This window comes from Rhodococcus sp. OAS809 (genome assembly GCF_040546695.1).
Lineage (GTDB): Bacteria > Actinomycetota > Actinomycetes > Mycobacteriales > Mycobacteriaceae > Rhodococcus_F > Rhodococcus_F qingshengii.
Map to the genome: position 1 here is coordinate 2983611 of NZ_JBEPOI010000002.1, position 230686 is coordinate 3214296.

Annotated in this window: 215 protein-coding genes and 3 pseudogenes (1 of these 218 running past the window's edge); 110 read left to right on the forward strand and 108 right to left on the reverse strand. The window is 62.2% G+C overall.

The window, feature by feature from the left end; translation table 11 throughout:
• Together ABIE52_RS16910 and ABIE52_RS16915 are read right to left on the reverse strand one after the other, a co-directional pair.
• Positions 1-3821, reverse strand: the start of a protein-coding gene (locus ABIE52_RS16910) for a non-ribosomal peptide synthetase (RefSeq protein WP_192711960.1). 12889 nt of this gene lie to the left of the window's left edge; only the first 3821 of its 16710 coding nucleotides appear in the window; the start codon lies at positions 3819-3821; its stop codon lies beyond the left edge, outside the window.
• Positions 3822-3906: 85 nt separating this feature from the next.
• Positions 3907-4491 (reverse strand): class I SAM-dependent methyltransferase, encoded by a 585-nt coding sequence (locus ABIE52_RS16915; protein ID WP_003945672.1) that lies wholly within the window; start codon positions 4489-4491, stop codon positions 3907-3909.
• 143 nt (positions 4492-4634) lie between these two features.
• Here ABIE52_RS16915 and ABIE52_RS16920 point away from each other — a divergent pair, with 143 nt between their 5' ends.
• The 3 genes from ABIE52_RS16920 to ABIE52_RS16930 all read left to right on the forward strand — a co-directional run bounded on the left by ABIE52_RS16920 (position 4635) and on the right by ABIE52_RS16930 (position 7656).
• Positions 4635-6782: an MMPL family transporter gene (locus tag ABIE52_RS16920; RefSeq protein WP_192711959.1), complete on the forward strand. Its 2148-nt coding sequence runs from the start codon at positions 4635-4637 to the stop codon at positions 6780-6782.
• Positions 6783-6885: 103 nt separating this feature from the next.
• Entirely contained in the window at positions 6886-7296 is a 411-nt protein-coding gene (locus ABIE52_RS16925) for a DUF302 domain-containing protein (protein WP_192711958.1), read from the forward strand.
• A 90-nt stretch (positions 7297-7386) separates the two neighbouring features.
• Positions 7387-7656, forward strand: coding sequence for a metal-sensitive transcriptional regulator (locus ABIE52_RS16930; RefSeq protein WP_007734349.1), 270 nt, complete (start codon positions 7387-7389; stop codon positions 7654-7656).
• Between the two features lie 59 nt (positions 7657-7715).
• On the opposite strand, the gene ABIE52_RS16935 is transcribed toward ABIE52_RS16930, so the two are convergent.
• Entirely contained in the window at positions 7716-8519 is an 804-nt protein-coding gene (locus ABIE52_RS16935; protein WP_003945829.1) for an alpha/beta fold hydrolase, read from the reverse strand.
• 110 nt (positions 8520-8629) lie between these two features.
• Here ABIE52_RS16935 and ABIE52_RS16940 point away from each other — a divergent pair, with 110 nt between their 5' ends.
• A complete protein-coding gene (locus tag ABIE52_RS16940; RefSeq protein WP_007734348.1) occupies positions 8630-9565 on the forward strand; it encodes a methionyl-tRNA formyltransferase in 936 nt (311 codons plus the stop codon).
• 44 nt (positions 9566-9609) lie between these two features.
• Here ABIE52_RS16940 and ABIE52_RS16945 read toward each other — a convergent pair whose 3' ends face one another.
• A complete protein-coding gene (locus ABIE52_RS16945; RefSeq protein WP_387481020.1) occupies positions 9610-11397 on the reverse strand; it encodes an ABC transporter ATP-binding protein in 1788 nt (595 codons plus the stop codon).
• A gap of 11 nt (positions 11398-11408) precedes the next feature.
• Positions 11409-13163: an ABC transporter ATP-binding protein gene (locus tag ABIE52_RS16950; protein ID WP_081557388.1), complete on the reverse strand. Its 1755-nt coding sequence runs from the start codon at positions 13161-13163 to the stop codon at positions 11409-11411.
• 434 nt (positions 13164-13597) lie between these two features.
• Between ABIE52_RS16950 and ABIE52_RS16955 the strand changes: the two genes are divergently transcribed.
• Positions 13598-15061: an alpha,alpha-trehalose-phosphate synthase (UDP-forming) gene (locus tag ABIE52_RS16955; RefSeq protein WP_085989962.1), complete on the forward strand. Its 1464-nt coding sequence runs from the start codon at positions 13598-13600 to the stop codon at positions 15059-15061.
• An 88-nt stretch (positions 15062-15149) separates the two neighbouring features.
• Here the strand turns inward: ABIE52_RS16955 and ABIE52_RS16960 are convergent, their stop codons facing one another.
• The 12 genes and pseudogenes from ABIE52_RS16960 to ABIE52_RS17015 form a co-directional block, all read right to left on the reverse strand.
• Complete coding sequence (locus ABIE52_RS16960) at positions 15150-15698, reverse strand: hypothetical protein (protein WP_007734345.1); 549 nt, start codon at positions 15696-15698, stop codon at positions 15150-15152.
• Positions 15695-16513, reverse strand: coding sequence for an Rv1363c family protein (locus ABIE52_RS16965; protein WP_192711957.1), 819 nt, complete (start codon positions 16511-16513; stop codon positions 15695-15697). The genes ABIE52_RS16960 and ABIE52_RS16965 overlap by 4 nt, the downstream gene beginning before the upstream one ends.
• Positions 16513-17907, reverse strand: a complete 1395-nt coding sequence (locus ABIE52_RS16970; protein ID WP_065351964.1) for an MCE family protein — start codon at positions 17905-17907, stop codon at positions 16513-16515. The genes ABIE52_RS16965 and ABIE52_RS16970 overlap by 1 nt, the downstream gene beginning before the upstream one ends.
• Entirely contained in the window at positions 17904-19151 is a 1248-nt protein-coding gene (locus ABIE52_RS16975; protein ID WP_007734342.1) for an MCE family protein, read from the reverse strand. Before ABIE52_RS16975 ends, ABIE52_RS16970 begins: the two co-directional genes overlap by 4 nt.
• Positions 19151-20456, reverse strand: a pseudogene (locus tag ABIE52_RS16980) (MCE family protein). The gene ABIE52_RS16975 and the pseudogene ABIE52_RS16980 overlap by 1 nt, the downstream one beginning before the upstream one ends.
• Complete coding sequence (locus ABIE52_RS16985; RefSeq protein WP_003945728.1) at positions 20453-21511, reverse strand: MCE family protein; 1059 nt, start codon at positions 21509-21511, stop codon at positions 20453-20455. The pseudogene ABIE52_RS16980 and the gene ABIE52_RS16985 overlap by 4 nt, the downstream one beginning before the upstream one ends.
• Positions 21508-22527, reverse strand: a complete 1020-nt coding sequence (locus tag ABIE52_RS16990; RefSeq protein ID WP_192712139.1) for an MCE family protein — start codon at positions 22525-22527, stop codon at positions 21508-21510. The genes ABIE52_RS16985 and ABIE52_RS16990 overlap by 4 nt, the downstream gene beginning before the upstream one ends.
• The gene (locus ABIE52_RS16995; RefSeq protein WP_003945815.1) at positions 22527-23711 is read right to left on the reverse strand and encodes an MCE family protein; all 1185 of its coding nucleotides are present in this window, start codon (positions 23709-23711) and stop codon (positions 22527-22529) included. The genes ABIE52_RS16990 and ABIE52_RS16995 overlap by 1 nt, the downstream gene beginning before the upstream one ends.
• A gap of 11 nt (positions 23712-23722) precedes the next feature.
• Positions 23723-24574, reverse strand: coding sequence for an MlaE family ABC transporter permease (locus tag ABIE52_RS17000; protein WP_042920421.1), 852 nt, complete (start codon positions 24572-24574; stop codon positions 23723-23725).
• 64 nt (positions 24575-24638) lie between these two features.
• Entirely contained in the window at positions 24639-25403 is a 765-nt protein-coding gene (locus tag ABIE52_RS17005; RefSeq protein WP_003945687.1) for an MlaE family ABC transporter permease, read from the reverse strand.
• A 502-nt stretch (positions 25404-25905) separates the two neighbouring features.
• Positions 25906-26823 (reverse strand): 3-oxoacyl-ACP reductase, encoded by a 918-nt coding sequence (locus ABIE52_RS17010; RefSeq protein WP_047269585.1) that lies wholly within the window; start codon positions 26821-26823, stop codon positions 25906-25908.
• A 109-nt stretch (positions 26824-26932) separates the two neighbouring features.
• Positions 26933-27124: a ferredoxin gene (locus tag ABIE52_RS17015; RefSeq protein ID WP_007734330.1), complete on the reverse strand. Its 192-nt coding sequence runs from the start codon at positions 27122-27124 to the stop codon at positions 26933-26935.
• A gap of 265 nt (positions 27125-27389) precedes the next feature.
• On the opposite strand from ABIE52_RS17015, the gene ABIE52_RS17020 reads away from it, so the two are divergent.
• The 3 genes from ABIE52_RS17020 (at position 27390) to ABIE52_RS17030 (ending at position 31398) form a co-directional block, all read left to right on the forward strand.
• Entirely contained in the window at positions 27390-28571 is a 1182-nt protein-coding gene (locus ABIE52_RS17020) for an acyl-CoA dehydrogenase family protein (RefSeq protein WP_003945878.1), read from the forward strand.
• A gap of 12 nt (positions 28572-28583) precedes the next feature.
• Complete coding sequence (locus ABIE52_RS17025) at positions 28584-29705, forward strand: acyl-CoA dehydrogenase family protein (protein ID WP_192711956.1); 1122 nt, start codon at positions 28584-28586, stop codon at positions 29703-29705.
• 61 nt (positions 29706-29766) lie between these two features.
• Positions 29767-31398: a long-chain-fatty-acid--CoA ligase gene (locus ABIE52_RS17030; protein WP_192711955.1), complete on the forward strand. Its 1632-nt coding sequence runs from the start codon at positions 29767-29769 to the stop codon at positions 31396-31398.
• A 9-nt stretch (positions 31399-31407) separates the two neighbouring features.
• On the opposite strand, the gene nagB is transcribed toward ABIE52_RS17030, so the two are convergent.
• Genes nagB through ABIE52_RS17075 form a run of 9 tightly spaced genes read right to left on the reverse strand, consistent with a single transcriptional unit; the run spans position 31408 to position 39785 of the window.
• On the reverse strand, positions 31408-32187 hold the full coding sequence (gene nagB / locus ABIE52_RS17035; protein ID WP_054188081.1) for a glucosamine-6-phosphate deaminase: 780 nt from the start codon (positions 32185-32187) through the stop codon (positions 31408-31410).
• Positions 32188-32198: 11 nt separating this feature from the next.
• Positions 32199-33380, reverse strand: a complete 1182-nt coding sequence (locus tag ABIE52_RS17040; protein ID WP_073512001.1) for an N-acetylglucosamine-6-phosphate deacetylase — start codon at positions 33378-33380, stop codon at positions 32199-32201.
• Positions 33380-34012: an SGNH/GDSL hydrolase family protein gene (locus tag ABIE52_RS17045; RefSeq protein WP_245219755.1), complete on the reverse strand. Its 633-nt coding sequence runs from the start codon at positions 34010-34012 to the stop codon at positions 33380-33382. Before ABIE52_RS17045 ends, ABIE52_RS17040 begins: the two co-directional genes overlap by 1 nt.
• A 56-nt stretch (positions 34013-34068) precedes the next feature.
• A complete protein-coding gene (locus ABIE52_RS17050) occupies positions 34069-34776 on the reverse strand; it encodes an N-acetylmannosamine-6-phosphate 2-epimerase (protein ID WP_192711953.1) in 708 nt (235 codons plus the stop codon).
• Positions 34773-35702 (reverse strand): ROK family protein, encoded by a 930-nt coding sequence (locus tag ABIE52_RS17055; protein ID WP_058039191.1) that lies wholly within the window; start codon positions 35700-35702, stop codon positions 34773-34775. The genes ABIE52_RS17050 and ABIE52_RS17055 overlap by 4 nt, the downstream gene beginning before the upstream one ends.
• A gap of 1 nt (position 35703) precedes the next feature.
• Positions 35704-36633 (reverse strand): dihydrodipicolinate synthase family protein, encoded by a 930-nt coding sequence (locus tag ABIE52_RS17060; protein WP_007734313.1) that lies wholly within the window; start codon positions 36631-36633, stop codon positions 35704-35706.
• A gap of 46 nt (positions 36634-36679) precedes the next feature.
• Positions 36680-37738 (reverse strand): Gfo/Idh/MocA family protein, encoded by a 1059-nt coding sequence (locus ABIE52_RS17065; RefSeq protein WP_192711952.1) that lies wholly within the window; start codon positions 37736-37738, stop codon positions 36680-36682.
• On the reverse strand, positions 37735-38730 hold the full coding sequence (locus ABIE52_RS17070) for a Gfo/Idh/MocA family protein (RefSeq protein ID WP_007734295.1): 996 nt from the start codon (positions 38728-38730) through the stop codon (positions 37735-37737). Before ABIE52_RS17070 ends, ABIE52_RS17065 begins: the two co-directional genes overlap by 4 nt.
• Positions 38727-39785 (reverse strand): Gfo/Idh/MocA family protein, encoded by a 1059-nt coding sequence (locus ABIE52_RS17075; protein WP_065456125.1) that lies wholly within the window; start codon positions 39783-39785, stop codon positions 38727-38729. The genes ABIE52_RS17070 and ABIE52_RS17075 overlap by 4 nt, the downstream gene beginning before the upstream one ends.
• 274 nt (positions 39786-40059) lie before the next feature.
• Between ABIE52_RS17075 and ABIE52_RS17080 the strand changes: the two genes are divergently transcribed.
• The 6 genes from ABIE52_RS17080 (at position 40060) to ABIE52_RS17105 (ending at position 46602) form a co-directional block, all read left to right on the forward strand.
• Entirely contained in the window at positions 40060-41685 is a 1626-nt protein-coding gene (locus tag ABIE52_RS17080; protein WP_192711951.1) for an ABC transporter substrate-binding protein, read from the forward strand.
• A 43-nt stretch (positions 41686-41728) separates the two neighbouring features.
• Positions 41729-42688, forward strand: coding sequence for an ABC transporter permease (locus ABIE52_RS17085; protein WP_158170168.1), 960 nt, complete (start codon positions 41729-41731; stop codon positions 42686-42688).
• Entirely contained in the window at positions 42688-44766 is a 2079-nt protein-coding gene (locus ABIE52_RS17090; protein ID WP_219466672.1) for a dipeptide/oligopeptide/nickel ABC transporter permease/ATP-binding protein, read from the forward strand. Before ABIE52_RS17085 ends, ABIE52_RS17090 begins: the two co-directional genes overlap by 1 nt.
• Positions 44763-45581 carry an ABC transporter ATP-binding protein gene (locus ABIE52_RS17095; protein ID WP_042449495.1) on the forward strand — a complete coding sequence of 273 codons (819 nt, stop codon included), beginning with the start codon at positions 44763-44765 and terminating at the stop codon, positions 45579-45581. Before ABIE52_RS17090 ends, ABIE52_RS17095 begins: the two co-directional genes overlap by 4 nt.
• 60 nt (positions 45582-45641) lie before the next feature.
• Complete coding sequence (locus ABIE52_RS17100) at positions 45642-46379, forward strand: FadR/GntR family transcriptional regulator (RefSeq protein WP_050655749.1); 738 nt, start codon at positions 45642-45644, stop codon at positions 46377-46379.
• A 67-nt stretch (positions 46380-46446) separates the two neighbouring features.
• The gene (locus ABIE52_RS17105) at positions 46447-46602 is read left to right on the forward strand and encodes a hypothetical protein (protein WP_003945810.1); all 156 of its coding nucleotides are present in this window, start codon (positions 46447-46449) and stop codon (positions 46600-46602) included.
• A 55-nt stretch (positions 46603-46657) separates the two neighbouring features.
• Here the strand turns inward: ABIE52_RS17105 and ABIE52_RS17110 are convergent, their stop codons facing one another.
• Together ABIE52_RS17110 and ABIE52_RS17115 are read right to left on the reverse strand one after the other, a co-directional pair.
• Positions 46658-47773, reverse strand: coding sequence for an NAD(P)H-dependent flavin oxidoreductase (locus tag ABIE52_RS17110; protein WP_192711949.1), 1116 nt, complete (start codon positions 47771-47773; stop codon positions 46658-46660).
• Positions 47773-49446, reverse strand: coding sequence for an acyl-CoA synthetase (locus ABIE52_RS17115; RefSeq protein ID WP_192711948.1), 1674 nt, complete (start codon positions 49444-49446; stop codon positions 47773-47775). Before ABIE52_RS17115 ends, ABIE52_RS17110 begins: the two co-directional genes overlap by 1 nt.
• Positions 49447-49525: 79 nt before the next feature.
• Between ABIE52_RS17115 and ABIE52_RS17120 the strand changes: the two genes are divergently transcribed.
• Complete coding sequence (locus ABIE52_RS17120) at positions 49526-50350, forward strand: crotonase/enoyl-CoA hydratase family protein (RefSeq protein ID WP_192711947.1); 825 nt, start codon at positions 49526-49528, stop codon at positions 50348-50350.
• Between the two features lie 137 nt (positions 50351-50487).
• Here ABIE52_RS17120 and ABIE52_RS17125 read toward each other — a convergent pair whose 3' ends face one another.
• Both ABIE52_RS17125 and ABIE52_RS17130 read right to left on the reverse strand, forming a co-directional pair.
• On the reverse strand, positions 50488-51462 hold the full coding sequence (locus ABIE52_RS17125; protein WP_042920440.1) for a hypothetical protein: 975 nt from the start codon (positions 51460-51462) through the stop codon (positions 50488-50490).
• A gap of 171 nt (positions 51463-51633) precedes the next feature.
• Positions 51634-52671: an LLM class F420-dependent oxidoreductase gene (locus ABIE52_RS17130; RefSeq protein WP_192711946.1), complete on the reverse strand. Its 1038-nt coding sequence runs from the start codon at positions 52669-52671 to the stop codon at positions 51634-51636.
• A gap of 73 nt (positions 52672-52744) precedes the next feature.
• On the opposite strand from ABIE52_RS17130, the gene ABIE52_RS17135 reads away from it, so the two are divergent.
• The 6 genes from ABIE52_RS17135 to ABIE52_RS17160 all read left to right on the forward strand — a co-directional run bounded on the left by ABIE52_RS17135 (position 52745) and on the right by ABIE52_RS17160 (position 57858).
• A complete protein-coding gene (locus ABIE52_RS17135; RefSeq protein ID WP_019746979.1) occupies positions 52745-53722 on the forward strand; it encodes a Zn-ribbon domain-containing OB-fold protein in 978 nt (325 codons plus the stop codon).
• A gap of 10 nt (positions 53723-53732) precedes the next feature.
• The gene (locus ABIE52_RS17140) at positions 53733-54803 is read left to right on the forward strand and encodes a thiolase family protein (RefSeq protein ID WP_007734273.1); all 1071 of its coding nucleotides are present in this window, start codon (positions 53733-53735) and stop codon (positions 54801-54803) included.
• On the forward strand, positions 54803-55984 hold the full coding sequence (locus ABIE52_RS17145; RefSeq protein ID WP_007734272.1) for a thiolase family protein: 1182 nt from the start codon (positions 54803-54805) through the stop codon (positions 55982-55984). Before ABIE52_RS17140 ends, ABIE52_RS17145 begins: the two co-directional genes overlap by 1 nt.
• Positions 55985-56020: 36 nt before the next feature.
• The gene (locus tag ABIE52_RS17150; RefSeq protein ID WP_019746978.1) at positions 56021-56884 is read left to right on the forward strand and encodes a TIGR03619 family F420-dependent LLM class oxidoreductase; all 864 of its coding nucleotides are present in this window, start codon (positions 56021-56023) and stop codon (positions 56882-56884) included.
• Between the two features lie 9 nt (positions 56885-56893).
• A complete protein-coding gene (locus ABIE52_RS17155; RefSeq protein ID WP_007734269.1) occupies positions 56894-57304 on the forward strand; it encodes a nuclear transport factor 2 family protein in 411 nt (136 codons plus the stop codon).
• Between the two features lie 173 nt (positions 57305-57477).
• Complete coding sequence (locus tag ABIE52_RS17160; RefSeq protein ID WP_020906296.1) at positions 57478-57858, forward strand: VOC family protein; 381 nt, start codon at positions 57478-57480, stop codon at positions 57856-57858.
• A 194-nt stretch (positions 57859-58052) separates the two neighbouring features.
• On the opposite strand, the gene ABIE52_RS17165 is transcribed toward ABIE52_RS17160, so the two are convergent.
• Positions 58053-59303, reverse strand: a complete 1251-nt coding sequence (locus ABIE52_RS17165; RefSeq protein ID WP_007734267.1) for a cytochrome P450 — start codon at positions 59301-59303, stop codon at positions 58053-58055.
• Positions 59304-59477: 174 nt separating this feature from the next.
• On the opposite strand from ABIE52_RS17165, the gene ABIE52_RS17170 reads away from it, so the two are divergent.
• From ABIE52_RS17170 to ABIE52_RS17185, 4 genes are all read left to right on the forward strand, one after another.
• On the forward strand, positions 59478-60641 hold the full coding sequence (locus tag ABIE52_RS17170; RefSeq protein WP_003945509.1) for a steroid 3-ketoacyl-CoA thiolase: 1164 nt from the start codon (positions 59478-59480) through the stop codon (positions 60639-60641).
• Position 60642: 1 nt separating this feature from the next.
• Positions 60643-61131, forward strand: a complete 489-nt coding sequence (locus tag ABIE52_RS17175) for a nitroreductase family deazaflavin-dependent oxidoreductase (protein WP_192711945.1) — start codon at positions 60643-60645, stop codon at positions 61129-61131.
• Between the two features lie 57 nt (positions 61132-61188).
• Positions 61189-61602 (forward strand): hypothetical protein, encoded by a 414-nt coding sequence (locus ABIE52_RS17180; RefSeq protein ID WP_007734258.1) that lies wholly within the window; start codon positions 61189-61191, stop codon positions 61600-61602.
• A gap of 94 nt (positions 61603-61696) precedes the next feature.
• Complete coding sequence (locus ABIE52_RS17185; RefSeq protein WP_003945460.1) at positions 61697-62368, forward strand: GNAT family N-acetyltransferase; 672 nt, start codon at positions 61697-61699, stop codon at positions 62366-62368.
• Positions 62369-62435: 67 nt separating this feature from the next.
• Here ABIE52_RS17185 and ABIE52_RS17190 read toward each other — a convergent pair whose 3' ends face one another.
• Positions 62436-63350 (reverse strand): SDR family oxidoreductase, encoded by a 915-nt coding sequence (locus ABIE52_RS17190; protein ID WP_003945561.1) that lies wholly within the window; start codon positions 63348-63350, stop codon positions 62436-62438.
• 102 nt (positions 63351-63452) lie between these two features.
• Between ABIE52_RS17190 and echA20 the strand changes: the two genes are divergently transcribed.
• From echA20 to ABIE52_RS17210, 4 genes are read left to right on the forward strand one after another with little or no spacing between them, the layout of a single operon-like run.
• On the forward strand, positions 63453-64229 hold the full coding sequence (echA20, locus tag ABIE52_RS17195) for a (7aS)-7a-methyl-1,5-dioxo-2,3,5,6,7,7a-hexahydro-1H-indene-carboxyl-CoA hydrolase (protein ID WP_003945611.1): 777 nt from the start codon (positions 63453-63455) through the stop codon (positions 64227-64229).
• A gap of 7 nt (positions 64230-64236) precedes the next feature.
• Positions 64237-65145: a cholesterol ring-cleaving hydrolase subunit IpdA gene (gene ipdA, locus ABIE52_RS17200; protein ID WP_003945662.1), complete on the forward strand. Its 909-nt coding sequence runs from the start codon at positions 64237-64239 to the stop codon at positions 65143-65145.
• Positions 65142-65897 carry a CoA-transferase subunit beta gene (locus tag ABIE52_RS17205; protein WP_064075637.1) on the forward strand — a complete coding sequence of 252 codons (756 nt, stop codon included), beginning with the start codon at positions 65142-65144 and terminating at the stop codon, positions 65895-65897. Before ipdA ends, ABIE52_RS17205 begins: the two co-directional genes overlap by 4 nt.
• Positions 65894-66955 carry an NAD(P)H-dependent flavin oxidoreductase gene (locus tag ABIE52_RS17210; protein ID WP_019746967.1) on the forward strand — a complete coding sequence of 354 codons (1062 nt, stop codon included), beginning with the start codon at positions 65894-65896 and terminating at the stop codon, positions 66953-66955. The genes ABIE52_RS17205 and ABIE52_RS17210 overlap by 4 nt, the downstream gene beginning before the upstream one ends.
• 78 nt (positions 66956-67033) lie before the next feature.
• On the opposite strand, the gene ABIE52_RS17215 is transcribed toward ABIE52_RS17210, so the two are convergent.
• Positions 67034-67753 (reverse strand): IclR family transcriptional regulator, encoded by a 720-nt coding sequence (locus tag ABIE52_RS17215; RefSeq protein WP_116057222.1) that lies wholly within the window; start codon positions 67751-67753, stop codon positions 67034-67036.
• 250 nt (positions 67754-68003) lie between these two features.
• Between ABIE52_RS17215 and ABIE52_RS17220 the strand changes: the two genes are divergently transcribed.
• Both ABIE52_RS17220 and ABIE52_RS17225 read left to right on the forward strand, forming a co-directional pair.
• Positions 68004-68768: an SDR family NAD(P)-dependent oxidoreductase gene (locus ABIE52_RS17220; protein ID WP_007734247.1), complete on the forward strand. Its 765-nt coding sequence runs from the start codon at positions 68004-68006 to the stop codon at positions 68766-68768.
• 90 nt (positions 68769-68858) lie between these two features.
• Positions 68859-70007 (forward strand): 3-ketosteroid-9-alpha-monooxygenase, oxygenase component, encoded by a 1149-nt coding sequence (locus ABIE52_RS17225; protein ID WP_354541579.1) that lies wholly within the window; start codon positions 68859-68861, stop codon positions 70005-70007.
• Between the two features lie 245 nt (positions 70008-70252).
• On the opposite strand, the gene ABIE52_RS17230 is transcribed toward ABIE52_RS17225, so the two are convergent.
• Positions 70253-71458: a winged helix-turn-helix domain-containing protein gene (locus ABIE52_RS17230; protein WP_050655742.1), complete on the reverse strand. Its 1206-nt coding sequence runs from the start codon at positions 71456-71458 to the stop codon at positions 70253-70255.
• 34 nt (positions 71459-71492) lie between these two features.
• Positions 71493-72752 (reverse strand): TetR/AcrR family transcriptional regulator, encoded by a 1260-nt coding sequence (locus ABIE52_RS17235; RefSeq protein WP_354541505.1) that lies wholly within the window; start codon positions 72750-72752, stop codon positions 71493-71495.
• 541 nt (positions 72753-73293) lie between these two features.
• Between ABIE52_RS17235 and ABIE52_RS17240 the strand changes: the two genes are divergently transcribed.
• From ABIE52_RS17240 to ABIE52_RS17290, 11 genes and pseudogenes are all read left to right on the forward strand, one after another.
• Positions 73294-74103 (forward strand): MlaE family ABC transporter permease, encoded by an 810-nt coding sequence (locus tag ABIE52_RS17240; protein ID WP_003945485.1) that lies wholly within the window; start codon positions 73294-73296, stop codon positions 74101-74103.
• The gene (locus ABIE52_RS17245) at positions 74103-74960 is read left to right on the forward strand and encodes an MlaE family ABC transporter permease (RefSeq protein WP_003945491.1); all 858 of its coding nucleotides are present in this window, start codon (positions 74103-74105) and stop codon (positions 74958-74960) included. The genes ABIE52_RS17240 and ABIE52_RS17245 overlap by 1 nt, the downstream gene beginning before the upstream one ends.
• 3 nt (positions 74961-74963) lie before the next feature.
• Entirely contained in the window at positions 74964-76187 is a 1224-nt protein-coding gene (locus ABIE52_RS17250) for an MCE family protein (protein ID WP_192711942.1), read from the forward strand.
• Positions 76184-77215, forward strand: coding sequence for an MCE family protein (locus tag ABIE52_RS17255; protein WP_042449469.1), 1032 nt, complete (start codon positions 76184-76186; stop codon positions 77213-77215). Before ABIE52_RS17250 ends, ABIE52_RS17255 begins: the two co-directional genes overlap by 4 nt.
• Positions 77215-78270 carry an MCE family protein gene (locus ABIE52_RS17260; protein ID WP_192712138.1) on the forward strand — a complete coding sequence of 352 codons (1056 nt, stop codon included), beginning with the start codon at positions 77215-77217 and terminating at the stop codon, positions 78268-78270. The genes ABIE52_RS17255 and ABIE52_RS17260 overlap by 1 nt, the downstream gene beginning before the upstream one ends.
• The gene (locus ABIE52_RS17265; protein WP_003945762.1) at positions 78267-79364 is read left to right on the forward strand and encodes an MCE family protein; all 1098 of its coding nucleotides are present in this window, start codon (positions 78267-78269) and stop codon (positions 79362-79364) included. Before ABIE52_RS17260 ends, ABIE52_RS17265 begins: the two co-directional genes overlap by 4 nt.
• Positions 79361-80425, forward strand: coding sequence for an MCE family protein (locus ABIE52_RS17270; RefSeq protein WP_042920457.1), 1065 nt, complete (start codon positions 79361-79363; stop codon positions 80423-80425). Before ABIE52_RS17265 ends, ABIE52_RS17270 begins: the two co-directional genes overlap by 4 nt.
• Positions 80422-81642, forward strand: a complete 1221-nt coding sequence (locus tag ABIE52_RS17275) for an MlaD family protein (RefSeq protein ID WP_192711941.1) — start codon at positions 80422-80424, stop codon at positions 81640-81642. The genes ABIE52_RS17270 and ABIE52_RS17275 overlap by 4 nt, the downstream gene beginning before the upstream one ends.
• Complete coding sequence (locus ABIE52_RS17280) at positions 81629-82186, forward strand: hypothetical protein (protein WP_047269603.1); 558 nt, start codon at positions 81629-81631, stop codon at positions 82184-82186. Before ABIE52_RS17275 ends, ABIE52_RS17280 begins: the two co-directional genes overlap by 14 nt.
• A 24-nt stretch (positions 82187-82210) precedes the next feature.
• The gene (locus ABIE52_RS17285) at positions 82211-83116 is read left to right on the forward strand and encodes an oxygenase MpaB family protein (RefSeq protein ID WP_003945519.1); all 906 of its coding nucleotides are present in this window, start codon (positions 82211-82213) and stop codon (positions 83114-83116) included.
• A 484-nt stretch (positions 83117-83600) separates the two neighbouring features.
• Positions 83601-83927, forward strand: a pseudogene (locus ABIE52_RS17290) (transglycosylase family protein); the annotation flags it as partial.
• A gap of 368 nt (positions 83928-84295) precedes the next feature.
• Here the strand turns inward: ABIE52_RS17290 and ABIE52_RS17295 are convergent.
• Positions 84296-84787 (reverse strand): NUDIX domain-containing protein, encoded by a 492-nt coding sequence (locus ABIE52_RS17295; RefSeq protein ID WP_192711940.1) that lies wholly within the window; start codon positions 84785-84787, stop codon positions 84296-84298.
• Positions 84788-84888: 101 nt separating this feature from the next.
• Complete coding sequence (locus ABIE52_RS17300) at positions 84889-85476, reverse strand: SMI1/KNR4 family protein (RefSeq protein WP_154100282.1); 588 nt, start codon at positions 85474-85476, stop codon at positions 84889-84891.
• Positions 85477-85565: 89 nt separating this feature from the next.
• Between ABIE52_RS17300 and ABIE52_RS17305 the strand changes: the two genes are divergently transcribed.
• Positions 85566-86522 carry an SMI1/KNR4 family protein gene (locus ABIE52_RS17305; RefSeq protein WP_058227638.1) on the forward strand — a complete coding sequence of 319 codons (957 nt, stop codon included), beginning with the start codon at positions 85566-85568 and terminating at the stop codon, positions 86520-86522.
• A gap of 235 nt (positions 86523-86757) precedes the next feature.
• On the opposite strand, the gene ABIE52_RS17310 is transcribed toward ABIE52_RS17305, so the two are convergent.
• Both ABIE52_RS17310 and ABIE52_RS17315 read right to left on the reverse strand, forming a co-directional pair.
• Positions 86758-88179 (reverse strand): alpha/beta hydrolase, encoded by a 1422-nt coding sequence (locus ABIE52_RS17310; protein ID WP_058227639.1) that lies wholly within the window; start codon positions 88177-88179, stop codon positions 86758-86760.
• Positions 88180-88184: 5 nt separating this feature from the next.
• Positions 88185-88457: a DUF2277 domain-containing protein gene (locus ABIE52_RS17315; RefSeq protein ID WP_003945457.1), complete on the reverse strand. Its 273-nt coding sequence runs from the start codon at positions 88455-88457 to the stop codon at positions 88185-88187.
• Positions 88458-88589: 132 nt separating this feature from the next.
• Between ABIE52_RS17315 and ABIE52_RS17320 the strand changes: the two genes are divergently transcribed.
• Positions 88590-89468, forward strand: coding sequence for a bile acid:sodium symporter family protein (locus tag ABIE52_RS17320; RefSeq protein WP_192711939.1), 879 nt, complete (start codon positions 88590-88592; stop codon positions 89466-89468).
• A gap of 82 nt (positions 89469-89550) precedes the next feature.
• Positions 89551-90561 (forward strand): ABC transporter substrate-binding protein, encoded by a 1011-nt coding sequence (locus tag ABIE52_RS17325; protein WP_256520365.1) that lies wholly within the window; start codon positions 89551-89553, stop codon positions 90559-90561.
• Between the two features lie 47 nt (positions 90562-90608).
• On the opposite strand, the gene ABIE52_RS17330 is transcribed toward ABIE52_RS17325, so the two are convergent.
• Positions 90609-91196, reverse strand: coding sequence for a TetR/AcrR family transcriptional regulator (locus ABIE52_RS17330; protein WP_003945528.1), 588 nt, complete (start codon positions 91194-91196; stop codon positions 90609-90611).
• A gap of 96 nt (positions 91197-91292) precedes the next feature.
• On the opposite strand from ABIE52_RS17330, the gene ABIE52_RS17335 reads away from it, so the two are divergent.
• Positions 91293-92693, forward strand: coding sequence for a cytochrome P450 (locus ABIE52_RS17335; protein WP_192711938.1), 1401 nt, complete (start codon positions 91293-91295; stop codon positions 92691-92693).
• 97 nt (positions 92694-92790) lie between these two features.
• Positions 92791-93108 (forward strand): DUF4333 domain-containing protein, encoded by a 318-nt coding sequence (locus ABIE52_RS17340; RefSeq protein WP_020906277.1) that lies wholly within the window; start codon positions 92791-92793, stop codon positions 93106-93108.
• 54 nt (positions 93109-93162) lie between these two features.
• Here ABIE52_RS17340 and ABIE52_RS17345 read toward each other — a convergent pair whose 3' ends face one another.
• The 4 genes from ABIE52_RS17345 to ABIE52_RS17360 all read right to left on the reverse strand — a co-directional run bounded on the left by ABIE52_RS17345 (position 93163) and on the right by ABIE52_RS17360 (position 97112).
• On the reverse strand, positions 93163-94311 hold the full coding sequence (locus tag ABIE52_RS17345) for an acetyl-CoA C-acetyltransferase (RefSeq protein ID WP_003945727.1): 1149 nt from the start codon (positions 94309-94311) through the stop codon (positions 93163-93165).
• Positions 94312-94322: 11 nt separating this feature from the next.
• The gene (locus ABIE52_RS17350; protein ID WP_003945807.1) at positions 94323-94994 is read right to left on the reverse strand and encodes a TetR/AcrR family transcriptional regulator; all 672 of its coding nucleotides are present in this window, start codon (positions 94992-94994) and stop codon (positions 94323-94325) included.
• Positions 94995-95070: 76 nt separating this feature from the next.
• On the reverse strand, positions 95071-95883 hold the full coding sequence (locus tag ABIE52_RS17355) for an SDR family oxidoreductase (protein WP_003945582.1): 813 nt from the start codon (positions 95881-95883) through the stop codon (positions 95071-95073).
• Positions 95883-97112, reverse strand: a complete 1230-nt coding sequence (locus ABIE52_RS17360; protein WP_007734188.1) for an acyl-CoA dehydrogenase family protein — start codon at positions 97110-97112, stop codon at positions 95883-95885. Before ABIE52_RS17360 ends, ABIE52_RS17355 begins: the two co-directional genes overlap by 1 nt.
• Positions 97113-97167: 55 nt before the next feature.
• On the opposite strand from ABIE52_RS17360, the gene ABIE52_RS17365 reads away from it, so the two are divergent.
• The 8 genes from ABIE52_RS17365 (at position 97168) to ABIE52_RS17400 (ending at position 105561) form a co-directional block, all read left to right on the forward strand.
• The gene (locus ABIE52_RS17365; protein ID WP_021332413.1) at positions 97168-98709 is read left to right on the forward strand and encodes a FadD3 family acyl-CoA ligase; all 1542 of its coding nucleotides are present in this window, start codon (positions 97168-97170) and stop codon (positions 98707-98709) included.
• Positions 98706-99578, forward strand: a complete 873-nt coding sequence (locus ABIE52_RS17370) for an enoyl-CoA hydratase (protein WP_007734183.1) — start codon at positions 98706-98708, stop codon at positions 99576-99578. Before ABIE52_RS17365 ends, ABIE52_RS17370 begins: the two co-directional genes overlap by 4 nt.
• Positions 99578-100738: an acyl-CoA dehydrogenase family protein gene (locus tag ABIE52_RS17375; protein WP_007734181.1), complete on the forward strand. Its 1161-nt coding sequence runs from the start codon at positions 99578-99580 to the stop codon at positions 100736-100738. The genes ABIE52_RS17370 and ABIE52_RS17375 overlap by 1 nt, the downstream gene beginning before the upstream one ends.
• A complete protein-coding gene (locus tag ABIE52_RS17380) occupies positions 100735-101700 on the forward strand; it encodes an acyl-CoA dehydrogenase family protein (RefSeq protein ID WP_007734178.1) in 966 nt (321 codons plus the stop codon). Before ABIE52_RS17375 ends, ABIE52_RS17380 begins: the two co-directional genes overlap by 4 nt.
• On the forward strand, positions 101697-102749 hold the full coding sequence (locus tag ABIE52_RS17385; RefSeq protein ID WP_136471303.1) for an acyl-CoA dehydrogenase family protein: 1053 nt from the start codon (positions 101697-101699) through the stop codon (positions 102747-102749). The genes ABIE52_RS17380 and ABIE52_RS17385 overlap by 4 nt, the downstream gene beginning before the upstream one ends.
• 146 nt (positions 102750-102895) lie before the next feature.
• On the forward strand, positions 102896-103660 hold the full coding sequence (locus tag ABIE52_RS17390; RefSeq protein WP_054827265.1) for an SDR family NAD(P)-dependent oxidoreductase: 765 nt from the start codon (positions 102896-102898) through the stop codon (positions 103658-103660).
• 122 nt (positions 103661-103782) lie between these two features.
• Complete coding sequence (locus tag ABIE52_RS17395) at positions 103783-104448, forward strand: hypothetical protein (protein ID WP_073512013.1); 666 nt, start codon at positions 103783-103785, stop codon at positions 104446-104448.
• 225 nt (positions 104449-104673) lie between these two features.
• A complete protein-coding gene (locus ABIE52_RS17400; RefSeq protein ID WP_161120944.1) occupies positions 104674-105561 on the forward strand; it encodes an alpha/beta fold hydrolase in 888 nt (295 codons plus the stop codon).
• 1 nt (position 105562) lies between these two features.
• On the opposite strand, the gene ABIE52_RS17405 is transcribed toward ABIE52_RS17400, so the two are convergent.
• Both ABIE52_RS17405 and ABIE52_RS17410 read right to left on the reverse strand, forming a co-directional pair.
• The gene (locus tag ABIE52_RS17405) at positions 105563-106381 is read right to left on the reverse strand and encodes an HAD family hydrolase (protein WP_003945542.1); all 819 of its coding nucleotides are present in this window, start codon (positions 106379-106381) and stop codon (positions 105563-105565) included.
• Between the two features lie 62 nt (positions 106382-106443).
• Positions 106444-106914, reverse strand: a complete 471-nt coding sequence (locus ABIE52_RS17410; RefSeq protein WP_042449445.1) for a MarR family winged helix-turn-helix transcriptional regulator — start codon at positions 106912-106914, stop codon at positions 106444-106446.
• Between the two features lie 111 nt (positions 106915-107025).
• On the opposite strand from ABIE52_RS17410, the gene ABIE52_RS17415 reads away from it, so the two are divergent.
• Genes ABIE52_RS17415 through ABIE52_RS17425 form a run of 3 tightly spaced genes read left to right on the forward strand, consistent with a single transcriptional unit; the run spans position 107026 to position 109415 of the window.
• The gene (locus tag ABIE52_RS17415; protein ID WP_007734170.1) at positions 107026-107523 is read left to right on the forward strand and encodes a VOC family protein; all 498 of its coding nucleotides are present in this window, start codon (positions 107026-107028) and stop codon (positions 107521-107523) included.
• A 37-nt stretch (positions 107524-107560) separates the two neighbouring features.
• Positions 107561-108349 carry a pirin family protein gene (locus ABIE52_RS17420; RefSeq protein ID WP_020906267.1) on the forward strand — a complete coding sequence of 263 codons (789 nt, stop codon included), beginning with the start codon at positions 107561-107563 and terminating at the stop codon, positions 108347-108349.
• A 1-nt stretch (position 108350) separates the two neighbouring features.
• The gene (locus ABIE52_RS17425) at positions 108351-109415 is read left to right on the forward strand and encodes a maleylacetate reductase (protein WP_192711937.1); all 1065 of its coding nucleotides are present in this window, start codon (positions 108351-108353) and stop codon (positions 109413-109415) included.
• Between the two features lie 7 nt (positions 109416-109422).
• On the opposite strand, the gene ABIE52_RS17430 is transcribed toward ABIE52_RS17425, so the two are convergent.
• Positions 109423-109944, reverse strand: a complete 522-nt coding sequence (locus ABIE52_RS17430) for an Lrp/AsnC family transcriptional regulator (protein WP_019746936.1) — start codon at positions 109942-109944, stop codon at positions 109423-109425.
• A 109-nt stretch (positions 109945-110053) separates the two neighbouring features.
• Here ABIE52_RS17430 and ald point away from each other — a divergent pair, with 109 nt between their 5' ends.
• The gene (ald, locus tag ABIE52_RS17435; protein ID WP_003945541.1) at positions 110054-111154 is read left to right on the forward strand and encodes an alanine dehydrogenase; all 1101 of its coding nucleotides are present in this window, start codon (positions 110054-110056) and stop codon (positions 111152-111154) included.
• 68 nt (positions 111155-111222) lie between these two features.
• Complete coding sequence (locus ABIE52_RS17440) at positions 111223-112098, forward strand: aldo/keto reductase (RefSeq protein WP_007734162.1); 876 nt, start codon at positions 111223-111225, stop codon at positions 112096-112098.
• Here ABIE52_RS17440 and ABIE52_RS17445 read toward each other — a convergent pair whose 3' ends face one another.
• The 3 genes from ABIE52_RS17445 to ABIE52_RS17455 form a co-directional block, all read right to left on the reverse strand.
• Positions 112099-113349 carry an NADH:flavin oxidoreductase/NADH oxidase family protein gene (locus ABIE52_RS17445; RefSeq protein ID WP_007734160.1) on the reverse strand — a complete coding sequence of 417 codons (1251 nt, stop codon included), beginning with the start codon at positions 113347-113349 and terminating at the stop codon, positions 112099-112101.
• A 28-nt stretch (positions 113350-113377) separates the two neighbouring features.
• Positions 113378-113875, reverse strand: coding sequence for an SRPBCC family protein (locus tag ABIE52_RS17450; protein ID WP_354541580.1), 498 nt, complete (start codon positions 113873-113875; stop codon positions 113378-113380).
• Positions 113876-113954: 79 nt separating this feature from the next.
• Positions 113955-114530 (reverse strand): TetR/AcrR family transcriptional regulator, encoded by a 576-nt coding sequence (locus tag ABIE52_RS17455; protein WP_007734151.1) that lies wholly within the window; start codon positions 114528-114530, stop codon positions 113955-113957.
• A gap of 85 nt (positions 114531-114615) precedes the next feature.
• Between ABIE52_RS17455 and ABIE52_RS17460 the strand changes: the two are divergent.
• The 3 genes and pseudogenes from ABIE52_RS17460 to ABIE52_RS17470 all read left to right on the forward strand — a co-directional run bounded on the left by ABIE52_RS17460 (position 114616) and on the right by ABIE52_RS17470 (position 118231).
• Positions 114616-115075 (forward strand): annotated as a pseudogene (locus tag ABIE52_RS17460) (PaaI family thioesterase).
• Positions 115076-115362: 287 nt separating this feature from the next.
• Positions 115363-116664, forward strand: a complete 1302-nt coding sequence (locus ABIE52_RS17465) for a TrpB-like pyridoxal phosphate-dependent enzyme (RefSeq protein ID WP_003945451.1) — start codon at positions 115363-115365, stop codon at positions 116662-116664.
• A 142-nt stretch (positions 116665-116806) separates the two neighbouring features.
• The gene (locus ABIE52_RS17470) at positions 116807-118231 is read left to right on the forward strand and encodes an outer membrane protein assembly factor BamB family protein (RefSeq protein ID WP_192711936.1); all 1425 of its coding nucleotides are present in this window, start codon (positions 116807-116809) and stop codon (positions 118229-118231) included.
• A gap of 642 nt (positions 118232-118873) precedes the next feature.
• On the opposite strand, the gene ABIE52_RS17475 is transcribed toward ABIE52_RS17470, so the two are convergent.
• Entirely contained in the window at positions 118874-120091 is a 1218-nt protein-coding gene (locus ABIE52_RS17475; RefSeq protein WP_003945591.1) for a PucR family transcriptional regulator, read from the reverse strand.
• 401 nt (positions 120092-120492) lie between these two features.
• On the opposite strand from ABIE52_RS17475, the gene ABIE52_RS17480 reads away from it, so the two are divergent.
• Both ABIE52_RS17480 and ABIE52_RS17485 read left to right on the forward strand, forming a co-directional pair.
• Complete coding sequence (locus tag ABIE52_RS17480) at positions 120493-121857, forward strand: MFS transporter (protein WP_003945654.1); 1365 nt, start codon at positions 120493-120495, stop codon at positions 121855-121857.
• Positions 121858-122091: 234 nt separating this feature from the next.
• Positions 122092-123402, forward strand: coding sequence for an NAD(P)/FAD-dependent oxidoreductase (locus tag ABIE52_RS17485; RefSeq protein WP_192711935.1), 1311 nt, complete (start codon positions 122092-122094; stop codon positions 123400-123402).
• A 165-nt stretch (positions 123403-123567) separates the two neighbouring features.
• Here the strand turns inward: ABIE52_RS17485 and ABIE52_RS17490 are convergent, their stop codons facing one another.
• Positions 123568-124440, reverse strand: coding sequence for an alpha/beta hydrolase (locus ABIE52_RS17490; protein ID WP_192711934.1), 873 nt, complete (start codon positions 124438-124440; stop codon positions 123568-123570).
• A complete protein-coding gene (locus tag ABIE52_RS17495; protein ID WP_354541506.1) occupies positions 124437-125663 on the reverse strand; it encodes a metal-dependent hydrolase family protein in 1227 nt (408 codons plus the stop codon). Before ABIE52_RS17495 ends, ABIE52_RS17490 begins: the two co-directional genes overlap by 4 nt.
• Positions 125664-125760: 97 nt before the next feature.
• On the opposite strand from ABIE52_RS17495, the gene ABIE52_RS17500 reads away from it, so the two are divergent.
• Positions 125761-126324, forward strand: a complete 564-nt coding sequence (locus tag ABIE52_RS17500; protein ID WP_029254476.1) for a TetR/AcrR family transcriptional regulator — start codon at positions 125761-125763, stop codon at positions 126322-126324.
• Between the two features lie 245 nt (positions 126325-126569).
• Complete coding sequence (locus ABIE52_RS17505; protein ID WP_007734139.1) at positions 126570-126938, forward strand: cupin domain-containing protein; 369 nt, start codon at positions 126570-126572, stop codon at positions 126936-126938.
• 26 nt (positions 126939-126964) lie between these two features.
• Here ABIE52_RS17505 and recD read toward each other — a convergent pair whose 3' ends face one another.
• Genes recD through recC form a run of 3 tightly spaced genes read right to left on the reverse strand, consistent with a single transcriptional unit; the run spans position 126965 to position 135432 of the window.
• Positions 126965-128833 carry an exodeoxyribonuclease V subunit alpha gene (recD, locus tag ABIE52_RS17510; protein ID WP_042449428.1) on the reverse strand — a complete coding sequence of 623 codons (1869 nt, stop codon included), beginning with the start codon at positions 128831-128833 and terminating at the stop codon, positions 126965-126967.
• The gene (locus ABIE52_RS17515; protein WP_192711933.1) at positions 128830-132147 is read right to left on the reverse strand and encodes a UvrD-helicase domain-containing protein; all 3318 of its coding nucleotides are present in this window, start codon (positions 132145-132147) and stop codon (positions 128830-128832) included. The genes recD and ABIE52_RS17515 overlap by 4 nt, the downstream gene beginning before the upstream one ends.
• Before the next feature lie 3 nt (positions 132148-132150).
• A complete protein-coding gene (gene recC / locus ABIE52_RS17520; RefSeq protein ID WP_192711932.1) occupies positions 132151-135432 on the reverse strand; it encodes an exodeoxyribonuclease V subunit gamma in 3282 nt (1093 codons plus the stop codon).
• Between the two features lie 97 nt (positions 135433-135529).
• Between recC and ABIE52_RS17525 the strand changes: the two genes are divergently transcribed.
• The 4 genes from ABIE52_RS17525 to ABIE52_RS17540 all read left to right on the forward strand — a co-directional run bounded on the left by ABIE52_RS17525 (position 135530) and on the right by ABIE52_RS17540 (position 139145).
• Positions 135530-136363, forward strand: coding sequence for an ABC transporter ATP-binding protein (locus ABIE52_RS17525; protein ID WP_003945415.1), 834 nt, complete (start codon positions 135530-135532; stop codon positions 136361-136363).
• Positions 136360-137190, forward strand: a complete 831-nt coding sequence (locus tag ABIE52_RS17530) for an ABC transporter permease (RefSeq protein WP_003945560.1) — start codon at positions 136360-136362, stop codon at positions 137188-137190. Before ABIE52_RS17525 ends, ABIE52_RS17530 begins: the two co-directional genes overlap by 4 nt.
• Entirely contained in the window at positions 137187-137984 is a 798-nt protein-coding gene (locus tag ABIE52_RS17535; protein WP_192711931.1) for an ABC transporter permease, read from the forward strand. Before ABIE52_RS17530 ends, ABIE52_RS17535 begins: the two co-directional genes overlap by 4 nt.
• Positions 137985-138062: 78 nt before the next feature.
• The gene (locus ABIE52_RS17540) at positions 138063-139145 is read left to right on the forward strand and encodes an ABC transporter substrate-binding protein (RefSeq protein ID WP_192711930.1); all 1083 of its coding nucleotides are present in this window, start codon (positions 138063-138065) and stop codon (positions 139143-139145) included.
• 10 nt (positions 139146-139155) lie between these two features.
• On the opposite strand, the gene ABIE52_RS17545 is transcribed toward ABIE52_RS17540, so the two are convergent.
• Complete coding sequence (locus ABIE52_RS17545) at positions 139156-139755, reverse strand: TetR/AcrR family transcriptional regulator (protein ID WP_007734129.1); 600 nt, start codon at positions 139753-139755, stop codon at positions 139156-139158.
• Between the two features lie 118 nt (positions 139756-139873).
• On the opposite strand from ABIE52_RS17545, the gene ABIE52_RS17550 reads away from it, so the two are divergent.
• Positions 139874-140818 (forward strand): alpha/beta hydrolase family protein, encoded by a 945-nt coding sequence (locus ABIE52_RS17550; protein WP_039973382.1) that lies wholly within the window; start codon positions 139874-139876, stop codon positions 140816-140818.
• Positions 140819-140835: 17 nt separating this feature from the next.
• Here the strand turns inward: ABIE52_RS17550 and ABIE52_RS17555 are convergent, their stop codons facing one another.
• Positions 140836-141192, reverse strand: coding sequence for a hypothetical protein (locus tag ABIE52_RS17555; protein WP_039973407.1), 357 nt, complete (start codon positions 141190-141192; stop codon positions 140836-140838).
• Positions 141193-141317: 125 nt separating this feature from the next.
• Between ABIE52_RS17555 and ABIE52_RS17560 the strand changes: the two genes are divergently transcribed.
• Positions 141318-141752 (forward strand): cupin domain-containing protein, encoded by a 435-nt coding sequence (locus ABIE52_RS17560; protein ID WP_003945598.1) that lies wholly within the window; start codon positions 141318-141320, stop codon positions 141750-141752.
• Here the strand turns inward: ABIE52_RS17560 and ABIE52_RS17565 are convergent.
• Positions 141741-142946 carry a cytochrome P450 gene (locus tag ABIE52_RS17565; protein ID WP_007734124.1) on the reverse strand — a complete coding sequence of 402 codons (1206 nt, stop codon included), beginning with the start codon at positions 142944-142946 and terminating at the stop codon, positions 141741-141743. The genes ABIE52_RS17560 and ABIE52_RS17565 overlap by 12 nt on opposite strands.
• 139 nt (positions 142947-143085) lie before the next feature.
• Here ABIE52_RS17565 and ABIE52_RS17570 point away from each other — a divergent pair, with 139 nt between their 5' ends.
• The 3 genes from ABIE52_RS17570 to ABIE52_RS17580 all read left to right on the forward strand — a co-directional run bounded on the left by ABIE52_RS17570 (position 143086) and on the right by ABIE52_RS17580 (position 146824).
• Positions 143086-143946, forward strand: a complete 861-nt coding sequence (locus tag ABIE52_RS17570; protein WP_158170142.1) for an SDR family oxidoreductase — start codon at positions 143086-143088, stop codon at positions 143944-143946.
• Entirely contained in the window at positions 143943-144671 is a 729-nt protein-coding gene (locus ABIE52_RS17575) for an acetoacetate decarboxylase family protein (RefSeq protein ID WP_007734116.1), read from the forward strand. Before ABIE52_RS17570 ends, ABIE52_RS17575 begins: the two co-directional genes overlap by 4 nt.
• A gap of 95 nt (positions 144672-144766) precedes the next feature.
• Positions 144767-146824, forward strand: coding sequence for a neutral/alkaline ceramidase (locus ABIE52_RS17580; RefSeq protein ID WP_192711929.1), 2058 nt, complete (start codon positions 144767-144769; stop codon positions 146822-146824).
• Positions 146825-146905: 81 nt separating this feature from the next.
• Here the strand turns inward: ABIE52_RS17580 and ABIE52_RS17585 are convergent, their stop codons facing one another.
• Positions 146906-148102 (reverse strand): MFS transporter, encoded by a 1197-nt coding sequence (locus ABIE52_RS17585; protein ID WP_064075146.1) that lies wholly within the window; start codon positions 148100-148102, stop codon positions 146906-146908.
• A 143-nt stretch (positions 148103-148245) separates the two neighbouring features.
• Between ABIE52_RS17585 and ABIE52_RS17590 the strand changes: the two genes are divergently transcribed.
• A complete protein-coding gene (locus ABIE52_RS17590) occupies positions 148246-148692 on the forward strand; it encodes a MarR family winged helix-turn-helix transcriptional regulator (protein WP_003945852.1) in 447 nt (148 codons plus the stop codon).
• Here ABIE52_RS17590 and thrS read toward each other — a convergent pair.
• Positions 148689-149909: a threonine--tRNA ligase gene (thrS, locus tag ABIE52_RS17595; RefSeq protein WP_192711928.1), complete on the reverse strand. Its 1221-nt coding sequence runs from the start codon at positions 149907-149909 to the stop codon at positions 148689-148691. The genes ABIE52_RS17590 and thrS overlap by 4 nt on opposite strands.
• Before the next feature lie 330 nt (positions 149910-150239).
• Between thrS and ABIE52_RS17600 the strand changes: the two genes are divergently transcribed.
• Positions 150240-151514: a DUF445 domain-containing protein gene (locus tag ABIE52_RS17600; RefSeq protein WP_007734105.1), complete on the forward strand. Its 1275-nt coding sequence runs from the start codon at positions 150240-150242 to the stop codon at positions 151512-151514.
• 2 nt (positions 151515-151516) lie between these two features.
• Positions 151517-152341: an Abi-alpha family protein gene (locus ABIE52_RS17605; protein WP_354541507.1), complete on the forward strand. Its 825-nt coding sequence runs from the start codon at positions 151517-151519 to the stop codon at positions 152339-152341.
• A gap of 68 nt (positions 152342-152409) precedes the next feature.
• Here ABIE52_RS17605 and hsaB read toward each other — a convergent pair whose 3' ends face one another.
• From hsaB to hsaA, 4 genes are read right to left on the reverse strand one after another with little or no spacing between them, the layout of a single operon-like run.
• Positions 152410-152994, reverse strand: coding sequence for a 3-hydroxy-9,10-secoandrosta-1,3,5(10)-triene-9,17-dione monooxygenase reductase subunit (gene hsaB / locus ABIE52_RS17610; RefSeq protein ID WP_003945677.1), 585 nt, complete (start codon positions 152992-152994; stop codon positions 152410-152412).
• Positions 152991-153893 carry an iron-dependent extradiol dioxygenase HsaC gene (hsaC, locus tag ABIE52_RS17615; RefSeq protein ID WP_003945585.1) on the reverse strand — a complete coding sequence of 301 codons (903 nt, stop codon included), beginning with the start codon at positions 153891-153893 and terminating at the stop codon, positions 152991-152993. The genes hsaB and hsaC overlap by 4 nt, the downstream gene beginning before the upstream one ends.
• Positions 153893-154771 carry a 4,5:9,10-diseco-3-hydroxy-5,9,17-trioxoandrosta-1(10),2-diene-4-oate hydrolase gene (hsaD, locus tag ABIE52_RS17620; protein ID WP_003945808.1) on the reverse strand — a complete coding sequence of 293 codons (879 nt, stop codon included), beginning with the start codon at positions 154769-154771 and terminating at the stop codon, positions 153893-153895. Before hsaD ends, hsaC begins: the two co-directional genes overlap by 1 nt.
• 10 nt (positions 154772-154781) lie before the next feature.
• Positions 154782-155957: a 3-hydroxy-9,10-secoandrosta-1,3,5(10)-triene-9,17-dione monooxygenase oxygenase subunit gene (gene hsaA, locus ABIE52_RS17625; RefSeq protein ID WP_039973406.1), complete on the reverse strand. Its 1176-nt coding sequence runs from the start codon at positions 155955-155957 to the stop codon at positions 154782-154784.
• A gap of 195 nt (positions 155958-156152) precedes the next feature.
• Here hsaA and ABIE52_RS17630 point away from each other — a divergent pair, with 195 nt between their 5' ends.
• Complete coding sequence (locus ABIE52_RS17630) at positions 156153-157313, forward strand: 3-ketosteroid-9-alpha-monooxygenase, oxygenase component (protein ID WP_003945847.1); 1161 nt, start codon at positions 156153-156155, stop codon at positions 157311-157313.
• Between the two features lie 2 nt (positions 157314-157315).
• Positions 157316-157687 (forward strand): hypothetical protein, encoded by a 372-nt coding sequence (locus ABIE52_RS17635; RefSeq protein ID WP_003945499.1) that lies wholly within the window; start codon positions 157316-157318, stop codon positions 157685-157687.
• A gap of 70 nt (positions 157688-157757) precedes the next feature.
• Here ABIE52_RS17635 and ABIE52_RS17640 read toward each other — a convergent pair whose 3' ends face one another.
• The 7 genes from ABIE52_RS17640 to ABIE52_RS17670 all read right to left on the reverse strand — a co-directional run bounded on the left by ABIE52_RS17640 (position 157758) and on the right by ABIE52_RS17670 (position 162785).
• Positions 157758-158591, reverse strand: coding sequence for a hypothetical protein (locus tag ABIE52_RS17640; RefSeq protein WP_192711927.1), 834 nt, complete (start codon positions 158589-158591; stop codon positions 157758-157760).
• Positions 158592-158786: 195 nt separating this feature from the next.
• Positions 158787-159413 (reverse strand): TetR/AcrR family transcriptional regulator, encoded by a 627-nt coding sequence (locus ABIE52_RS17645; RefSeq protein WP_050655881.1) that lies wholly within the window; start codon positions 159411-159413, stop codon positions 158787-158789.
• A gap of 74 nt (positions 159414-159487) precedes the next feature.
• Positions 159488-160744, reverse strand: coding sequence for an NAD(P)/FAD-dependent oxidoreductase (locus tag ABIE52_RS17650; protein WP_058227280.1), 1257 nt, complete (start codon positions 160742-160744; stop codon positions 159488-159490).
• A complete protein-coding gene (locus ABIE52_RS17655; protein ID WP_050655879.1) occupies positions 160744-160935 on the reverse strand; it encodes a rubredoxin in 192 nt (63 codons plus the stop codon). Before ABIE52_RS17655 ends, ABIE52_RS17650 begins: the two co-directional genes overlap by 1 nt.
• A 30-nt stretch (positions 160936-160965) precedes the next feature.
• A complete protein-coding gene (locus ABIE52_RS17660) occupies positions 160966-161136 on the reverse strand; it encodes a rubredoxin (RefSeq protein ID WP_007734092.1) in 171 nt (56 codons plus the stop codon).
• Complete coding sequence (locus ABIE52_RS17665) at positions 161133-162308, reverse strand: alkane 1-monooxygenase (protein WP_003945652.1); 1176 nt, start codon at positions 162306-162308, stop codon at positions 161133-161135. The genes ABIE52_RS17660 and ABIE52_RS17665 overlap by 4 nt, the downstream gene beginning before the upstream one ends.
• 171 nt (positions 162309-162479) lie before the next feature.
• Positions 162480-162785: an HIT family protein gene (locus ABIE52_RS17670; protein WP_192711926.1), complete on the reverse strand. Its 306-nt coding sequence runs from the start codon at positions 162783-162785 to the stop codon at positions 162480-162482.
• A gap of 140 nt (positions 162786-162925) precedes the next feature.
• On the opposite strand from ABIE52_RS17670, the gene ABIE52_RS17675 reads away from it, so the two are divergent.
• Entirely contained in the window at positions 162926-164533 is a 1608-nt protein-coding gene (locus tag ABIE52_RS17675) for an FAD-dependent monooxygenase (RefSeq protein WP_354541581.1), read from the forward strand.
• Here ABIE52_RS17675 and ABIE52_RS17680 read toward each other — a convergent pair.
• The 6 genes from ABIE52_RS17680 to ABIE52_RS17705 are packed head-to-tail and all read right to left on the reverse strand — an operon-like array spanning position 164520 to position 170099.
• Positions 164520-165008: a VOC family protein gene (locus ABIE52_RS17680; RefSeq protein ID WP_064112422.1), complete on the reverse strand. Its 489-nt coding sequence runs from the start codon at positions 165006-165008 to the stop codon at positions 164520-164522. The two genes, ABIE52_RS17675 and ABIE52_RS17680, sit on opposite strands and share 14 nt — an antisense overlap.
• Positions 165005-165757, reverse strand: coding sequence for an SDR family NAD(P)-dependent oxidoreductase (locus tag ABIE52_RS17685; protein WP_019746895.1), 753 nt, complete (start codon positions 165755-165757; stop codon positions 165005-165007). Before ABIE52_RS17685 ends, ABIE52_RS17680 begins: the two co-directional genes overlap by 4 nt.
• A 3-nt stretch (positions 165758-165760) precedes the next feature.
• Positions 165761-166804, reverse strand: a complete 1044-nt coding sequence (gene dmpG / locus ABIE52_RS17690; protein WP_007734084.1) for a 4-hydroxy-2-oxovalerate aldolase — start codon at positions 166802-166804, stop codon at positions 165761-165763.
• Positions 166801-167703 carry an acetaldehyde dehydrogenase (acetylating) gene (locus ABIE52_RS17695; RefSeq protein WP_192711925.1) on the reverse strand — a complete coding sequence of 301 codons (903 nt, stop codon included), beginning with the start codon at positions 167701-167703 and terminating at the stop codon, positions 166801-166803. Before ABIE52_RS17695 ends, dmpG begins: the two co-directional genes overlap by 4 nt.
• Before the next feature lie 8 nt (positions 167704-167711).
• Complete coding sequence (locus ABIE52_RS17700) at positions 167712-168497, reverse strand: 2-keto-4-pentenoate hydratase (RefSeq protein ID WP_003945480.1); 786 nt, start codon at positions 168495-168497, stop codon at positions 167712-167714.
• 3 nt (positions 168498-168500) lie between these two features.
• Complete coding sequence (locus ABIE52_RS17705) at positions 168501-170099, reverse strand: FAD-binding protein (protein ID WP_047269620.1); 1599 nt, start codon at positions 170097-170099, stop codon at positions 168501-168503.
• A 115-nt stretch (positions 170100-170214) separates the two neighbouring features.
• On the opposite strand from ABIE52_RS17705, the gene kstD reads away from it, so the two are divergent.
• The 3 genes from kstD (at position 170215) to ABIE52_RS17720 (ending at position 174619) form a co-directional block, all read left to right on the forward strand.
• On the forward strand, positions 170215-171939 hold the full coding sequence (kstD, locus tag ABIE52_RS17710; RefSeq protein WP_007734077.1) for a 3-oxosteroid 1-dehydrogenase: 1725 nt from the start codon (positions 170215-170217) through the stop codon (positions 171937-171939).
• Positions 171929-172786: an enoyl-CoA hydratase ChsH3 gene (gene chsH3 / locus ABIE52_RS17715; RefSeq protein ID WP_003945880.1), complete on the forward strand. Its 858-nt coding sequence runs from the start codon at positions 171929-171931 to the stop codon at positions 172784-172786. The genes kstD and chsH3 overlap by 11 nt, the downstream gene beginning before the upstream one ends.
• Before the next feature lie 69 nt (positions 172787-172855).
• Positions 172856-174619 carry a cholesterol oxidase substrate-binding domain-containing protein gene (locus ABIE52_RS17720; RefSeq protein ID WP_007734073.1) on the forward strand — a complete coding sequence of 588 codons (1764 nt, stop codon included), beginning with the start codon at positions 172856-172858 and terminating at the stop codon, positions 174617-174619.
• Positions 174620-174755: 136 nt separating this feature from the next.
• Here the strand turns inward: ABIE52_RS17720 and ABIE52_RS17725 are convergent, their stop codons facing one another.
• The gene (locus ABIE52_RS17725) at positions 174756-174992 is read right to left on the reverse strand and encodes a hypothetical protein (RefSeq protein ID WP_007734072.1); all 237 of its coding nucleotides are present in this window, start codon (positions 174990-174992) and stop codon (positions 174756-174758) included.
• 484 nt (positions 174993-175476) lie between these two features.
• Between ABIE52_RS17725 and ABIE52_RS17730 the strand changes: the two genes are divergently transcribed.
• The 4 genes from ABIE52_RS17730 to ABIE52_RS17745 all read left to right on the forward strand — a co-directional run bounded on the left by ABIE52_RS17730 (position 175477) and on the right by ABIE52_RS17745 (position 179014).
• Positions 175477-175764: a MerR family transcriptional regulator gene (locus ABIE52_RS17730; RefSeq protein WP_003945791.1), complete on the forward strand. Its 288-nt coding sequence runs from the start codon at positions 175477-175479 to the stop codon at positions 175762-175764.
• A gap of 133 nt (positions 175765-175897) precedes the next feature.
• The gene (locus tag ABIE52_RS17735) at positions 175898-177085 is read left to right on the forward strand and encodes a serine hydrolase domain-containing protein (protein WP_192711924.1); all 1188 of its coding nucleotides are present in this window, start codon (positions 175898-175900) and stop codon (positions 177083-177085) included.
• A gap of 188 nt (positions 177086-177273) precedes the next feature.
• Entirely contained in the window at positions 177274-178083 is an 810-nt protein-coding gene (locus tag ABIE52_RS17740) for a PE-PPE domain-containing protein (protein WP_003945630.1), read from the forward strand.
• 82 nt (positions 178084-178165) lie between these two features.
• The gene (locus tag ABIE52_RS17745; protein ID WP_007734069.1) at positions 178166-179014 is read left to right on the forward strand and encodes a sterol desaturase family protein; all 849 of its coding nucleotides are present in this window, start codon (positions 178166-178168) and stop codon (positions 179012-179014) included.
• An 18-nt stretch (positions 179015-179032) separates the two neighbouring features.
• Here ABIE52_RS17745 and ABIE52_RS17750 read toward each other — a convergent pair whose 3' ends face one another.
• The gene (locus tag ABIE52_RS17750) at positions 179033-180340 is read right to left on the reverse strand and encodes an FtsX-like permease family protein (protein WP_192711923.1); all 1308 of its coding nucleotides are present in this window, start codon (positions 180338-180340) and stop codon (positions 179033-179035) included.
• Complete coding sequence (locus tag ABIE52_RS17755) at positions 180337-181029, reverse strand: ABC transporter ATP-binding protein (protein WP_020906134.1); 693 nt, start codon at positions 181027-181029, stop codon at positions 180337-180339. Before ABIE52_RS17755 ends, ABIE52_RS17750 begins: the two co-directional genes overlap by 4 nt.
• A gap of 126 nt (positions 181030-181155) precedes the next feature.
• Here ABIE52_RS17755 and ABIE52_RS17760 point away from each other — a divergent pair, with 126 nt between their 5' ends.
• The gene (locus ABIE52_RS17760) at positions 181156-181905 is read left to right on the forward strand and encodes a helix-turn-helix transcriptional regulator (RefSeq protein WP_192711922.1); all 750 of its coding nucleotides are present in this window, start codon (positions 181156-181158) and stop codon (positions 181903-181905) included.
• 9 nt (positions 181906-181914) lie between these two features.
• On the opposite strand, the gene zapE is transcribed toward ABIE52_RS17760, so the two are convergent.
• Positions 181915-182862, reverse strand: a complete 948-nt coding sequence (gene zapE, locus ABIE52_RS17765; RefSeq protein WP_192711921.1) for a cell division protein ZapE — start codon at positions 182860-182862, stop codon at positions 181915-181917.
• 143 nt (positions 182863-183005) lie between these two features.
• On the opposite strand from zapE, the gene ABIE52_RS17770 reads away from it, so the two are divergent.
• Positions 183006-183572: a TetR/AcrR family transcriptional regulator gene (locus ABIE52_RS17770; RefSeq protein WP_047269626.1), complete on the forward strand. Its 567-nt coding sequence runs from the start codon at positions 183006-183008 to the stop codon at positions 183570-183572.
• 10 nt (positions 183573-183582) lie between these two features.
• On the opposite strand, the gene ABIE52_RS17775 is transcribed toward ABIE52_RS17770, so the two are convergent.
• Positions 183583-184743, reverse strand: coding sequence for a lipase family protein (locus ABIE52_RS17775; protein WP_192711920.1), 1161 nt, complete (start codon positions 184741-184743; stop codon positions 183583-183585).
• Positions 184744-184952: 209 nt separating this feature from the next.
• Between ABIE52_RS17775 and ABIE52_RS17780 the strand changes: the two genes are divergently transcribed.
• Positions 184953-185747, forward strand: a complete 795-nt coding sequence (locus tag ABIE52_RS17780) for a putative protein N(5)-glutamine methyltransferase (RefSeq protein ID WP_192711919.1) — start codon at positions 184953-184955, stop codon at positions 185745-185747.
• Here the strand turns inward: ABIE52_RS17780 and ABIE52_RS17785 are convergent.
• The 3 genes from ABIE52_RS17785 to ABIE52_RS17795 are packed head-to-tail and all read right to left on the reverse strand — an operon-like array spanning position 185738 to position 188151.
• A complete protein-coding gene (locus tag ABIE52_RS17785) occupies positions 185738-186367 on the reverse strand; it encodes a TetR/AcrR family transcriptional regulator (protein WP_192711918.1) in 630 nt (209 codons plus the stop codon). The genes ABIE52_RS17780 and ABIE52_RS17785 overlap by 10 nt on opposite strands.
• A gap of 30 nt (positions 186368-186397) precedes the next feature.
• A complete protein-coding gene (locus tag ABIE52_RS17790; protein ID WP_003945537.1) occupies positions 186398-187198 on the reverse strand; it encodes an ABC transporter permease in 801 nt (266 codons plus the stop codon).
• Positions 187195-188151, reverse strand: coding sequence for a daunorubicin resistance protein DrrA family ABC transporter ATP-binding protein (locus ABIE52_RS17795; protein ID WP_003945489.1), 957 nt, complete (start codon positions 188149-188151; stop codon positions 187195-187197). The genes ABIE52_RS17790 and ABIE52_RS17795 overlap by 4 nt, the downstream gene beginning before the upstream one ends.
• A gap of 440 nt (positions 188152-188591) precedes the next feature.
• Between ABIE52_RS17795 and ABIE52_RS17800 the strand changes: the two genes are divergently transcribed.
• Positions 188592-190154, forward strand: coding sequence for a glycoside hydrolase family 71 protein (locus tag ABIE52_RS17800; protein ID WP_192711917.1), 1563 nt, complete (start codon positions 188592-188594; stop codon positions 190152-190154).
• Positions 190155-190184: 30 nt separating this feature from the next.
• Here ABIE52_RS17800 and ABIE52_RS17805 read toward each other — a convergent pair whose 3' ends face one another.
• From ABIE52_RS17805 to ABIE52_RS17830, 6 genes are all read right to left on the reverse strand, one after another.
• On the reverse strand, positions 190185-191645 hold the full coding sequence (locus ABIE52_RS17805) for an MFS transporter (protein ID WP_192711916.1): 1461 nt from the start codon (positions 191643-191645) through the stop codon (positions 190185-190187).
• On the reverse strand, positions 191642-192490 hold the full coding sequence (locus ABIE52_RS17810; RefSeq protein ID WP_003945658.1) for a mycofactocin-coupled SDR family oxidoreductase: 849 nt from the start codon (positions 192488-192490) through the stop codon (positions 191642-191644). The genes ABIE52_RS17805 and ABIE52_RS17810 overlap by 4 nt, the downstream gene beginning before the upstream one ends.
• A 103-nt stretch (positions 192491-192593) precedes the next feature.
• Positions 192594-193787 carry a methyl acetate hydrolase AcmB gene (gene acmB, locus ABIE52_RS17815; protein WP_192711915.1) on the reverse strand — a complete coding sequence of 398 codons (1194 nt, stop codon included), beginning with the start codon at positions 193785-193787 and terminating at the stop codon, positions 192594-192596.
• A gap of 126 nt (positions 193788-193913) precedes the next feature.
• Complete coding sequence (locus ABIE52_RS17820; protein WP_047269632.1) at positions 193914-194324, reverse strand: VOC family protein; 411 nt, start codon at positions 194322-194324, stop codon at positions 193914-193916.
• Positions 194325-194458: 134 nt separating this feature from the next.
• Positions 194459-195460: an AraC family transcriptional regulator gene (locus ABIE52_RS17825; protein WP_192711914.1), complete on the reverse strand. Its 1002-nt coding sequence runs from the start codon at positions 195458-195460 to the stop codon at positions 194459-194461.
• Positions 195461-195491: 31 nt separating this feature from the next.
• A complete protein-coding gene (locus ABIE52_RS17830) occupies positions 195492-196058 on the reverse strand; it encodes a GNAT family N-acetyltransferase (protein WP_047269633.1) in 567 nt (188 codons plus the stop codon).
• 85 nt (positions 196059-196143) lie between these two features.
• Here ABIE52_RS17830 and ABIE52_RS17835 point away from each other — a divergent pair, with 85 nt between their 5' ends.
• The gene (locus ABIE52_RS17835) at positions 196144-197448 is read left to right on the forward strand and encodes an HNH endonuclease signature motif containing protein (protein ID WP_118606820.1); all 1305 of its coding nucleotides are present in this window, start codon (positions 196144-196146) and stop codon (positions 197446-197448) included.
• A gap of 111 nt (positions 197449-197559) precedes the next feature.
• Here ABIE52_RS17835 and ABIE52_RS17840 read toward each other — a convergent pair whose 3' ends face one another.
• From ABIE52_RS17840 to ABIE52_RS17865, 6 genes are all read right to left on the reverse strand, one after another.
• Positions 197560-198729: a lipid-transfer protein gene (locus ABIE52_RS17840; RefSeq protein ID WP_019746856.1), complete on the reverse strand. Its 1170-nt coding sequence runs from the start codon at positions 198727-198729 to the stop codon at positions 197560-197562.
• The gene (locus tag ABIE52_RS17845) at positions 198726-199166 is read right to left on the reverse strand and encodes a MaoC family dehydratase (RefSeq protein ID WP_007734018.1); all 441 of its coding nucleotides are present in this window, start codon (positions 199164-199166) and stop codon (positions 198726-198728) included. Before ABIE52_RS17845 ends, ABIE52_RS17840 begins: the two co-directional genes overlap by 4 nt.
• A gap of 2 nt (positions 199167-199168) precedes the next feature.
• Positions 199169-200170 (reverse strand): bifunctional MaoC family dehydratase N-terminal/OB-fold nucleic acid binding domain-containing protein, encoded by a 1002-nt coding sequence (locus tag ABIE52_RS17850; RefSeq protein ID WP_058227267.1) that lies wholly within the window; start codon positions 200168-200170, stop codon positions 199169-199171.
• Positions 200171-200177: 7 nt separating this feature from the next.
• Positions 200178-201329 (reverse strand): acyl-CoA dehydrogenase family protein, encoded by a 1152-nt coding sequence (locus tag ABIE52_RS17855; protein ID WP_007734012.1) that lies wholly within the window; start codon positions 201327-201329, stop codon positions 200178-200180.
• On the reverse strand, positions 201314-202354 hold the full coding sequence (locus ABIE52_RS17860) for an acyl-CoA dehydrogenase family protein (RefSeq protein WP_064111513.1): 1041 nt from the start codon (positions 202352-202354) through the stop codon (positions 201314-201316). Before ABIE52_RS17860 ends, ABIE52_RS17855 begins: the two co-directional genes overlap by 16 nt.
• An 83-nt stretch (positions 202355-202437) precedes the next feature.
• Complete coding sequence (locus ABIE52_RS17865) at positions 202438-204600, reverse strand: acyl-CoA dehydrogenase family protein (RefSeq protein ID WP_042920534.1); 2163 nt, start codon at positions 204598-204600, stop codon at positions 202438-202440.
• Between the two features lie 94 nt (positions 204601-204694).
• On the opposite strand from ABIE52_RS17865, the gene kstR reads away from it, so the two are divergent.
• Positions 204695-205333 carry a cholesterol catabolism transcriptional regulator KstR gene (gene kstR, locus ABIE52_RS17870; protein WP_003945752.1) on the forward strand — a complete coding sequence of 213 codons (639 nt, stop codon included), beginning with the start codon at positions 204695-204697 and terminating at the stop codon, positions 205331-205333.
• 87 nt (positions 205334-205420) lie between these two features.
• Complete coding sequence (gene otsB, locus ABIE52_RS17875) at positions 205421-207961, forward strand: trehalose-phosphatase (RefSeq protein ID WP_003945932.1); 2541 nt, start codon at positions 205421-205423, stop codon at positions 207959-207961.
• A gap of 3 nt (positions 207962-207964) precedes the next feature.
• On the opposite strand, the gene ABIE52_RS17880 is transcribed toward otsB, so the two are convergent.
• On the reverse strand, positions 207965-209053 hold the full coding sequence (locus ABIE52_RS17880) for a LacI family DNA-binding transcriptional regulator (protein WP_003945452.1): 1089 nt from the start codon (positions 209051-209053) through the stop codon (positions 207965-207967).
• A gap of 139 nt (positions 209054-209192) precedes the next feature.
• On the opposite strand from ABIE52_RS17880, the gene ABIE52_RS17885 reads away from it, so the two are divergent.
• The 7 genes from ABIE52_RS17885 (at position 209193) to ABIE52_RS17915 (ending at position 215091) form a co-directional block, all read left to right on the forward strand.
• Positions 209193-210143, forward strand: coding sequence for a metal ABC transporter solute-binding protein, Zn/Mn family (locus ABIE52_RS17885; protein WP_042920537.1), 951 nt, complete (start codon positions 209193-209195; stop codon positions 210141-210143).
• Between the two features lie 120 nt (positions 210144-210263).
• Positions 210264-211106: a metal ABC transporter ATP-binding protein gene (locus tag ABIE52_RS17890; protein ID WP_354541508.1), complete on the forward strand. Its 843-nt coding sequence runs from the start codon at positions 210264-210266 to the stop codon at positions 211104-211106.
• Positions 211103-211984 (forward strand): metal ABC transporter permease, encoded by an 882-nt coding sequence (locus ABIE52_RS17895; RefSeq protein WP_158171012.1) that lies wholly within the window; start codon positions 211103-211105, stop codon positions 211982-211984. The genes ABIE52_RS17890 and ABIE52_RS17895 overlap by 4 nt, the downstream gene beginning before the upstream one ends.
• Positions 211985-212018: 34 nt before the next feature.
• The gene (locus tag ABIE52_RS17900) at positions 212019-212780 is read left to right on the forward strand and encodes a LamB/YcsF family protein (protein WP_047269640.1); all 762 of its coding nucleotides are present in this window, start codon (positions 212019-212021) and stop codon (positions 212778-212780) included.
• Positions 212777-213391 carry a 5-oxoprolinase subunit PxpB gene (gene pxpB, locus ABIE52_RS17905; protein WP_080961071.1) on the forward strand — a complete coding sequence of 205 codons (615 nt, stop codon included), beginning with the start codon at positions 212777-212779 and terminating at the stop codon, positions 213389-213391. Before ABIE52_RS17900 ends, pxpB begins: the two co-directional genes overlap by 4 nt.
• A gap of 57 nt (positions 213392-213448) precedes the next feature.
• A complete protein-coding gene (locus ABIE52_RS17910) occupies positions 213449-214321 on the forward strand; it encodes a 5-oxoprolinase subunit C family protein (RefSeq protein ID WP_158171011.1) in 873 nt (290 codons plus the stop codon).
• A gap of 77 nt (positions 214322-214398) precedes the next feature.
• Entirely contained in the window at positions 214399-215091 is a 693-nt protein-coding gene (locus ABIE52_RS17915; RefSeq protein WP_065352850.1) for an LpqN/LpqT family lipoprotein, read from the forward strand.
• An 88-nt stretch (positions 215092-215179) separates the two neighbouring features.
• On the opposite strand, the gene ABIE52_RS17920 is transcribed toward ABIE52_RS17915, so the two are convergent.
• Positions 215180-215821 carry a hypothetical protein gene (locus ABIE52_RS17920; protein ID WP_047269642.1) on the reverse strand — a complete coding sequence of 214 codons (642 nt, stop codon included), beginning with the start codon at positions 215819-215821 and terminating at the stop codon, positions 215180-215182.
• Between the two features lie 365 nt (positions 215822-216186).
• Here ABIE52_RS17920 and ABIE52_RS17925 point away from each other — a divergent pair, with 365 nt between their 5' ends.
• A complete protein-coding gene (locus ABIE52_RS17925; protein ID WP_003945935.1) occupies positions 216187-216906 on the forward strand; it encodes a hypothetical protein in 720 nt (239 codons plus the stop codon).
• Between the two features lie 180 nt (positions 216907-217086).
• Complete coding sequence (locus tag ABIE52_RS17930) at positions 217087-217884, forward strand: helix-turn-helix domain-containing protein (protein ID WP_031332820.1); 798 nt, start codon at positions 217087-217089, stop codon at positions 217882-217884.
• 4 nt (positions 217885-217888) lie between these two features.
• Here ABIE52_RS17930 and ABIE52_RS17935 read toward each other — a convergent pair whose 3' ends face one another.
• The gene (locus tag ABIE52_RS17935; protein WP_354541509.1) at positions 217889-218878 is read right to left on the reverse strand and encodes an iron-siderophore ABC transporter substrate-binding protein; all 990 of its coding nucleotides are present in this window, start codon (positions 218876-218878) and stop codon (positions 217889-217891) included.
• Positions 218879-219078: 200 nt separating this feature from the next.
• Between ABIE52_RS17935 and ABIE52_RS17940 the strand changes: the two genes are divergently transcribed.
• Together ABIE52_RS17940 and ABIE52_RS17945 are read left to right on the forward strand one after the other, a co-directional pair.
• Positions 219079-220707 (forward strand): ABC transporter transmembrane domain-containing protein, encoded by a 1629-nt coding sequence (locus tag ABIE52_RS17940; protein ID WP_007726874.1) that lies wholly within the window; start codon positions 219079-219081, stop codon positions 220705-220707.
• Entirely contained in the window at positions 220704-222485 is a 1782-nt protein-coding gene (locus ABIE52_RS17945; RefSeq protein ID WP_192711912.1) for an ABC transporter ATP-binding protein, read from the forward strand. Before ABIE52_RS17940 ends, ABIE52_RS17945 begins: the two co-directional genes overlap by 4 nt.
• A 34-nt stretch (positions 222486-222519) precedes the next feature.
• Here the strand turns inward: ABIE52_RS17945 and rlmB are convergent, their stop codons facing one another.
• The 5 genes from rlmB to carD are packed head-to-tail and all read right to left on the reverse strand — an operon-like array spanning position 222520 to position 226586.
• Entirely contained in the window at positions 222520-223491 is a 972-nt protein-coding gene (gene rlmB, locus ABIE52_RS17950) for a 23S rRNA (guanosine(2251)-2'-O)-methyltransferase RlmB (RefSeq protein WP_003945749.1), read from the reverse strand.
• 2 nt (positions 223492-223493) lie between these two features.
• A complete protein-coding gene (gene cysS, locus ABIE52_RS17955) occupies positions 223494-224888 on the reverse strand; it encodes a cysteine--tRNA ligase (RefSeq protein WP_192711911.1) in 1395 nt (464 codons plus the stop codon).
• A gap of 11 nt (positions 224889-224899) precedes the next feature.
• Positions 224900-225376, reverse strand: coding sequence for a 2-C-methyl-D-erythritol 2,4-cyclodiphosphate synthase (ispF, locus tag ABIE52_RS17960; RefSeq protein WP_047269647.1), 477 nt, complete (start codon positions 225374-225376; stop codon positions 224900-224902).
• Positions 225377-226075 carry a 2-C-methyl-D-erythritol 4-phosphate cytidylyltransferase gene (gene ispD, locus ABIE52_RS17965; RefSeq protein WP_039972758.1) on the reverse strand — a complete coding sequence of 233 codons (699 nt, stop codon included), beginning with the start codon at positions 226073-226075 and terminating at the stop codon, positions 225377-225379.
• A 22-nt stretch (positions 226076-226097) separates the two neighbouring features.
• Positions 226098-226586 carry an RNA polymerase-binding transcription factor CarD gene (carD, locus tag ABIE52_RS17970; protein WP_003945666.1) on the reverse strand — a complete coding sequence of 163 codons (489 nt, stop codon included), beginning with the start codon at positions 226584-226586 and terminating at the stop codon, positions 226098-226100.
• A gap of 265 nt (positions 226587-226851) precedes the next feature.
• Here carD and ABIE52_RS17975 point away from each other — a divergent pair, with 265 nt between their 5' ends.
• Positions 226852-227487: a copper chaperone PCu(A)C domain-containing protein gene (locus ABIE52_RS17975; RefSeq protein ID WP_007726888.1), complete on the forward strand. Its 636-nt coding sequence runs from the start codon at positions 226852-226854 to the stop codon at positions 227485-227487.
• Between the two features lie 98 nt (positions 227488-227585).
• Positions 227586-229019: a DNA repair protein RadA gene (radA, locus tag ABIE52_RS17980; RefSeq protein WP_003945739.1), complete on the forward strand. Its 1434-nt coding sequence runs from the start codon at positions 227586-227588 to the stop codon at positions 229017-229019.
• A 23-nt stretch (positions 229020-229042) separates the two neighbouring features.
• On the opposite strand, the gene ABIE52_RS17985 is transcribed toward radA, so the two are convergent.
• Together ABIE52_RS17985 and ABIE52_RS17990 are read right to left on the reverse strand one after the other, a co-directional pair.
• On the reverse strand, positions 229043-229603 hold the full coding sequence (locus ABIE52_RS17985) for a PaaI family thioesterase (protein ID WP_192711910.1): 561 nt from the start codon (positions 229601-229603) through the stop codon (positions 229043-229045).
• Positions 229596-229895: a helix-turn-helix domain-containing protein gene (locus ABIE52_RS17990; RefSeq protein ID WP_192711909.1), complete on the reverse strand. Its 300-nt coding sequence runs from the start codon at positions 229893-229895 to the stop codon at positions 229596-229598. The genes ABIE52_RS17985 and ABIE52_RS17990 overlap by 8 nt, the downstream gene beginning before the upstream one ends.
• A 124-nt stretch (positions 229896-230019) precedes the next feature.
• On the opposite strand from ABIE52_RS17990, the gene ABIE52_RS17995 reads away from it, so the two are divergent.
• The gene (locus ABIE52_RS17995) at positions 230020-230223 is read left to right on the forward strand and encodes a hypothetical protein (RefSeq protein ID WP_192711908.1); all 204 of its coding nucleotides are present in this window, start codon (positions 230020-230022) and stop codon (positions 230221-230223) included.
• Positions 230224-230686 lie beyond the last annotated feature (463 nt).

Genomic DNA, 230686 nt, shown 5'->3' on the forward strand with positions numbered 1-230686 from the left:
GGGTCGAGTGCCCGACGGCCGAGAGGTGCCCGTTGTGGGGACGTCACCGAGTCCCAGAACTCGATTTCCGAGTCCAGTCGCCCGGCTCCGACCGCCTCCGAGACGAGTTCGGTGTACCTTCGCACCGACGTGCCGACCGGAGCGAGTGCGGGTTCGTCGCCATTCATCGCTGCGATGCCGGCGCGCGCGAGGTCCTCGAGGATGATGCGCCACGAGACGCCGTCGACCACCGCGTGGTGGATGACAAGCAACAGCCGTCCGGGACCGGTCACAGGGCGGAACAGAACAGCGCTGACCATCGTGCCGTCGGCTGGATTCAGACGGCCGACAGCTCGCTCGGTCTCGGCGACGATCAGCGGTCCGCATTCTTCGAGCGGTGCCGGTAGTGCACGGGTCTCGAAGACCACAGCCGCTTCGTTTGTCTCCGGAACAAGCAGCGTTCCTTCGGAAGTCAACGTCGCACGAAGTGCATCGTGGCGCGCCACCAGGGCGTCGAGCGCCGCCTGGACATGCTCGGAGGTCAAGGCTGACGGCGTCTGAATCAGCGCTCGCTGGTGGAAGGTTCGTACTGCGTCCGACACTCCGAGAACCCTGGCGGCAATCGGCGTCGTGGCTACGTGGCCGATCGGTTGGTCCGCGTGGTCGACGATCTCAGCCACTCGGGAGGACTGGGCACGCGCCATAGCCTCGGCGGTGCGCAGTTGGAACACCTCGCGAGGACTGATCGACAAACCGGCAGCACGAGCCGCTGTCACGAGTGAGATCGCGACGATGCTGTCGCCGCCCAGTGCAAAGAAGTCGTCGGTAACGCCGACCGAATCGAGGCCGACTGCCGACGCGATCAACGTGCAGAACTGTTGTTCGACTTCGTTTCTCGCAACGACATGTGCACTCAGTTCGGCGAGATCGGGCTCGGGTAGCGCGCGACGGTCGAGTTTGCCGTTTGCCGTGAGCGGAAACTTGTCGAGGACGGTGACGGTGGTCGGGACCATGTAGTCGGGCAGCTTGCTCGCAGCCCACTCGCGAAGCTCACGTGAGTCGATCGCGAGGTTCGTCCCCGACGCTGCGCTCACGTAGGCGGCGAGATACTTTGCACCGGTTGGTGCTTGGCGCACCAGAACTGCCACGTGACGCACTGCGGGGTGCGAAATCACGGCGGCTTCGACATCCTCGAGTTCCAGGCGCATGCCGCGGATCTTCACCTGATTGTCCGTGCGTCCGAGGAAGTCGAGGGTGCCGTCCGGGGCCCATCGGGCCAAGTCACCGGTGCGGTACATCCGGGATCCGGCCAGATCACCTGAGACGAAGGGATCCGCGACAAAGCGAGATGCGGTCAGCGCCGAAGCACCCACGTATCCGCGTCCCAGCAGGAAGCCCGCGGCGTAGAGTTCGCCGCCGGTGCCGATCGGAACCGGCTGCAAGTCGCCGTCCAACACGTAGAGGCGAGTGTTGGGGTTCGGGCGACCGATGGATGTGGCGATTCGTTCCGCGTCCTCGCGGTAGATCACATGGGAGACACCGATGGTCGCTTCGGCCGGGCCGTAGCCGTGATACAGCGTCGTGGACAGTTGATCGCGGAACCGATCGAAGAGTTCAGGCGTGAGAACCTCACCGCCGCACCACACGTGCTTCAACGAATCGAGCTGATCGGTCCCGTTCGCCAGATCCAGAAGGATGTCGAGCATCGACGAGACCAGGTAGACGAAAGTGACCGATTCTCCGGCGATCAGGTCGAGCAGGTATTGCGGGTCGCGTTCCCCCTCGGGCTTCGCGATCACCAATCGACCGCCGGAGACGAGCGGGAGCAGGATCTCGTTGATCGAGATGTCGAACGAGAGTGGGGCTTTGAACAAGGAGGCATCGCCGGACCCGAACCCGAGAATCCGCTCCCGCTGCCACAGCAACCTTGCGCAGATTGCCTCGTGGCGGATCATGGCGCCCTTCGGACGTCCGGTCGAACCGGACGTGAAGATGACGTATGCGAGTTGGGCACCGTGAATACGAATGTCGGAGGTCATTGTCTCGGACAGGTCCGAGGGCCCGTCCTCGTACGCCCACGCGGAGAGATCGACCGGAACGGAGTCGTCTACACCGTCCGAGGTGAGCACCAGTGTGGCGCCCGCGTCGGCAAGTACCGATTCGCGGCGTTCGGCAGGCCATGACGGATCCAGCGGAACGAAGGCACCACCGGCACACATGACGGCCAACAACCCCACCACCATCTCGGCGGATCTCGGAAGCCCGATCGCCACAACGGTTTCGGTCGCGACACCGCGAGAGATCAAGTGCGCGGCGAGCTGTGATACCCGACTTTCGAGTTCGCCGTAGGTCAGCCGGACGTCGCCGTCGACCACGGCGACAGCGCCCCGATCGGCAGAGAAGCTGCTGCGCAACAAATCCGGCACCGTCGTGATTGGCTGCGGCTCTGCGGTGTCGTTCCACCCGTGGAGCACGAGTTCTCTCTCCGCGAGCGACATGGGGTCGAGTGCCGAGATCGGAAGCTGCGGCTCGGCTACGAATCGATCGAGGAACTGTTCGATTCTCGCGGTGTGATCGGCCAACTCCCTGTCGAATCCGGCCGGGGCGCGGACGTCGATCTCGATCGGCTCCCCGTCCTGACCACCGCGCACACTCAGATCCAGGTCACTGACTCGACCGGTTACCGAATTACGCACGCGCACCGGGCATCCGCCGAAGGTGAGTGTGTGTTCGAACATCATCGAGTTGATGCCGGGGCCGAAGACCTGACGGTCGGGATCGATCGCCCGAATGTCGCGAGCAAGATCCTCACCTCGGTACCGCCCGTGCTTGAGAATCGAGACCAGGGCGGTGTCGAGACGAGTTGCCAACTGGCCGATGCTTTCCGAGCGTTCTACCCGAATACTCAGCGGCAAAATCGTCGACGCCATCGAAGGAGTGCGACGCATGTCCCGCCCCACCCGAGCGGCCATCGGTACCGAGACGACAACGTCGTGCTTTCCGGTGGTTCGTGCGATGTACGCGATCAGCGCCGCCATGGGCAGGCGAGTTCGTCGAATCCCGGCGTCGGCCGCATAGCGGTAGAGCTGTGCCGCGCGATCAGCGTCGAGCGTGAGTATCGCCGAGATCGGCGGCAGCGAATCATCCACCTGCCCATGCAGAATACGCGTCGCTTCCGGTCCCGATTCAACGCGTTCGACCCAGTACTGACGGTCGGTCTGGAATCGCGGAGAGTTCCGGTAATCCAGATCGGCTGCAACCACGGCGTCGAGTGACCACTGCGGCGCGGCAGTCCCGAGATTCGGATCGTCGTATCGCTCGGCGACGTCGGCGACGATGAGCGAGATGCCGTACCCATCGATCACGCTGTGGTGATAGCGCTGATACCAGATGACTCGGTCGTCAGCGGTCAGCAGAAGCACCTGGCGGAACAGCAGATCGTCCGGACCGAAGACCCGAGCCATGTCGGTGTCCATCCACGACTGCGCAGTCGAATCGGGATCCGCCTCGGCCCGAAGGTCGAGAATTTCCACGTCCCAGCGCGCATCCGGAATCGGCACCTGGATCAGCTGGTTGTCGGCATCGACCTCGAAGTGCACGAACAGCGCTTCGACGCGTCCGACGCTGGCCTCGATCGACGCTGCCGCGCGCTCGACGTCGATCGTGCCGTCGACCTCGACGACAAGTCCGATGTTGTAGACCGGACTGCTCGGATCCACGTTCTGAGCAACCCACACCTCACGCTGAGCGGCCGTCGCCGGGAGCGCTGCGTCCAGATCGGCACCGCCCGATACCGCCGGGTGAGCTACCTGAGAGTGGTCAGACATCAAGAATCCGATCATCGTCGTTCATGCTCATCGAACGACGAACACCCTCGCAAGTTTAGGGTAGGCTACCCAGGAACGTGAAGGTGCGCTCCCGCCCTGGTCAGACCTGTTCCCACGGACCGAATTCGAGCAAAACGTCAATTGCCGTCTTACCGTCCTGCGGCCGAACGACATGTTCGAGGGCATAGACCCTCGATCCCTCCGCAGCGCGAGCGAGATCGGAAATACCGGGCAGAATGGTCGGTTCGGGTGGACCGCCCACACCACGATGGAAGTTCTCGATGGAATGCCCCAAATAGAGGACCCGTCCGCCGGGCGTCAGCCACTCCCCGACGCGCTTCAAGGTTGCGGCCAGATGGTCGACCTCGAGGTGAAGAAAGCTGACCAACACCAGGTCGACCAGCCCTTCCGGCTGCCACTCGGTCGCGTCGCCGACCTGCCAGTCGACAGCCTTGTCCCCGTCACTCGCCCGTGCCAGATCGATCGCCACCGACGAGTAGTCGACCGCAGTCACCGACCAACCTTGCCCAGCCATCCACCGCGCGTGACGGCCGTCGCCGCAGGCCAGATCGATCGCGGTGCCCGGTCTCAGATCGGAAATTCTTGTTGCGACGGTTCCCGCCGGGTCGACTCCCCATGGCTCCGTCACCGCTCGGTATCGCTCGTCCCAGTCGCGTGCGTCCATGATTGCTCTCCCATATCCGTTTCACCGTTTCAGATCGGACGGTGCCCCCAGCAGCATAGAGAACCCTCGAATGTGACAGATCGATACCCCTGGGGGTATACAGGTGACGGACAGGAATACCCCCACCCGTATCAGGAGTGAAGATGTCAGCGACCAGAACAGTCACCGCGGACCCACCCACCCGAGCCGACGGCATACTTGCGCGTCTCGGTCGATCGATGGCGACTCACACCCGCCTCGTCGTCGGCGTCTGGTTGATCGCGTTGATCGCACTCGGCGCCGCAGCACCCAGCGTCTTCACCTCTCTGGCCGGCGCGGGTTGGCAGGCAAACGGATCCGAATCCGTGCAAGTTCGCGAGTTGGCCGAGCAGCATTTCGGTGGAAATTCCTCCGCCGCAGTACAGGTGGTCGTTCACTCGGATTCTCTACCCATCACGGATCCGTCGATGCAGCAAACCCTGGCCGCGGTAACGGAAATCTTTTCCGCGGACCCTCGCTTCGGCGAAGTGATCGCCCCGCAGCCCGGTATGACCATCAGCCCGGACGGACATACCGGCATCATGGTCGCGGGCGCCAACGCGAGTACCGACGAGATGGTCAGCGCGGTAGACGAACTCGGCAAGAAGCTCACGGGCTTGTCCACCGACACGATCGAGGTGTACCCGACGGGTGCGTCGGCGTTGTGGAGCGATTTCAACAAGGCCAATCACGAAGCCATGATCAAAGCCGAAATGATGTCGTGGCCCGTCACTCTCGCGATCATGGTGTTGGCCTTCGGCTCCCTGGTTGCCGCGGGTCTACCACTACTGCTGACGCTTGCGGGCCTGGTCGCTTCGGCGGGTGGGCTTGTAATCCTCAACGAGATCACGCCGATTTCCGTGTGGGCCATGAACTTCGCGATGATGTTCGCTCTCGCGCTGGGCATCGACTACGCACTCTTCCTCGTCGCCAGGTTCCGGGATGCATTGCGAGCCGATCCGGATCCAAGGGCCGCCGTGGCTCAAACCATGGACACCGCCGGCAAGGCTGTGGTCCTTTCCGGCCTCACAGTTCTGGTCAGTTTGTCTGCGGTTCTCATCGTTCCAGCCCCGGCCGTACGCACGATGGCTGTCGGAATCATGCTCGCTGTGATCTTCGTTCTCGCCGCAACACTCACCCTGTTGCCTGCCGTGCTCGGCAGGATCGGCGCGAAGGTCAACGGCGGTTCTCTACCGTATGCAAAGCGCCAGCAGCACCGCTCCCCGATGTTCGCAGGTTGGGCATCATTGCTGCACAAGCACCCGTGGCCATTCGGCTTCGGCGCCTTACTCATCCTGATCGCACTCGTTGTTCCGGTCTTCGGACTGAAGGTGGCAATGCCCTCCATCGCCGTGGTTCCCGAGGACGCCCCGGTTCGCCAGGGCTATGAACTGGTGCAGCAGCAATTCGGGGACGGCGCCCCGGGGATGTTGCAGATCGTCACGTCCGCCGACGATGCAGCCGACACCTCACGTCTTACCATGAGCGTTGACGGCGTGGCCATGGTCACGCCAGCGCAACAAGCTGCCGACGGGTCCGATCTTGTTATGCTGCAAGCAGTTCCCACCGTCGACCCGTCAGATCCTGCGATGGAAACCATCCTCGCCGACCTTCGGTCGCAACTGCCGGAATCGGCGCTCGTCGGCGGCGCTCCGGCCGAAAATCTCGACCTTCAGCAGGCACTCGACGACTACCTTCCCATCGTCGTGGTCGTGATTCTGACGCTCGGATTCCTGTTGCTGCTGATCACCCTCCAGGCGCCTTTGATCGCCTTGATCGGCACGCTGGTCAGCCTGCTGTCCACTGGGGCCGCATTCGGAATCGCGAAGCTGATCTTCCAGGACGGCCACGGAGCAGGCCTGCTCGGCTTCGATCCCCAGGGGTTTCTCAACGGGTGGGGTCCGGTCTTCTTCTTCGCCATGATCTTTGCGATCGCGATGGACTACACCGTGTTCCTGCTTTCGAGTGCCAAGGAGCACTACGAACGCACAGGCGACCCCGCGATCGCACACATCGACGGCCTCGCGCATTCAGGTCGGGTCATTGCGGCGGCAGCAGCGGTGATGGTTGCGGTCTTCTTCACTTTTGCGCTCGCAGATCCCTTGCCACCCAAGGAAATGGGCATCATTCTCGGCGTAGCTGTCCTCCTGGACGCAGTGCTCGTCCGCTTGGTGCTGCTGCCCGTTCTCCTACGCCTCACCGGCCGGGCAGCCTGGTGGGCGCCGGCATGGCTGCGTCGCGTCCTGCCGAACATCAGCTTCTCGCATGGCTGATCGTGTACCCGACATCACTGTCCTACTGATACCCCCAGGGGTATGATGGGGACAAGAGAAATCAAAGCCGGCGACAGTGACAGCCCACGACGAGGAGTGCGCAATGACAACACCCACAGAACCGATAGCGATCGCAACCAAGGTCACCGGAACCTTCGACGACGTCGTCACCCGCACGCGTGGCGCTCTCGCCGAGCAGGGCTTCGGCATCCTGACCGAGATCGACATGCAGGCAACACTCAAGGCGAAGCTGGACGAGGACATGGAAAAGTACCTGATCCTGGGTGCCTGTAACCCGCCGTTGGCCCATCGGGCAGTTTCGGTGGATCGTCAGATCGGCCTCCTGCTGCCGTGCAACGTCGTCGTCCGCGAAGATACGACTACCGAGAATTCGTTCTTCGTCGAAGCGATGAACCCTGCTCTCATGGTTCAGGTTTCCGGCGAACCCGGCCTCGAGTCCGCGGCAGCCGACGCAGCCGTCAAGTTGCGCGCGGCCGTCGACTCGCTGATCTGACACCGCAGTCGGATCAAACACTGAATCAAGCAGTGACATGCCCCCAGGGGTACCCTTGACCGCAGCACGAACACTCGAGAAGGGGCCACCATGACCGGCGACGAAGAGAGCATTGCGCTCGTATTGAACAGACTGCGTCGTGCCCACGGCCAACTTGCCGGGGTCATCTCGATGATCGAGAACGGCCGCGACTGCAAGGACGTCGTCACGCAACTCGCCGCCGTGTCCAAGGCGCTGGACCGAGCAGGGTTCAAGATCGTCGCTTCCGGGCTGCGTGAATGCCTGAGCGGTGACAGCGCGGAAGGTCAGGAACCGATGACCGAGGCCGAACTCGAGAAGCTGTTCCTGGCACTGGCCTGAAACATGAGAAGGGCCTGACCTGCAGTTAGCAGGTCAGGCCCTTTCTCGCGTGCGGAAAACTACTTCGCCAGGAAGTCGATCAGCACCTTGTTCACGGCTTCCGGACGCTCGAGGTAGCCGTAGTGCCCGGCGTCGGGAATCTCTTCGTACGACGCCGTCGCGATGCAGTCCGCCACCTCGCGGGAGAGGTAGGGCGGGATCATGCGGTCGTCGGCGAAAGCGACGGACAGGCACGGGCGCATGATCGACTTGTACGCACCCCGTCGATCGAAGGCGCGGTCCATACCGAGCTGTGCGCGAACACCCGGTGACGTTGCGCCGCCGGTGAACTCGAAGATATCCATCCAGTCGCGCGCCGAGTGATCGTCTGCCAGCGTGGCCGGCGAAAGGTTCATCACCGCGGTCACTGCGGCACGGTACTTGGCCGGCAGAGCGACGCCACTGTCGAACAACTGGCGCTCGCCCTCGGTCAGGACCTGCTGGAAATGATCCATCCGGGCGTGGCCGGCGAGGAACACTGCTTTGCGAACCAGATCGGGCCTGGCGAGCGTCAGTTCCTGCGCCACCCGGGCGCCCATCGAGGTGCCGATGACATGGGCCGGACCGCCACCGAGGTGCTCGATCAGTCCGGCGGTGTCTGCGACCATGTCGGGCATCGTGATGCCGCCGAGGCTCTCGCCGGACGGTGCGATTCCGCGGTTGTCGAAGGTGCAGACTCGGTAGCCGGCGGCCACCAGCGCCGGGGTCTGGTGCAGATCCCAGACGCGGCCGGGGCTGCCGGTCCCCATGATGAGCACCACCAGATCTCCATCACCCTTGACCTGGTAATTGATGGGGATTCCGTTGATTGTGGCGACCGTCATGTCAGCCTTCCTCCTCGTACGTGTGATCAACAATTTTGGTTGGATAGCCTAAGCTGATGGGCGGTCGTGTGACCGCAACCCCAGCCCATGCTCGTCCAGGAGGACCCCCGTTGAGAGTCGCTACGCTCGGATACCAAACCTGGGGCCACCGTACCCTGCAGGCCTTGATCGACTCCGATCACGAGGTCGTGCTGGCAATCACACACCCGAAGAGCGAACACGTCTACGAACAGATGTGGGCGGACTCGGTTGCAGATCTGGCGGCCGAGAACGGTGTACCCGTTCACGTGGCAAACAAGCCTGACGACGCCTTCAAAGCCGCGCTGGCCGAAGCAGCTCCCGACATCATCGTCGCCAACAACTGGCGTACCTGGTTGCCTGCGGAGGTCTTCGACGCACCCAAGTACGGCACCCTCAACATCCACGATTCGCTGCTGCCCAAGTACACGGGATTCTCCCCGCTCATCTGGGCTCTGATCAACGGCGAAGAAGAAGTCGGGCTCACGGCGCACCTGATGGACGAGGAACTCGATGCGGGCGACATCGTGCTGCAGCGTTCGACGACGGTCGGCCCGACCGACACCGTCACCGATCTGTTCCACCGCACGATCGACATGATCGGCCCCATCACACTCGACGCCCTGGATCTGATCGCGTCCGGCCGTACCGACTGGACGCCGCAGGACCGATCGCAGGCCACGTTCTTCCACAAGCGCGCACCGCAGGACAGCCACGTCGACTGGTCCTGGCCCGCCGAGGTCATCGAGCGTTTCGTCCGGGCACAGTCCGATCCGTACCCCAACGCTTTCGCCGAGTTCAAGGGCCAGCGCATCCGCATCCTGAAGGCGTCCGTCTCACGCGGGCACTACGGCGGAACCCCCGGCCGAGTGTTCATCCAGGAAGACGACGGCATGGTGATCGTCGCGGGCCCCGACGCGTGGTCGGGCAAGAACAAGGGACTGCGGATCGAGCGCGTCCGACTCGACGACGGCAGCGAGTACACCGCCGCCGAGTTCTTCCCCCACGGCGGCGGGTACCTCACCTGATCGCCGGATCAGACCCCCTCAGTACAAAACCCAGTACAAACCCCTCAGTCGCGACCTTCCCAGGCCGCCCACAGTTGTGCGTAACGCCCGCCCGCGGACACCAGTTCGCGGTGCGGGCCTTCTTCTACGATCTGTCCGTGTTCGAGCACGATCACTCGGTCGGCGCCCGCAGCCTGCGTAAGCCGGTGTGCGACAACCAGAGTGGTGCGGCCCTCCGTAGCGGCGTCGGCAGTCGCTTCCAGTTCCCGCGCTCCGGCGCTGCCCGCCTCCGCTGTTGCCTCGTCCAGTACGGCGACGGCGGGATCGGCCAACACCAGTCTCGCCAAAGCCAACTGCTGCGCCTGCGCCGCTGTCATCTCGTGCCCGCCTTCGCCGACGACGGTCAGCATTCCCTCGTCGAGAGCCTCCACCCACTCGTACGCGCCGACCGTACGCAGTGCCGCGGCAACGTCCTCGTCCGAGGATTCGGGAGCCGCCAATCTCAGATCCTCGATCAGAGGTCCGGCAAAGACATGAACCTCCTGACTCACGATCGCGATGTGGCGTCGTAGGTCGTCGAGGTCGGCAAGCGGGACACCGCCGATCGACACCCGGCCCGACGTCGGAGTGATCGAACCGGCAGCGATCGCCGCGAGCGTCGTCTTTCCGGCTCCGGTCGAACCGACGAGCGCCACGCGCTCCCCCGCACGCAGTGTGAGGCTCACTCCGTGGAGAACCTCATGACCACCGTCGTAGCTGTGCCGAATGTCATCCAGACGCAGCGAACCGTCGGCCGGAACGGAACCTGCATCCGTCGAAGGCTCCGTTTCCTCGATCTCGACGACGCCGACCAGTCGCGCGAGGCTTGCGCCGGCCGACTGCACTTCGTCGAAGGTGTAGAGCAGTGAGCCGATCGGGTTGAACAGGCGATGGAACAGCAGGGCAGCAGTCGTCGTCTGGCCGACTGTCACGACGTCCTCACGGACCAGCAGGAATCCGACGACGAGAATCATGGACAGGCCCACGAATTCGGCGCGGTTACCTCGACCGGCGAACCTCGTGAACAGGCCGAACACTCCGACTGCCAGATCGCGCGCTTTTGCCGACGCCGCATCGATCTGCCCGAGGTGTTCCTTCTCGAGGCTGTACGCGCGGACCGTCTTCGCACCCTGGAGACTGCTGATCAGCGCTTGTGAACGAGCGCCCATCGCTACCCGCTCGGCTGCGTAAACAGGAGCCGAGCGTGGCAGGTACCACTTGAGCGCCAGCGCGTACATCGGCAGCGCGACCATTCCGGCCAGACCGAGTCGCCAGTCGAGTCCGAGCATGGTCACCATGCTCAGAGCCACGAGCAGAACCGCCGCGATCATGCCGGGAACCACGTCGGACACGGCCTTGGCGATCACCGACACGTCGTCGCCGACACGCGAGAGCAGATCGCCCTTACCGACCTTCTCGACGGTCTGGATCGGCAGTCGCAGTGCCCGGTCCACGGTCCGCTCTCGCAGATCCGCCAGGATCGTCTCACCGAGCCGCTTGATCAGATAGGCAGCCACACCGGTGAACACACCGCCCACGATTGCGGCAGCGGCGATGATCACGACCACCCCGACGATCGTCGACGTGGGCGCGTTGTCCCGGACCCGGTCGACCAGGACGCCGAAGACGTAAATCGGCACCAAGGCCATCGCCGACGCCGAAGCCGCGACGATCAGGACCAGCAGGCTCTGCATCCGGTGTTCGGTCAGCGCCGCCCGCAACCACTTCCAGGTCTGGCGACCACTCGCGATCGGCAACAACTCGCGCTCTGTCACCTTCTCTGCGTTCTCCCCGGCCGGCATTTTGGTTGTCATGTCCGTGGCCGTCACCGCAGCACCGCTCCTCGGTAGTTCGCGTCGCCGCGAGAGAGTTCGGAATGTGTGCCGATCGAGGCGATCACTCCGTCGTTCAACACGATCACTCGATCCGTCACGGCCAGCAAGGCTGGGCTGCTGGTGATCAATACCGTCGTGTGGATGCCACCGGCACCCTCGTGCCGCAGTTCTGCGATTCCTTCGGCGATCGACGCCTCGGTCACCGCGTCCACCGCCGTCGTCGGATCGTGCAGGACCATCACGGGTGCCTGTGCCACCAGGGCGCGCGCGAGGGCGACGCGTTGCCGCTGGCCTCCCGACAAACTGGCGCCCCGATCGGTCACTTCGAGGTCGAGACCGTCCGGATGTGCATCGACGACATCCGCCGCTGCCGACGCCACCAGAGCGCTCTGGATGTCGAGAGCAGCGCCATCACCGGCGCCCGCGGTGACGTTCGACGCAAGCGACCCGGAGAACAGATCGGTGATGTGCGGCTCCACCAACACCGTCCGACGTGCCAATCGCAAGTCCATGTCGGACAGGCTGATTCCGCCAACCCTCACCACTCCGCGATACGCGTCCTGCGCCAGCTGACCGGACAGGACCGCGACAAGGGCGTCGGCGTCCTGCGGCTGGTAAGCCACGACGCCCAGCAGTTCTCCCGCAGGCAGGTGCAAGTCGATGCCCTTGAGCGACTTGTACTCGACTCCGTCGAGGGTCAGGTCGGTGCCTTCGAGTTCGGTCTGCGAACCCGCGCCCCGCAGTGGCTCCGCGTCCAAGACCAATGCCAGTCGATCCGACGACGCCCGCGCCACCGCGAAGTATCCGGGGATGGACGCAAGCAATCCGAGCGGTTCGATGATGAACTGCGCAAGCCCCACCACGGTGATCAGTTCACCGACCGTGATCCGGCCCTGCAAAGCGAAGTATCCGGCGAAGCCCGCAACACCGACTGCGAGCAACGCACTGACGGTCGCGGCAACGCCGGTGTAGATACCGGTCGCCTTGGCCGTGCCGATCGTCGACGCGAGCGCCTGACGGCTGACTGTGCGATAGCGAGCCGACGCGGTCTTCTCACCACCGATACCGCGCAGTGGACGCAATCCGCTGACCAGATCCGTAGCCATCGCCGACGCCCGAGCGATCGACGCCTGCTGACCGGTGGCCCTCGACGTGATGAGAGGCGCCGCCAACTGCAGCAGACCGAGAATGACCGGCGTTCCGATCAGAACGGCCAGCCCCAGCCAGAGGTCGATCCACACCAACGCCACCGCCGACGCCACCGCAGCTGTCAGGGCCGCAGCGGCGCGCGGGACGATGTCCGCGATCCACGAAGTCTGCTCGGCATCGGATGTCGAGACTGTCAGCAATTCACCCGAACGCAGATCGGTGCGCACCCCACGCGGATCGAGGACGCGGTGCGCCACCTCGAGCCGGAGGCGATGAGCCTCCTGCTGCATCGCGGTGACGATGAAGCGTGCGCCGAAGCGCCAGGCGGCCGTTAGAACGAGAAAGAGAGCCGCGAGACCGACGATGGAGACGATCAGGGCCGTGGTGTCCGAAGTCTCCACCGCACGGTCGATGATCACACCGATGGAGATCGGCACCGCCGTCTCGGTCAGTTGGTGCAGACAGACCAGAACCGTGCCGATGGCGAGCGGGCCACGGTTACGGACGAGGACGCGTCGCAAAATCGCAGCACCGCTGTGATTGCCACTATCCGGCTCGTCCGAGTCGACGGTCACACTCGAGGGGGTCGAACTCATGGAACTCCAAGCATCGATGGAAGCGATAAAGTTGAGTACAGAGATAAGTAAGTCGACCCTAATACATGAGCAACTAGCGTCGACACGCCCAGTTCTCATAGAGTCGCGAGTAAGAACCATTGCTTGCGCCGTGCAGGCAAGCACGAGAGGAACATGATGGCTGAGAACACGACCGTCGAAACCGAGATCGGCGGACGAGGACCTCGAGCCCGTAGCGGACGAAACTGCTCGTCAGGCACAGCGCGTCGTCGCTGCCTACGCGGAAGATGCCGACGAGTGCAGGATGCTGCTCTCGATGCTCGGTATCTCCCCCGCCGCCAAGCTCGACTGAATCTTTCCCTCACCGACCGAGAAGGAACGACGTGCCTGTCAGTCCGGATTCGACCAGTTCAACCCTTTCTGACAGCGCACCTGCTTCTTCGACCGGTGAAGCCGTGTCCGGGCAGGCTGAGTTCGTTGTCGTAGCGAACCGCCTGCCCGTCGACTTGGAACGGCTTCCCGACGGCACCACCCGCTGGAAGCGAAGCCCCGGCGGACTGGTCACCGCTCTCGAGCCGATCCTGCGCAGCAATCAGGGCGCGTGGGTGGGCTGGGCGGGGGTGGCGGACGCCGAGCTCGACCCCATCGTCGAAGACGGACTCGAGCTCTACCCCGTGCCGCTGAGCGCCGAGGAGATCAACGAGTACTACGAGGGATTCTCCAACGCCACCCTCTGGCCGCTCTATCACGACGTCATCGTCAAACCCGAGTACCACCGCGAATGGTGGAACGCCTACGTCGAGGTGAACCGGCGATTCGCCGAAGCCACCTCCAAGGCAGCGGCACAGGGCGCGACAGTCTGGATCCAGGACTACCAGCTGCAGTTGGTACCGAAGATGCTGCGGATGCTGCGCCCCGACCTGACCATCGGCTTCTTCCTGCACATTCCGTTTCCCCCGGTCGAGCTGTTCATGCAGATGCCGTGGCGCACCGAGATCGTCGAAGGCCTCCTCGGCGCCGACCTCATCGGCTTCCACCTTCCGGGTGGCGCACAGAACTTCCTGTACCTGGCCAGACGCCTTGCCGGGCAACAGACTTCACGTGGAACCGTCGGCGTCCGCTCCAAACTCGGTGTGGTGCAAGTAGGTTTCCGTAGCGTCCGCGTCGGCGCCTTCCCTATCTCCATCGACTCCGGCAAGCTCGACGAGCTCTCGCGCACCAAGGCAATTCGAGACCGCGCCAAGCAGATTCGCAAAGAACTCGGAAACCCCAAGCACATCATGCTGGGCGTCGACCGCCTCGACTACACCAAAGGCATCGACGTCAGGCTCGCTGCGCTCCACGAACTTCTCATGGAGAAGCGCATCGATCCCGCCGACACCGTCATGGTGCAGCTGGCGACCCCGAGCCGCGAACGCGTCGAAAGCTACGTACAGATGCGCGGAGACATCGAGCAGAAGGTCTCCCGAATCAACGGCGAGTTCAGCGAAGTCGGCCGCCCCGTCGTCCATTACATCCATCGGCCGATCCCACGCGACGAACTGGTCGCGTTCTTCGTCGCCGCCGATCTCATGCTCGTCACGCCGCTGCGTGACGGCATGAACCTCGTCGCCAAGGAGTACGTCGCCTGCCGAAGCGATCTGGGTGGTGCATTGCTGCTCAGCGAATTCACCGGTGCCGCAGCAGAACTCCGCCAGGCATTTCTGTGCAATCCCCACGACCTCGACGACGTCAAGGATTCGATGGAGAAGGCCCTCAATCAACCGCGCGAGGACGGCCGGCGCCACATGCGTGCGCTACGTCGTCAGGTCCTGACGCACGACGTCGACCGCTGGGCGCGCTCGTTCCTCGACGCGCTCGCACACGGCGGTGCCGCAGGCCCGGCGCTGATCGCCCCGGCCGAAGCACAAGACCACTGAGGACAGTGCACAAAGGCTGAGGCCGCGGAGAGTGAATCTCCGCGGCCCCAGCCTCTTTCGTACCCGGCTCCAGCCTTCGTGTGTTTGATCAGAAGGGTTGGACGTTGTTCACGAGCCAACGCCCGTCCTGCTTCTCCAGACTCATCTTCACGCGACTGCCACTGGCAACGGCTTCGGGCGATTCCGAAGACGTCGTGATCTGATTGAGGAACAGCATCGTCGTCGCGCTGTCCGCCTCGGCGTCGAGAACCGCGGCGCCCTGGACGACGACCTGAACGGTCAGCGACTTTTCCTTGGCTCCCGGAATGATCACCGATTCGATCAGGTTGGTGAACGTGCCTTGAAAATCGCCCGTCAAACCGTCTGTGGCTGCATGCAACTGCTGGTCGACGTTGTTGTAGTCGTACTGGAACATCGCTACCGCCTGATCGGAAGAGGCCTGTGCCACTTCGTCTCTGGTCTGATCGATCGCTGCGGTGTCACGCGTTCCGTCCGGACCGAAGTAGAGATACGCCGACACTGCCGCCAACGCGATGGCCACTGCACTGATGACGCACAGGATGATGGCGAGCGGTGAGGCGCGCTTCGGCTTCGGCGAAACTTGCTTGGACGTCTCGGGGTTCACTTCTGGGGTCATGGCACAAACTCCACATTCGAGGCAAGCAACTGCCCGTCGACGTCGCACATGGTGATTCGGAGTCGGTAGTTGCGTTCAGCGGGCGCTTCGTCGCCGTTCTTCTGCATCGCACGCACCGCGACCAATGAAGTCCCGCAATCGCCGTCGGATTTCTCGAACCCGGCTTCGAGCACCTCGCCGTCGGTCTGAACTCCGGCCTGCCCGAGGACGTTGACAAACGAATCCTTGCGTCCGTCGAACTGCGACTTGAACTCGTCGGTGGTGCCGGCGAGGAACTTGTCGAGGTCGGCAGCCGCCGTATCCGCGTGCAGTGTCGTCAGATTCAGTGCGGTGGTCCGGGCACCGGCCACGTAGCGGGCTCGGTCCTCGTCGGCATTGGACGCCTTGTTCCGGTCGACGAGAAGAAACACCGTCAGGGCTGCGAGAGCGATGGCGATCACCGAAGCAATGGCGATCCCGACTACCAACCCGGCCTTGGGCTTCGAACGAACAGGGGTGTCCACAGCAGTTTCTGCGGGGGTTTCGGCGGTACCGGTCGGCTCAGCCTTGGTCGCGACCTGATCACCGCTGACGACCTTCTCAGGTGGAGTATCGGGCTTGCCCAAAGCAACTGGCGCCGCCGCCTTCTGCTCAGCCGCCTTCTGCTCAGCTGGCTTCTGCTCGGCCGGCTTCTGCTCGGCTGGCTTCTGTTCGGCCGACTTCTTTTCGGTGGGCACTACTACCGCGGCAGCGTCTGCATCCGCACCCGTGGGTCCGGCGCTGCGGGACGCGCGACGGCGCACCCGCTGCCCGGCCTGTGGATCTTCGTCTGTCATCAACCCTGCTGACCCTTCATGAACTGTTCGAGACTGACGTCGCCGCCACCGAGGTTCGGTTGCGAGTACGTCCTTCCGTCCGGCCCGATGTACGTGCCTGTAATCGGATCGTACCGACGAGCCGAGACCGAAGGCGTCGACGTGTACGAGCTCGGAGTCGCGGTAATCGGTTCCGGAGGCCCGGATTGCGGGTTCGTGCCCATCGGTACGTAGCCGGAACGGCACTGTTCGACCGTCGGCGCACGACGTCCCGGATACTCCTCGCAGGGAAGGTTTCTCGCGCCGCGCACGGCGATCGGCGAATCCTGGGCAACCTGACAGAAGAGATCCGACGGCGTCTCGATCGGTGATTCGTCCTTCGGACTGCGCCACTGCTCTGCGGGCAGGAATCCTGTAGTGCACGGCGGCGGGTCGTTGACCTCCATGTGGAAGTCCACCAGTGCACCATCCGCAGCCGGGCCGGAGCCTGCCACCGTGACCAGCGCTGCGGCCAGCGGCGGGTAGATGACCAGAATCTGCTCGATCGCGTTGTTGTAGATCACGCCGACCTGTCCGACGGACACGAGGTTCGCCAGAAGAATCGGCAATGTCGGCTGCATGTCTTGCAGAAGAGCATTCGCCTCCGCCGCTGCCGCCGGCCCCTTCTGGATGACGGCACGCAGATCAGGGTCGCTGGCTCGGAGCTGATCGGTGAACGTCACCAGATTGCTTGTCCAGGAACGGATGGCATCGCTGCTGACCACCTGAGTGTCCAGGAGTGGACCGGCCTGCTCGATCAGGGTCTTGGTCGCGTCGGAGTTGTTGTTCGCCTCCTCGACGAACAGCCGAGCCGAGTCGATCAGCTTCTGCAGATCCGGGCCGGCACCGTTGAACGCCTTGAAGGATTCGTCGATGACAGTCTTGAGCTTGGTGTCGGAAATGCTCTGCAGCAACACATCTGCCTGATCGAGCATCGCGCCGACATCCTGCGGAATGCTGGTTCGGTCTTCGGGAATCACCGATCCGTTTTCCAGATGCCCGTCGACCACGATCGCTCCGGAGCTGTCGGTGTGCGGAATCAGATCGACGAACTGCTCGCCGATCGCCGACACACTCTTGACCGCAGCGTCGACGTCCGAGGGCACCTTGACGCCGCTCTCGAGAGACAGACGCGCATTCACGCCCGTTTCCGACAACTCCACCGCGTTCACGACGCCGATGGTCTGACCGCGGTAGGTGACGTTCGAGTTCTTGTACAGCCCACCGGTGGCGGGCAATTCGACGGTGACGTCGTATCGGCCGATACCGACCATAGCGGGAACACGCACGTACTGAGTGGCCATCACGATCAAACCGACGACCGTCAAGACGGCGAAGATGGTGAGCTGGATACGGACGAACTTTGTGAGCATCATGGTGCCGGTGCCCCCTGAGGAAGTCCTGGAATGTTGATCGGCGGAAGTCCCGGAATCTGAATGGTATTCGGATCCGCTGCCGGGGCCTGCGCAGCGGGAGCCTGTCCGGCGGGAGCTTGGGCCGGCGGTGCGGCAGGCTTGAGCGGATCGCTCAACGGGTTGCCTGTCTGTCCGGCGAGCCCGGCCTGCTTACCCAACACACCTTCCGGGCCGGAGAGTGTTCCGGCCAACGGAGTTCCGGTGAGGAAGTTCGCGTCGAGTCGGGGCAGCGAGATGTCGATGGTCATCGCCAGGTTGGCATAGTCACCGCGGATGACGTTGTCGATTCCGTTCTGTGGGAACGGGAACGTCAAGAGGACTCCGAGAACCTGAGTGAGAGCGTTACCGGAATCCGCCAAGGCCTTCAGAGTCGGCGAAAGAGCCCGAACGTTGGTCGCGAAATCGTCGCCGCTCTCCTGGATGACACGGCTCGCCACCTCGCTGAGACCACCGAGGGAGGTCAACGCGTTGGTTATGTCCTGACGCTGAGCGACAAGAATCTCGAGTGCCGGCGGAATACCTTCGAGCGCTTTGTTCAGGGTGTCGTGCTGTGCCTGGACGGTCGAGGACAGTCGATCGAGTCCTTCCATCGCCGAAACGATGTCGCCTCGTTGCTTGTCCAGACTGCCGACCAGCTGATCGAGCTGAGGCAGGAGGTCGCGAACCGAATCTTCACGCCCACCGAGAGCGGCGTTGAGTTCCTTCGTGATGTCCTGAACCTGAGCGAGACCGCCGCCGTTCAGTACCACCGACAGCGACGACAGCGTCTGTTCCGTCGTCGGGTAAGCGCCCGCCCGCTCGATCGGAATCAGGTCACCGGCTTCGAGTCGGCCCTCGGGCTCCTCCCCTACCGGCGGCGCCAACTCGATGTGCTGAGAGCCGAGCAAGCTGGTCTGACCGATTTTTGCCGTCGCGTTGGCCGGCAACTGAACCTCGGGATTCAGCGACACCGTCACCAGAGCGTGCCAGCCTTGAACCTCGATGTTCGAAACGCTTCCCACTGCCACGTCATCCACCCGGACGGGCGAATTCTGCGACAGCGTAGTCACGTTCGGCATCTCGATCTGAACCTCGTATGCGCCTTCGCCCCGGCCTTGAGTGCCTGGCATCGGCACCGAGTTGAGACCGTTCCATTCACAACCGCTGGCGCCGAGAGCCACTGCCGTGGCCAACACGGCAACCGTGGTCTTGCGAGCTACCCGCATCAGTTCCCTCCGCCCATGTTGAAGAGTTCGGCGAGATCCTTGGGAACACTCGTCATGGGAGCACCTGACATCGGTCCTGCGACGGTTTCCGGCTGATTCTGACTTGCCGCTTCCAATCCCGGCTCGGTGTAGACGATCTGATCCGGGAAAGCCTGCACGCCCGCGACCGGGTTGAACAGGAATCCGGGGTAGTTGCCGATCATCGTGCTGAGCACCGGCCCGAGGTACTGCTTACACAGGTCGGCACTGTTCTGGGAGTTACCACTCTCGATACCTTCGATGGAACCACAGATCCACTGGATCGGATTCTTGAAGTTACTCAGTGCAATTGCGCCGGTCATACTGCCCTGAGCCGGCTTGTAGATCTGATAGAAGTTGGCAAGCGACGTCGGTCCGGAGTGCAGAACCTGCTCGATCTCCGGGCGCTTGTCAGTCAGTACCTGAGTGGCATCGGCGAGACGCGCAACCGATTCGCTCAGTCCCTCGCTGTTGTCCTTGACGAACCGCTGGACGTCGCCGACGGCCAGGTCGAGATCGCTGAGGGCGGTACCCAACTCGTCGGAGCTGCTTGCGAGAACGCTTGTCACCGAAGCGAGGTGACCGCTGAACTGCACGATCTGCTCGTTACTCGAGGACAACGCAGTGACAAACGCCTGCAGGTTCCGAATGGTGGAGAACAAATCGGTCCGGCCTTCGGACAGCGTGTGCATCGTGGCCGAGAGTTCGCGCAGCGTCGACCGAATCGACTCACCGTTACCGTCGAGGTTCGTTCCCACGGTGTCGATGAATCGACCGAGGGAACCCTGATCGTCCAGACCCTCCGGTCCGAGGGCGTCCGACAGTTTGGTCAGTTCGGTCTTGATCTCGTCCCACTCCACCGGAACGGCGGTGCGCTCGATCGGGATCTCGCCGCCGTTGGGCATCTGTTCCCCGCCGGAGTACACGGGGGTCAATTGCACGAAGCGTGCGGACACGAGGCTTTGAGCAACGATGAGCGCCTTGGCATCTGCCGGAACGTCGACGCTCGAGTCGATCTTCATCTCGACGTACGTGTCCCGATCACGCGGTTCGATCTTGGTCACCTTGCCGACGTTGACACCGAGCACTCGCACGACATCGCCCTCGTAGAGACCGGTGGTCGAGACGAAGTGCGCGGAGATCTTGGTCTTGCCCAGGCCAGGGATGAAGAGGTAGGCCGCACCGCGCCACGAGCAGCGCGACCAGCACACCCGCTCCGATCAGCACCCACTTCTTTCGTGGGTTGGTGGAGCCCTGTGGATCCTGTGAAGTCATGGTCTCGGTCATTCTCCCGGCCCCCTGATCGTCGGTGGAATACCGGGGAAGAAGTCTTCCAGGTCGCCCGGAACCTGCTCGGGCGCGACGCTGGTGTCCACCAGGGTCTTCCACCAGTTGCTCGGCAGAATGTTGATGATGAAGGCGTCGAAGAACGGGCCGCTGGCCACGGTCTCACCGAGCGCGGTGATGTACGGTCCGAGTCCGTCGAGCGCTCCCGCGATGTTGTCCTTGTTCTGCTGGAGAACCTCGGCGACCGAATTCAGCTTCTCGAGGGTCGGCCCCATCTGGGCCTCGTTCTCCTGCACGAGCGCTGACAGTTGACGTGAGACTGCGCCGGTGTTGACGATCAGTTCGCTGATCGCGTCACGCCGCAAGCTCAGTTCGGCAAACAACTTGTTGCCGTCGACCAGCAACGAATCGATCTGACCGCTTCTGTCGGAAAGGATCTTGGTGACATCTTCGGCCCGCGAGAGCAATTGGAGCAGGCTCTCGTCGCGTGAGTTGATGCTCTGCGAAAGCCGCGTCATTCCGTCCAATGCGGTGCGAAGTTCTGGCGGAGTATCGGCCAGGGTGTCCGAGATCGCGTTGAGCGAATCGTTGATCTGTTCCGTGTCGAGTTCGGACACCGTTGTCCCGAGGTCACCCAGAGCGTCGTTGAGCGAGTACGGGGAGTTGGTGCGTTCGACCGGAATCGGCGTGTCCGTCCGCAACAGTCCGGATCCTTCCGGCCGTACCGCCAACGACTTTCGCCCGAGAACCGTGTTGGTCTTGATATCAGCCGCTGTCTGCTCGCCCAGGGCGACACCGTCCTGAACGGTGAAGGTGACCAACACCTTCTGGTCGTCGAGTTCGACGTCGCTGACCTTGCCGACCTTCACGCCGGCCATGGTCACGTCGTCGCCGGTGACCAGGCCGCCGGCATCTTGGAAGTACGCCGAGTAGCGAATGCCACCGTTGATGAACTGGAGTTGATCGTATTGAAGCGCGGCACCGACGGTTGCCACCGCCAGGACGAGACCGATGACACCGATCTGTACCGGATTACGTTCACGGGTTGGGGTCATGAGACTTTTGCGCACCTTCCCGTGTCCTGAACTGCCGTGGGCAAGATGATCGTCGTCCCGTCGGGTCCGGAGAACTTGAAAGTGTTGGCGCACAGATAGAACTGGAAGAATGCTCCGTACGTGCCCACTCGGATCAGCTTCCGGTAGTCGGACGGCAGACGATCGAGAGCGGTGTTGATGTCGTCCTTGCCCAGGTCCAGCTGCGTCATCGTTCGGTTGGTCTCCCCGATCAGCGTCTGGATGTCCGGACGTGTCGCCTGCAGCAACGACGCGAGATCTCCCGTGGCACCGGCGATCTCGGTGATCGAGCTGCCGATCGGGCCACTGTCCTTCGCCAATCCACTGACCAACTGCTGGAGCTGATCGATCGTGGTGGAGAACTGATCGCCCTTGTCGTTGATGGTGCCGAGTACGTCGTTGAGATTGGTGATGACGTCCCCGATCAGCTGGTCTCGGTCCGCCAACGTGCTGGTGAACGAACTGGTGTTTCCCAGCAACGAAACCAGCGTTCCGCCCTGGCCCTGGAGTACCTGCAGCAGGGCCCCGGAGAGGTCGTTGACCTGCTGCGGGTCGAGCGAACGAAGCAGCGGCTTGAATCCGCCGAGCAGCAGATCCAGATCGAGAGCGGGCGACGTCTGATCGACCGGAATGGATCCTCCCGACGGAAGCGTCTCGGTGGAACCGGCGCCCTCGAGCAGTTCCATGTAGCGATCGCCCACCAGGTTCTCGTAGCGCACAGTCGCTTTGGTGCTCTTCATCAGCGAGTACTTGGTGTCGACGTCGAACTCGACCTCGGCCTGGTTGGAGTCACCGATGGACACTCCGGTGACCGACCCGACCGGAACACCGGCGATGCGGACCTTGTCGCCGGACTTGAGTCCCGAGACGTCCGAGAAGGTGGCGTGAAATCCGTTGCTGCTGCTGAAGCGCACCTGACTGAAGACGATCGCCAGTCCGGCGAAGATGACCGCCATGACGACGGTGAAAATCAGCAGCTTGACCGTGGTCGGTCTCATCACTTCCCGTCTTCCTGCTCGTAGGAGTCACCGAAGAGATACTGGAAAATGGTCGGCACGGTAACGCGCAGTTCGGTGTTGGGAACGAAGGGCACGTTGCCGGTGTTGGTGACTGCGAACGGTGCATGCCCGTCGACCTTCGGATCGAATTCGGGCAGACCATAACAATTGGGTCCGCCGGAGGCCGCGACCTTGGGGAGAGATTGCGGATTCTGGTACGCCTCGGCGCCGTACATGAAGCTCGCACTCAGCATCAGCGCCGCTTTGTCCCCGGTGCCTGCCAGTGGCTCGAACTTGATCCGACCGTCGTTCAATCCGACGATGAAGCACGTCAGACCCGACGAGTACTTGTCGAGCAGGGTCGTCGTCGCGGTCAGAGTGTCGAGGGCGGTGGTCAGGTTCTGCTCGTTGTCGGTCAACAACGCGTTGCCGGTGTCCGCGAGGCCGGTGACGTTGAGCAACAGCAAGTCGAGGTTTGCCTGCTCGGCCACGATCGATCCGCTTGTCGCGGTGGCATTGTCGAGGATGCGCATCAGATCCGGTGCCACGTCGGCGTACAGATTGGTGACATCGGCGGCGCCGACCAAGTCTTCCTGGAGCTGCGGTAGAACCGGATTCATCTTCTTCAGATAGGTGTCACCGAGCTCGAGAACCTCACCCAGCGACTCGCCGCGCCCGTTGAGTGCGGTGGAGATCGCGCCGAGTGTGGCGTTGAGCTTTTCCGGTTCGATCTTCGCGAGTACGTCCGAAAGATGTTCGAAGACACTGTTGAACTCGACGGTGACGCTGTCCGAAGCGATGACAGCACCCTCCTGGATCGGCTGGGTCGACGGATCGTCGGGGATCACGATGTTGACGTACTTCGCACCGAACACCGTGGTGGTCTTGATCTCCACCCGGGCATTCGACGGAATCTTCGACATCTGGCCCGGGTCCATCGCCAACTTCAGGTTTGCCTGGTCCCCGACGAGTGAGATCGACTCGACGCGGCCGACCTGCACTCCGCGCAACTTCACCTTGGCATTGGGTTCCATGACCAGGCCGGCACGCGTGGACGTCACGGTGATGGGCGTGCTCTTGGTGAACCCACCCGAGAACATGGTGAGAGCAACGGCGACGATCGCCACGAGTCCGAGGACCAGGCCGGCTGCGGCCAACTTCTTGTGCCATCTGGGTACGGTCATCGCTTGCCCGCCTATCCCGACAGGTTGAAGTTGCCGGACCCGCCGTAGATGGCGAGTGAGATGAGCAGGGTGACCGTGACGACCGCGATCAACGAGGCGCGCACTGCGTTACCCACCGCGACACCGACGCCGACCGGGCCACCGGTTGCGTTGAAGCCGTAGTAGGTGTGGATGAGCATGACGGCCAGCGCCATGACTATCGCCTGGGCGAACGACCACAGTATGTCCGTGGGTATCAGGAAGGTCGTGAAGTAGTGGTCGTACACGCCGCCGGACTGGTTGTAGAGGAACACCGTCGCAAAGCGGCTGGCGACGAACGACGCGATGACCGCCAGTGAGTACAGCGGGATGATCGCGATCATGCCGGCCATGACGCGGGTGCTGACCAGATACGGAATCGACGGGATCGCCATCGTCTCCAGCGCGTCGATCTCTTCGGAGACGCGCATCGCACCGAGCTGCGCGGTGGAGCCGGCGCCGATGGTTGCGGCGAGGCCGATTCCGGCGATGACCGGCGCTGCGATGCGAACGTTGATGAAGGCGGCGAAGAAGCCCGTCAGTGCTTCGACGCCGATGTTGCCCAGCGAGCTGTAGCCCTGAACGGCGATGGTGCCACCGGTGAACAGTGTCAGGAATCCGACGATCACGACGGTGCCACCGATGACGGCGAGCGCACCGGTGCCCATGCTGATCTCGGCGATCAGTCGCAGAGTTTCACGTGGATAGCGCATCAGCGCCTTGGGAGCGTGACCGAGAGCCTTCGCGAAGAACAGCGCTTGATCACCGATGCTGTCGATACTGCGAGAGAGCGAACCGATCTGTCGACGTGTGCGCGGGAAGCGTCCCGCTGCGGCCAACGCCATCAGATCTCCTCCCGTCTGTCGTTTGTCGTTCTGTCCACTTCGATCTCTCCGACTGCCGTGGGCCTCATCCGGCCGTCAACTTGATACCGATGGTCGTGATGAGCACGTTGACGACGAAGAGCGCCATGAACGCGAACACGACGGTCTGGTTGACCGCGTCACCGACGCTCTTGGCGCCGCCTTTGACGTTGAGTCCGAGGTAGGCCGCAACCAGGCCGGCGATCATGCCGAACAGCCCTGCTTTGACCATGGAGAGCATGAGCTCACCGAATCCGGTGAGCAGTGTGATGCCGTTGACGAACGCGCCGGGGTTCACGTCCTGGATGAACACTGAGAAGACGAAACCGCCGAGGATGCCGATGGTGCAGACCAGTCCGTTGAGAAGCAGCGCCACACCTGTCGACGCGAGCACTCGGGGAACGACCAACCGGTGGATGGGATTGATCCCGAGCACCTTCATGGCGTCGATCTCTTCGCGGATGGTTCGGGCCGAAAGATCCGCGCAGATGGCGGTTGCGCCGGCGCCGGCGACGATCAGCACTGTGACGATGGGGCCGACCTGTGTGACGGTGCCGAGGGCAGCTCCGGCACCACTGAGGTCGGCTGCACCGATCTCGCGCAAGAGAATGTTGATGGTGAAGCTGACCAGCACCGTGAACGGGATTGCGACCAGCACCGTCGGCACCATCGAGACTCGGGCCACGAACCAGGCCTGATCGATGAACTCTTGCCGCTGGAAAGGGCGGGAGAAGACTGCCCTCAAGGTTTGGGCGGACATCTGAAAGAAGCCACCGACCGCTCGTAATGGCACCTCGACGAGGTCTACCATTCGCCCTCCTCGTCCTTGGTTGCCGCAGTACTGTCTGTTCTCATAGTCCAGCCCCCGACAGCTTGTGACTCAGGTCATATTAACTAGAACGTGTTCACCTGTCAAAAACAAGTGTCCAACTCTAAGGAGTAGCCTCACGGCGCCGATCCGAAACCGGAAGATCGGAGACATGGGAAGCATCCCTTTTCGATGTGATTTTCGCCGAAATATCCTGGAAATTAATACTTTTGAATGATCGGCGCCTTTCGGCACCAGGTTCGCAATTCAGCCATGCAAGAGCCTTGACTGGGCACGCCGATCGAATATCGCATCGTTCGCAGGAATGCAAAATTGGAACACAGTCCAGTTTTTTCGAGACCGTTGGTCTCGTTACAGAACGCAGGCAAACTGCCGCGCCCACCGACTCGTGAACACGCTATTTCTACCAGGAAGTGGACACGTAGACCGTCTGAGTGTGAACAACGGTTCTACGTGTCGCGCACCCGAGAATCAGCGCCGTCGATCAGCCCAACGCGCGCAGGGCCGCCGATGCCGAGAACATCTTTGCCGGGTCACGGTCAGCGAAGTAGTCACCCATCACCGCGGACAGCGTTTCCGGCGACCAGGAATCTCCCTCGGCGTCGAACCGCCGCTCGACGACGGGCGCCGCCATCAGCGCAACCATCGGTCCGTACACCACGAATACCTGACCGTTGACGGCGTCGGCCGCTGGTGATGCCAGGTACGAGACGAGCGAAGCCACGTGCTCGGGCGAGAGTGGATCCATGCCGTCGGCCGGCGCGTCGCCGAACACGCCTTCGGTCATCGACGTCCGTGCCCGCGGGCAGATCGCGTTGGCCCGTACGCCATAGCGCGATAGCCCACGTGCGGCCGACAACGTCAGCGCCGTGATTCCGGCTTTTGCAGCGCCGTAGTTGGGCTGCCCTTCCGGTCCGAGGAGACCCGCCTCCGAAGAAGTGTTGACGATGCGCCCGTACACCGGCGCCCCGGCTTCCTTGGATTTCGCCCGCCAGTAGGCAGCGGCGTTGCGGCACAAGAGGAAATGGCCGCGAAGGTGCACTTCGAGTACGAGATCCCAGTCTTCGTCGGACATGTTGAACAGCATCCGGTCGCGTACGACCCCTGCATTGTTGACGACGATGTCGACACTGCCGAACTGACCCTGCGCTGCTTCCATCAGTGCGTCGGCAGTAGAACGCTCACCGACGTTGCCTGCCACGAATTCGACCTTGGCACCGAGACCACGGATTTCCTCGAGCGTCGCTTCGACGGCCTCGTTCGGGGCCAGATCGTTGACGACCAACGAAGCACCGGCCTTCGCCAGACCGATGGCCTCGAACTTTCCGAGCCCCGATCCGGCACCGGTCACGATGGCGACCTTGCCTTCGAGACTGGTTTCTGGGCTGTTCACAGCATTCATCGAAGCGCTCTCCCGGTTCTCTGCGGTCGTGTGTCGAGTTAGCCGGCTCGATTGCCGTGACCCACGAGTTCGCAACTTTAGAACGTGTTCTTGTTTTGGGCAACCATCGTCACGGATGTTCGGTCAGTGCCGCGCGCGGGCACTGAGCGATCGCGGAACGGACATCCTCCCAGCGATCCTCCGGTGGGCGCACAGAACTGATCACGAGCTCCTCGTTGTCGTCGAGGTCGAAAATATCGGGCGCGATCCCGACGCACACACCGTTTGCCTCGCAACGGTCCAGATCAACCCTGACCTCCATGGCGATTCCTCTTCTCTACTCACAACTGCTCACACGAACACGGATACGAAACGAGTGCCGCAGGGCTGTGCCGCACACCGTTCCTGGCGATAACACTAGAACCTGTTTCAGTCGTGTGCAATGATTCGAAAAAGTACCGAGAACGGACGTCGAACGATCCGCCGGAGACGGCGAGGGCGCCCCTTGTCGCCGATGAACGCATCGATAGAACCTGTGTCAATCGAATGGTTGACGCTTTGATTCGTATCTCTATGGAGAGGTAACCATGCACATCACCTACACCCCTGAGCAGCAACAGCTCCAGGAGGAGTTGCGTGCCTACTTCGCACAACTGATGACTCCCGAGCGGCGTGAAGCGCTCGCCGCCACGACGGGTGAGTACGGCGAAGGCAATGTGTACCGCGAAGTCGTCGCGCAGATGGGCCAGGACGGCTGGCTCACCCTGGGTTGGCCGAAAGAGTACGGCGGACAGGAACGCTCCGCGATGGACCAGCTGATCTTCACCGACGAAGCCGCCATCGCCGGTGCGCCGGTGCCGTTCCTGACGATCAATTCGGTAGCGCCGACAATCATGCATTTCGGTACGGACGAGCAGAAGGCCTTCTTCCTGCCCAAGATCTCTCGCGGTGAGCTCCACTTCGCGATCGGCTACTCCGAGCCCGAGGCCGGCACCGACCTGGCCTCTCTGCGCACGTCGGCGGTCCGTGACGGTGACGATTACGTCATCAACGGGCAGAAGATGTGGACCAGCCTGATCCAGTACGCCGATTACGTGTGGTTGGCGTGCCGCACCGATCCGGAAGCCAAGAAGCACAAGGGAATCAGCATGCTGATCGTCCCCACCACGGCAGAAGGCTTCTCCTACACACCGGTTCACACCATGGCCGGCCCCGACACCAGCGCCACCTACTACCAGGACGTACGGGTCCCGGCGTCGTCGATCGTGGGTCAGGAACACGGCGGCTGGGCACTGATCACCAATCAGCTCAACCACGAGCGCGTTGCCCTCACCTCGGCCGGACCGATTCTGACCGCGCAGCGTGAGGTCCGCGAGTGGGCACAGAACACCAAGCTGCCCGACGGCCGACGCATGATCGACCAGGAATGGGTGCAGATCAATCTGGCTCGCGTGCATGCCAAAGCCGAGTACCTGAAGTTGATGAACTGGGAAATCGCCTCCGCAACCGATCACGCTCCCGGCCCCGAAGCTGCGTCCGCCAACAAGGTGTTCGGTACCGAATTCGCCACCGAGGCTTACCGCTTGCTGATGGAAATCCTCGGATCCTCCGCCACGATCAGGCAGAACTCCCCCGGCGCTCTTCTGCGCGGCCGCATCGAACGTATGCATCGTTCGTCGCTGATCCTGACGTTCGGCGGCGGTACCAACGAAGTGCAACGCGACATCATCGGAATGACAGCTCTGCGGCTTCCCGCATCGAAGCGATAAGGACCCACGATCATGGAATTCACCCTTACCGAGGCCCAGCAGGACCTGTCCGGCCTGACACGATCCGTAGTCACCGAACTGGTCACCAACGATCGCCTTCGTGAACTCGACGCCGCGGAAGACCGCTTCGACGCCATCTTGTGGAATGCGCTGGCTTCGGCCGGCGTCCTCGGTGCGGCCCTTCCGGAGTCGGTCGGCGGAGACGGATTCGGGGTCCTCGAGCAGTGCAGCATCCTGGCCGAACTCGGACGCGGTGTTGCAGCCGTTCCGTTCCTGACGTCCATCGTCGGGTCCGCCGCAGCGATAGCGGAATTCGGCTCGGACAAGCAGCGAGACGAATGGGCGAGCGCTGCCGCCGCCGGCGAGAAGGTACTCACCGCGGCCCTCGCCGAGGAATACAACGACGACCCGGCCCACCCCGTCACGCGTGCCGAGAAGACCGCCGAAGGTTGGCGCATCGACGGAGCCAAGATCACCGTCGACAGTGCACCGCTCGCAGATCTGTTCCTCGTCCCCGCCATCACCGAGGACGGCGTCGCGGTCTTCCTCGTCGAACCGTCGGACGCGGGCGTGAGCATTACCAGGCAATCGACCACAGATTTCTCGAGCGCGGGTCTCGTCGAATTCGATTCGGTGCAGATCCCGGCCGATCGTGTTCTCGGCTCGGTTGCCCAGGGATCGGACATCGCGGCGTGGATCGTCGAGCGAATTCAGCTCGGTTCGACCGCCTACCAGTACGGAGTGCTCGATCAAGCGTTGAAGCTGACCGCCGAATATGCCACCGAGCGTGTGCAGTTCGGTCGACCGATCGGTAGTTTCCAGGCAGTGGCCCAGCGCCTCGCAGACGGATACATCGACGTCAAGGGTGTTCGTCTGACTCTGTGGGCTGCCGCGTGGCGTCTGAGCGAAGGACTTCCTTCCGACGGCGCTGTACAGACGGCCAAGTTCTGGGCTGCAGATGCGGGACACCGCGTCGGGCACACCGCTGTTCACGTTCACGGCGGTGTCGGTCTGGACGAGGACCATCCGGTTCACCGCTACTTCCTCGCGGCCAAGCATCACGAGTTCCTGCTCGGCAACGCAACAGATCAGCTTCGCGCACTGGGCAAGGAACTCGCCGCAGTCCCTGCCTGAGTGCGTCCCACCGAGTGGAAATCCATGACCTGGTCCGAGACGAATCGATGATGATGCAGCTATGAGTCAGAGCCCCACTGTTTCCGATCTACTCCTCGGAGTCAGCGAGATCGACGACCGCGGTATCCGTTTCGAGGACCAGGTCATCACCTGGCGCGAGCACGTTCAAGGCTCGTTCGATCGAGCAGCGCTGCTGGACACGCTGCTCGATCGAACGCGCCCCAGGCATTTCGGACTTCTGATGGAGAACGTCCCCGAGTTCTCGCTGCTGCTCGGAGCGGCATCGTTCTCGGGTTCGGTCGCCGCCGGGCTGAACACGACCAGGCGCGGCCCGGCATTGGCGCGAGACATTGCGCTCTCCGACTGCCAGGTCATCTTCACCGAGAACAACCAGGCACATCTACTCGACGACGTCGATCTCGGCGACGTCCGGGTGATCAACGTGGATTCTCCGGCCTGGGCGGAATTGTTGGCGCCCTTCTCCGATACGCCGGCCTACGCATCGACGGCGCAGCCCGACGATCTGTTGATGCTCATCTTCACTTCCGGAACCAGCGGTGATCCCAAAGCGGTTCGGTGCACGCACCACAAGTTGGCCTCTCCCGGGGTCATGCTTGCCGATCGTTTCGGGCTCGGCGCCGACGACGTCGTCTACATGGCGATGCCCATGTTCCATTCCAACGCGATGATGGCGGCGTGGACGGTCGCGCTGCACGCTCGTGCGGGAATTGCCATGCGACGCAAGTTCTCCGCTTCGGGTTTTCTACCCGACGTTCACAAGTACGGAATCACGTACTCCAACTACGTCGGAAAGCCGTTGTCCTTCATCGCTTCCACCCCCGAGGTGCCGAACGAGCGGGACAACACCTTGAAGATCATGTACGGCAACGAGGGTTCGGCGCCCGCCGTCGCCACCTTCGTCCGGCGCTTCGACGCTCGCGTCATCGACGGGTTCGGTTCCACCGAGGGCGGCATTTCGATCTCCGCGGCACCGGTTCCCCGGCCAGGCGCCCTCGGACTGCTCCCGGACGGCGTCAAGATCCTCGATCCCGAGACCGGAGCGCCATGCCCGCCTGCAGTCTTCGATGCCGACGGCCGGATCACCAACGCCGACGAGGCAACTGGTGAACTGGTCAATGTCACCGGCCCAGGCACATTCGCCGGGTACTACAAGAACCCGGAAGCCGACGCCGAGCGAATGCGCAACGGCCAGTACTGGAGTGGCGATCTGGCGTACACCGACGTCGACGGTTACGTCTACTTCGCGGGACGCAGTTCCGGTTGGCTGCGAGTGGACGGCGAGAACATCGGTGCCGCACCCATCGAACGCTCCCTGGTCGGTTACCCGGGCTTCGCGCAGGTGTCCGTGTACGCAGTCCCCGACAGCGACGTCGGCGACCGCGTCATGGCGTCGGTGATTCCGGTCGGCGATGTCGACAACTTCGACCCGGCAGCCGTAGCCGAATACATCGATTCCCGGCCGGAACTCGGGCCGAAGCAGAAGCCGACCTTGATCCGAGTGTGTAGTGAGTTCCCGAGAACGGCGACGTTCAAGGTGGTCACTCGAACGCAGAGCGCCGAACGCTGGAACACCTCCGATCCGGTGTGGATCCGTCGGCGTGGGGAATCCGACTTCCAATTACTCACTCCCGAAATGGCACTCGGACTCGAGAAAACGCGAGAGCCCGTCTAGTCCGATGTCTCAGTAGTGCTGAGCAAGCGGTTTGTGCGCCGACACCGTTTTGTAGAACTCGGTGAGCCGAAGCTGTGATGCCGCTGCCTCGTCGATCACCACTGTCGCGTGTGGATGCAGTTGGAGGACCGATGCCGGGCACACCGCGGCCAGCGGCCCCTCGACGGCAGCGGCAATCGCAGCGGCCTTGTGCTCGCCGGTCGCGATCATCACCAGATGCTTTGCTTCGCAGATAGTTCCGAGGCCCTGGGTGATCACGTGCCGTGGTACGTCGTCCGGACTCTCGAAGAATCGGGCGTTGTCGGTTCGAGTCTGTTCCGTCAGCGTCTTGACCCTGGTCCTCGAATTCAGTGAGGACGTCGGTTCGTTGAAACCGATGTGACCGTTGCCGCCGATGCCCAGAAGTTGTACGTCCACCGGACCATTCGACGCAATCGCCCGGTCGTAGGCTGCCGCGGCGGCAAATGGATCCGGCGCGGTTCCGTCGGGGCTGAATACCCTTGCCGCGTCCAGGTCCAGGTGATTCACCAGCTCGGTGCGGATCACCTGGGCATACGACTCAGGGTGGCCTTCCGGCAGGCCGACGTATTCGTCCAACAGGAACGCCTGCACGCCGGCAAAACTCAACCCTTCCTCGCGGTGACGGCGCGCGAGTTCGCGGTACACCGAGAGCGGTGAAGATCCTGTCGCCAGGCCCAAAGTCCGTGCACCTGAATGCACCGCGTGTTCGAAGATGTCGGCAACAACGGTGCCGGCCGCCTCCGCACTGTCGACAATGACAATTTCCATCGGTTGATTCCTCAGCTTTCGGTGTAGTTCATGAGCCAGTTCCCAGCGGCCATGACGGCGCGGGTTTCGAGTTCTGGACCGGTGACGATCAGATCGGCGCGGCAACCCGGCACGAGATCGCCGACCATTCCGGCCAGCCCCATCAGCGAAGCAGGCGTTGCCGTCGCTGCGATGACAGCCGAAAGCAGATCGACGCCGGCGTGATTAACAGCCCGGCGGACTATGTCCATCAACCGACTCGTCCCGCCGGCAATGGCCGTTTCCCCCTGGCCGGCCAATCGCGCCACGCCATCGATCACGTCGACGTCGAGAGGCCCGAGTGGGTAACGGCCGTCGGGCATTCCGGCGGCAGCCATCGCGTCGGAGACCAACGCGATCTGATGCGGACCGACCAGATCGAACACCGTCGCCACCGTCTCGTCGGCGAGATGTACTCCGTCCCCGATCAACTCGACCACCATCTGTCCTTTCGCGGCCGCGGCAAGACACGCCGCCACTGCGCCGGGAGCGCGATGATGCATCGGAGCCATACCGTTGAACAGGTGAGTGGCACTGAGCGGTGCATGCGCCGAGTGTGCGATCGAACGTGTCGCAATCGGGTTGGACGCATCGGTGTGTCCGATACTCACGACGGCCCGGTGACGCTCCAGCAATGAGGCAAGTTCGCCGAAGTGTGCTGTCTCCGGAGCGATCGTCATCGAGCGGATGTGCCCGCGGCCGGCTTCGAGCAGCGACTCGAGCAGAGCCGGGTCGCCGTCGAGAATGCTGTCGGGATCCTGGGCGCCACAACGGAGTACCGACAGGAATGGACCTTCCAGGTGAATTCCGGCCAGCGTGCCCTCGTCCACCAGTCCTGCCAGGAGCTCGATGCGACTGCGCAGGATCTGCGGCGGCGCGGAGACGAGCGAGCCGATCACCGAGGTCGTGCCGTTCGTCCGGTGGTGATCGGCAGCCACGGTGGATCCGAACTCGTCTGCCTCGGGGAAACCGAATCCGCCGGCGCCGTGGCAGTGAACGTCCACCAACCCCGGGATGATCGTTGTCCCCGCAGCTGCCCGTTCGGGTAACGGGTCGGTTCGCTGCGACGCGGGCCCGGCCCACACCACACGATCACCGGAAATCTCGACGACACCGTCCGGAAGCAGTTGCCCACCGGTCACCAGTTGTCCACGAAGAATTTGTCCACGATGCATCACGACATCACCTGCGGTACAACGGGAACTTCGGTATCCGCGATCGACAACTCACGGAGCACGGCGTCCGCGAGCACGTAGTGCCCTTGTTCGTTCGGATGGAATGCGTCAGCCAGGAGAGCCGGCGGTGGGCCCTCGGGAGAATGGGCCGTCCACTGCGCGTAGTGGTCGACGAACACCACGCGCGTCGAGGCGGCAACCTGCCGCACGACCTCGACGTACTGAACCAATCCCGCTCTGGTGGGCGCATTCTCGACGTCGATCGGTGGCGGCGTCTGCAGGATCGGCACCGCACCGATCGCTCGTGTCCGGAAGATCGTGTCCAAGAGGTCGTCTCGAAACCGCTCCAGTCCTTCTTCGCCATCCAATGCGTCATTCGTACCGAGCATGATCAACACCACCGAGGGTTCGAACACCTCGATGCGGTGTGCGAAACCCGCACGCACATCGGAGGATCGATTGCCGCTCACCCCGGTGTTGACAAGGACGTGGTTGAACAAGGAAAGCTCACCACGGATGCGCTCGGCGCAGTGTTCGACGTAACTTCGATGACCGTCGGTGTGCGTCAATCCCTGAGTGATGCTGTCGCCGGTGAAGACCCACCGTATCGGCGTCGAGGAGTCTACGAGCAAAGTTTCCAGTCGAATCCGTTCAGCAGTCCTGCACTTCAAAGCCTTCGACGTCGGGGTCACACCCTCTGCCTTCCGGCGCCCGATACTGCGGCTGCAAATTTCGACGTGATGAACGCCGGATCCGTGATTGCGGTTCCGACAACCACCGAGTCTGCACCCAGGGCGATGGCGCGTGCCGCATCCTCCGGGCTGTGGTACCGCCCCTCGGCGATGAGGACTGCATCTGGAAGTGCCTGCCGCAGTTCCGAGATCAGCTCCAGGTCCGGGCCGGCCAGCCGTCGGCTGTTCTCGGTATATCCCGCCAGTGTGCTGGAGATGATGTCGGCGCCCGCCGCGGCGGCAGCGACGCCGTCCTCGAGTGTTCCACAGTCGGCCATGACGAGGCCGCCGCGATCATGGACCGCTTCGACGGTGTCGGCAAACGTCAGCCCATCCGGACGTGGCCGCAGTGTGGCATCGGCAGCCACGATCTGCGCACCCGAGTCCACGACTTCGAGGGCTGATTCCCTTGTCGGCGTGATGAACACGCCCTCCGAGCCGATCTTCGTCAAACCGATCACCGGTACCTTCACTGCCGACACGACTGCGGCGACATCCGGGGTTCCGCCCACACCGCCGCAGCGGATCGCCACTGCTCCGCCGTCGACCGCGGCGCGGGCCATCCTCTCGATGGTCCCGGTGTCGCGCAGGGCATGGCCGTGTCCGGCCTGACAGGACACGATCAGCTTCCCGCTGATGATCGTGAGCAATTCTTCGACAGTCACGGTGTTACCTCGATTCGTGTTGCGGCGGCCAGTAGCGCAGCGCCGACGAGCGGCGCATCGGTGCCCAAACGGGCAGGAAGAATGGCAGTTTCGGCAATGGGGCCCATCGCTTCCACCCGGAAAGCGGAGGTCAGCGGCGACAGGAGGTCGGCTCCGATCTGGGCTGCACCGCCGCCGATGACGATCACCTCGGGATCGAATGCGGTGGCGACGCCGGCCAGGACGCGGCCCAGCAGAGTACCGGCGTCGGAGACCACGGCACGGGCGATCGGATCGCCCGAGTGCATGAGCGCCACCACTGCCTGTAACGGTTGAGTGGGCACACCCGCCCGCGCTGCGTACTCGGCTGCCATCGCCGGGCCAGACGCGACTGCCTCGAGGTGATCGGTTCTGCCGCAACCGCAACCTATCGCCCCGGAGACCGGAACCAACAGATGCGCGAGTTCGCCGGCTGTTCCGTGGGCACCGTGGTACAGCTGACCGCCCACGGTCAACGCGCCACCGATTCCGGTACCGATCGAGACGAACAGTGCAGAGGTTCGACCGCGTCCGGCGCCGATCATGTTCTCGCCGTGGGCCATCGCGCGCACGTCGTTGTCCACCGTCACCGGTAGGCCTGAGTGTGCCTCGAGTTCTCCGCGAACCTCGGCGCCACTCCATCCGGACAGAATGTCGGAGGCGAAGACGACGCGGCCACGCACCCGATCGATGATTCCCGGTGCACCGACTCCGATTCCGGCTACCGTGTGATTCGCCCTCAGACGGTCGATCAACGCGGTAGCGGTCCCGAGAACGGCTTCCCTACCCGCCGTCGGTGTTGCCGCACGAACGGTGTCGATCACGTCTCCGTCGGACGTCACGACCGCGGCAGCCACTTTGGTGCCGCCGATGTCGATACCGATCCATCGCTTCTGCCCAGATGTCATGTCAGAGGAGCCCGGCCTGTTCCAGAACGACCTTGATCGTTGCGGTCTCGGACTCGTCGAGCGAGAGCATCGGCGCGCACATCGTGTTGCCGGTGATGACGCCGCGCAGGGCCAGAGCCGTCTTGAACGCGCCAAGACCCGCGGCACCGGCACTGACGCGACCCGGTGTCGGCGCCTCGACGATGGAGAACAGATCGGTGAGTCGATCCTGCTCGGCCTTCGCTGCGGCCCAGTCTCCTGCCTGCGCAGCGCGCCACAGTCGTACGTAGCCGTGCGGGTCCACGTTGGCCAGGCCGGGCACTGCGCCCGAAGCACCCATCAGCAGGCATCCGTCGACGACTACCTCGTGCCCGGTGAAGACGGCGAAGTTTTCGAGCCCGGCCGACTGACGGAGCAACATACGGAAACTGACGTCGTCGCCGCTCGAATCCTTCACGCCGGCGATGACTCCCTCGCGACCGAGCTCGACCAGCATTGCCGGGCTGAGCTTGCTGTGGACACGAACCGGGACGTCGTAGGCGAACAACGGAAGATCCACTGCGGCGTGGATGGAGCGGAAATGCGTTGCCGTCTCGGCTGCATCGGTGATCGCGTAGAACGGCGCCGTCGCGACGATGGCATCCGCGCCCGCTTCACGCGCCTGCTCGGCAACGGCGATGACCCGGTTGGTGGTCATGTCGTTCACTCCGACGAGGACCGGTACCTGGCCGCCGACGTGACCGATGGCCGTCTGCACCACCTGGGCGCGCTGAGCGTCGGTGAGGTAACCGACCTCACCCGAGGAACCGAGGACGAACAAGCCGTCGACTCCGGCTTCGATCTGCAGTGAGAGCAGGCGTTCGAGCGACGTGGTGTCGACCTCGCCCTCGAGCGTCAGTGGTGTGACGATCGGCGGGACGATTCCGCTGAAGGTGGTGGTTTCCGTGCTCATGGGGTCTCCATATGTTGGTTGTCGGATTGAGTTGTGGGTGCGGCTGTCAGGGAGAAACGGAGACCGGCTGACCGCTCGACGCGGACAGATAGACAGCATCGATCACGCGCATCGACGCGCGGGCGTCTGCCACGGTGTAGTCGGGTTCGGTCCGTGTGGGAAGTCGATCGAGCACGTGAGAGAGAAAGCTCGACACCGCGTTGTCCGAACCGAAGCCGCCGATGGGTAGTGCGGTCACGTCTCCCGAGGCCGCGAAGTGGGTCACCGCGGGTTTGTCGTCGTCGGAACTCGCGTATCCGTGGGATCCGAGGACGCGAACCGTCGCGGTATTCGCGCCGAAACCCGGTGCTGCGGGGATTCTTCCGACGGTCACCGTCGCGGTGACGCCGTTTTCCAGGGCGAGCGAGATCAACGCCGTGTCTTCGACGCCGAACTGCTGGTGGGCCCCGCCGTAGAGTGTGCTCGTCTCGGCGTACACCTCGGTGACGTCCAGGCCGGTGAGGTATCGGAGGTAGTCGGCGGCGTAACCGGCGAAGTTCACTACTTCTCCCCCGCCGGAAAGCGCGGGATCCACCACCAGTTCGGGACGCTCGACGGACGTCGCGAAATGTGTTCCGCTTGCGAGGAACTCGATGTCCATGTGGCGCGGCAGTCCGAGATTTCCGGCGTCGATCCATCGGCGCAGTCGCCGGAGCGCAGGTGAATGAGTGCGGTTCACCACCGTGCAGATTCGCCCGTTCGACCGTGCGGCTTGCTGAACCGCCGCGGCCTCCGCCTCGTCGACGCCCACCGGCTTGTCCACCAGGACGTCGAGTCCGGCGTTCAATGCGGCAATCGCAAGCCGCGCATGCCTGGTCGGCTCACTGCAGATGATCGCCAGGTCAATCCGTTCGGGGTCGAGCAACTCGCCGAGTTCGTCGATCCACTCGATGTCTGCGGCCTTTGCCATCGCGATCCCGTCCTCACGAATCCAATCGGGGACCGAGGATTCGTCGGAGGCCCCGACCAGGCTCACTCGAGGATCGGATCGCAACAGGTCCGCATAGGAGCCGGCATGCCTGACGCCGCTGACAAATCCGACGCGGATCGAACCGGTGCCGGTCATTGGTTTTCTCCGATCGAGACAGCGCGGCCGGTGTCGAGCGATTGCTGGGCAGCGATGGCAGTCGCGAGAGCTGCACGCACCTGCCAGTTCTCGACTATCGGGCTCGCGGAACCGTCGAGAGTGGCGATCCAGTGACGCATCTGATGCGACATCGCGTCCTCGATCGACGACGGCGGCGCGTTGGTCGTGTCCGTCATCAGTCCCGGGTCGTCGCCGGTGTCGTGCGCGAGCGTGCCGGAAGTCCCCGACACCACGATCCGACGCACCATCTTTCCCGATTGTGGTAGCGCGTAGGCCAATTCGATCAGAGCCAGCGATCCGTCCTCGAAGCGAACGGTCAGATGGAAGCTGTCGTGCACGGGCATCCCCGCCGCGAAGGTGGGGAAACTACGAGCGAACACACGGGTCGGACGACGACCGATCAGCCACGTCACCAGATCGAGTGCGTGAGTTCCGTTGTGAACGGGGTGACCACCCGAACGTTCCTTGTCGTGTTGCCAGCCTCGCCAGCCCCCTGGCCAGACATGGCCGGTGTACCAACTGAGATGGATCAACCGGGGGTCGCCGATGGCACCTTGTGCAACCGAGTTTCCGATCGAGGTGATCGACGGCTGGAATCGTACGGTCTGTCCGACCATCAGTGAGGTGCCGTTACCTTCGGTGGCCTCGACCATCGCGTCGAAGTCCGCGACTGTCAGCGCGGCCGGCTTCTCCACGTGCACATGCTTTCCCGCGCGGCCCGCGGCTATCGTCACGGGTGCGTGGTCGGGAGTGGCCCCGACGACGTTGACCGCCTGCACGCTCGGGTCGGCGAGAATCTTCGCCAGATCGGTACTGGCCTTCGCGCCCGGCGCCAACGCCGCAACCGATGCGGCCCGGTCCAAGTCACTGCCGAATACGTAGGCGACTTCGACCGACGGGATGCGCGCCAAGGCGCTGACGTGGTCCCGCGCGATTCCGCCGCTACCGATGACGGCTACACGCACCGTCACTTGGCACTTCCCGAGAGCGCTGCCGGTTCGCCGCCACCGAGTCGCACCTGTTCGGCGACGACGAGTGCGCGTTCACGTGCGTACGTCAACGGCGAGTCGGGATCAGCCTTGCCGTCGAGAACTGCTGCCATCTCGTCGATTTCGTGACGAATCGCAGCCTGCATCCACAGCGAGGATCCTCCGTTTCCCGAGTTGTACTTCTGCGTCCTGCTCGCAGCGTCGATCAACGATTGGTTCTCGGCGTCGACGTCGAAGATCGGCCACGACTCTACGACCTGTCCCCCGCGCACTCGGCTGACCCGGCCGGTGTGGAAGTCCGCGTGGACCGAACCTTCGGTGGCATCGACCGTCAGCTGCCACGACGAAGTGTGTGAACGCGTCGAGATGGTGTGTCTGCCGATCGCGCCGCCGGCGAACGACACCACTGTGTTGCGGAAGCCGTCGTCCGCGGTGGCGATGCTCGACACGGCAGTCACCTCGCCGCCGAGCCAGCACATCAGGTCCAGTTCGTGAATCTCGTGAGTCAGTTCTCCACCCGTTCGGCTCTTGTCGAGCTTCCACCACTGTGGATCTGCGCCGTCGGTGTCGATCCATCGTGAGCGAGACGTTTCGATCGCAGCGACCTCGCCGAGCTCCCCCGACGTCAGCAGGCCCGCCAGCCGTCGTACACCCGGCATCATCCGCATGATGTGCCCGACCATCAACGGCGAACCGCTCGCGTCGGCGCTCGCGATCATGTTCTGCGCATCGACCAGTTCGACGGCGAGTGGCTTCTCGACAAAAACTGCCTTGCCGTGTTCGAGCGCCGCGATGGCAGGTTCGGCGTGCGCGTGATTGGGCGTCGCGACGACAACGAGGGCCAACTCCGGGTGAGCGGCCACCGCGTCGTGATCGTCTGTCGGGGTTGCCGAGAACTCTGCGGCGACGTCCTTGGCCCGCTCGAAGTCACGGTCGCACAGCATCGTCAGTTCGAAACGTGGATGGGCAGCCAGCTCGCGAGCGAGGGAACTACCGAAGAATCCGCAACCGACCACACCGACTTTGTATCGGGTCATGAAGTCTCCAAAGATTGGATGAGGGATGTCCTATGTTATACGGCCGGCGTCATCGCTCGTCAATTCGACACCGGTAACACAGTCTTCATCCATGCAGGTGAGCGCACTATTTTTGGCTCGAAACCGGCGAAACGTCGAAGTTCGGCGCCGCCAGTTCCGAAGATTCTCTAGACGCTTTCTGATCCACAATGTAAGTTACGCAACATCGGACGTCGAACATAGGACATCCCCTATCCACTCCCTTGATGTCCCGCTCCCCGCCTTGGAGGCCGCCTTGAAGAACGAACGACCGCTGAGCTCCGCGTTCACCCGCCGAGACCTGTTCCGGTACACCGGGCTACTGGGAGCTGCAGCAGGTATCACCGCGACTCTCGCGGCCTGTGGCGGCGGGCCGTCGTCGACCTCGGTTGTCGGCGGTTCCGCGAGCACCGGCGATCTGACCACCGCCATCGGATACGGCAACGACCAGAGCTTCGACCCGATGCAGACTGCATCCGGTTTCCTCATGGCAGCGGTCAACCACGTCTACGAGGGACTGCTCGAAAACGATCCAGGCACCGGTGAGACGTATGCGGCGCTCGCACAGGCCGTCCCGACCGACGCCACTGCCTCGAGCTGGACCATGAAAATCCGCGAGGGAGCAACCTGGCACGACGGCACTCCGGTCACCTCGGACGACGTCGTCTTCACCTTCGATCGCATCCTCGATCCACAGCAGAACGTACTGATCCGCTCCTTCTTCTCCTCCTGGCTGCAGTCCGTCACCAAGGTCGACGACCAAACGGTGACCCTGAACTTCAACTACCCGTTCAGCGCTGCCGCACAGCGTCTCTCGATCGCCAAGATCATGCCCAAGCACGTCTTCGACGGCCACTGGGACGAGGCCAAGTCCGGAACGCTGGTCGTCGGTTCCGGTCCGTACAAGCTCAAGAGCCACACCCCCAAGAGCAACACAGCTTTCGAGGCCTTCGAGGCGTACAACGGGCCGCGTCCGGCCAACTTCGCGACCATGAACTGGCTCTCCATCGTCGACACCTCCTCACGCATCGCGCGCGTCTCGGGCAACAATGCCGGTGCACAACTCGCCGACAACATCCCCGTCGCCAACGTCCCCACTCTGACCTCCGGTGGGCGCACCGTCGAGGGCAACCCGGGCATGAACCTCATGTACCTGCTCTTCGACACCACTCAGGCACCGTTCGACGACGTTCGTGTTCGCCAGGCGATGTTCTACGCGATCAACACCCCGAAGATGATCGAGATCGCCCTCGGCGGCAAGGCAGCACCGGCCACGAGCTACCTGTACGAGCGCAACCCCGACTACGCGCGAGCGTCCACCGTCTACTCGTACGATCCGGACAAGGCCCGCTCACTCCTCGCTGCCGCCGGCGTCAGTGGCCTCGACCTGACACTGCTCTCCACCAACGTCAGCTGGCTGGCCGACTGCTTGCCGACCATCAAAGAGTCTTGGGACGCAGTCGGATTCAACACGACGCTCGAACCGCAGGACACCAGCGCCATGGTGAGCAAGCTCAACAGCGGCCAGAAGTTCCAGATCGCCGCCGGTACGTCCAACCCGCAGGCATTCGGCAGCGACGTCGACCTTCTCGTCCGCTACACGTACAGCAAGGGCGGCTTGTGGACGAAGACCTACGCCAAGTGGGACGACACCCCCGAAGCGCAGAGGATCTACGCCACCATGGACGAAGCCACCCGCGAGACCGACCCGGCAAAGCGCAGCACCCTCGTGCAGTCGTACCTGAACCAGATCGCCGAAAATGCTGTCTACTACCCGGTTCTCCATCAGGAACTCCTGACTGCGTGGGATCCGAAGAAGATCGCCGACGTCACTCCGCTGCCGTACCCCGGCGTCAACCTGCTTCAGGCGAAGCCGGCCTGATACCCGCCCGCTCGGCCGTTTCCCACAACTGAGAGATCCCCCGATGGCAAGAGTCCTCCCCATGCTGATCAGGCGATTACTGATACTGATCCCCCTGATCCTCGGCATCATCGCGTTCGTCTTCATCGTGATGCAGTTCGCGCCCACCGATCCCGCAACCGCGGCGTTCAACGGTGGCAACCCGACTGCGGAACAGTTGCAGCAGTTCAAGGAAGAGAACGGACTGCTCGATCCGCTTCCGCTGCAATACGTTCACTTCGTGACCGATCTGGTCAGCGGCAACATGGGTGACAGTCTGATTTCCGGTACCCCGGTGTTGGATTCGATCTCCACCGCTCTGCCACTGACCATTCAGCTCACGGTTCTCGGACTGGTGATCGCCATCGTGCTCTCGCTGATCTTCGGCGTCACCAGCGCACTGTTCCGCGATCGTTGGCCGGATCAGGTCATCCGACTGATCTCCCTCGGTGGTGTGGCGGCACCGTCATTCTGGTTGGCACTGCTGATGATTCAGTATCTGGCTGTTCAACTCGGATGGTTCCCCACCGGTGGCTACGTCAATCCGAGCGACTCCGTCAGCGACTGGCTCTGGTACATGGCGCTCCCGGCGCTGTCCCTGTCACTGCCCGTCGCAGCACAACTCACGCGCATCATCCGCACGTCGATGGTCGAGGAGTTGGACAAGGACTACGTCCGGACCGCGATCGGCAGCGGCCTGCCCTATCACGTGGTGATCGGACGGAATGTGTTGCGTAACGCGCTGATCAACCCGCTCACCGTCCTGGGTCTACGAGTCGGTTATCTCCTCGGTGGCGCTGTGGTCATCGAGCAGATCTTCGGCCTGCCCGGCATGGGTCAGCTCATGATCAACGGCGTCACCAACGGTGACCCCGCAGTCGTTCAGGGTGTTGTCATCGTCATCGCGGTCGGCTTCGTCGTCGTCAACCTCGCCGTCGACATCCTCTACCTGCTCGTCAATCCACGACTTCGGAGCGCAGCATGATGAGAAGAAAACTCACCGAGAAGCTTTCGCGACCCGGCATCACCTTTTCTCGCTTCCCCCTCTCGGCCTGGCTGTCGATGGCGGTTCTCGCGATCATCGTGCTCGCCTGCCTCTTCGCGCCGCTGATCACGCAGTACACCCCGCTCGAACAGGCGGTGGGTACCGCGGGCCCCAGCGCCGAGCACTGGTTCGGTCAGGACAGTCTCGGTCGAGATCTGTTCAGCCGCTTGCTCTACGGCGGACGCTGGTCGCTGACCATCGGTCTCGGTTCCACCTTCCTCGCACTGTGCGCCGGCGCTCTCATCGGATCGGTGGCCGCAACGAGCCGAAAAGGCGTCGACGAGACCATCATGCGTGTGCTCGACGTGGTCATGGCGTTCCCGGGCATTGCGCTCGCTGCCGTACTCGTCGCGGCCTTCGGTGGTTCGATCCCGGTTCTGATCGTCACTATCGCGTTCCTCTACACACCGATGGTGGCTCGCGTCGTTCGCGCGAACGTTCTCGCTCAGTACGGCGAGGACTACGTCGCGGCCGAAAAGGTCATCGGCGCAAGAACTTCACACATCGTCGTCAAGCACGTCGTAGCCAACTGTGCTGCGCCCGTTCTCGTCTTCTGCACTGTCATGGTCGCCGACGCCATCGTGCTGGAAGCCAGCCTGTCGTTCATCGGCGCCGGTGTGCGTCCCCCGGATCCGTCGTGGGGATCGGTGATCGCCGACGGCAAGAACATGGTGCTTCTCGGTGGTTGGTGGGCAACGGTGTTCCCCGGCCTGCTCATTCTGCTGACGGTGCTCTCCCTCAACGTGCTCGCCGAGGGCCTGACGGACGCGATGGCAGATCCGAGTCTGAAGAAGACCAAGAAGACGCCCTCCGCGCTCCAAGCAGCGCAGACCGCTGCAGCGGAGGAGACCTCCAACGAACTCATTCTGGAGGACGAAGCCGCATCGGTCACCGACACTCCGGAGTTGATAGACGACTTCGCCGATCCGAGCGTCGTGAAAGATGTTCTCGAGCCGGCCGCCGAGCCGACTCCTCTCGAAACGCACCTGAAGATCCTGGCGGAAACCGAGCGGTCCCGCTCCGATCGTCTTGTGTACGAGGGCGATGCCGCGCCACTCCTCGAGGTCCGCAATCTCACGATCCGGTTCCCGGAACGCTACGGAGACACGGCGATTGTCGACAACGTGAGCTTCACCGTCCGCCCGAACGAGACGATGGCACTCGTCGGCGAGTCCGGTTGCGGAAAGTCGCTCACCTCGCTGGCGATCATGGGTCTGCTACCCAAGACGGCAGTGGTGACCGGCGAGATCCTGTTCGACGGAGTCAACGTCCTCGAGCTGAACAACCGGGAGCGAAACAAGCTGCGCGGGCACGACATGGCCATGATCTACCAGGATGCGCTGAGTTCACTGAATCCGGCGATGCTAATCCGCGCGCAGTTCAAGCAGCTCACCAAGCGCGGCGGTACCCGCACAGCCGAGGAACTGCTCGAACTCGTCGGACTCGATCCGGTGCGCACTCTCTCCAGCTACCCACACGAGCTTTCCGGTGGTCAGCGTCAGCGCGTTCTGATCGCCATGTCGCTCACCCGCAGTCCGCGGTTGATCGTCGCGGACGAGCCCACCACCGCTCTCGACGTCACCGTCCAGGCCCAGGTCGTGGACTTGCTCAACGACCTTCGGGAAAAGCTGGGGTTTGCCATGGTTTTCGTGAGCCACGATCTTGCACTCGTTGCTTCACTCGCTCACAAGATCACGGTGATGTACGCCGGTCAGGTCGTCGAGTCGGCGCCCACGAGTGATCTGCTCGTCGATCCCCGCCACGAATACACCCAGGGCCTTCTCGGGGCCGTTCTCTCGATCGAGGACGAAGCGCCGCGGCTGCATCAGATTCAGGGAACTGTTCCCTCGCCCGGAAACTTCGCGCCGGGTGACCGTTTCGCCGAGCGTTCCACTCGCCCGGACTCCGACCCCCTCCGAAAGCCGGAGATGGTCCGGGTCGACGGGACCGAGCATTGGTTCGCCAGCCAGTCCGCGACTCCCGTACGTACAGAATCGGAATTGGAGAGCGTGCGATGACTACAGCTGAAGCACCCATCCTGGAACTGAAGAACATTCACGTCGTCCACAAGACCCGTTCGGGATCACTGTTCAAACCGGGCACGGTTCACGCGGTCAACGATGTCAGTATCGACGTACGACGAGGGACGACGATCGGCATCGTGGGCGAGTCGGGTTGTGGCAAGTCCACTCTGGCCAAAGTCATGGTCGGACTGCAGAAACCGACGTCGGGCGACGTGGTCTTTCGCGGCCGAAGCGCTCTGACCCGGTCGGCCGGCGTGCGCAAGGAGTTCGGCCGGGCGATTTCGATCGTCTTCCAGGATCCGGCTACCGCGCTCAATCCCCGAATGACGGTGGCCGACATCCTCACCGATCCACTCGACGTCCACGGCATCGGCAACCGCGCGAGCCGGACCGCCCGAGTTCGCGAGCTGGTCGGTTTGGTCGGACTCCCCCAATCTGCGCTCGAAGTCATCCCGAGCCAGATCTCCGGCGGTCAGCGGCAACGTGTCGCGATCGCGCGTGCACTCGCGCTCGAACCTGACGTCATCGTGGCCGACGAGCCGACGTCGGCGCTCGACGTCTCGGTGCGAGCGCAGATCCTGAATCTGCTCAGCGACATCAAGGCTCGGTTGGGGCTCGGCATGGTGTTCATCTCGCACGACATACAGACGGTGCGGTACGTCTCCGACACCATCGTCGTCATGAACGCCGGGCGGATCGTCGAGCAGGGAACGGCCCAGGAAGTATTCGACAACCCGTCGGATGCGTACACGGCCAAACTGCTGGGTGCGGCGCCCAGCCTCCTGCAACGCACCGTTGACGTGGGTTGACCAATGGAGCGGATGACCGGACATAGGATGAAGGACGTTCGTATCAGAAAAGGGGAATCGATGTCTGTCCGGAGTGGCACACAGGGCGCTCGTTTCAGCGCGCAAAACCGCATGCGCGCACTTCAGACGGACATCATGAACTTGATCCTCGAACGCAGGCTCTCCCCCGGCGACCCGATGCCCACCGAGGCCGAACTGTCCGAGGAATTGGGTATCGGCCGAAACACGCTCCGGGAGGCGCTCAAGGTTCTGCAGGCCTTGGGCGTCGTCGAGATCCGTCACGGCTTCGGAATGTTCGTCGCCCCTAGCAACTTCGACGCTCTCGCCGACGGCCTGACCTTCCGTGGCCGGTTGTCCTTGCAGGGCACCGGGCACGAGGCGATGGAACTGGTCGACATTCGTCAGGCACTCGAGACCGGACTGATCGGTGCGGCGATGGCCGAGATGACGTCGGCCGACCACGCCGACCTCGACGAACTCGTCACCGGCATGGAGGTCCGTGCCGCTGCCGGGAAGAACTTCTCCGACATCGATGCGACCTTCCACTCCCGCCTGTACTCCCCTCTCGACAACCAGGTCCTCGGTCAGTTGATGGACGTCTTCTGGCAGGTGTACAGCGAGATACAGCAGGCCATCGGGCATTCGGATACGCCACTGATCGACATCGCGTCGAAGCACCGTGCGATTCTCGATGCGATCCGTACGGGTGATGCAGTCGAGGCGGCGCACACTCTCGATGTGCACTTCGGTGGCCTGCGCGAGCGGATCGCCAGTCTCCATGCGTCCGAAGCGCAGTAATTTCGAAACACGTGATTTTGCTCCGCTGGCTCACCATCGCGCCCGTTCTTCCGGCAAAATTACGGGTATGAAGAACCCGAACCTGACGCCTTCGCGCGTTCTCGCAGTTGTCCTCGCTGCCGCCCTGGTCATTTTCGTGATCGCACGCCGCCGCGACGACGGCGCCCTCAGCCGCGGAGAATGGTTGTCGGACACCGTCGGACCGGACGACCTCGCCGGCTGAAACGACGTGTGCCCTCGGCCGAAACTCGGCCGAGGGCACACGCACGTGTCATCTACTACTTCATCGAATCCAGTCGGGTTCGCGCGTCCTCGAACCCGGATACCAGCTCTGCCATGACCTCGGCGACCGGGCGGATCTCGTTCATCCGTCCCACGATCTGACCGACGGGCATTGCCACAACTTCCGGGTTCTCCGATGCAGCGATTCTCTGATGAGCGTCGCTGACCAGAAGGTTCTGCAGCGGCATCGGCAAGGGCGCCGGTGCTCCCGGGTTCGACCAGGCTTCCGTCCACTTGGTCTTGAGCAACCGAGCGGGCTTACCCGAGTAGATGCGCGAACGAACGGTGTCGGCCGACGTCGCGCCCAACAGTGCACGCTGAATAGCGGACGGGCCCTCGCCCGATGCACTGCCGAGTTTGTATTCGGACGTGGTGAGCCAGTACGAGCCCATCCACACTCCGGACGCACCGAGTGCAAGTGCGGCAGCCACCTGACGGCCGCTGCCGATACCCCCGGCAGCCAGCACAGCAGCTGAATCACCCAGTGCATCAACGATTTCCGGAACGAGAACCATCGACGCAATTTCGCCGGTGTGACCGCCTGCCTCGTAGCCCTGCGCGATCACGATGTCGACACCGTTCTCGACGTGACGACGCGCATGCTCGACGGCGCCGGCCAGCGCTGCTACCGGTACGCCCTTCTCGTGCGCCTGATCGATGACGTCCTTCGGCGGTGATCCCAGTGCATTCGCAATCAACGCAATCCGGTGTCCCAGAGCAACATCGACGTGTGACCGCGCCACCGAGTGAAGCCATCCCAGTACGCCGGTCGCATGCTCGACGTCGTCGGAAAGCGGCGGCACACCGAGCTCGTCGAGCGTGCGGTTGACGAAGGCGCGGTGCTCCTCCGGAATCAGCTTGTCGAGATCGACGGCGCCGCCCTCGGTCGGCACCTTGGCCGGCATGACGATGTCGACGCCGTACGGCTTACCGTCGGTGTTCTCGTCCATCCACGTCAGTGTGGCTTCAAGCTCTTCCGGGTCGTTGAACCGGACGCAACCGAGCACGCCCAGACCTCCCGCGCGGGTGATCGCGGCCGCGACGTGCTCGGAAGGAGTGAATCCGAAAATCGGGTATTCGATGCCGAACTTGTCGGCGAGATCCGAACGCATCAGGCTTCCACGCTTTCGTTTGCGGACGCCACAGGAGCGCCGTTTCCGTTGTGATCATCAGCCTCGCGCGATTCCGTTTCGGCCTTCGCCCAGCGGTAGTCGGGCTTGCCTGCCGGGTTGCGCTTGATCTGGTCCACGAACCACACGCTGCGCGGAACCTTGTATCCGGCAATCTCTTTGCGTGCTGCGGTGGCGATGTCGTGCAGCGTCGGCGACGCGCCTTCGCGTACCTGGACCACTGCGGCAACGCGCTGACCGAAGCGCTCGTCGGGGATACCGACCACCAGCACGTCGAAGATGTCCGGGTGCGCCTTCAAAGCGCCCTCGACCTCTTCCGGGTACACCTTCTCGCCGCCGCTGTTGATCGACACCGAACCGCGGCCGAGCATCGTGACCGTGCCGTCGGCTTCGACCTGCGCATAGTCGCCGGGGATCGAGTAGCGAACGCCGTTGATGGTGCGGAAGGTTTCGGCCGTCTTGACCTCGTCCTTGTAGTAGCCGAGCGGGATGTTGCCCTTGCGAGCGAGCATGCCGCGCTTGCCCGATCCGGGTTCGACCTCGTTGCCGTCGTCGTCGAGAACCGTTGTGGAGGCGTCGATCTTGACCGTCGGACCGCCAGTGTGCTTCTGGCCCTTGCTCAGCACGGCGAGTCCACCGAAGCCGGTCTCGGATGCTCCGATGGAGTCCGTCAGCAGGCGGTTGGGCAACAGTTCGAGGAACTGCTCCTGGATACTCGGCGAGAAGAGTGCAGCACTGCTGGCCATCACGTAGAGCGTCGAAAGATCGTACGGCTCACCGGTCTCCGGGTTTCCGGCGATGAGTGCGTCGAGCATCGGACGGCCCATCGCGTCACCCGTGATGAAGATCAGGTTGACCTTGTGCTTGTCGATGTTCTGCCACACCTCGTGGGCGTCGAATTCCGGGTGCATCAAACAGGTTCCGCCGCCGAAGAGGCTGTGGAATACCGCCGACTGCGAACCGCCGTGAATCATCGGGGGGATCGGGTAGCGGATCATGCTCGGGTTGGCGGCGCCGACCTTCGCCATCTCGTACTCGTCCTCGACCGGAACTCCGGTGACGAAGTTGATGCCTCCGCCGAGAACACGCCACCAGTCCTCGTGACGCCACATGACGCCCTTGGGACTTCCGGTGGTGCCGCCGGTGTAGAGCATGAAGATGTCGTCGTTGCTGCGCTCTTCGAAATCACGCTCACCCGAACTCTGCGCGAGTGCGTCCTCGTAGCCGATGCCGAAAGCACTGAAGTCCAGATCGGTGCCGTCCTCGACCACGATGACGGACTTGACCTTGGGAGTGTTCGGCAGGACGTTCGCGACCTTGTCCGAGTAGCGGCGCTCGTGAATGAGCGCAACCATGTCGGAGTTGTCGAAGATGTACTGCAACTCGTTCTCGACGTACCGGTAGTTGATGTTCACCATCACGGCCCGGATCTTGAAGACCGCGACCATGGCCTCGATCGCCTCGATGACGTTCCGGCAGTAGATGCCGACCTTGTCACCCGGCTGAACGCCATGTTCACGCAGGTAGTGACCGAGGCGGTTTGCTCGGTCCTCCAACTGTGCATAAGTCATCTCGCGGTTGTCCGAGACCAGCGCAACGCGGTCCGGAACGAGGTCGATTGCGTGCTCTACGAAGTCTGCGATGTTAAGGGCCACGAGTTCAAAGTAGAACGTGTTACCGTTTCTGGCAAGACCCAATTTGAGAGCCAGCTCACAGACCCGCCAGGAGCCATCAGTGTCCACTTCGACGACCGAAAAATCAGACATTTCGGAAACCGCGCCGCATTGCCTCGTGGAGAAGCGTGGCCACGTTCTCATCGTGACCATGAATCGCCCCGAGCGTAAGAACGCCATCACCGGCGAGATGATAGCGATCATGGTCGACGCCTGGGATCAGGTCGACAACGACCCCGAAATTCGTGTCGCCATCCTCACCGGTGCGGGCGGCGACTTCTGCGCCGGCGCCGACCTCAAGAACATGTCCGCCAAGCCGCCGGGAGATTCCTTCGCGGGCGGTGGCGTCGACATGTCCAAGATCGAAGGCCTCCTCAAGGGTCGTCGGTTGACCAAGCCACTGATCGCCGCCGTCGAGGGTGCAGCTATCGCCGGCGGAACCGAAATCCTGCAGGGCACCGACATCCGCGTCGCGGGTGAGAGCGCCAAGTTCGGCGTCTCCGAAGCCAAGTGGGGGCTCTTCCCGCTCGGCGGTTCCGCAGTGCGCCTGGTGCGACAGATTCCGTACACGATCGCGGCGGACATCCTGCTCACCGGTCGTCACATCAAGGCTCCGGAGGCCAAGGAGATCGGGCTCATCGGCCACGTGGTCCCGGACGGCCAGGCCCTCGACAAGGCGCTGGAGCTCGCGGACCTGATCAGTGCAAACGGCCCTCTCGCCGTGCAGGCGATTCTCAAGACCATCCGCGACACCGAGGGCATGCACGAGGAAGAGGCCTTCCAGATCGACGCACAGCTGGGCATGAAGGTGTTCATGAGCGCCGACGCCAAGGAGGGCCCGCGGGCTTTCGGTGAGAAGCGGGCGCCCCAGTTCAAGGGTGTCTGACCCACCCCTGTCTGAGCCACCCCCGTCTGACCGACCCCCGGCTGAGCCCCCTTTCCTGTCCGCTCTCGGTCCCACCCACCCCCTTTTCGAGCGAACGTACCTTTCGGCGCCTTCAGTGCGCCGAAAGGCACTTTCGCTCAGCCGGTTTCGTCCAATTTCACCCATCTCGACCTCGCGAACACCTGCGGCCGGGGACGTGACTGCGCCAATCTGTAGTGCGCACGCAGGTCCTCGATCACGCGATCAGGGTCCGTTCGCAGTGCACTGGGCACCGTCGGCAACACGATGATTCCCGCATTCTGCATACGCGTCCGACGCTCCACCGTGCGCTTGTAGTCCGTCGGTGCGGCATGCCATTCCAAGGAGTCGATGTCCCACGCGAAGGCAACCGAATCGATCCATCCGTCCGGAACTGCGATGAAGTCCCCGTTGGCATCCCGGATCTCATGGTTGAACAACATTTCCGGCAGCCCGCTCCGCTGCCACAATTTTCGCGCGTGAACCTCCGGAACCGAGTGGACGTTCGCGTTCACTTCGCGCAACACGACCCGAGGTAGCGCGGAACCCCGACTGCTACCCGCTTCGAGTTCCTTCGCAAGTTCGCGCACCGAGACATCGCCGCGCTGAACAGCCTCAGCGATGAGTGCCCGTGTGGGATCGAGCGCCTTGTACCGCCTCGCAGCGTCGAGTAACGCTCGCGGCAGCGGAGCACAGCGCAGACCGTTCCGAATCTCCGGCTCGGGCAGTCGAACAGTGCGCTCCACCGTGACGAACCCAACCGATTGAACTCGACGGTCGATGGGGATGAGCACCTGCACATCCCCCGAGTGCGTTCGATATCCGTACTCCGACATGGCTGATCGCCCGGTCAGCAGGGAATCGTCACCGCTCAACATGAGCGCAGCGATCGAGCGTTGACGTGGCGTCGGTTGACCGTTTCTGAGCAGAATGACCCCCGGCAATATGCGCTGCCACGGTCCACCTACCCGACACCGGGTGTGCACTGCGGAGTTGGACACGCCCAATCGCGCCAACTCCGCCGTTCGGATCACTCCGCTTCGACTGACGCGGTAAATCGCGTCCAGATCATCGCCCCATGTTCCTCGCCGCATGGTTGCAGCATGACTCGAGCATCAGCGCGGGCCCCGGCGGCGAACTGGGGTTTCGGTGCGCCTGTGGATAACTTTGGGCGAGCGAAAGGTACGTTCAGCGCCTCAGATGCGCTGAACGTGCCGTTCGCTCGAAAAAAGGGGGTACCGCTCGAAAATGGGGGGGTGCCTCGCTCAACCACCCACCGCGGCCGCGAGCTCTCGCACATGGTCGGCGTCGCGGCAGGTCACCAGCAGCATCGTGACTCCGGCTTCCTCCCAACGCTTCACGTCTGCGCGCACCTCGTCGACGTTGCCGATGATCATGGTCTCGGTGACCATCTCGTCGGGGACGACGGCAGCAGCTTCGTCCTTGCGGCCCGACATGAAGAGGCGACCGATCTCGTCGACCTCCTTCTTGTAGCCCATCCGCTTGTAGACCTGCGCGTGAAAGTTCAACTCCGGGGCGCCCATTCCGCCGACGTAGAGGGCGGTCATCGGCTTGAGAGCGGCGATGGCAGCGGCGCGATCGTCAGTCACGATGACCTGGCACGTGGCGGCCACCTCGAAATCTTCGCGACTACGACGGGCCCCGGCGCGAGCGAAGCCTTCGTCGAGCCACTTGTTGTACATCGGGGCCAGGCGCGGGGTGTAGTAGATCGCCAGCCAGCCGTCGGCGATTTCACCGGCGAGCGCGACGTTCTTCGGCCCTTCGGCGCCGAGCCAGATCGGGATGTCCGCACGCAGCGGGTGCGTAATGGGCTTGAGCGGCTTGCCAAGTCCCGAACTGCCCGGTCCCGCATACGGCAGAGGGTAGTGGGGACCGGGACTGGTGACGGGCGCTTCACGGGCGAGGACCTGGCGCACGATCGAGACGTATTCGCGGGTGCGCGCGAGCGGCTTCTCGAACGGCTGGCCGTACCAACCTTCGACGACCTGCGGTCCGGATACGCCGAGCCCGAGGATCGTTCGCCCACCGTTGAGGTGATCGAGAGTGAGCGCGTGCATGGCACAGCTGGTCGGTGTTCGCGCCGAAATCTGTACGACGGAGGTCCCGAGACGGACGTTCTCGGTGCGCGATCCCCACCAGGCGAGCGGGGTGAAAGCGTCCGAGCCCCACGACTCCGCCGCGAAGACCGCGTCGAATCCGGCGCCTTCCGCGGCCTCGATCAGTTCCGGGGCGTTTGCCGGCGGCTGTGCGCCCCAGTATCCAAGTTGCAACCCAAGCTTCATCGCAGGCCTCCACATTGCCGGTGATCAGAAGTGACTCTTGCCACAATCTCTAGAACCTGTTCTACTCGATCTTGTGACCATCGGAAAGAGCGGGGTGGCCGACAAGCCCCTGAGCGCACCATTGAATCTCCATTTCGACTACACCAGATCGACGGGACCGACCATCGGCGCGTTCGTGACTGCCCTGCGTGATCGCAAGGTGATCGGCGCACGCGGGTCGAACGGTCGTGTCTTCGTGCCGCCACCGGAATTCGATCCGGACACGGCCGAGCCACTGACCGACTTCGTCGGAGTCTCCGACGGCGGAACGGTCGTGAGTTGGACGTGGATGCCCGAACCCATCGAGGGTCAACCCCTGACGAAGCCTTTCGCGTGGGCCCTGATCAAGCTCGACGGCGCGGACACGTCCATGCTCCACGCGGTCGACGTCGACTCCCCCGACGACATCAGCACCGGCCTGCGGGTTCGTGCTCGCTGGGCGTCGGAGCGGATCGGGCAGATCAAGGACATCGAGTGCTTCGAACCAGGTGAGAGCGAAAATGGAATCGCGACAGTCGATTCCAGCGCCGATCCTGTCACCATGATCACGACGCCTGTCGATCTGCACTTCATGCATTCCGCTTCGGCCGAGGAGAGTTTCTACCTCCGCGGTCTCGCAGAAGGCAAGCTCATCGGTGGTCGCAGCGGACCCGAAGACAAGATCTACATCCCACCGCGCGGCGCGAATCCCACCAACGGGAAGCCGACGAGCGAGCAGATCGAACTGCCGGACAAGGGAATTGTCACCACCTTCTGCATCGTCAACGTCCCGTTCCTCGGGCAGCGAATCAAACCGCCCTACGTGGCCGCCTACGTGCTTCTCGACGGGGCTGACATTCCGTTCCTGCACTTGATTCTCGAATGTGATGCCGCGGACGTACGGATGGGCATGCGCGTCGAAGCCAAGTGGAAGCCTCGCGAAGAGTGGGGTTACACCCTCGAGAACATCGAATACTTCCGGCCGACAGGTGAACCCGACGCCGAGTACTCCACCTTCCAACACCACCTGTGAGGCTCCTGAAATGACTTCTGCAGACATCGCAGTCGTGGGCTTTGCTCAGGCACCCCACGTCCGCGAAACCAACGGCACCACCAACGGCGTCGAGATGCTCGTCCCGTGCTTCCAGCAGCTCTACAGCGATCTGGGAATCACCAAGTCAGACATCGGCTTCTGGTGCTCCGGATCTTCCGACTACCTGGCCGGACGAGCGTTCTCCTTCATCTCGGCCATCGACTCCATCGGAGCGGTCCCGCCGATCAACGAATCTCACGTCGAGATGGACGCCGCGTGGGCCTTCTACGAAGCGTGGATCAAGATCTTGACCGGTGAGGTCGAGACCGCGCTGGTGTACGGATTCGGCAAGTCCTCCGCCGGGCACCTGCGCAAGATCCTGTCCATGCAGCTCGATCCGTACCTCGTCACTCCGCTGTGGCCGGACTCCGTCTCGATCGCCGGACTTCAAGCCCGACTCGGACTCGACGCGGGTAAGTGGACGCACGAGGACATGGCGGAGGTTGCCGCTCGTAGCCGTCGTCACGCGCTGAGCAATCCGAAGGCTCAGCTCGCAGGCGAGGTCGACATCGAGGCCCTTCTCGCCAGCCCCTTCCTCGCAGATCCGTTGCGCGCACACGATTGTGCGCCCATCACCGACGGCGCGGCAGCAATCGTCCTGGCCTCGGGTAACCGCGCCCGCGATCTCTGCGAGCGGCCGGCGTGGATCACCGGACTCGAGCATCGCATCGACTCCCCCAACCTGGGTGCACGTGACCTGACCACCTCACCGTCCACTACGTCCGCAGCCAAGGCGGCAACGGGCGGCGAGGTCGGCAACATCGACGTCGCCGAACTGCACGCACCGTTCACTCACCAGGAATTGATCTTGAAGGAAGCGATCGGCCTGACCGACGCCACCACGATCAATCCGTCCGGCGGTCCGCTCAGCGGCAACCCACTGTTCGCCGGTGGTCTGGAACGAATCGGCCACGCCGCCAAGGCAATCTTCGACGGCCAGGCGAATCGCGCTCTGGCCCATGCAACAAGCGGCCCTGTGCTGCAGCAGAACCTGGTAGCAGTCTTGGAGGGACGGAACTGATGGCCGGAACGCCTCAACTCGCGGCCGTGCTCGGCACCGGCCAAACTCACTACGTCGCAAAGCGTCACGATGTCTCGATGGCGGGCTTGGTTCGTGAAGCCATCGACGCCGCGATGCTCGACGCCAACGTCGGCTGGGACGACATCGACGCCGTCGTCATCGGAAAGGCCCCCGACTTGTTCGAGGGTTCGATGATGCCCGAACTCGCCATGTCGGATGCTCTGGGCGCCAACGGAAAGCCGTTGCTGCGTGTTCACACTGCCGGCTCGGTGGGCGGTTCGACGGCTATCGTCGCCTCCAGCCTGGTCAAATCCGGTGTCCACAAGCGGGTTCTGACGGTTTCCTGGGAGAAGCAGTCCGAGTCGAACGCCATGTGGGCGCTGTCCGTACCGGTTCCGTTCAACATGCCCGTCGGCGCCGGTGCCGGTGGATACTTCGCCCCGCACGTCCGTTCGTACATTCGTCGATCGGGCGCACCGGAGCACATCGGCTACCTCGTCGCGGTGAAGGATCGGCTCAACGGCAGCCTCAATCCGTATGCGCACTTGCGGCAGCCGGACATCACTCTCGAATCGGTACAGGCATCTCAGATGCTCTGGGATCCGATCCGATACGACGAGACCTGCCCGTCCTCTGACGGCGCGTGCGCTCTGGTGATCGGCAACGAGGAAGCGGCCGCACAGGTCGAGGCCGAGGGTCGTTCGGTCGCGTGGATCCACGCGACGGCCATGCGCACCGAGCCGACCTTCTATGCCGGACGCGATCAGGTCAATCCGCAAGCCGGCCGTGACGCTGCAGCAGCACTGTGGAAGTCAGCGGGAATCACCGATCCGCTGAACGAGATCGACTGCGCCGAAATCTATGTCCCGTTCTCGTGGTTCGAGCCGATGTGGCTCGAGAACCTCGGCTTCGCGGAGGAAGGCCAGGGCTGGAAGCTGACCGAGGCAGGTGAAACCGCGATCGGCGGCAAGCTCCCGGTCAATGCCTCGGGCGGTGTTCTCTCCTCCAACCCGATCGGCGCCTCGGGCATGATCCGATTTGCCGAGTCGGCGATGCAGGTCATGCACCGCGCCGGCGATCACCAGGTAGCCGACGCGCGCAAGGCTCTCGGCCATGCCTACGGCGGTGGCTCGCAGTACTTCTCGATGTGGGTCGTCGGCTCCGAACGTCCCACCACGTAAGCAGCAGCACACACGCCGATCAGGAAGAGGCCGAAGATGAAGTACACCGTCGGGGTTGCCATGAACCCCTTGGACCAGTTAGCCGGTATCGCCAAAACTGCCGAGGAATGCGGCTTCTCGTCGATCGCTCTCCCCGATTCACTGTTCTTCATGGAAACACAGGCGGCGGATTACCCGTACACCCCGGACGGGTCTCGGATGTGGAATGCCGAGACCCCCTGGGTCGATCCGCTCATCGCCGCGGCTGCAATGGGCGCGGTGACCGAGAAGATCGAGTTCTACACCCAGGTGCTCAAGCTGGGTAGCCGCAATCCCGTCCTGCTCGCGCGGCAGGTCGGTTCGGTGGCGGCATTGACGAACAACCGTTTCGGCTTCGGCGTCGGAATCGGTTGGGCTCCGGAAGAGTTCGAGTGGTGCGGCGCTCCGTACAAGCGTCGGGGCGCACGTGTGGACGAGATGATCGACGTCCTCAAACTGATCCTCGGCGGCGGCATGGTCGAGTATCACGGTGAGTTCTTCGATTTCGATCGCCTGCAGATGAGCCCGGCCCCCACCAAGCCGGTTCCGTTCTACGTCGGCGGCCACACCGAGGTCGCACTCAAGCGTGCTGCGCGAGTCGGCGACGGTTGGACCTCGGCGATGATCAAGTTCGACGACCTGGTGGGTGTGATCGCACGACTACGCGAACTGCGCGCCGAGTACGGCCGCGAGAACGAGCCGTTCGAAATCCAGACGGTGTGCATCGACCGTTTCGGCAAGGACGGTTACGCAGAGCTCGAAGATGCCGGCGTCACGGACATCATTACCGTGCCTTGGGTTTTCGACGGAATCGGATTCGATGCCCCACTGGAGGCAAAGCAGGATTCGATGCGCAAATTCGCCGAGCAGTACATCAACTGAGGAGCCGCGATGACCGACGAACACCCCGCCCGCGTCGCGGGTAACGCTTCGCGCGCCGCAGCGAGTGGCAAGAACAAGGAAGCCTGGCTGGACCTCTTCGCCGAGGACGGTTGGGTGGAAGATCCGGTCGGGCCTTCGGGCTTCGATCCCGAAGGCAAAGGCCATCACGGGCGCGAAGCGATCTCCAAGTTCTACGACATGACGATCGCGAACGCGGACAAGCTCGAATTTCTGATCGACGATTCCCTGGTGTGCGGCAACGAGAACGTCAACATCGGCAAGATCCGAACCACCATCGGCGGCTCGATCATCGACGCCGAGGGCGTGTTCGTCTACCGGGTGAACGACGACGGCAAGATCGCGTCGCTTCGAGCATTCTGGGAAGTGGACCGTGCAATGAAGACGGCACGCAAAGCCTGAGAACCCACAGTACGAGCGCGGCCCCGGTCATCGACCGGGGCCGCGCTCGTCGTATTCGAATCAGCCCGTCGTACTTGCACCGAGAAGCTCGAAATGGTTTCCTGGTTCCCAACGTCGCGTGTCGATGACGGACTGCGTCAGGCATGGAGGCGTCGTACCGCAAGGGGTCACTCATGACCATTTCGTTCAATCACACCATCATCGCCGCAAAAGACCGACAAGAGTCTGCGTGGTTCTTCACTCACATGTTCGGCCTTCCAGGCCCGGTCGAAGCCGGCTACTTTCTCGGCGTTGAACTCGAGCACGGCGTGACGTTGGACTTCGCACAGGTGGAAGAAGGCGCCGAGGTTGCGTCTCAGCACTATGCTTTCCTCGTCTCCGAGGATGACTTCGACGGCATCTACCAGCGGATACAGGCGCTGAAACTGGATCACTGGGCCGATCCGCGCCAGTCGAGTACCGGCTTCAACACCAACGACGGTGGGCGTGGGGTCTACTTCCTCGACCCGTCGGGACATTTCCTGGAAGCCATCACCAAACCGTACGGCGGCTGAATTGGAGATTGAACTACAAACGGCGGCGCCTACGGGAGATGAGGGATCCCGCAGACGCCGCCGCAGTTCCAGGTTGCCAACAAGTGGCTCCCCGGAACGTCTACTGTAGTTCTGCGTGTTCGAGAGTGCAGAGGCAACTCCCGAAAACTTACACAGAACCTACTCGCCGGTTACCAGGTCAGTATATGTCCGGATCAGTGTTTGACCGGGCAGCCCGATGTCTTGTAATCAACCTGAAACTCTTTGATGCCGTTGAGCCAGCCCGAGCGAAGGCGTCGGGGATCCCCGAGCCTGGTGATGTCGGGTAGGTGATCGGCGATCGCATTGAAGATCAGATCGATTTCCAGACGGGCCAAGTTGGCGCCGATGCAGTAGTGCGCACCGGTGCCGCCGAATCCGAGGTGCGGATTGGGGTCACGCATGATGTCGAACTTCGTCGGGTTCTCGAAGACGTCCTCGTCGAAGTTGGCCGACGCGTACATCATCACGACGCGATCGCCCTTCTTGATCTTCTGTCCGCCGAGTTCGGTGTCTTCGAGCGCGGTGCGCTGGAAGGAAGTCACCGGGGTCGCCCAACGAACGATCTCGTCGGCCGCCGTCTTGGGGCGTTCCTTCTTGTACAGCTCCCACTGGTCGGGATTGTCGAGGAAGGCAACCATGCCGTGTGTGATGGCATTGCGAGTGGTCTCGTTACCCGCGACCGCAAGCAGGATCACGAAGAAGCCGAATTCCTCTGGGGAGAGCTCATTTCCGTCGATGTCAGCTTCGATGAGCTTGGTGACGATGTCATCGGCGGGACACTTCTTGCGCTGATCCGCCATCTGGTACGCGTATCCCAGAATCTCCATCGAGGCTGCCTGCGGGTCGATGTCGAACTCGGGATCGTCGTACGACGTCATCTGGTTGGACCAGTCGAAGAGCTTCATTCGATCTTCCTGCGGCACACCGAGAAGCTCGGCGATTGCCTGCAGCGGAAGTTCGGACGCGACCTGAACCACGAAGTCACCGGCACCGCCGGCAGCCGCGGTCGTGACGATCTTTTCGGCACGCTCGGTCAGTTCCTCGCGCAGGCTGTTGATGGCGCGCGGGGTGAATCCACGAGATACCAGCTTGCGCAGCTTGGTGTGCTCCGGAGCGTCCTTGTTGATGAGAATGAATCGCTGCATCTCGACGTTCTCACGCGGGATGTCGTCGGCGAAGCGAGGAATCGCAGTGTTCTCGTGGGTCGAGAAGATGTCGCTTCGCTGCGAAACTTCCTTGACCTCTTCATGACGGGTGACCACCCAGAAGCCCTCGTCCTGGAATCCACCGATTTCCGGGGGCTGCGGATTCCACCACACGGGGGCCGTCTTCCGGAGTTCGGCGAACTCCTCGAACGGCATGCGTTCCGCGTAGATGTCGGGGTCCGTGAAGTCGATTCCCTCGGGGAATGCGGGCTGTGCCACTGATGTCTCCTGCCCTAAGCCTTTTCATCACAGGGGTGATGGGGATCCGTGATGTGTAACACGTTCTACTCTCATTGAAACACAAGCCTGCTTACTAGGAAAGGAAACGTCGGCAGGTCTTGCTTCCCGCAGAGAACCTGTTCTACTTTTTCATTACAAGGAAAGGAGCCCGCTGTGGGCACACCAGTAATCGTCGAGGCTGTCCGTACACCGATCGGCAAGCGCGGAGGTTGGCTCGCCGGTCTGCACGCCGCCGAGATCCTCGGAGCTGCACAAAAGGGAGTTCTCGACCGGTCGGGAATCGACCCGTTGCTGATCGAGCAGGTGATCGGCGGCTGCGTCACCCAGGCCGGCGCTCAGTCCAACAACATCACGCGCACGGCCTGGCTGCACGCCGGACTTCCGTGGCAGACCGGCGCAACCACCGTGGACTGCCAGTGCGGTTCGGCCCAGCAGGCGAACCATCTGATCGCCGGTCTGATCGCCACCGGCGCCATCGACGCCGGTATCGCCTGCGGCATCGAAGCCATGAGCCAGGTTCCCCTCGGCGCCAACGTCGGCGATCAGGCCGGACCGCGCCGACCCGCGACGTGGGACATCGACATGCCCAACCAATTCGAAGCTGCAGAACGCATCGCGCGTCGACGCGGACTGACCCGCGACGACGTCGAAGCCCTCGGCGTCCGCTCGCAGGCGCTGGCCAAGCAGGCTTGGGAGGAAGGACGTTTCGACCGCGAGGTTCTCGAACTCTCGGCACCCCAGGTCGACAAGGAAGGAAACCTCACGGGCGAGACCAAGGTCGTCAATCGCGATCAGGGCCTGCGCGATACGACGGCGGAGTCCCTTGCCCGACTGAAGCCCGTCCTCGAAGGCGGGATTCACACGGCCGGAACGTCTTCCCAGATCTCCGACGGCGCGGCCGCAGTCCTGCTCATGGACGAGGACAAGGCTCGCGCGCTCGGATTGAAGCCGCGAGCCCGCATCATCGCCCAGGCGCTGGTCGGCTCGGAACCGGAATTCCACCTCGACGGACCGGTGCAGGCAACCAGCCGTGTCCTGGAGAAGAGCGGAATGAAGATCGGCGATCTCGATCTGTTCGAGATCAACGAAGCATTCGCATCCGTCGCACTGTCCTGGGCTCAGGTTCACGAACCTGACTTCGACAACGTCAATGTCAACGGCGGCGCGCTCGCTCTCGGCCATCCGGTCGGCAGCACGGGATCTCGCCTGATCACCACCGCACTGCACGAACTCGAGCGTCGCAACGGCTCGACGGCTCTGATCACGATGTGCGCCGGCGGCGCACTGGCCACCGGAACCATCATCGAGCGTATCTGAGATGACTACTCCCCCAGCCAAACCCAAGGGACTCGACGCTCCGGCGACGGTCAAGATCATCAAGTGGATGTCGAAGGCGAACGTCGCGATGTATCGCGCCACCGACGGGCGGCTGGGTAGCAAGTGGCGGGTCGGCAGCGCGTTCCCTCGCGGGCTGCCGATCTGCCTGCTGACCACCACCGGTCGCAAATCCGGCGAGGAGCGGATCAGTCCGTTGCTGTTCCTCGAGGACGGCGAGAACGTGATTCTGGTGGCGTCGCAAGGCGGTCTTCCGAAGAACCCGATGTGGTACCTCAACATCAAGGCAGACCCGGTGGTGACGGTGCAGATCAAGTCTCGGATCCGCTCGATGAAAGCCCGCGTCGCGACCGAGGACGAGCGTGCTCGGCTGTGGCCGATGTTGAGGGCGATGTATCCGGATTTCGACAACTATCAGGCCTGGACCGACCGGGTCATTCCCGTCATCGTGTGCGAGCCACTGAAGAGTTAAACGAACTGTTTACAACAAAACGTTTACATTGACCCGGGTTCGTGCCACCCTGGGTTCATGACCGATGACCAGTTCAGACCGATCGATTCCGGCCGCGAACGCGCACATCGCGAGTACGCCGGACTCTTTCGAATCAGCGAGCGCCACGGCGCGACCCCAAGCCAGCGCGCGCGGCAATCTCATCCGGAGATGCTCGAGCCCTACGGCGCGGTGCGCGTCGTGGCTCGTCTTGCGGGTGGCACCGACACACCGCAGCCGAACGAACCCGAGGTCGACGATGCCGACGTCATGGCCGCGTTGACTCTGATCCCCAAGGCCCGAGCCGAAATGGAACAGCTGGAAGCACTGTTCCTCGGGATTGCCCGCGAACGGGGCATGACCTGGCAGGACATCGCTTTCGGGCTGGGACTCGGAAGCACTCAAGCCGCCCGCCAGCGCTACGAACGGCTCGTTCGCCGCACCGGAGGCTGAACGCGTGCCATAACCGGCGAGTTGGAGCACTATTGACTCGTACGGTCCGCACGGCGTTTCGACAGAGCCTCGAACACAGCAAGGAGTCGCATATATGACGACGCATATTCAAGATCAAATCCTGGACCGACGCGAGATCACCTCAGCCCTCGTGCGTGCGCTGGAGCGTCGCCACGAGGTGCTGGACGCAGTGGTCGACAGCAAGGACCACCAGGAGGCACTGACCACCGTCGCGGAACTCCTCGGCACGTCGGAAGCAAATGCCGAAGCAGTTCTGAGCCTCAAGTTCAGCGCACTGACCAAGGCAGCGCGCGATCGCATCCAGGGCGAGCTGGAGAATCTCGACGCCACTCTCGAATGGACGACGCTCGATCGTCCCGCGAGCAGCGGGCAGAACTTCACCCTGCGTCCGTTCAGCGACAGCGCAGAAGACAAGGCACTGTTCACGATTCGCTCGGCCGAGCAGCTCGGCGAAGACGGCAAGCCGTGGAGCGAGGATCGGATCGAAGCCGAGCGCGTCGGCGGTCTCGGTCGGATCGACGACGAGAGCGCTGCCTGGTTCGTCGCCGAGGACGTTTCCGGCGACGGCCCGAAGAGCGTCGGCCTGGTATTCGGCGAACTCGACGGCCAAGAGGTGAACGTGGCGATCTGGATCGCGCCGGAATCTCGCAAGAAAGGCTACGGCACCGCCTGCGTGAAGCATTCGCGGCGCGAACTCGCAGCTGAGTTCCCCGGCACCGTGTTGGTGGTTCGGGCGCCCGCGTAGGCGGCACGCCGCCTGTGAGTGGTTGAGGAGTCCCTGCACTCCTTAACCACTCACAGGGCCGGAGGCCCTACGCCCCGTACACCGGCGTCGGAATCTCCGCCTTCTCCAACAGCGTTGCCACGACGGGCCCGATCTCCTTCGGGTCCCAGCGATCTCCCTTGTCCTCGCTCGGGCCGTGACGCCAGCCCTCCGCGACGGTGATCTTTCCGCCCTCTACCTCGAACACCCGGCCCGTGACGTCCTTGGACTCGGCGCTACCGAGCCAGACGACCAGCGGCGAGATGTTCTCGGGAGCCATGGCGTCGAAGCCCTCTTCCGGAGCTGCCATCGCTTCTGCCATCGCCCCGCCCGCGCCGACAGTCATGCGTGTGCGCGCAGCAGGCGCGATCGCGTTGACACTGACGCCGTAATTCTTGAGCTCGGCGGCGGCCTGGATGGTCATCTCGGCGATGCCGGCCTTGGCCGCAGCGTAGTTGCCCTGGCCGATCGAACCCTGCAGTCCTGCACCCGAACTGGTGTTGATGATGCGTGCGTCGACGGTCTTGCCTGCCTTGGCCTCGGCGCGCCAGTAGGCAGCAGCGTGACGGAGCGGCGCGAAGTGCCCCTTGAGGTGCACGCGAATCACCGCGTCCCACTCGCCTTCGCTCATACCGACCAGCATGCGGTCCCGCAGGAAGCCTGCGTTGTTCACGAGTACGTCCAGGCCACCGAAGGTGTCGATCGCGGTCTTGATCAGATTCTCGGCGCCCGCCCAGTCGGCGACGTCGTCTCCGTTGACCACTGCTTGGCCACCGGCGGCGATGATCTCCGCGACAACCTGCTCGGCCGGACTCTCACCGGTCGCGGAACCGTCGGCACCCGCACCGATGTCGTTGACGACGACCTTGGCGCCCTCGGCAGCAAATGCCAATGCATGCGCACGTCCGATACCGCGGCCAGCCCCGGTGATGATGACTACGCGTCCGTCGACCAATCCACTCATATTTGTCTCCTAATGCACTCTGCTCGGGCTTGTCGGCTCCGCTTGTGTGCTAACTTACCAAGCAATCGCTTGGTTTGGTACACAGACGTAAGGAATCCCGATATGGGCATCAGCACCTCCTCCGACGGAACCGGCATCACCACGGTCACCATCGACTACGCGCCGGTCAATGCAATCCCGTCCAAGGGATGGTTCGAGCTTGCCGACGCCATCCTCGACGCGGGCAAGGATCTCAACACTCACGTGGTGATCCTGCGAGCCGAGGGACGCGGATTCAACGCCGGCGTCGACATCAAGGAGATGCAGGCCACCGAGGGATTCGACGCGCTGGTCGCCGCCAACCGCGGTTGCGCCGCGGCCTTCGCGGCCGTCTACGACTGTGCTGTACCCGTCGTCGTGGCCGTCAACGGATTCTGTGTCGGCGGCGGCATCGGACTCGTCGGCAACGCGGACGTGATCGTCGCTTCCGACGACGCGATCTTCTCCCTCCCCGAGGTCGACCGCGGCGCACTCGGCGCTGCCACACACCTCTCGAGGCTGGTGCCACAGCACATGATGCGCACGCTCTACTACACCGCACAGAGCGTCGACGCGCACACACTCAAGCAGTTCGGCAGCGTCTACGACGTGGTCCCGCGCGAGAAGCTCGACGAGTGCGCTCGCGAGATCGCCGCGAAGATCGCCGCCAAGGACACCCGCATCATCCGGTGCGCCAAGGAAGCCATCAACGGCATCGACCCGGTGGACGTCAAGGGCAGCTACCGCCTCGAGCAGGGCTACACCTTCGAACTCAACCTCCTCGGCGTGTCCGACGAACACCGCGACGAGTTCGTCGCCACCGGCAAGCCGCGCGAGAACGCAACCCAGAAGGAAGGCTGAGACAAACATGGCTAGCAAGCGTGACAAGACGAAGTCGCTCGACGAGGTAGTCGGCGAACTCCGCAGCGGAATGACGATCGGCTTGGGCGGCTGGGGATCTCGCCGCAAGCCGATGGCCTTCGTGCGTGCGATTCTGCGTTCGGACATCAAGGACCTGACCGTGGTCACCTACGGCGGACCGGATCTCGGACTGCTGTGCTCGGCCGGCAAGGTCAAGAAGGCGTACTACGGTTTCGTGTCCCTCGACTCCGCGCCGTTCTACGACCCGTGGTTTGCCAAGGCACGCACCGCCGGTGAGATCGAAGTCCGCGAGATGGACGAGGGCATGGTCAAGTGCGGCCTCGAAGCAGCTGCCGCTCGCCTTCCCTTCCTCCCGATCCGCGCCGGCTTGGGTTCGGACGTCCGCAACTTCTGGGGCGACGAACTCAAGACCGTCACCTCCCCGTACCCCGAGGCCGACGGCCGCTCCGAGACCTTGATCGCGATGCCTGCGCTCAACCTCGATGCGTCGTTCGTTCACCTCAATCTCGGTGACAAGCACGGCAATGCCGCGTACAACGGCGTCGACCCGTACTTCGACGACCTGTACTGCATGGCGGCCGAAAAGCGTTACGTCTCCGTCGAACGCATCGTCGAGACCGAGGAACTGGTCAAATCCGTTCCACTGCAGAACCTTCTGCTCAACCGCATGATGGTCGACGCCGTCGTCGAGGCACCCAATGGTGCGCACTTCACGTTGGCCGGCGAAAGCTACGGCCGCGACGAGAAGTTCCAGCGTCACTACGCCGAGTCCGCCAAGACCCCCGAGTCGTGGCAGGCGTTCGTCGACACCTTCCTCTCCGGCAGCGAAGAGGACTACCAAGCCGCAGTAAAGAAGTTTGCCGATTCATCAAAGGCAGGGGAGCAGGCAAAATGAGCGAATCCACCGTCACCCGCGCAGAGTACGTTGTTCTCGCTTGCGCTGAAATCTTCTCCGGTGCAGGCGAAATCATGGCCAGCCCGATGTCGACGTCGTCCACCATCGGCGCTCGCCTGGCTCGACTCACCACCGAGCCCGACCTGCTGATCACCGATGGTGAAGCCCTCATTCTCGAGGACACTCCGGCCGTCGGAACAAAGGGCCCCGTCGAAGGATGGATGCCTTTCCGCAAGGTGTTCGACGTCGTCGCTTCCGGCCGCCGTCACGTAGTCATGGGCGCCAATCAGCTCGATCGCCACGGCAACCAGAACCTCTCCGCCTTCGGCCCGCTTCAGCAGCCGACGCGTCAGATGTTCGGTGTGCGCGGCGCCCCGGGTAACACCATCAACCACGCGACGAGCTACTTCGTCCCCAAGCACTCCAAGCGAGTGTTCGTCGACAAGGTCGACGTGGTGTGCGGTGTCGGCTACGACCAGATCGATCCCGAGAATCCGGCTTACAAGTACCTGAACATCCCCCGCGTTGTCACCAACCTCGGTGTCTTCGACTTCGGCGGACCGGGAAACACCCTCCGCGCGTTGAGCCTTCACCCCGGCGTCACCGCCGAAGAGGTAACCGAGAACACCTCGTTCGAGGTTGCCGGACTCGCCGAGGCCGGTATCACCCGTGACCCCACCGCCGAAGAACTTCACCTCATCCGCGAAACCCTCGATCCGCGCAACCTCCGGGACCGTGAGGTCTCGGCATGACCCCCACCCTGAAGACCGCGCTGACCGAACTGGTCGGTGTCGAGTACCCGATCGTGCAGACGGGTATGGGCTGGGTTTCCGGTCCCGCTCTCACGTCGGCAACGGCTAACGCCGGTGGTCTCGGCATCCTGGCTTCGGCCACGATGACGTACGACGAGCTCGAGCACGCGATCAAGAAGACGAAGCAGCTCACGGACAAGCCGTTCGGCGTCAACATGCGTGCCGACGCCACTGACGCCCCGCAACGCGCGGATCTGCTGATCCGTGAAGGCGTCAAGGTCGCGTCGTTTGCGTTGGCTCCCAAGAAGGAACTGATCGCCAAGCTCAAGGACCACGGCATCGTCGTCGTGCCCTCGATCGGTGCCGCGAAGCACGCGGTCAAGGTTGCGTCCTGGGGCGCGGACGCCGTCATCGTCCAAGGCGGCGAAGGTGGTGGCCATACCGGCGGTGTGGCCACGACATTGCTTCTCCCCTCGGTTCTCGACGCGGTCGATATTCCGGTCATCGCCGGTGGCGGATTCTTCGACGGCCGCGGGCTGGCTGCCGCACTGGCGTACGGCGCTGCCGGTGTCGCGATGGGAACGCGATTCCTTCTCACCAGCGACTCTTCGGTTCCCGATTCCGTCAAGCAGGAGTATCTCAAGCGCGGACTGACGGATACAACAGTCTCCCGCAAGGTCGACGGCATGCCTCATCGTGTGCTCAACACCGACCTGGTCAACAGCCTCGAAGGTTCCAGCTATGCAACCGGTTTGATCGCAGCGGCCAAGAATGCCACGAAGTTCAAGGCCATGACGGGCATGAAGTGGTCGACCCTCGCCAAGGACGGTCTCGCGATGAAGCGGTCGGGTGACCGCACGCTGATGCAGATCATCATGGCAGCCAACACACCGATGTTGCTCAAGGCCGGACTGGTCGAGGGCAATACGGAAGCCGGCGTGCTTGCCTCGGGTCAGGTTGTCGGCATGATCAACGATCTGCCCAGCTGCAAGGAACTGATCGAGAACATCATGGAGGACGCGGCCAAGCGTATCGACGCGCTTGCGGCTCTTCGCTGACGCAGATTCATCCGAGTGCGTCTCCCCCACTGCGCTTTTCGCGGAGTCGGAGGAGGCGCACTCTTTGCGTTTGTCGGACTATCCCGTCTTCTCCTGCTCGAACCCGTCGATCATTCCGAAATACTGCGAGATCGCTGCTGCCGCCATCTGTACGGGAGCGGCGTTCCTCTTGTCTATCGTGCCGCGAATCAAGGGCCCACAAATCGAGAGACCTACTGGCATGTGGTCGAGCACCCCGATTCGCGCGCCGATACAGCCCATCCCGGAATTGCAGATTCCGAACGCAACTGCGTGTTGGCGAACGCCATTGGCGTTGTGCGACGATGCCACCGATCTGTTGCCGGCGCTCAACAGTGACTTCCCGATGGTCGACGCTTGCGCTGGGATACGTGAGCCGACGCGAGTCTGAAGGTCGGGGACCATCAGGCTCCCGATCTTCTGGATATAGCGCACATGGTTTCCTTCCAACACCCCGAGGTGCACGGCGTGTCCAGTCACGAAATGTAATTGCTGAAGTAGGGGCGTAACCACTCGATCCACTTTGTTTCGATACAGCGAGAGCGCGCCCAGATCTCCTAGCTTGTCGCCTATCTCGTACTCGAGTCCTTCGCGGCGTAGCCAGTTCATCCTCACGAGTTTCAGTAGCATCCGGTGCACGGACGATCGCGGAATCCCGGTTCGGCGCGCCACCTCCCCCAATGTCAGCCGAGGCGCGTCACGAAAGCAGTCCACCACCACCGACAGTCTGTCGAGAGTTGACATGGGGATGGACTCTTCGGTGATCGGTCCGACCAACATCGATGTCTCCGTTCCGGTGGCCCGCCGCTTCGGCAGCCAACATTCGTTCCGCCCATCTGAGCTTCCGTGGACACACGACGCCAGTACGTTTCCCACGCAGCGGGAGATGCATCTGCATGGGCTCTCACCAGCACCTATACCGATGATCGGTCATGTTCGTTGAGCCCGAATCCATCCCTCGTCACAGTGATGACCGGAGCCCATCAGATCATGCGGCGCCGAGCAGAACGCTTCAAAATCAGGAGGACACATGAATGCTTCATCCCCGTCGACAGGCGTGATCATCACCGGCGGCGCATCCGGAATCGGATTGGCCTCCGCCCGCGCGCTCGCGGCGATCCGACGACCAGTCGCTCTCTGGGATATCGACGAGGCAAAAGCGGTCGATCAGGCAGCAGTGATCTCCTCCGAATTCGGCATCGACGCCATCGGAGTGGGAATCGATCTCACGAGAGCGGACGACTACGCGGCCGCATTGGCCACAACCCGTTCCTCACTTCCCTCCATCGGCGGACTTGTTCACTCCGCCGGGGTCGTCGATATCGGATCCCTCGAAGGAGTGACGCTCGACGTGTGGGAGACGGGTATCAACACCCATCTACGTCCGCTCATCCTGTTGGTTCAACAGTTGATGCCTGATTTCACGGCCAATCCCGGTTCGGCAATAGTCGGAATCGCTTCGATCAACGCAACTTTGGGCAATGCAATCAACCCTGTCTACTCCGCTGCAAAGGGTGGGATGTTGTCGATGGTCCGATCGCTGGCGGACCGACTGGGCCCGGACGGCATTCGGATCAACTGCGTCTCTCCCGGACAGATTCTGACCCCTCTGCTTCAGCCGACCGTAGACGCATTGGGTGACGGGGCATTCGAACGACGCATCCTCCTCGGCAGGCTCGGTCGCCCGGAGGAAATCGCACACGCTGTCCGCTTCCTGTTGTCCGACGAAGCAAGTTACATCACCGCAACGGAATTGGTTGTCGACGGCGGCAACATCTCGTCGCAACGTATGTGACTTGCCCAGAGATTTACACCCCTTCGACTGTCGTACAACGTCGCTCGGTCCAGCCCACCGGGTGCACTCACGAAAGGAAGAACATGGACAATTGCGGATGTCAATGAATCGGAAGAGGTTCGCATCATCGACCAGGGAGAACCTCCCACTCGATTTGCCCGCGGATGGCACTGCCTCGGCCTCGCCAAGGACTACAGCGACGGGAACCCGCATCCCGTCGAAGCTTTCGGTACCAAACTGGTCGTCTTCTCCGACTCGCATGGCGAACTGAGGATCCTCGACGCGTACTGCCGTCACATGGGCGGCGACCTGAGTCAGGGCACGGTCAAGGGCGATTCGATCGCGTGCCCCTTCCACGACTGGAGGTGGGGAGGCAACGGTAAGTGCACCGCGATTCCCTATGCTCGACGTGTCCCCCCGCTTGCCAAGACCCGCGCTTGGACTGCGCTCGAACAAGACGGGCTGCTCTTCGTCTGGCACGATCCCGAAGGCAATCCGCCTCCTGCCGAAGTCGCCATACCGATCATCAAGTCTGCGGAGCACGAGTGGACCGATTGGGTCTGGAAGTCGATAGTCATCGATACGAACTGCCGAGAAATCGTCGACAACGTCGTTGACATGGCGCACTTCTTCTACGTGCACTTCTCGTTCCCCACCTATTTCAAGAACGTCTTCGAAGGACACGTCGCCATCCAGGAGCAGAGCGGCATCAACCGCGACGACATCGTGACCTGGACCGACCCCGACGTACCGAAGTTGGTATCGAATCTTTCGACAGCGGCCTACCACGGACCGTCGTTCATGATCGACGACTTGCGCTACGTCTACGAGAACTTCACGACCGATTCGGTGCTGATCAACTGCCACTACCCGGTGAGCCCGAACAAATTCGTACTCATGTACGGCATTACCGTCCAGAAGTCCGCAGAGATGCCCGCCGAGTTCGCCGATCAACTTGTCGACGCAATGATCGGGTACATCGGCGTCGGATTCGAACAGGACATCGAGATCTGGAAGAACAAGACCCGTATCGACAATCCACTGCTCTGCACCGAGGACGGCCCGGTCTACCAACTACGCCGTTGGTACGAACAGTTCTACGTGGACGTCGCCGACATCACCCCGGACATGGTCGACCGTTTCGAATTCGAGATGGACACAAGCAAACCCATCGAAGTGTGGAAGCAGGAAGTCGCTGACAACATCGCACGCAGGGCCGCCGCAGGAGTAGGGCAATGACCATGGAACCGCTGGACTGCGAGCGGTGCGGAACATACGTCCTCGTGGAGAAGAACAGCTGGCATCACACGTCGACCCAGTGGCGATCAGATTCGCGCACGGCATGTTTGGAGTACCGCGACGATGCTGAACCGCCGAGAATTCGATCCGGAAGTTGTTCCGCATTGAGAAATTCCATCAATCAGGCAGCTACCGACGGACGCATAACAGTTCCCGAATGACAATCGTCCTCGCGACCTGAAGGCTCACGTCATAGCGGCGGCCAACTGCTGAGACAACGTACCTTTGTTCTCCACCTCGACGGTGTCGCAGCCCTGCCAACGCGCAGTTCTCCGAAGGAGTTCCGCCAACCGCGGCGCAGTGTCGGCGTCCGCGGTGGGTTCGGCCCACGCCGCGCGGACAAGCAGTCGACGGTTCTGACGGTCGTTCTTCAGATCGACTCGGGCGCAGATCTTGTCGTCGATCAACACCGGGAGCACGTAGTATCCGTGAACTCGCTTGTGCGCCGGAGTGTAGATCTCGATCCGGTAGTGAAAGTCGAAGAGCCGCAACGCTCGATCGCGTGCCCACACTACCGGGTCGAAGGGTGACAACAGCGCATCCGCACGGATGGACCTGGGACGCTTCGCTCGCGGATCGATCCACACCTCCCTTGCCTTGCCTCGACGCTCCCAGCCGTCGACGGACACCCGGCGCACGCTGCCGGCGTCTTCGAGTTCCTGCAAGGCCGTTCGTGCTTCTGCGCTGGGCAGACGAAAGTAGTCGGCGATGTCGTCGAGGGTGCCGAGACCGTGTGCCTTCACACCCCGCAGCACCAGTTCGCGTATCGCCTCCGACCGCTCGACGTGTGCGTCGAGTATCTCGGGTGCAAGCATCTGCTCAGCCAGGCCGTAACGACGCTCGAAACCGGCGCGCCCCGCCGAGACCACCTCGCCCCAACGGAACAGCGTCTCCAGCCCGACCTTCACGTCGGACCACCCCCACCACGGACCGCGCCGTGTGTTCGCCTCGTGTTCGATCTCGCTCGCCGCCATCGGACCGTTGTCGCGCAACTCCTGCCGCAACCAATCGAGGAAGACACTCCGATCGGAAGCCCACCCGTCCTTGTCACTCAACGCTTTGGCGCGAAACTGGTCCATCCGCCAACGGAACAACGGCCACATGTCCACCGGCAAGAACGTTGCTTCGTGGCCCCAGTATTCGAGGTATCCCGAACCGGGGGCGAAGGCAAGCTGATCGAGTCTGGATTTGTCGTATGCGCCCAATCGCGCATAAACGGGTAGGTAGTGACTGCGTTCGAAGACATTGACCGAGTCGATCTGCAGCACCTGCAGCCGGTCCATCACGCCGACCAGATTGCGACGCGTCACCGTCGTGGGATGCGATTTGCCGAATCCCTGAGCGGCAAGCGCTATGCGACGGGCAGCTGCCAGTGACACGACTTCGCTCATAGTGGGCCAGACTACGCACACTCACCGACACGCTTCAGGCGGCCGAAGCCCGACGGCCGAACAGTACTGCCGACATGAACACCTGCAACATGGCCGCGTTCTCTGCGGCAGCGTCGAACTTCATCATGCGGCCGACATCCGGGACCAGGTTGAGCGCAGCGTGAACTACGAACTTCGCCTCTACTGCCGACAGCTCAGGACGAATCTCGCCGAGCACTCGCGCCCATTCGACCACGTAAAGCTTCTGGCGATTCTTCAGATCGCTTCGATGACTCGGCAGAAGGTTGTTCATCTCGGAGAAGTAGACCGACATCAATTCGTGCTGTGCAAACGACAACTCCACGTACATCGCCGACAGTGACCGGAGCACTTGTTCGTGCGAAGTCGCGGAGTCGAAGACCGCTGCCGTCGCCAAGTCCAAGCGATCTGCAGCTCGATAGAACACGGCGCCGAGAAGCTCTGCCTTGCTGGGAAAGTAGCGGTACATACCGGACGCGTTCAAGCCGGCGGCCGCGGCGATCTCTTCGATGCTGACGTCGTGATACCCGCGAGAGTCGAAGAGGCGCACGGCTTCCTGCAAGAGACGTTCACGTTTGTTCGTGGTCACGATTCGAGGTAACGAGGACTGCTCCAAGCGGCTAGCGGTGATTGCACCCTCACCTTGATCTATCGCCAGACACGCGTCGAGCAGAACCTTCTCCATCGCTCGCTGGGGCAGCAACAGGTTATGGACGGTGATACTGCCGATGACGCTGAACATCGCTGCCACGACAAGGGTCTCGTCCCTCGCCGTCATCGCGGGTTCGGAACGCGAAAGATACCGGGCTACTCGGCGATTGACCGTACTGGTCTGCGCTCGAACGGATTTCCGATCATCGGTGTCGAGAAACCGGCTCTCCCAACGATAGATTCCGGCCGTACGCCGATTGCGGATCGTCGTTCGTATCACTGCAATCAGATCTTCGCGCAACCGCTGCGCATCGGTTGCCGCAGGCGCAACCGAAACGGCATCGAGGGCACTGGCGAGCGCTCCGGTCAACTCCAGTGCCGCGTGGCGGAACATCGCGTACTTGTTCGGAAAGTGCCGATAGAGCGCCGAACCCGAAATACCGACCGCCGACGCGATGTCGTCGACACTGACAGCAGGATATCCGCGCTCACTGAACGCGATTGCCGCTGCAGCCGCGATCTGCGCCTTGCGGTCCTTCGGTCGCCTCTTGACGGAGTCGGACCTCGGCTGCCGAACAATCCCATTCGACGTCTGCGCGTCGACGAACTGATCGTTCAGGCTCACCGTGTACCCCACTCTCCAGCCCTCACGCACAAAGCACTTCGATCCGCCTGCTCATCAGACGAGAATCAGCATAAGCATGATTCTGAAAACTCGTACACCGATTTCAGCACATCGCGCGTCTAGAGTTTCATACATGCAGGTAACACGGCCTTTGATCAGAACACACCACTCGCCATTCGCCACCTCCCCCGTTGCTTCCACCGAGAATCTTCGTTAACAAAACGTTGCCTGTGGCCACCAGCAGTGGGTAGGGTCACCGCTCGAAGCATCCAGCCCGCATCCACGAAGCAATCCGACTGACAGATTCGGAATATTCGTAAACATAAACAGGATGTCGATATGAACAGTTCCGATATCTCCACGTCAATGAAGGAAACTCGGTCAACAGGGCTGACAGTTCGACGAGAATTTCGGTTCACATAATGCTTGCTTGGACACATATATGTGTGAGATGCTTCACAGGCAGTTCGCTCGACCGCCAGCGCTCGAACAGTTCGAACTCCGTGCCGAACACTGTTGATCTGCAAAGGAATTCAATTAGATGACGTACGAGCTGCCAGCCGCGAAGGGCCCGGTGCGAGACGTAGCGTTACAGGGGGGCTATCTGATCGGATTCTCGGTTCAGGCACTCTTCGGCCTGTTCACGGCAATCCTGCGCAGACGACTCTCATTGCACGAGACGGTTACTCAGACCCTGTTCATCGGTCGCGTCAGCACCGGCCCGTCGCTGCTTCTCATGATTCCGATCGGTGTATTCATCGCCGTCTCGGTCGGTGAACTGGCCGGCCGGATCGGAGCCGGTGGATATTCCGGAGCTGTCGTAGCTTTCATCATCGTCGGTCAGGCCGCGGCGCTGGTGTGCGCGTTGATGATGGCCGGTGTCGCAGGATCGGCGATCTGCACGGATTTGGGTTCACGAAAGATCCGGGAAGAGATCGACGCGATGGAAGTGATGGGCATCGACGTGATCGAGCGCCTCGTCGCACCGAGATTGGTTGCGGCAGTGATCGTCTCCCTTGCACTGTGTTCGATGGTCACCTTCGGCGGTGTGATCGCGTGCTACCTGTACCACATCTACGTCCAGCATCTTCCGGCCGGAACGTTCATGGCAACGTTCAGTCAGTACGGGCGATCTTCCGACTTCGTCATGGCTTTGGTGAAGGCTGCGGTCTTCGGCATCGCTTCGACTTTGGTCGCCACCTTCAAAGGTCTACATGCAAAAGGTGGCCCACGCGGCGTTGCCGACGCAGTCAACGAGGCCGTGGTCATCGCGTTCGCGCTCGTCTTCATCGTGAACACAGTGTTGTCCGCGCTCTACACCGTAATCGTCCCGGCAGTCGGTGAATTCTGATGTCGCTCGTCGATCTCCGTGTTCGAGCACGTCAAGCGAGCAGACCCCTGCGAACCGCGGGCGACGGCCTCGTCTCCCTCGGTCAGCACGTCACTTTCTACGTCCGCACTATCGCATCGATCCCCTTTGCGCTCACCAAGTACCGCAAGCATGTACTCGGTCAGATCAGCGAGGTCAGCTTCGGCACGAATTCCTTGTTGTCCGGCGGCGGCACCATCGGGATCGTCTTCGCGATGTCGCTGGCCGCGGCGATGATGTTGGGCGTCGAGACCCACCGGGGCCTCGAGCTTGTCGGGATGACCTCGCTCTCCGGCATGCTGTCCGCGGTTGCCAACACCCGTGAACTGGCCCCTGTTGTCGTCGCGATCGCGTTGGCCGCCAAGGTCGGAACGGGTTTCACCGCCCAGATCGGGGCCATGCGTATCTCCGACGAAATCGACGCGCTGGACTCGATGGCGATCCGATCGATCCCCTTCCTCGCGGGTACCCGGGTGATCGCTGCCATGATCTGTGTCATCCCGATCTACATGATCGGACTCCTGGCCAGTTACCTCTCGACCCGACTGGTCGTCGTGTTCTTCAACGGCGCATCGGCAGGTACTTACGACTACTTCTTCCATCTGGCGATCTCTCCGCAGGATCTCCTGTACTCGGGTCTCAAGGCCGTGGTGTTCGCCGCTGTTGTCGCGCTGGTTCACTGCGCGTACGGCTACTATGCCTCCGGTGGTCCGGCCGGCGTCGGGCAAGCGGCCGGGCGCGCGCTCCGGACTGCGATCCTCGCGATCGGAATCCTCGACGTACTGATGACTTTCGCGCTGTGGGGCCTCGTGCCCCAGATCCCGGGAATGGGGGTCTGAGCCGTGGACAGACTCACTACACGCACGAAGATCGTGTACGCCCTTCGCGGCGCGATCGCCATAGTCGTAGCCGTCGCCGCCGCCGTGACAATGGTTCTACGCGGTTCGGGAAATCTCGAGCAGAGCACCGACATCTTCGTCGCTGTTCCAGCCACAGCCGGTCTCATCAGCGGTGAAGCTCCGGTTCGGTACCACGGCGTCAACGTCGGCCGAATCGGCGAAATCGAATCAGGAACCGCCGAATCCGTTGTGCAGTTGCAGATTCAGACCGATGACGCGTCGAAGATTCCCGCTGACGTGGTGGCTCGCGTTGTTCCACGCACGTTCTTCGGCGACATCTATATGCAGCTCGTGGACAGTCCGAATGAGCAGGGCCAGACGACTCTGGCGGACGGAGACGAGATCCACATGGACGACGGTCCCGAAGCCGTTGCGCTCTACGACGTGTACACCAAGTTGGTGGGCGTCCTCACTGCGATGCAGCCCGAGAAGTTGCAGACAGCCCTGACTGCGCTGGGCCAGGCGCTCGACGGAAACGGAGCCGAGATCGGAGCCACGATAGACAATCTCAGTGCCGCGTCCGGCGTACTGACACCCGCCGCACACCAATTCCTCGAATCGACACCCGAATTCAAGTCGGTCGTCGACGCGTTGGACCGTGCGACCCCCGACATTCTCGATACCTTGGCAGCCGCCACAACCGTCTCGAACGACATGGTCGCCAACAGAGCGAATCTCGAGTCCTCGATCGGCGCGGCCGCAGTCTTCGCCGCTACCGTCGACGATTTTGTCGGGGCGAACAACCGAAACATCATCACTGTGATCGATTCCGCCGGAAAGATACTCGCAACCACCGCGGCCAATCCCGGAGGACTGCGTTCCACCCTCGCGAATGCCAGTACGTTCGGCGCCGCGGGCGCTCGGGTCTTCGCCACCGGAAAGTTCGACATCACAGCAGTTGCCACGTTCGCCGAACCGCTCCCATACACGGGTGATGATTGCCCGCAGTACGGTGACTCGCGCGGAGCACAGTGTTCGGGCTCCAACCTGACGCCTGAACAACCCGTCAGTGCCCCGGTCGTGGGCGGCGTAGCCGAAGCGGCCACCCTGCGGTACCTCGAAGATCAACTACTGGGCGGATCGCCGGAACCCTCGGATACCCCCAACCCGGCAACAACACTGATGTTGGGGCCGATGGTCAGAGGTAACGAGGTGACCGTCCCGTGAAGGTCCGTCCTGGCCAGGTAATTCGGTTGTCACTCTTCTGTCTCACCGGCGTCGCCTGCGCGTCGTTCGTGGCGAACACGTTGTCGGTCCCGGTTCGCGGAAGCACCGATTCGTACTCGTTCGAGTTCACCGACGTCGAAGGACTCAACCCGGGCAACCCGGTCACCATGTCGGGTGTGCGTATCGGCCGCGTGGACTCGGTTGCGTTCGCCGACAACGGAGGCGGGACGAGCAAGGCGATCGTCGACGTCGAAATCGAGTCGCGATATTCCCTCGAGTCGGATGTCCGTGCCGCCGTGCGCTACGGCGACATGCTCGGTGCTCGATATCTGGCACTGACGCAGGACGACAGCGCAACAACGGTATCCGCACGACAGCTCGAACCAGGTGACACGATACCGCTGGCGCAGACAACACCGCCGATCAACTTGACGGCCCTGATGAACGGGTTCAAACCGTTGTTCGCCGCGCTGCAGCCCGAGCAGGTCAACACGCTCACGCGAAGTTTTGTCGAAACCTTCAACGGCCAGGGCCAGGCAATGACCACCCTGCTCGACCAGATCGCGACCATGAGTTCCGGCCTGGTCGACCGTCAGGACGTCTTCGCGCAACTACTCACGAACATGAACACTCTTCTCACCTCCGTCGACGAGCGTCAACCCGAATTGGTCGGTCTGTTGGACGGTTTGAACGATCTGAGTACTTCCGTCGTCGGGCAGAACGATCAACTGGTCTCGCTCTTGGATCAGGGAAACCGCACTGTCTCGTCGTTGGCTCAGATCATGGCCGGGTCGAACGGCGCATTCGGTCAGACCGTGCAACAACTCGAAAGTGTCACCGGGAGTTGGATTGCGAGCACCGACGAGTTCAACAGACTTCTCGTCAACCTTCCCCAGTTCGCCGACGCCGCCAACCGGATCGGAAGTTACGGAAGTTTCATCAGCCTGTATCTGTGCAATTTCACTCTGAAGGCAGGCGACATGGAAGCCAACATCTTCGGTCCGACACACTCGCCGGTGTGCTCATGATGTTCCTGGTCAAGCTGATCGACGTGTTCGTCGGCATCATGCTCTTCCTGTTCAAAGGGGATCGCCGTCGCAGCGGTAGCGGCACCGCTCTCGCCCTGGGCAGTCTCGGAATCTTCGTTCTGGTGGTGGGACTCGGCGCCGCCTTGGGCATTCCGAAGCTCTGGTACAACGTACGCACGTCGGCATACACAGCCGAGTTAGCCAATGCCAGCGGGCTTTCCGACACCGATCCGGTTTACGTGGCCGGGGTTCCCGCGGGCCGAGTGGATTCGATCGACCTTGCCGGCGACCACGTCGTCGTCAACTTCCGCTTGGACAAGGACCAGCCTTTGGGAAACCAGAGCACGGCGACGGTCAGGCTCAAGACGGTCCTCGGCAAGCGCTACCTGGAGATCGTGCCGGCCGGAGTGGTCGACGACTCCGAGGCGCGGGTCATCCCGCTCTCCCGCACAACCGTGCCGTACAGCCTCGACGACGTCAGCAGTGATGCCACCACTGCGGCAACAGGCGTCGACCTACAGGCGATGGAGTCCATGATGAACACCCTTTCGCAGGTGATTCCCACTGATTCCGATCAGGTGGGCCGGGCTCTGGCCGGAATCAGCGGCGCCTCGGCGGCTTTCGCGCAGAACAGTGAACAGATCGACCAGATTCTCATCATGTCTCGTGAGCTGTCGGACATGGCTGCGGCACAAACCGATTCGATCGTCGGTACTGCGGCCAAGGCTCAGACGATCGTTCGAACTCTTGCGATGCGCAAGGACGCACTGACTCAGCTGGTCGACAACCTGACAATCATCATCTCGAAGCTCTCCACCACTTTCGTCGATCGTCAGGACGAGTTCGGAGCCATGACCGACAACCTCGTCGCGGTCACCACCACGCTGAAGAACAACGCAGATCAGATCGACCTGCTGTTGACTCGTCTTCCTTCCGCGCTGCGTTCGGTCACCGATTCAACCGGCACCGGCAATTGGACCGACGTCAACGCGCCGGCGGCCGTGATCCCGGACAATCTGCTCTGCGCGTTCGGCATCATGGAGGGCTGCAAGTGAATACACGAAAAGCCGTCACGGCCATGCTGGTAGTGACCTTGGCGATCGCCCTGCCCGGTTGGTACATATTCGGACGAACAGATCAGTCCAAGACCGTCTACGCCGATTTCAGCTACGTCGGCGGAATCTACGAGGGAAGCAAGGTCACCGTCCTCGGAGTCGGCGTCGGGACGGTCACGTCGGTGGAACCTCGCGGAACTTCTGTTCGAGTAGCGATGTCGATGCCCGACTCCGTGGACCTGCCCGCCGACGCCTCGGCCTATGTCCTCAATCCATCGGTGATCAGCGATCGACACATCGAACTCGGCCCGGCGTACACCGGCGGAGAGACACTGAAAGACGGCGACCAGATTCCGATCGAACGTGCCCACTCCCCCATAGATTTCGACGGCTTGATGGGAAGCGTCAGCACTTTGGCCGACGCATTTGCCGGGGATGGGGGCAATCTCGGCGATCTCGTGAGCCGCGGCGCCGCCGGGTGGCAGGGCCAGGGCGATCAATTCAACACCGCAATTCGCAACCTCAGCACGGCAACCGGAGTTGTCGGCGCTCGGTCGGAAGACATCGGTGCCCTTGTCGACAATCTCAACACTTTGATGAATGCTCTGGACGCACGGCAGGTCAGCCTCGACGAACTTGTCGGCGACCTCGGCGTCCTGGGTGATCAATGGGCGAGCCAGAACATGGACATCTCACAGCCTCTGCAGGATCTGCAGGTGGTCTTCGACCAGTTGAACAGTTTCATGACAACTCACGGCGATGATGTCGGTGCCATAGCCGACAACGTGCGAGTTCTCGGTGACACTCTGGCTGCCAAAGAACCCGGCCTCGCCGAGTTCATGGACCTGGTGCCGTTGATGATGCAGAACCTCTCCCAGACAATCGGTCCTGATCAGCGCGGGCGCATTCGGCTCAACGTCTCGACTGCATTGACTCAGTTCGCGGTGGCGAAACCGCTGTGCGACACCTACAAGTTGCCGATCTGCACCGGAGCCGGGTTCACGAATCCGATTTCCTTCCCCCTCAGCACTTCTGATCCGCTCGGCATCGCCTCCGCGATTTCCGGCGGAGCCGTCCCCGGAGGTGGCAATTGACGCGGCAATCAGTTCGAATAATCGCCGGTATCGCGATCATCGGTGTGGGTTCTGCGGCCGTGTTCGCCTTCGGCGGCTGTAGCGCAGGCATTCAAGACCTACCCCTCGGTCGTTCGGCCGACGGTGACGCGTACAACGTGGCGCTGCAGCTGGCCGGCGCCGACGGCCTGGTGTTGGGAGCAGACGTCCGCAGCGGCCAGAAAGTCATCGGTCGAGTATCCGCGCTGTCAGCCGATGTCGTCGGAGCCGATGTGACTCTGAGTCTGGACGCCGCGACGCCATTGCCCGACAACGTCGAAGCTTCCGTCGAACTCCCGTCCGCACTTGGCAATCCGTTCATCAGACTCTTGGTGCCGGAAGTTCCGTCCGGCTCCACGCTCAGCGACGGAGACACAATTCCGGAGTCTCGCACCGAGATCGGTCCGCAGGTCGAAAGTGCGCTTGCCACCCTCGGCACGGTTCTGACCGGAAGCGGCATCGACCAACTCGATACCGTGGTGCGCGAGCTGAACACCGCGTTTTCCGGGCGCTCCGGTGAAGTTCGTTCTCTGACCGAGACCCTCACCTCGCTCATGGCAGAGGCAAGCAGTCACCGCAGCGAGTTCGACGAGGCCGTCGACCTCGCTGCCCGGGTCTCCTCCCAACTGGCCGGCCAACGCGTAGTTGTCGACAACTACCTCGATTCCGTTCCACAGGTGGTGTCGATTCTCGTGGGACAGAAGGATCAGATTGCGAGCCTGTTGAACTCGACCGTTCAGCTCGCCACCAACGCAAACACCATTCTCGACTCGTCTCCCAACGGCCTCGACGCGATGCTGCACGATGCGTCGACCGTTGTCGGGACTCTGGATTCGTTCAACTCGGAGATCGGCCAGACGCTGACGAACATGAACGGGTTGCTCGAAAACTTCACCGGTGCAGTGCAGGGTGACTACCTCGTTTTCGACGGCGCCCTGGATATTCCGGGAACGATCGACAAGCTCTGGAGCGGCGGTATGGCCGGTCAATCGATCGCACCAGCGGGAACTCTCACCGATCTACTTCAGGGAGGTCCGCGTTGAGTCGCCTTGCGCTTGTTCAACTTGTCCTGTTCGCTCTGATCGCTGCTGTGGTCATCCCTTTCGGGATCGTCTACGTGGTCGGCCCTCAGGGTTTCGGGGGTCAAATCCGGCTGCACGCCAACATGTCCGACGCCTTCGGACTGACCAAGGGCACGGTCGTCACGTATCGCGGCGTACAGGTGGGGAAAGTGAGTGAAGTCGAACTCGACGCAGGCACCCGCACGGCTCGGGTGGAACTCTCACTCAACGACAACACCGAGATACCTACCGACAGCGTCGCCAAGGTGACGATGGGGACCGCAGCCGGAATTCAGAATGTCGACATCTACCCCAACACAGACCACGGCCCGTATCTTAGGGACGGCGACGAGATCGCCATGCCCGCGGATCAGCAACCGGTCCAGATGAGCCAGTTGATGCTTCAGGCGTCCGGTGTCTTGGAAGGGATTGATCCACAAGCGATCAGCGACATCGGGACCGAGCTGGGGAATTCGTTCAACGGGCTCGGCCCGAGCTTGGCGACGATGATCGACAACGGTGGGACCATGTCGGGGCAGTTGAACGACCAGTCGGCCGAACTCGCTGCGCTGCTGTCGCGAACCTCCACGTTGGTGGACTCCATGGCGACACAATCGGATTCGTTCGTCCGGGGAATGGCAGCTGCCAAGAACTTCACCGAACAACTCGAATCCAATGCGCCGGTGCTGATCTACCTCACCGATCATTCGCCCGCCGCCCTGAACAGCGCTCAACAGTTGTTCGACAAGTACCACAACACTTTCGGAGCGGTCCTGGCCAATCTCGTCACTGTCGCACCGATCATCTCCGACCGCACAGAGGCCCTGGAAACCGGACTTGTCACGATTCCTGAAGGTCTCGCCAAACTGGCATCCATCGTCAAAGGCGATCGCGCCGACTTTGCCTTGGTTGCGACCCAGGGGCCGGTCTGCAACTACGACACCCCTCGGCGTGAGGTCGGCGATCTGTCTCCCACCAGTCCGAGTCTGGCGATGTACTGTCCCCCCGCCGACGACCTCGTCCAACGCGGAGCACAGAATGCTCCGCGTCCGAACGACCTCGGTTTGCAGAACTCGACCGTCCCGGGCACTCCGATCGGACCGCCCGTCGTCGCAGATCCGATTCTCGTCCCGACCGGAGTCGACGCCCTGAACTACTGGAGATTGATGTTGGAAGGACTGGGAAATGGCACACGGTGACAACGCACTACTCGACGAGACAGAAGCCGAGGTGGCCGAACATCCGACTTCTCCGTCGCTACTTCACCGCCTGAAGGAGCCACGCAACGCATTGATCTCACTAATGGCGGTAGCGCTGGTCGCAGCATTGGCGGTGCTCGGATTCCAGATGTACTCGGCGAATCAGGAAGACACGCTGCGGCAGGAGGCTTTGGACACCGCACGGGATTACTCAACCATCATGTCCTCCTTCGATTATCAGAACCTCGATGTCAACAAGGACACCATCGCCTCGATGTCGACCGACGAGTTTGCCGGCACCTACCGAACGATGGTGGATTCCCTGAGGGAAGTCGTTGCCGGGGGCCAAGGCCAGGCGAGCGCGACGGCGACAGACGTCGGCATCGGATCACTGGACGATTCGTCGGCCAAGGTGCTCGTGTTCGTCGACCAACAAGCCAAGAATGTCGCAGCGCCAGAGGGAAACACACAGAAGTACCGCATGGTCGTGTCCCTGGTCCGCTCGGGCGACCGGTGGCTCGTGAGCAACGTCGAGACCAAGTAACTCACCACACGCGGAGGAAGATCCATGCCCACTCACTACCTGGATTCGGAAAAGTCCGAGTCGTCGCTTCGCACCGATCAGACACGCATCACCATCACGGCCGAGCGTAGACGGTGGGCACGTAAGCCCGCACACATCACCGACGCACTCGATTTCTGGTCGTTCGCCGGAGCCGCTGCCAACGTCATCCTGCAACTCGGTTGGCCCGAGGTGGCGTACGGCGTCATGGAGAGCAAGGTCGAATCGGGTGCTCTGACAGCGCATCCGTGGAAGCGTGCACGAACCACGACGCAGTACCTGACGGTCGCGATCCTGGGTGACGAGGAAGAGCGAAAGGCTTACCGCGAGGCCGTGAACTCGGTGCACCGACATGTGAAGTCGGATTCAAACAGCCCGGTCAAGTACAACGCCTTCAATCGCGAACTCCAATTATGGGTTGCTGCATGCCTGTTCATCGGTTTCGAAGACAGTCATCAGTTGCTGCACGGCAAGATGTCCGAAGAACAGGCGGAGTCGTTCTACAAGTCCGCGTCAACTTTGGGAACGACGCTGCAGGTCACCGAAGAGATGTGGCCGGCCACACGTGCCGACTTCGAGCGCTACTGGAACCTCGGTTGCGAACGCGTCGTCATCGACGAACGCACCAAGCAGTACCTGATCGACTTGGTCAACCTACAGATGATCGCGTGGCCGATACGCCTGGTGTTCCGAAACTTGTTGCGGTTCCTGACGGTCGGATTCCTTCCACCGATCTACCGCGACCAACTCGATCTCGAGTGGACCGAAGACGACCGCCGCCGGTTCGAACACCTCTTCATTTTCGTGTCGTTCGTCAACAGGTTCATCCCACGCTCCGTTCGTCAGGCCGGCAACACCATTCAGATGCGCGACATTCGCCGCCGGATCAAGGCGAGCAAGAATCTCGTCTGAGCCAGCGGCGCGTTATTCGTTGTCAATTCTGCTGCCCTACAGGTAAATCGGGCCGGTCGGTCGACAACAGATCACGGCTGGACATGGGTTCCAGCACGACTGGAAACCGGGTCGAAAAGCCGACAAACCGGGCTGATCGAGTGTCACATTCGCCGCATATCGACGCCGTCGAGGCACGTTTCAGGTGACTTACATCACATTTTATCTCGTTTATGTAACGCCGGGAGAGGTGGCATATCGCCATGCGACCTGGGAAAACACTCTTTGATGCATTTCTGTTGCACAAACATGTGTCGACACGCCGACCCGTGACCAATCCGTAATCATCTCTTATGGTTGGTGACAGCCCGATCAACCGGGCATTACCGAATCGCCACCGCCCGTCCCACCCCGCGGTTCGGACTCGACAACATTCCTAGTGGTGGGAGCGGAGCTGAGACGGTCACCGTCCTCCGTCGGCGGGACTCGAGAGGATTTACCGAAAATGACCAAGACCACCGTTACCCGTGCACTTGCCTCTGTCGCCGCAGCCGGAGCCCTCGCGGCCGGAGCCCTCGGACTGAGCGCAGGCACCGCATCCGCAGCCACCCACGACTGGTCGGGTGTCGCAGAATGCGAATCTTCGGGCAACTGGGCCGCGAACACCGGAAACGGCTACTACGGCGGACTCCAGTTCAGCCAGAGCACGTGGGAGGCCTACGGCGGAGCGGGCAGCGCCGCCAACGCCAGCCAGGCAGAACAGGTCCGCGTTGCTGAAAACGTCCTTGCCGGTCAGGGCGCCGGCGCGTGGCCGGTGTGCGGACAGTACCTCCGCTGACCCCAGTTCGAGTAGTGCGTCACTGCCCGGTGTTCGTCGAGAATTCGACGAACACCGGGCAGTGTTGTATACCGATACCTATTTCCCACCACCACTACTGTTGAAAGATGTTACAGCGGTGCGTGATCCGTCGGGATGCCGTGGAGCGAGCGAGGTATATCGACTCGCCTTCCGATCCCCCATCATCCCTCGAAGAGCCATCCACAATTTTTGGGCCGTCCTTGCCAACCGGTTGTGAGAACTGACCGGCGCAGCCGTAGAAGCGTACGGGATGGGGTCCTTACGCACGTAGTGCTCCATAACCCCAGCGTAGCCGTGTTTCGATGCCGAAATGTTCGTTTTCAATCGCTACCTCGCATCCCTCACGGCGACCGAACAAATCGATCCGGCGCACTCGATGGCCCATCCTTGACCAGGCGTGCAAATCGTTCGGGTAAATCGCGTGGCCCGAACACTTCTCGACCATTGTGTGACAGAAGGCGGTCAACACTCCACCACTCGAAGTGCTCGACCAGCTCGGCGGCCAGCGCTTCGCGCCCCAACGACCCGCAGGGCTCGAATGCGGTCGCCACCGGCACGAGGAAGTAGTCGCTGATCGCACCACCCCAACCCGGCAATATCGCCGGATCACGGATCTCCTCATGCCACACATGGGTGGCTGCGCCGTAGTCGCGCAAGCCGATCTCCTCGTCCAATTCGCGCGCGAGCGCCTCGGACGGGGTTTCGTCTCCTTCCAAGCCTCCGCCCGGAGGACACCAGACCGTCAGCCCGCCCCCGGGCGCGATGAGTCGGTAAAGCAGAAGACGGGACTGGTCGTCAACGACCAACCCCCTGGCCGAATGCCTCAGACGCATGGGTGCCACTGTAAACCCGGCTCGCGCCCTGGAACGGTGGATGTGCAGTGCTCACATCAGTATTCAATCACCGTCACGCTCCACGCTCGTAAGTCGTGAGCCTAGGGCAAATCCCAACTCAACCAGCCCTGGTCGACACTCGGAATCCAACCGCCGCATGGCTGTCCGTGCTCCAACGCAAAAACGACGTCCTCCAATAGCGCGGCGACGGAGGGCCAGGTTGTCCCTTGGTCGGCGCTGTCTCCGAGGAATTCGCGTACACATCCGCTTGCTTGACCGGTCCGCGTATCGACGAACAAGAGATCGCCCCGAATGTTGGCAGCTATGGGAATGTATGCCGCCAAGAAGGTGTCAGCCACCGTTCCCGCTGGCTGATCAGGCAAAGCGATGCCACCGGCGGCTGTTGTCGTCTCTCCCCACTCTGTCGTCATCGATTCCCACACAGACGCGACACGATCCAAAGGCAACGGTTGAAACTCCGGAAATATCAGGGCCGAGTGCCCTCCGTCGGGGTTTCCGTTCTGCAAACCGAACCACGTCCGTAGCTCGGCCGGCCACGTCCTGCCCGTAAATGTTTCCACGGATTTCAGGACGTCCACTGGCGCGGGCGGGTCGATAGCGGCAGCCGTTACCGGGGCTTCCCGCTGACACCAACCGTTGAGTCTGCGCCAGTGCTCTTCAACGCTCATGAATGCACGCTATCCCGGCCTCACGGATCCATGACATCTGACGGCCGCGTTCGATCTCGCAGCGGGATTTCTGTCGATAGATTCGAACCATGACTCTTACCGACGCATGGCTCGCCTTCATGGAGGTACTCCGCGACCGTGCACCGGTCACCGCCGCTGCGGTACGTCCGCCTCGGACTCGGTCCGATCGGGAAACCGCCGAACGCGTCACTAATCCATGGCCGGAGGACCTACGCGAGTTCTTCGCCCTGCATGACGGCCAACCCTTCCGCTCCGACGACAACCAGTTCGTCGGCGAAGCCCTACCAGGAGTGGAACTGCTTTCACTCGACCATGTGGTTTCCACGCACAGACGTTGCCGTGAACAATTGCATCCTATCGACTACCTCGGACCCGACTGGCCCATCACCGTTCGAGCACAACACGCAGGTGAAACTGCAGAGATGTTCCTCCCTACCTACATTCCGTTCGCCGAGGACGGAGCCGGTGATTTTCTCTATGTCGATACCCGAGGTGGCCTACACCACGGCTGCATCCGCTATTTCGCCGCCGAAGCCGCCGACGAAGGCGGCTCCCTTTTCGGCTCTCTGGCCGACTACGTGGATTCGGTTCGTCGAAGTATCGAGTCAGGATCCGAGCACTCGTACTTGATGCCGACAGTCACTGACGGCGTGCTGGTCTGGGACGTCGACTTTTCGGATCAGCCGATCCCACATCCCCAGCCGAGCCCGATACCGCTGCACCTGCCGTTTCCGCTGAAGGACTTTCAGCCTTCGCTGGTCAATTCAGATGACGACCTCATCGACCTCGACGCCGTCCGCAAATCTGTCCTCGACACTGCGCAGTCCCTCCACCCCGGTTCGCATGTGCAGGGCGGCGAGGCGATATTTCCGCAGGTCCCGCGCCAGCGCGGGGTGACCGTGAACTCCTACGTCCAGATAGACGGAGTGCCCAGATTTTACCTGACGATCGTCACGGGAGTCGAGAACAACGTCATCGTCTACGAAATGCCTCCAGGAGGATTCGAATTCATAGTCGACGACTGACTTCTCTTGGTAAGTAAGGAGATTCCATGTCAGCGAGACTTTGCTGAGTTGACCTAAATGATCGGCACTTGTCCCCCGTTGTTGCGCCCATTTGATCCAGGCGCGCCGTTCCGGGTCGTCAGGGGACGCCTAAAGTACGGCGAGCGACGCCGATGTGGTCGGGGTCGGGGTATCGGACAGATCTCTATACACGAAATAGTTCCAGTCGATTCATGCGGTCGCTCAGGTGGCACGATCAATCAATAACAGCACGCTCCGGCAGTCCGGCAACCACAACCGCGAGGTTGTATCCCGACATCCGCAGTTCTCCGTTGTCCCCTGTCCTCGCGTACTCCGCATGCCCGAACGCCCGCTCGTGTTTCACTCCATCCGGGGTGATCCCCTCGGCCGTGGACAACCGATGGAACTCGGTGCGCGTCGGATCGCCACCGAAACGGCCGAACCCCGCGATACTGTCGCCTTCCGCTTTCATGACGTAGACGTGCCGGTCGGCGATACCAAGGTCCGACTCCACCTTGGCTCGCACCCCGGGTGAACCGTAGAACACCACGTCGTCGACCGCTGCGCTTGCCCCGCGTTGCAGCGCAAGAGAAGTCGCGAGGGATCCGTAGGAGTGGCCCAACGCGGTGATATGGACTCCGTCGTTGACCGACGCGGCACGAAGACCGTGAAAGAAGCTACCCAATGCGTCGGCGGCTATGCCGGCCTTGGACGATCGACTGACGTCGAAGCTGGCCCGACCGATGTCGAACTTTCCCGGCCCGATCACCTGTGGCGCGTCGTATCCGATCCAGGCGATGGTGGCCACGCTTTCCTTTCGGCCGGCCAGTTCGAGTTGCCGCATCGCCTCGGCTCGTAATCGCGTTGCCTCGCCGACCATTCCGCGCATCGAGTCCTTGACGTTGGTGTTCAGTCCGGGAATCGTCACGGAGATGTGATCCGCTGTGTCCGGATCACCGATCGCAATTGCAGCGAAGCCGCGTTCGCCCGAGCGCATGTCCATGAGCAGTAACCGTCGATCAGGTTCGGCGCGAAACAACTCGTCGAGCGCGTCCAGATCCTCGAGTTTGCGTTCGGCGTACCACTGGCCCGCCCCGGTGTTACTCAGTCTGCCGCCGAAGAACTCGCGGTGAAGTTCTTGCGAGATTCGGACTGAATCATCTTGCAGCCGTGCTCGTTCCGATTGAATTCGATCGAGGTTGGCCGGGCTGCGAATCGCAGCAGGAATGCCGTCGAGGTTGGCGATCAGGCCTGGTGCATGACGCAACATCTGACGCTGCCGATCAGGGCTGAACGCTCGCCACTCCTCCCCCACACGCACAGCTTTGTCACGGAGGTCGGTGCCGACCTGAGACCGCAGAGACAACGCATGATGAAGATCCGCGCTGACCAGCAGTGCCTCACCGATCAGTTCTCGAACTGCGACCTCGAGCAACTGGGCGTGCACGTGGAGCGGGTGACCGTCGGCGATGGGCGCAACAGCAGAGACGGTCCCATCCTGACGAATATGCAAGTCGTCGGCGACGGCCTCTTTGCGCAGCGTATCCAGCCGTCGACGGATGTCTCGAACGCGGTGAGCGACCAGAACGCCTTCCAACCCAGCAGACAGTTGATCCAAGGCTTCGACGTCCCATACGTCGATATCTGTGAGATCCACTCGGGTCAGGACGAACGAGCAGCGATCCGGGCCTGTACTTCCGGGCGACGCAACGGAGGGACGGTCTGAGGTGGCTGTCTGCGAGGCGGCAACGCACTGAGCAGGCGCGTCGTCGTTTCGGTCACCTCACGCACCGCCTGTTCGAAGGCGTCTCGGTTCGCGTCGGACACCTTGGCTATTCCGCTCACCTTACGTACGTATTGGCGAGAGGCCGCCTCGATCTCCTCCGGCGTAGCAGCGGGCTCGAGTCCACGAAGTTCAGTGATGTTTCGGCACATAATTCGACGATAACCCTGCTCACCGACGCCGTCACGGTTCGATACATCAATGTATCCAAACTGCCACGCAGATCCGGGCATCACGGTAGTTTCAGTGAAATTCCCCCAGTGACTGGAAGTAGCCACTAACTCATGGACTCTGCACTCACCTCCGTCGGCCTACCCGCCGCACTCGCCATCATCATGTTCGGCCTCGGGCTTTCCTTGACGGTCGGAGATTTTGCCCGCGTGGCAAAAGCGCCGAAAGCCGTCTCGATTGCCCTGATCTGTCAGTTGTTGTTGCTCCCGGCCGCGGCCTTCGGTCTGGTCACGTTGTTCGACCTCGACCCACTGCTCGCCGTCGGCATGATGCTCCTCGCCGCATCACCGGGCGGCACCACGGCAAACCTGTTCAGCCATCTGTTCCGCGGCGATGTCGCTCTCAATGTGACACTCACTGCGGTCAATTCGGTGATAGCGGTGGTCACCCTTCCGCTCATCACCAACTTCGCGTTGGGCTACTTCGAACCCGGGGACGCGGACGGCACCCTCGGACTGCAGTTCACGAAGGTACTTCAGGTCTTTGCCGTCGTACTGATTCCTGTCGCCCTCGGAATGTGGGTTCGATTGCGCTCGAGCGCCTTTGCCGAGCGCATGGACAAGCCCGTCCGCATCGGATCCGCGGTGGTTCTGGCACTGGTGATCGTCGGAACGGTTGTTTCCGAGCGCGAGAACATCGCGGACTATCTCGTCGACATCGGCGTCGTCGCTGCCTTGTTCTGCCTACTGAGCCTCTCGATCGGTTACGTCGTTCCCCGGATATTCGGCATCGAGGATCGTCAGGCCATCGCCAGTTCCATGGAAATCGGCATCCACAACAGCACGTTGGCGATCACCATCGCCGTCAGTCTCCTCGACAACGTGCAATTGGCAGTGCCGGCCGCGGTGTACGGCGTTCTGATGTTCCCGCTCGCTGCAGCCTTCGGCGCCGCCATCACCCGAAAGTCACGGACCATGGCCGAAATCGACTAATATCAGGCGGTTTTCGATATAGGTGATCTGGTATCGCCAACCCTACGATCGATACGGACTCAGACCGAAGGGTATCGAAAAAATGCTGACCAACACACCTACCGTGCCGGACGAACGCGTCTGGCAAGAGCTAGTCGACGCACTTACCCGTCGCCAATTCGGCATCGGAGCCGGGATGGCAGCAGTCGCAACTATTCTGTCGTCCTGCAGTTCCAGCGACGGTTCAGGTACCGATGATGACGCTCAAATGCGCACCGTCACCACGCCGTTGGGGACCTACGACATACCTACCAACCCGAAGCGGGTCTTGGCCGTCGACGCCCGAACCGACCTCGAGCTCGCCATTGCCCTGGAACTACCGGTGTTCGGATACAACATCTCGCCCGTCACCAAGTGGGTTCCTGCCGACGGCTCGGCCGAATACCTCAGCGACAAGCCCAATCTGGAGCAGATCCTCGGACTCGCACCCGATCTCATCATCTGCGTCAACGCCGACAACGAGTACTGGCCCGCTGCAAAGCTCCAAGCCATCGCTCCTGTCCTGACGACCGAATCGAAGCAGACGTGGCGGGAGAACCTGACCCGGCTCTCCGATTGGCTGGGCCGAACACCCACCATGGATCGCCTGATCACCGATTACGACGCTCTGATCACCGACATTCGCACTCGACACGCTTCGGCGATCGCGGGCAAAACCGTCGCAAGCTTGTCCTACAGTCCGGACAAGGCCACGATCTACATCGACAGCCTGCCCGTGTCGGAGGAAACGGGTAAGAAGAATCGTCAACCCACCGACATGACGCTCGCCGATATCGGCGGAAGAACATTGAGCACAACCGGTTTCGATAATCAGGGACGACTGAGCATCGAAGAGATGGATCGTCTGCAAGACTGCGACGCGTTCATGGTTTCTGTCACCGACAGCAGTGACACCACCTTCGATCAACTCTCGGACAACAAGTTGTGGCAACGACTTCCGGCTGTGCAGGCCGGGAACGTCACCGTTCTGCAAGGAAGTACGTACTACGGGTCCATCTACACCAACATGTACGTCGCCAAGGGCTGGGACGATCTCTATTCGACGCTCGACTGATCAGCCTTGTCCGTGGAAATGCCGGCCGCTCCCGCGCGGTCGGCTTTTCACGTTTCGAGGTCGATGCCCAACGCTCCGGAGAGGGTCCGCAGACAGATCACTCTCAACTCTTCCTGCGGTATGGAAGGTTGATCGAGCCAGTCGAGGCAGACAGCTCGGACGAACGCGATCCATCCCCGAACTGCAACGGCAGCGAGCTGTCTTCTTTCGCCCTCGAATCCCAGTGCATCGAGGATTCGAATCTGCTGCTGTTCGAGTTCGCGCTCGACAATCGCCCGGATACCGGCCTCGGCCGAGAGCGTCCCGACGTTGATGGCGCGCACTCCCCTGCTGTGCGACTTCACGTACGCGAAGTAGGCGTCCAACCCGGCTGCCACCTGTTCGCGCACCGGTAGCGTCGCATCGGGTGCGGTCACCTCGAGCAGGTGCTGCGATTCGCGCTCGACGATTGCGGCGAAGAAGTCTCGCTTGGTCGGAAAATAGTGGTACATCAACCCGCGCGAGACGCCCGCAATCTCGGCGACCTCTTCGATCCACACGTCCTCGTACGAGCGATCGGCAAAAAGTTGCGCGCCGATGTCGAGCAACTGCGTGCGCCGCTGCTCTCGGTCCAGGCGTTTTCGTGGTGCGACCATAGGCAAGTCAGATTACTACTTGACACCGATTCAGTAAGGCGTACTTTGCGTACTAGACATCAATTCAGTAAGCGATCTCACCCCGGGGGACACACAATGAGCGTCGACACCACTCCAGAGGCGACGACCGATGCTCGGATCCCGCATCCGGCGTGGCGCCTGCCGGTCCTCGGGGACGTTCTCGGGATCAATATCCGGACACCGCTGCAGAACTCCGTGAGCATCGGCCGCGAACTCGGCCCGATCTTCGAGAGAAATGTCCTGGGAAATCGCTTCGTCTTCACCTCGGGCGCGGACATGGTGGCAGAACTGTCCGACGAGTCCCGGTTCGCGAAGCACCTTGCACCTGGAGTCAAAGCACTCCGCGGAATCGGCGGCGACGGCCTGTTCACGGCGTACAACCACGAACCCAACTGGGGCAAGGCGCACAATCTCCTGGCACCGGCGTTCAGCCAGACTGCGATGCGCTCGTACCACCGCACCATGCTCGACGTGGCCGGCGAGTTGGTCGACCATTGGGACAGTCGTGAAAGTGACTCCCCCATCGACGTCTCCGCAGACATGACCAAGCTGACGCTGGAGACCATCGGACGCACTGGATTCAGCTACTCATTCGACTCCTTCGAACGTGAAGAACAGCATCCGTTCGTCAAGGCAATGGTCGGCGCACTCTCCCATTCGCAGCGCACGACGTTCCTGAAGTCGACCGCCCTCGGGCGAGTGCTCGCACGTCGCGCCGATCAACGTGACGAGGTCCGCAAGGCGTACATGGCCGAGGTTGTGGACGAAGTGATCCGTGCCCGGCGGACAAGCACCGAACCGGGGCCCGAAGATCTTCTCGAACTGATGCTGCGGGCGGCACGCGAAAACGATCCCAACCGTATCGACGAACTGAACATCCGCCATCAGGTCGTGACCTTCCTCGTCGCCGGACACGAAACGACCTCCGGCGCATTGTCGTTCGCGCTGTACTACCTGTCACGAAACCCTGACGTGCTGGCCACGGCGCAAGCCGAGGTCGACAAGGTATGGGAGGGCGAGGAGCCCGCCTTCGAGAAGATCGCGAAACTTCGATACGTACGACGCGTCCTCGACGAATCATTGCGTCTGTGGCCGACGGCTCCCGCCTACGGCCGCGCGGCGCTCGAAGACACGACGCTCGTCGGCAAGTATCCGATGAAGAAGGGCGATTGGATGCTCGTGCTCATCCCGTCACTTCATCGTGATCCGGTGTGGGGCAACGATCCCGAGGCGTTCGATCCGGATCGCTTCCTGCCTGCCAACATCAAAGCCAGGCCGGCGCACGTGTACAAGCCATTCGGAACGGGTGAACGCGCCTGCATCGGAAGACAATTCGCCATTCACGAAGCGGTCCTCGTGTTGGGCACCATCTTGCAGAAATACACGATCGAGGCCGATCCGGACTACGAGTTGAAGGTAGCCGAACGGCTCACCCTGATGCCCGAAGGCTTCAACTTGACGGTCCGCCGACGCTGACCTCGCAAAACTGCGTCGCGCAACTCGGTTGAACAGTCCCGAATGCGGTAATCCCTGAGGTGGCAGCAGCGAGCACCGGCGCACCCTGGGAGTTCACATGACAAAGAGGCCTGCAGTGGGAATCGTCTTGCTCTCGGCGGCATTGGCCACGGGAGCTTGCTCGGCAAGCGTCGGGACGCCGCAAGTGGACAAGTCCGAAGTCGCAAGTCAGATCTCCACTCAACTAGCCGAGAAGATCGGCGAGCCACCCGACGACGTGACGTGTCCGGAGAACCTCGACGCCGAAGTCGGCGCATCGATCACGTGCATCCTGACCGAGCAGGGCACCGAATACGACGTCACAGCTACCGTGACCAGCGTTGACGGTGAAAGTGCGAACTTCGACATCAAGGTTGCGGATGTGCCGAACAACTAACTGCTGTGCGCCTTTATTAACCGCCGGCGGTTAATAAAGGCGCACAGCAAGGCGTCAGAGACGCTCGATAATCGTCGCGTTCGCGGTGCCGCCACCTTCACAGATGGTCAGCAGGCCATAACGACCGCCGGTGCGCTCGAGTTCGTTGAGCAGGGTTGCCATCAGCTTGGTGCCGGTCGCGCCGAGCGGGTGACCGAGTGCGATCGCGCCGCCGTTGACGTTGACCTTGGCCGGATCTGCGCCGATCTCCTTGATCCAGGCCAGGACGACCGGGGCAAAAGCTTCGTTGATCTCGACGATGTCGATGTCCTCGATGCTCAGGCCGGCCTTCGCGAGAGCATGCTTCGTGGCCGGGATCGGCGCACTGAGCATGAAGATCGGGTCGTCGCCGCGTGCGCTGAGGTGATGAATCCGGGCGCGGGGCTTGAGGTTGTACTTCTCCACCGCTTCCGCCGACGCCAGCAGCAGCGCACTCGCACCGTCGGAGATCTGGCTGGCCACTGCTGCGGTCATGCGTCCGTCTTCGACGAGAACCTTGAGCGTCGCCATCTTTTCGAGGCTGGTCTCGCGGGGTCCTTCGTCGACGGTCGCGTCGCCCATGGCAACGATCTCGTTGTCGAAGCGACCTGCGGCGATTGCAGCCTTGGCGCGCTCATGGCTCTGCAGGGCCCACTTCTCGAGCTCTTCGCGGCTGATGTCCCACTTCTCGGCGATCATTTCGGCGCCCTTGAACTGCGAGACCTCTTGGTCACCGTAGCGCTCGGTCCAACCGACCGAACCCGAAGTCGGCGTGTCGAATCCGTACTGCTGACCGACGATCATCGCTGCCGAGATCGGGATCTGGCTCATGTTCTGAACGCCGCCGGCAACGATCAGATCCGCGGTGCCCGACAGGATGGCCTGAGCGCCGAAGTGCACTGCCTGCTGGCTCGAACCGCACTGACGGTCGACGGTCACCCCGGGAACGTGCTCCGGGAATCCCGCTGCGAGCCAGGACATACGGGCGATGTTGCCGGCCTGGCCGCCGATGGCGTCGACGCAACCGAAGATCACGTCGTCGACGTCACTGGGGTCGATACCGGTGCGCTCGACCAGTGCCTTGACGACGTGCGCACCGAGATCGATGGGGTGCACGCCGGACAGCGCGCCGCCCCTCTTGCCGATCGGTGTGCGAATGGCGTCGACGATGTAAACCTCGGACATAGCGTTAGCTCCTAGTTTCGTTGTGCTGCAATAGTTCTTGAAGTTGATTCAGCAATAGCGTCTGAAGTTGTGGCCGGATCGGAGAGCCCGTCGAGCACGATCGCGAGATATTGAGCCGCGACGGCGTGCGCCGAGAGGGATCCACCCGGGCGGTACCAGCGAACCGCGACCCACACGGTGTCGCGCATGAAGCGGAAGACCAATTCGACGTCGATGTCGGAGCGGAAGGTCCCGTCCGCGACGCCGGCTTCGAGGACGCCGACCCACAGGTCCCGGAATTCGGTGTTGCGCTCGGCCAGGTAAGCGAAGCGCTCGTTCCCGACGAGGTGCTTGACCTCGTCCTGGTAGATCGCCACAGCCGAATGTGAGGCGTCGATGGCCTCGTACGACGTCACGACCAGTGCTTCGAGCGTCGCGCGACTGTCCAACCCCGCCGCGACGATCTCGCGGTATTTTCCGAAGAGTTCGTCGAGGAACTGGTGCAGGATTTCGTCGACCATCGACTCCTTGGAATCGAAATGGTGATACAGGCTGCCGGACAGGATCCCGGCGGCGTCGGCGATGTCGCGGACGGTCGTCGCGCGCACTCCGCGATCGGCGAAGAGCCCCGCCGCGATCTCGAGCAGCTCGTCGCGGCGCCCGGACTTGCCGTTTGATTCGTCGGAATTTCGAGGTGGCGTCATGTATTCAATCCTATCCAGGGCCTTCCCCTGTGCGCGGTCAGCGAGTCCAGGGACTCCTTAACCGCGCACGGGGACGCTAGGCCCTCTGCGAAGAAACGGAGACGATCTCGCCGGTCATGTAGGTGGAGTAATCGCTGGCGAGCATCGCGATGACCGTTGCGATCTCCCAGACCTCCGCGGCGCGGCCGTAGGCCTCACCGGAAGCCAACTGGTCGAGCAGTTCCTCACTGGTGACCTTCGCCAGGAACGCGTGACGCGCAATGGAAGGCGAGACCGCGTTGATACGGACTCCGTACTCCGCTGCTTCGATGGCGCTGCACCGAGTCAGCGCCATGACGCCGGCCTTGGCTGCGGCGTAGTGCGCCTGGGAATGCTGCGCGCGCCAACCGAGAACGGACGCGTTGTTCACCAGAACACCGCCGTGGGGAACGCTCTTGAAGTACCGCAGGGCGGCGCGCGTCGAACGGAAGGTGCTGTTGAGGGTGATGTCGAGAACGCGATCCCACTGATCGTCCGTCATGTCGACGACGGGAGTTTCACCGCCAAGGCCCGCGTTGTTGACGACGATGTCGATACGTCCCAACTTCTCGGCGGCGCCGACGAACAACGCGTCGACCTGCTCGGTGCTCGATACATCGCAGATGATCGATTCGACCTGCTGACCGGGGAATTCGGCCTTCAGCTTCTCCACCGTCTCGCCGAGTCGACGCTCGTGGAAGTCGGAGACGAGAACGTCGCCGCCCTCGAGAAGCACCCTGCGCGCAGTGGAGAAACCGATGCCGGTTCCGGCTGCGGCGGTGATGATCGCCTTCTTGCCCGCGAGCAGTCCGTGGCCCGGGGTTTCCTCCGGCGCAACGGAAAGCGGGGACGCGGCTTTGGTGTCAGACATTAACGGGCCTCTCGGGGAAGACCGAGCACGCGCTCGGAAATGATGTTGCGCTGAATTTCGTTGGAGCCGCCGTAAATCGTGTCGGCGCGGGTGAAGAGGAAGAGGCGTTGCCATTCGTCGAGCTCGAGGTGCTCGGGATCGGTGATGTCCGAGGCATTGCCTTCGGAATCCGCCCACGGTGCAACCAACGACGACGCACCCTGCACGTCCATCGCCAGCTGTCCCAGATCACGATGCCAGTTGGCCCACAACAGTTTTGCGACGGACGCTTCTCCGCCACCGGTTCCGGCGTCGACCGCGTCGAGAGTGCGCATCGCGTGGGCGCGCATCACGCGCAGTCCGACCCACGCGCGGGCGATCTTTTCGCGAATGTGCGGATCCTGGTCACTGCCATTGGCTTTCGCCAGGTCGACGACGCCTTGGAGCTCGCGGGCAAATCCGATCTGCTGTCCGAGCGTCGATACACCGCGCTCGAAGGTGAGCAGCCCCATCGCGATCTTCCAGCCCTCGCCGGGTTCCCCGACCACCAGATCGGCATCGGTGACGGCGTCGTCGAAGAAGACCTCGTTGAACTCCGATGTGCCGGTGAGCTGCTGAATGGGCCGAACTGTCACACCGGGCTGATCCAACGGGACAAGCAGGAAGCTCAACCCCTGGTGACGCTTGGAGCCCACCTCGGTGCGGCAGACCACGAAGCACCACTGCGCGACGTGAGCCAGTGAGGTCCACACCTTCTGGCCGTTGATGATCCACTTGCCGTCTTCGAGGCGTGCGGTCGTGGAGACGTTCGCGAGGTCGGAACCGGCGCCGGGCTCGGAGTAGCCCTGCGACCACAGTTCACTGACCGTGTTGATGCCAGGAAGGAATCGGCGCTTCTGCTCGTCGGTGCCGTACGCGATCAGCGTCGGGCCGAGCAGCTCTTCACCGATGTGGCTGACGCGAGCGGGCGCACCGGCCTTCGCGTACTCCTGATGGAAGATGACCTGCTGGGAGATGCTTGCTCCCCGCCCGCCGAACTCCTTCGGCCACCCGAGGCACGTCCACCCCGACGCTGCGAGGTGCTTGTCCCACTCGAGTCGTTGCTCGAAGAACTCGTGCTCACTGCCGGGGCCGCCCTTACCCTTGAGCTGGGCGAATTTGCCCGTCAAGTTCTCGGCCAACCACTGCGCGACCGTGGCCGCAAACTCGTCGTCCGTCATCTGCCCGTCCGGGCTCTCGCTCTGGTCCACATATGTAAGATAACCTACCAAGCACTTGCTAGGTAGCGTGTCAGGTAGGAGTCCAGTGACCGAACAACCGAGAACCATCCCATCAGCCCTCATCCGGGCCGCCGAGGAGTTCGGTGAGCGCGCGGCTATCGCCGATGGCGACACCCGACTGACCTTCGCACAGCTACATCAGCGCGTCCGCGATTTCGCCGGCGCACTGATCAACCGTGGGGTGAAGGCAGGCGACCGCGTCGTCATCTGGGCGCCCAACACGTACCACTGGGTGATCGCCCTGCTCGGCGCTCAGTACGCCGGCGCAGCCATCATCCCGATCAACACGCGCTACACCGGCACCGAAGCACTCGACATCATCGAGCGCGTCGACGCAGCTGCCCTGGTGGTCGTCGGCACGTTCCTCAAGGCCGACCGGTACCAGCAGTTGCTCGACGCCAATCCGGACCTGAGGATCCCCACCGTCATCCAGGTACCGATCGACGGGGACGACGACCGTGACGGCGTCATCGAGTTCGAGGACTTCCTCGCGCTCGCCACCGACGCCGCCCGCACCGAAGCCGACGCGCGTGCTGCGAAGGTGCAGCCAGACGACGTCAGCGACATCCTCTTCACCTCCGGCACCACGGGGCGCAGCAAGGGTGCGATCACCGCGCATCGTCAGTCCATCGCTGTCGCCAAGTCGTGGGGTGAATGCGCCGAGGTCACCGCCGACGACAACTTCCTCATCATCAGCCCGTTCTTCCACACCTTCGGGTACAAGGCCGGAATCCTGGTCTGCCTGTTGAACGGTGCGACGATCGTGCCGGTGTCCGTCTTCAACATCGACGACACCCTCGCATTGGTCAGCAGCGAGAAGATCAGCATCCTGCCCGGCGCCCCGACGATCTACCAGACCATCCTCGATCATCCCCGCCGCAGCGAATACGACCTGTCCTCGCTCCGCATCGCGATCACGGGCGCAGCACCCGTGCCGGTTGCTCTCGTCGAGCGCATGCAAGCAGAGCTTTTCGACGCCGTCCTCACGGCATACGGTTTGACCGAGGCAGTGGTTGCGACCATGTGCCGCACCGACGACGACCCGGTCACCGTCTCCACCAGTTCCGGCCGCGCGACAGCCGATTTCGAGGTCAAGATCGGCGACCAAGGCGAGATCCTGCTTCGCGGACCGAACGTCATGCTCGGGTACCTCGACGACCCGGAATCCACCGCCAAGGCAATCGACGTCGACGGCTGGCTGCACACCGGAGACGTCGGAACCCTCGACGAGCGCGGATATCTCGACATCACCGACCGTCTGAAAGACATGTACGTCAGCGGCGGATTCAACGTCTACCCCGCCGAGATCGAGGGCATGTTGGCTCGCCTGCCCGGCGTCCACGAGTCTGCTGCCATCGGCATCCCCGATCACCGGATGGGAGAGGTGGGCCGCGTCTACATCGCCCAACTCGACGGTGCCGGCCTCACCGAAGAGTCGGTGATCGCTTTCCTCAAGGAGAAGATCGCAGGCTTCAAGGTGCCTCGCGAGGTGCGCTTCGTCGATCACCTGCCTCGTAACCCTTCGGGCAAGGTCCTCAAAACGGTTCTGCGCGAGGAACAATCATGACCGTTCCCTTCGAAGCCGACGTCGTGACCTACGAGGTTCGTGACTCGGTCGCCGTCGTGACCTTGAATCGACCCGACTACCGCAACGCCCAGAACTCGGTGGTCACGTACGCCCTCGACGCGGCATTCCAGCGCGCCGTCGAAGACGACGAGGTGAAGGTGATCGTCCTGGCAGGCAACGGACCTCACTTCAGTGCCGGTCACGACCTGGGAACTCCGGGACGCGACCATCACGTCGAGTACGAGAACAAGGCCACCATGTGGTGGGATCACGTCGACAAGCCAGGCGGTGACCAGCGTTTCGCCCGCGAGATGGAGGTCTACCTGGGCATGTGCCGCCGTTGGCGGGAGATCCCCAAGCCCACCATCGCGATGGTGCAAGGCGCCTGCATTGCCGGCGGGCTCATGCTCGCCTGGGTCTGCGACATGATCGTTGCGGCCGACGACGCCTTCTTCTCCGATCCCGTTGTCCGCATGGGCATCCCCGGCGTCGAATACTTCGCGCACCCGTGGATGGTCGGTTCACGATTCGCCAAGGAAATGCTCTTCACCGGCGATCGGTTCACCGCGCAACGTGCATACGAAATCGGCATGGTGAACCGCGTCGTCGCCCGCAAGCATCTCGAGAAGGAGACGTTCGAGCTCGCCGGACGTATCGCCGAGATGCCGCGCTTCGGACTGGCTTTGACCAAGAAGGCCGTCAATCAGTGCGAGGATCAGATGGGGATGCGCAACGGCATCGACTCCGTCTTCGGTCTGCATCACTTCGCTCACGCTCACAACGCCGAAGTCGGCAAAGACTCGCTTGGTGGTCTCGACGCCAAAGCTATGGCTGCCAGTGCTCGCGCACCGCAGGAAGGAACAAACTAGTGGATCTCGTATTCGACGACGCCACAACCGCATTCCGTGACGAGGTTCGCTCGTTCCTGGAAGCGAATGTGCCCGCGACTCCCCTGAAGTCGATGGATACCGCCGAAGGCTTCGAAGAGCACCGTCAGTGGGAGCACACGCTCGCCGATGCCGGCTACGCCGTCGTCTCCTGGCCCAAGGAACTCGGCGGACGCGATGCGTCCCTGCTCGAATGGGTCATCTTCGAGGAGGAGTACTACCGCTCGGGCGCGCCCGGCCGCGTAAGCCAGAACGGCATCTTCTTGTTGGCTCCCACACTGTTCGAGCATGCAAATGCCGAGCAGTTGGCTCGCATCATGCCGCGCATGGCTCGTGCCGACGACATCTGGGCCCAGGCCTGGTCCGAGCCCGAGTCCGGTTCCGACCTCGCAAGCCTGCGTTCGAGTGCGAAGAAGGTCGACGGCGGCTGGCTGCTCAACGGTCAGAAGACGTGGAGCTCACGCGCGAGTTACGCCGACTGGGGCTTCGGCTTGTTCCGCTCCGATCCGGATGCGCAGCGCCACAAGGGCATCACGTATTTCATGTTCGACCTCCGGTCGAAGGGTGTCACCGTTCGCCCGATCGATCAGCTCGACGGTGAGCCCGGCTTCGCCGAGATCTTCCTCGAAGACGTCTTCGTTCCGGACGACCCGGCCAACCCAGGTGAGTCGGGTGTGATCGGAAACGTCAACGAAGGTTGGCGGGTCGCGATGAGCACCGCGAGCAACGAGCGTGGTCTCTCGCTGCGCAGCCCCGGCCGCTTTCTCGCCACCGTCGACCGCCTGCTCGAGCTGTACAAGTCCAGCGGACGCACCGACGACAGCGCTCTGCGCAACCAGGTCGCCGACGCCTGGATCGGCGCTCGCGCTTACCAACTCAACACATTCGGCACCGTCACCCGTCTGGCCGACGGTGGACAGCTCGGCGCCGAGTCCTCGATCAACAAGGTCTTCTGGTCCGAGTGGGATATCGCCACCCACGAGACTGCTCTCGAACTTCAGGGCCCTGAAGCCGAGTTGGCCGACAACTGGATGGACGGATACCTGTTCTCCCTGTCCGGCCCGATCTACGCAGGCACCAACGAGATTCAGAAAAACGTCATCGCTGAGCGTCTGCTCGGCCTACCGAAGGCGGACCGATGAGATTCGCGCTCGACTCCTCCCACCAGGACTTCGCTGCAAGCATCGATGCACTGCTGACCAAGTCCGACATGCCCGCCGTCATCCGTTCGTGGAACGACGGTGACACCGAGCCGGGCAAGAAGCTCTGGCAGCGCCTCGCCGAGACCGGCGTCAACGGTCTCGTCATCTCCGAAGAGCACGACGGACTCGGCGCCGACGCCGTCGACCTGGTCGTTGCGCTCGAACAGCTCGGTCGGCACGCAGTACCCGGACCGGTGGTCGAGACCATCGCCGTGGCGCCGACGCTCCTGGCCTCCGTTGCACCGGAACGTCTCTCTGCTCTCGCCGAGGGTTCGCTGGCAACTGTCGCAGCTCCCCCGCGCACACCGTTCGCGCTCGACGCCGATGCGGTGGATCTGGTTCTGCTCGCGCAGGACGGTGCCGTATCACTCGGCGTCCCTGGCGAAGCCAAGGCATCGGTGGATCTCTCCCGCAAGCTCTACGAGGTTTCAGCCGGCGAATCGCTGGGCTCCGCCGACTTCTCGGCCGCCTTCGACATGGGCGCTCTTGCCACTGCCGCGCAGTTGCAGGGCCTGGGCCAGACACTGCTCGAGGTCACCACCGAATACGCGAAGCAGCGCAAGCAGTTCGGCAAGGTCATCGGACAGTTCCAGGCCATGAAGCACCACCTGGCCGAGGTTGCCGTCTCCCTCGAGATGGCTCGCCCCCTGCTGCACGGCGCCGCACTGTCGGTTCGCGATCAGTCGGCCGACGCCTCGCGTGACATCTCTGCGGCCAAGGTCGCGTGCGGGGATGCTGCGTACAAGGCCGCTCGCGTCGGACTCCAGGTTCACGGCGCCATCGGCTACACGATGGAACACGATCTCTCCTTGTGGCTCACCAAGGTACGGGCGCTGCTCACCGCGTGGGGCACACCGTCCGAGCATCGCGCACGCGTCGTCGAAGCGCTGGTTGCATCATGAGCATCGACACCGAAGACCAGGCAGCATTGCGCGCATCGGTACGCGATCTCCTGAGCAAGCATTCCGACTCCGCTGCCGTCCGCGCCGCCATCACCACAGAGATCGGCTACGACGCCGCTTTGTGGAGCAAGCTGTGCGAGCAGATCGGCGTCGCCGCGTTGGCGATTCCGGAGGAGTTCGACGGCGTCGGAGCAGGTTTGGGCGAGGTACACGTGGTCCAGGAGGAATTGGGCCGCACGCTGACCCCGTCACCGATGCTGGGTTCGGCGATTCTTGCCGCACAGGCACTGCTGCTTTCCGGTGACAACGACGCATGCTCGCGACTGCTGCCCGGTGTCGCGTCCGGCGAGAGCACGCTCGCTCTGTGCTGGGCAGGTGCCGCGGGTTGGAGCACCTTCGGCGTCGAGGCAACCGAAGACGCGTTGACCGGCACGGCGTCGTACGTCCTCGACGGACACGTCGCAGACACCCTGCTCGTTCTCACGGCCGACGGGTTCTACGAAGTGGATCCAGCGGCCGAAGGCGTCTCCCGCCGACGCGTCCCCACCATGGATCCGACGCGAACGCTGGCGGAGGTCACGTTCTCCGGTGTTCGTGGTCGGCCACTGGAGTGGTCCGAAGATCTGGTCGATCGGATCCGAACCGTCGTTCTGATCGCCTTGTCCGCGGAACAGGTCGGAGCGGCCGCAGCGATCGTCGAGCAGACCGTCGAATACACCAAGTCGCGCAAGCAGTTCGGTCGCGCGATCGGTTCTTTCCAGGCCCTCAAGCACCGGATGGCCGACATGTACACGTTGGTCGAGACGGCGAGGTCGATGACGTACGCCGCCGTGGCGACGCAGTCGGCCGACGACGCGGCAGTGGCGAAGGTCTACTGCTCGGAAGCCTTGCAGCAGATCACCTCCGAAGCGGTTCAGTTGCACGGCGGAATCGCAATCACCTGGGAGCACGACGCTCAGCTGTACTTCAAGCGTGCACACGGCAGCACTCAGCTTTTCGGTCAGCCGAGCACCTACCTGCCGAGCCTCGCGCAGGCAGCGGGCCTCTAGGAGACGTCGGTGCTTGTTCGCTCGGGATTGCGAGCGAACAAGCACCACTGGTGCCCAGTCAGTGGAATGCCCAGCAGATTAATAGCTCTGGATCGCGCAGAATCGGTCACCAGACAGCTGTCCATCCCACAGACCGGAGTTTTCTCGTGAATCGATTCGACGACAAGCGCGTCCTCATCAGCGGCGCAGGATCCGGAATCGGCCAGGCCACCGTTGCCCGCATCCTGGCAGAAGGTGGCACCGTCGTCGCCGCCGACATTTCCGAGACCGGCCTCGAACAGACGCTGAACACCGCGAAGGACGCCGGCCACTCCGATCGCCTCACCACGGTGAAGGTCGACATCTCCAGCGAAGAGTCTGTTCGCGAACAGGTCGGCGCTGCGCTCAAGGCTCTGGGCGGCCTCGACGTGCTGGTCAATGCGGCGGGCATTCTGCGCTCCGCACACACCCACGAGATGACACTCGATTTCTGGAACACCGTCATCGGCGTCAACCTCACCGGAACATTCCTCATGACGAGGGAGTCCCTGCCGGCACTGCTCGAAAGCGGGGCAGGCGTCGTGGTCAACTTCAGTTCCACGTCGGCCACCTTCGCCCACCCGTATATGACGGCATATGCAGCGTCGAAGGGCGGAATCCAATCCTTCACGCACGCACTTGCACTCGAGTACAGCAAGCAGGGCCTTCGCGCCGTGGCCGTCGCACCCGGCAGCATCGCTTCGGGCATGACCTCCGATCCCGGCTTCCCGGCCGACATCGACTTCACGCTGCTCGGCAAGCTGGCCCCGGCAATCGGTGAGGGTTTCGCTCCCCCGTCCGCGGTCGCCGGCGTGATCGCGATGCTCGCTTCCGAGGACGGCTCGTTTGTCACCGGAACGGAAATCCGCATCGACGGCGGCACGCATATGTGACCACTTGCTGTGCGCCTTTATTAACCGCCGGCGGTTAATAAAGGCGCACAGCAGCGAGGCGGCATACTTATCTCGTCGCCCGGAACCGGTCCGGCGGTACGACGTGCGGTGGGGAGCCAGCGGTGAGCGAGTCAACAGGCACTACGAACCTCGAGCCCGTGCTGATCAGTCCCGTCGTCGGCGGAAAGATCCGCACCTGGTCCGAGGACGAGACCCGCTTGTGGAGCGTCGACGATCCCGCGGCGCTCGGCGCACTGTTGGGACGCGGTCTCGTAGCCCGTACGACCCTGCCGGACAACAAGTTCCGAGAGGTTGCGTTTCTGGATACCCAGACCCAGGCCCTCACTGTGCAGCCGCGCTTCGCTTCCCCTGACAGCACTGCACTTGCCGCACCGTTCAAGCTCACCGAGGCGTCGGCCCCGACGTCCGACGCTTGGGAAGATCTCGAATCGGTACTCGCGTCGGTCGCGATCTCCGCTGCTGGACGTGGCGAATTCTGGCTCGCGGAACTCGGCGGGTGGGATGCTCCGCACGAGCCGAACTGCCTCTTCACGACCGTCGACGAATCGGGACTGGCCAACGCGGTCATGGAGGCCACCCCCGCGCCCGCCGGAACCGGCGTCTGGCCGGAGGTTCCGAGCGGACAAACCGGCGTTTCCGTTTCGGCACCAGCCTCACAGGACACCATCGAGGCTGCCGGAATCTTCGCGGTATCAGCGATCGAGACGTGGGGCGTCACACCGTGGGACATCAACCTCACTTTCGGCAAACTGGTCGATTTCGCCTGATCAGCGGCGCCGACACGCGGCGGTGAGTTGTACGTCTCCCCTCAGCCGACGGCTCACGGTTCGTCACAACACGCCCGATGGCGACGACATCGGGCCCCTCGGTGGGCATACTGAGGGAACTGGGGTTACTCCCGGTCACAAATACCCGCGGATCCGCGTCAGGGCGGGTGCGGTCCGACAACACGCGAGCAGCCACAGACACTGGCGGCTCCGAAAGGTTCAATCATGGCAACCGACCAATTACAGACGGTTGTATTGCACGGCGACCAGCTCAAGTACGTCGACCAAGGCAGTGGCCCCGTTGTGGTGCTCATTCACGGCCTACTGGGCGCGCACTCCAATTGGGAGCCGCAGATCGAGACGCTCTCGCGTCATTACCGCGTGATCGCCCCTGATCTCTTCGGACATGGTGCGTCGGACAAGCCTGCCGGCGACTATTCACTCAGTGCTCACGCCGCCACTGTGCGCGATCTTCTCGTAGCCCTCGACATTCCATCGGCCACCCTGGTCGGCCACTCCCTCGGTGGTGGGATCGCGATGCAGACGCTGTATCTCTTCCCCGAGCGTGTGGAGCGACTGTGCCTGGTAGCCAGCGGCGGACTCGGCCCCGAGGTGAGCCCACTCCTGCGCGCAGCAACTCTGCCCGGCAGCGAACTGGTACTTCCCGTCCTCGCGTCGAGGACGCTGACCGACGTGACAGACAAAGCGCTCGGACTTTTCAACAAGGTCGGCCTGTTCAAGCTCGGTGCCAGCGCGAGTGAGGCCCGTAAGAGCTTTGCTTCGGTGTCGGACGCGTCGACGCGTCAGGCATTTCTGGCGACGGCACGATCGGTCATCAATTACAACGGTCAAACCGTCAATGCCACTCCGCATTTCGCCAACTTCAAGAATCTGCAGGCACTACTGGTGTGGGGTGAGGAAGACACCATCATCCCCAACGCCCACACCGAGAACGCTCGCGCCGAACTACCGCTGGGGCGGGTGGAGATCTTCAAGCGCGCCGGACATTTCCCGCACCTTGACTACCCGGATCGCTTCGACCGCGTCTTCTCCGAATTCATGACGGACTGCGGAGTCGGTATCGGCACCGGACCCAAGGCCGTCAGCAGCTGAACTAGCTCCCCGCAACCAGCTCTTCGAGGTAGCTCGCCACCCCGTCCTCGTCGTTCGTGGGCAAAATTCGGTCGGCGAGCTCGATGACCTCGGCTCTGGCGTTGGCGGGCGCCAGAGCCGTTCCGGCCCAGGTCAGCATGGCAACGTCGTTGAAGGCGTCACCGGCCGCGGCCACTTCCGACGCGTCGATGCCGTCGATCGCGCACAACTGCGCGAGAGCGCTGGCCTTCGAGACGCCCGCCGCTGCCATTTCCATGTACGGGGCCCCGGAGTGGGTCAACTCCACACCCTCGATACCCGCAGCGACCGCTGTTCGGTACAGGTCGGCGCTGGGAACCTCGGCATGCCGGGCCACGATCTTGACCATCGGCTCCACGTCCAGCGGCAGCGTATCGGCGAGCACCATCTCGTGCAGGTGCCGGTGATGGTCCGCGAACTCGCACAGAGCGGCATACTCCGGCTCGGCAAAGAACTGCGTGGGTCCGACGTTCGCGAACACTACGCCAGGAATCAGAGCACGAACCTGCTCCATAGCTGTTGCAGCCAAAGATGTTTCGATCGAAACGGTGTCGACGATCTCCGGAGTCCCGTCCGCCAGGTCGAGAATGACAGCTCCGTTGGCACACACAGCTTTACCGCGAAATCCGCACGAGCTCGCCAACGTGTGTACCGAATGCCTGGCCCGGGCCGTCGCCCACACAACTTCGATCCCCGCGAGCCGCGCGTTCTCCATGGCCTGCGCGGTGCGCGCCGAAATCGTTCGGTCGGAGCGCAGCAGGGTGCCGTCGAGGTCGGTTGCGAACATACGAATACGGGTCACCAGACAATGATGGCAGTCCGTTCGCAGCCCTCACCAACTACGTGACATGGGCCGTTGCTCTGTCAATTACTTGCTTGGGCCTCGAGAAGGTGCCGACGCATCTCACCGAAGACCACACCCAGCCGCTCGACATCTCGCGGGCTCAGCAGGTCGAACATGCTCTCCCGTACAGCGGCCACGTGCGCCGGGCTTGCCGACGCCAATTTCTCGGCACCCGAGTCGGTCAGCTCCGCATTAGCGCCCCTCTTGTCGTCGACACACTCGACCCGGCGCACCCACCCGGCACCGACCAGCCGATTGACGGCCCTGGTCACACCACTTCGGGTCGCCATCACAGCATCGGCGAGCTCACTCATGCGCAGTTGCCGCCCAGGCGCTTCGGATAGAGCAACCAACAGTTCGAAGTCCGTGAACGAAATGTCGGAGTCTCGCACCAACTGCTGATCGAGAACACGCTGGAGCAGTCGGGTCGAGTCCAGGTAAGCCCGCCAGGCCGTTTGCTCCGAGTCGCTCAACCACCGCGTCGATTCCATGACACCAGCATATCCGAAGTAGTTGACAACGAAATCAAATGATCTATTCTCAATGTAGTTGATCAGTCAACTACCTGTTCGAAGAGAAGGTTCAACCGAGAGGCGGGCGCTATGAGCGACAACAACGCAGTGCAGTTCGAGGAACGCCGGGCCGAGATCAGGGATCGACATCTGCTCCCCGCCGACAAACGACCCGCATCGACCGCACGCGGCCTGCACCATACGGCCCTGATCAGCAGTGACGTCGAACGAACCGTGAAGTTCTATCAAGATCTCCTCGGCTTCCCTCTCACCGAGCTGATCGAGAACCGCGACTATCCCGGGTCTTCGCACTTCTTCTTCGACATCGGCAACGGGAACCTCCTGGCCTTCTTCGATTTCCCGGGACTCGACGTGGGCCCGTACCAAGAAGTACTCGGCGGCCTCCACCACATCGCGATCAGCGTCGAACCTGCCAAGTGGGCGAAGCTACGTACCAGACTGACCGAGGCCGGCGTCGAACTGATCGAGCACAGTGAGGTTTCGCTGTACTTCCGCGATCCCGACGGCGCTCGACTCGAACTGATCGCAGACCCACTCGGTGAGATGTACGGCAATCACGTCCTCTGAAAACTTGCTCTCCCCCATACCATTCGGAAGGCACACCATGACCTCCACTCTGTCTCAGCCGAACCTCGATATCCGTCGATCCGGGGATCGCTTCAAGTCCAATGCCGGCTGGCTGGACTCGAAGCACTCGTTCTCGTTCAGCAATCACTACGACCCGAAGAACACTCACCACGGTCTTCTCCTGGTCAACAACGACGACATCGTCACGCCCGGAATGGGATTCGACACCCACCCGCACCAGGACATGGAGATCGTCACCTGGGTACTGAGAGGTTCTCTCGTACATCAGGATTCGATGGGGCATTCGGGCGTCATCTACCCCGGTCTCGCCCAGCGGATGAGCGCTGGAACGGGAATCCTGCATTCGGAGAAGAACGATTCGTGGCGACTCGGTGACGTGGCGGGTGCGCATTCCGACAAGCACAGCGACCCGGTTCACTTCATCCAGATGTGGGTCGTCCCCGACGAGGCCGGAATCACGCCCGGATACGAGCAGTTGGAGATCGACGCCGAATTGCTTGCCGGTGGACTGGTTCCCGTCGCGTCGGGCATGGACGCGTACGCCGATCACTCGGCAATCCGGATCAAGAACAAGTACGCCGCGATGCACGTTGCGCGTCTGCAACCCGGACAGCCCGTGACCCTGCCCGACGCACCGTTCCTGCACGTTTTTGTCGCCGACGGTCAGGCCGCCATGGAAGGCGTCGGAGTGCTCGAACAAGGTGACGCGGTACGCGTGTCCGGCGGCGGAGGTCAGCAGCTCAGCTCCGATACCGGGGCAGAGGTCATCGTCTGGGAAATGCACGCCACCGTTTCGCAGGGATGACATGAAGCCCTTCTCGTACGACGCTTCACCGGCTCGAATCGTCTTCGGCCAAGGGATGATCGATACGATCGCCGAAGAAGTGCGGCGGCTCGGCCGTAGCCGAGTGATGGTGCTGGCAAGTCGTCGACTCGACGCGGTTGCCGCCGCCGTGACCGAATCTCTCGGCGACATGGCGGTGGTCCGCTTCGACGGCGCTGTGATGCATACTCCGATCGAAGTCACGACAGCCGCGCTGAGACTTGCCGAGAACCATCACGTCGACACGGTCGTCGCGATCGGCGGCGGTTCGGCAACCGGGTTGTCCAAGGCATTGGCACTACGAGCGGGGTTCGATCAGATCGTCGTTCCGACAACGTACGCGGGATCAGAAGTCACTCCGGTGTTGGGTGAAACAGAGAACGGACGCAAGACAACTCGCTCCTCTCCCCACATCAGACCGGAAACCGTCATCTACGACGTCGACCTCACTCTCGATCTGCCGCTGGATACCACCGCCACCAGTGCCGTCAACGCGATGGCGCATGCGGTTGAAGCGTTGTACTCCACCGAGTCCAACCCGATCACGGACTTGATGGCGATCGAGGCGATCTCCGGGATCGCCCGTGCGCTGCCGAGCATTGTCGATGATCCGAAAAATCTGGAAGGTAGGGCCGAACTACTGCAAGCAGCCTGGTTGGCCGGAACCTGCTTGGGCACGGTCGGTATGGGGCTTCATCACAAGTTGTGCCACACCCTCGGTGGCAGCTTCGGTTTGCCGCATGCTCCCACCCACACCGTTGTCCTCCCCCACGCGATGGCATTCAACGCGCCTGCTGTCCCGGATGTGATGTCGCGAATAGCGACTGCTCTGGGCGCATCCGACGCCGCCACCGGCGTTTTCGACCTCGTCACCTCGTGCGGCGGACCGACCACTCTGCGAGAACTGGGAATGAGTCACGATCAAATCGAAAATGCAGTCGAACTCGCCACCTCCGCCGCGTATCCGAATCCGCGTGAGATCACCCCGCCGGGCCTGAGCGAACTCCTCGAGAACGCCTGGTCCGGGCGTCGACCCGCCATCAGGTGAGAACTAATCAGGCAGTACCGCCTCGAGGCCTGACGTGTTCGAAGATCAGAATCGTCTCGGTCGCAGCAACCGCTGGATGTGCCGAGAGATTGTTGACGACGAAGTCACGCAACTGCGCCGAATCCGTCGTTGCGACGTGCAGCATGTAGTCGTCGACACCGGCCACGAAATACACGTTGAGCACGGAGTCCAGCTTGGCGAAGTCGTCACCGAGCCGGTTGAGGTGCGACCGCGCGTTGGCCTGCAGTCGAACTGCGATCATCGCCTGCAGATCCATTCCTAGAGCGGCGGGGTCGATGTCCGCATGGAATCCCCTGATCACACCGTTGTCCACCAAGGCGCGCACACGTCCGAGGCATGTCGACGGCGCAATTCCCGCGATCGCGGCCAGCGCATTGTTCGGAATCCTCGCGTCTTTCGCCAGCTCTTCGAGCAGAACCCGGTCGACCTCGTCCAACTTCACGGCAGCCCGAACATGCTTCGGCGAGGCAGCCGTCTGAATACCGATTTTTGAACTTTCACGCACCATGCATACAGCGTAGAGAATTATCTTCACTTCTCTTCACTATCTGGCGACGAAACTTCATGCTTGGCACCTGCCATTCGAAGAAACAACAGACTCAGTTCGGAGCCGTGTCATGAAGGTCGGAATCCCCCGCGAGATCAAAAACCACGAGTACCGCGTGGCCATCAGCCCAGCAGGCGTCCACGAACTGGTCGGCCGAGGGCACGAGGTCGTCATCGAAACGGGTGCAGGCGTCGGCTCCTCGTTCAGTGACGAGGATTTCAAGGCCGCGGGCGCGCAGATCCTCGGATCTGCCGATCAGGTCTGGACGGACGCAGATCTACTCCTGAAGGTCAAAGAACCTATTGCAGAAGAGTATTCACGACTCCGTAAGGATCAGGTGCTCTTCACCTACCTGCACCTGGCGGCGTCGAAGGAATGCACCGACGCGCTCCTGACGTCGAAGACCACCTCCATCGCCTACGAAACAGTTGTCGGTTCCGACGGTTCACTGCCCCTCCTCGCCCCGATGAGTGAAGTAGCCGGACGCCTGGCACCGCAGGCGGGCGCCTATCACTTGATGCGTCACGGCGGCGGACGCGGAGTTCTGATGGGCGGCGTCCCCGGAGTGCGCCCCGCCAAGGTCGTGGTGATCGGTGCGGGAGTCTCCGGCAAGAACGCCATCGCCGTGGCCTACGGCATGCAGGCCGACGTCACCGTTCTCGATCTGTCGATCGCGCGCCTGCGGGAAATCGACGAACTGTACCACGGCCAGGTCAAGACCATCACGTCCAACAGCCTCGAACTCGAACAGGCAGTACTCGACGCCGACCTGGTCATCGGCGCAGTGCTGGTCCCCGGGGCGAAGGCGCCGACTCTCGTCTCCAACAGCCTGGTGGCGCGTATGAAGCCGGGTTCTGTCCTGGTCGACATCGCCATCGACCAGGGCGGCTGCTTCGAGGATTCACACGCGACCACGCACGCCGATCCGACGTACCAGGTTCACGGTTCGGTCTTCTACTGCGTTGCGAACATGCCCGGAGCGGTCCCCCGTACGTCCACCTACGCACTCACCAACGCGACGCTTCCGTACGTCGTCGCCTTGGCCGACAAGGGGTGGAAGGACGCGGTCGCGACAGTTCCCGGCCTGGGGTCAGGTCTGAGCACACACGACGGCCTGCTCCTGTCCGACAGTGTTGCAGCGGCGCATGGGTACTCGGCTACCACTCTCTGACCCAGGCAGCTCTGACCCAGGCAGCTCTGACCCAGGCAAGGACAGCTCGAGATCGCTAGCCTTGATCCATGAGCATTCCTGACATCACGCTGAATTCCGGAACCACGATCCCGCAACTCGGCCTCGGAGTCTGGCAGGCCACCAACGACGAAACCGAGCATGCAGTACGGTTCGCACTCGACGAGGCCGGCTACCGGCACATCGACACCGCTGCCGCCTACGGAAACGAAGAGGGCGTCGGACGAGGTATCGCCAACTCGTCCGTCGCGCGAGAGGACATCTTCCTCACCACGAAGCTGTGGAATGCGGATCAGGGCTACGAGCCGGCGTTGAAGGCTTTCGACACCAGCATCGACAAGCTGGGCGTCGACTACGTCGATCTCTACCTCATCCACTGGCCTCTGCAGGACAACGACCGACTCCTCCGCACGTGGGACGCACTCGAAAAGATCGCGGAATCGGGCCGCGCCAAGGCAATCGGGGTGTGCAACTTCGAGCCGCATCATCTGCAGCTTCTCGTCGAACGCGGTGGATTGTTGCCCGCAGTCGATCAGGTGGAACTGCATCCGCACCTCACGCAGCACGCCATTCGCGACAAGGCCGCCGAGCACGGGATCAAGGTCGAATCGTGGAGCCCACTCGGCGGTACCAGTAACGCAGGTTGGGGTAAGGCGTCCAAGCCCAACACCCTGCTCACCGACCCGATCATCACTCGAATCGGTGACCGCCACAGCAAGACTGCCGCGCAGGTCCTGATCCGTTGGCACCTTCAGAACGGCCTGATCGTCATCCCGAAATCCGTACACGATGCTCGAATCGCTCAGAACATCGACGTATTCGACTTCGAACTCACCGATCTCGACCTGAGCGAAATCGATACGCTCGACGACGGCACCCGCGTCGGCGCGCATCCCGATGAACTCAACATCGGTGCACCGAACTGATCAAGCCGCTCGTTTGGTGGGGCGAAGCGCATCGAATCCGTTTCGCCTCACCATCGTTCCGAGGGTCTTCCACCACGGCCGAGCCGGATCCGGCTCGCTTCCGTCGCCCATCCGGTGCAGCTGATCGGTATGCCACTGCAGGTCGAGTGCACCGTCGAGCATCGAGATGTCGGCAACCTTCCCCAACAACTTCCGCGCTCCGAACTCAACAGTCGGCACGGTCAATCGTTCCCGATCCGATTCCAGGAGAACGGTTGCCGCGTCGGGGATCGTGATCGTCGGCCGGCCGAGGCCGATCACGTCGCACGCGCCGGAAGCCAGTGCCTCGACCATCGCCGATCGCGAGCGGAAGCCGCCGGTGACCGCCAAGGGAATGTCGCCGGCAATCGCTCGGACTGTCTCGGCGTACTCGAGGAAATATGCCTCTCGATCGCGAGTGCTCTGCTTCTGCGCTTTACCCATCATGGCCGGCGATTCATAACTGCCACCGCTGATCTCGATGAGATCCACCGACTCTTCGGTCAACGCGCGCACTACTTCTCGCGACTCGTCTTCCGAGAATCCACCTCGTTGGAAATCAGCCGAGTTGAGCTTGACCGAGACCGCGAATCCCGGAGCAACGGCAGAGCGTATGCGCCGAACGATCTCGATCAGAAAGCGTCGTCGACGCTCAGGATCTCCACCCCACTCGTCCGTCCGCTGATTGGACAAGGGCGAAAGGAACTGCGCAACAAGATAACCGTGCGCTGCGTGTATCTGCACGCCCCCGAAGCCGGAGGACTCGGCGACGCGAGCGGTTTCCGCGAACTTGTCGATGATCTCGTCGATCTCAGCGGTCGAGAGTTCTCGCGGCGTCGCCATTCCCGGAATCTTCAGCGCGATCGCGCTCGGGGCGACCGGTCTACCTCTGCTGGCAATCGGGTTGGATTGCCGCCCTGGGTGGTTCAGCTGCATCCAGATCTCGGCGCCGCCGTTCTTGGCGGTCTTGGCCCAGGCAGTCAGTGCTTCGGCATCACGATCGTCGTCGACGACGACATTACCCGGTTCGGCGATCTGCGATCGATCGACCATGACATTGCCGGTGATCAGCAAACCGAACCCGCCACTGCCCCAACGACCGTACAGCGTTTCCAAGCGAGTGGACGGTCCATGAGTGCGGTCACCCAGAGCCTCGCTGAGCGCAGCTTTCATGGTCCGATTCCGCAGGATCTGCCCGCAGGGCAAAGTCAACGATTCTCCGAGTGTGGTCATGGATGCCTCTCGTATGAAGGGAAGAAAGTCAATGGCGTGGCGCAGAACCGAAGTGCCGCTTGGTATCGCGCACGAAGCTCGAGAAGATCAGTGAGTTGACCGGTAGCCCGCCACGCACCGCGAGCGACAGCTTCGGACGCGGCGAGAATGCAAAATTCCACTGCAGTCTCGAACCCACTGCGAGCTCGTCGACGCGGTAGTCCTCCGCGAAGGATTGGAACAGCGGAACATTGGACTGTTCGACGTAAAACGAGTGCCGACGCGTTTCGTCGTCCCAGGTGATGAACTTTTCGCGCATCTGCATCGCACCACCGCCCACCTCCGCGATTCGGCGCGTGCCGACGCCGTAGGGGCGCGGCGAGGTGTAGTGCACTTTTGTGAGCAGTCGGCACCACGACAAAGGCTCGTCGGCGGTCAGACCGGCCCAGACGGCGTCAGGTTCGGCGGCGAGATCGATCGAGTACGTGAAGATATGCGGTGCCGTGTCGAAGAAATCGACACCGACGCGGTTCGAGGTCGAACCAATGTGTCATCGCCTACTCCTGCCCAATTAGCCGTTACATGAAGTTACGGATACTTGACGACCGAAGTCAACCCCCGAAGGCTCAGCGGGACCAAGCCTCAGAACGAGAGAGCCCCTGCAGTGAAGCGATGACCTGTTCGAGCGGCTCGATACTTCGAGTCGTCTGGCACACCGCCACTGCACCTTCGACCGACGTGATCGTCAGGTTTGCCATCGATTTTGCCTGCACTGCAGGATAACCCGCAGTTTCGAGTTGCGATTCGATCAACTTCTGCCATCCCAGCATGACCTCAGCCGACACTTCCGCGACTTCCGGCTCACTGGCACGCGCCAACCCGCCGGCAATCACCGGGCAGCCGATCGCGAAGTCCGAGCGTGTGAGATTGAGTCGCCAGATGTCTCCGACCGCTTCGATCACGTCGGCCGTGGAACCGGTAGCCGCAGCCGAGCTGATCCGTCTGGTGATGATCGCACCGGCCGCGCGCACGGCTTCGACCATCAACTCGGTCTTACCGCCAGGAAAGTGGTGGTAGATCGACCCACGGGGTGCGCCGCTGTGCTTGATGACGTCGCTGAAGGACGTCGCGTCGACACCGTTGCGGCTGATCAGTTCAACCGCACTGCGAATCATGCGATCACGTGAGCTCAGCTCTGCCATGTCACAGATCCTTCGGCCGTCGGTACACCTGTCGACTCATACGCTACGTTATGTATGACGACCTACATAGTGATGGGATGAAACAATGAGTGACGAGACAACCGCGACCGTCGATCCGGCGCAGATGACAGGCCTCGAACTTCTCCGCTGGATGGGAACGCAGGTCAACGACCGACCCAGCATCGGACGCCTCCTCGGCATGGAGATGCGCGAGGTCAACGAAGGATCCGTGAGCTTCGCCCTGACCCCGCGTGCCGATTTCAGCAACCCGCTCGGCACTGTTCACGGCGGCATCTGCGCAACGCTGCTCGATTCGGTCATGGGCATGCGCGGTACACACGATGCTTCCCGCGGGCGTCGGCTACACGACCCTCGAACTCAAGCTCAACTACATCCGCACTGTGCCTCTCGACGGTGACGAGCTGACAGCCCACGGCAGTGTCATTCACGTGGGCGGGCGCACCGCGACCGCAGAGGGCAAGGTCCTCGACAAGAACGGCAAGTTGGTGGCGCATGGAACCACGACGTGCATGATTTTTCGCTGAGCCGACGAAGGATGGCGAGAATGTAGCCGCGCCGACGGAGGATGGCGAGAATGTAGCTGCGCCCGACGTGAGCAGGGTGCGAGTGCCGATGTACGATCGGCTCGTGACCCTGCTCACTGCGCACCTCTGGTGGCCCGACCGCTGACGGTCAGCCGCAACTGCGTGCTGCCCGGACCGATATCGGGTGGTCCAGCAGGCTCCTCTCAGGATCCCCGATCCGGCAAATGCCGTACGCGTCGTCGCTACGACCGCCAAGATCAGGTACCGAATCCACGAAGGAGAGTTAGTTGACCACCACCCCACTCAACCGTTCGCTCGAGCCTTTGGGCGTCTCCATCCCGTCGAAAGTGCCGACGCACTGGTACAACCTGGCGGCTGACCTCCCCGAGCCTGTTCCCCCGCACCTGCATCCGGGCACTCGTGAGCCGCTCGGCCCCGAGGACTTGGCGCCGCTGTTCCCGATGAACCTCATCGCGCAGGAAGTCGCAACCGAGCGCTACATCGAGATCCCGGAGACGGTTCGCGAGATCTACGGCATGTGGAGGCCCTCTCCCCTGTTCCGCGCGCATCGACTCGAGCGCGCTCTCGGCACACCTGCCCGCATCTACTACAAGTACGAAGGCGTGAGCCCGGTCGGTTCACACAAGCCGAATACTGCTGTCGCGCAGGCTTACTACAACGCAATCGAGGGAACCACCAAGCTCACCACCGAAACCGGTGCGGGACAGTGGGGTGCGTCGCTGTCGTTCGCGGGCGCGCTGCTCGGACTCGACGTCGAGGTATGGCAGGTTCGCTCGTCCTTCGATTCGAAGCCGTACCGACGCATCCAGATGGAGGCGTACGGCGGAATCTGTCACCCGTCGCCTTCGGACCTGACGGAAGCCGGACGCGCACTGTTGAAGTCGCATCCCGACACCACCGGCTCGCTCGGTATGGCCATCAGTGAGGCCGTCGAGGTCGCTGCGCAGGATCCGAACACGCACTACTCACTCGGTAGCGTGCTGAACCACGTCATGCTGCACCAGACCGTGATCGGTCAGGAAGCAATGGTCCAGCTCGAAGAAGCCGGCGACGCCGTCCCCGACACCGTGTTCGGTTGCGCCGGCGGCGGTTCCAACCTCGCCGGACTCACCTTCCCGTTCCTGGGACGAAACCTTCGCGAAGGCACCAAGACTCGTCTGGTCGCCTGCGAGCCGTCGGCATGCCCGTCCCTCACCCAGGGCGAGTACCGCTACGACTTCGGTGACGTCGCCGGCCTGACGCCGCTGCTCAAGATGCACACTCTGGGTAAGGATTTCGTACCGCCGGCCATCCATGCCGGTGGCCTCCGCTACCACGGCATGTCGCCGATGGTCTCGCACGCGGTCAACCTCGGACTCATGGATGCAATTGCCGTCGATCAGGACGACGCACTCCAGGCAGGTCTGATTTTCGCCCGCGCCGAAGGAATCATCCCGGCTCCGGAATCAACCCACGCGGTTGCCGGCGCTATCGCTCACGCCCGTGCCGTCACCGAACCCGAGGTGATCGTGATCGGGCTGTCCGGCAACGGTCAGTTGGATCTTCCGGCGTACTCGCCTTACGTCTGACGCCGTCGGTGTGGTGGTCTCGTGCGTACGAGGCCACCACACTTCGTCACACCGAGCACGTGGGCTCGATCTCGCGATCGACATCGTGCCGGCCGTCCGCGAAACGAACCGATCAGTTTGATCGATCGGTTACGGTCTTTCGATGCAGCTTCGGTTGAAGGAACATTGGAAACTGGTCGCACTCGGACTGGCATTGCTCGTGGCGATCGCGTTCATCGTCGTATCGGTAATCTCCGACTCCAGTGATGCGGCATGGCCGAAGCAGAAGACAGGCGGTCCGATCGTCGAGCAAGGCGTTGTCGACGTAGACCTCTCCGATCCTCCGCAACAAGCCTGGGAACTCGATGTCCGAGCGCTCACGGACAACCCCGGGCACGTGCTGCTGTCGATGCCTTCCACGCTCGATAGCTACTACGGCTACGGCAACACGTACCAAGTCGGTGACGTGCTGGTGGCCGCGACTGCTTATCCGCTTCCCAAGACCGACGAGTCTTCGTCGAGTCAGGGAGTCGGTGCCGTCACACTCGTCGGGGTGAATCCCGACGACGGAAGTCCGCTGTGGAAAACGCGAATCGGCGGAGTCATCGGCCAGTGCAGTCAGCAGAACGAATCCACGATCATCGCGTGCTGGGGCGATCGACGGATGATCTTTGTCGATACCGCGACCGGAACTCTGATGTCCGACCTCGGAACCGACTTCGATCTCAATGGCGCCACCATCGCCGGAGACACCGTGTACACGTCCGGCGAAAGGATGGACGGAACGGTTCGAACACGAATTCTTGCCAGCGGCACCACAACCAATTTGACTGCCAACTTCGTGCGTACCTTCGAACCAAGTGAGAAGTTCGGAGCCGTCTACACGGTCCCTCACACCGACACTGTCATTGCGATGGAACAGGGCGACGGCGGGGACCCGCAGTACCGCTATCGAATCTACGATCTGCAGTCCGGCGCCGAACGATTCCGATTCGAGGGCGATTCGCTTGTCCCTACCGGGAACGGATTGTTCCTCACCAGTGTCGGCGGCCGGTCGGGATATGCCGGAACCCAAAACCTCTTGGCTTCCGACGGATCCACGATTCGTGCGATACCGATTCCCTCGTACTCATCGTCGTCCTACCCGAGTAAGCCCTCGACGGCGGTGCCGATGTTTCTCGGCGACGGCGCCTACGATCCGGAGTCGGGTGACGAACTCTGGCGCAGTTCACAAATCGTCAACACCGCGACGGCCGGGACAGGAAGCGCCATCGCCGCAGTGGTAGGAAAAACAATCCTCGTCACGTCGCCGGAGACCCGCACAATCTCGGGTCTCGACGTCGAGAGTGGCCGACAACTGTGGCAAACACCCTGGCAAGACGCGTACTGGGTTCGAAGCGGTGCGACTGATGGCGATCACTTCGTCTTCAGCGACTACACCGGCATGCATTCGATCAGGGCTCGCGACGGAAAGATGATGTGGTCGGTCCCCCTTCCGCCAGAGGTCGATCCGCGCGGAGTCGTCGTCTCGAATGCCGGCAAAAACGTGTCGTTCTCCTGGCAAAACCACTTCACCGTTTGGCGATAGGCCGGCAACATCACCGGTTCAATGTCGTACTGACCAGCCGGCTCAGCAACCAGCAAATGGATAGACGTACAGCCTCGATGGCCACAATCCAGTCTGGCGCGTTTGTTCAATTTCGGGGGAACGATCTCGAACAACTGCATGTATCTCCGCGACTCCGACTTCGGAAAGATCAGACCAGACCTGCGGTGAAGGGGTGCATACGAATCGCACCGACTCAGGTATCTGATCCAATCCAACGATAAAGGGAGCCAACGGGAATGGATGCGAAATCCCCAATTTGCAGTCGGCAACAAATAGTCCAGTTCGCGCGCGAACATCTGCGTACCGGGGGACCGAACTCAGACCAAATTCGTCGTCATTTCGGTTTGCAAAAACGCGCGTTCTTCACGCAGCTCGACACCCATCTGGACGATTCTGCACTTTCAATGCCCGAAAAAGTTGCACTCCGCCGCATCTGCCGACAGGAGGATAGAAGGTGCCCGATCAAACGTATGAACGTCTCAGCAGGTCAAGCCAACCCACCCCGGCCGATGTACGACGCGCTTCCTTTCCCACCCCAGAACCATCATGCTTGACGATCGAAAGCCGCCAACTACGTTGAGCCGCTGGATTCTTCCGCAGTCCCCTCTTCTCGGATCGGGATCATCGGAGATCCAACAGCCGCGCGACTTTCAGGCTCAAATGCAAGGCCAACCGGTCGTCGCCGTTTGCCAAGTCTGCTCGTGTTATCTCCTGAATTCGCCGCAAGCGATAGTACAAGCTCCCTCGATGCACACAGAGCGCCTCTGACGTTCGCTTTACGTCACCGGCATTGTCCAAAAAGCTCTCCAGCGTCGCGAGAAGAGCCTCACTTTTTGAGTCCTCATGGCTGAGCAAGGACTGCAAACCTGAGTGAATACTGTTCTCGAGTCGATCCTCCGACAGTTCGGCCAGTAGTCCGTAGACGCCGAGATCCCGATAACGCACAACATTTCCGAGCACCTTGACGACCTGGGCCACATCTGCGGAACGTCTGGACTCTTCGTAGGATTCGCGCACGTGTGCAACCGAGGTTCGCGGTTCACCGATACCGACCCAACATTCGATGTTCTGGCGCCCACTTTCAGACAAGACTCGCTCCCGGGCTGCCACGATCAGCGAGTCCAGATGGGTTTGAGTCGAGCGTTCGGCCACCGATACGATCAACAGACTGTGGTCGGGGCGGTCGAGTTGGATTGCACTGTTCCGCGGGAGCCTCCGTCGAAGCTGATCGACGCCGACGGCAACACTCAGACGATCTCTTTCGGTCAATGTCGACTGGTCGCCAGGACGGAGCAACACAGTGACCACGACTGCTGGACCCGCAGCCAACAAGCCCTCCTCGGCCAACCTGTTTGCCGCGTCCTCGCGCAGCGACCGCTCGCCCGACAGGACGTCTCGGGTAAGTTCCCGCTCCCGACTTCGGGACAACTCGTCCAGCAACTGTTCGCGGTGGAGGATCATCGCTGCCGCATCAGCCGTGCGCCTCAAGACCTCGGCTTGATCCTCGTCAACTTCGCCCTCCGAAGTCAACAGCCAGACGAAGCCCAGCAGCGCATTGCGGTACCGGATCGGCATCCCGACCCGGCCAAGGGTCAGCCCTAGTTCTTCGTTGACGGGAACAGTGAAGAGATCGAGGGCTTCACGGCCTCCACTCGCGTAGATGAAGTCTACGATCTCGCGTGAAACATTCCGCTGTAGAACGGAATTCATTCTGACTGAATCGACGGCACTGTCATGCGAGTTGTACGCGAGCAGACGAATCTGTACATCATCGATCGCAACGGAACGGTCCAGTCGGCGCCCGGTAGTGTCCACCAAATGCTGCAGTTCTCCGACCATGGTCGAACTGTACGAGCCCCCTCTCCGGTTTGCAACATATGCCCAAATTTCTACGTAGAAAATTGAACACATGACAGTGATGCAACTAACTTTCGCACCATAGGCTCGCTTCATGCCAAGCACCCGAGACCCGTGACGTCTTCACTCGGTCCGCAAACCGGCAGAAGTGGCAGTGACGAGATCTGTTGCAGCCGTGGGATTTGCGTAATGGGGAGCGAGGCCGGCCGGCACTATCTCCCTCAGACGAAGTCGCCTCCGACCCGAAATCGACAAACGACCTTCGGTCGCCAGTTCAACATCGAATCCCACCGACCTCTTTCAATGTCGAATACCTCGAATGACATCGGTGACCGTGATATCGCAAAGCCGTTGCCATTCAGCATATCCCGAGAGGAATCATCATGACCGGCACAGCAAATGCTCCTGTAGAGCATCAAACCGAGACGTCACCTGGACGTCGATCGGCGCGCCGTAGGGCCCTGATCGCCGGGGCGACAGGCAACATCGTTGAATGGTTCGATTTCACGATCTACGGCTTCACTGCCGCAGTTCTCGCGACAGTGTTCTTCCCTCCGGAGTTCGGCAGTGGCGCACTGCTTGCCACCTTCGCTCTTTACGGAGTCGCCTTCTTGGCCAGACCTGCCGGCGGCATATTCTTCGGACGGCTTGGTGACCGCCTCGGCCGACGGAGATCATTGTCCCTGGCAATTACGCTCATGGGCTGCTCGACAGCGGCAATCGGTCTCCTACCGACGTACGCTTCGATCGGTGTTGCAGCACCGCTGTTGCTGCTGCTGTGCCGATTGGTTCAAGGATTCTCGGCCGGCGGCGAATACACCGGAGCGGCAACCTTCGTCGTCGAGCATGCGCCGTCTCACCGCCGAGGCTTGTACGCGGGGATTATCAGCTCTTCGTCGTTCGTCGGCAGTATCTTGGCCACGGTCACAGTCTTGTCATTCAGCTCGGTCGGCGCTGAGCACTTCGCCGACGGAGGATGGCGTTGGCCGTTCATCATCGGAGGCGTTGTCGCCATGGTGGGCCTGTTCATGAGGCTTGCCGTCGAGGAGACTCCGGCGTTCAAGGAAATGCAAGAAAACGATTCCCTTCCAACCCGCCCACTCGCAGATCTGTTCCGCAATCACTGGCGGACTCTGCTCACGTCCTTCGTGTACTTCGCCTCGCTCGGTGTCGTTACTCATATGCTGCTCGGCTACATGCCGACATTTCTGGTTCTCTCAGCCGATGTTCCGAGCACGGTTGCACTGCTGATGACAACCGGCGCTTTGGTTCTCGCAGTACCGCTGTTCATCTTCTTCGGCGCCACAGTCGACCGAATCGGCCGGAGGCCACTCGTCAGAATCGGCATGGTGATGTCAGTTTTCGTCTCGGTGCCCAGCTACATGCTCATCGGTACCGGAAACATTTTCGCGATTGCCATTGCACTGGCTGCTCTGGTCATCGCGCTTTCCTTACTCGCGTCCGCTTTGCTCGTAATCCTCGAAATGATGCCGACGCATGCTCGATTCACCGGCACGGCAATCCCCTACAACATCGCATATGCGCTCTTTGCAGGAACTGCGCCGCTGGTGTGCGCAGCACTGGTCAACGCCACTGGAAGCGATCTGTCGCCTGCCTTCTACGCGACCGCCATCGCTTTGATCGCACTTCCCATTCTGTGGCGAGGGATTCCGGAAACGAAAAAACTGGTCTGCCACGCAGGGCAGCCCGACGAAACATTTCTGACAACGGACGCGCCACGGCTGTGATTTTTTGCGCAGCTGTCGATAGCGTTCCGATGGCCGCCACGAGAGAGTTGAGGACGACGAACACCTCTGGACTTTCAGGTGCCAAATTCATTAAGACAGAGCCGAATCCGAGAAGTCGGGATGAAGCTCTCCAGAGGAAGTCGACGGCGTCGGAATTACCAGAACCCAAGCTTGCCGGATCGAACAGCTGTGCTTTCGATCCGGCAAAGCCATCAGTAGAAAGAGAGGCCGAAAGTGCCTACCGACAAGACCGATGCAGTTGTGGTCGGAGCTGGAGTGATCGGCAGCTCCATCGCCTACGAACTGGCCGCTCGAGGTTACGAAGTCCTGGTCATCGACAAGTCTGGTGGTCCGGGCTACGGCTCGACCAGTGCATCCAGTGCGGTTATCCGGTTCAACTACTCCACATTCGACGGTATGGCTGCGGCTTGGGAGTCGCTGCATTGCTGGCAAAACTGGAACGAGCATCTCAACGCGACAGTCGACGGCGCGCTTGCGAAGTTTCGGCAATGCGGGATGGCACTGCTCGACGTCGACGTCGCGCCCCACGCGCGCACGATCGGATTATTCGAGAAGATAGGAATCGATTACCAGCTTTGGGACGCAACGACACTCGTCGAGAAGATTCCCGGTATCGACGCCGGCAAATACTATCCTCCGAAGCCAGTCGACTCGGAGTCCTTCTTCGCAGATGCCGAAACCACGCTCGGAGCGCTGTACACACCTCAGGCGGGGTTCGTCGACGACCCGCAACTGGCCGCCGCGAATCTTGCTGCGGCAGCACGTTCGCACGGTGCGGGTTTCGCGTACAACACGCGTGTGGTGGCAGTCGAGCAGTTGCCTGACGGCATCTGGCAGTTAGGGCTCCACGACGGGGAAAGTGTGAAATCCAAGATTGTCGTCAATGCCGCCGGCCCCTGGTCAGGAGCGTTCAACAAGCTGTCGAACGTCGGGGCCGACTTCAAGGTTTCGGTTCGGCCCTTGCGCCAGGAAGTTCATCACGTCACCGCACCCACTGGCTACAACGACGACGAGATCCTCGGCCCGATGATCGCCGATTTGGATCTCGGAACCTACATGCGAGCCGAACCTGGAAACGGTTTCCTTGTCGGCGGAACCGAACCGGATTGCGATCCGCTCGAGTGGATCGACGACCCTGATACCGCCAACCCGAATCGCACTGTTGCCCGGTTCGAAGCGCAGGTTTTCCGCGCCGCCAGGCGTTTCCCCACCCTGGAGGTCCCGTCACAACCGAAAGGTATTGCCGGCGTGTACGACGCAGCATCCGACTGGACCCCGATCTATGACAAGACAGACAGGCAAGGTTTCTACGTCGCCATGGGCACCAGCGGGAACCAATTCAAAAATGCGCCCATCGCTGGGCGCCTCATGTCCAGGATCATCGACCAGGTGGAAGCTGGACACGATCACGACGCTGATCCCCTGACCTATGTCGGGATGCACACCGGGCTCGAAATCGACCTCGGCGCATTCTCCCGCCTTCGGGCACCCAATGCCGAGTCGACCGGGACGGTCATGGGTTAGAAGTCTTGTCCGGCTTGGAGAATCGATAGCCGCGACAACTGAATAGACACGGCTGTGGGTGTCCACCACGTGGTGGACACCCACAGCCGACTTCTCCTTCAACGGCGTCTACGGAAAATCGCCCGTCGAACGTGTCAGCGTGCACATCGTCGCCGGGACGAACAGCTAGCGTGCATGGCATTTTTTCAAGTAGCTCAGGAACGATGCCTGCAGCCCGGTGACGTGCGTCTCGTGCAACAACGCGGTCGAAACATCCTGCGACCACCCATTGCCATGCAACTGCTCCACGACAGCAAGAACGTTACGTGCCAGTCCGCGATAGATCGGAATGGGCCCTGTCAGTTCGGCTTCGTTCAGCGTGACGTGCAATTGCGGCACGACTGAGCCCACGCCACGCTCGGGCAGTGCCTCGACCAGTGTGTGGATCTGGCTGTCGGCGTTCACAACTCCGGGACTACCCGCACCGAAGGTCGCGAATGGGGGCGCGTCGCGCAGCCATGCGTAGAGGGCGAAAAGGCCTCCGTACGAGTACCCGAAGAGTCCGTGCCCGGACTCGCTGACACGTAGCTCCGACGAGCACAGGCGAGGGTGGAGTTCGTTGGTCAGGAAGTCGAGGAAGACGTCCGCGTGGGTGTCTGCCAGCTCCTCGAGGTAGGCGTCCACATACTCCTGGGTCATTGCACCCGAGTCGCGAGCAGCGGCAAGAGTAGCCATCAATTCTTCGCCTACCGGTTCCCCGGGCGGCACGAGATCGCGGTTGCGTAGTCGTGCCCAGTTGGCAGCTTCTTCACCGGCATAACCGACGCTGACCTGGATGTACGGGGCGATCGTCAGATACGGGTCTGCCTGCGTGACGATGAGCGGGGCGGTAAGACCTACAGCCCAGTTGCCGTCCATCACGTATATCAGCGGTAAGTGATCCGTGGAGTCCGCGTAGCCGGGGGGTGTGGTCACCCAGATGCCGTAGCTGTACCCCGACTTCGCCGTTATTTCGAAGTACTCCGTGTCTGCAAAACATCCGTGCAGCATTGCGCTCATCGAACCTCTCCCTTCACTACGTGGCCGGCCTTCACGACGAGAACAGCCATGTCCGGATCGGCGAACACCTTGGCGTCGTGGAGCGGGTCTTGCTGCCAGGCAACCATGTCCGCCTGCATTCCGACGCGGATAGTTCCAACGGTGTCCCCGATACCGAGGATGTCGGCGTTGACGCTGGTGGCCGAAACGAGAGCATGCATCGGCGACTCCAACTCGGCCCGCAAGCGCAACTCCTCGCCTCGGCGCTGCTGGTGCGGCCCGATGAGGTCCGAGCCCAGGCCGATCCTCAGGCCTGCTGCGCGAGAGACCGCGAGTGCCGAGGCCATGCGTTGACGTACTCCGGCGGCGCGGTCTCGTATTGCAGGGTCCAGGTCCATGCTCTCGGTGTCCGTCAACTGCTCGACCACGGCGAAGGTAGGGACCAGAGCCACGTCATGCTCGCGCATCAGCTGGGCGGTCTCTTCGTCGATGTCGGTGCCGTGTTCCACGCACCGGACACCGGCTCGCACTGCGTTGCGAATGCCCGCATTGTTGTGCGCGTGCACCGTGACGTAGGTGCCCCGCGACGCTGCTTCTTCCACTGCCACGGAGATTTCCTCGACGGTGAACTGTGTGTCGGTGAGGTGGTCATGGCCTCCGACGACACCGCCGGTGACGCACAGTTTCAGAAATGTTGCACCTCGGCGGAACGACTCGCGCACATTGCGTCGTAGCTCGTCGGCATTGCCCGACATCAAGGACAGGGCGCAGAGCCCGGGAATGTGGTGCATGTTCCACAGCACGGTCGGCTCCCACGCGGCCCCGTAGTAGCCGTGTCCACCGGTCTGGCACTGCACAGGACCGCACGAGAGGACGCGCGGACCACGCACCTTGCCGCTCGCGATAACGTCGACGACTCCGCCGTCGATGCCACCGACGTCTCGCACCGTGGTGAAGCCCGCGTCGAGGGCATGGCCTGCGGTGGCGAAGATGCCCGCAGCCAGTTCGGCTGCCGAGAGCTCAAACCCGAATTGCCTTCGGATCGGACTCGAAATGCCCAGGTGGACATGGGCATCGATGAGCCCCGGAGTTAGAAGCATGCCGTCCAAGTCAACCGTGGTCGAACCCGACGGCGCCTGTCCGATCGCGGTGACAATGCCGTCGCTCACGCACACGTCGACTTCGACCGGGTCGGTACCCGATCCATCCGCGACCATGCCGCCGGCAAACCATACGTCAGTCAAAGGGACCTCCGAGCATTGGAAACCACTCTCCTAAACACTGGTGAATTCGATATGCGGTACCGTACTCAACAGTGGTGAACCCGTCAATGGAGGTAGCGTGAGATCGCCGGTTGGGGAGGGTCGAGAGCGACTGTTGCAGGCACTGTTCGACGAGTTCGGTGAAACCGGCCCAAGCCCGAAGCTGTCGATGCGCCAAGTAGCGGAGCGACTCGGAGTGCACCACACGCTGCTGACCTATCACTTCGGATCACGACCGGGACTCCTCAGCGCCGTGCTGTCGGAAGCTCGCCGCCGTGACAACCTCGTCATCGCCGCGATGGGCAAAGATCTCGGGTTCGCAGCCCTGTGCAGGGCGATCTGGAGCTTCTACTCGAACGCCGAGCACGAAGATCGAAGCCGCACCTTTTTTCACCTGGCCGGACTTGCGGTTTACGAGCACAAAGCATTTCAAGATTTCGCCGCCGACCTCGACGATTTGGCGCACCTCCTCGAAGCGGCGGCCCTTCGCGAAGGATTCACAGTGGTGGATGCAAAGCAGCAGAGCATCATCGCAACCGCATGTCTGCGAGGACTGTTGCTGCAGAGGTTGCTCACCCCCGACGCCGAGGTCGACGCGGCAGCCGAGCGCTTCATCACCTCGTTGACAGCGTCCACCACGTAAGGCCTCACAACCGATCACCCTCGTTCGAAATCACCGACGCGGGGCCGTTTGCCATTGGCTCGGTCACGTTTCGGCGTGAGACGGGTCTCTGAACCCCGGTTGAATGGTCGCCGATCGCACTTTCGACATCTGTACGAGCGAAGTGCCGAAAGATGCGACAAGTGAACCTATCCCGACCCAGCAGACACACGACATCATCGACAAGTCCGATGATTCACATGAGTTTCGAAAGTCAGGATTGAATTGTGACCATTACCTTCCGTGCCGCAGAGTTGAACAGCGCAAGTGGGATCTTCCAGCAAGCACTGCTCGGCCAACCCAGTGCAGAGCCACTCGGCGGAGACATCATCACTCGTGCAGATGTCGAATTCACCAGTGACGACGGCCGCATTCAATCCGGAGTCTGGGAGAGCGAACCGGGAAAGTCGCGGTGGGAGTTCCTCACCCGCGGCGAGATCATCACCATCGTCTCCGGCGCCATGACCGTCGAGGAGGACGACGGCGATCCCGTACATCTCGTTGCCGGTACGAGTGCAATCTTCCCAATCGGATGGAAGGGTACGTGGACGGTCACCGAGACCGTACGCAAGGTGTTCGTCGTATACAACGAATGACCAAGAGAATCCGCAACATCCGACTTTCACGGCCCGTCGTACGGACGAATCTCCCGACGCAGCCCACTTGCCCTGAGTACCTGTCGCTGCACTCCCGCCCTCACGGAATCCTCGGTGCCGATTACTCTCACATGGTTTCTGGCGCGAGTGATCGCCGTGTACAACAACTCCCGAGTCAGCAGTGACGACGCCTCGGCCGGCAACATCACCGATACGGTGTCGTACTGGCTGCCCTGGCTCCGGTGAATCGTCATCGCGTAAACCGTCTGCACCGACGAGAGTTGGCTCGGGTGAATCAGAAACGCATCACTGCCCCGCTGGAATGCGGCAATAGGCACGCCATCCTCACGCTGCACGATCACCCCGGCGTCCCCGTTGTAGATCTTCGACTCGTAGTCGTTGGCCGTCACGAGCAGCGGTTGGCCCGGATACCACCGCGTCGGGTCAAGAAACTGCCCTGATGCCGTGCCGACCCACTCCATCGCCTGCTGCGCCCACCTCCCGACACCGTACGGTCCGTCACGGTGGGCGCACAGAAGGCGGTGCGATTCCAAGCCTTTCAGCGCGCCGATCGCATCACCCACCTCGGCCGACGCCGTCACCACCTCTGAACTCGCAACGATGTCGGCGCGCAATGCGTCAACATCCTCGGGCGAATGGAAGGAGACGGCTGGATCACCGCTGCGCAGGATACGCAGAACCTCAGCGGAATCTCCCGCTCGAACTGCCCTGGCCAACGACGCGATGGTTCCGTCGAAGCGGCGCCCGCGTGAGAGTTGAATGATCCCGCCCCGCAGACGATCCTGTTCATCCGCACTCAATGCCTCTTCGGAACCAGTGGCCGTGAGATCGTCACCCACCAACTGTGTCAGCGTCGGATTTCCACTGACCTTTACCGGGCGGGCGACAAGATCAGCAAGAACAGCGCCCGCGTCGACTGAGGTCAACTGATCGGGATCGCCGACGAGCAGTAGCCGGGCATCGGGGCGAACGGCTTCGAGCAGGCGCGCCATCAACGTGAGGGAGACCATCGACGTCTCGTCGACGACGACCACATCGTAGGGAAGTCTGTTGGTCGCATTGTATTTGAAACGACTCGAACTCCCCCGCTGCCAACCGAGTAGGCGGTGCAGGGTCATCGCCGCGAGTTCTTCGGGAAGGCCAAGGCTCGCGGTCTGCTCACGTACGGACTCCTGCAGCCGCGCTGCGGCTTTACCCGTCGGTGCGGCCAGACCGATGCGAGCATTCGAACCCAATTCCTCCGACAGGAGAGCGAGAATACGTGCGACCGTATGGGTTTTGCCGGTTCCGGGCCCACCGGCGATGACGGTGGTCCACTGTGTCGCGGCGAGAGCAGCTGCTATCCGTTGACGATCCGGCGCGATGGTCGGCCCGTTCTCGTCGACGAACAGCGAATCCAGCCGCGTTCGGACCGCTTTCAGGTCGGCGGGCGGCCACGTGGACGCCCGCTCGTCGAGCACTCGCCGAATCGTCTGCTCCTGCAGAAAATATCGATCGAGGTAGAGGAGTTCACCGTCGTCCGTGTCGACCAACCGGAGCGGTCTGAGAGGTCCGGCGTTTCCGCCGATCACCAGAGGGCTCAGCCGAAGGGCGGCAACGATCTCCGACGGTTCGGGCCACGGCAACGACGTGAGTTCCTCCTCCGTCGCATTGTCGACGCTCACATCACGCATCCGTCGTAGATCGAGGCACACCGAACCTGATCGCACGGCCCGAACTGCCAACGCCGCGGCCAGCATCACTTCTTCGGAAGTTTCACCGCCCAGGCTGCACACTCTCGTCGCGACATGAACATCGGCGGCAACCAGAACCCCGGCTTCGTTGAAGATTCGCACGATCCCTTTGGCGCGCTGCGCCAATTGCGCCTCGGTCATCGAATCTTCTCCCCTACTGTGTGGGACGCATCAAGACCGGCCAGCAGATCCGATAGTTCAACCGTCAGCTGAGCAGGCGGTTTCCATTCGAAGACACCGCATTCCGGCGGGCTGTCCGGGCCGAGCATCCCACGCACGAATTGATACTGCGCGCCCCCGAGATGACGGTGCGGATCGTAGTCGGGCAGGCGCCACCGCAGATACCGATGCAGTGCAACCGAATACAGCAGTGCCTGCAGCGGATAGTGCGAGCGCATCATCTCCGTCGCCATGAGTTCACGCGTGTAGTTGGCAGCCGTCAGATCGCCGCGACCGATCCGGTTGGTCTTGTAATCGACGATCACGAACGACGGGCCCGGGATCCGCAAGACTGCGTCGATACTGCCCGTCAGGAATCCGCGCATCGGTGACGTCTCGACACGGTCCAGATAGTCGGCGTACGACGCCAGAATGTCGTCGGAGGAAAGGTGGCGCCTCAACAGTTCCGACACTCCGCGGAGTGTGACACTCATCGACACCGGATCGTCGCCACCGGCCAGTGGGAGTTCGAAATCGAGTTCGGGAAGACGATCTTTCGGCGCGATCGTGGCCAAGGTTCCGAATCCCAAGGGAGTCTGCATCACCAGATACAGCGCATCCGCGAGTGCTTCGGAGTCGACCTCGGCCGCCCGTACCGAGACCGCCTCGGCGCAACGCATCCCGAGTTCCGCTCTCAGATCTGCCACAGCCGTGTCCACCACCTCGAGCACCTCATGCACCAGCGTGCCGAATGCGGCGCCCGCGGGAAGTCCGTTCATGGGTGAAGGGAACGCCTCCAGGGGCGAGGGGGTAATGCTCCCGAGGTCTACGGAATCCTCTGGCTCGTCGTCTTTTTCGGGATCCTCGACCTCACTGCCCGTGGTCGTGACCGCGTGGTGCGCTCCGGCGGTGAGTGCCGAGTACGACGTACGACGCCACAGAGTGTCCAGGTCTCGATCGAAACGCGCCGCGGCCAGTTCGGTCACGTCCGCAGCCGCTCTGGACCAGTGGACGGGCGAGGGCGGATGGGGACCAACAGGTTCCACCGAGATCACGTCGGACGCTGCTGCCGGCCAGGTTGCGAGCCGTGCTGCGGTTGTACCGTCGTCGAGCACCTTCACTACCCGAGCAGGTTCGGCGATGCCGGGTGTACGTCCGAGCATCAACCGGTGCAGCGGCGAGCGGGAGGTCCCGTAGCTGGGTGCCCACCAGAGCACGAGTTGGCACTGCGCCCGGGTCAGCGCCACGTACAGCAGCCGCAGTTCTTCGCCCGCTTCTTCGGCCTCCGCAACAGTCTTTCTGGCGTTGTACCCCGGGCCTTCCTGCCCGCCGACGTCGAGGATGCGGCGTCCCTCCGGGTCGTGCAACAGCTGCGTCGGCGAGTTGAAGCCGCCAACGCTCTCCCAACTGAACGGGACGTAGACGATCGGGAACTCGAGCCCTTTGGTGGCATGCACCGTAGCGATTTGCACTGCGGCAGCGTCACTGTCGAGGCGGCGGCTTCGATCGGTGGCGCTCCCGGACGTCGGGTCCTTGATCCGATCGGAAAGCCAGCGAACCAGTGCGCTCAACCCGAACGCTTCCTCGGTCGCGACGCGACCGAGGAGTTGTGCGACGTGCCGCAGATCGGTGAAATCTCGTTCGCCGGACGGGGCCGCGAGTACACGCTTCTCCAGATTTGTTTCGGCAGAGATTCTTTCGAACACAGCCGCAAACCCGACGCGTGCGAACAGCCCGGAATAGGAGCGCAGTTGACCTGCAAGTTCTGCAACGACGTTGTCGCCGTCCTTGTCCAGTTCTTCGGAGGTGCGCCCGAAAATCGGCGAGAGGGCCGTCAACCGGACACGATCGGAGCGATGGGGCTGCTCGATCGCCTGCAACAGCCACAGCCACTGGGTCGCACTGGGTGTCGCGAAAACACTGGACCCTCCGGTCAATACGGAAGGTACACCGACGGCATCGAGAGCATCGCGGATCATCGCCACGTGCTTGTGGGTGCGCACCAACACCGCGACGTCTCCTGGTTCGACCGGGCGTGGATCACCGTCGACTGCCAAGCGGGCATCGCCGCCCAGGAGCGCGACCACGTCTGCTGCGACGTCGTCCGCGACGCGACTGCGAAGTCTGCCTACGGCCGGAAATCCCGAACGATTGAGCGGTCCGGCTCCGGTACGGGGCAGATGGCGTACACGCATCGGCACCGGGCCGAACAACCGAGACTTCTTGTGCGAAGCCTCCACTGAATGCGCGACGATGCCTTCGTTGCCGAGTGCGGCACCACCGTAGAGGTGTTCGAGTGCCGCCAACAACCCTGGGTCGCTACGCCAATTGGTGGTCAACTCCTGGTGCGCATCCGCCTGATCGACCGCATCGAGATAACTCAGGACTTCTGCCCCGCGGAACGCATAGATGGCTTGTTTGGGATCACCGACCAGGACCAGGGTGGTGTGTCCGTGGAAGGCCAACCGCAGAATGTCCCACTGCAACGGATCGGTGTCCTGGAACTCGTCGATCAACACAACCTTGAACTTTTCGCGCACCCGACGACACGCGACGGGACCGTATTCCGGATCCGTCAATACACCGTGCAACAGCGTCAGCAGATCGTTGAAGTCGCGAATTCCTTTGGTCCGCTTACGTCGTTCGACCTCGAGGCGAGCAGCAGCCGCGAAGAGGACGCGCTGACCGGGTGCGGTCTCCTCCTCGCCGTCGGGTTCGAGAATTGCCTGACCATCGCCGACTGCGCTTCGGGCGATGGCCAGCGCGTCCTTCGTGGAGAACGGTGGAGACGAGTCCGTCCGGCTGTAGCGGCTGAGGTACAAATCAGAGACGACCTCACTGATCAGGTCGTCGACCGACTCCACAAAAGTTGTGTCCGGTTCACGTTCCCCGGCGATGCCCAACCCGTCGAGCATCCTCTGACAGAAACTGTGGGTGGTCGTGATGGTGCCGGCGTCGAACTCCGCGAGAGCGCGCAGGAGTCGACGACGCCGCACGCCGATCTCCTCGTCGTCAGCTGTGGCGAGGTACGCCACCAGATCATCATCCGACCGCCTCGCCGCCTCCGGGTCGACCAGAGCGGCGGACACTCCCGCGAACCTCTCCCTGGCACGCTCACGAAGTTCCTGAGTGGCGGCCCGGCTGAATGTCACCAGCAGAACTTGCGATATGTCGGCGAGACCTTCGGCTACACAACGGGTCGCCAGTCCGACGATCGCGTAGGTCTTGCCGGTTCCGGCGCTCGCTTCCAACACCGTAGTGCCGGTAGGCAGTGGCCCCAATAGATCGAAGTCCACGGGTTACTCCGCTCTTTCGTTGGTCAGCAACGGATCCCACAACCGTCGGGCGAGAACTCCGAATCGAGTCGGTTCCTCGGCCCAGACGAACTCGTCGTCCGACGGCGGATCCGCAGCCAACTCCGCAAGTGTTCGAGCTTCTCCGAAAACGTAAGCGTTGCTTGGATCGATCATCTCGCCGTACTGCCCGGTCCACTGGGTGTCCGCACCGTTTGTCGCATCGTCGACCGACTCGCCACCAAAGCGTCGGCGCGCATATTCGGCTGAAGTAGCGGCCCACATCGGCAACGGACGCTGCAGCCCCCGCTCGCGTAGGTCCACCAGTTGCTGCAGGATCTCGACCGCATTGCCTGGCGCATCGAGCACCGACCGTGCCGCTGCGATCTTTCCCCGACCCCGTCCGATCGAGACTGCATCGAGCGGACCGGGTCGTCCGTGTGATTTCAAGGCGAGCAGGTTTATCCAGGCCGTCATCCGATGTTTAGGCGCCAGTGAGGAATACGACGCTCCCACCACTGAATTGCCATGCACACCGGTTACCGTTCCGGTGAGACGACGCCCGTCACCGAGGTCGATGTCGACGTCGACGGCCTCGGAGTCGCCCTCGAGGTGTGGCAATGCAAGACCGGCAAGTTGGTCTACCACCCACTCGACGTTGCCCAGAACCGTGGCGCCCAGGTTGTAGGGCGGCAAAGTACCGCGGCGCCACTCGGCTGCACGGAAATCCGCCGAGCTGCGTCCAGCCAAGCGCGAGAGAAGCATTCGGTCACCCAGAGCCCAGGTGGACAGTGGATCGAGCTCGGTTGCCAGCGAATCCGCGATGTCGTCGTCGAGTTCCGGTACCCGGACGCCGAGGCGTTGGCGCAGAAAACCACGCGCGGGATGTACCAGGAAGTTCACCAAGTCGGCGAGGTTCACTTCCTTCGGATGCACCTCGGGTAGCTCGGCCGACAAGACTGTCGGCAATTCGACCGGTGTTCCGGAGGCAGCCCTCGCACCGGCCAGCGCTGCCGTGTCGAAGCTGAACGGCTTGTTCGGCGCGAAGTTTCGATTGTCGAACGATTGCAACGGATGCCGTGTCAGCACTCCGTTGATCGCTTCCGGACCCACCGTCGCACTGAGTACGTCGAGAAGGCCACTGAGGGGGATCGCCGGTGGTCTGACGACACCGGTGACCGGATCGGCACCGGTATACAACAGAACCAGATGTTCGCCCGCAGACATCACGGCATCGAGAAGCAGTTGCCGGTCTTCACTGCGCAGATCACGCTCCCCCACAACGGGATCACGGGACAAGATGTCGTCGCCGTCGACTCCACCGGTTCGAGGGAACACCTCGTCGTCGAGTCCGATCAGCACGACCACGCGATGCGGTACCGAACGCATCGGAACCATCGTGCACACCGTCAGTTCGCCGGTTCGGAAGTTGGCACGCGTCGGTCTGCCCGCGAGGCTGCGCGAGAGCATCGCGCGAACATCGGCCAGACGTAACACCGTCTCTCCGCCGAATTCCACAGCAGCTACCAGTTCGCGGTGGGCCCCCGCGCTCTGCCAGGAATCTGCGGGCGCTGTGTCGGTCAGCAGATCCAGGGCCCGCATCAGCACACGAAGCCATTCGGCCGGTGAATGTGGGCCGGCAAGATCGCGAAGCGAGACGGCCAGGCGATCGACGAACTCTGCGAAACGTCCAGTCAGGTCGATGTCTGTGCCGTCCACGTCATCGAGTGGTAGCGCGAGATCCAACCAGGCATTTTCCGATTCGTCCGCGCTGACCCCCAACAAGATTCGGTCCATGGCGGTGTTGAAGGTGTTCTGCGGAAATGCATCGAGGCCGAACGTGGCACGCTGCCGACTACCGATTCCCCAGCGAGCACCCGCTTCCGTCGTCCATTCCCGCAGTCTTTCCAACTCGTCGTCGCCCCACGAAAAACGTGTGCGGACAGGCTCGGTCGCGGCCAGGTCGAGAACCTCACTGGCTGTGGCCCGGCCGTCGGCCAATTCGAGGAGAGAGCCGAGAACGGCCAGGACAGGATTGGTCTGACGTAATCCGCGGTCTGCCAGCCTTACTCGAAGGAGATGCCCCGGGTGGCCATGGACGCCTTGCCCGAATGCAGCACGAACCAAAGGTGCGTACGTTTCGACGTCCGGGCACATCACGAGTACGTCGCGCGGCTGCAATGTCGGGTCGTCCTCGAACAATCGGAGCAGACATTCGCGGAGCACCTCGACCTGCCGTGCCGGCCCGTGGCAAGCGTGGACCTGAACTGTCCCATCCGGTTCCGCTGCAACCCTGGGAGCACGATCTGCGATGACATCGGCCTTGACCGTCGCCAGGAGGGATTTCGGGCCGGCTGGTTCGGGAAGATGCACCGACTCGAACTCGGCGGCACCGAGGCTGATCTGAAGTTCACGAACGTCGCGAGCAAGACTCGACAGCAACGGATTGGCGGATATCAGCGCTGACCCGTCTTCCGAACGTCGGATCGTGCTCCTACTTCGAGGCGGTATGCGCGAGCTCATCTTGGTCCACAGCGCGGGGCTGGGATGCGGGAGCCAGATGTGCACGTCCCGATTCGCACTGAGTGCGCTCAAGATCATTCGCTGATCGACCGGCAGCCGGGTCGGCCCGAAGACCGACAGACGTTCCGGTAGGTCGACCAAGGCCGGGTCCTCGACCAGCGCGCGGCTCACTTGCCCCAGTCGCTCTGCGGGCCCCGGAACGTCGATCTTGTCCGCGACGATGCACCACAGACGTGCCTGCCATTCGAAATCCTCCGACAGCGCCAATCCGTGTCCGTCGGTCAACCGCCCGGCGGCCCAGTCGATCAGCATCTGCGGGCGTTGCGCGGCATAACTGCGGAAGAGTTCGGTGACATGTGTGGCGGAGGCAAACCGTCGACCTTCACGATGGCCTTCGAGATGTTTCGCCAGGACTCCGCACCAGGGCTCGCCGAGGGACTCGTCGATCACATCGAGAACCGTCCACACCAATCGCGTCGGCGACCATGGGTCGTCGTCAGCCGTGATTCCACTGACCGCGGCCACGGACTCCGCGACCAGGCGCGCGGGTGAAGGAAACGCGATGTTCGCAGAAATTCCGTCCACTGCTGACGGTCCGGACGTGCCTAGCTGGGAGGACAGCCGCTGATTGAGCCAACGCTCGACGCCCTTGGCCGGCACCGCAACAGTTTCCCTGGCGAATGGATCCGACAGCGGGGTACGGAGGAGCGTGGCCAACGCCGAGACTAAGGTGTCCGAACGCTCGGCCCGGTACAACTTCAGCAATCTTCGCTCCCCTCACTCCGTCCAGACGTCCATCTCACCACGGCGCTGTGACAGGAGACGCCGAACCAGCCTCACGCAGCGGTGACGCGCAGGCAACATGACCGCAACCGGACGTTCGTACTGTGCGGGAATGACCAGTCCCGTCACCACACCTCGCCCCGCTGGAACCGGTCTCGACATCTCCGGCCTCGGCAAGACCTTCGAGATGGGTCGTCGGTCGGTGACCGCGCTGACCGACGTGTCCCTTCAAACCAGCGAAGGCTCTTTCCTGTCTCTGCTCGGGCCGTCCGGATGCGGGAAGTCCACCGTTCTCCGTATCCTTGCGGGCCTCGATAGTCCGACGTCGGGAACGGCCCTTGTCAACGGGCAGTCGCCCGCCGAGTTACGCAAGCGCCGCGAACTCGGAATCGCCTTCCAGGATTCGGCTTTGCTGCCGTGGCGAACAGTGGCCTCCAACATCAAACTGCCCCTTCAGGTTGCCGGCATCGATCCCGACCCCGACCTGATAGCCGACCTGATCGCGCTCGTCGGCCTCGAAGGATTCGAGAAGGCCAAGCCCGCCCAATTGTCCGGCGGTATGCGTCAGCGTGTGTCGATCGCACGATCGCTCGTGGTCAAGCCGAGTGTCCTCCTACTCGACGAACCCTTCGGCGCGCTGGACGACATGACCCGTCAACGGCTCAACATCGAATTGCTCAGGATCTGGACCGAGAAACCGGCGACCACGTTGATGGTGACTCACGGAATCGCCGAAGCCGTGTTCCTCTCCGACGTCGTCGCCGTCATGACGCCGCGGCCCGGACGCGTCCTCGAAGTCGTGCCGATCGACCTGCCGCGCCCGCGTACACCCGAGATGATGCGTACACCCGAGTTCCACGAGATCCACGACTACCTCTCCGGACTGCTCTTCGGAAAAGCAGGCGTCGCATGACAATTACCGATATCGAGAACGTCGCGACCGCGGCGGCGCAGCCATCTGTGCCGCGCCGGATCCGATTGAAGCGTCCAACGTGGTTCGGCGGTGCAGTCGGCATCTGCGGACTGATCGCTCTCTGGTGGATTCTGGCGGCGGCCGGTGTTGCGGGAGGCACGATTCCGACGCCGTGGGTGGTTGTCTCGACGATGTTCGACGACGGTTGGTCGCTGTACGGACCCAATTTCACCGTCACGGCTTCCGGTGCGCTGCAGGGCTTTCTCTGGGGAAACCTGCTGGCGATCACGCTTGCCGTGCTTGTCGTTCTCATTCCGCCCATCGAGGGATTGGCCACACAACTGGCGATCCTGAGCTACTGCACACCGCTGTTGGCGCTTGGCCCAATCATCCTGGTCGTCTTCGGCGGCCGGACCCCCACAATCTTTCTCGCCGCAATGTACTGCTTCTTCACCACGATGGTCGGCACACTCGCCGGCCTGAGATCGGCCGACAAGACGAGCCTCGATCTCGTCGCCGCCTACGGCGGTGGGCGTTGGCAGAAGTTCACCAAAGTTCAACTTGTGAGCGCACTTCCGAGCACCTTTGCTGCCCTCAAGATTGCTGCACCTTCGGCCGTACTGGGTGCAATTCTCGGTGAGTATCTCGGCGGGGTGGACAGCGGGATCGGCGTCGCACTCACAGCCGCTCAGACGTCGTACAACGTCCCGCGAACGTGGGGAATGGCTATCGCCGCCGCCTTGCTCGCCGGTCTGGGGTACGCCGTCGTCGCAGCGATCGCCCGGCTCGTCACGCCGTGGACCAGCGCTCCGGGAGCACAGAAATGACCTCGGTACGAGGAACATCGAGATTCCTCGCCCCGATTGCCATCGCCTCGGCGCTGTTGCTTGTCATCTGGGTGGTCTTCCTCAACGCCTTCCCCCAGGTCGGCCCGCGTGTGGGAAAGACGCCGGCCGACGTCTGGGAGTACCTGTTCTCCGGCCCAAAATCCGCCGACGCTCGTTCGGGCATCATCGACAACCTGTTCATCACTCTGCGCGACGCCGGTGTCGGCTTTGCCGTCGGAATGACTGCCGCGCTCGTGGTGGCATCGATCTTCGTCGTTTCCCGCACTGTCGAACAGACTTTCATGCCCGTTGCAATGCTTCTACGATCTGTTCCTCTCGTTGCGATGACCCCGATCATCGTCCTGATATTCGGCCGCGGAATCGTGGGTGTGACAGTCATGGTTGCGATAGTGGTGTTCTTCCCAGCCCTCGTCATGATCATGGTCGGTCTACGTGCCGCTCCGGCTCAGGCACAAGACCTCATCGCTGCCTACGGCGGGAGTCGTTGGACCGCATTGCGAATGGTGTCCGTGCCGTCCGCACTTCCGGCTGTGTTCGCCGCTGCACGAGTATCCGTACCCGGCGCCTTGATCGGAGCACTGATCGGCGAATGGCTCGGTAGCGGCCAAGGCTTGGGTTCGAGCATGATCAAAGCCATTCCGCGCTACCAGTACAACGAATTGTGGGCATCTATCGTGGTGATCACCGTGGTGTCGATCGTCCTCTACGCCGTGGTCGGGATCTTCGAAAGCATCGCTCTGTCTCGTTTCGGTCCTTCGGCGGGCAAGTCGTGACATCTGTTAACACGACCTCAACAAACTCTCTCTCCCAAGCAAACTGAACGAAACCGACTGGCCCTAGTGTTCCGATTCATGACGCCATTCAAGCCCGTCCGCCAGCTGGACCGCAGGGCCTTCTTCCGCTACTCCGCGCTGACCGGCATCGCAGTCGCCGGTAGTGCGTCATTGCTCGCGTGTAGCAGTGACTCCAGCAGTTCGAGTGGCGGAACCACGGACGACGGTTCCGAATTCGGAACAGTTGCAGTGCAGTTGTCCTGGATCAAGAACATCGAGTTCGCCGGTGAGTACTTCGCTCTCGACAAGGGGTACTACAAGGATGCAGGGTTCGGGAGTGTGGACCTGGTGGCAGGTGGCGCAGCCGGCACCGGCGTCGAAGCCGGCCTGGACACCGGCAAGGTGTGGATCGGAATGTCCGCACCGCAGCTCACAGCCCCCGCCGTACTCGACGGACTGGAGGCAAAGATCGTCGGTGCGACATTCCAGAAGAATCCGTTTGCGATTGTCAGTTCCGCTGCGGCACCGATCAACTCACCACAGGACATGATCGGCAAGAAGATCGGCGTCCAGGATTCCAATCAGCTCGTCTTCGGAGCTCTCCTGGCAGCAAACGGCCTGACCGAAAGCCAGATGACGATCGTGCCCGCGCAGTTCGATCCGAGCCCCTTGGCGAACGGCGAGGTGGACGGCTGGGTCTCCTACGTGATTAACGAGCCGATCACACTGGCCGCCAAAGGTTTCCCCAACGCCCACTTCCTCTTCGCGGACTACAACCTGCCGTTGGTCGCCGAATCGTTCACGGTTCTCCAGTCCACCATCGACAACGAGAGGGACAAACTCAAGGCATTCCTGAAGGCCGAGATCCAAGGATGGAAGGATGCGGTCGCCGATCCGGCAGAGTCGGCACGGCTTGCCGTCGAGGTCTACGGCAAGGACCAGAACCTCGAACTCGAAGAGCAGATCAAGGAAGCCACCGCACAGAACGATCTGGTGGTGTCGGCAGATACCAAAGCCAACGGGTTGTTCACGATGACACCACAACTGATCGAACAGAACATCGCGGCACTGTCGAAAGCTGGGCTGGAGATTACAGCGGACCAACTGTTCGACATGTCGATCCTCGAAGAGGTGTACGCGGAGAATCCGGAGCTGATCTGACTGCCGAGCGTCAGCGAACCTCCCGCGCGAGTACGCCCGAGATGAATAGCTGTACAAGGACCTCGGCCTTGTACCGGTCATCGGACCCAGCACCGATACAAAGGTTCCCGATGCCTTTGAGCACGTTGTACGCATCGACCCGCGAAGCAGTGCCAACGGACTCGAGCGCTGCCGCGAGGAGGGAGTCACATACCGGAACGAGGCGGTCGACGAAGTAGATATGCAGAGCGTCGGACCCGGCGCTGTCTCCTTGCAGTGCACCGGCGAGCCCATGCTTGGTTACCAGGAACTCCACGAACAAAGCCACCCATGCCCGCAAAGCCGCCTCGGGCGTTGCACTCTCCGCGAGCATCTGTGGGCCCGCGTCCGCACACGCCTCGACTTGGTGTCGGTATACGGCGACCACCAACTCGGGACGCGTCGGGAAGTGGCGGTAGATCGTCCCCATGCCGACGCCGGCCTTCGCCGCAATCTCCCGCACCGGAGCGTCGACTCCGGACTCCACGAACACTGCTGCCGCCGCGTCGAGCAGCGCCTGCTCGCTTCGACGTGGGCGACCGACTTGCTTGGGAGAGGCGACGCGCGACTGCTCGTCCTGGGCATCAGCCATGTGCACTCCTCGCTGACTCACAACATATGTTTGCATTACGGAACAACGCTCCGTAATGTTGCGGAGCGACGCTCCGATAAACAGTATCGCAGGGTGCAGCCTCAGCAAGGAACTTGCCATGACCTCATCAATGATCGACACTCTGAACGGCATCATCGGCGCCGGCGCCCCGGTCGTCTCCGTTGCCCCCGTCGAGTTGTTCGCCCCCGATCGACCTGTCCCGCTGGAAGTACGTGTGTCTGCTCCGGCAGCAGGCACGAACCTCCCCGTTGTGGTGTTCTCCCACGGCAACGGCTGGAACCTCGATGGATACTCGCCACTCACGGCATTCTGGGCATCCCACGGATTCGTGGTGATCCAGCCGACACATCTGGACTCGCGCCGGAACGGTTTCGGGTTCGACCACCCGGTTTTCCCGACGATCTGGACCGAGAGGATCGCGGATCTCACACGCATCCTTGATCAGCTCGACACCATCGAATTTGCCGTGCCCGGGCTTGCCGGCCGCATCGACCGCAGTCGAGTTGCCGCCACTGGTCACTCCTGGGGCGGGCAAACCGCTCAGTCGCTCCTCGGAGCAAGGATCTTCGACGAGGCCGGCCAGGTCGGCCAGGACATGTCCGACAGTCGCGTCACCGCGGGAATCCTGTTCGCGGCAACCGGTCTCGGCGGCGAGAACCTGCATCCGTTCGCGCAGGCGAACTTCCCGTTCATGCGCCCCTCGTTCCAGGAACTGACGACGCCGACACTCGTCGTCGCGGGCGACCACGACCAGTCCAAGATGTCCAGCCGCGGACCCGACTGGTTCACCGACGCCTACACGCACAGCCCCGGAGCCACCGACCTCCTGACCTTCTACGGTGCCGAGCACGCACTCGGTGGAATCGTCGGATACGAAGTCGCCGAGACCACTGACGAGAACCCAGAGCGGGTCGCCGCCATCCAACGGATGAGTACTGCCTACCTTCGGACCGCGTTGCGCATCGATGAGACCAGCTGGCCAGCGGCCCGGGCCGCATTCAGCGACAACGCCGACCCGATCGGCCGAGTCGACACCAAGTAATGCGGCAGTGATCCAACTTATTGGCCGAAGTTGAACCTGAGATTCGCATTTATCAAGGTGTTGAGCCGCTTTCGCATGCTGACAACCTCTGCCTCGGGCGGTATCGGATCGTCCAAGAAGAGCGTCCAACGCAGCATCGTGCTGTTTCCGACCGCCTCGATGTCGAATCGGATGACGGCGTCGGGTCGGTCCGGCCAGATCGACGACCAGATCACCAACTCCGGTTCTTCAGCCCTGACGATCTCCGGTGCGATCTCGCTCTCGAGAAGTTCCAGCCAGTGCCGGGCGGGCTGGCGGTACGGATCGATCAATGCCTCGAACATGAAGCGCGCAGGCGGCGGCTGGCTCCGGCGCCTCGTCGCGACTTGCTGCATGACACGAGCGTAACCGCCTCTCAAGGGCATACCTCTGCCGTCACCCTGCAAGATCCACGAAAACCGGGATAAATCGGACACTGTCGGAGGACACTCAGGAGTACATCCGTCTGGGAGGGCCGCTCATGCGTAAACGCCATCAGGTTCTGCTTGCAGTGTCCGCAGCGATCGGACTGTCGCTGACGCCGATCAATGCGTCGGCAACACCGAGCACGGGAGTACACGGAGAAATCCTCGGGCAGGTGACTTTCGACGGCAAGGACTACATCCTGCGCCAGATCACCATCGACCCCGGCGGTTCCACCGGTTGGCACTTCCACGACGGGACGCTCTACGCGCTGATCGCGCAGGGCACGTTGAGCCACTACCGATCCGATTGCTCCGTCGACGGGATCTACAGCGCCGGAAATACTTTGATCGAACCGAGCGGTTCAGATCATGTGCACATCGGAAACAACTCGCAGACAACACCATTGGTGCTCGAGGTCGTCTACGTCAATCCGGCGGGCAGCCCCCTCTCCGAAGATGCTGCGCCTCCTAACTGCCAACTACCCGGCTGACGGGGCAGAAGAGTTAAACCGCACCGGCATCGATTCGAGCCCGGACACGAAGTTGGCCGCACGCCGCTGCAACGGCGCGTCGGTGGCAAGTTCCATGTCCGGCAGCCTGGCGAAGAGTTGCTCGAACATGATCCGTCCCTCCAACCTGGCCAGCTGATTGCCCAGACAGAAATGAGTTCCGAAGCCGAAGGCCACGTGCGGATTCGGTGTGCGGCCGACATCGAACCGTTCGGCGTTCAGGAACACGGACTCGTCGAAATTTGCCGATTCGAAGAGCAGCAGCATCTTCTCACCTGCCTTCAGCTGCGCGCCGAAGAAATCGGTGTCACGGGTCAGGGTTCGAGCCATGTTCTTGATCGGCGAGGACCACCGCAGCATCTCCTCCATTGCCAAGGGAATGGCATCGGGATCGTCGACTAGCTCCCGGCGCTGGTCCGGATGGCGCAGTAGCTGTTCCATGCCGCCGCTGAGCACGTGCCGTGTGGTCTCGTCACCGCCGATCAGGATCAGCAGGGATTCGTTGACGATTTCCTGATCGGAGAGGGCTTCGCCGTCGACCGCACTGTGAATCAACGTGCTCACCAAATCGTCGGCCGGGTCGCTCCTCCGCTCGGCGATGGTTCGCATCATGTACGCGGTGAAATCGACGTACGCAACCATCATGGCCTGCAGTTGATCCTGGGAAGCGTTGCTTCCCAATGCCTTCACCAGATCATCCGACCACCGCAGAAACAACGCGCGTTCCTCGGGACGGACACCCAACATGTCGCCGATGACGGCCATGGGAAGTGGTGCCGCCAGGTCTGCGACGAAGTCGGCTTCTCCTTTCTCACAGACGGCGTCGATCAGTTGATCGCAGATCTCCCGGATACGGCCGGCCTTGGCTTCGACCTTCTTACGTGTGAAACCCGCGTTGACCAAGCGTCGACGCGTGAGGTGCTGCGGGTCGTCCATGTCGATCATCTGCGGCAATGGACCCGTTTCGGGACGGATGCCGCCGGCGTTGGAGAACAGTTCGGGATCCCGCTCGGCTGCGACGACGGCGTCGTAGCTCGCGGCCGCGGTGATTCCGTTGGCGTCGTCTCGGTACACGGGCTCGTGATCACGCATCCAGGCGTACGCGTCGCGCACATTCCCGAGGTCTCCGCTGTAGAAGCGTCCGTCGATCAAATCGAAGGTCGGTCTGGTAGCCATCACTCCACCTCTCGCACAACCCTTGCCTCAATAAGTAGAACCTGTTCCTATATAGCGTGGGGCGTTTTCACCGAAGCCGAACCGGAAAACCTCCAGAATCAGCACGCGAGCCCGCCGGAGCAACGACCAGGAGACACGCATGGACGACGACACCGCCTCAGCGGGCATACCCACTTTCGCCGGCACATCGATACTGGTGACCGGCGGCGGTAGTGGCATCGGCCTGGGCATCGCTCGTTCGCTGGTTGGGTCCGGCGCTCACGTCACGATCTGCGGACGCAACAAGGAGAAACTCGATGCTGCCGCCGAATCGATCCGGCAGTCGAGTCCGGAAGGATCGGTCAGCGCCTCTCCTGCCGACGTCACGATCGAGGCAGACGTCGTCGCTGCTGTCGCCGCGGCGGTCTCCGTCACCGGAAAGCTCGACGGAGTGGTGGCCTGCGCGGGCGGGAACGAAACCATCGCCCCGGTCACGCAACTCGACGTCGACGCGTGGCGCCGCACCGTCGACCTCAACGTCACGGGGACCATGCTGACGATCAAGCACGGCGCGCGGGCACTGGTGGCAGGAGGCGGTGGATCCATCGTCGCGATCTCGTCGATCGCCAGCAGCAACACACATCGCTGGTTCGGCGCGTACGGAGTCTCGAAGTCCGGCGTCGACCACCTGGTGCGGTTGACGGCAGACGAACTGGGCGCCAGCAACATTCGTGTCAACGCGATTCGGCCGGGGTTGACCCGAACGGATCTGGTCGCGCTCATCACCGACGGTGGCCCCATCCTCGACGACTACCTGGCCAACACTCCACTCGAACGCGTCGGTGAAGTCGAGGACGTCGCCGGCCTCGCTTCCTTCCTCCTCGGACCGCAATCCACCTGGATCACCGGGCAGATCATCAACGTCGACGGAGGCCAAATGCTGCGCCGCGGACCGGATTTCCGCTCGATGCTCGAACCCGTCTACGGCTCCGACGGACTCCGCGGGGTGGTCGCGCCATGAGCTACACGATTCTGGGCAAGAAGGTCGAGATGCCGGTCGAGGTTCGCACCGCGTCGGCCTTCATGGCGCTGTATTCGGTACCCAGCGCAACCGCGCAGTCGATCATCGACTACACCGGCTTGACGGTGCTCCAGTACCGTCCCGGTCGGGCGCTGTGCGGCCTGGTTTTTGTCGACTACATCGACGGGGATCTGGGGCCGTACAACGAATTCGGAGTGACGTACATGGTGCGCAGCCACACTGCGCCTCCCGAAACCTCGGTGCTGGGAGATCTACGTTCGCTCGCTGCCGGAACTGCAGGGGCACTCATTCACGAGTTGCCGGTGGACGGCGAGTTCACCAAGGCCGCCGGCCGGGAAATCTGGGGATTCCCGAAGGTGCTCGCCGAGTTCGACACCGAGCACGTCGGCTCGGTCAAGCGCGGATCGGTCTCTCGCGACGGCAAACTCATCACACAGTTGAGTGTGAAATCCGGCGTCAGCGTGCCGGGCGGCGGAGCCAACATGTCGTTGGCCGCGTACTCACATCTCGACGGCGCCACCAGGTGCACGTCGTGGGACATGGCACCGACCGGCGTCAAATCGCGCCCTGGTGGAGCCGAGGTTCAACTGGGCAGTCACCCGATGGCGGCGGAGCTTCGGAAACTGGGACTCCCCCGCCGGGCCCTGATGACCACGACCATCAAGAACCTGGCGATGACGTTCGGGGAGGCCACAACAATCTGAGTGTCGGCCGACGGCACCCCTTTCGGTCACGTGTGACTCGGGCTACACTCCTGGACGGTTGACCAACTTGCGTCAGACCGCCCGAAAGGACACTCGTGCAGATCACCCGACGCACCGTACTGGCAGGCGCTGCCGCCGCACCTGCGCTCGCCGCTCTGTCGACGAACCAGGCCGTCGCAGCTTCGCCGGCACGCACCGTTTCACCCGCACGCACCGACAAGTCGTCGGCGTCACTGCAGGTGGGCGTCGGAATTTCCGACGTGACCGGACCGGTCGCCGAAGTCGGCATGATGGGCTACTCGAGCTTCGATCAACGCGCCGAAGGCCTGCACCAGCGAATGCGCGCACGCGCCTTCATCTTCGAGTCCGGCGGGTCGCGGGTCGCCTACGTGTGCGTCGACAACTGCATGATCTTCCAGTCCGTTCATGACGAGGTCCTGCGCCGACTGGCCGGGAGGTTCGGTGACATCTACACCGAACGCAACGTCATGTTGACGGCCATCCATTCACACGCGGCATGTGGTGGGGCCTCGCACAACTACGCGTACAACCTCGCAGTTATCGGCTTCGAACTGCAGGTGTTCGAAGCCGAGGTCAACGGCATGGTCGAGGCGATCAGCGCTGCGCACGAGAACCTGGCGCCAGGCACGGTCCGTTTCGGGCGGTCCGATCTCACCGATGCCAGCGTCAACCGATCGCGAGTGGCGTTCGACCTCAATCCCGAAGAGGACAAGGCCTACTACCCCGGTGGCAACGACCACCACATGCGTGTCATGCGGATCAGTCGGGGCAGCAAGGACATCGGAGCGATCAACTGGTTCGCCACCCACTGCGCCTCGCTCACGAACGAGAACCATCTCATCTCCGGGGACAACAAGGGCGCCGCGGCGTACTTCTGGGAGCACGACGACCAGGGCGTGCGCTACCTCGACGGCGACACCAGCTTCATTGCTGCGTTTCCGCAGACCAACAGCGGCGACATGTCACCCAACCTCTTCCTCGAGCCCGGACGCGGACCGACCGAAGACGAATTCGAGAACGCACGCATCATCGGGCTGCGCCAGGTTGCGGCGGCTCGAACTGCCTTCGACGCGGCGTCCGACACCGTCACCGGTGGCGTCGACAGTCGGATCATGTACCTGGACATGGCAAATCAGGTGGTGAGCGGAAGATTCACCCCCGACGGACGCGAGCACCGCACCGCTCCGGCCGCGATCGGCGCGGCAATGAGCGCCGGAAGCGTCGAGGACGGACCGGCAATCCCGATCTTCCCCGAGGGCACCCGAAACCCCATGATCGACGCCCTGGGCGGTATGGATGCTCCTGTGCCTCAATGGCTTCAGGACGCACAGGCGCCCAAACTCGTAGTCGTTCCGGTCGGCCTGCTGCCACCGGGAGGATGGGTGCCGAACGTACTCAAGATCCAGATCCTGCGGATCGGTCAGTTCTACATCGTCGGTGGCCCTGCGGAATTCACCATCGTCTCCGGATTACGAGTGCGTCGAACCGTCGCCGAGGAGCTTGGGGTTCCCCTCGAGAACGTCATCTTCCAGGGATACGCGAACTCGTACTCGAGCTACTGCACCACACCACAGGAATACGATTCGCAGCAGTACGAGGGCGGTTCGACGATGTTCGGTCGTTACACACTGCCGGCCTATCAGCAGGGGTATGCCGCCCTTGCAGCCGCGATGCGCGACGGCACCGAACCTCCTCGCGGCCCCGCTCCGGCCGACCTGTCCGGGTTCCAACCCAGCTTCGGACCTGGCGTCGACTTCGACGAGCCCTTGCCGGGAACACAATTTGGCGACGCAACCGTCCAACCCGGCGACACCTCACCGGGTGGGCAGGTTGCCGTCGAGTTCGTCACCGGCCACCCCAAGAACGACACTCACCGAAACGGGACCTTCTACGAGATCCAGCGCAATACCGGCGGATCCTGGACACGGGTCGCCGACGACAACGACTGGTCCACCAAACTGCACTGGCGCCGGGTCGGGAGCAACGGTTCCGTCGTGCGCATCACGTGGGATGTTCCGGCCGATACTCCGGCGGGTACGTATCGAGTCCAACACTTCGGTGCGTCGAAGGCTCGGGGTAGCGGCGCGATTTCGCCGTTCTCCGGGGTGACCGCCGAATTCCGCCTCACCTGACCCGCGTGAACGTATCGCTCCCCTTGTTGGACAAGGGGAGCGATACGTTCACGCGATGGGGTCAGAGCGCAGTGGACAGGTTCAGGCGGCGGTCGGGTGCAGCGAGGTGCTCGGCGTCGACGGCTCTGACGCTGCCGGGCGGTCGATTTTCGCCGCGACGAGCAAGACCAGCAGACCGGCGACAGTGACTGCCGCTCCCATCCAGATCGGGGAGGTGAAGCCGAGTCCCGCGGCGATGGTGATTCCGCCCAGCCATGCCCCGAGTGCGTTGCCGACGTTGAAGGCGGCGATGTTGGCACCCGATGCCATGGTCGGTGCTGCCGACGCGTAGTTCATGATCCGCATCTGCAACCCGGGTACCGTCGCAAAACCGAAGGCGCCCATGAAGAACAGTGAGATCACTGTCATGACCTTGCTCTCCGCGGTGGCGGCGAACACGATCAGAACGACGGTCAGGATCGCGAGAATCCAGACCAGCGCCTTCGTGAGCGAACGGTCGGCCGCCTTGGCGCCGAGGAAGTTACCGACGAACAGGCCCGAGCCGAAGAGGATGAGCAGCCACGGAACGCTGGACGTCGCGAAGCCGGTGACCTCGGTGAGGGTGAAGGCGATGTAGGTGAAGGCTCCGAACATTCCGCCGTAGCCGAGGATGGTGATGGCGATCGAGAGCCATACCTGCTTGTTGCGGAATGCCCCCAACTCTCCGCGCAATCCGCCACCGGTCGTGCTGGCGGGCGTCGTCGGGACGAGTGCTGCAATTCCGATCAGGGCGATGACGCCGATGACGGTGATGGCCCAGAACGTCGAGCGCCATCCGAGTTGCTGGCCCAGCAGCGTGCCGAACGGAACGCCGAGAACGTTGGCGATGGTCAGGCCCGCGAACATCATCGCGATGGCGCCGGCGCGCTTGTTGGGCGCGACCATGTCGGCGGCAACCACCGAGCCGATTCCGAAGAACGCACCGTGGCACAGCGCCGCGACGATGCGTCCGCCCATCATGACCTCGTAGGAGGGAGCGAGCGCGGACATCAGGTTGCCGATGATGAACAGCACCATGAGCGAGAGAAGGACCTTCTTGCGCTCGAAGCGGGTGACGGCAGCGGTCAGGAGGATCGCGCCGATCGCCACCGACAGTGCGTAGCCCGAGATCAGGTAGCCCGCGACGGACTCGGTGACCTCGAAATCAGCCGAGACCTCGGGCAGGAGGCCCATGATGACAAATTCGGTGAGGCCGATCCCGAACCCGCCCATAGCGAGGGCAATGAGACCCAATGGCATCTCGATGTTCCTTTCACAGATTTACGCGTAAGCCGTTAGCGGGCGTGTGCATTAGTTGCAGGCGCGCTATAAATAGTTGCACGCGCGCGCTACATGCGCAAGCTGGTAACCTGGAGTCGCAGGAAACGGACAAGGAGAATCACATGGGGATCGCCGACGACGCCGTCGAAATCCGTTCGCAAGGGTGGCGCACGCTCGCAGCACTGCACGGCGCCCTCGACACCGAACTGGAACGCGCGCTCCAGCGTGAGCACAAACTGTCCGTGGTCGAATACACCGTGCTCGACGCACTGAGCCGCCAGGATGGCTGGCACATGCGGATGGCTCAGTTGGCTCGCGCTGCCGCACTGAGCAGCAGCGCCACGACGCGCTTGGTCAATCGACTCGAAGATCGAGGACTATTGACGCGCATCCTGTGCGCCGACGACCGTCGAGGCATCTACACCGAGCTGACGCCGGCCGGCCGCGAGCTTCTCGAAAGCGCACGGCCGACGCACGACGCCACCCTCGAGGCCGCGCTCGACGAGGCATGCAAGACACCCGAACTCGCGCCACTGGTGCGCGCCCTCCACGAGCTTCCCGTCGGCTAGAAGTCTGCCGGAAGCAGGGCACGCTCTTTGATGCCCGAGACCACCTGAGCGACAAACACACTCGCATCGACGACCACCCGCCCACCACGCGCGGGGACCAGAACGTCGACGGTGCCGCCGTGCACCTCGTTGTCTCCGATCACCGCGATGTACGGGTCACGGTGAGTGCGTGCCTCGCGGATGCGACGTCCCAACGATCCGTCAGGCGCGATCGCCACTCGAACATCGCGAGCCTCGAGATCGGCCCGCAAACGCTCGGCCTCAACCTGGTGCCGGTCGCCGACGGGCAGAATCGAGACTTGGTTGGGTGCCAGCCACGGCGGCATCCGCCCTTCGAACCTTTCGATCAAAAGCGCAGTCATGCGTTCCATCGATCCGAGCAAGCCCCGATGGATCATGACGGGGCGAGCCTTGGATCCGTCCTCAGCGGTGTACTCGAGGTCGAACCGCTCCGGTTGATTGAAGTCGAGTTGCACGGTCGAGAGTGTTTCCTCGCGGCCGTGCGCGTCTCGCACCTGGACGTCGATCTTGGGACCGTAGAACGCTGCCTCCCCCTTCGCTTCCACGTACTCGATCGAGCGTGCATTCAGCGCCCCGCGAAGGTGATCCTCGGCGTCCGCCCACTGCTCGTCGGTGCCGAGGTACTGCCCCTCTCCCCCTCTGATCGAGAGGCGGTACTTCCGTTCGGCAATCCCCAGAGTCGAGTAGCAGCGCTCGATCGCGTCGAGCGCGACGATCACTTCCGCTTGCACTTGTTCGCGACTACAGAAGACATGTGCGTCGTCGAGATTGATCTGTCTGACTCGACTCAATCCGCTGAGAACTCCGGAGAGTTCGCTACGGAACATCGAGCCGAGTTCACGAACCCGGAAAGGTAGCTCGCGATAACTACGACCGCGAGCGGCGAATACCTGAGCGTGATGGGGACAGTTAGCCGGACGAAGGAGAAATGACTCTCCGCCTATCTTCATTTCGGGAAACATGTCGTCCGAGAACTTGGACCAATGCCCAGATCTCTCGTACAACTCTTTCTTCGCAATAACGGGGGTATAGACACCCCGGCATCCGGATCGCGCTGCTTGTTCGGCGGCGAACTTTTCGAGTTCGTTCCTGATGATCGCGCCGTCCGGTAACCAGAGTGGGAGGCCCGCCCCGACGATGGGGGTGGTGGCGAAAAACTCCAGGTCGCGCCCGAGTTCGCGGTGGTCAACGCTCATGAGAGGTCTCCAAATCGTTCAAGGGGAGACGCACACGGAGCGACGAAACAGGAAAGCCCCGGGGCGATAACTCCCGGGGCTGAAAGGGTTCGGTCAGCAGTTGCTAAACGATGCGCCGGAAGAGAACCGGCGTCGTCGTGTTGTGCGCAATACTGACCATGTACGTGAGGTTACATCAACTTCCTACCCACCTACAGCCCGAATTGTCGGGCCTCTATGCTGACGCAACTGGGAAGGCGCAGCAGTAGCCAACGAAACACCCACGAAGAGCGAAGTTTCGGCAATCATGTCCGAACGTGAGGTTCTCGGATATGAGGAGGATGTGCGACGGTGCCGGACCACTTGCTCGAACAGTTGATCACCATTCCTTTGTTCACGGGAATCATCGGGTACATCACCAATTGGTCGGGCGTCCTGATGCTTTTTGCGCCGATCAACTTCCACGGGATCAAAGTGCCCGGACTCAAACTGCTCTTCCCGTTCCTCCCCCGGCGCGTTCAGGTGATCCCCGCGATCACCAGCGACGGCAGATTCGGTTGGCAAGGCATCGTCCCCTCGCGGGCGGAGAAGATGGCGTCGATCGCCGTCGACAAATCCCTCGCGAAAGTCGGCAGCATCGCCGATTTCTATCGCGTCCTGGACCCGGACAGCATCGCCGAGCACTTGGTGAACATTTCTCGCAGTGAAGTGCGCGGCGTGGTCACCAGAATCATGACGGCCGAGAATCCTCAGCTCTGGCACAACCTTCCGACGTCGGTGAAGGAGGCCGTCTTCCGCAAGGTGGAGGACGATCTGCCGGCCAGCGTGCGCATGATCACCGACCGCATCGAAGAGGACATCGACGAGTTCATCGACGCGAAGCTGATGGTGATCCGCTACCTCTCTTCGCACCCCAAACTGCTCAACGACATCTTCCGCACGATGGGCAACAAAGAGCTCAGGTTCATGCAGAACTTCGGCTTCTACTTCGGGTTCCCGATGGGCTTCGTGCTCGTCGGAATCCTCCATCTGGTTCCGCAGTGGTGGGTGCTTCCCATCGGTGGCGTGATCATCGGGTACATCGTGAACTACCTCGGAATCACGATGATCTTCGAACCGATCACCCCCAGCCGTTGGGTGCCGTGGCGGCAGGGACTGTTCCTGAAACGCCGCACCGAGATCATCGCCGGGTACGCAAAAACCCTCGCCGATCACGTCGTGACGCTCGAGAACATCGGCACCGAACTCCTCGAAGGTCCCCGCTCGGACCGAACGCGGCGGATGCTCGATCAGGTACTGCGCGAATCCGTCGACGACGCAGCCGGCTGGGCAAAGTCGGTGGTCAAGATGACCGTTGGTTCGCAGAGCTACAAGCGTCTGCCCGGCCTGGCCACCACCGAAGTGCTCGACCTGTACCCAAGGGTCTTCGAGGACGCGGAGTTCGCCGAGAACCAGTCGGAGAAGATTCGTGTCTTCGTCACCGAACGCATGAGCATCCTTTCACCGGAAGATTTCAGCGAACTACTACGCTCAGCCGTCAAGCAGGACGAGTGGCTGTTGTTCGTACACGGGGCCGTGCTGGGCTCGTTTGCCGGTTTCCTACACCTCGCAATATTCGGAGTATGAGCATGAGTGAGCACGACCATCGCATGATCGTCGAAGCGGAATCGTACGACTGGGCTGCGGACATCACGCCGGTCGAATCCGTCGAAAAGCGTCTGATCCGTAGCCTCATCGGGCTGACCGCCACGACGACGCTCACGTCGATCAAGCTGACAGGGTGGGCTTTCGGAACAGCGAAGGAGGCGACGCGGCAGATCGTTCAGGCTGCCGCCGAAGCCGCGGCAGAGGCCGCTGAATCGGCCAATGTTCAATCCGAACGTCGGGCCGAGAACTCCAACGGAGACGGCTCGCGGACCGAGAACCTACGGGCAGCAATGGCAACTCGTACCAATCGCAAGCAGAGCGTCGAGGCCACTCTCGCGGCGCTGCGGGCACGTGGCGACAGGTTGCTGGACCGTTCCGCGGACGTGACCGATCGTGACGATCTGCACCCGGCCTACGACCGGATCCTCGACGAGATCGCACCCGACGAAGCCCGAATTCTTCGGCTGTTGGCCACCTCCGGTGCGCAACCGAGCGTGGACGTACGCACGGCGCGGCCGTTCGGAGTCGGCTCGGAGATGATCGACGAGGGTCTGTCGATGATCGGAGAACTGGCGGGCTGTCGTCATCTGGACCGCATCAGCGCCTACCTGAACAACCTGCATCGGCTCGGTTTGGTGGCGTTCTCACGAGAGCCCGTCGAGGCCGACCGGTACCAGGTGGTCGAGGTACAGCCGTCGGTGATCGAGGCGGTCAAGCGCGCCGGCCGATCGAACAAGATAGTGCGTCGTAGCATCCTGTTGACGCCGTTCGGTGACGACTTCTGTCATACCTGTTTTTCTCTGTAGGGCCTCCGGCCCTGTGCGCCTTTTTGGTAGTTACCACTACCAAAAAGGCGCACAGGGGGGCTTGCCCCCTACAGCCAGGTATCTTCTGTCGTGGTCGTCAGGAACGCTTCCAGATCGTCACGCCAGGTAGCCGGAACAGTCTTGTCCGGCTCGATGCCCGTGTACTGCCCGCGATAGAAGAGCAGCGGGCGTTCGGTCTTGATCTCACTCATCGACGAAACCCGACCGAAGACGACGTAGTGATCGCCACCGTCGTGGACGGTTTCCACCGTGCAGTCGATGTGTGCAAGGGACTTGTCGATGATCGGCGAGCCCAGAGGCGATGGCGTCCAATCGATGCCCGCGAACTTGTCCGGCTCACGTGACCCGAAACGAGCACACACCGCCTGCTGTTCCTCCGCCAACACGTTGACGGCGAACTTACCGGTCCGCTCGATTGCCGCCCACGACCGAGAACCCTTGGTGGGGCAGAACAACACCAAAGGCGGGTCGAGTGACAGGGCCGCGAAAGACTGACATGCGAACCCGACAGGCTCACCGTCGTCGACTGTCGTGATGATGGTGATACCCGTGCAGAATTGCCCGAGAACCGTGCGGAACTGGCGTGGATCGATCGCCTGCTCCGCACTCACCGACGCGTCAGGCGAACTCACGGCTTCATTCCCACCGTGAAGTCGTGACCCCACAGGCTCACGGCCGTGCTTTCCCTCGCGATCCAGTTTTCGTCCTCGACCTCTAGCCCCTCACAACCGAATTCGATGTCGAACCCGCCTGGAGTCTTCATGTAGAACGAGAGCATCTCGTCGTTGACGTGGCGACCGAGAGTCGCCGACATCTTGACCTTCTTGCGCAGTGCCCGGTCGAGGCACAGTCCGACGTCGTCGGAGTTCTCCACTTCGAGCATCAGGTGCACGATGCCCGTCGGGTTGGGCAACGGCAGGAACGCCAAGCTGTGGTGACGCGGGTTGCAGCCGAGGAACCTCAGCCACGCCGGGTCGCCGTCCGCGGGCCGGCCGACCATCTGCGGAGGCAGACGCATCGAGTCGCGAAGCTTGAATCCGAGTACGTCGCGGTAGAACCGCAGCGAAGCATCGTCGTCATCGGTGGTGAGCACGACGTGGCCGAGGCCCTGCTCGCCCGTCACGAACCTGTGCCCGTACGGGCTCACGATCCGGCGGTGTTCGAGAGCAGCTCCGTGGAACACCTCGAGGGAGTTGCCCGAGGTGTCCTCGAACGCGATCATCTCGACGACGCGACGGTCCTTGAGCTGCTCCGCCGTGCCTTCCTTGAACGGAACACCGGCTGCCGACAACCTGTCACGGATATCCTGCAGCTCAGCGGCATTCGCGGTTTCCCAACCCGAGACGAGCAGACGGTCCGTGTCGTTCGGAACGATGACAAGACGCGCCGGGAAGTCGTCCATACGCAGATACAGCGATTCCGCGTCGACGCCCTTGCCCTCGATCATTCCGAGGATCTTGAGTCCGTATTCGCGCCACGCAGCCATGTCGGTGGCCCCGATGCGCATGTACGCCAGAGATCGAATACCCATCATTTACCTCCGTCGAGCAGGAAGTCGGTTGCGAGCCGGTTGAATTCGTCGAACTTCTCGAGCTGCGCCCAGTGACCGCAACCGCCGAAGACGTGGAGCTGCGCGCGCGGGATCATCTTGAGCGCGACCAGTGCGCCGTCGAGAGGGTTGACCCGATCCTCACGGCCCCAGATCAGCAACACACGCTGACGAAGCTTGTACGCCTCGCGCCAGAGCATGCCGAGCTCGAAGTCACCGCTGGAGAAGGACTTACCCATCGCCTTGGCCGCAGCCAGCGACTCGGGAGTGCTGGCGGCAGCAAAACGTTCGTCGACGAGTTCCGGCGTGATCAGCTTCTGATCGAAGACCATGATCCGCAGGAATGCTTCGAGGTTTTCTCGGGTGGGCTGGTAGCTGAACTTTCCGAGGTTCTTGACGCCCTCGGTGGGGTCCGGCGCAAACAGGTTGACACTCAGACCGCCGGGGCCCATCAGAACGAGGCGACCCGCACGGTCCGGGTAGTCGAGCGCAAAGCGAACAGCAGCGCCACCACCGAGCGAATTGCCCAGCAGATCAACGCGACCGGTGATCTCGAGCGTGTCCAGGAGATCGTTGAGCGCCGACGCACTGTGAACGAAGTACTGCGGATGCTCCGTCGGCTTGTCGGACTGCCCGTAACCGGGCTGATCGACCGCGATGACGTGAAAGCTCTTCGCCAACACCGGAATGTTGCGGGCGAAGTTAGACCACGACGACGCGCCTGGGCCACCGCCGTGCAGCAGCACGATGGTCTTGTCGTTTCCGACGCCCGCCTCGTGGAAGTGCAGTTTCAGATCGGGGCGCACTTGCGCGAACCGTGAAGTGGACTCGTAGGTGAGGGCTTCTTCGGTGGTTGTCACTGAGCCTCCTCTAGACCATCGTGTCGGTGATCGGCAGACCGAATTCGCCGGTTCCGAACATGACGTACGCGCGTTCGGGATCGTTGGCGGCGTGGACGCGACCAGCGTGAGCATCGCGCCAGAAACGCTGGATAGGAGTGCCGTTCTGCAGCGCCGTGGCGCCGGAGTTCTCGAAGAGCTTGTCGATCGAGGCGATCGCGCGGCCCGTGGCGCGCACCTGGTCACGTCGAGCGCGCAGCCGCAGTTCCATCGGAACCTCTTCGCCCGCAAGGATCAACGCGTACTCGTCGGCGACGTTGCCGGAGAGCTGACGCCACGCGGCGTCGATGTCGCTGGATGCCTCGGCGATGCGCACCTTGGCAAACGGATCGTCCTTCGACTTCTCGCCGGCGAACGCAGCGCGAACACGCTTGCCCTGGTGCTCGACGTGCGCTTCGTAAGCTCCGTAAGCCATTCCGACGATCGGCGCCGAGATCGTGGTGGGGTGAATGGTTCCCCACGGCATCTTGTAGACCGGCGCGGTGTTGTTCTCGAGGCCCGGGGCGGTCAGTTCGCTCATCGCCCGGAAGCTCAGCACGCGATGCTTGGGAACAAAAACATCCTTGACCACAACGGTATTGGAGCCGGTTCCACGCAGGCCGACCACATTCCACACGTCGTCGATCTGGTAGTCCTCGCGAGGAATCAGGTAGCTCACGAAGTCGACCGCGCGGCCGTCTTTGAACACCGGACCACCGAGAACGGCCCAGCTGGCATGGTCACAACCCGAGGACCACGCCCACGCACCGTTGACCTTGTATCCGCCCTCGACTACTTCACCCATACCCATCGGGGCGTAAGAGGACGAGATGCGAACGTCAGTGTCGTTGCCCCACACGTCTTCCTGCGCCTGCTGAGAGAAGAGGGCGAGGTGCCAGTTGTGTACCCCGATGATCGAGGAGACCCACCCTGTGGAACCACACGCGCTGGCGATCTTCTTGACCGCGGAGTAGAACAGCACCGGATCGGCTTCGTATCCGCCCCACTGCTTCGGCTGCAGCAAGCGGAAGAAGCCTGTTTCCTGAAGAGCCTTGATGGACTCGTCGGGTATACGACGCAGATCCTCGGTCTCCTGTGCGCGCTCGCGCAGTGCCGGCAGTAGTGCGTCGAGCCTCTGCATCACCTCGTGGCTGTCATGGTTACCCACTTCGACGCTCCCGTCTTCCTCGATCGGTTGGTTCACTTACACTTGAGACTAGAACACGTTCTCTTTTCTGTCGAGACGCTGACAAAGGTCCCGTTTGTGGCCGCAATGCTGTAACAAGTGCCCCCAAAATCTGGCGGAACCGGATCGAGTTCTATAACGTGTTCTACTAACAGCTAGAAGGGATGTGAGGTCACAATGGCGCAGATTCGCGAGATCGACGTCGGAACGGTGCAAACTCGTTTCGCCCGCGGTTGGCACTGCCTGGGTCTACTGAAGACCTTCAAGGACGGCAAACCGCACGCGATCGAGGCTTTCGGTACGAAGCTCGTGGTGTTCGCCGACAGCAAGGGCGACATCAAAGTTCTCGACGGATACTGCCGTCATATGGGTGGTGACCTCACACAAGGCGAGGTCAAGGGCGATTCCATCGCCTGCCCCTTCCACGACTGGCGCTGGGGCGGCAACGGCAAGTGCACCGGCATTCCTTATGCCCGCCGCGTGCCTCCGCTCGCACGCACCCGCGCGTGGACGACCCTCGAGCAGAACGGTCAGCTCTTCGTCTGGAACGACCCCGAGGGCAATCCGCCGCCCGAAGAGATCGTGATTCCTCGTATCGAGGGCGCGTACAGCGACGAATGGACCGACTGGACCTGGAACTCCATGGTCATCGAGGGGTCCAACTGCCGCGAGATCATCGACAACGTGGTCGACATGGCGCACTTCTACTACATCCACTACGCCTTCCCGACGTACTTCAAGAACGTCTTCGAAGGTGAGATCGCCACTCAGTACCTCAACACCACGGGTCGTCCCGACATCGGAATGGCCTCCCAGTACGGCGGCGACACGCTTCTTCGCTCCGAAGCTGCGTATTACGGACCGTCGTACATGGTCAATCCCCTGTGGAACAGCTACAGCGGATACGAGGTCGAGAGTGTTCTGATCAACTGCCACTACCCGATCAGCCCGGACTCGTTCGTGCTGCAGTGGGGCGTGACGGTGAAGAAGCCGACGGGTGTCTCCGACGAGATGGCCGACAAGTTGGCCGGCAAGTTCACCGAGGGCATCAGCGAGGGATTCCTGCAGGACGTCGCGATCTGGAAGAACAAGACCAAGATCGAGAATCCCCTTCTCTGCGAAGAAGACGGCCCCGTCTACCAGCTACGACGCTGGTACGAGCAGTTCTACGTGGACAAGGCCGACGTCACCGAGAAGATGACGCAGCGCTTCGAGTTCGAGGTGGACACCACCAAGGCAAACGAAGCCTGGCACGCCGAGGTCGAGGAAAACCTCGCACGCCAGAAGGCCGAGAAGGAAGCTGCAGCAGAAGCGGCAAAGAAGGAAGCAGAGGTCTAGTCGTGAGCGCCTCGATCGGAACCGACGCACGGTGGGCTCGTTGGGCCAAGGCACCGGACTTTGCCGGGCAAACGGAACGGCTCGAGGCGATCGCAGCCCAGACGATCGAGGACAAGCACGAATACCTCGACTCGGGTCTGCAGGAAGTCGACTGCAAGGCATGCGGCGCGTGCGTACTGGTTCGCAAGAACACGTACAAACACACCAGCGTTCAGTGGACTTCCGACCCGGCGCTGCGTTGCCACACCTTCAAAGAGGCAATTGCTTCCGGGCAGTCGTCGGCATTGAAAGACGGATGCCCGAAACTGCACGACAGCATCGCCGACGCGGTTAGGGACGGCACCATCACGGTGCGTGATCCCGAGGTCAGCTGACCTGATTGTGTAGAACGAGGGCCGACCCACGGGTCGGCCCTCGTTTTACGTTCCAGCGCCCGCGCGTCCGTCAGGCAGGCGGTCGCACCTTTCGTGCAGCCACCGCGTAGACGTCGCTCGAGGTGGTGAGCGAGTTCTTTCCGCTGACTGCCGGCACTCCCCCACGGAGATTCACCGCCCAGTTGAGCGCACCCAGCGGTCCACACCCGCTGGCTCCCGGCGCCGCAAACACCGCATCCGAATGTGGGACTGCCGGGAACACTGCACCGGGGAACTCACCGATAGGTTCCGACGGAGGGTTTCCGGTTGTGGTCAAGTGAAGATTGATCGGATTCGAAACCGAACCGATGTAGCAATCGTCACCGAGCAAGGGATTAGACAGTTTCAATCGAACAGGCATGGTGAGTTCCTGCTCGAGAACCTTCAGATCCGGGACTCCCACCGATTCCACCGTCGCGCTGATCTGAGTCAGTCCCAGCGGAGTATCGATCCCGAGAGCACCTCCGGGTACCGAAATCGGGTTGGAATAGACCCCGTTGGACCCGTCCTGCTTGGCGACGAAGGTCTCGACGAAACTGTTGTCCGGCTCTGTCGCGTATTTCACCCCACCCGCAACCTTGAGACTGCCGTCCGGAATCGGCACCGAAAGTGCACCCAATTTCATGGTCCCTCCGCGAACCACGACGCTGGCGCACGTCGTCACCTCGAGATCCTCGATCGGGCACGTGCCCCAACCGTCGAAGGTCAACGGATCAACCGCTGCCGCACCGGAGGAACCGAGCGATCCGCTGCCGGAAGACCCTGACGAGGATTCGTCGGCGACTGCCACACCTGCCCCGGCCATGACAAACGATGCAACTATCGCAACGGTCGACAACACTCGAGATCTATTGCAGCTCTTCATTTTCGAATTCCTCCACCGATGACGGAAATTCACGAGAGCCACCCTGCGGATCGCACCTCGATCTACGCCCGGCACGCTACCGAGAAGTGAGACGCGGATTCACACATAACGACGATATTTCCCACCAAAGAACTACGGCGATCACGCTCGATCGAACTTCCGTCCTAGCCCGGAAACCGTATCGATCCTGTCGGCTCAGCTCGTTTCGACTGTGCCCGAACCGATGACCTGATCGAGGAACGGCCCGAACATCTCCCCCAGGTTCTCGGCGATCTGATCGGGGGTACCGAAAGACAACGTCACGTGACTGATCGCCAGACGCACTATCGTGCTGCCGAACATCTCGGCATGGATGCGGTCGACGTTCGCCCAACTGGTCATGAAGATCTCGGCCAACCTCGCGCTCGCATGTTCGAGCAGCGGAGTCCCGTCAGTGGTGACCAAGCTCAGCAGGTCGTGCTGCGGCCGGGGACCGACAATGCTGACCACCATCGGATCCCGGGCACCGGCGTCGAAGAAGGCACGGAAGGCTGCCGAGACCGCGCCCCGCGGATCCGAATGATGCAGCGTTACTTCGCGTTCCACCTCTTCGAGGAACTCGTCAACGAAACGGATGAGGTATCCGGACGCCAATCCCTGGCGGGACGTGAACTCCTTGTACAACGTCTGCCGGCTCATGCCCGCAGCTTCCGCGATATGCGCCATCGTGATGTCGTTCCACGATTTCTCGGTCAAGAGTTCGCGTGTGGCGTCGAGCGCTGACGCACGGAGGAGTTGACGAGCTGCCTCGTGGTACGGGACACGGGCACGAGCGGTGGACATATCGGGAAGATTTCCATCGCCCGTGCTCGGTGTCAAAACGGTGGACACGCAAGCCACAGAAGTCACGAGTGCACTCAGAGCACCGGTGAGGCGACAAGACCCGCCGCAAGTTCGGTCAGATCCCTGTTTGTATCGGCGAGTACGTCGGCGCTGATGTCCGGGGAGCGTTCGATAAGGGTTCGCACGGCACGAATGTCCTTCGGCCGGCCCACGCTCACAGCACCGACGATATTTCCGTCGCGCATGCAGATCGCAGTGAAGTCATAGGAGTCCAAGTCTCCTCGAACTATTACGGTGTCGTCCGCGCCTGGCCAACCAGCTACTTGAATGTTGCGGCCGAATTGGTTCGACCAACTCCAAGGGACGGATTCGAAGGGTTCTTCCTTCCCGACGATGGTCTTGGCAACTGCAACTGCGTGGTCCTGCGCGGTGTTCCAGTGCTCACCACGGTGCATGCCGCCGAGAAAACCGTTGGGCACGTTGGCCACATCGCCGATCGCGTACACATCAACGACGGAGGTCCGGAGGTATCGGTCTACCGAAATCCCGTTGTCCACCGCAATACCCGCAGCAGCAGCCACATCGGTATCGGGCAAGGATCCGATTGCGACGACGGCCAAGTCCGCTGTCCACTCGCGTCCGTCACGCGCGCGTGCGGTGACACCGTCGGCACCTGTCGTCAGCGTCTCGAGGTCGACTCCCGTCTGCAAGTCGACGCCCGCCAAGGCGTGCAGCGCGGCGATCTTCTCCGCTATCGACGGTGGAAGCAGCCTGGACAGGGGCAACGGTTGCGCTTCGAGAACCTGCACACTGCAACCCAAGTCGCGTGCCGTTGACGCCACCTCCGATCCGATCAAGCCACCGCCGACCACCAAAAGCGAGGATCCTTCGATCAGCTGGGATTGCAAGCGTCGCATGTCTGCGATATCTCGAAGATAGTGAACACGCTCGGAATCTTCGTTCTCCAACCGTCGGGACCGTCCACCCGTGGCAAGAATCAGAACGTCGTAGTCGATGCTGTCACCGTCGGCTAAAAGTACTGTGCGGGAATCTGTGTCGATACTCGTGACAGTTGCGCCGATCCGAAGATCGATACTCTGCTCGGTCCAGAAAGTCGACGGCCGCAACCGAACCCGATCGAACGACGCTTTCCCGGACAGTAGCTCCTTCGACAGCGCCGGGCGGCGGTACGGCTCCTCAGGTTCGCTGCCGATCAGGATGATGCTGCCGCCGAACCCTTCCTTGCGCAGGGCCTGCGCGGCACCGGAACCGGCGATGCCCGTGCCCACGATCACGACGGTGCGTGTGTCGGGCTCGCTGACCGCTGTCATCAGCGGTTCACCTCCACCATTTCGAAATCGACTTTGGCGGCACCACAATCAGGGCAGGACCAGTCTTCGGGAATCTCGTCCCAGCGAGTACCCGGCTCGATACCGTCGTCGGGCCAGCCGATCGCTTCGTCGTATTCGAACCCGCACTGGAGGCAGCGGAACAATTTGTAAGCAGTGGCAGTCTCGGACATCGGTTTTCCTTTCACCGGTGGGTATTTCGATCAGGATTGCGTGACGAGGGTGAAGTCGACCTTCTCGCGGACGCCGCAGTCGGGGCAGCACCAGTCGTCCGGGATACTCGACCACGGCGTGCCGGGCGGAAAGCCTTCTCGCGCAGCGCCGGTCGATTCGGTGTACGTGTAGTCGCAGATCGGGCAGATGTAGGCGTTCATGCGTTCACCCCGTAGGCTGCGAGGATCTTGGCCCGCTTCTTCGGCGCGATGTTGACCTGAGTGATGTCACCTCGGTAGTGCTCGAGAACGCGGTGGTCCATCACCTTGCGCCACAGGGGCGGAACTGTGGCGAGCATGATCATGCTGGCGTAGCCGCTCGGGAGCTGAGGGGCCTCTTCCATACTGCGAAGCGCCTGGTAGCGCCGTGTCGGATTCGCATGATGATCGCTGTGCCGCTGCAAGTGATAAAGGAAGACGTTGGTGCAGATGCGATCACTGTTCCAGCTGTGCGCCGGCGTGCATCGCTCGTACCGTCCGCTTGCGGTTTTCTGACGCAGGAGTCCGTAGTGCTCGAGGTAGTTGATCGCTTCGAGCAGCGAAAACCCGATGAACGCCTGGATCACGAGGTACGGCGCGATGCCGATCCCGAATACTGCAAGCGCGACACCGAACAGAACAACCGACATGAGCCAGGCGTTGAGCACGTCGTTCTTGATGCTCCAGTGCGTGGTGCCCAAACGCTCGAAGCGGGTCTTCTCGAGATGCCACGCCGACTTCAATCCCCCGCCGACGCTGCGCGGCCAGAAACCGTAGAGGGTCTCACCGAAGCGCGAGGTCGCCGGATCTTCCGGAGTCGACACTCGCACATGGTGGCCACGGTTGTGCTCGAGGTAGAAGTGACCGTAAGCGCTCTGCGCGAGAACGATTTTGGACAACCAGCGCTCGACGCTCTCCTTCTTGTGCCCGAGTTCGTGGGCGGTGTTGATGCCGATTCCGGCCGTCACACCGATCGTCACTGCGAGTCCGATATTGGAGAGAACGCTCAAATCCCAACGCGCCCAGATGTAGCAGGACAGGAAGAAGGCCGTGTACTGCAGCGGCAGATAGGCGTAGGTGCACCACCGGTAGAAGCGGTCGTTCTCGAGTTCGTCGATCACCTCGTCGGGCGGATTCTTCCCGTCCTCACCCGCCAGGATGTCGATGACGGGAATGAGAGCAAACGCGATCAGTGGGCCGGTCCACCAGAAGACATTCCATCCGGTGGCGGTAACAAGCCCCACGGCGATGAAAGTTGCCGATGACGGAATCAGCGCCAACAGCCACAAGTAGCGTTTCCGGTCTCTCCAAGTTGCGAGCCGACCATCTGGCTCGGTGTACACCAACGCAGCCATCGAATTCTCCAGTTCTCGTTCGGATCAGTGAGTGCGTCCTGCGCGGTAATCCGCGACACGAACAACATCTATGTATAGAGAGTGGACAAATGATGGCGTTTTGTCAACGATTTTTGAGGTAAAAGTTTTACAAACACGCAGATTTGTACATCACTAGGATGTGGCGGCAGATCAGCGTTCAAGGAATCGAGGGCGCAAAAGTGCGCCGAAAGGCGCTCGCGCCTCAGGCGGAACGTAGGCCGCCTCGCCATGCCGGGAATACAGGTGGTCGTCCTCGTATCGCGGATGCTCGATCGGCGACACAAGTACGTGGCCGGGGTTGCCCGGCCACCACTTCGGGGAAATCCGAGCGATTGCGTGGTCGGTTCGAGCAACCAGGTCGGTCGACGCGTTGTGCTCGTCGAACTCGCCCAGCGCGAAGCGACAGAACGGGCACCGGTACCCCGGCGGCTCATGATGCAACTCGCCTGCCTTCACGTCGCGATCTTCCCACGACCTCAACGTCTGCGCCCCGTGCGGAAAGCCCCAAAATGCCCGATCTGCGCGAATTTCCCCAAAACAAAAGTTCGCTTACCCATACTGAAATGACCGACTGTCCCCGACGTGAGTGGGTCCTGATGGATACCGACGTATTGGTAGCGGGCGCCGGCCCGATCGGCTTGACCACCGCGATCGAGCTGCGCAGACGCGGTATCTCATGCCGAATAGTCGACCCGCTCGACGAACCGCGGCAATACGCGAAAGCCGTCGGGATTCAGCCACGCACTCTCGAACTCTTCGAGAACATGGGGGTGCTCCGCCAGGCACTCGACGCCTCGACATTGATGCGCGGTCAGATCATGTACACGAACGGCGTCGAGGTCGGCCGCGTCGACCTCACCCTCCCCGAGGACGTTCCTTACTGGTTTCTCTGTCTGCCTCAGTACTCGACGGAGCGCATCCTCACCGAGCGCCTCACCGAGTTGGGAACAACCGTCGAACGCGGAGTCGGCCTCACTGCATTCGAACAATCCGACGACGCCGTCACCTGCACCCTCAGCGACGGCAGTACCGTGACGGCTCAGTACCTGGTGGGTTCCGACGGCGCGCACAGCGTGGTCCGCAAAGGGCTGGGCCTGAGCTTCGAGGGCGGCGCATTTGCCGAGAGCTACATGCTCGGCGACGTCGAAGTCGACTGGTCGATCCCCAGCGGCTACTCCGTCCGCGCCAACCACACCGCCGACGACGGAACCACCGACGATCTACTCGTCTGCATCCCACTTCCCGGACACAAGCGGTACCGCATGTCGATGCTCGTTCCGGACGATTTGATGCCGGACGAATCGTCGAACAAAGCCGCTGTACAACACAGTTTTTCAACCGGAAAGACACCTGAACTCCATCACATCCAGGCTGTGCTCGACAGACTGTCCCCAGAACCGACAACCGCCTCGATGCTGCGATGGTCCTCGGTCTTCCGCATCAGCCACCGCATCGTCGACGCTTACAGCCGCGGACGCGTTTTTGTCGCCGGCGACGCCGCGCACATCCATCCCCCGACTGGCGCGCAGGGCATGAACACCGGGATCCAGGACGCCCACAATCTTGCGTGGAAGATAGCGCTCGCCGTCAAAGGTGTTGCGGAAGCGGATCTTCTCGAGACCTACGACGCCGAAAGGCGGCCGGTCGGTGAAGAAGTCGTCGGGATGACGGTCCGAAATGCTCGAGAAGGAATCGGTTCGGGAGAGTCTTCCATCGACACGGCAATGCGGCGCCAGGCTCAATTGTTGATCGACTACTCGGAGAGTCCGCTGAACACCGGGCGTAATTCTTCGAGTCCACACGTTCAACCGGGCGAGCGTGCACCCGATGCACGCGGAATGCGCCGAGACGGTGTGCAGTATCCAATTCGGTTGTTCGACTTGCTGTCCGGAGTCGACCACACGTTACTGCTGACTTCGGACGGATCCGCGGAGAGCATCAACAGCCTCGAGAAGGTCGCCGACGCCGCAATTCGATCAGCGCACGGCTTGCTGGACGTCTACGCGATAGTGCCACCGGGAACCGTGACCGTCGACTCGCTGGTGCCTATCATCGAGGACAACGCCTCGCAACTGTGCGCCGCGTATGGGGTCGAAGGTACGGCGGCGCTGGTCATTCGCCCCGACGGCTACCTCGGATTCCGTGGTCACCCGGAGAACGTTTCCGATTACTTCACGAAAGTGTTTGCCGTCAATCAGGAATGAGCGAAGCGAACATCAACCGAATCTCGGGCGAGAGCTTCATCAACTCGACGTATCCACCCAACGGCCCGGCATCGAGGTAGGAGAACTCCATGCCGGCGCCCTCTACCCGACCTTGTTGCACCACCGACATTCCGCGACGCTCGGCCTCGAGCAACGTCGCCTCGTAATCGTCTGGAACCCAAGCCATGTGATGAACTCCGACGCCGTGAGTCTCCAGGAACTCCGTGTACAGGTTGCGTCCGGACACTGGTTGGATCAGCTCGAGCTGTTGGCTGCCCGCATATCCGATCGACACGTGCACGACATAGTCCGCGGGCTCCCCGCGATACGTTGTGGTCTCGGGACCAAAGGCGATGTCTGGCATACGTAGCCATCGCTCCACTCCCCACTGCCGAGTGAACTCCTGTTCGGCAGCCTCGATGTCCTCGACCACCCAGCAGATCTGGAAGATCGGTCCCGAGACCAACGGGGTCATGCCATTTTTCCGTTGTCGACCGAGTAAACGGCCCCGTGTATCGCCGAGGCGTCGTCGGAGGCAACGAAAGCCACCATCTTCGCAACGTCCTCGGCTTCCATCAAGCCACGCGGCGAGGCAACCTTCATGACGAGGTCGAAGTCGACTCCGTCGGGGAAGGTGAATCCGGTGACTTGAGGAGTCATCATGCCGCCGGGGCAGATTGCGTTGACACGCAGAGACTTTCCGGTGAACTCCATCGCCATCGCTCGGGTCAGTCCGATGAGTCCGTGCTTGGCAGCACAGTATCCAGCCGAGTACGCCTGCCCTTCCAGTCCCGCAATCGAGGAGACGTTGACGATGTTGCCGCCCCGTTCCAGCAAGTGCGGCAGTGCTGCTCGGGAAAGGAAGAACGGTCCGTTCAGATTGACCGCAAGGTCATGTGCCCATTCGGAATCCGCAATATCCGCCGTGTGACGAAGCGAGTGCGATCCCGCCACGTTGACGAGGATGTCGATACCACCGAGTTCGTCGACACACGCTTGCACGGCCGCATCACACTGAGCGGAATCCGAGACGTCCGTCGCCGCGAAACGACGCTCTCCATCCGCGCCAACCACCTCGACCATCGACTGTCGCAGCTTTTCCTTGTCGCGGGCGATACCGAAAACCTGTGCGCCCCTGCGGTGGAGAATCTCGGTGACGGCGCGCCCCAACCCTGAGGACGCGCCGGTTACCAAGGCCACTTTTCCGGCCAGTACGTCTGCCATGGGCTAGGAAGCCGCTGCTTCGCGCTGGAGTTCCAGCGCAATGTCGATCAACTGATCTTCCTGTCCGCCGACCAACTTGCGCTTACCTGCGCGCACCAACAGTTCCGCGGACGACACTCCGTACCGCTCGGCCTGACGCTCGGCATGCTTGAGGAAGCTCGAGTACACGCCGGCGTAGCCCATCATCAGTGCCTGACGATCGAGCAGGCACTCCTGCGGCATTGCCGGGCGCACAACGTCTTCGGCTGCATCGGCGATCGCGAAGAAGTCGATACCGGTCTTGACTCCGATCTTGTCGCAGACACCGACAAACGCCTCGACCGGGGCGTTGCCGGCGCCGGCACCGAACCGACGGGTACTACCGTCGATCTGCTTGGCTCCCGCACGAACTGCCGCAATGGAATTGGCGACGCCCAGGCCCAGGTTCTCATGTCCGTGGAAGCCGACCTGAGCGTCGTTGCCGAGTTCCTGAACCAGCGCCTCGACGCGATCGGATACCTGCTCGAGCACAAGTGCGCCGGCGGAGTCGACCACGTACACACACTGGCAACCCGCGTCGGCCATGATGCGAGCCTGCTTGGCCAGCTTCTCCGGCGGAATCGAGTGAGCCATCATGAGGAATCCGACTGTTTCGAGTCCACGCTCACGCGCGAGGCCGAAGTGCTGGATGGATACGTCTGCCTCGGTGCAGTGAGTTGCGATGCGGCAGATGGACGCACCGTTGTCCTGTGCGATGACGATGTCGTCCTTGATGCCCAATCCGGGCAGCATCAGGAAGGCGATCTTCGCGTTGGTCGCCGTCTCGACTGCAGCTTTGATCAGTTCCTGCTCGGGAGTCTTCGAGAAGCCGTAATTGAAGGAGGACCCGCCGAGGCCGTCGCCGTGAGTGACCTCGATGACCGGCACTCCGGCTCCGTCGAGGGCACCGACGATGGCTCGTACTTCGTCGACGGTGAACTGATGACGCTTGTGGTGGGAGCCGTCGCGCAGCGATGTGTCGGTGACGCGGATGTCCCAGCTCGAATCGAAATGAATCATGTCGCTCATGCCTTCACACTCAGAAGCTTCTGGGCGATTTCCTCGCCCACCTTGGTGGCTGCTGCCGTCATGATGTCGAGGTTGCCCGCGTACGGCGGTAGGAAATCGCCTGCGCCTTCGACCTCGACGAACGTGGTGACCGTTGCATAGCCACCGGAAACGACGCTCGGTTTGTCGAACTGCGGTTCGTTGAGCAACCGGTAGCCGGGCACGTACTGCTGGATGTCCTTGACGACGCGGTGAATGGAGTCGGTGATCGCGGCCTGGTCGGCGTCTTCGGGGATAGCGCAGAAGATTGTGTCGCGCATGATCATCGGCGGGTCCGCGGGGTTGAGGATGATGATCGCCTTGCCGCGCTGTGCGCCGCCGATGGTCTCGATACCGCGGCTGGTGGTCTTGGTGAACTCATCGATGTTCGCGCGAGTTCCCGGGCCGGCGGACAATGATGCAACGGAGGCGACGATCTCGGCGTACGCCACGTCGACGACACGCGACACCGCGTAGACGATCGGAATGGTTGCCTGCCCACCGCAAGTGATCATGTTGACGTTGGGTGCGTCCAGGTGCTCACGCAGGTTCGCGGGCGGAACCACAGCCGGGCCGACCGCGGCCGGAGTCAGGTCGACGGCACGGATACCGGCGGCCTCGTAGCGTGGTGCTGCCTCGCGGTGCACGTATGCCGACGTCGCCTCGAAGACCAGGTCCGGTTTCTCCGCCTGGTTCAGCAACCAGTCGACGCCCTCGGCGGAGGTCTCGAGTCCCATCTTGCGGGCGCGCGCCAATCCTTCACTCTCGGGATCGATTCCGATCATCCATCGCGGTTCGAGCCACTCGGAACGCTGCAGTTTGTACAACAGATCGGTACTGATGTTTCCCGATCCGACGATCGCCACACTTGCCCTGGTCATGACTACTCCTACGTGAACTGAAGAGAGACGGAACCGAGGCCGCTGAACTCGGCTCGGAAGTTGTCGCCTGGATGAGCGTCGATCGCTCGCGTGCACGAACCCGGCAGAACGATGTCGCCGGCCTTGAGCCGAACTCCGAACGTGTCGACCTTCTGCGCCAACCACGCGACGGCGGTGACCGGGTTACCGAGAACCGCATCGCTGCGCCCCTCCGCAATCCGCTCGCCGTTGCAGGTCAGCACCGCGTCGATCGCCTTGATGTCGATGTCCGACGGGCGAACTCGTTCCTTGCCGAGAATGAACCCGGCGGAGGACGCGTTGTCCGCGATGGTGTCCGAGAGGCCGATCTTCCAGTCCTTGATCCGGCTGTCGATCAACTCGATGGACGGCGCATAGGCGACAGTGGCGTCGATGACGTCTTGTTCGGTGCACCCGGCGCCCGGCAGATCTGCTCCCAGAATGAAGGCGACCTCCACCTCGACGCGTGGGAAGCAGAAGCGCGACGTGTCGACCGGACGGTCCTCGAACTCTTCCATCTCGGCGAGCAGGTGACCGTAATCTGGCTCGTCGACGCCCATCATCTGCTGCATCGCCAGTGACGAGAGCCCGACCTTGTGCCCGACCACCTTTGCGCCACCGGCAACACGACGCCGGATGTTGATGAGCTGGATCTCGTAGGCGTCGACGACGTCGATGTCCGGATACGTGGCGATCAGCGGGCTGATCGGAGCGCGATCCCGTTCCGCCGAATCAAGATGGTCGGCAAGTTCGCCGCGGATCTGCGTCGAGAGCATCGTTCAGGCCTTTCCGACTGTGGAGAATGCGGCTGCGTGCTGACCGGCTCGTCGTCCGGAGAATACGCAGTCGGCGAGCGACAAGCCGCTCACATACGAGTTGGAACAGATACCGACCGCGGTACGGCCGGCGGCGTACAGACCAGGGATACCCTCCCCGGCCTCGTTTTTCACCATGCCGGACGATTCGTCGACCACCAATCCACCGAGCGTGAGCATCGGGCACGGATTCATCATGTTGGGCTTGATCGAGACGTCGTACATCGTGAACGGCGCAGACAGTATCGGCCTGACGAAGTCCGACGGTTTGCCCATCGGATCAGGTTGTCCGGCAGCGGCAGCGGAGTTATGCGCGTCGACGGTGGCTTGAAGGCCGGCGACGTCTATCCCCGCTTTGCGGGCGGCCTCGGCAATGGTGTTGCCACGCACTGCAGTACGCATCATTCCGGTGGTCTGTACCCGCTGGAACCACATCGACTGGTCACTTATCTGCGATTTCGCTTCGCTAACGAGTTCGGAATCTGCCAGCAGCCAACCGATTCCGCTGCTCTTCTCCGCCATCGCCTGACCGAGAGCGGCACCGTAACGGGACTCGTCGACGATTCGCGCACCGGATTCACCCACCAAAATGGAACCGAGAAAAGCACTCGGCGGGACGATGAATCGCCAGGCGGACACATTGCCGAGCTTGTCGGTGGCTCCCCCGGCTTCGACACCGAGGTTGATGCCTTTGCCGTCGTCCCCGGAGGTGCCGAGCGGGATACCGCCCTTGTAGGCGGGGGCATGGGTGCGCATCATCTCGCGATTGGACACGAAGCCGCCGGCGCTCAGGATCACGCCGCCGCGTGCCTGGATGCGAATCCGCTTGGCGTGCTTCTTCTCGATCTTCGCGATGAGTGCGTCGAGAATCGTGCGCAACTGCGGTGCGTAGACGCCGGGCTTGGAGGACAGGGACCCGAGCGTCGCGTGACGGCGACGAACTCCGGCAGGTGCGTCACGCAGCGTCAGTGCTTCGACGCCGATCACCCGGCCGTCCTCGATGATCAGCCGGTCCGCTCGCGTCTGGCCGAGCAACTGGACGCCCTTCGCCTCCGCGGACTTCGCGAGCGGGCCGTACAGCATCTTTCCCGACGTGCCACGCCCCTTGGCGCGATGACCACGCGGAGCAGGTTTTGCGATGTCACGGAACCCGCCGGCCGATTCGCTACCCGAGAAGTAGAGGTAGTGCTTGTTGCTCGGGTACGACGTCTTGTACGGACAGAGTGAGGCCTCGAACGGCACGCCGTGACTGCGCAGCCAGTCGATCGACGCCGGGCTCTCGTCGACGAACCGGCGCAGAGTCTGCGGCGTCACCGCGTCACCGACCTCGCGGTTCAGGTAGGCGAGCATGGCTTCGGGACTGTCCTCGACACCGGCTTCCTTTTGAATCACGGTGCCGCCGCCGGCGTAGTAGATTCCTCCGGAAATCGTGCTGGCACCACCACCGAGTGCTCGGTCGATTGCCAAAACCGACGAACCGGCCGCTACAGCTTCGAGCGCCGCACTGGCGCCCGCCACACCGAACCCGACCACAAGGACGTCAACCGAAGTATCCCAGGTCACACCGCACCATCCTCAATCTCACTGCAACGTGTTTCGTTATCAATGACAACGTCCGGAAATACTTCCTGGCAGAAAGCATGGACTGACACCCCCATCATTCTATAACGTGTTCTACATGAGCAAGCAGGAATACGACATCGTCGTCGTCGGCAGTGGTGCCGCAGGTATGACAGCGGCCTTGACCGCAGCCCACCAGGGCTTGAGTGTGGTCATCGTGGAGAAGGCCGCCCACTACGGCGGATCGACCGCCCGTTCCGGTGGTGGGGTCTGGATCCCCAACAACGAGGCACTTCAAGCGGACGGTGTCACCGATACACCGGAGGCCGCACGTTCCTACCTGCACAGCATCATCGGCGACGTTGTCGCTCCCGAACGCATCGACACCTATCTCGAGCGCGGTCCCGAGATGCTCTCGTTCGTGTTGAAGAACAGCCCGCTCGAGCTGCAGTGGGTTCCCGGCTACTCCGACTACTACCCGGAAGCACCCGGCGGACGCCTCGGTGGCCGCAGTGTCGAGCCCACCCCGTTCGACGGCAACAAGTTGGGCGCCGACCGCAAGAACCTCGAGCCCGACTACGTCAAGGCCCCCAAGAACTTCGTCATCACCCAGGCCGACTACAAGTGGCTCAACCTGCTGATGCGCAATCCTCGCGGACCCCTGCGCGCCATGAAGGTCGGCATGCGATTCCTCGCAGCCAAGGCCACAAAGAAGGATCTGCTGGTTCGCGGCCAGGCACTGGTCGCCGGTATTCGACTCGGACTTCAGTCCGCCGGAGTACCCATCCTGCTGAACACCCCGCTGACCTCCCTGTACACCGAAGACGGCGCAGTTCGCGGCGTCAACGTCATCGTCGACGGCGAGGAGCAGGTCATCCGCGCTCGCCACGGAGTCGTGTTGGGATCCGGCGGATTCGAGCACAACAAGGAAATGCGTGAGAAGTACCAGCGCGCACCTATCGGCACCGAATGGACCGTCGGCGCGAAGGCAAACACCGGCGACGGTATCCGCGCAGGCCAAGAAGTGGGCGCTGCAGTCGATTTCATGGACGACGCCTGGTGGGGCCCGTCCATTCCGCTGACCGGCGGACCGTGGTTCGCTCTCTCCGAGCGCACCCTCCCGGGCTGCATGATGGTCAACATGTCGGGCAAGCGCTTCGGCAACGAGGCGGCTCCGTACGTCGAGGCAACCCATGCGATGTACGGCGGTGAGTACGGTCAGGGCGAGGGCCCCGGCGAGAACATCCCGACGTGGATGATTCTCGATCAGCGCTACCGCAACCGCTACACGTTTGCCGGTATCACTCCCCGCTCCCCCTTCCCCGGCCGCTGGCTCAAGGCCGGCATCGTGGTCAAGGCGGGAACCATCGCCGAATTGGCCGAGAAGACAGGGCTTCCCGTCGCATCGCTGACCGAAACCGTCGATCGGTTCAACGGCTTCGCGCGCAACGGCAAGGACGAGGACTTCGGACGCGGTGACAGTGGTTACGACGCGTACTACGGCGATCCCCGACTGAAGAACCCCAGCCTCGCCGAAATCAGCAAGGCTCCGTTCTACGCCATCAAGATGGTTCCGGGTGACCTCGGCACCAAGGGCGGAATCTGCACCGACGTCAACGGCCGAGCACTACGCGAAGACGGAAGCGTCATCGACGGCCTCTACGCGGCTGGCAACGCGAGCGCTCCGGTCATGGGCCACACCTACGCCGGACCAGGCGCGACCATCGGTCCCGCAATGACTTTCGGCTACCTGGCCGTACTCGACATCGTCGAGCGTGCGAAGAAGGCCGAGACAACCGAAGCACCTGCAGCTGAAAAGACGGCGGTCGACCATGCCAATTGATCCGAAGATCGCACTCGGCGCCGAGCTTGCGCCACAAGAGTTCTCGTGGACCCCGTCGGACGTGCAGCACTACCACTTGGCCCTGGGGGCAGGTGCTCGTCCGCTTGATCCGAACGAGCTTCGATACCTCGACGACGAAAAGCCTCAGGTACTACCCACCTTTGCCACCGTCGCCGCCAACTTCCACGCCACCGAAGCACCGAAGGTGTCGTTCCCCGGCGTCGAAATCGATCTGGCGAAGGTAGTCCACGGGAGCCAGGAAGTCACTGTCCATCAGCCGATCCCGGCAAGTGGAAGTGGCCGCACTACAACTCGAATCGCCGAGGTCTGGGACAAGGGCAAGGCCGCGGTGATCGTGCAGGAATCCGTCACGGTTGACGCCGAGGGCAACCCGCTGTGGACAGCTCGCTCGTCCATTTTCGCCCGCGGCGAGGGTGGTTTCGGGGGTGAACGTGGTCCGTCGGAGTCGATTACGCTTCCGGATCGCGAAGCAGATGAGACAGTGGTGACGCCTGTGCTTCCACAGCAGGCTTTGCTGTACCGGATGTGTGGTGATCGGAATCCGTTGCACTCGGATCCGCAATTCGCCTCCGCGGCAGGCTTTCCAGCGCCTATCCTGCATGGACTGTGTACTTACGGAATGGTCTGCAAGACCGCAGTGGATACCATGCTCGACGGCGACAGCAGTCGGGTAGCCGGATTTCGGGCCCGCTTTGCCGGGGTCGTATTTCCCGGCGAGAACTTGAGTATCCAGATCTGGAAAGACAATGGGCGACTCCTGATCTCAGCTTCTGTACTGGAGCGCGAAGCTCCTGCCCTGGCTGACGTAGTTCTCACTCTTGTCTGATACCAACCTGTCTGATACCCACCTGTTAGAACTCACCGTAGTTCTCGAACCCGATGGAGTAGCCCGAAGATGACGGCACAAGACGAAAAGTTCCGACTGTCCCGACGAGGTTTCATGGCCGCTGGAGCCGGCGCCGTGGCAGCGACCGCATTCGCCGGCTGGACGCCGGCCTACGCCGTCCCCGCCGGCTCTTCCGGCTCCGCGGGTGGTCCCGTGTCCACCCTCACGCCGCCGCCTGCCTTCCCCGAAGGCATCGCGCTGTACCAGCAGGCATATCAGAACTGGTCCAAGGAGATCATGCTCGACGCGATCTGGACCTGTTCGCCCAAGACGCCCGAAGACGTAGTCCGCCTCGCGAACTGGGGCCATGCCAACGGCTACACCATTCGTCCCCGCGGTGCCATGCACGGCTGGACGCCGCTGACCATCGTCAACGGTGCGCCGGTCGACAAGGTCATCCTCGCCGACACCACGGTCCACCTCACCGGAGTCTCCGTCAACGCCGGTGGCAGCCCAGCCACCGTCACCGCAGGACCCGGCGCGACCCTCGACGCCATCACGACCGCACTGCAGGCACAGGGCCTCGGGTTCGCGAACCTGCCGGCGCCGGGTGTGTTGACCATTGCCGGCTGCCTCGCCGTCGACGCTCACGGCGCAGCTCTTCCCGCCGAAGGCGAAGCACACGTTCCCGGACAGACTTTCGGCTCACTCTCCAACCTCGTCACGTCCCTGACCGCAGTGGTCTGGAACGGCAGCGAGTACGCACTGAAGACGTATGCACGTAGCGACGCGGCGATCAAGCCGCTGCTGACTCACCTCGGACGCACCTTCCTCACCTCCGTCACCTTGCAGGCCGCCCCCAACTACCGCATGCGCTGCGTCAGCCACACCGACATCGGTTGGCAGGAACTCTTCGGCGCCCGCGGAGCGTCCGGACGCACCTTCGAGAAGTTCGTCCGCGAAAACGGTCGCGCAGAAGCAATCTGGTACCCCTTCACCGAACGCCCGTGGATGAAGGTGTGGTCACTTGCACCCACCAAGCCGCCGTTCTCGCGTGAGGTGACCGGACCGTACAACTACATCTTCTCCGACAACCTCCCGGAGCCTGTCACCGACATGATCGGCCAGATCAACTCCGGAAACCCGGGCATCGCACCGGCATTCGGGCAGATCATGTACGCCACCACCGTTGCCGGACTCGCCGCGACGTTCTCCAACGACCTGTGGGGATGGTCCAAGGACGTCCAGTTCTACATCCGGGCCACCACCCTGCGCCTGACCGAGGGCGGCGGAGCCGTCATCACCTCGCGCGCCAACATCGGCCAGGTCATCCACGACTTCACCCAGTGGTTCAACGGTCGCATGGAGTACTACCGCTCTATCGGACAGTTCCCCCTCAACGGCCCCGTCGAAATCCGTTGCTGCGGCCTCGATCAACCGTCGGATGTCGAGGTCGACTCGGCAGGCGCCCCCACCATCTCGGCCATGCGCCCGCGCCCCGACCATCCGGAATGGGACACCGCCATCTGGCTCAACGTCCTCGGCGTCCCCGGAACCCCCGGCATGTTCGCGTTCTACCGCGAAATGGAACAGTGGATGCGTAATCACTACAACAACAACGACGCCACCTTCCGCCCCGAGTGGTCCAAGGGCTGGGCGTTCGGCCCCGACAAGCCGTACACCGACACCCCGATCATCACCCAGGGCCTCCCCCAGACCTACCGCGACGGCGTCCCATCGAGCGACAACTGGGACACCGCCAACGCCGCATTCAACGCGTTGGATCCGCACAAGGTCTTCAGCAACACCTTCCTGGACCAGTTGCTGCCTTGAGGTTCAAGTACTGAGCGCACACTCTGACAACTCGACGGTCGTCGCCACTCCCTTTACTTTCGGGAGTGCGGCGGCCGTCGTGCGTTGCAGTGAGCGGGATGAAGGAGTCCCCCCGCATCCCGACGAGGCAGCTGCCTCAATCGCGATCAGGATGGATCGCCTCGTGCATACTTTCCACTGCCCTGGCGTGAGTTGAGAGCTCGGACCGAGCCGACCGAATCGTAGCGCTGTCGCTGCGTGCCCCCGGCTCGGACGACGACGAGTCCTCTCCGGGGTTCGGCGCGCCACCAGCTGGATGCTCGGAGGAGCCGGTGCGCTCTTCCCTCTCCGCGCGGGCGCGCAACAACGACTCGGACTTCGGGGTATTTCGCATCGGAGCATTGTCCCAGATCCATCTCCTATGACTCACATTGAGCGCTCTCACCCCCGGCGACCAGGCTGTTCCTGAATATCAACACCTAGAATGTTCGCAACAAAATATCTACAGCGGTCAGGGTAGACATTCTCGCGAGGCTGTTGTATCTTTTTTCTCGTAGCAAGGAACGAGTCAAGAGATGCGGGAGAGATGAACTACCCGCAAGCAGTACCGCAGGGCAGGGACGTGCCGGGGCCGAATTCGTGTGTGAGTGTGTAGTCGGACCCGGCACCCCCCTTCAAAGCGGCTACCGGATGTCTTGTGCGAGTCCGGAAGTTCGAAAGAATGCAGTTATGTAAGTAAGTTCAACCCCATCCGGCCCCCGGCGCTCCTCGCGCCGGGGGCCCCGTCCGTTCAGCGAAAGAAGCGAGCCATTCCGGCAGATACACCACCGGGGGACCCCTCCGGCAGATTCGACGACGAGAACTATCCTGCGTACAGCATGGGACATGCGGCCGAGATCCTCGGTGTCAGGCAAGCTTTCCTTCGTAGCCTCGATGCCGCGAAACTACTTACCCCGCAACGCTCTGAGGGCGGACATCGCCGCTACTCCCGCTACCAGCTGCGCATCGCAGCCCGCGCGCACGAACTCGTAGCCAACGGCACGGCGCTCGACGCGGCTTGCCGCATCATCATCCTCGAAGACCAACTCACCGAAGCCCGTCGCATCAACGCCGAGCTTCAGCAAGCGCAGGACCTGCGAGAGGAACCGGACGCGGCACCCGAATGAGGACTGCACTGGAACAGCAGTTGCGCCTATACGGTCGATCTGACCCCTCCTCCTTCCAACTGCGGTAAATTCGGCCAATTGGGACATTGCTCGGCGTCGGTTGCTCGATTTCCACATCGAAGGGATCGCAGGCATGACTTCCTCCCACCACCGCGCTCGGGTGCGGCTGTCTGCTCTGTCGATCGCCTTGACCGTTGCCATTGCAACCGCTGCGTGCAGTTCCGACGATGACTCCGTAACAAACACGGGCAGCGCCTCTCCCAGCACCTCGAGCAGTCGGGAATCCACCGAGATCACGGACATCGTCCGCCGCCAAGTGGCCGACTTGGGCCTCAGTGCCGCTGTGTTCGGGGTGTGGCGAGGCGACGACGAAGTTGCTCTCGGCGCCGTCGGAGAGTCCCCTGTCGGAGTTCCGGCGACAACCGACATGCAGTTGCGCGTCGGCCAACCGATGGAACCGATGCTCTCGACAGTCCTGCTGCAACTCGACGAAGAGGGAACGCTTCCCCTCGATCAACCGATCGCGAAGTGGGAACCGAACTTTCCACGCGCAGACACCATCACTCCGCGAATGCTGGCCAACAGCACGTCGGGCATCTCCGACTACGTGACCGATCCACAGTTCCTCAAACTCTTCACGGACAACCCGATGAAGGGCTGGACTTCTCGAGAGATCCTGGATCTTGCCAACTCCCGCCCGCCGTTGTTCGAACCCGGCACCGGTTGGGCGTACGCGCACAGCGACCTGACGCTGCTCGGCGACGTCATGGAGAAAGCGACTGGAAAACCGCTGGGCGAACTACTTCAGCAGCGCGTCTTCGATCCACTCGGGATGGATCACAGCAGCGTTGTACTCACGTCGCAGATGGACGAACCGATCCTGCACGGTTACACCAATGAACGTGGAGTATTCGAAGACTCCACTTTCTGGAATCCGACGGCGTTCCTGCACAGCGGAAACATGAACGCGCCTGTCGCCGACGTCGGAAAGTGGGTGCGCGCGCTGGGAACGGGAGAGTTACTATCCGACAAGGCTTTCGAGCAGCAGATGGCGCCGACGACTGCGGGCTTGGGAAGTATGACGGCGGACAAGTTCTTTTCCTTCGGGACCGGGCACCTCGACGGCTGGCTGGTGATGAACCCGTCGTACGGCGGTTACAACGGTCTCGCGCTCTACTACCCCGACTCGAAGACGACGATCGTCGTCTACGCCACACTCGGGCCGACAACCAACGCGGACCTCAACAACGCCGTGTCGATGGGGAAGGAGATCGGAACCCTCCTCGAGCCGGATCACCCGCCGCAGGTACCGACGCCGTGACGCCCCACACACGCTGGTAGTAAACAGCGCCGGTCGGCAACTTCCTGTTTACGCACGGATTACCTCCAGGACTTATCGCCCCATCACCATTCTCTTCAGTACCGAACGAAACGCGTCGGACCGCGGGTTGTCTCGCCAGTGAACGAGAACGTAGATAGATGGGGACAGGCCCGATGAGGAAATACGCGATGTCAGTGGCATGCACGGTTGCAGTCACAGCGGGGGTGACTCTTGTGATGTCGGTACCTGCCGGAGCGGACCCGAATGACGGTGGGTCGTGCCCGGCCGGTGCGGTATTCGCGGTCGGCGGAACGTGGGATCCGACGGGACAAACGACGCAACCCGTCACCGACCGCTACGTCGCCCAGGGTTACGCCTCCAAGCCGGTGACCTACCCCGCCAGCTTCTGGCCGCTCGGCGAACAGACGTACGACCAGAGCGTTGCCGCCGGCGCCCAGACGCTTCGCACCGAAGTCAACGCTTTCCACGCTCAGTGCCCGGGCAGCGAGATCGTCGTCACCGGATACTCACAGGGAGCACGGATTGCCGGCGACGTTCTCGGGGACATCGCACGTGACGGATCCATTCCCCAATCGCAAGTCGAAGGCGTCCTCTACGCCGACCCTCGCAACTCGGCCGGGGGCATCGAAACCGTAGTGCCCAATGTCGTTCCGGGAGCGACGATGTCCGGAGCACGCGGCGGATTCGGAGACATCGCAGTGCAGGAAGTCTGCATCGAGGGTGACGGCATCTGCAACATGCCCAAGCCGCGTGATGCGCCCGAGGTGTTCGTGGATTCGGTCTTCGGCTACTTCACGAAGCACAACACCTACACGCCGATGATGTCCGAGCCCGCTCCGCCTGCTCCCCCGGCGCTGCCGCAGACACCGTCGGTGCCACTGCAACCGGCTGACGTCGCCACTGCGATCGTGACACGGGTCGTCGAGAACATCACTCCGTATCTGAGCGCTGCACTCGCCACCGTGCTGACGAAGTAACGCGACACCGCTTGTTCGGCTGACTGAAAGTCGACCGATTCGTACAAGTCGAGGACCACCCGCGCCGTGCACCATCGAATACATGCTCACCTTCATCGTCAGATACGGGTACGTCCCGTTCATGCTCTTGGGAATCAACGGAGCCGCAATCGCGCTGGCGGCATCCGGCGCGCCGAAATGGTCACTGGTGGCATTGATTCTCTTCGCAGTGGTCTGCTCGTTCGCGGCCGAACGGGCGCTTCCCTACGAATCTTCGTGGAATGCCCCGGGACCGGACAGGTTTCGCGACGCTGTCCATGCGTTTGTCAACGAATCCCTCATCTTGGTCAGCGTCGCGGTAATCCCGTTGATGGCCGCGGTGATTCCGTTCGACGGGCTGTGGCCGAGCGGTCTTCCGTTTGTCCTTCAGGTCGTCTTCGCAGTGTTGGTTGCCGATTTCGGCATCACCGTGGTGCATTTGATCAGCCACAAGGTTGGATGGTTGTGGCGTTTCCACGCGGTTCATCACAGCCTCGAACGGTTCTACGGTATGAACGGACTGATGAAGCACCCCGTGCATCAGACTTTCGAAACCGCCGGTGGCGTCCTGCCACTGATCCTCCTCGGGATGCCCGTTCCAGTTGCCTCGGCGCTCGCGGTTTGTGTCGCTGTCCAACTCCTGCTTCAGCATTCGAATGCCGACTACCGCATCGGCCCCCTGCGTCCGATACTCGCCCTCAACGCCGGCCACCGATTCCATCACCTGAAGTGGGCGGGAATCGGTGACGTCAATTTCGGTTTGTTCACTCTGATCTGGGATCACATGTTCCGCACTTATTCTTTCGATCCGGAAAAGCGCTTCAGCAGTGACGATCTCGGAATGGCGGCCAAGCCCGACTACCCGGACGACTACCTCGGCCAGTTGGCCGAACCGTTCCGGAGACAGAACTGACGGACGAGGGGCGGAGATTCAGCCCGCGAGTACCCGTCGCATGACGGGCTCGGCTGCAAACGCACTGGCCAACACCAACGCGATCCCCACAGCCAGGGTGACGCCCAACTGAACCAGCGCCATCGGAGTGGTCAATACGGCTGCCCCTGCCAGTGGGAAGAGGAACAGCAGTGCAGCGCCGGCGCCGGCCAGTGCCATCACCACCACGGGAGTGCGAACGTGCCTCATGCGGGCGCTGTCCATCACCTCGACAGGTGTGCCGGCCAAAGTCAGACTCCGATACAGCTCACGGTTGTCGAGGATCCCGGATACCTGGGTGAGCGCAGACGAGATGGCCGCCAACGTGAATGTTGCTCCGAGAGTGAACAACACCCCGGTTCTCATGTCCGCGAACAGGAACTCCTGCCCTGGCTGCAAATCCTGTCCCTCCCCGTTGCCGATCGCGGCGAGGAGAGATGTGCCTGCGGCAACAAAGCTGGCCATCGTCACACCGCTGACCGTGCGCCACACAGCCTTCGGATTGTCCAAGACCCGACGCGCCGCAATCAGCGAAGCACCGTCTTTGGCGCATTTGAGCATGATCCGTCCAAGCAGCGAAATGACGAACGGACCGACCAACGCAACAACGCCGAAGCAGAGACCAAGGCCCACCAGGATTGCCGCGATGCTTGCCGCGGAGCCCCCGAATGCACTCCATCCCACAAGAACCCCCACCCCAGCCACCGCGACGATCATCTTCGGTGCGGCGCTGGGATTGCCCGCCGTGACGCCCAACGGGCTCACGAACACCTGGCGCATCCCGAGCATCGACGTCAAAGCAGCCAGGATGGTCATTCCGAATACGATGCCCACCAGCGGAAGTGCGCCTAACCAAAGCTCACTCCACTCGAATGTCCGACCTTGAAATCTCAAGAGAGCTACGAGCGGCAACGCGAGGAGGTATCCCACCACACCGATCAACGCACCGGCCAAGCCCTGGATACCCGATTCCGCAGCGCACAGCGCAACGATCTGGCGAGGGGTGGATCCGATGAGTCGCAGCGAGGCAAGTCGTTCGTCGCGACGGCGCGCGCCCAAGCGGGCCGCCGCCAGACCGAGAGTGACGGCTGGAACGATCATCAACACCGAAGCAACCCCTGCGAGCGCTAGGTACGCCTCGGCTTCGGGTTCGCTCGATCTGCCCGCAAATGCACCGTAGCCGCCGAGCACCGTCAGCAACAACGTCGTCGAGGCGGCAAATGCGGACACTGGGAGCGCGAAGGTACTCAAGGCCTTTCGGCCTTCACCTCGCACCGTCATCAATGCAACGCGCGCTGTGGCCTTCATGCCGCCACCTGTGTCCCGACGAGCGAACCGGCCTGCATCATCATCGTGCGATCACACCACCGAGCGACTTCGGCATCGTGAGTGACGACGACCAACGCAGAACCGATCTGTTGAGCCGAATCACGCAACACCCTCATCACTTCCCAACTCGTCTGCGCGTCGAGTGCACCGGTCGGCTCGTCTGCGAAGAGAACGGCGGGTTTGGTCACCAACGCTCGCGCAATCGCCACACGTTGCGACTGACCACCCGACATCTGACCCGGGCGACGGTCCTGCAGACCGTCCAGTCCCAATGGCGCGAAGAAGCCGTGCGCCGTCCGCTTGGCTTCGGCGATGGACAACCCGTTGAGCACCAAGGGCAAAGCGACGTTCTCGATCGCCGGAAGCTCCGGTAACAGTTGGCCCGATTGAAAAACGAACCCGTACGACTCCCGTCGGAGCCGGCTGCGGTCGTTCTCACCGAGGTTCTCGATATGCCTGCCGCTCAGCAAGATTGCTCCCGAGTCGGGCTTGACGATTCCTGACATGCAATGCAGCAGTGTCGACTTCCCCGATCCTGAAGGACCCATGATGGCCGTGGCAGTACCGGCGCGCACTTCCAGCGATACACCTCGGAGCACCGGAACGTCGCCGTACGACTTGCCCAGCGCGTGGACCGACAGGACTGCGGGTGCTTGTGCGTTGTTCATGATTCCACCTTCTCGTGAACCCTTCGCGAACACATCGGCCCAGCGCACGATCTTCGGACTGAGCTCGGTCCTACCGGAGGATGACCGGACCCGAGCTCTGTCAGGGTCGTCACTATGATTTCCGACATGACCTGGTCCGGCGCCGTCCACATGCAGCCCGGAATTCTCATGTTCACCGGCGCAGTGGGATCCGCGCACATGCATTCGCACGCCGCTGTTCAGATCATGATCATCGACGACGGGGACGTCACGGTCACGGACGGGGACGGCCACAGTGAAGTCGTGCGGTCCGTGGTCATTCCATCCGGGGCGGTCCACGCGTTGTCCGCCTCCGAGGGCGCGCGGGGACGAGCGATTTACGTGGACTCCACCACGGGAATGGGCCGGCGCATCAGGCCGCCTGTATCCGAGCACGGTGGTGTGGCCGACTGGTCGGACCGTGGGCGGACCGCAGTAGCGATGACGGACCGTGGCGCTGATTCGGATCTGGAATACGCAGCGAGGCTGATCGATTCACTGTCCGAAAGCAAGCAGCCGTCGAACGTACGCGCTCTTCACCCTGCACTCGAGCATGCTCTGACGATACTGCCCGAGCGACTTTCGGGGCCGATAACGGTGGCGGACACCGCCGCGCTGGTCTCCATCTCGCCCGGCCGATTGGGAAGAATCTTCAACGATCAACTGCAGATGAGTTTTTCGACCTACATTCGTTGGTTGCGGCTACGACGCGCCATGGAAGTGATGAGCGGTGGCGCAAGCCTGACAACCAGTGCACACGAGGCCGGTTTCACCGACAGCGCCCATCTCAACCGGATCTGCCACAGCATGTTCGGACTCACGCCCAGCGCCGCGACCGGCGATCTCACCTGGAATTGACGCTGCTCCTCAACTGATGCTGCCCACCGCCGACCTCGCCAGTAGCGACAGACGACTGTAGAGGCGCGCCAACCCCGGCACGTCCCGGAGGCTGCCTGCCACTTCTTCGACGTAAGCGTCGGCGTAGATCGTCAGCCGCGCATCGACGTCATAGAGAACATCGACGACATTCGCGAAACGGCGAAGGGCAAATTCCGACGCCTCGGCGAGCACCGGCACTCCGAAGATCACCCAGTCGTCGAAGCGGGCGGCGAGCGCGAGGTAATCGGCAGCCGAGGTCGAACCAGTGCACAGCACCTCGAAGTCGAACCAGACGACACCGTCTCGAATCGCCGAGCACTCCAATGTGCGTGTGCCTATTATCAATTCGACACTTTCGCCCGAAGGCCGCGTAGTTCCCGAGCCGAGGAGGAATTCTCCTGTCGCAAAACGGTAGTCCCCGGCACCTGGCTGTCCCGCCGTCCGATAGTCGACGGAGCCACCCAACTCGATCACCTCGAGAGTCCGTTCGATCAACTCGATCGACGGAACGAACTGCTCGTGAAAAAGCGGATTGGGAAGAAGATCGGTCGGCGGAACATTGGACGTGACGACAACAGTCACGCCTTTCGCGACGATTGTGTCGAGAACCCTTGCCATGAACATGGCGTCGGCGACGTCGTCGAGGTGGAACTCGTCGAAACAGAGCACACGGATTCCATCGACGACGTGATCCAGTGCCACGCCCATCGAGCCGAGTTCATGCGCCCGAGAGTGCAGATCTGCAAAGAACCGATGAAAGTGAATGCGCCGCTTGCCGACCGGGAGCCCGTCGTAGAACTCGTCCATGAGCATCGTCTTCCCGCGGCCGACGCTACCCCAGAGATAGATCCCACCCCCGACCTCACCGCCCGAGATCCGGGCCTGCAGTGCGTCGAGGGCTTCGCGTGCCGCCAACTGCTCTTTGTCCAGTAGCATAAGACTCCTCTACGTCTGTAGAGTCGAGGCTAGTGATCGAAGGCAAATCGAGTCAATGTGACCCTCACGACGCACCATCAGCAACATTCAACTCCGGCAACATTCAACTCCGGCAGCATGCAACATCGACAGCAAGGAACGACATGAAGCCTGATCGCAGAGCCCTCATCGCGGCATCCGCCGTCACGATCATCGCCGAGCAGGGCCCGCGTGCACTCACCCATCGGGCGGTTGATCAGTCCCTGGAACTTCCTGCCGGTTCGACGTCGTACTATTTCCGCACTCGCGAGGCACTACTCGAAGCAACCGCATTGCACATCGTGCACCGGTCACGTTCGATATTCGACGAACTCCGCGAGAGGCCCAGCGATCCTGCTGCCCTGACGGCCGAGTATCTCGATGATCTTCTCTCGCACCGCAGACACGAATTGATCGCGAGATATGCACTGCTCTTGGAAACTCCCCGAGATTCGGCATTGCACCAACTCCTCGAAGACAGCCTGTTTTCACGGGAGAAGGCAAGGCCTGTCTTCGACATCGTTGGCGTTGACGATCCTGACGTCGCCGCCGCAAATTTTCTGAGCCTTCTGGAGGGCTTGATCTTCGACTACTGCCTCGGAGCGCGTAGCCGAGATCCCCGCTCCTCCGAAACCGTTCGGCAACTTCGGATCCCGATCGACATCTATCTGCGCGGAGTTGGTGCCGCCTGAAAGATGTTGGTCAGCAGAGGCTTCCGGTGCAGGGCCGTTGACCAGAGAACAGTGCCGCGACAAACGGGGTACTGTCTGGAACCGAAGCCGGAACGGTTCCCAGATGATCAGTGGGATAGGTATGGAATGCAAAGTCGACACCGTTGGCAGTAAGGTCGGCCGCGAACTTCAGTGTCAGCGGTGCCGGAACATCGATGTCCGACAACCCCTGACCGATGAAGAACGGGCGGTCGTATCCTGCGGTCGGCACAGTGAGCAGGTCACGCGCAGCCTCCATGAATACTGGATTGTCCAGCGACTTCGTCAGCACCTGCCCGAGCGTGACGGTGCCGTACTTCGTGCGCGCCTCGGTGTAGCACATGTTGTTCTCGACGTCGTCGAGGATGGTCTTGCCGAGCGGGGTCAGATACGAGTCGATGTCGATATCCGGCCGCGAAGCACGCAGTCCATCAAGAACGTTCGCGATGTAGACCGTCGAACCCTTGAGCGGAAGCGCCGGGAAAGCCGGACCACCGAGCGGTAGAAGATTCTCGATGTTCGAGGGGACACCAGTGGCGACAGCGCCGCGGTAGTCCAACTCCGGCGCGTAAGCAGTGGCAAGCGAAGCGGTGAACATAGTCGCCTGCCCGCCCTGCGACTGCCCCATCGCAACCCATGCGCTCGACAGGTCGTCGTCGACCGCACGAGCGGCACGCACCATGTCCACAACGCTGTGTGCAGCGGAACGACCGTCGAGATACGGGTGAACACCGGGTGTTCCGAGCCCCACGTAGTCGGTGGTCACGACCGCGTATCCCTGCTCCAGCCAGTGACCCAGATGCGTCGCGGTCCGTTCGAGTGGAACACTGCTGCTCGGCGCACACTGATCCGCGACACCCACCGTCCCGTGCGCGTAGGAGATGACCGGCCAACCACCCTCGGGCGGAGCTCCCTCTGGGCGATACACCACACCGGTACTCGTCATCGGCACATCCTTCGGGCCCGTCGACCAGTACGTCACCTTCGTTGCGCTCACGGCACCCGGGATCACCCGGTCGGGACCGAGCAACTCCTGACTCACGACAGCACCCGGAGCATCGTTCGGTTCCGCTCCGGCCGGCGCCGCAACTGTCAACGCCACCAACGCACTCGCACTCAGTCCGACGAGCGTCCTACACAGTCGCTTACTCACGTACTTCTCCTACCGATTGCGGTGACGGTGCATATGTGGTGATCGGCCCCACATCAGCTGATCGAGTTCAGACCATAGAACAGCCTTACCATTTGGTCAACCTAAATTTCCGCTCCGCATCGACCGTCGTGACACGCCTGCTCGGGTAGGGTGGCGGTGTTCGATACGTGCAGGTCCCCCGCGAGATCAGGAGGCCGAAAGGCTCTCTCATGTCAGCACCTGATCTCCCGACCTTCCCTGCTTCGCAGCAGAAGTCGGTGGCCGCGATCCTCCGAGCAGCAGGTTGCGTCTTCGCCGAAGACGAGGCTCGCCTACTTCTTCACACCGCACGCTCTCGCGATGAACTCGACGCGATGGTCGACCGACGAGTTGCCGGCGAACCACTCGAGCCCGTCCTCGGATGGGCCGAGTTCTGCGGCTTGCGCATTCACATCGACTCCGGAGTCTTCGTCCCACGCCGGCGCACCGAGTTCCTCGCCCGGCAGGCCTGCTCACTTGTCACCCCAGGAAGCGTCGTCGTCGACATGTGTTGCGGCTCAGGAGCTGTCGGTGCTGTCCTGCAGTCGACGCTCGACGCCGTCGATTTGTACGCGGTAGACGTGGAACCGGCCGCAGTGCGGTGCGCTCGCCGAAACATCACACCGCCCGAGCGTGTACTCGAAGGCGATTTATTCGAACCACTGCCGACGAAATTACTCGGTCGCGTGGATGTCGTCGTCGCCAATGCGCCTTACGTCCCCACCGAATCGATCAGGCTGATGCCGCCCGAAGCCCGTCTTCACGAACCGCTGGTCTCGTTGGACGGCGGTACCGACGGACTGGACCTGCAGCGTCGCATCATCGCGGACGCCGCGCCGTGGCTACGACCGGGTGGCTGTCTTCTCGTCGAGACGAGTACGGAGCAGGTCGAAATGACTGTTGAAACATTCACTCGGGGAGGGTTTCTCACTCGGGTGGCAACCTACAGCGAGACCGCGTCGACCGTGGTGATCGGTCAGTGTTGAAGGCGATCGGATCCTGGCGTGGACCACTCCCGAGCGCGGGCGGCAAAGCCGTCGACAAAAAGCCCGAACGCGCGATCGACGCGGGCCCGGTCCCCGGTGGCCAGAAGATCCATCGACAGACCCCGCATTTGCGAGAGCAACAGAGTAGCGACAGAGGCAACATCGTCCTCAGGGCAACCCGCTTGTCGTAGACCGGCTTCCAGTGCCTCGATCCAATCGCCCACAAAACGGTCCAGGAACCGTCCGTAGCGGTCGCGGTCGCCGAGCGCGAGGGCGTAGATCTCGACCATCACCCGGAACCGCGGCAGGACCTCCGGCGTCGTACGTTCGGTCCACCACGCAGTCAGCACTGTCGCCGGATCGACCCCCGGTTTCATCGGCACCGCAATCGGAATGGACTCACCACGCATGTTCTCGATGACCTCGGAGAGCAGATTCTCCTTGCTCTCGAAATGGTTGAGCAACGACGCATGCGACACACCCACGGCCTTGGCGAGCTGCCTCACCGTCAACTCCCCGACACCGTTGTCGATGACGTAACGGGTCAGCGCGTCGAGCAACTCCTCACGTCGCCCGGCGTATCTCAGGCTGCGTTTGTCGATGCGTTCGGGCTCCGGCACATATCCACCCTACCGGCCGGAATCACCAGGTCAGCGGCTGACTGCCTTCTGATACCGACGAATAGCGAACGGCACGAAGACGATCAGCAAACCGAAAGTCCACAACAACGACGCGATGACCGGATTCTGCAGCGGCCACGCATCCGGAACCGTCATCGCAGGATTGGTATTGCCGAACAATTCACGCACCGCCTGAGTAACCGCCGACACCGGATTCCATTCGGCGATCACTTTGAGCGGGCCGGGAAGATTGGTGGTCTCGACAAAAGTGTTCGCGATGAACGACAGCGGAAAGATGACGATGAAGCTCGCGTTGTTGAATACCTCCGGTGTCCGGATCCAAAGCCCGACAACCGCCATGACCCACGACAACGCGTACGCGAAGAACAGAAGCAGCGCATAACCCGCCACCGCTTCGAGGAAACTGGAGTGAATCCGCCACCCGACCAGAAGACCGGTCAACGACATGACCACCAAACTGATGACGTTGATCAACACGTCACTCGATGTTCGGCCTGTCAGCACGGCAGACGGAGCCATGGGCAGCGATCGAAATCTGTCGATGATTCCTTTCTGAATGTCTTCGACCATCCCCAAACCAGTCCAGGTCGCACCGAATATGACCGTCTGCGTGAAGATTCCGGCGATCAGGAATTCTCGATACGACGTGCCCGGGACGGAGATCGCACTGCCGAACACATACGCGAACAAGAGCACGAACATGATCGGCGACAAAGTGGTGAACACCAGCAGATCCGGAACGCGCTTGATCTTGATCAAGTTTCGCCTGGCGATGGTCAAACCGTCTTCGAGCGCCATCTGCACGGTCATTTCTGATCCTCCAGTTCAGCCTGGTGCCCGGTCAGTGTGAGGAAGACATCGTCGAGAGTGGGTCTGCGCAAGCCGACGTCGAATACGCGGATGCCTCGTGCCGACAGAAGATTCAGCGCCGCGACCAACGCGTCGGTGCCGTCGTCGACAGGAACGGTGACGCGACGGACATTCTCTTGAACCTGAATGTCCCCCACGGCAAGCGAGCGCAATTCCTCGCGGACGATGTCGAGATGCTCGACCTCGTGCACACTCAGTTCAATGCGCTCACCCCCGACCCGCGCCTTCAACTGATCTGCAGTACCGCGCGCAATGACCGAGCCGCGGTCGATGACGGCGATCTGGTCGGCCAACCTCTCGGCTTCCTCCATGTATTGCGTCGTGAGCAACAGCGTGGTCCCCTGAGCCACCAACCCTTCGATGACGTCCCAGAGACCGAGTCGCGCCCGAGGATCGAGGCCGGTGGTCGGCTCGTCGAGAAACAACACCTGCGGCCGAGCAACCAATGCGCCGGCGAGATCGAGACGTCGCCGCATTCCGCCGGAATAGCCCTTGACCGGCCGATCTCCAGCCTCGACGAGATCGAACTGCTCGAGCAATTCACGCGCTCGGGCCTTACTGCTTCGGGCGCCGAGGTGATACAGCCTCCCGACCATGTCCAAGTTCTCATAGCCCGTCAGGTACTCGTCGACCGCGGCGTACTGACCCGAAGCACCGATCTTGGATCGCAACGCCCGCGCATCCTCGACCACGTCCAGCCCGGCAACCTTGGCGCGTCCACCGTCGGGAATGAGCAGCGTCGTGAATATCCTTACCGCAGTGGTTTTTCCGGCGCCGTTGGGGCCCAACAGAGCCATCACCGAACCCTCGCGCACTTCCAGGTCGATGCCGTCCAATGCCGTGACGTCGCCGTACTTCTTGACCAGCCCCTCGGCCACAATCGCTTCGGTCATGAGCCCTCCCGCATCGGTAATCCGTCGGTAGTCCGTTCCCCAGTGTGACCCAGGAGGCCGACACATTCCAGGAAATTTCGTCAGTTGCCCGGCTGCAATCACCTCCCTGGTTTCGCCGGTGCCTTTCGGCCACGAGGTACGGAACAGACCACACGTCCCAGTCCTGTCCAATACAGCCGATAAATTTCACCGACCTTTCGACGGATATATACCGGAAAGAAAAACCCGAAATTCTTGAACAAAGACCGCTTTCAGGTATTCATGATGAACGCGGCAGCGTTACACTCGTACAGCAAGTGACACTCGGGCCGGTGACGGTTGACTTATGGTGTCGAATCTCGAATTACAAATCAGACAGAGGCCGAAAAGAATTGAATCACCGATTCAGTGCACGCGGGGAAGACTCACACTTCGGGGGATCGAGAAAGGCTGACTGTGCCATGAGTATCAGAACTCGATACATCCGAACTCCGTGGATCCGAAAAACGGCGAAATATTCCTTCGAGACCATCTGCTTTACCCTGGCCGTGATTGTCGCGGCCGCACTGATCGCCGCGTACAACACACAACCGCGCTCCGCGCCGACGTACACGCCGGCCTCGTTCTCGGCGAATCCTGAATCTGCAGCGCTGCCCTTCGACATTCCACCCAAGTCGGCACTGAACGGAAAGTTGGTTTTCGCTCACTACTTCCCGCCCTATCCGGTTTCGATCGACAATGCGAATCCGTCTGGCGATTACTATGCGACACAATATCTTACGGTCAACGGCGAGAACAACAAACACGTTCGCTACGGAGGATTCCTCCGCGATCGGCCGACACCGCGGCAACCCATCGCCGATACGCAGTGGCGCCAACGCGACCTCGAATACGAAGTTCGTTCGGCAATCGCCGCGGGCATCGACGGATTCTCCGTCGACATCATCGCCAAGGCAACCGACACCAGTTGGTGGGGTTCCACCGTGCCCACAGCCCTGATCAAAGCAGCCGCAGCAGTCGATCCGAATTTCAAGATCATGCTCATGCCTGATATGAACGGCGCGTTCAAAAACATGACCGCAGCTCAAATGGCAGCAGAGATGAAACCGTATTCGACCATGGCATCATCATTCAAATTGAGCGACGGACGACTAGTGATCTCGCCATTTCTTGCCGAAAACAAGACTGCGGGCTGGTGGTCGGAGTTCATCACTATTATGAAAAATTCTTACGGAATAAATGTGGCATTTGTTCCGGTTTTCCTCGACGCAGCAGCCAACCGGAATTCTTTTGCATCGATCAGCTACGGGATGTCGAATTGGGGTAACCGAAATCCGGCAGGAAATCCGCTCTCGGGATCGAACCCGAACTCTCCGATGGGGCTTGCTGCTGCCGCTCACTCCTTGGGAAAGATATGGATGCAGCCAGTCGCCTTCCAAGATGTTCGTCCGAGTCAGTCGATCTACGACGAGGCACAGAATTCACAGAATCTGCAGAACATGTGGCAGATTGCGATTGCGTCCAACAGTGAATGGGTACAGCTCGTCACTTGGAACGACTACAGCGAGGGAACGTCGTTCGCACCCAGCGCCGGTCATGGGCGCGCGTTACTCGACATGAGTTCCTACGGGCTGTACAGCTTCCGCTCCGGCGCCTCACCCGCGATTGTTCGCGACACCGCGTATCTCGTCTATCGCAATCAGTCGGTCTCCGCGGTCCCCGTCAATCGCTCTGCTGCCCCTATGACACTGCGCCAATGGTCATCCCCCGCTCGCGATACCGTCGAGGTTCTCACCTTCTTGACCGCTCCCGCAGTCGTCAAAGTGACGGTGGGAACCACGATTACCACCTGCAATGCCCCGGCCGGGATGAGCAGCTGCATCGCCCCGTTGAAAGTAGGTTCCATCAAGGCCTCTGTCGTTCGCGGCACTACCGAGGTGTCTCGGGTGAGTTCGCACGCGGCGGTGACGGCCACACCGTACAACCAGAATCTCGAGTACCTGGTCGATTCCAGTCGGAGATAACGGTGACGAAGATCGGGTGAGTCCGTCGACTCACCCGATCTTCGTTGCGCCATCGGTTTCGGCTGCAATTGGTAACTCGGGCCGCGATACCGCCCCCGTCCGCTCCACCCTCACTGCCAAGGTCACCGCGGCCGCCAGTGCCGATACGCCCGCTCCGATCCAGTACAAAACCGCGAACGAATGCAGGGTCGGCACAGTGCTCGCACCGATCACCACCGTCGAACCGGCCAATACCGCTGCCGCAACGGCGCTTCCGGTGGAGGTACCGACCGAACGGAGCAGGCTGTTGAATCCGTTGGCCGAGGCGGTCTGATGGATCGGCGCAGATTCGGTGATCAGAGTCGGCATGGCTGCCAGGGAAAATGCCACACCGGCCGATACCACGGCAGCGCCGATCACGATATTGACCAGCGTCGGCGTCAACAGCACACGCAAGACGTATCCGATTGCGATGACGATCGCTCCTGAGGCCAACGTGGCCTTCGCTCCCCATCGCCTCGTCACCTTCGACGACACCGGCGCCAATCCGATCATCAGGACTCCGCCCGGCATCATCGCCAGTCCGGCTTCGGCAGCCGAGAGTCCGAGACCGTCCGCCGACGCCAGGGGCAACTGAAGTTCCTGCGTTGCCGCCAACGCGCTGATGAACATGGCAAAACCGAGTAATACTGCGCAGACGTTCGAAACCAGAATCGGAGCGCGAAGGGAAGTCCGCAGATCGACCAGCGGTGCCGGCGTGTGCAGTTCCCACGGAATCCATCCACAGAGCAAGACCACGCCGGACGCGATCAGAACCAGAACCTCGGGGCTTGCCCAGCCCCATTCTGTTCCTTTCGAAACGGCCAGCAGCAGTGCAGTCATAGCGAGCGTGAGGACTGTGGCTCCCAGAAAGTCGAAGCGTCCGCGACTCTTCACAGCCGATTCCGGCACCACCAGAGGCAAGACGACTATCAGTACGACCCCGAATCCACCGGTGACCCAGAAAAGCGCGGGTAGCCCCCAGTGCGCCGAGATCACCCCCGCCATCGGCATACCGAACATGCCGCCGATCCCCAACGTCGCACTCATGAGAGCTACTGCACCACTGAGCTTTTCCGGAGGAAGGACATCGCGCATGATGCTGATTCCGACGGGCAGAAGTGCCGTCGCGAACCCCTGCAACGAGCGTCCGAGGATCAGTAACCAGAAACTCTGGCTGAGCGCCGCAACCATGCAGCCGACGATCATCACGGCAAGACAGACGAGCATCATCGCGCGCTTTCCGAACATGTCGGCGAGTCTGCCGATGAGAGGGGTCGCGACGGCACCGGTCAGCAATGTCGAGGTCACCAGCCACGAAGCGGTGGCCGACGATACTCCCGATGCCGTCGCGAACTCGGGCAGCACCGGCACCACCAAGGTCTGTTGCAGCGCGACCACCACGCCGCTCAGACTCAGGACGCCGACGACCCACCCGGTCCGCGCTTTCGCGCGAACGGTCTTGTCCGTCAAGCGTTCGAGCGAGCGGCGACTCCGGCGTCGACAGGAACCACGATGCCACTCATGTGGGCACTCGCGTCGGCGGCGAGGAACAGGACTACTCGCGTGATCTCGAAGGGATCCAGCCAACCGACCGGCTGCGCATGCAGAGTCGCGTACACGGGTTCGACGTCGTCTGCCGTCGGCGATTCGAGGTCAGGCCGCATCATCGCGTACATCATGTCGTTGTGAATCATCGGCGTCGAGATGTTCCCCGGTGCAATAGCATTCACGGTCACACCCGAGTTTGCCAGTTCGAGCGACACACTCTTCGTCAAACCGATGACGCCCCACTTGGAGGCGCCGTACGCAGCCATCTGGGTGCCACCGGAGCGACCCATCATCGAGGAAATCGTGATGATGCGACCGTAACCACGTTCCGCCATTCCACCTGACACGGCCGCAACGGTGTTGAACACACCGGTCAGGTTCGACGAGATGACTTCGTTCCACTGCGCCGACGTCATCGACGTGATCGGAGCGGGCACGGACACCCCGGCATTCGCGACGGCGATGTCGACACGGCCGAACTCGGCTTCAGCGCGGGCAACGAGCGCGTCCATTGCGTCGCGATCAGCAGTGTCTGCCTTGACGGCAATGCACCGACGACCGGTGGCTTCCACCAAACGAACGGTTTCCTTCAGATCCTCCTCGTTTGCGAGGGGGTAGGCGACGACATCACTGTTCTCGCACCGGTCGCAGATCACGATGTCCGCGCCACGCTCCGCGAATGCGACAGCGTGGGCGCGCCCCTGACCGCGTGCGGCGCCGGTGATCAGTGCAACTTTTCCTTCGAAGCTGCCTTCGAGGCTGTTCATGCCGTCTCCTAGTTCGTCGTATGCAAGCGTGCGCTGTACTGCATGCGTACTCCGAACCCGCCCGAAAGAAACAGTCGATCCCGGACAGCGGGAATCCAGCCGATCACTGGTAAACGGCGGTCTCGAATTCCAGGTATCCGTTGATGGATCCAGCGTCCGCGAACGGCAGAATCTGCGTTGCCCAGAACCCGCCGACGCCGGTCTGCCGGTCGATCCAGTAATAGAGGTTGGCAAGACCCGCCCAAGCCAGCGATCCGGCCGGCCTACCGGTGGGTGCCACCTCTTCATTTGTCATGAAGGAGTATGCCCATCCTTTGGGTACACCGGGGAAGAATTCCGCATCGTTGGACAGCGTCGGGAGAACTCCGGGCAACAACCCCACGTGCTGGCCTTCGAGCCCGTTCTGAACGGCTGCAGCTACCGTCTCCGACGACAACACGCGACCCGAAGTGCCCGCGCCGTCGTTGAGCCACATACGGATGAACTTCATGTAGTCGCCGACAGTGCCGTGCAAACCGTGACCACCCATGTGCACCTCGGGTTCGGCCGGAAGCTCGAATCCGATGAGCGGAGTGAGGCTTCCGTCGCTCTCACGCTGATGGATCGGCGCAAGTCGATCCATCATCGACGGGCTCATCGTGAATGCCGTATCGGCCATCTCGAGAGGTTCGAAGATGCGCTGACGCATGACATCGCCGAGTCGCTGACCTCGAATCGACTCGACGACCTGTCCGGCCCAGTCGATGTTGGTGCCGTACTCCCACTTCTCACCCGGGTCGAAGAGCAGCGGTGTCGTGAGCGCCGCTTTGCTACACGCGATCACGCTGGGCTGCCCATGTTCCTGCGAGAGCCGGTTGTACGACTCGTTGAAGAAGTCGTAGCCGAACCCTGCAGTGTGAAGGAGCAGCATGCGAGTGGTGATGTCACGCTTGGGTTCCCGAAGAACGGGGTTTCCGCCGGCATCGAAACCGTCCAGGACCTTCAGCTCACCGATGTCGGGAACATAGGTCGCTGCAGGTGCATCGAGATCGAGCAACCCCTCCTCCACACATTGCAGGACAGCGGTACCGGTAATCGCCTTGGTGGTGGAGAAGAGCGCAAAGGTTGTATCGAGGGTCATCGGTTCGCCGTGACCGAGAGCCCGCTCACCGGCTGCACCCTCGTAGATGTTGCCTTCTCGATCCGTGATCATCGCGACGACACCCGGGACTCGGTCAGCCCGCTGAGTTGCTCGCGCCAGCACGTCGTCGAGGTGCTGCTTCGAAAGGGGCTTCCGCGCAATATCTTCGATCGTCACTGCATTTCTCCATCCGACTTGTAACTTGTCTTGTCGAACAGAATGTAACGGCGATCACATACCCGGTTCTGCCTCGAAACGGCAGGAAAACTGTCTCGTTTCGGCAGAACCGGGCAGAGCTTGGAGTCAGCTCTGGGGCGCTCCGATATTCACCAGCCAGGAAATGCCGAATTTGTCTGTACAGGCGCCGAATTCGTCGCCCCACATCTGCTTCTCAAGCGGAACGCTGACCGTACCTGTTCCCGACAGTTGCTCCCAGTACCCGCGCAGCACGTCGCCGTCGTCGCCGCTGAGGCTGACCGTGATGTTGTCGCCGGGGTTGTACGGCATGCCGGGCGGAGTGTCGGCACCCATCAGGGTGTATCCCTGATCGGTTTCGAGCATTCCGTGCATGATCTTGTCGCCGCCTTCACCGGGATTGCCGAACTCACCGAACGTGCTCAGCGCCAGCGTGCCACCAAAGATTTCTTTGTAGAACTCCAACGCCTCACGGGCATTGCCGTTGAAGCTGATGTACGGATTGAGTCGAGTTGCCATGACGTACTCCTAGCTCGTGGGATTGCTGTCACGTTCGATTTCAATCCTTGCAGAACGCTCCGATACGAAACAACGGATCACGGCAGTTCATCGAGTGCGTAAAACGATCGTCATGACCGTTCAAACAACTGTCCTCAGAGTCGATTCCGGGTCTCGGAAGGCAACTCTCCGAACCGTTTCCGGTATGTGGCCGCAAACATGCCCAGATTGACGTAGCCCCAGGCGTTGGCGATTTCGGAGACGGTTCTCCCGTCGGAACGCAACAGTTCGCCGCGTACTCCCTCCAACCGACGCGCGCGCAATCGTTGCCCCGGCGTGGTGTCTCGGTACCGTCGAAATCCCGCAGTGAGCGCCCGGACACTGACACCCACCGCAGCCGCGATCTCCGATGCCGTCGGCACCGAGCGAGCAAACGTATCGATAAACTCCTCTGCAGATCGCACGTAGGCAGGTTCGGCGGAGGCGACGTCGACGCCGAGTTGCAGCCCGGCCTGCGTCGCCCACTCGTCGAGAAGCTGAGCCGCGATGAGTTCTTGAACTCTGGCACCCAGCCTTTCGCTCGACATCGCCTCAGGCGACTCTGCAATTGCGCGAACGACGTAGTCCATCAATGCCAGCCAACTCGAGCCCCGCCCGCCAATGGTGCACTTGTGCCGCCACAGACGGTCGTCGGGAACCGACCCGAACCATTGCATGGCGTGATCGGCGACAAGCTGATGCGGCACAGTGAGATTCAGCTGCAGATGATCTTCGTCGAATTCGACGAAGTAGTCGGTCCGGCTACAGTCGGCGACAAAGGTCTCCCCCACGGCAGTATTCACCGCAGTTCCTCCGCCGAGGGCATATCGACCGTTGCCTCTGATAGTCGTCAGAACCAGAATGTTTCCGGCCTCAGGCGAACATTCACCGACGGAGACCGGAATCCCGTAACAGAATCTGGTGACGTCGATCTTGCCGACTACCGCGGAGTACATGTCCGAAGCCGGCTTCAACCGACTTCCGATCGGCGTGACCGTATACGGCATGTAGATGTTGTCGGACCACTCCTTGATGCGGTCCCAGTCCCGAGAAAAGGCCTGGTGATGCTGCATAGTGGGCCGGCCGGCCGCGTCGATGAGCAAGGCATCCTCGAACATGGTTCGAGTATCGCACCAGGGCCCGGGAAGGTCACGCGAAGTGAGCTGACGTGATCTCTGGCTGTACGGCGGCGGGTCGTGTTGCAGCAAAAAGCAGCGAATCCACCGCGGTCCCCCGGATCACCATGTGTGCCCTCATTCGCCCCTCCTCCTCCATTCCGATTTTGGTGAGCACCGACGCCGACGCCGAATTCTCGGGACGACACGTTGCTTGCACTCGCTGCGCTCCGAAGCGAGCAAAGGCGAATTCCAGAACCGCGCGCCCCGCCTCCGACGCATAGCCTCGCCCTTGGAACTTCGGGTTCACGACAAAACCGAGTTCCGCCCGCCGGTGCGCGGCGGATACTTCCCACACAGCTACCGAACCGATGACCGCTCCATCGGCCTTCGACGTGATGGCCAGGGTGAACGTGCGACGTTCGACGAGCGCAGCTTCGAGTGCCGCGTCCGCCAGGAATGCCCTGGTCACCGCGGGGGTGTTCGGCCCCCAATCAACATATCTACAGACGGCAGGGTCGGACGCGTACTGATGGACGGCACCTTCATCCGCGGCAGTGAAATCTCGAAGAACAAGGCGTTCCGTAGTCAACGTGAACATCCAGCGATCCTAGAGCGAGCCCAAAAGCACCTCTTGACTCGAACGCATGTTCGAGTATGATTTGGGGAGGGGATCGGGGGATTCAATGAGTGTCTTGTTGTCGGACGTGGTTTCGGGTTCTGCGGTGGGGTTACGCGGACGTCTGTGGCAGTTGTCGGCTGCTGAGTTACGTGCGGCTGCGGTGTCGGCGAGCGCGGAGATTCTTCGTCTCGAGGCTGTGCGGGTGGCAGTGGTCGACGAACTCTCGATGCGCCCGGATGATCAGGTGATCGCCAGCCGCGGGGTCGGTTCGTGGTTGGCGGCCAACACGATGCTGCAGGTTCGGGACGGGAAGAAGATCGCCGCATTGGGTGCGGCTTTGCGGCCGTTTCCGGCTGTGGCGGCTCGGTTCGATGGCGGGGATTGCTCGTTCGAGCATGCCGTGTTGATCGTGGCGTTCTGCGAATCACCACCGAAAGGCATGCCGGAGGAGGCGCTACCGAAGTGCATCGACCTACTGTTGGCTGCTGCATCCGGTGTCGAGTCCACGACCACGAAGGTGCGGAACGTGATCGCGACCTTGGAGCGGTTGTTCGAATCGGATGAGATTCCACCCGCCGAAGACGTCGACCGGAACGAGTTGCGGATCGCGTCGACATTGAACGGTCGAGTGGTGATGCGCGGTGATTTCGACGCCCTCACCGGCGAAATGCTGTTGTCTGCGTTGTCGAATCTGACGATGCCCACCCCGGCACCGGACGGAACCCCCGATGCCCGGTCGGCGGCGAAACGCACGGCCGACGGGTTCACCGAACTGATCCGCCGCTATCTCGATTGCGCCAAGACCGGCACCGATGGTGGTCAGCGTCCGCACGTGAACGTGCACATCAACGCTCGCGATCTGGCGGAGCACCGGGACTGCGCCGCAACACCCTCCACTTCTGATGACGGAATGGCTGTATCGGATCTTGATGTCGGGCACATGCCCTGGCTCGGACCACTGTCCGTGTCACAGACCAGACTCCTCGGCTGCGACTGCTTCCTCTCCACCGTCCTGCTCGACGATCACGGCGCACCGCTCGATGCGAAACCAGGAAAGAGGTTGGTCACCGCCGATCAACGCGTCGCGTTGATCGCCCGAGACAAGGGCTGCGCCTTCCCCGGCTGCACATGCGTACCCGCCTGGACCGATGCGCACCACATTAAGCACTGGGCCAACGGTGGCCCGACGGTGATGAACAACCTGGTCCTGCTGTGCCGTTCACATCACCGGCTGATGCACCGCAAATCCGGGTTCGTCGGGAAATGGAAAATCCGAATAGGCGCCGACAACAAACCCTGGTTCATCCCGCCACCCTCGATCGACCCCGGGCAGCAACCCAGGCCGGCGAACACCACCTTCAAAACCTGAGAGGTCAAACCTCTTTGGCGACAACAGAACACGGACCGAGCACCGCATCGAAGGAGACCTCGATGCGGTGCCAACCGGCCGTGACGCTTGATGAAGCTGTGCCCACGATAATCAGCGAGTCAGCACAAGCCCCGATGTCGGAACGCCCGTTCCCGCAGTCACCAGTACATTCTCGACGGAGTCGACCTGGTTGACCGAAGTACCGCGGATCTGCCGAACACCCTCGGCGATACCGTTCATCCCGTGAATGTATGCCTCGCCGAGCTGTCCACCATGGGTGTTGATCGGAAGCTTGCCGCCGAGTTCGATTGCGCCACCGGCGATGAAGTCCTTTGCCTCTCCCCTGCCACAGAAACCGAGTTCCTCGAGCTGCATCAGAACATAGGGCGTGAAGTGGTCGTAGAAGATCGCCGTCTGCATGTCCGACGGGCGCAGCCCACTTTGTGACCAGAGCTGATCGCCGACAAGGCCCATCTCCGGTAAGCCGGTCAAACCGTCGCGGTAATAGCTGGTCATGATGTATTGATCTGCCCCGCTGCCCTGTGCGGCGGCAGCGATAACGGCGGGGGTGTTCTTCAGATCTTTGGCTCGTTCTGGCGAAGTGACGACGATCGCGATGCCGCCGTCGGATTCCTGGCAGCAATCGAGGAGATGCAAAGGTTCAGCGATGAATCGCGAGTTCTGATGGTCCTCGAGGGTAATCGGTTTTCCGTAGAAGAACGCCTTCGGATTGGTGGCTGCATGCTTACGGTCGGCGACGGCGATTCGACCGAAGTCCTCGCTGGACGCTCCGTATACGTGCATGTATCGCTGCGCGACCATCGCGACAAAGGATGCGGGAGTACCCAATCCGTGAGGATAGGAAAAGGCGTTGTCCGTTCCCGACGAATTGACCTGCGCCACAAGGCCGGAGTTCACCTGCCCGAAACGCGCACCCGATCGCTCGTTGAACGCGCGGTAAGCGACGACGACGTCTGCGACGCCGGTGGCAACAGCCATGGCGGCCTGCTGAATCGTCGCCGCAGCGGCACCACCACCGTAGTGAATACGACTGAAGAACTTGAGGTTCGGGATACCCACCGAACGAGCCACTGCCACTTCGGTGTTGGTGTCCATGGTGAACGAGGTAAGACCGTCGACGTCGGCGGGTGTCAGACCTGCGTCGTCCAACGCGGCTTGAACAGCCTCGGCGGCAAGTCGCAGTTCACTGCGACCGGAGTCCTTCGAGAAATCCGTGGCTCCGATTCCGACGATCGCTGCCTTGCCGGACAATGCGCTCATTCAATGTCTCCGTTTTCAATGTCTCCATTCGAGCCCGACGCCGGAAATGCCAGTGTGACCTGTGCGGTGATGTGATCTCCCAGGCTGTTCTTGCCGACCACCGCGAGCGATACGAGATCCTCGTCGTAGGAGGTCACCGTTCCGGAGAGCGTCAAGGTGTCGTAGGCGTACCAGGGGACTCCGAGGCGGAGTTTGATCGACGTGAGTACAGCCCGCGGTCCGGCCCAATCGGTCACGAATCGCTGCACCAAGCCGGTGTCGGTGAGGATGTTGACGAAAATGTCTTTCGAGCCGCGTTTCTGTGCGAGATCGCGGTCGTGGTGAACATCTTGAAAATCGCGGGTAGCGAGCGCCGCCGAGACCACAAACGTCGGGTCGCCGTAAATCGAAAGCTGCGGAAGAACCTCTCCCACAGTGATATCCGTCGTCGAAGTCATCGTCACTCCTTCACCGCAGAAACCGCAGACACCGCAGACACAGAAACCGGCTGCCAGGCGTACAGAGTCCAGGGAGTTCCCCCGGTCTCGTCGTCTCCGGGGAAGTCGAGGTAGATCGCCTCCACCTCCATTCCGATCGACACACTCGACGGATCGATACCGCGCAATTCGCCGAGCATCCGCACACCCTCGGGCAGTTCGACCAGGGCCACGACGAACGGCAACGACCGACCAGGAACCTTGGGGGCGTGGTGAACGACAAAGCTGAAGACCGTTCCCCGACCTGACGCGACCACGTAGTCGGTCTGCTCCGACTTGTCTTTCCAGATCGCGGGCACCGGCGGGTGCTGTACCGACCCGTCCGCACGCAGTTGAATACGTAACTCGTGTGCGGCGACACCGTCCCAGAAGAACTGCGTGTCGAGGGATGCTGTCGGACGCAGCATTCGAGATGCGTCCAGGTCCGCAGGCAAGTCAGTGGAGGAACTCTCGCTGACTGGCGGCGCGAACTTCAAGATCCGGAACATCATCTCCGAGACCAGTTCTTCGCCGACCCGCCAGAAGCTGCGAGTAGTGAAGAACCATCCTTCACCAAGACCTGTCTTCTTGGGTCCCACAACGTCTTCCAACACCGAGGAGATGGTGACTTCTTCACCCGGCTTCAAGTAGCGGTGGTAGATCTGATCGCAGTTGGTCGCGACGACGGACGTGAATCCGGCCTCGTCGAGGATGTCCGTCATCCGGCCCAACGGATCGTCGGCTTCTCGAATTGCCCCCAGACCGCGCATCGTCCATACCTGCGCCATCGCCGGCGGTGCGACTATTCCGTCGTGTCCGGCGGCGCGGGCAGCCGATTCGTCGACGTAGATCGGGTTCTCGTCACCGATCGCCTCGACCCAGTTGCGGATCATCGGCAGGTTCACGGGGTCCCGGCCGGCGCGAGGAGCGCTTGGCCCGTCCTCTCGAACCCGCTCGGCAGCAGTGAGAATGGGATCTGACACGATTTGTTTCCTATCTCGGAACGCGAGGAAGCTTCAGGCCGGCGGTCGCAATCAATTCGCGCATCACCTCGTTGACTCCACCGCCGAAGGTGATCACCAGGTTGCGCTTGATCTGCATGTCCAGCCACTCCATGAGATCAGCAGTTTCGGGATCGATCGGATTTCCGTACCGCCCGACGATCTCTTCCGCCAGTCGACCGACCCGCTGGATACGCTCGGTCGCAAACACTTTGGTTGCCGAAGCGTCGGCGATATCCACCGAATCCGAATCACTCGACGCCACTTGCCAGTTGAGCAGTTCGTTGAGGCGGTACGTCGCATGAATTTCGCCGAGCGCGCGCCGTACGTCAACGTGATCAAGCAGGTTTTCACGCTTGGCCCAATCGAAGACGTGGTCGTAAATCCCTGCGACACGACCTGCCGGACCGAGCATGACGCGTTCGTGGTTGAGCTGCGTCGTGATCAAGCGCCAGCCCTGATTCTCCTCACCCACAAGCATGTTCGCCGGAACGCGAACGTCCTCGTAGTAGGTGGCGTTGACATGATGCGCACCGTCGCAGGTGATGATCGGGGTCCAGGTGTAGCCGGGATCTTTGGTGTCCATGATCAGGATGGAGATGCCGCGGTGCCTTGAATCGGCAGACCCTGTCCGCACGGCGAGCCACACGTAATCGGCGTCATGCCCGCCGGTGGTGAAAATCTTCTGGCCGTTGACGACGTACTCGTCACCATTTCGTGCCGCCGAAGTGCGCAGTGCTGCAAGGTCGGTGCCGGCTTCCGGTTCGGTGTAGCCGATCGCGAAGTGCACTTCACCGGCGAGGATCGCGGGCAGGAATTTCTGCTTCTGCTCCTCGCTGCCGTACTTCTGCAGAGTCGGGCCGACGGTCTGCAACGTCACCGAAGGCAGTGGGACATCCGCCCGCACAGCCTCGTTGACAAAAATCTGCTGCTCGACTTCACCGAACCCACGTCCGCCGAACTCCACCGGCCAGCCGACGCCGAGCCAGCCGTCCTTGCCCATACGACGGATAACCTCGCGATAGGTAGGACCATGCCGCTCCACGCGCATGATCTTGGCCTCTTCGGGCGAGATCAGCGTCGAGAAGTAGCGTCGAAGTTCAGCTTGCAATGCGCGCTGACTGTCGGTCAGATCGATGAACACCGGGCCCCCACGAGGTCGAGTCGCTGCGAAGCACCGCCGAGCAGGCGTGCCAGGTCTTTTGCAGTCGAGTAGTAACGATGAAGTGGATACGTGACGTCGACGCCCAGACCGCCGTGCAGGTGGTGAAGCACCTGCATCGTGGCGGGCACTTCTTGGGCGATCCAGTACGCCATGACGTCGAGGTCCGACTGGGCGTCCAGGCCCTCCGACACGCGCCAGGACGCCGACAACGCCGCGACATGAAGGGTCCGGGAGGTGACGTACGCGTCGGCTATCTGTTGTGAGACCGCCTGGAACGTGGCGAGCGGCTTACCGAATTGCTCACGCGAGCCGACATGTGCCGCAGTGAGATCGACGGCGCCGGACACCAAACCGTCTGCAACGGCTCCGATGCTTGCCGTGGCGATCCGGTACAGCGTCTGGACGGCTTCCTCGCCGGCACCGAGAAGTTCACCGACTGCCTCGTCCATGGTGACTGCGAACTCCGGACTGCCGGACGCACTGGGAGTCGGCGTCAATGCGACGCCGGCGGCGGTCGGATCGACGAGAACGACTCCGGCGTCGGTGGGCACAAGAATTCTGTGTGCGCTCGCCGCGAAGGGAACGGCAAGCACCGTCCCGCTGACGCGATACCAGTCGCCCGACTGCTGCGCGGTGGTCGACGGCTGTGCCGGGAACTGCTGACCCGGCTCACCGAGCGCCGCGGTGAACACCCGTCCGGCGCCGACTCCGGTGAGCAATTCGTCCTGTTGAGCGTCGGACCCCAGAGCGACTATGGGGAGTACACCGAAGCCGAGGGTTGCGAGAGCCGGAATTGGAGCGGCGGCCCGGCCGACCTCGACGAGGAGGGAACCGACGTCGGCGACGGAGAGTCCCTCGCCGCCCAGACGCTCGGGCAGGGCCAACGTGAGCAGGTCGGCATCGGCGAATGCCGCCCAGAGCGCGTCCGGCTCCAGTTCGCGGGCAAGGAGCGCGGTAGCCACCTCGGCTACCGCTTCCTGGGTTTCATCGGGAGTGAAGTCCACGCTGGCAATCCTGTCTCTGATGTAGAACGTGTTCTAGTTGTATCACCAACGTGGACATTTCTAAAGGCCTCTACTCACGCCGTCTAATCACGGGGCAGGCCCAGAATTCTCTCCGCGGCGACGGTCAACAGAATCTGCGTGGTTCCGCCGGCAATCGACAGGCATCGCGTGTTGAGGAACTCACGCGAGAGCGGACCCTCCACCCATCCGGCCGGGCCACCCAATTCCATGGCGAACTCTGCGACATTCTGACGCTGGCGCACGCCCACCAGCTTGCGGACGCTCGACGCCGGACCCGGATCCTGACCGTCCAATTGCCGCAGTGTCGTGCGCAATTCCAGCAGTGAGCCCACCATGGCGGTTCCGATCAGCCCACCGAGCTTGTCTGCCACCACAGGATCGGGGTCGCCGGCCAGCTCGAGCAATTCCTCCATCGCACCGCCGAGCGAAGAGCCACCGCTCATTGCGACCCGCTCGTTGGCGAGGGTCGTTCGGGCCAGTTTCCAGCCTCCACCGAGCTGGCCGACGACGCACTCGTCCGGGACGAAGACGTCGTCGAGGAAGACTTCGTTGAACAGGGCATCTCCGGTGATCTCGCGCAGCGGCGAGATTCGAATCCCAGCCGTCTTCATGTCGAGAAGGAAGTACGTGATGCCCTTGTGTTTGGGAACCTCGCGGTCGGTCCTGGCGAGGCAGATGGCCCAGTCAGCTTCACGCGCAAGCGAAGTCCAGACTTTCTGGCCGTTCAGCTTCCAACCGCCGTCGACCTTTTCCGCGGTCGTGCGCAGTGCCGCAAGATCCGAACCTGCGCCGGGTTCACTGAAGAGCTGGCACCAGGTGATCTCGCCCTTGAGCGTCGGAGTCGCAAATCTTTCGATCTGCTCCGCACTGCCGTGCTCGAGGATGGTCGGCACTGCCCACCAGCCGATCACCAGATCGGGTCGGCCGATACCGACGGCCGCCAATTCCTCTTCGATCAGAATCTGTTGCGCGGCCTTGGCGCCCCGGCCGTACGGCTTGGGCCAGTGCGGCGCAAGGTAGCCCGATTCGGCCAACGCGTTGCGCTGCTCGGATTCGGGCAGCGCCACCAATTGCGCTACCTCTTCGCGAATTTCGGACCGGTCGGATTCGAGCTCACTCAAGTCGATCTGAAGGTGACGCCGTGCGCCGCCGATCGTCAATTCCGCGACGCGTGCGCGCCAATGAGACGATCCGCCCAGAATCTGCCGGAGCGACAGTGCTCGACGAAGGTAGAAGTGCGCCTCGTGCTCCCAGGTGAATCCGATGCCGCCGAGCACTTGAATGCAGTCCTTTGCCGTGTCGACAGCGGCATCCAGCGACACCGCGGCGGCCACTGCTGCGGCGATCGGAAGTTCGTCGCCCGACTCGGCAGCGACCGCACCATCCCAGGCGACGGCTCCGGCATTCTCTACGCGACACAGCATTTCGGCGCAGATATGTTTGATCGCCTGGAACGAGCCGATGGGCTTTCCGAATTGTTCGCGAATCTTCGCGTACTCCACCGCAGTACGCAGGCTCCACGCCGCGATTCCGGCAGCTTCGGCTGCCCCCAGTACCGCCGCTAGGTCGGAAACCGATCCTGGCGCAATGTCATCGAGGATTCGGTCGGCGTCGACCGTCACTCGATCGAAGGAGACTCGCGCCAGTGGTCGCGACTTGTCGATCGTGTCGACCGCTTCGTAGGTCACGCCTTCGCTGTCTCCGTCGACGAGGGCCCAGACGACACGCGAGCCCTCGTCTTCGGACACGACGCCCGCCGACACGAGTACCGATACGCCCGAATCGCCGCCCCAGGCGTAACCTCCTTCGCCATGAAGCTCGATGCCGCCGGACGCATTCGCCGTTGCCGCAACTGGACTTTCGTCCAATACGACGGCACACGGCAGCGCACCGTCGGCGAGCGTTTCGGACCATCGCTTGGCAGCGGGCGACGAACTACGCCCCACCACCAGAGCTGCGAGTGCAGTCGTGAGAACAGGACCCGGCACGAGTTCGATTGCCGCCTGCTCGAGCATTGCTGCGAGATCGACGATTTCGGCCCCGGCTCCGCCTACCGCTTCGGGAACGGCGACCGAAAATATCCCGAGAGACGCGAACTCGGACCATTTCTCCCGCCACGAAACTGCTGGTCCACGGCGTACCATGTCCATCGGCGTGGCCGAGCGAGCCCAGGCCTCTATCGATTCCTGGACCGCCCGCTGTTCATCGGTCGTGGCGATTGTCACAACTGGTTCCCGCCTCTCGATAAGTGACACAATTGTTTAGAACGTGTTCTAATATGACACCTGGCCAAGAGTCAAGGCGCGAAGGAATTTGTCGATGACCACAACATCCCGATCCCGCTCCAACGCGGTTGCTTCTGCAACGCTCGGGGACGACGATCTCAGCTCCAACGCGCAACGTGAACGCCGCAAGCGGATTCTCGACGCAACACTCGCCTTGGCGTCCAAGGGCGGCTACGAGGCTGTTCAGATGCGCGCCGTGGCCGAGCGTGCCGACGTCGCAGTCGGAACGCTCTATCGCTACTTCCCGTCCAAGGTTCACCTACTGGTGTCCGCCCTGGCACGCGAATTCGAGAAGATCGATTCCAAGGGCAAGATCCCACCTGGAACCAGCCCGCTCGAGCGGATGCAGCTGATCCTCAGCCTCATCACCCGCGCGATGCAGCGCGACCCGCTCCTCACCGAAGCGATGACTCGCGCGTTCATGTTCGCCGACGCCTCCGCAGCGGCCGAGGTCGATCAGGTGGGCCAGTTGATGGACCGCCTCTTCGCACGAGCGATGACCGAAGAGGAGCCAACCGAAGAGCAGTTGGCGATCGCGCGCGTGATCTCCGATGTGTGGCTGTCCAATTTGGTGGCATGGCTCACGCGACGCTCTTCGGCTACCGATGTCGCCAATCGACTGGAATTGACGGTTGAACTGCTGCTCGGTGACGGAACTCGGAAACCCGAATAGACATCCTTTGTCGCATCTGTCATTTTTGCACTGATCGGCCGGAAACGTATCGAGCCAGGAGTCGCTGCATCACCTAGATTTGAAGAGGTGAGCGCACAAGATCTGTCCATCGAACTCCGCCGAGCGCTGTCAGGCGTGGCACGCACGCCGCGTCTGCTCGTAGCCTCCGACTACGACGGGACGATGGCACCCATCGTCGCCAATCCGGACAAGGCGTATCCCCGGGCGGAAACGGTGCGTGCGCTTCGCTCTCTCGCCAGCCTCGCGTCGACGACGGCTGCCGTGATCTCGGGCCGCGCCCTCAAGGATCTGGCTGCGCTGTCCCGACTTCCCGCCGAAGTGCAATTGGTCGGCAGCCACGGCTCCGAGTTCGACATCGGATTCGTTCACGCGATCGACGCCGACGCCAGGAAACTGCTCGACGAGATCGTCACCGAGTTGGGCCGAATCGCCGCCGACACCCCTGGGGCAACGGTGGAGAAGAAGCCCGCCAGCGTTGCACTGCACGTACGCAACACCAGTGCCGACGACGCCGAGAAGGCGCTCATCGCCGTCCGCACCGAATCGGCACTCTGGCCAGGCGTTCAGGTCACCGAAGGCAAATCGGTGGTCGAGTTGGCTGTCATCGCCACCGACAAGGGCCACGCACTCGACTTGATTCGCCATCAGGACGGCGCAACCGCTGCCGTCTTCATCGGGGACGACGTGACCGACGAAAAGGCGTTCAGCAGGCTCCAGGGGCCGGACATCGGAATCAAGGTCGGCAGCGGGGACACCGTCGCCGACTATCGCGTCGACAGCACCGAGGACGTCGCTGCCGCTCTGGCGTTCCTGCTCGACGAGCGTCGTACGTGGCTTTCCGGCGCCGACGCTCCTCCCATCGAGCGACTCTCGATGCTCGCCAGTCCGCGCACCGTCGCTTTGGTGACCCCGGATGCGACGCTGACCTGGTTGTGTCACCCGGAACCGGATTCAGCGGCCGTCTTCGCACACCTTCTCGGCGGAACCGGGGCCGGCCACTTCTCGGTCGGGCCTCGACGCACAGCCTTGCCGCTGAGCCAGAAGTACATCGACAGCACGATGACAGTTCAGACCCGCTGGGCGAGCCTGTCCGTCACCGACTACCTCCCCCACGACGTCCCACAGGGACGAACCGACCTGACCCGCATCATTTCCGGTCAGGCCGACGCGATCGTCTCGTTTGCACCCCGTCCCGAGTTCGGCCAGGGTCAGGTCACGCTCGAGGTCGTCGACGAGGGCATTCGGGTCCTCGGCACCAACGAGCCGTACGTGCTCCGCTCCCCCGGTGTGCTGTGGAACATCGCCACCGACGGAAACCAGCAGACCGCCCACGCCATCGTCGAGCCGTCCAAGGGTGACGTCGTCCTCGAATTGCGCTGCGGAACAGAAGAAATCGGCCCGTCCGACGTTCCGGAGCTCGAGCGTCGAGCGACCTCGGAGGCCTACTGGTCCGATTGGGCCAAGACGCTCGAACTCCCGAAGCTGAAGCCGGACTTGATGAAACGCTCTGCACTGACCTTGCGCGGGCTGGTCCACGCCGATTCCGGTTCCATCATGGCTGCCGCGACGACGTCCCTGCCGGAAGAGATCGGCGGAGTCCGCAACTGGGACTACCGCTATTGCTGGTTGCGCGACGCCGCCCTCACCGCAACAGCTCTCGTGAGCGTCGGATCCACCGACGAAGCCGAGAACTACCTCGACTGGGTCCACCGCGTGCTCGAAACACTGCCGGGACCCGAGCGTCTGCACCCCCTCTACACGCTCTACGGGACTTCGCTACCGCCAGAGGCCGTCATCGATTCACTTCCCGGATACGCCGGCTCCCGGCCGGTCCGCGTCGGAAACGCCGCGAATCAGCAGGTTCAACTGGACGTGTTCGGCCCGATCGTCGAGCTCATCGTCGAACTGGCGAATGCACGCGAAAAGGCCGGTGATCCCGATCCTTTGAGCGACCGCGACTGGGAACTGGTGTGCGCCATGGTCGAAGCAGTGCAGCGGCGCTGGTTCGAACCCGATCACGGCATCTGGGAAATTCGCGACAACCCGCGCCACCACGTCTATTCCAAGGTTATGGGCTGGGTCACCGTCGACCGCGCCGTCGATCTTGCGACCCGCTTTTCTCGCGAGGCCCTGCCCGAGTGGGCGGAACTGCGTGACCAGATCGCCGACGAAGTACGACACAAAGGCTGGAAGGACGACGTCCAATCGTACACCGCAGCCTACGACGGTACCGATCTCGACGCGGCGACTCTGCACATCGGACTGTCGGGGCTGATCGATCCGACGGATCCGCGCTTTGCTGCAACCGTCGTAGCCACAGAGGCCGAACTACGCAGCGGCTCAACGGTATACCGCTACCATCACGACGACGGCCTGCCCGGCATAGAAGGTGGATTCCATCTCTGTGCCGCCTGGCTCGTCGAGGCATACCTACTGATCGGGCAACGCCTGCAAGCAGAGGCGCTGTTCGACCAGTTGGTCGCGGCAGCGGGTCCCACCGGACTGCTCGCGGAGGAGTACGACCCCATCGCGGAACGCTCACTGGGCAACCACCCCCAGGCGTACAGCCATCTGGGCTTGTTGCGCTGCGCCCAACTCCTGGCGTGAGCGCTACCCCTTGATCCGACCTGATGTTCGCCCGGCCAGTAGTTCGGTGTCGAGCATCTCGACTATCGGAACGCCGGATCCGGACGGCGACATCAGGAGCGCACCGGCGCGCCGGCCCTTCTCTTCCTGGGGCTGGCGCACCGTTGTCAGTGATTCGCGCAGCGCCTCGTCGACGCCGTCGAATCCGGTGATCGACAGTTGGCCAGGTACATCGATGCCCTGCCAGCGCGCCCAGTCCAAGGCGCCGAGAGCCAGCACGTCGGTGGTGCAGACCAGTGCGGTGATCTCGGGGTTGGTCGCGAGAGCTTCCGCCGCCGCCGAGTGCCCGGACTGCGATGTGTGGACGTACCGCTCGATCACGGTGAGTGAGAGTGGGTCCATGTCGGCCGCCACCATCGCGTCGCGCACTCCTTCGATCCGCTCACGCTGGACGTGGAAGTGTGGGGACTTGAGTCGTTCCTGGCTGACGACGCCGTCCATCCGGTCGCGCCCCAGCCTCATGCAGAGCACGCCGATGTCACGGTGTCCGAGACCGATGAGGTAGTCGGCGACCTTGCGCATGGCAGCGCGGTCGTCGATGCCCACGAGCGATGCACCGGGAATCTCGCGGGGCTGGTCGCAGACGACGATCGGAATGTGACGCTCGAGCACGGCGGCAAGATACGGGTCGTCGTCGGCCACCGAGTAGACGACAAAGCCGTCGACGCCCGCCTGCTGGACCACGGCCGCAGCATCCACCTCGTCGCGCCCGGGCCCGGCCGGAATGAGCAGCAAGCCCTGGCCGGCGTCCTCACATGATTCCGAGAGACCGGCCAGGAAGCTCATGGCGGCCGGGTCGCGGAACGAATAACTGAGTGCTTCGGTGAGCAGGAGACCGACGGCGCCGGCTTTGCGAGTTCGCAAGGAGCGGGCGACCGGATCAGGTCCGGGGTATCCGCGTCGCTTGGCCGCTTGGAGCACTCGATCCCGCAGCTCGACGGAGAGCTGATCGGGTCGGTTGTACGCGTTCGAGACTGTAGTTCTCGACACATTGAGCTCGGCGGCAAGCGACGCCAAAGTGGCTTGACGGCGTGGCTGACGGGACCGGGGCATAAACGGACGTTAGCCGTAGTGCCCGCAGACGGCGCGTTGGGGCTGAACCGAAGGTGAACTACCAGCGACTATGCGCTAATGTGTAACGGTAACGGTTTCCAATAGCATTTAGCCCAGCCTTTGTTCAGGAGAAAAGCACGTGCGTTCGTCGTCGAAATTCCGCACCGCCACCGCCCTCGCGGCCGTCTCGGTCGCCGCAGCATTCGCGCTCACCGCGTGCAGCTCAACCTCCTCGAAGGACGACGGCATCACCGTCGTCGCATCGACGAACGTGTGGGGCGACGTCGCGCAGGCCGTCGCCGGCGACAAGCTGACCGTGACGTCGATCATCAACGAGCCGTCCGCGGACCCGCACTCGTTCGAGGCGACTCCCGCCGATGCCGCCAAGATCACCGACGCATCGCTCGTCGTCTACAACGGTGGCGGCTACGACCAGTTCATCACCGACGTCCTCGACGCAGGCAAGGGCGAGCAGAAGACGGTCAACGCCTACAACCTGCTCGACGGCGGCATCCACGCCGGCGAAACCGCGGGCGAATCGCATGACGGTCACACCCACGGCGCAGTCAACGAACACGTCTGGTTCGACATCCCGACCGTCGACGCCGTCGCACATTCGGTGGCCGATCAGCTGAGCGCTCTCGATCCGGACAACGCGGCGACCTACGAGGACAACGCGAAGGCATACAGCCAGAAGCTCGCCGGCGTCACAGCGATCACCGATTCCATCGCCGCTGCCCACGCGGGCGCACCGGTGGCTCAGACCGAGCCGATCGCGCACTACCTCCTGGTCGCAGCTGAACTGAAGGACGCAACTCCCGAGGAGTTCACCAGCGCCATCGAAGACGGCAACGATCCGTCACCGGCCGCAATCGCCGCAACCCGCCAACTCCTCTCGGAGAAGCAGGCCCGCGCACTGGTCTACAACATCCAGACGCAGGACAAAGTGACCCAGGACATGCGCACCACAGCCGAAACCGCCGGAGTGCCCGTCGTCGAGGTTACGGAGACTCTCCCCGAGGGCCTGGACTACATTCAGTGGCAGACGCAGACCGCGGAGTCGCTCGCAAACGCCCTCTCTGCCCAGTAATTATTTGCCCCACCATTTCCGAGAAGAACCGATCGGCTTGTGACAGAAACTTCCGCGAATACTCCTGTGCCCCCTGGTAACACCGTGCCTTCTGGTAACACCGCGCCTTCAGAGGCCTCCGTGCCCGCTGTGACGCTGAAGGACGCTCGATTGTCCTTCGGCGCCCGCACATTATGGGACGGGCTCGATCTCGAGGTACAGCCAGGTGAGTTCATCGCCGTACTCGGGCCGAACGGGTCGGGCAAGACCTCGCTCCTGAAGATTCTGCTGGGCCAACTACAACTCAGCGGCGGTAGTGCACAGATCGTCGGCACGCCGGCACGGGCCGGGAACTCACACGTCGGGTACATCCCGCAGCAGAAATCGATCGACGACGGCCTCCCGCTCCGCGGCCGCGACCTGGTCGGCCTCGGCGTCGACGGTCACCAGTGGGGTACGGGCCTACTGCGTCGGGGTCGTCGCCGCAAGATCGTCGACGACGCCATCGCACAGGTCAGCGCCCAGTCGTTCGCCGACGCTCCCATCGGTTCCATGTCCGGCGGTGAGCAGCAGCGACTGCGGATCGCACAGGCTTTGGTCGGCGACCCGCGGATACTGTTGTGCGACGAGCCGCTGCTCAGCCTCGACCTCGCCAACCAGCACCTGGTCTCGACGCTGATCGACAAGCGGCGGCGCAGCCACGACACCGCGGTGCTGTTCGTGACGCACGAGATCAATCCGATCCTGCCGTTGGTGGATCGAGTGCTCTATCTGGTGGACGGTAAATTCCGGATCGGGACGCCGGCCGAAGTGATGACGTCCGAGGTTCTCTCGGATCTGTACAACACCGAAGTCGAAGTGTTGCAGGTTCGTGGCCGCCTCGTCGTGATCGGCACCGGAGACGCCATCGACGCGCTCGGCAGCGCAGGCGGACTACGCCCGGGAGAAGGCGTTCACCATTCTGATGAGGATCACCACCAGTGAGTAACAAGTTCACCGACGCGATGTCGCGGATGCTCGACGTGTCCGCCACCGTCGACCTACTGCAGTACGACTTCGTCCAACAGGCGTTGATTGCCGGTGCCATCCTCGGATTGTTGGCCGGCATCATCGGGCCGCTGATCGTGAGCCGTCAGATGTCGTTCTCGGTGCACGGAACGAGTGAGCTGTCACTGACGGGCGCATCCGCCGCACTTCTCGTCGGTGTGGGCGTCGGCTTCGGTGCCATCGTCGGATCCGTGGTCGCGGCAGTGCTGTTCGGACTGCTCGGAGCCAAAGCGCGCGACCGAGATTCGGTGATCGGCGTGATCATGGCTTTCGGCCTCGGCCTGTCGGTGTTGTTCCTCTGGGCGTACGACGGTCGCACGGGAACCAGCTTCTCGTTGTTGGTCGGACAGATCGTGGCGCCGGGAAACAGCGGTCTCGAACTTCTGCTGCTGTGCGCGGTCATCGTGATCGGCACACTCGGATTCATCTACCGCCCTTTGCTGTTCGCAAGCACCGACCCCGAAGTTGCTGCAGCTCGCGGTGTTCCGGTCCGGGCACTGTCGATCGTGTTCGCAGTGTTGGTCGGCATCACCGCAGCACTCGGCGTACAGATCGTCGGTGCTCTGCTGGTGATGTCGCTGCTGATCACCCCCGCAGCGGCCGCCGCGTACGTCACGGCAAGCCCACTCAAGGCCACGATCCTCTCCGTCGTGTTCGCCGAACTGGCAGCCGTCGGCGGCATCCTTCTCTCGCTGGCCCCCGGCGTTCCCGTCTCGAGTTTCGTCACCTCGGTCTCGTTCGTGATCTACCTGATATGCCGACTCTTCGGATCCGCACGTCGCAAGAATGCCGGACGGATTCCGGCGCACGCCTGAACACCGAGAGCCCATACCTACCTAGAATCGAGGTATGGGCTACAGCGTTGATCTGAACAGCGACCTCGGCGAGGGCTTCGGAGCCTGGACCCTGGGCGACGACGACGCCATGCTCGAACTTGTCACCAGCGCGAACATCGCCTGCGGATTCCATGCCGGCGACCCGACAACGCTGTTGGCGACTTGCGAATCCGCAGCCACCCGCGGCGTGCGGATCGGCGCGCAGGTGGGTTACCGAGACCTCGCCGGTTTCGGCCGACGCTTCATCGACATGTCCCCGAAAGACCTCACCGCCGACGTCATTTATCAAATAGGGGCACTCGACGGTTTGGCCCGTGTCGCCGGATCGCGGGTCACGTACGTCAAACCCCACGGCGCGCTTTACAACGCAATAGTCCATCACCGACGGCAGGCGCGGGCAGTGGTCGCCGCCGTCGTTGCCTACGACAGTTCGCTACCTGTTCTCGGACTACCGGGTTCGGTGTTCCTGGAAGAGGCGCGCGAAGCCGGTCTCGACGTGGTCGCCGAGGCTTTTGCCGATCGTGCGTACACGGCGGAAGGCACCTTGGTCCCCCGCACCGAGTCGGGCGCCGTTCTGCACGACCCGACGCTTGTTGCAGAACGGGTTCGGCGAATGGTCGTCGACGGCGAGTTGGACGCAGTCGACGGGAGCACGTTGAAAGTCGCTGCCGCATCGGTGTGCGTGCACGGTGACAGTCCGGCAGCCGTCGACATGGCCGTGGCAATCCGCGCTCTCCTCGAATCTTCCGACGTCGAGATCACGCCGTTCACATGATCGCGATCCTGCCCGCCGGTGAATCCGCAGTCCTCGTCGAGTACGACGAACTGCCGAGTGTGCTGGGCAACTTCAGGGCTCTCGACGCCAGTCGGATCCCCGGAGTGATCGACCTGATTCCCGCGGCGCGAACCATCTTGATCGAGTACGACAACACGATCACCGCGCACCAACTGGTGGAGAAATGGGTACGTGGGGCCGTACCGATCGAACTCACAGCAGACGAGAGCGGGTCTGCTGTCGAGATTCCGGTCCGCTACGACGGCCCCGATCTCGTAGAGGTGGGCAAGCTGACCGGCCTCGGGGTCGACGGTGTGATCGACGCTCACACGGCTGCGTCGTGGACCGTCGCGTTCATCGGTTTCGCCCCCGGCTTCGCGTATCTGACCAGCAACGAGAGAAAGCTCGAAGTTCCACGTCGATCGGACCCGCGCAGGCAGGTCCCGGCCGGTGCAGTCGGGTTGGCCGGACCGTTCTCGGGCGTCTACCCGCGTAGTTCCCCAGGCGGGTGGCAGTTGATCGGAACGACTGAACTGTCGGTGTGGGATGCCGAGCGCCGCCCGCCGGCGCTGCTTCTACCCGGCACCACAGTCACATTTGTCCGTGCATGATTTTGGTGCAAGCATGATTTTGGTGTCTTCACCGCGCTGTTGCGGGACAATGGATTCATGGCCTGGCTCGAGGTTGCGCGTACCGGCCCGCTCGCCACAGTTCAGGACCGCGGGCGGAGAGGCTACGGCGCCCTCGGGGTCGGAAGATCCGGCGCCGTCGACATGATCTCGCACGACAGCGCCAACAGACTCGTAGGCAACACTTTTCGAGCAGCAACCATCGAAGTCACCGCTGGGGGTTTCGCTATGCGGGCCGTCGGTTCGATGACGGTGGCAGCGACAGGCGCGCGGGTGCCGCTGGCCGTCGACGGACGGCCGGCACCTGACTACGCGAGCATCCATCTGGGTAGTGGCAGCATTCTCGAATTGGGTTACAGCACAACCGGGTTGAGAACGTACATCTCTGCACGCGGTGGCGTCGACGTCCCGCAGGTACTCGGAAGCAGATCCACCGACACGCTCTCCGGAATCGGGCCGCCGCCGCTCGCCGCCGGCGATCTGCTCCTCCTCGGGGCCGAGGAAGGGACGTGGCCCACCGAAGAGTTGATTCCACCGCCGGCACCTGCACTCGGCGCAGTTCCGATCGAGATCACGCTCGGCCCCCGAAATTCCTGGTTCACCGCCGCATCCGTTCACGCGCTCCTTCACACCACGTGGAAAGTCACCGAACACACCAACCGAGTCGGGGTCCGGTTACAGGGCCAAGGGCCTTTGCATCGCTCACGCACCGAGGAATTGCCGAGCGAAGGCGTCGTGACGGGATCCATCCAGGTGCCACCAGGCGGCCAGCCCGTCGTGTTCCTCGCCGACCATCCCGTGACCGGCGGATACCCGGTCATCGCCGTCGTTTCCGACGCCGGGATTGCGTCGCTGGCACAGCTGCGGCCCGGCAGCACCATTACCTTCAAGGCCACTACTCGGCCGTCGTAGCGCTGATAGTCTCAGCCGCGCCAGCAATGCTGCCGGCGGCGCTCGGCCGTCGCCAGAACCTGAAGGACTGTCACACTATGAGCCCTAAGAGCAGCACACTTGCTCTCGGAATAGCGTCACTGATCACTGCTGCACTCGTCTTGTCCGGATGCAGCAGTTCGGAAAGCGGCGACGCCGTCTCCAGTGATACCAACACCAGTGAGACCACCGCTTCCGAAAGCTCTGCATCCTCACCGTCTGCCGCTGCCGCGAAGCCGACTTTACGGGACGGAACACCGTTCATCGGTGAGCGGACGACGATCGAAACCGGCGACGACCCCGAAGCGCCGAGCATCAGCGTCAGCCTCCCGCCGAGCTGGACTCACGGCGAGAACATCCCTGCCGGCGTTACGGACGCGTTGTCCAGCAACAGCCAGGAACCCAGCGGTTTCATGCCGAACACCACGGTGACGGTCGAAAACCAGGGCACCGCAACAAAAGACGAGGTTCTTGCCGCTGCGCGTGAAACGATCGCCACTCTCGACGGGTGGACCGAGGTGAAGTACACCGAGATCGACGTCGACGGACAGCAGGGTTTCCGCCTCTCCGGAACCTGGACCGCCCCAAACCTGGACGTTCCGCTCTACGCCGTCATGACGGTCGTCGCTTACCAAGCCGACGACAACTCGCCGGTCTACCTGGTCAGCTTTGCAAACCAGTTCACCGACACGACGAACATGCAGACCTCCAACCAGGTGGAAGAAATCAACACCTCGATCGAATTCGGCTGAGCACCTGATGGTTTGAATACCCGATCACCGAACAACCGCGGCGGGCCGAGACCACGACAGTCTCGGCCCGCCGTTTCACAACTCTCGCCTAGCTCGAACCGAACAGGCCGCTGAGGGAACCGAGGCCACCACTCAACGAGCCGAGCGATCCGATTCCGCCACCGGTTCCGGGGCCAGTGGGATCAACCGGATCAACGGGATCAACCGGGTCAACCGGATCGACCACATCCGCGGCGCGGACAGTGATGGACGGGCCCAAGTTGGCGAAATTCGCACTCGACTGGAATCCGTTGCCCATCACCGTGGCACCTACCGCCAATCCACTTCCGTACACGGTTCCCGGCGCACACGAAGCAGTAACCGTGTAGCTGGTCTTCATGGTCACCGGTTTGCTGCCGTTGTTGATCCAGCCGGCACTGGTCACCTCGAGCGTCGTGGCTGTCAGTTCCGGCGTTTCAGTGGTTTCGGTCATCGTCCCGCCAACGTGAAACTTCGTGACCTTCGCCGAGCCCGGGACAAAGGTCAAGCATGCGGCATGCGTCTCGGTGAACCTGCTGATATACCCGTCGATTCCGCTCTTCTTCGACACTGTCGTGTAGGTGATCGTGTCACCGATCTTCGGCGACGCATTGTCCACGGTGCGAGTAAATGTGTAGGCACCGGAAGTTGCTGTCTCGGCAGTCGCGACTCCCGCACCCAGCGCGCTTGCGCCCACAGCAAGAGCAATCACCCCCAAACCAGCTCCAACGGTGGACAGACTACGATTCCTGGATCCAAACTTTGCCACGAACAATCTCCACTCTGTGTGGTTCCAGGACAACCGAATTCATTGATTACTGGAACTTGTTGCAACCCGACTCTCGAAGTACGATACAGTCGACCTGGACATTCGCCCAGCTTTTCGTCGAAATAGTCGACAATCAGTTAACGGCAGGCAATCGACACCGAAAAAGTCCTCTCAATTCGGACTTTTCCGTAAATTCTGCCGAACTGATACATAGGCAAGCGTCCGATAGGTTTCAATGGTTACCGCGGCGCAACCTTTGAAGAGTCATCCCATCGCCGTCAGCGTGAACCCCTCGAACGGAGAATTTCATGTCACGTTTTTCAATGCGCAAAACACTCACCGGAATCGCAATCGCTGCACTTGCCACCAGCGGACTCGTGATGACCGCAGGCACCGCGAGCGCCGATGCCACCCACCCGTCCGCGGCAACGGTCAACTCCTCCAACGTCCGAATCACCAAGAGCATCGTGGGCGACGGCGAAGTTGCACCCGGCGGCAAAGTCACCGTGCGCACGGTCATCTCCACAACAGGCCACCCCGAGCGTTACGTCGACCAGTTCGTCGACCGCTACCCCGCCACGTTCAAGTACATCCAGGGCACGGCAACGGTCAACGCGTGGCACTTGATCGGCGGTCAGAAGACCGAATCCGTCACGCCTTCGGTTGACACTGCCGCCCGAACCGTGAATGTGCCCAGCACCGGGTGGCTGATCTCACCCACCGGAAGCAAGACCGTGACGATCGAGGCGCAGTACCTCGTCGCCGACGATGCACCGATCGGCTCGTACCAGGAAATGTCGAGCTCGATCGGTATCTCGACGTTCAATACCGAACAGAACATCAGCGGCGTCTACGCCAAGATCCGCGCCAAGAACCCCGGCGAGGCGGCCGCATCGGGCTCGGCAGATCTGGGCTTCGGCTCTTCTGACGGCGAGGGCGGAACCGGTTCGGCCGGATCCTCCATCCTCGACAACCCGGCCGGCTTCATCTCCGACATCATCAGCGGTGTCCTGGCCAACGGCAGCTGATTCACTCGCTCCGCCTGCTCCACCTGTAAACACTCCGTCGGGGAATGTGTTCGAGGGTGGCATCGAGTCTTCGGACTCGGTGCCACCCTCGATCTTTTGTGGCGATCACACTCCGTCGCGCCTGCATCAAAGAACCAAATAGGAAAGCATTACCTAAGTCATTCGCGGTATGATCCACCGATGAGTTCCACAGGATTTCCGTACTGGGCTGTGCCGGCAGGCCGGTACGTTCCGCTCCCCTTCTCGATGACGACGTCCACCATCGGGCGTGATCAGAAGCGCGCGTGGCGTGAGATCCGCCATCCCGAACACGAACTCCTCTGGGGCGCTTCCGGCGAGATGAGCGCGTACATCGACGACGTTCGTTGGCAGATACCACCGACGGTCGGCATGTGGATTCCAGCTGGAACTCCACGGCGCATCACGCTCGGCGCATCCACCGAGGCTCGTTTCACCTATTTCCGGCCCGAGTCGTTCCCCCACCCGTGGACAAAACCCGCGATCATCGGCATCGACGACGTCGTCAAGACGATGCTCATCCATCTGCACCAGCGAAACATGCCTACCGAGGCTCGCTTGCGGGCGGAATCCGTAGTCTTCGACACGCTCGCGCCCATCGAGGCGGCTGATGTCGCAGTACCGATGCCCGCCGATCCCCGGGCCCTCGCCGTCGCACGCCGCTTGATCGCCGACCCCGCCGATCAACGCGGGCTTGCCGATTGGGCCTATGTGGTAGGCGGAAGCCCCCGTACCCTGAGCCGTGTGTTCTCTCAAGGCACGGGGATGTCCTTCACCGAGTGGCGAATTCAAGTTCGCGTCCGCGCTGCGATGTCCTATCTCGCTGCGGGCGTTCCTGTTTCGACGGTAAGCCGTCGCGTCGGATACGAAACCCCCAGCGCCTTCACCAGCGTGTTCCGCAAGGTCACCGGACGCACACCGAAGAACTACTACTCGGACGCGTGCGAGTTGTCAGCCTAACTGGTCAGAACCCGTTCATCTTCGAGACCAGTTCCGCGAAAGCATATTTGACGCTCAGCGACGTGGGTGAAGCCAAGGCCATGACTCGTGCCAGACCGAGCTGCTGAATCAGCCTGCCGTCCTTGACTGCCGGCAGGTCGGCAAACAACTTGTCCCCCATCAATCCGGGGAGCCCCTGCCCACTCGCGTCGTTGAGCACGATCACGTCCGCGTCCAGTTCGTTGTACTGTTCGCGCGATGCAGTCACCGACCCCTGGGTGTCGCCGCACAGCTTTGCGCTTCCGGCCGACTGCTTCAGTCCGAGCTGGGACATCAGGATGACTCGGCCGTCGTCAGCGCAGTAATTGGTGAGGCCGTCGATGTTTCCCGAGAGGAAGGTCAAGGTTTTCCCGTTCAGATTCGGGGATCCGGCAGCCAGGTCGGCTATGGAATCGTCAGTTTCCTCGATCAGCTCGGCAGCCCGCTTCGGTTGGCCGAGTACTGATCCGATGGTTGACAACTGTTCCTGCCACGTGGTCGCCCATGCGGTCTCCTTGAACGGAATGGTGGGTGCGATCTGGGAAAGACGTGCGTAGTCGTCTTCGGTGATTCCCGAGACCACTGCGATGATCACGTCCGGCTCCAACGCCAGGATCTGCTCGAACGGCACACCGGACGTGCTGTCGAGCAACGTGGGTTCGACATCGCCCAACAATTCTTCGTCCCACGGCAGGATGCCGTTCTCCAAGCCTGCCCCACTGAACGACTCCATGGCGACGGGTGTCTTGCCCAGTGCGAGGACCGAATCCTGGCTGTTCCAGCCGATCGTCACGATCCGCTGAGGTTCGGTCTCGATGGTGGTCGACCCGTACGCGTGATCAACGGTGACCGGCAGCGCGCCGGCCTCGGCCAACTGCGTCGTGCCCTCCGACGCTGTTGACTCGGTGCTGCTCTGGCAGCCTGCGAGCAGGGCAATCGCGGCCAACGCAGCCACTATTCGGGTAGTGCTCTTCATCTTCTGTCAGCTCTCTTCGCAAACGTACTTTGTTTCGACCAGCCAGGTATATCGAGACCCGATCCCGGTAATGGGGTGTCGATACTCCATCTGGCCGCTGCCGCGTAGCCCTTGGCATCTGCGAGCACTTTCCGCACTCGCACCGGCTCTACCGTAGAACTGCACAACGAGTGTTCAGATCTGGGCGAGGAGTTTCACGAGTGTCAGCGCTGCCCGAAACTCGTTCCGGTCCGATGGAGATGATCCGAGTCGGATCATTCTCCTCCGGACGCGGCCCGCGACTGGTTGCAGCCGTCACCGGGCAGGCGTCGTATCAGGTAGCTCAAGCCCTCATCCCGGTGCTGATCGGCACCGTCGTCGACCGGGCAATCGGAAAGTCCGACAGCACAGCACTTCTCGTGTGGCTTGCGGTGCTGTGTGCTCTGTTCGTGGGACTCGCTCTGTCGTGGCGCATCGCAGTTCGCCTGAACACGCAGGTCTTCGTCTACGGCGAACACGACCTACGACTGAATGCTGCCAGACGAGTACTCGATGCCAGGGGGATGAAAGCTCAGCGTTCGACCGGTGAAGTTCTCACCATCTCTACCTCGGATGCCTCACACGTCTCGGGCTTCTCCTGGGTTGTCGCCGAACAGGGCTCGGCATTTGCGGGGCTCGCCGCGGCAGTGATTTCGCTTGCCTTCGTCTCGTGGCCGCTCGCACTGATCGTCGTACTCATCACCGCTGCGCAGCTCATATTCATCCACAAGATCAGCGGTCCGTTGGACGAGCGCGTGTATGCAGAGCAGAAGAAGGCAGCCGAGGCAGGCATGCTTGCAACGGATTTCACGCTGGGACTGCGGGTACTGAAGGGTTTCGGGGCTGAACCCACCGCCCTGTCGCGATACGTCAACGCGAGCCGGGAGTCGATGAAGGCAGCGATCCGGACGGTCAGAGCAATGTCCAGCCTGACCGCGCTCAATTCCGGGGTCTCCGCGTTGGTGCTGGCTTCGGTTGCGCTTGGAGCCGCGTGGATGGCGCATCAAGGCACGATCACCGTGGGCAACTTCGTCACCGTTGTCGGCTTGAGCAGAGTGATTGCCGGTCCGATGGAAACGCTGGGGTTCTTCGGTGCCGAACTCGCTGCCAAGCGAGGTTCCGCGCGCAGACTGTCCGAACTGTTGGCCGAGCCACACCTGATCGAATCGCTGGCCCCCACGGCCGCGACCGAACCTGCCAGAACTGAAGACGCCCTATTGATTTCGGCGGACAACGGAACCGTCGTCTCAGCTCGCCGCGGAGAAGTGGTGGGTGTGCGCGCTGACGATTCCGCCGACCGACTGGCACGACAACTCGCCTATCAGACCCCGCTCGCCCCCGACTCTTACTTCGTATTCGGCACCGATGCAACCGACCTCGGCCCGGACGGAGTTCGTGATCAGGTGTTCGTCTCCGCCCATGAAGGAACCGTGTTCACCGGCACCGTCTTCGACAATCTGGCTGCACCGAACGTCGACTCGTCGGCAATGACGTCATCTGCGCTCGACGACGTGTTGACGCATCTGCCCGACGGCCACCTCTCCGAGGTAGGCGAGCAAGGAAAGAAACTCTCCGGAGGTCAACGCCAACGCCTTCTCCTCGCCCGCGCTCTCCATCAACCCCAGCCGATCCTGGTCCTCCACGAACCCACCACTTCCGTGGACTCTGTCACCGAGCATCGAATTGCACACTCGCTGAGAAACTTCCCCGACAAGGCCATTCTGGTGATCACCTCGAGCCCGACCCTGCTCCATTCGTGTGACCGTGTCGTCACGATCGACCACGGCGTTCGGGAGGGAGAGTCGCTGTGACCGATACCCTTCCGGATGCATCTGCTGTTCCGGTTGTATCTGCCCTGCCGATCGCGTCGACCAAGCAGACCGTCCGCGCATTGATCGCACTGCTTCGGCCACGCAAGCGAGCGCTCGCACTCACGACCGTCGTGCTTCTCTCTGCTACGGCCTGCGGCCTGTCCACCCCGGCACTGCTCGGACTCATGGTCGATGCGGTCACGGAGGGCAGACCGTTTGCCTCACTCCTGCGTATCACCGCGTTCATGCTCGGCGCAGCGGCAGCAGGGGTTGCGCTGACCTGGTGGAGCACACAGCTTCTGGCGAATGTCGCGCAGAACGTGCTGGCCGATCTTCGTGAGGACGTGTTCGCCGCCACCCTCGCGCAGCCGTCGTCACTGGTCGAGGATGCCGGAACCGGTGATCTGATTTCCCGGGTCTCGGGCGACGTCGAAGCGGTAAACACCGTCATCGCGCGAGTACTACCCGCCACCGTGTCTGCCCTTTTCATGATTTCACTGACGCTTGTCGGTGTGGGAGTGATCGATTGGCGCTTCACCGTGGCAATCGTTGCCGTTGCGCCGATTCACTATTTCGCTCTTCGTCATTTCCTCCGACGCTCCGGACCCGTCTACCGACGCTCTCGCGCTGCGCAGGCCAGGCGGGGACAACAGCTCATCGAAACTCTGGGAGGCGCAGGCACTGTCACTGCCCTGCGGCGAACAGACGAGCACATCGGCCGAATCGCCGAGACCTCCGAGCATGCCATCAGCTTCGACATGCAGGCAGTTCGCCTGCGCACCAACTTCTTCGCCCAACTCAACGGCGCCGAACTGCTCGGACTGGCCGCCGTCCTGAGCGTCGGCTACTGGCTCGTGACCACAGGCTCGGTGTCCATCGGGGCCGCTACCGCCGCCGCCCTCTACTTCCACAGTCTGTTCAGCCCCATCGCGGTATTTCTCTCGAACATCGACGAATTGCAGGATGCGGGTGCCAGCCTGGCTCGCCTGATCGGAGTCACCGCGATGCCCGGGCGGCCCACGAGCATTCCTGCCTCGGCTCGGTCCGAACCCATCGGCGTCGAGGTGGACCGGGTTTCCTACTCGTACGACAACTCCACCCCGGTGATCGATTCGATCTCGATCTCGATCGCACCGGGAGAACGAATCGCCGTCGTCGGAAGCAGCGGCGCCGGAAAGACCACGCTCGCCAAACTGATTGCCGGCATCATTCCCGTCGGGGACGGGCGAATCACCGTCGACGGCACACTGATTGACGACCTGAGTGATGCCGAACTTCGGCACGAAGTCGTCCTCGTCAGCCAGGAAGTTCACGTGTTCGTCGGGACGATCGCCGACGATCTCCGGTTGTGTGCACCAGATTCGGACGATGCGAAGATCGCCGAAGCCGTCGACACGATGAAAGCTCAATGGATTCATGAGCTTCCGGACGGACTCGAGACCAGGGTCGGGGCCGGTGGGTACCAGTTGACGGCGGCGCAGGCACAGCACATAGCCCTCGTCCGACTGGCTCTGCTCGATCCTCCCGTCGTCATCCTCGACGAGGCGACTGCCGAAGCCGGAACCACCGCAGCCGGTCTACTCGATCAGGCAGCCGAGCTCGCAGTCGCCGGCAGGACCGCCGTGGTGATCGCACACCGGCTGAGCCAAGCAGTCCGCGCCGATCGCATACTCGTCATGAGCGGTGGCCGCGTAGTCGAGAGCGGGACACATGACGAACTGATCGGCGCGGACGGTTCCTACGCTGCACTGTGGGAAGCCTGGTCGGTGCGGAGCTAGAACCCCGCCAGACTCACCCGAAAGCCGTTACAACTCAGCTGCTACGACGCCTGCGGGCGATGTCCGCCAGGACGACTCCGGCGGCAACCGAGGCGTTGAGCGACTCGACCGGACCTGCCATCGGAATCGACAGGATCGCGTCGCAGTTCTCGCGGACGAGGCGCGAAAGGCCCTTGCCCTCGGAACCGACCACGATCACAACGGGACCGCTGCCGTCGAAATCGTCGAGAGTGGTGTCGCCCTCGGCGTCGAGACCGACGACCTGAACACCCTTCGATGCCCAGTCCTTGAGCGTGCGGGTGAGGTTGGTTGCCCGAGCAATCGGCAAACGAGCGGCAGCGCCGGCGCTGGTACGCCAAGCGACAGCACTCACGCTCGCGCTACGACGCTCCGGAATCACGACGCCGTGTCCACCGAAAGCTGCGACCGAGCGCACGACGGCACCCAGGTTGCGGGGATCGGTGATGTTGTCCAGCGCGACGAGCAGCGGCGGCTCGGCATGCTTGCGCGCCTCCGAGAGAAGATCGTCCGGGTGCGCGTAGCGGTACGGCGGAACCTGCAGGGCGATGCCCTGGTGAAGACCGTTGGCGCTGAGGCGATCCAGATCGGTGCGGGGGACCTCGAGGATCGAGATGCCGGCATCCGCAGCGAGCTGAACGGATTCCTTCAGTCGATCGTCGCTCTCGGTGCCGACGGCGACCCACAGTGCAGTCGCCGGAACGCCGGCGCGTAGGCACTCGACCACCGGGTTGCGTCCGAGCACTGTCTCGGGACCGTCGAGAACCTTGCGGCCCGGACCCGGACGGCCACCGCGGCCCTGCTTCTCGTCGGCACGTGCGGCGCGCGCTGCACGCTTTGCCGCGGGATGCTTGGTGCGTGCCTCGGCGGGCGGCGTAGCGCCACGCCCTTCGAGACCGCGACGGTGCTTACCGCCGGAACCGGCAACCTGGCCCTTCTTGGTGCCGCCCTTACGGACTGCGCCGCGCCTGCTCGAGTTTCCAGCCATTGTTACTGCCCTGCCTTAAGGGACCATTCGGGTCCGTCGGGAGTATCGGTTACTTCGATACCCGCCTTGATGAGGCGATCGCGGACCTCGTCCGCCACCGCCCAGTTCTTTTCCGTACGTGCCTGCTGCCGACGATCGAGATCGGCCCGCACCAACACGTCCAAAGCTTCCATTGCCGTCTCGGTGTCGCCACCGGACTGCGTCCAATGCTCGTCGAGTGGGTCGACGCCCAGGATCGCGAGCATGGCCCGCACCTGGCCGGCAGCCACCCGAGCCGCGTCGAGATCACCGGCAGCGAGCGCGGAATTACCCTCGCTCGCCTTGCCGTGAATCTCGGCCAACGCGATCGGCACCGACAAGTCGTTGTCGAGAGCCGCCGCGAAACCTTCGGTCCACGTACCGAGTGCGACGCCGCCCGCACGCTTGTGTGTGCGCAGGACGAACGACTCGAGCCCCTGGTAGGACTTCGCACTTTCGTCCAACGCCTCGTCCGAGTACTCGAGATTGGAACGGTAGTGCGCACTACCGAGGTAGTACCGAAGTTCTTGCGGACGAACCTTCTTGAGCACGTTCGGCACCGAGAGAACATTGCCCAACGACTTGGACATCTTCTCGCCACTCATCGTGACCCAGCCGTTGTGCAACCAGTACTGAGCGAAATCGTCGCCGGCGCACTTGGCCTGCGCAATTTCGTTCTCGTGGTGCGGAAAGACGAGATCGCGTCCACCACAATGGATGTCGAATGCCGCCCCGAGATAGAACTCCGCCATGGCCGAGCACTCGAGGTGCCAGCCCGGACGGCCGGGTCCCCACGGTGTCGGCCACGAGGGCTCACCGGGCTTGACGGCCTTCCAGAGGGTGAAGTCGCGAGGATCGCGCTTGCCCTCGGCCGCACTCTCGCCCTGATGAACGTCGTCGAGTTTGTGGCCGGACAGTGCGCCGTACTCGGGGTAGCTCTGCACGTCGAAGTAGACGTCGCCGCCCGCCGCGTACGCGTGGCCGTTCTCGATCAGGCGTTCCATCATCTCGACCATCTGCGTCACGTGACCGGTGGCCCGCGGCTCGATGGACGGCGGCAGCACACCCAGTTGGTCGTAGGCCCACGTGAACGACCGCTCGAACGTCGCCGCCCACTCCCACCAAGGTCGACCGGCGCCGGCGGCCTTGTTGAGAATCTTGTCGTCGATGTCCGTCACGTTGCGCACGAAGGCAACGTCGTTGCCGTGCGCCAACAGCCAGCGTCGCAGCACGTCGAAAGCGACGCCGCTACGAACGTGTCCGATGTGAGGATCGCCCTGAACTGTCGCCCCACACAGGTACACCGATGCATGTCCGGGGGCCAACGGAACAAAATCCCGAAGGGCCCGCGTACCGGTGTCGTATAGGCGCAGGGTCACGACCAGCGATCTTACCTGTCGTGTTCGGTTGTCATGACCAACGCGGTGGCCATCGCGGCGATCCCCTCGCCGCGACCGGTCAAGCCGAGGCCGTCCGTGGTGGTCGCGGACACCGAAACAGGCGCGCCGAGAATGTCCGAGAGCACCTTCTGTGCCTCGTCGCGACGTGGCCCGATCTTCGGACGGTTGCCGATGACCTGCACCGCGGCGTTGCCGACGGCGAACTGGTTCTCTTCGAGCAGTCGGCGAACCTCGGCAAGCATTCGAGCGCCGCTCACGCCGTCCCATTCGGGCCTGCCGGTGCCGAAAACCGAACCGAGGTCACCGAGGCCCGCCGCAGAGAGCAACGCGTCACACAGCGCGTGGACGGCGACATCGCCGTCCGAATGGCCCGAGCACCCGTCTGCTTCCTCGAACAGCAACCCGGCCATCCAGCAAGGACGACCGACCTCGATGGGATGAACATCCGTGCCGAGACCGACGCGCATCTAATTTCCGTCCTGTGAATCCGCACTCAACGCTGTCTCCGAGCTCAGGAGCGCCCGTGCAAGGACCAGGTCGAGCGGAGTGGTGATCTTGAAGGCGAGAGCGTCGCCGGGAATCGTCTGCACCGAAACACCGAGACGCTCGACCAGAGCGGCGTCGTCGGTCGCGGCGACGTCACCGGCGTCGTACGCACTGCGCAGGACGTCGGTGGAGAATCCTTGGGGAGTTTGAACCGCACGCAACTCCGAACGCAGAGGCGTACCGGTGACTGCGCCGAGTACGTCGACCGACTTGATCGTGTCGGTAACCGGAAGTACCGGGATGACAGCGGAGCTGCCGGCTCGGAGAGTTCCGACGACGCGCGCGATCAACGCCGGCGGTGTCAATGCCCGTGCGGCATCGTGCACGAGTACAAAATCTGCGTCGCCGGCAGCGCTGAGGCCGGCTCGAACCGAATCGGTTCTTTCGGCACCACCGCCGACGACGTCGACGTCCGCTGCACGACCGAGGTCGGCTACGACGGATTCGACCAGTTCAGGCGGCACAATGACAACAACGCGGTCGATCGCTCCGGATTTCCGGAGTCCATCGACCGCGCGTGCAAGCATGGTGCACCCACCGAGTTCGACAAATGCCTTGGGCAATTTCTCGCCCAATCGCACTCCCCGACCTGCGGCAGGTACCAGGGCTACTACTGCCACTGTCAGCTTTGTTGTGTTGCAGTCAGGACGCGGCCGCGAGGACCTCGTCGAGAATGGTCTCTGCCTTCTCGGTGTCAGTGCCCTCGGCGAGCGCGAGCTCTCCGACGAGAATCTGACGAGCCTTGGCGAGCATGCGCTTCTCACCAGCGGACAGTCCGCGGTCCTGCTCACGACGCCACAGGTCACGAACAACTTCTGCAACCTTGTTCACGTCACCTGAGGCAAGCTTCTCGAGATTTGCCTTGTATCGACGAGACCAGTTGGTGGGCTCTTCGGTGTGCGGTGCTCGCAGAACCTGGAAAACCTTGTCGAGGCCCTCTTGGCCGACCACGTCACGAACTCCGACGTACTCTGCGTTGTCTGCAGGAACCCGTACTGTGAGATCGCCTTGAGCGACCTTCAGAACCAGGTACTCCTTCTGCTCACCCTTGATGGTGCGGGTTTCGATAGCTTCGATCAGCGCCGCACCGTGATGGGGGTATACGACGGTGTCTCCGACCTTGAAAATCATGTGTCCCGTGCCCCTTTCGATTCCACTAGTTTAACACGTGAAAGAACCGACCACTCATCAACTGTGCAGGTCAGGGGCATCCTTGCTCGAGCGTAGGGGTTGACAGGGCTTGTTGTACGTGCATTCAACTGGTCTGGAGCACCCCTGCGTAACGGACTGAAAGCCCACGCAGACAACCGTTGTGGCGACCCGACGGCCAGCCCGCGGGACCTTATCTACTACTCTGCCTAGTGGAGTGCGAACCTGACGCCGTGGAGGACAAATCGTGACTGCTATCCGTAAGCCGACTCGTCGAGTCGCTACCGCCATTGCACTGGCTGCAGGCGCAGCCATCGCGCTGTCCGCTTGCGGTTCCGGACAGGTGAGCCAGACCGCCGTCCAGCAGGCCGCCGTGAACGGCAACAGCGCCGACCTCGGTGAGATCGCACTGCGCAACGTGCACATCGCTTACCCCTCGTCCGAGGAGTACAGCATCGAGCCGGGCGGCAACGCCGTGCTCGCGTTCACCGTCGTGAACGACAGCGCCGAGACCACGGACAAGCTCGTCAGCATCACCACCGATTACGCAGCACGCGTCATCGCAGGTGAAGAGGTAGGTGGCTTGACGATCAAGCCGCAGACGTCGCTGCAGGCCGGTCAGTTGCCCGCAGGCGAAGGCGCCGCGACCGAGGCCGAGACCCAGATCAAGAACAACGAAGAGAACGACGACGCACCCGCTGCGCTCTCTCTCGTCGTTCTGCAGGACATCAAGGCAGGCGTTCGCCCCGGCTTGACCGTCCCGATCACCTTCAAGTTCGAGAAGGCCGGATCGGTCACCGTCGACGTACCTGTCGACGCAGGCCCGCAGCTCGAGCGCAACGAGTCGGACAAGTCGCCCGACGTTGCAGAAGCTGGGCACTGAGCCTCGAATTATCAAGGCGCACAATGCGCCTCGCAGAACAACTTCAAAATCACACTAGAGGCGGGGTCCATGTCGGACCCCGCCTCTAGTCTGTCCCGGTGGCCAAAGTGAAATCGAACTACCGCTGCTCCGAATGCCAGTCGGTAGTGCCCAAGTGGGTCGGTAGATGTCCGGACTGCGATTCGTGGGGCTCGATGACCGAGGTCGCCGTAGTGGCACCCGTCGCCAGTCGCGCCGGCGCCTCACTCGCCAAAGCAGGATCAAGCGCCGTGCTGCCTACGACGCCGGCCACGCCGCTGACACAGATCGACAGCACCTCGACGCAGGCCAAACCCACGGGGATCGGTGAGTTGGACCGCGTCCTCGGCGGTGGCGTCGTACCGGGTTCGGTGGTGCTGCTCGCGGGCGAGCCCGGCGTCGGAAAATCGACGCTACTTCTCGAGGTCGTCTACCGCTGGGCGATGCGCAGCGCGGATGATCGAGCGTTGTACGTCACGGGCGAGGAGTCCGCCGGTCAGGTTCGACTTCGGGCAGATCGCACCAACTCTGTCCACGAACGGATGTATCTGGCGGCCGAATCCGATCTCGCGACCATCCTCGGCCACATCGAGCAGGTCAAACCGACACTGGTCATCGTCGACTCGGTGCAGACCATGCTTGCTGCCGACGTCGACGGGGTCGTCGGCGGCGTGACTCAGGTCAAGGCCGTCACCAGCGCCCTGACCTCCCTGGCCAAGGCCAGTGGAATTCCGGTGCTTCTGATCGGCCACGTCACCAAGGACGGCGCCGTCGCCGGTCCGCGCTCGCTCGAGCATCTCGTGGACGTGGTTCTGCACTTCGAAGGTGACAAGCACTCCACCCTGCGCATGGTCCGCGGCGTCAAGAACAGATTCGGTGCGGCCGACGAGGTCGGATGCTTCGAGCTGAGCGAGCAGGGCATCAACGAGATCAGCGATCCGTCCGGCCTGTTCCTGCATCACCGTGAAGAAGCTGTGGAAGGCACTGCCGTCACCGTGATGATGGACGGTAAGCGACCTCTACTCGGTGAAGTTCAGGCGCTCGTCGCCGCCACGCCGCTACCGACACCCCGCCGAGCCGTCAGCGGGCTCGACACCGCCCGTGTGGCCATGGTTCTCGCCGTGTTGGAACGCCGCGTCGGAGTGTCGATCTCGAAGGCCGACGTCTACGCCGCGACCGTCGGCGGTATGCGGATGACCGAGCCGGGTGCCGATCTGGCTCTCGCCATTGCGGTCGCTTCCGCCGTGAAAGCCAAACCCGTCCCCAAGGGGCTCGTCATCCTCGGCGAGGTCGGACTCGCCGGGGAGGTTCGACGGGTTGCCGGGGTGAACCGACGGCTGATCGAAGCTGCCCGACTGGGATTCACCAGCGCCATCGTGCCGGTCGATTCCGGCCCGAACATTCCCGGCATGCGCGTCAACGAAGTGGCGAATCTGGCCGAGGCACTGGCCTACGCCGGATTGATGGGCGGCAAACAAGCCCCGTCTCGCCCCAAGCTCACGCCGGTGAAGTGATCGTCGTTCGGCCGACTACCTCGTCAGACCGACGAGGTGCCGAACGGGGACGTCGGTTCGCCGTCCACGAACTCCTTGGTCTTGGCGAAGTGTTCCGAGGTGATGGTCAGAAACAGTCCGCGGGAGGTTCCCACCACCGTGTCCGGATCCGCTGTCGGACCTTCGACGATCGCCGCTTCTGCACTGGTGTAGACCTTGCGGCGTACAACACCGTCGATGCGAGCCCGGAATTCGAGCACCGATCCCAACGGGATCGGCCGGGCGAAGTCGATCTCGAGGTGCCCGGTCACCACCGGCGAGCCGAGAGCCATACATGCCATACCTTGAGCCTCGTCGAATGCCGTCGACAGAATGCCGCCGTGAATGACACCTGGACCGCCCTGATACTTCTTGGCGACCTCCAGACGACCGGTCACTTCCAGTCCGTTACCAGCCCTGAAACTCATCGCCATTCCCGCAGGCTGGTCGTCGCCGCAGCCGAAGCATTTCGACCAGTGCTGAGGCAGCTTCTCGCCGGCGGCCGGAAAGAATTCGACCGGCTCCGGGACAGTCAGGTCATCAGGCAGGGTCCAGGTACTACTCATGGCTAGGGACCGTAACGCCCCCATCTGGTCCTTCGTTCGTCGGTCCCTCGCCAAGAGATCCGCCCCACATAAGCCAGTCTCGATCCACACCGAGCGCTAGGGCGATCTTCTTCACCTTGATATCGAGGCCGCGCGGCGACGACCCGTCCTCGATGCTCTGAACCTGCGATGCAGGAATCCCAACACGGTCACCAAATTCTCGCTGACTCATGCCCAAATCCGCACGAATCAACTTGAAGCGGTTGGCGAGAGTGTCAGCCGGTCTCCACGAGATATTCGTTGCAGTAGTCATGGCAACGACTATGCCACACAAACCGATCGCCCTGCAATATTTTTGCCACTCTGACCTGGCGAACGATCACATGCAGGTAATTCCTTGGTTGACATTCCAAATCCTGCACTGCAAGGTTTCTGCCATGGCCACAGCAACTCAGCACCTCATTGAGGTGCAGCTCAAAGGGAAGTCGCTGCGGGCATTGGTCGTCTCGGCTCGCCGCTCCGGACGGAGCTGGCAATCGGTCGCCGACGAGATTCGCGAACTCACTGGCGTAATCGTCAGCCGTGAATCTGTCCGCGGCTGGTATCCCGACTCGCCAACCCGCCACAAGATTCCCGCATAGCCCCAGAAAAATGCCCGCCCGGTGCTCTAACACCGAACGGGCCGACCCCCAGAAAGAAGTCCGATGCACGAGTCTACGGCACTTAAACCCGACCGCAAGAGTCTCGATCGCCCATCCCCCAAGTTCACACTTGCCGATCCTCCGCCCTTCAATAACGGCGGAGGGAACACGCGAGACGAGTATGCGAAGTTCGCCGAGTTTCTTCGTTCAAACCCGAGTCGGTGGGCACTCTGGCCAGGAAATGTTTCAACTTCCCGCAAGTCAAATGAAGTGGTGGCGTCGATTCGCCGAGGGTACTTCGTAGCATTCCGTGAGGGTTTTGAGGCCGTCTCACGAGACGGCAGGGTGTACGTCCGCTTTACCGGGGAGACCGCGACGGTCGGCATGGAGCGCCGCATCCAGGCGATTGTCCGGACTGAAATACGCGACGCGCTAGCGGAATTCGCGGCAAACGGAACTGGCC

Bases quoted from the DNA above. Each gene is read 5' to 3' on its own strand.
- ABIE52_RS16915 (WP_003945672.1), bottom strand. From the start codon at position 4,491: ATGGACGCACGCGACTGGGACGAGCGATACCGAGCGGTGACGGAGCCA.
- ABIE52_RS16920 (WP_192711959.1), top strand. From the start codon at position 4,635: ATGTCAGCGACCAGAACAGTCACCGCGGACCCACCCACCCGAGCCGAC.
- ABIE52_RS16925 (WP_192711958.1), top strand. From the start codon at position 6,886: ATGACAACACCCACAGAACCGATAGCGATCGCAACCAAGGTCACCGGA.
- ABIE52_RS16930 (WP_007734349.1), top strand. From the start codon at position 7,387: ATGACCGGCGACGAAGAGAGCATTGCGCTCGTATTGAACAGACTGCGT.
- ABIE52_RS16935 (WP_003945829.1), bottom strand. From the start codon at position 8,519: ATGACGGTCGCCACAATCAACGGAATCCCCATCAATTACCAGGTCAAG.
- ABIE52_RS16945 (WP_387481020.1), bottom strand. From the start codon at position 11,397: ATGACAACCAAAATGCCGGCCGGGGAGAACGCAGAGAAGGTGACAGAG.
- ABIE52_RS16950 (WP_081557388.1), bottom strand. From the start codon at position 13,163: ATGAGTTCGACCCCCTCGAGTGTGACCGTCGACTCGGACGAGCCGGAT.
- ABIE52_RS16960 (WP_007734345.1), bottom strand. From the start codon at position 15,698: ATGACCCCAGAAGTGAACCCCGAGACGTCCAAGCAAGTTTCGCCGAAG.
- ABIE52_RS16965 (WP_192711957.1), bottom strand. From the start codon at position 16,513: ATGACAGACGAAGATCCACAGGCCGGGCAGCGGGTGCGCCGTCGCGCG.
- ABIE52_RS16970 (WP_065351964.1), bottom strand. From the start codon at position 17,907: ATGATGCTCACAAAGTTCGTCCGTATCCAGCTCACCATCTTCGCCGTC.
- ABIE52_RS16975 (WP_007734342.1), bottom strand. From the start codon at position 19,151: ATGCGGGTAGCTCGCAAGACCACGGTTGCCGTGTTGGCCACGGCAGTG.
- ABIE52_RS16985 (WP_003945728.1), bottom strand. From the start codon at position 21,511: ATGACCCCAACCCGTGAACGTAATCCGGTACAGATCGGTGTCATCGGT.
- ABIE52_RS16990 (WP_192712139.1), bottom strand. From the start codon at position 22,527: ATGAGACCGACCACGGTCAAGCTGCTGATTTTCACCGTCGTCATGGCG.
- ABIE52_RS16995 (WP_003945815.1), bottom strand. From the start codon at position 23,711: ATGACCGTACCCAGATGGCACAAGAAGTTGGCCGCAGCCGGCCTGGTC.
- ABIE52_RS17000 (WP_042920421.1), bottom strand. From the start codon at position 24,574: ATGGCGTTGGCCGCAGCGGGACGCTTCCCGCGCACACGTCGACAGATC.
- ABIE52_RS17005 (WP_003945687.1), bottom strand. From the start codon at position 25,403: ATGGTAGACCTCGTCGAGGTGCCATTACGAGCGGTCGGTGGCTTCTTT.
- ABIE52_RS17010 (WP_047269585.1), bottom strand. From the start codon at position 26,823: ATGAATGCTGTGAACAGCCCAGAAACCAGTCTCGAAGGCAAGGTCGCC.
- ABIE52_RS17015 (WP_007734330.1), bottom strand. From the start codon at position 27,124: ATGGAGGTCAGGGTTGATCTGGACCGTTGCGAGGCAAACGGTGTGTGC.
- ABIE52_RS17020 (WP_003945878.1), top strand. From the start codon at position 27,390: ATGCACATCACCTACACCCCTGAGCAGCAACAGCTCCAGGAGGAGTTG.
- ABIE52_RS17025 (WP_192711956.1), top strand. From the start codon at position 28,584: ATGGAATTCACCCTTACCGAGGCCCAGCAGGACCTGTCCGGCCTGACA.
- ABIE52_RS17030 (WP_192711955.1), top strand. From the start codon at position 29,767: ATGAGTCAGAGCCCCACTGTTTCCGATCTACTCCTCGGAGTCAGCGAG.
- nagB (WP_054188081.1), bottom strand. From the start codon at position 32,187: ATGGAAATTGTCATTGTCGACAGTGCGGAGGCGGCCGGCACCGTTGTT.
- ABIE52_RS17040 (WP_073512001.1), bottom strand. From the start codon at position 33,380: ATGCATCGTGGACAAATTCTTCGTGGACAACTGGTGACCGGTGGGCAA.
- ABIE52_RS17055 (WP_058039191.1), bottom strand. From the start codon at position 35,702: ATGACATCTGGGCAGAAGCGATGGATCGGTATCGACATCGGCGGCACC.
- ABIE52_RS17060 (WP_007734313.1), bottom strand. From the start codon at position 36,633: ATGAGCACGGAAACCACCACCTTCAGCGGAATCGTCCCGCCGATCGTC.
- ABIE52_RS17065 (WP_192711952.1), bottom strand. From the start codon at position 37,738: ATGACCGGCACCGGTTCGATCCGCGTCGGATTTGTCAGCGGCGTCAGG.
- ABIE52_RS17075 (WP_065456125.1), bottom strand. From the start codon at position 39,785: ATGACCCGATACAAAGTCGGTGTGGTCGGTTGCGGATTCTTCGGTAGT.
- ABIE52_RS17085 (WP_158170168.1), top strand. From the start codon at position 41,729: ATGGCAAGAGTCCTCCCCATGCTGATCAGGCGATTACTGATACTGATC.
- ABIE52_RS17090 (WP_219466672.1), top strand. From the start codon at position 42,688: ATGAGAAGAAAACTCACCGAGAAGCTTTCGCGACCCGGCATCACCTTT.
- ABIE52_RS17095 (WP_042449495.1), top strand. From the start codon at position 44,763: ATGACTACAGCTGAAGCACCCATCCTGGAACTGAAGAACATTCACGTC.
- ABIE52_RS17100 (WP_050655749.1), top strand. From the start codon at position 45,642: ATGTCTGTCCGGAGTGGCACACAGGGCGCTCGTTTCAGCGCGCAAAAC.
- ABIE52_RS17105 (WP_003945810.1), top strand. From the start codon at position 46,447: ATGAAGAACCCGAACCTGACGCCTTCGCGCGTTCTCGCAGTTGTCCTC.
- ABIE52_RS17110 (WP_192711949.1), bottom strand. From the start codon at position 47,773: ATGCGTTCGGATCTCGCCGACAAGTTCGGCATCGAATACCCGATTTTC.
- ABIE52_RS17125 (WP_042920440.1), bottom strand. From the start codon at position 51,462: ATGCGGCGAGGAACATGGGGCGATGATCTGGACGCGATTTACCGCGTC.
- ABIE52_RS17130 (WP_192711946.1), bottom strand. From the start codon at position 52,671: ATGAAGCTTGGGTTGCAACTTGGATACTGGGGCGCACAGCCGCCGGCA.
- ABIE52_RS17140 (WP_007734273.1), top strand. From the start codon at position 53,733: ATGACTTCTGCAGACATCGCAGTCGTGGGCTTTGCTCAGGCACCCCAC.
- ABIE52_RS17145 (WP_007734272.1), top strand. From the start codon at position 54,803: ATGGCCGGAACGCCTCAACTCGCGGCCGTGCTCGGCACCGGCCAAACT.
- ABIE52_RS17150 (WP_019746978.1), top strand. From the start codon at position 56,021: ATGAAGTACACCGTCGGGGTTGCCATGAACCCCTTGGACCAGTTAGCC.
- ABIE52_RS17155 (WP_007734269.1), top strand. From the start codon at position 56,894: ATGACCGACGAACACCCCGCCCGCGTCGCGGGTAACGCTTCGCGCGCC.
- ABIE52_RS17160 (WP_020906296.1), top strand. From the start codon at position 57,478: ATGACCATTTCGTTCAATCACACCATCATCGCCGCAAAAGACCGACAA.
- ABIE52_RS17175 (WP_192711945.1), top strand. From the start codon at position 60,643: ATGACTACTCCCCCAGCCAAACCCAAGGGACTCGACGCTCCGGCGACG.
- ABIE52_RS17180 (WP_007734258.1), top strand. From the start codon at position 61,189: ATGACCGATGACCAGTTCAGACCGATCGATTCCGGCCGCGAACGCGCA.
- ABIE52_RS17185 (WP_003945460.1), top strand. From the start codon at position 61,697: ATGACGACGCATATTCAAGATCAAATCCTGGACCGACGCGAGATCACC.
- ABIE52_RS17190 (WP_003945561.1), bottom strand. From the start codon at position 63,350: ATGAGTGGATTGGTCGACGGACGCGTAGTCATCATCACCGGGGCTGGC.
- echA20 (WP_003945611.1), top strand. From the start codon at position 63,453: ATGGGCATCAGCACCTCCTCCGACGGAACCGGCATCACCACGGTCACC.
- ipdA (WP_003945662.1), top strand. From the start codon at position 64,237: ATGGCTAGCAAGCGTGACAAGACGAAGTCGCTCGACGAGGTAGTCGGC.
- ABIE52_RS17205 (WP_064075637.1), top strand. From the start codon at position 65,142: ATGAGCGAATCCACCGTCACCCGCGCAGAGTACGTTGTTCTCGCTTGC.
- ABIE52_RS17210 (WP_019746967.1), top strand. From the start codon at position 65,894: ATGACCCCCACCCTGAAGACCGCGCTGACCGAACTGGTCGGTGTCGAG.
- ABIE52_RS17215 (WP_116057222.1), bottom strand. From the start codon at position 67,753: ATGTTGGTCGGACCGATCACCGAAGAGTCCATCCCCATGTCAACTCTC.
- ABIE52_RS17220 (WP_007734247.1), top strand. From the start codon at position 68,004: ATGAATGCTTCATCCCCGTCGACAGGCGTGATCATCACCGGCGGCGCA.
- ABIE52_RS17230 (WP_050655742.1), bottom strand. From the start codon at position 71,458: ATGAGCGAAGTCGTGTCACTGGCAGCTGCCCGTCGCATAGCGCTTGCC.
- ABIE52_RS17240 (WP_003945485.1), top strand. From the start codon at position 73,294: ATGACGTACGAGCTGCCAGCCGCGAAGGGCCCGGTGCGAGACGTAGCG.
- ABIE52_RS17245 (WP_003945491.1), top strand. From the start codon at position 74,103: ATGTCGCTCGTCGATCTCCGTGTTCGAGCACGTCAAGCGAGCAGACCC.
- ABIE52_RS17260 (WP_192712138.1), top strand. From the start codon at position 77,215: ATGTTCCTGGTCAAGCTGATCGACGTGTTCGTCGGCATCATGCTCTTC.
- ABIE52_RS17280 (WP_047269603.1), top strand. From the start codon at position 81,629: ATGGCACACGGTGACAACGCACTACTCGACGAGACAGAAGCCGAGGTG.
- ABIE52_RS17285 (WP_003945519.1), top strand. From the start codon at position 82,211: ATGCCCACTCACTACCTGGATTCGGAAAAGTCCGAGTCGTCGCTTCGC.
- ABIE52_RS17295 (WP_192711940.1), bottom strand. From the start codon at position 84,787: ATGCGTCTGAGGCATTCGGCCAGGGGGTTGGTCGTTGACGACCAGTCC.
- ABIE52_RS17300 (WP_154100282.1), bottom strand. From the start codon at position 85,476: ATGAGCGTTGAAGAGCACTGGCGCAGACTCAACGGTTGGTGTCAGCGG.
- ABIE52_RS17305 (WP_058227638.1), top strand. From the start codon at position 85,566: ATGACTCTTACCGACGCATGGCTCGCCTTCATGGAGGTACTCCGCGAC.
- ABIE52_RS17315 (WP_003945457.1), bottom strand. From the start codon at position 88,457: ATGTGCCGAAACATCACTGAACTTCGTGGACTCGAGCCCGCTGCTACG.
- ABIE52_RS17320 (WP_192711939.1), top strand. From the start codon at position 88,590: ATGGACTCTGCACTCACCTCCGTCGGCCTACCCGCCGCACTCGCCATC.
- ABIE52_RS17325 (WP_256520365.1), top strand. From the start codon at position 89,551: ATGCTGACCAACACACCTACCGTGCCGGACGAACGCGTCTGGCAAGAG.
- ABIE52_RS17330 (WP_003945528.1), bottom strand. From the start codon at position 91,196: ATGGTCGCACCACGAAAACGCCTGGACCGAGAGCAGCGGCGCACGCAG.
- ABIE52_RS17335 (WP_192711938.1), top strand. From the start codon at position 91,293: ATGAGCGTCGACACCACTCCAGAGGCGACGACCGATGCTCGGATCCCG.
- ABIE52_RS17340 (WP_020906277.1), top strand. From the start codon at position 92,791: ATGACAAAGAGGCCTGCAGTGGGAATCGTCTTGCTCTCGGCGGCATTG.
- ABIE52_RS17345 (WP_003945727.1), bottom strand. From the start codon at position 94,311: ATGTCCGAGGTTTACATCGTCGACGCCATTCGCACACCGATCGGCAAG.
- ABIE52_RS17350 (WP_003945807.1), bottom strand. From the start codon at position 94,994: ATGACGCCACCTCGAAATTCCGACGAATCAAACGGCAAGTCCGGGCGC.
- ABIE52_RS17355 (WP_003945582.1), bottom strand. From the start codon at position 95,883: ATGTCTGACACCAAAGCCGCGTCCCCGCTTTCCGTTGCGCCGGAGGAA.
- ABIE52_RS17370 (WP_007734183.1), top strand. From the start codon at position 98,706: ATGACCGTTCCCTTCGAAGCCGACGTCGTGACCTACGAGGTTCGTGAC.
- ABIE52_RS17380 (WP_007734178.1), top strand. From the start codon at position 100,735: ATGAGATTCGCGCTCGACTCCTCCCACCAGGACTTCGCTGCAAGCATC.
- ABIE52_RS17385 (WP_136471303.1), top strand. From the start codon at position 101,697: ATGAGCATCGACACCGAAGACCAGGCAGCATTGCGCGCATCGGTACGC.
- ABIE52_RS17400 (WP_161120944.1), top strand. From the start codon at position 104,674: ATGGCAACCGACCAATTACAGACGGTTGTATTGCACGGCGACCAGCTC.
- ABIE52_RS17410 (WP_042449445.1), bottom strand. From the start codon at position 106,914: ATGGAATCGACGCGGTGGTTGAGCGACTCGGAGCAAACGGCCTGGCGG.
- ABIE52_RS17415 (WP_007734170.1), top strand. From the start codon at position 107,026: ATGAGCGACAACAACGCAGTGCAGTTCGAGGAACGCCGGGCCGAGATC.
- ABIE52_RS17420 (WP_020906267.1), top strand. From the start codon at position 107,561: ATGACCTCCACTCTGTCTCAGCCGAACCTCGATATCCGTCGATCCGGG.
- ABIE52_RS17425 (WP_192711937.1), top strand. From the start codon at position 108,351: ATGAAGCCCTTCTCGTACGACGCTTCACCGGCTCGAATCGTCTTCGGC.
- ABIE52_RS17430 (WP_019746936.1), bottom strand. From the start codon at position 109,944: ATGGTGCGTGAAAGTTCAAAAATCGGTATTCAGACGGCTGCCTCGCCG.
- ald (WP_003945541.1), top strand. From the start codon at position 110,054: ATGAAGGTCGGAATCCCCCGCGAGATCAAAAACCACGAGTACCGCGTG.
- ABIE52_RS17440 (WP_007734162.1), top strand. From the start codon at position 111,223: ATGAGCATTCCTGACATCACGCTGAATTCCGGAACCACGATCCCGCAA.
- ABIE52_RS17445 (WP_007734160.1), bottom strand. From the start codon at position 113,349: ATGACCACACTCGGAGAATCGTTGACTTTGCCCTGCGGGCAGATCCTG.
- ABIE52_RS17455 (WP_007734151.1), bottom strand. From the start codon at position 114,530: ATGGCAGAGCTGAGCTCACGTGATCGCATGATTCGCAGTGCGGTTGAA.
- ABIE52_RS17470 (WP_192711936.1), top strand. From the start codon at position 116,807: ATGCAGCTTCGGTTGAAGGAACATTGGAAACTGGTCGCACTCGGACTG.
- ABIE52_RS17475 (WP_003945591.1), bottom strand. From the start codon at position 120,091: ATGGTCGGAGAACTGCAGCATTTGGTGGACACTACCGGGCGCCGACTG.
- ABIE52_RS17480 (WP_003945654.1), top strand. From the start codon at position 120,493: ATGACCGGCACAGCAAATGCTCCTGTAGAGCATCAAACCGAGACGTCA.
- ABIE52_RS17490 (WP_192711934.1), bottom strand. From the start codon at position 124,440: ATGAGCGCAATGCTGCACGGATGTTTTGCAGACACGGAGTACTTCGAA.
- recD (WP_042449428.1), bottom strand. From the start codon at position 128,833: ATGACCGAGGCGCAATTGGCGCAGCGCGCCAAAGGGATCGTGCGAATC.
- ABIE52_RS17525 (WP_003945415.1), top strand. From the start codon at position 135,530: ATGACCGCAACCGGACGTTCGTACTGTGCGGGAATGACCAGTCCCGTC.
- ABIE52_RS17530 (WP_003945560.1), top strand. From the start codon at position 136,360: ATGACAATTACCGATATCGAGAACGTCGCGACCGCGGCGGCGCAGCCA.
- ABIE52_RS17535 (WP_192711931.1), top strand. From the start codon at position 137,187: ATGACCTCGGTACGAGGAACATCGAGATTCCTCGCCCCGATTGCCATC.
- ABIE52_RS17540 (WP_192711930.1), top strand. From the start codon at position 138,063: ATGACGCCATTCAAGCCCGTCCGCCAGCTGGACCGCAGGGCCTTCTTC.
- ABIE52_RS17545 (WP_007734129.1), bottom strand. From the start codon at position 139,755: ATGGCTGATGCCCAGGACGAGCAGTCGCGCGTCGCCTCTCCCAAGCAA.
- ABIE52_RS17550 (WP_039973382.1), top strand. From the start codon at position 139,874: ATGACCTCATCAATGATCGACACTCTGAACGGCATCATCGGCGCCGGC.
- ABIE52_RS17555 (WP_039973407.1), bottom strand. From the start codon at position 141,192: ATGCAGCAAGTCGCGACGAGGCGCCGGAGCCAGCCGCCGCCTGCGCGC.
- ABIE52_RS17560 (WP_003945598.1), top strand. From the start codon at position 141,318: ATGCGTAAACGCCATCAGGTTCTGCTTGCAGTGTCCGCAGCGATCGGA.
- ABIE52_RS17565 (WP_007734124.1), bottom strand. From the start codon at position 142,946: ATGGCTACCAGACCGACCTTCGATTTGATCGACGGACGCTTCTACAGC.
- ABIE52_RS17570 (WP_158170142.1), top strand. From the start codon at position 143,086: ATGGACGACGACACCGCCTCAGCGGGCATACCCACTTTCGCCGGCACA.
- ABIE52_RS17575 (WP_007734116.1), top strand. From the start codon at position 143,943: ATGAGCTACACGATTCTGGGCAAGAAGGTCGAGATGCCGGTCGAGGTT.
- ABIE52_RS17585 (WP_064075146.1), bottom strand. From the start codon at position 148,102: ATGCCATTGGGTCTCATTGCCCTCGCTATGGGCGGGTTCGGGATCGGC.
- ABIE52_RS17590 (WP_003945852.1), top strand. From the start codon at position 148,246: ATGGGGATCGCCGACGACGCCGTCGAAATCCGTTCGCAAGGGTGGCGC.
- thrS (WP_192711928.1), bottom strand. From the start codon at position 149,909: ATGAGCGTTGACCACCGCGAACTCGGGCGCGACCTGGAGTTTTTCGCC.
- ABIE52_RS17605 (WP_354541507.1), top strand. From the start codon at position 151,517: ATGAGTGAGCACGACCATCGCATGATCGTCGAAGCGGAATCGTACGAC.
- hsaC (WP_003945585.1), bottom strand. From the start codon at position 153,893: ATGGGTATTCGATCTCTGGCGTACATGCGCATCGGGGCCACCGACATG.
- ABIE52_RS17630 (WP_003945847.1), top strand. From the start codon at position 156,153: ATGGCGCAGATTCGCGAGATCGACGTCGGAACGGTGCAAACTCGTTTC.
- ABIE52_RS17640 (WP_192711927.1), bottom strand. From the start codon at position 158,591: ATGAAGAGCTGCAATAGATCTCGAGTGTTGTCGACCGTTGCGATAGTT.
- ABIE52_RS17645 (WP_050655881.1), bottom strand. From the start codon at position 159,413: ATGTCCACCGCTCGTGCCCGTGTCCCGTACCACGAGGCAGCTCGTCAA.
- ABIE52_RS17650 (WP_058227280.1), bottom strand. From the start codon at position 160,744: ATGACAGCGGTCAGCGAGCCCGACACACGCACCGTCGTGATCGTGGGC.
- ABIE52_RS17655 (WP_050655879.1), bottom strand. From the start codon at position 160,935: ATGTCCGAGACTGCCACTGCTTACAAATTGTTCCGCTGCCTCCAGTGC.
- ABIE52_RS17660 (WP_007734092.1), bottom strand. From the start codon at position 161,136: ATGAACGCCTACATCTGCCCGATCTGCGACTACACGTACACCGAATCG.
- ABIE52_RS17665 (WP_003945652.1), bottom strand. From the start codon at position 162,308: ATGGCTGCGTTGGTGTACACCGAGCCAGATGGTCGGCTCGCAACTTGG.
- ABIE52_RS17675 (WP_354541581.1), top strand. From the start codon at position 162,926: ATGGATACCGACGTATTGGTAGCGGGCGCCGGCCCGATCGGCTTGACC.
- ABIE52_RS17680 (WP_064112422.1), bottom strand. From the start codon at position 165,008: ATGACCCCGTTGGTCTCGGGACCGATCTTCCAGATCTGCTGGGTGGTC.
- ABIE52_RS17685 (WP_019746895.1), bottom strand. From the start codon at position 165,757: ATGGCAGACGTACTGGCCGGAAAAGTGGCCTTGGTAACCGGCGCGTCC.
- dmpG (WP_007734084.1), bottom strand. From the start codon at position 166,804: ATGAGCGACATGATTCATTTCGATTCGAGCTGGGACATCCGCGTCACC.
- ABIE52_RS17695 (WP_192711925.1), bottom strand. From the start codon at position 167,703: ATGACCAGGGCAAGTGTGGCGATCGTCGGATCGGGAAACATCAGTACC.
- ABIE52_RS17700 (WP_003945480.1), bottom strand. From the start codon at position 168,497: ATGCTCTCGACGCAGATCCGCGGCGAACTTGCCGACCATCTTGATTCG.
- kstD (WP_007734077.1), top strand. From the start codon at position 170,215: ATGAGCAAGCAGGAATACGACATCGTCGTCGTCGGCAGTGGTGCCGCA.
- chsH3 (WP_003945880.1), top strand. From the start codon at position 171,929: ATGCCAATTGATCCGAAGATCGCACTCGGCGCCGAGCTTGCGCCACAA.
- ABIE52_RS17720 (WP_007734073.1), top strand. From the start codon at position 172,856: ATGACGGCACAAGACGAAAAGTTCCGACTGTCCCGACGAGGTTTCATG.
- ABIE52_RS17725 (WP_007734072.1), bottom strand. From the start codon at position 174,992: ATGCGAAATACCCCGAAGTCCGAGTCGTTGTTGCGCGCCCGCGCGGAG.
- ABIE52_RS17730 (WP_003945791.1), top strand. From the start codon at position 175,477: ATGGGACATGCGGCCGAGATCCTCGGTGTCAGGCAAGCTTTCCTTCGT.
- ABIE52_RS17735 (WP_192711924.1), top strand. From the start codon at position 175,898: ATGACTTCCTCCCACCACCGCGCTCGGGTGCGGCTGTCTGCTCTGTCG.
- ABIE52_RS17740 (WP_003945630.1), top strand. From the start codon at position 177,274: ATGTCAGTGGCATGCACGGTTGCAGTCACAGCGGGGGTGACTCTTGTG.
- ABIE52_RS17745 (WP_007734069.1), top strand. From the start codon at position 178,166: ATGCTCACCTTCATCGTCAGATACGGGTACGTCCCGTTCATGCTCTTG.
- ABIE52_RS17750 (WP_192711923.1), bottom strand. From the start codon at position 180,340: ATGAAGGCCACAGCGCGCGTTGCATTGATGACGGTGCGAGGTGAAGGC.
- ABIE52_RS17755 (WP_020906134.1), bottom strand. From the start codon at position 181,029: ATGAACAACGCACAAGCACCCGCAGTCCTGTCGGTCCACGCGCTGGGC.
- ABIE52_RS17760 (WP_192711922.1), top strand. From the start codon at position 181,156: ATGACCTGGTCCGGCGCCGTCCACATGCAGCCCGGAATTCTCATGTTC.
- zapE (WP_192711921.1), bottom strand. From the start codon at position 182,862: ATGCTACTGGACAAAGAGCAGTTGGCGGCACGCGAAGCCCTCGACGCA.
- ABIE52_RS17770 (WP_047269626.1), top strand. From the start codon at position 183,006: ATGAAGCCTGATCGCAGAGCCCTCATCGCGGCATCCGCCGTCACGATC.
- ABIE52_RS17780 (WP_192711919.1), top strand. From the start codon at position 184,953: ATGTCAGCACCTGATCTCCCGACCTTCCCTGCTTCGCAGCAGAAGTCG.
- ABIE52_RS17790 (WP_003945537.1), bottom strand. From the start codon at position 187,198: ATGACCGTGCAGATGGCGCTCGAAGACGGTTTGACCATCGCCAGGCGA.
- ABIE52_RS17795 (WP_003945489.1), bottom strand. From the start codon at position 188,151: ATGACCGAAGCGATTGTGGCCGAGGGGCTGGTCAAGAAGTACGGCGAC.
- ABIE52_RS17800 (WP_192711917.1), top strand. From the start codon at position 188,592: ATGAGTATCAGAACTCGATACATCCGAACTCCGTGGATCCGAAAAACG.
- ABIE52_RS17810 (WP_003945658.1), bottom strand. From the start codon at position 192,490: ATGAACAGCCTCGAAGGCAGCTTCGAAGGAAAAGTTGCACTGATCACC.
- ABIE52_RS17820 (WP_047269632.1), bottom strand. From the start codon at position 194,324: ATGGCAACTCGACTCAATCCGTACATCAGCTTCAACGGCAATGCCCGT.
- ABIE52_RS17825 (WP_192711914.1), bottom strand. From the start codon at position 195,460: ATGTTCGAGGATGCCTTGCTCATCGACGCGGCCGGCCGGCCCACTATG.
- ABIE52_RS17830 (WP_047269633.1), bottom strand. From the start codon at position 196,058: ATGTTCACGTTGACTACGGAACGCCTTGTTCTTCGAGATTTCACTGCC.
- ABIE52_RS17835 (WP_118606820.1), top strand. From the start codon at position 196,144: ATGAGTGTCTTGTTGTCGGACGTGGTTTCGGGTTCTGCGGTGGGGTTA.
- ABIE52_RS17840 (WP_019746856.1), bottom strand. From the start codon at position 198,729: ATGAGCGCATTGTCCGGCAAGGCAGCGATCGTCGGAATCGGAGCCACG.
- ABIE52_RS17845 (WP_007734018.1), bottom strand. From the start codon at position 199,166: ATGACTTCGACGACGGATATCACTGTGGGAGAGGTTCTTCCGCAGCTT.
- kstR (WP_003945752.1), top strand. From the start codon at position 204,695: ATGACCACAACATCCCGATCCCGCTCCAACGCGGTTGCTTCTGCAACG.
- ABIE52_RS17880 (WP_003945452.1), bottom strand. From the start codon at position 209,053: ATGCCCCGGTCCCGTCAGCCACGCCGTCAAGCCACTTTGGCGTCGCTT.
- ABIE52_RS17900 (WP_047269640.1), top strand. From the start codon at position 212,019: ATGGGCTACAGCGTTGATCTGAACAGCGACCTCGGCGAGGGCTTCGGA.
- pxpB (WP_080961071.1), top strand. From the start codon at position 212,777: ATGATCGCGATCCTGCCCGCCGGTGAATCCGCAGTCCTCGTCGAGTAC.
- ABIE52_RS17910 (WP_158171011.1), top strand. From the start codon at position 213,449: ATGGCCTGGCTCGAGGTTGCGCGTACCGGCCCGCTCGCCACAGTTCAG.
- ABIE52_RS17915 (WP_065352850.1), top strand. From the start codon at position 214,399: ATGAGCCCTAAGAGCAGCACACTTGCTCTCGGAATAGCGTCACTGATC.
- ABIE52_RS17925 (WP_003945935.1), top strand. From the start codon at position 216,187: ATGTCACGTTTTTCAATGCGCAAAACACTCACCGGAATCGCAATCGCT.
- ABIE52_RS17930 (WP_031332820.1), top strand. From the start codon at position 217,087: ATGAGTTCCACAGGATTTCCGTACTGGGCTGTGCCGGCAGGCCGGTAC.
- ABIE52_RS17935 (WP_354541509.1), bottom strand. From the start codon at position 218,878: ATGAAGAGCACTACCCGAATAGTGGCTGCGTTGGCCGCGATTGCCCTG.
- rlmB (WP_003945749.1), bottom strand. From the start codon at position 223,491: ATGGCTGGAAACTCGAGCAGGCGCGGCGCAGTCCGTAAGGGCGGCACC.
- ispF (WP_047269647.1), bottom strand. From the start codon at position 225,376: ATGCGCGTCGGTCTCGGCACGGATGTTCATCCCATCGAGGTCGGTCGT.
- carD (WP_003945666.1), bottom strand. From the start codon at position 226,586: ATGATTTTCAAGGTCGGAGACACCGTCGTATACCCCCATCACGGTGCG.
- ABIE52_RS17985 (WP_192711910.1), bottom strand. From the start codon at position 229,603: ATGAGTAGTACCTGGACCCTGCCTGATGACCTGACTGTCCCGGAGCCG.
- ABIE52_RS17990 (WP_192711909.1), bottom strand. From the start codon at position 229,895: ATGACTACTGCAACGAATATCTCGTGGAGACCGGCTGACACTCTCGCC.
- ABIE52_RS17995 (WP_192711908.1), top strand. From the start codon at position 230,020: ATGGCCACAGCAACTCAGCACCTCATTGAGGTGCAGCTCAAAGGGAAG.